The organism is Treponema denticola, assembly GCF_024181405.1.
Taxonomy (GTDB): Bacteria; Spirochaetota; Spirochaetia; order Treponematales; family Treponemataceae; genus Treponema_B; species Treponema_B denticola_D.
In genome coordinates this window covers 980119-1209849 of the sequence record NZ_CP051302.1, presented here as the reverse complement: position 1 = coordinate 1209849, position 229731 = coordinate 980119, and the positions used below count along the sequence as shown (strand labels likewise).

Genomic DNA, 229731 nt, shown 5'->3' with positions numbered 1-229731 from the left:
GTTAAGTTCTCTTGATATTTCAGCGCCCCGCTTAATTCTGTTTCCAAGCTCCGTATTTGAGATAATTGCATCTGTTTGGTGTTCTCTAACTTCTCCAACAGACTCTCTAACTTCGTGAGCTCCGACTCTGTCATCATGTATTCCGCTTGCTGTCCGACAGCTGGTAAAAAGCAAAATACAAATAATAAAAATAAAAACCTTCTTTTCATTCATTTACCACCCCTTTTTAAATTCTTCAAAGATATTTTTAATCTCAAAAGTTCCGGACTCCCAGCCTGTGATTATGTTTTTATCTAGGCCGGAAAAATCCAAGCCTTCATGCGGATAGGGCGGATTTCCAATCATCTGATGAAAATCAGTACTGGGCTTACTGTTACAAGGATATATCCCTCCATCAAGAATATAAGTTTTAGGATCTATGGTTGCATCTTTACCCATATATGGATCTTTAGTTGTTGCAGGATATACACTAACGTGTAAATGTTTATTCGGCCCGGGAATACCACGGCCTGTATCTCCCATAATACCTAAAAAACCTCCGGCTGGAACCGTTTGTCCCACATTGACTGCTATCGATTTCAAGTGTGCATACCTGCTTATTATACCTTGCCGGTCTTTAATTATGACATAGTTACCATAAACACTCGCCTTTGCATCTCTATTGATTTTTATAATTCGGCCCTCTTTAATAGCAAATACGCCCCATTTTTCTGTTCTCATCTTTTCCCTCCTAAGAATAAAGATTTTTATCGTTATATAAACAATGATATATTTGAGGCTTAAATAGTTTAAAAAACGAAAAGCCTTTACCTATTTTGTTTTTTGCTAAGTGCTTGTACCCAAAAAGGGCAGGGGGTAAATAAGGTACTAGGTCGTTTATGTGTGCGTATTGACTTACTTCTTTTACGCAAGATAAAACATAGTTTTTAGTCTTTTTGCCCCATAAAGGTTTTGGAGCTCCGAATGTAATAACATAAGGTTTACGCTTTGTCCTAAAATACAAGTCTTCAGCAGCTAAAATACTCATAGCCCCACCATAACTCCAACCGCATATTCTAACTTCATAATCCGGATTTTCTCTTGTTTGTTTGATAAGCTCTTTCATAATATCATCATTACAAGACTTGTAAGCTCGCCCCCATCCTCCAGCTACTTTTAAGCAGGATTGTTGATTTTTATATATTTTTATTGGAAAATTAAAATTATTTATCCAGTCTCTTTTTTGCCTTGACTGTTGGAATAAGAGATAAACATTTTTTTCTTTATGACAAACATCTATCATCCAATCAACGCAATCCCCGCTTGTTTTATAGCTTGTATTTTTTATTTTTTCAAACAGTTCATAAGGTTCCATAATTTTACTTACTCCCTTAATGCAGATTTTTCAAATACTTTTCATTTTTCTTAATTGGAAAATCGATACAAAGTATTTTATATTCCGGTAAAATAAATTTATCTTTTTCGCTTTCATACATTTCGATTTTTTCTTTAATTCTTGTACTAATTACCTCTATCATCGAGTCCGCCCAAGAGTTTACCAGCTTTTCAAGATCTGGTCTTATTTCACGCCATGCAGGATAATTTTCAGTCCCGCAAGGGAGGCGTGGTATCTTTAAAAGAAAAGCCTTATAGTCTATTTCAATGTTATAGAGAATGTCTTGTATATAGCCGTGCCGTTCTTTTGATGTCAGCTTCTCTTTCAGGTTGTTATAATCGACACGCTCCAGCAATTCATCTTTGATGATTTCGGCGGCGGTAAGAGCGGGCAGCTCGCATTTAATGTTGGCCTTAAATAAGTTTTTTATAGGCTCGTAAAGGCGGCGAATTACCCGTCTTTCATCGGCCTTTAACTTTTCGTCAATCTCGCCGGAGCGTCGAAAAAGTGCCTTTCGCAGCTCTTCATCTTCCATACGCTTTTTGTTTTGCTCGTCGATTTCTGCCTTGAAGCTGTCTAGTTTTTTATCGACTTTTCCAAGTGCGATTTTTTTATCACCCCAGCCTAAAACCGCCCCCTTGCGGATTACGACTATTAAAGCAATAAATATCAGAATGGCTATCAGGGCTATTACACCCCAGCCGATAGGCGGTATTTTGTCTAAGTTTTCCATAAATCTATTCTCCTATGAATGGATTTTATAGAATGGGAGGTTAGTAACGCAAGAGAAAAAAAGTAAAATTTATAAGATAATACAGCTGAATATTTTTATTATAAAATAATCGGTTTTTATAATCTTGTAATATTACAGATAAGTTTTAGTTATCAATTAAAGAACTAGGGAAGATTTTATCAATATCGTAATCGGAATACTCTTTTTTAATAAATTGATGAATATCACAATCTTGAACTTTCAAAGCATTTCCCATAAATGAAAGTTTTGTTCTATTTTCTGTTATTATATCAGACCATTGATATACATAAATTGATATATTGGCTCTTTGCGATTTTGTATATAAATGTCTATCAGTTTTATCAAATTGACCTACTTTTGATAGGGCAAAGTTATTTAATTTTGAGCTGACAAGAATTATTTTATATTCAAGATTTTTACTAAAACATGCTCGATCTTCAATATCCAATAAATATCTATCAACTTGATTTAATTCTTTTTGACCTATAGCACATTTAGGAGCTTTTAATTCAACAATCATAATTTCACGCCGTTTATCACTAATAATATTTTCATTAAAAAAGAATAAATCTGTTATGTCTTTTATTTTCGGAGTATCACATTTAACTAAATTATTATCATCATTTGTAGGCTCATACACAAGATATTTATTTCTTAATTCTCTTAAATTGTTTTCTAAGTTTTTATCTGAAAATAATATCGGGGTATGTGCATATTGCTCTCCGAATATCCATAACTGTTTTTCAATGATTTTATGTAACTGTGAACGCTCCTTTACATTTTCACTTATTTGAGAATATACTAATTTGTATAGTATATCAAGAAAATTATTTTTATTTGCTATATCTGTAGAAAATTCAATTACATTTTCAAAGTCAACTATTTCAATAAGTTTTTTTAGTTTTGTTACTGTTTTAGAGTTCATTACACCTAGATGTTCTAACACTTTATTTAAGTCTCCGTTTGATAGAGCAAGATTAACTAAAGGATAAATGACCTTGCGCAAATTATTCTTTTTTGTAATTAACTCATATTCGTTTTCTAAACAATACGCAAATTGATTAAATATAATAGCTTGAGCTTTTGAATTTTCTGCTTTTTCTCTATATGGATAATATTCATCATTTTTTAGTTTTTGTGAAAAATTATAATAATCCGCAAATTTTTCCTTAAAATATTTTTCTACTTCATTTTTTGTTTTTTCTTTAAATCTGGATACATCTTCATCAAGTTCATTTATTGCTAAGTTTCTATATATTCCATCAGTCATTTGAATACAATCAGAGTCGACAAAAAAACGCCATCCGTTATCATCCGGTATATCAAAATTAAATTTTTCTTCAAAAACCTGTTGATAAATACCATTATTATTTATTCTATAATCTATAGTAATTTTAGGTTTTTTTGCTTTATAATGTAATACCGTTAATTTTACTTCGTTTTCCCCTTCTTCTGTTTTGAAACGGAATGATGATTTTTCTACTTCACCCACTGTAAAATCTTCTATAAAGATTTCTTTTCCGTTGATTATAAATTGTACCTTTGAATTTATAATAGTATCAGAGTATTGAAGGAAAATCTGTTCATAAATATTTTCCAATAAAAGCTCTTTACATATTTTTCTCTTGGGATTTTCGTCTATATCTTCCTTACTATATAAATCTTCAATATAAACATTATAATATGAGTCTTCAGCCGTATCTTTAGTATCTATATCAACAGGGCAATTATTTGTACTAAGTTCTTTTATTTTATCTGCATTAACAGTAAAGCTGCTTTTTGTTTTTTTGCCATCTTTTATTCCGACCGTTTCTATTTTCATTGTACGTCCAATTTGAAAAGCTGCAAACCGTCCAATGCCAAGACCTGATTTTTTTTCACTTGTACCAATATCGAATAACTTAGATCCTATATCATCAATATGTACACCATCTCCATTATCTTTGATTGATATACTTATAAATGGTACTGGTGATAGTATGTCATCTTCATGTTTTTCTATATTGATCTCTATTTTTGTAGCTTTTGCTTGAATAGAATTATTGATAAGTTCCAACATAGCATAGAAGGTATTACGATATGAGGCTAAAAGCTCGGAAACAACCCTGCCATTTGTTGTAAAATACTTAACCATAGAAAATCTCCCTTGTCTTTGAGGGATTTTAACATAACTTGATGTAATAATCAACAGATATGGTTAGTTATCGATTTTATCGATAAATTATAACAAAAAAATGACTATTATTGTTAAAAAAGCCCCCGTAATTGGGAGCTTTTACTGCTTAAAACCATCTGCCTATTCTCAGCTTATCGTTACCGTTGTAAGCGGCTATCTATATTTTTTAGCTATTGACCGAGCTGCAAAAATAAGGTAAAATATCTTTATATAAGGAGAAAAAAAATGAAAAAGATTGTTTTAATTGTTTTTGCAATATTCTTGTTTACAAGCTGCCAAGCTCCTACATCAGCAATTTTTATCGAAAATAAAAGTAATTATCCTGCCACCTTAAAAATAGAACACATTAAGGAAAATAAAAACAATGTAATTCTACAACCAACAGAAGGAATAACCCTCTCCTTGATTGCACCAAATACAATTAAATATGCCGTTTCTTTAGAAAGTATTTCTCGAAATTATTTAAAATTCATTTCTGACAATTATTATGTTATAGAAAATACAGTATCTGAAAGATATACAATTATTAACACGACAAGGTTCAAAGTAATTTTAACAGAAAAAAATAATCTGTTTGATAATACAACTATAGAAGGTGTTTCTGATACTGAAATTGTAAAATCAAAAAATATAGATGTTTTTTCTTCATTTTTAAACATTAAAGCAATTACAGATGATGAGTTTAAAATTATCCTTGATGTTTCTGTTCAAAATAAAAAAATTATAATAAAATTATAATAAAATTATAACTTTAAGCGAAGATACCCCTGAGTGTCCACCCACACAATACCGACTTCATTTGGTAGTGTTGTTGGAAGATTGGAAAGCTTGAAAGTTTCAAAGTTGCCAGTAAAATAAAAGGATATATTTTCATCAAGTTTATTTATAGAAAGGCTGCCGCAATACTCTGGCGCGCCTCCTGCGTAGTCTGGGTTTAAATATCCTTGAGGTCTTTTGTATTTGCTTCCATATTTAAAAGTTCCATATTCAAAAACCCCATTGTCGGTAATGATATGAACATAGAAATAATCCTCTTCACATTTTAAATACTCCCAAATTCCTGCATATCTATTAAAGCTCCTCCAGTCAGTGATGATTTTAATTTTTTCTCCTGAACTTATTTTTACAATTTGCCGGCCTTTAAAGGAGCCTGTTGCTGAGCTGTTGTTTCGCTTTCCTATGGCATTAAACATATCGCGTGCTGTTTGTCCGCTTGTAAATGAGAAAGGTATAGTTTCAGGTGTTTTTTTTAGTAATTTTAAAGTAGGCGTATTTAATTCTCCAGAAAAATAACCATCTATCATTGTGGCGTTTTTAGCAAAAACATCGCCATTCGTATCAACCCTAAAAATCTCTTCTCCTTTATTCCTAATCTTCAACCCATTCAGCTCGTCAAACCACGCTTCAAAATCGTTATGCTCATCGCCTTCGATTGTATCGATACGCAGTTTTCTAACCACAAGATTTTTGATAAACGCCTGATTGACTAAAAGCTCATCAATCATCGCTTTTTGAGCTACCAGCACCTTAGCAAACAAAGCCCCGAAGTGCCCCGTCTGCTGTTTTAGCTCCTCAATCTCGAATAAGTGTACTAAGCAAGAATGATACTCTTTTGCATAGTTTATAGCCGGTTCTAGGGGCTTCCATGCTAGACCGCTCCACTTATAGCATACGCCGACCTTCCAGCCGCCTATAGTCTTGCACGAAAGCACCCAATCGCCGGTGTTAGCGTCTACAAATCCGAATTTCTCACCCTTAGTGATGATGACTGTTTTTGTATCGGGAACGGTTTCGACGACACCCAGATATTTCGGCGCTGCCTCTGTAACGATATTTTCAAGTTGTTGAACCTGCGTTCCTTTTGTTACAAGGCGGTATAAGCCCCTGATTTCGGGCTCGGTTACAACCGACTTATACATTCTAACCTCGTCAAAAGTAGCGTGTGTTCTGCCGCCTCCAAGTGTAAAGCCTTCGGAAAAGTCTACGGGGTAATTGCCTGTAGTAAGTTCTGCCTTTAATTCTGCGTTCTTGTAGATTTTAAAAAAGCTGTTCTTTGAAAAAAGAAAACACCAATGCGCCTGCTCTTGGTCGTCTTTTATGTCGGTTACGGTTTTAACCTCTGCAAGCTCTATTGTTAAAAAGTCCGTTGCTTGGTCAAAGTAGGCTTTTATATTTGCCGTTGAAAAAACGCCCCTGTAGTGGTCTGCTTCTACAACTCCGTCCCATTGCCGCCAAAGAGAAATAGTAAGCTCGTTTCTGTTGCCTGCAATAGGCATAGTGCCTGCCCCTGCCGGTAAGTAAACGGCGTTCCCCGATATACCTTGCACTATTTGACTATCTTCAGGTAATGTCATATTTGCACCGTTTGCGTAGTTTATTGCTTCCATGATTTACACCTCTGTTTCTGTAAACATTCCGGCAAAATGAAAAGCTCTTTCGTTTTCCGGAACGTCAATATTAAATTGCAAAAGTTTAAGGCCGTTATTCTCTACCGTGTTTTTAAGGACTTCATCTTCAGGAACATGGACGAAGCCCCATTGATAGTTGGGTAAGTTTTGTTTTATTTTTGCAAAATTACCGCAAACAATTTTATCAAAATTAAACTCGGCGTTTGTTTTGAATCCCGTAAAGCTGGGATTCGGGGCATAATGTTCAGCCCAACACAAAATGCCTATTATTAAATTTCCTGTCTTTGAATAGGGAATTCTTACATTTGTATGTTTTTTATTTTGATTAAAATAAGACAGGGTAAGACCTGCCGATAGTGAATTGGAAGTACTTTTGTTTGTTGGATTATAAAACTCTAAATCGAAAATTCTTGCAGGTGTCCACATAAAGCCCGTGTTTCTTTCTGCAACCGCCCAGCCTCCGATATACCAAGGAGTAACAGAGTTAGACAATGCTATATAAGAATATCCCTCATCATCTTTTATTATGTCTTCTTTATTGTAATTAAAAGCTACCCATTGGTAATATCTTGAGTCCCATGCGTCTTGGTTTTTAGGATTAAATACAACGCTTTTAGCATAATCAGCGTGCTTATCCGCATCTTGAGAGCCTAATAGTTTTTTTATACTTTTATCGGAATTACACATCCATGCTGTTGTAATTCCGTGTTGCCAACTGTCAGCATTTGCATGTTTTATAAAAAAAGCCCCGTCTTTATTTTCGGGCAATTTTACTTTTATAACAATATAATTTACGGGTGTTTGAGTTTCACAATTTGAAATGACAGTACATCCAGTCAATTTTGTCATATATTGGGTGAACCATTTTCCATATTTTGAAACAGCTCCTGTTCCAACTCCAATTAAATTAGTAAGAGGTTCATCTGTCATCTGGAAGTCTTCTCGGCCGTCCCAAATTATCTGCCCGTTTTTATAAAGCGGTTGTAAAATAGCGGCTTGCCTTTTTACTTCGTTAAGTTCTGCTTTAACTTCATTGTAGGTTTCGGTAAGCCGATTGACGGCTTCGATTACTTGTTCATTTGTCATTTTTTATCTCCTTATATAACTTTTATAAACGGGTATACCCCGTAAGATTTTATTCTATTGTCTTTTGCTGTGGGAACGACACGGGATGCATCCATCAAAAAACTAATATACGAAGCATTCGAATCGCTCGTATGTCCGTGGCCAGACACGAAGTGGTTGAGGGTATAAAAAAGATGGCCATGTTCTGGCGAGACACCACCTGCAGCAGAGGAAAATCCCCCTTTAATATTCCTTATAGCGTCTCCTTGATACTCCAGTGCCAAGGTTGCGCCGCCTCGGCCGCTTCCGTCGTCGACAGCTCTTAATGCAACACCTCGCAAGTCAGGCAGCTTCGGGTAGCCGAAAGCGTCATAGCCTAGATAGTTTTTCTTTTTCTTGTCCCCAAAATTTTCAAGCCAAAATTGATAGAAATCGGGGTAAAGTTCTGGAATAAAAGAATAGCCGTTTGCATATAAATAGCCATAAGTATATTTTTTGCTGGTGAAGTACCGAATTTCCCCGATTGCTCCGGACTCTTTAATAAAGCGGTTTTTGTGATAATTTTTTATTTCATTCATTTTTTCTTGAATAAAAATATTCATTTTATTTTTTTCTTCAAGATAAAAATTATTTATTTCATTTTTAAAATTAGTAATTGTTTGTTGAGCATTATTGTTAAGTTTATTTTCTGTGTGCTGCAAAATTTCATCAATTAAGGATTGCTTAATATTGCCCTCAAAAGCCCACACATTGCCTCTAAAATCTACCACCGCATAACAGCCAAGGCCGAATGTTTTGGCGTTTATGTTTTGAGAGATTTTATTAGTTGCGGGTTCTTCAGTTTGAATTATTACATTAAAATTACCCGTTAATTTATAAACTATTAAATACTGCTTAGCCCCGTTTCCGTTTTGCTTGTCGAAAAATAATTTTAATGTAAAATCGTTTTTTAATTCTCCAGATAAAATAATTATATTATTTAACGCTTCCTCAAAAGTCATCTTGATTTCTTGTTTATCTGTGCAATCGTATTCAATGATTTTAGATTTCCAAGCTGTATAAGACGGGTTGGGGGCGGGCAGGGCTTGGGGTGTTTCGTCAAAATTCAGAAGGCTTAAAATGTCGGTGTCGGTGGGGAAGGAAAAGGCTGACTCTGCTATAGCTATACAAGATATTTCAGCAGTATAGTCGGATATACGGCCTTCATAAACACTTGCAACACTAAATAAGTATTCAGAGTTTGGTTTTAATCTTTCAAAAAGTATCTTTGTTTGCTTTGAGTGCCTGTAATTATAAACTATCTGCCCCTTTTCTTTCCAACGTACTACAAAATCAACATCATCGCCATCCCATTCTAAACTGATTGATTTTATTTTGCCTGTAGCAGTTAAGCCTACGGGTGGTTTCAAAATTTTATTTTCATGGTTGTTATCATCTTTTGGGATAAGAGCAGATAAAGGGTTGAATAAATCTCCGCCAATGCCAAATTTCTGCGTAAAAACATTACCCTTATAAGATATGTTTTCTTCTTCAACAATACACTCATAGACTTTTTCAGTATCAGGATGGATTAAAGATATTTTATCAAAAAGTCTTATAGGTATTATTGTTTCAACTTCAAATATCGGATTATCCTCTTTTCTTTTTTCTTTTAATGCTTTTTCTCCAGCTGTTTTTAGTCCTTCTCTTGTTTTTATTTTACTATCAGAAAAAGTATCTTCTACAGTGGGCAGATTATCAAAAGTTCCAACCTCAGGTATTCTTAGATATATTTTTTGCTGTCTTTCTCCCTCTCCGTAACAATGCAAAACATTAACTTTTTGTATCTCTTGTTTTAGTTCTTTAATATTTGTATTGTTTAAGGAAGATGTTTGTTTATCACTTGCCCGCAAAAGATATTTAGCTTTTCTTGTTTTATTTTTAACTAAAGATTTTGCAAACTCAAAATATATTTTGTCTTTTTCAATGTAACAATTTGTGTCAAACTTATATTTTTCTCTTATTTTTTGGACAGCTTCCCATATTGATATGTTTGAAAGCTCTATATCTTCGATCAATTCACCCATATCCATTGGCACGGATTTTATTTTAAACTCACTTTTTTTTCTTGTAATAATTTCAAAAGCTCGTATTACCGGAGTAAATCCTCTAACGGTTCTATCTACAAGTACATTATTTTCATTGTAAACTTTATGTGTTGCAAAATCACTAATCCAATCGGGATTGATATATTTCAAGACAAATCGAATGGCAACATAGCGGCCCATACTTGCAATAGGGACACCTGAAAAAGAGCTGTCATTTTCTATATCTCGTCTAGCATTTAAAATTGGAACCCCCGAAAAGTCAACTTGTGATATGCTGCTTATGGGTGTATCCGATGATACGGATTGAATGCCTATATATACTTTTTCTCCGGTAGTTTCTACCCACCTAACATATCTTTGCCCCGCTATATCTCCGCAATCAAAAGCGAATGTAATAGTTCCTTCTTCATAATATTTAAGACTATCTCCTTCTTGATAATAGTCTAAGTGTATGTCCCCATCTTTTATTTTGTTTAATGCCACATTTGTTTTTTCAAGATAATGTGAAAAATCCTCTATTGTTGATTTTTGAATATAGTCAAAGCCGTTTACTGCATCTGATAATACAAAGTTTAAAGGTTTCTTGTTCCACCCTTTCCAATTTTCCGGCAATCGATAATTCTTGAAAAGACTTTCCAATGTACGGATGTTCGTATTTACCCCTTTGTCATTGCTTGAGTTTTCTGTAATAACAACATCTTTTATTTTTTCTTTTCCCTTATACAAAGAAGCATATTTTGCACCGACAGGATAATTTACAAGCTCTATTTTGCCCGTGCCTTCTTTATTGCGTTTTTGACTAAAGTTCCAACCAACCTCATAAGCCTTTCCTATTCTTCTACCGTTTTTATCGTAAAAAATAACCATTATACATACCTCCCATGATATTTAATCTTTATATTGCCGGAGTGTATTTTTATTTCTAAATTATTATTACCGGCTTGAAGCGAAAGAGGGTAGAGTAAACTTTTATCTGATAGCTTATAAGATATATCATCATTATTTAAAAAAAGATTACCGTCTTGATATTGTAATATTTGCCCTGATGTTGGTGTTATTTCTCCAGATAGTTCTAAAAAAGAATTACCACATTTTAAAAGTAATCCATTAAGACTTTCTGTAGTGTTAATTTCAATTATGGGAAGAGTCATATAATTGCCATCATTTTGGATTGGTAATGTTTGAAGTCCCGCGACTATAGATTTTTCTTTTTCTTCTCCATAACCGAACGGGTCTAGTGCTTTTAGCATAAAACTTATAGTAAATGTTTTTGCGAGATCTATACCATGATTATAACTGATTTTTATATTACCAATTAAACAGCAAATATAAAATATTTTATCATCATCATCCCGATAAACTTTTAATTCACGGCCTACTAAAAGAGATGTAAGCCTTGAGCGTTCTTTTTCTACATCTTCATATTTTTCGGCAAAGATAGTACCTGAGCAATTAAAAGAGCGGGCCGAATAGACATGCTCTCCAAAAGACACCTCACCATGCCTATCGTTTATTTTTGCTGTGTGATTTGCAATCTGCACCGAATTATCACTTGCCGTTATCCAGATTGGAATGTCTAACATTTCATTGTTATAAAATATTTTCATAGTGTTTACCCCGCTAACGCTTGTTCAACTATTTCGCCAATCAACCCTTTTAGGTCTGTGGTTTCTGTTGCTTGTATATAAATAGTACTATTGTATGAATTATAGATTAAAGAATTGATTATAATCTGTGTTGCTGCCATGTGTTGAATTGTCGTTTCCTTTAAATCTATAACCTGATTGATTTTTGTAAAACCTTCTTTCAAGACTTCCATAAACCAATCTCTATCTGCACCAGATAATTGCTGAATAATAGAACCTGATGTTTTAGATTTTATTTCAACACCACCCTCAAGAGCTTTATTTATTTTGGCTAATTCGGCCATATTCCCTTCTAAATTATCATACAGGTTTTTTAATTTATTTATCGTATCATTTATTTCATCTCCTGATATTTTACCGTCATCCATTATTTGTTTAATTATTTCATCTACCTTTGCTTTAATACCGGCACTCTCAATAGCCGATTGGATAATAGCCTTTTTCATTTCGGCAGCAAAAGATTTTTTAAAACTGCCCCAGTCGGCATTATAGGCAGACTCGCCGAGGGTTGATGTAAGAGCGGATGACATTGCACTTCCTATTTGCTTCCACTCTTCTTTTATTTTATCAAAATCTTTTGATAGTCCAAATAATGCAGAAAGTTTATCGGCTGTTTCAATAGCGTTATTTCCGATTTCCTCTAAGTGTTTTTCAAAATCTTCCTTACTTAATTTTCCTTGTTCTACTAAATCTAAGTCTGCCATTATTTTTTTTAATGCAGAATTAAAAATAGTTTTTTGTATAACGGCTTCATAAAGAGCATCTTTTAATTCTTTCTTAAATGCAGTTAAATCACGTGTTTTTATATAGTTTGCCAAAGCTGTATCAAGCCCTTGTATATAATTTGATATACCATCAACATTATCAAGGTTTATCCCTTCTTTTTTTGCGGCTTCTTTAATCGTTTCTTCTATAACTTTTTGTAATTTGTCTGCGAGGTCGTTGTCTCCTCTTTCTCTCGCTTGATACATTTTATCAAGTAATTCTTTAACGGTTAATGGTACTTTTTCTATATATGTTTCTGATACTTTTTGTTGCATAAAAAGTTCAGATGCACCGAATGAAAATAGCCCAAACAAAACTCGTTCACCAACCGAATGATAACTACCGACAGTTCTAGTTCTTTGTCTGCGTTCGTCCCTTGTTTCAGTTGTTTTTAAATTTTCTGCTGTTTTTAAAAAAACATCTATCTTTTTTTTCTGTCGTTCAAGCCCTCCAATATCAAGAGCATTTTTCCAGTCTATTTGAGCTTTATTTACTCCATTCATTCGTTTAGCTATATTCTCAAAAACACCGGCAACTCTTCTATCTATTTCATCAAGTCTCTTTTTTTCCAGTTCTTCAGCTTCTCTGTTTGCTTCGGCAACTTCTTTTTCCGTTTTTCTGTTTATGGCTCCAATTATTGATGTCCCAATTCCGACAATCGCACTTATGGAACCTAGTATTGCTTTTGTCATAGGATCGGTAATCATATTCCCGATTTGACCGATAATATTTCCGGCAGCGGCTATAGCCGATAATCCGTCAAGTCCGCCTTGCTCTATTGCATTTGCAATAACATTTGTTAAAGATTGGGCAATCCCTATAGCTCCTTGAAGATATGAGTTCATAGCTTGGGCTGTTGCCTGTTGCTGTTCTTTCTTTTCATTTTCTTCATTTTGTTTTTTTAATTCTTTAGCTTTTTCGGCAGTGATTTTTTCCGCCTTAACGGCAGCGTCTATAACTTCATCGATTCTCTCTTTCTCTGCTTCAATGTCAATAAGTTTTAATTGATATTGAGATTTGCCGGAACGACTTAAATCTTTTATAGTGCTGGCAATTTCGCTTAGACTATATTTTGTATTTCCCAATTCCATATTTATTTTATGGAGGCGTTCTTCTTGTTGTTTTAGGTAACCTTCACGGTCTTTCCTGTCTTCATCAGACATTTTTTCATTATCAAGTTTTTTCTTATCTTTTTCTAAAAGGTCTTTAGTTTTTTGTATTTCCTCTTGTGTCTTTTTTAACTCTTCCCTAAGTTTTCTTTGTTCTTCTGCATATTTTGCGAAACCTTCAAGTTTTGGTTCTTTTTTCTTTACTTCCTTACTTTTTTTTCTAGCTTCATTTTCCTTATCAAGGCTTTCCAGTTCTGCATAAAATTGCTTTAATTCTTTCGCCCACCTAGAAAAACCTATGCCTTCGGCAATATCGGCAGCCTGCATATTGCGTAGCTTTGTAATTCTATTACGAATATCATCCATTTTTTTGCCGATGTCATCATAATCTTTTTTTAATGAGTCTGCTTCTTTTTTTTCTTCTTGAATTCTCTTTTTCTGTTTTTGATAATCTTCCCATTCTTCATCAGCGTATTCTTGTCGTGTCTTTTTTACAGGTGTAGGATTTTTTTCTTCTTCATTTTGTCGCTTATCTATATCTTTGATTCGCTCCCTGAGAGCTTCATTTTTTAACAAAAGGTCTTCAGTTTCTTCAATCTTATCATTTACTGCACTAAGTTGATTCTGAAGTTTGATAGTAGCTTCTTCAGCCGCCTTTGCTTCTCTTTCTGCATTTGCCCTAATAGCACTGATTGTAACACCGCCTGTCATTCTTACAAGCTGGTCTTTTATTTTTGCATCATTTGTTGCAATAAATTTTTCTATAAGAATATTTACTTCTATTGCTTTTTCTCTTGCTTTTTTTTCTGCTTCTACCAATTTTTTAGAAGATGTCTCTAATTCTGTTCTTTCTTTTTTTAATTTTCCTAGCTTGTTCTTTGCACTATCTTCTGATAGGCTGCTAACAAGTAGGGCATGTTCTGCTCTTTCTTTTTCGAGCTTCCATAAATCTTTTTGAGCTTGTTTTACTTTGTTCGTATTTTCAATATAAGAGTTCCCAAAATCGTCTTGTTTTATAATTAAATCGGGTACAAGCTGTTGTAGTTCTTTTAATGTCTCATTATATTCATGCTGCTGCTCAGTTGTTTTCCCTACAATATCTTTAAGACTATTATATTTATCCATCAAAGAGCCTATTTTACTGCTTTTTGCTCCAGCTTCTTGAGCTTCATCAGCTAATTTATTTGCTCTTTCCAAATATCTAAAAGACTCTTTTTCGGCTTCTTCTTGTGCTTTCCTAACCTGTGCAATAATACCCACAGCAATGGCTGCAACACCGGCTATAGCCGCTCCCCACGCCATTATCGGGTTTACGGCTGCAACCATATTGAGTTCTACCATTTCTTGTTTTATTTTTTTTACGCCGACTGCTACAAGTAGAAGGGGGCCAGCGGCTGCTGCCAGTCCTGCAAAAGCCGTACCTGCCGTTTGTACTCCGACAGGTAATTCATTTATAAACTTTAAAGCATTTGTTAAACCTTGGGCAAATATATTGACAGCCGGAATAACATTTGAAGTTAGTGTAATCTGGACAGCTTCAAAAGCACTTGCTAACTCTGCCTTTGTATTTGCAAAAGAAGCGTTTTGTATATCCTGCATTTTTTTTGCTGCCCCATCGGAGGTTTGCAACAACCCGTCCATTGTACGGATTGCTTCTCCGCCACCTTCAATAAGTTTTGCCATTGCTCCGCCTGCAATGTTGCCGAATAGTTCGTTTGCTTTATTTATATCTACTTGCTTTTCTTTTAATCTGTCTATAATATCCGCAAAATCATTTGTTTTAGGATTAACATCATCATAAGTCAATCCGATACTTTCAAGGGCTGATTTAAAATCATCAGCGCCGCTTGCAAGCTTTTGTAAGCCGGCTCTAAGATATGTTCCGGCCATCTCTCCGCCGTAACCCGTATTGTATAACCTCATTAAAGCTGCTGTTGCTGTTTCAAGTTTTATATTTAAGCCTGAAGCTACAGGGCCGACATACTTCATTGAATAACTCAACTTAGTCATGTTAGCCTGCGACTTACTTATTGCCATTGCATAAACATCAGCAATGTGCGAGGCTTTATCCGCTTCTAGGTTAAACTGTGATAGGGTTGAGGCTATAGTTCCAGATGTAAAGGCTAAATCGCTGCCGGTTGCACCGGCAAGTCGTAATACACCGTCAAGGCTGCTCATTGCTTGTGAGGCACTTTGTCCGGCAGAACCTAGATTGTACAAAGCGTCAGCGGCCTGACTTGCACTAAAGCGAGTGGTAGCTCCCATTTCTTCCGCTTTTTTTCTCAATGCTTCCATTTCTGCACTTGTTGCACCCATTACAGAAAAGGTATTTTGCATTGATTGTTGAAAGTTGGTAAAAGTATCTAATGCCTGTTTTCCGAAAAGAGTTAAGGGTAGGGTAACGCCTGCGGATAATCCGACGCCAATAGATTTTAATTTTTCATTTATTTGATCTGTGATATTTTCAATGTCTGTGTTTAGCTTATCTGCAAGTTTTTTCGATTTAATAACAGCTTTTTCAAATTCACTTGTTTTTAGTGCTAATTCGGCGTATAGTGTACCTAATGCATTCCCCATTTATTTACCCTTTCTATGTATCATTACCGGAAAAAGTTTTATTCATGTTTTTCATAAAATTTTCTTTTTCTTCTTTTTCTTTCCTTATCCTTGCATTTTCTTTTTCTTGTTCCTTTCGTTGTTTTTCAAGGCGTTTATTGTCAGCTTCAACTGCAACAATACAAGCCTCATCAATTACAAACTTCTCAAAATCATCTAACCCCGTGATGTATTCACTTGGGGCTTTTCTCCAGTATTTTGCGACTCTCCCAAACCTTTCGAGATTAACAGCTCCGACTTTTTTTTTATCTGGATTTCCCATTCCGTCAAATACCACAGGAATAGGTCATCAAGAAAATCTTGAGGTATAACATCATTTCTGTTTGCTTCTGGATTTGCTAAAAGGTTGACTATTGCGTCATAGCACTCTCTGTATTTGGGTTCTACCATAGATTTTTCTGCAAGCTCGTGTCTGAATTCGTCCTCTTCTTCTTTCATTTGTTGAAGATTGACAGAAGATTTTTCTGTTTTTTCTTCATTCAAAACATCTGATATGCCCTCAACAAACTTATAAAGAATGTTAGGAAAACGACCGCACATCAAAAGTTCTTGAAAGTTGATTTTATGAATTAAAAAGGGGCGTTTTGTACCATTCCAATAAAGGTCTACCCATTTACAAGAGTCCATAGCTAAGGCTTCAGCCGATGTTTTATTCCCGTCTTGAGAAAGTTCCTTTTTTCTATCTTCTACAATTTTTTTTACTTTAAAGTTATCAATGATTTTTTTTATCATCCTAATCCTCTTAATTTTATTTTTTTAAGATTACCGCCTAAGTTTTTTCTTAAGCGGTAAGATTTTTTTATTCCCCTACATACTGCGTGTAGTCATTTAATCCAATTTCCTTGATAAACTTCATAGGAAGATTGCTCCTCTTATTCTCTCCGCCTGAACCCTGCAATTCTTGGGCTGCAAAGTTATTCTCTCCGGCATCGTTGCCGTTGGGTGTGATTTTGCAAGAAGGAAATAAAAAGGCCTTAACTCTTGAGAAAGAACCCTTAGTGTTTACGCCGCTTTCGTACTGCTCAACAAAGTAACGCATTGCAATTAACGGAGGATTACCTGCGTTATCTACAAAATATTCGCCCGTTTTCTCGTTGTACGAGTTTCCGGTAACCATAGCAAGAAGTTTTGTTGAGATTGTTGCAAAAGAAGCCGTAATGTTTACGCCCTTTATTTGATCTGCTTCTTTAACAGAACAGCGGATACCGTGTCCCGATGTTGCATCGTTGGATTTTCCGGCTTCCTTTTCAAAGTCATCTTTAAAACTTTTTGCTTCCTTAGTTGCTACCCAAGCGGTAATGCCGAGAAGTTCTGCGAGCTTACCGGAAAAACCGATAGGAGCAAACCACGGCAAGTCTCCCGTTGCTTGAGTGGTAATTTTTAAATACTCGGCATCGTAATCTTCTCCGATGTCTGTCTTTGCAGCCTTGAGCTTGATACCTTGGCCTGCGATACCCGTAAACGCCGTATTCAAATCTTTAACCATGTCTGCCACGGTTACAGCTTTTTTGTTTGCGGCCGTAGAGGCAAATGTAACCTCTGCCTTTTTTGTACCGTAAACAATGCCGATTTTTAAGTCATCTCCAGTCCATCCGTCGATGTCAAAGGTTCCGACTTTACCAACTACGCCGCCTCTGTGCTTTCGTTTTTTACCAGTCATTCGGTCGGTATCTTCCCAATCATTGGGTGTAGGAAAGCTCTTATCGGCGTTCAAGAGTGCAATTTCCGCACGTCCGATTGAATAGGAATATTCGTTCTTGTTTTCCATAATTCTTAACCTCCAATAAAATATTTACATAAAATCCCGCCCGAAAGACGGTATTTTAAAATTAAGCTGTTTCGATATTGCGTTGAGTTCTCCTTCTACAAACTCATCTCCGCAATCCATAAATTGAATTAAAAAGGTAGAGCCATCAGATATTCTATTGATATGCTTACCGTCAAGACCTTTAATAATCTTTTCAGACATTGTATCAAGAGTTTCAAAGTCTCCTGCCGGAGCTATGGCAAAAACCGTAAAAGTTTGCCATCTCCCAAAGGTATGGGTTTTGATTTCATTTCCCATTTTGAAAATAAGATAAGGCTTAGGTGTCGTCTTTTTTTCATTTCCTATGTAATAAGTTGGATAGATTTCTTCTAGTTTCTTATAAATAGCCTTTCTCATTTTCTTATACCCTGTTTATAGCAACTCCTAAAGCTTCTTGTATTCCATCAAAGAACATACCGGCATGATGATTTCTCGTTTCAGTCAATATTGCATATTTGCCATTATGAGCATTCTCAAGGTAATACCCATATTCTTTCCCTGTATCTCCATACAAATCTTGATGTATGGATGATGATATTGTATTTTTGAAAATAGAAGTTTTGCCTTTTAATCCTTTTCGGGCATCTCCAGTTCTATCTATCCATGGCCTTTTTTCTTTTGCATAACGCTCCATGCTCGCAGCAGTCTTATGAGCAACCATTTCACACTCATCGAGTATTTCTTTTTTTGCTTTGTCTAGGTTTGAAAAAAAAGCGTCCATACCTCTCATTCCGTTGCCTCGTTTATTTCTTTTGCCTTTCCTGACATTTTAAATACATTATCATATCCGCCGACTGTAATTTTTCGGATAAATTCAACCTCGTATCTGTTACCGCAAAAATCGAACTTATCGCCCGATTGAATATCAGCGTTATATCTCGCTGTAATATTTACAACATGATTTTTTAATAAACCTTCTTGTATAAGTCTATCTGTTTCATTATGAGATAGCTCGGCAATTCTTACCCGTTGCGTTTCAGTTCGTTTTTCAATATTTTTGATATTACCGAATTCATCTTCTTGTTTTTCATTTCGGATAAAGACAATTTCAACTGGATTGATGTTTATAATTTCTTCCGTGTCTTTTCGTAAAACCTCAATATCGCCTACCATAAATCATCCTCGTATTTTTTTTGATAAATAAAAAATGAAGATGCGTTTTTTTGTTTATTTTCCGCCTCCCATGCTTCCTTATAGCCTTGTGCTGTTTTAAGGCAAAGGCTTACATAATCGGCGGCTGTATATTTTTCAATACTTTCGCCGCCTGCGTGAATACTTTTTATATCTCTGGCTGTTTTTTGAATGATACCGGCTTTTTGAGTCCATAAAAGATAAAGAGCATGATTTTCACTTTCAGCCCCTTGAATAGTTATTGTCAAATCGATGTCGGAAAAGTTGGTGTCTTTGTCCATTCCGTTTTCGGGAATTTCTTCGTTTAACAGATTGCGTATTCTTTTAATAGTTGCTTCGGTGATTATCATAACTCTTTAACCTCCTTCATTTATTAAAAGGCAGGCGGAATATTCCGCCCATCTTTTTTTAAGCGAGTACAACCTTATGTACTGAGTCTGATATATCGGCTATGACTGCACGGCTAAAGAATTGTGCTACATCAAGGTTTGAAAGTTTCATAATATCGCCTTTCTGTGTAAGTTCGGTAATATCAGTCTTTACAAGAGCCTTGAACATATCTTTAGGCTGAATGAGATATACCTCATTATCTGCCGGAGCGTCAAAAGTTACTTTTTCGCCCTTAATCTCTCCCTGCCATCCGTCATAAGCGAGTACAGTTTTAATCTGCCCCAATGGTCCGAGTTGTGAACCATTTTGTAACATTCCAGCTACAGCTGCCTCAACATCCATAGCCGTTGCACTGTTACAAAGTGCAATAGTCGGGCGGAGTTTAAAGCCTTGTGCATTTTGACGTTTTAAGGCGTCCTTGATACCCTTGCGGAGCGTATAATAGACGATCGTCAGCTCTGTCGCATTAGTATATGCTGCTCCGGTTACTTTGTTTGTAATAGAGCCGCCCGAATAAGAAGCCTTTATAATCGGAAATAAATGGATATGATCAAGGATTGCATTATGAGCAACACCCATTGCCTTGTTTGCCCGTTCGACATTCCAGAACTGATTATACGTTACCCATTTTTTCAAAACCGAATAACCGCAAGCATAGTCAAGCATTTTCACGGTTTCGAGTTTTCCGGTTTTCCAACCTGCCAAAGGTACGCTTTCCCCTGCATTGACAATGCCGAAAGCTGCTTGAAGTCCAATCAAGTCTCTGACATCGATTGTTTCCGTAAACTCGGAATTGAAAATCTCATCGTAGATAAACTGATAGAGAGTCGGGTTAGCGGCCATTCCTTTTGTTACATCTACGGTTGCATTTTGTATAAACGCCCTTACATCTTGCATACTCATTTCACCAGCGGCCTCTTTTTCGGCTTTTGCAAGACGAGAAAACATCTCTTGAGTGAATATTGCCCCGCTGCCGGTGCCGGTATTCTGTAAAGCCATTTCACCTGCGGGTTCATTAGGTGCCTTGTAAAAGGCTCTAAACTCTTTTTTTTCTTCAAGAGCCGAGTTTCTAAGCTCTTCCTTTGTAATTATTTTCATAAAATGATTACCTCCTATTCCTTACATTACGAGCGAGAAAATAACGGAATTACCTGATTTACCCCAGTAAAAACCGACCAGCTTATTACTTGCCGATGTCTTTGTGAGTTTCCCGTCTGCTGTTGCAACATAGATTTTTTCTCCAACTTTCGGCAAAGAAGCTCCATCAAAAAGAGTTGTTGAGAAATCGGTTTCCGTATCAAAATTGACGGATACTTCGGTGTCGCTGATTTTATCAAAAGCTACCCCAACTCTATCCCCTACAAAAACAATACCGTGCTTATCAAGAGCGTGTCCCGTAGGAACAGTCACTGCCGATACCGGAACTGTTTTTATAGTCGACCTTACTTTGTGTTCATATACCATTTTTATACCTCCTTAAAAAGTTATAACGGTTTTTTCACTACCGCCTGTTTTATTTCCCATTTCGCCTATGGGGTCTTGAGCGGCTTTTGCTTGTACCATTTTTTGAATGTCAGCGTCATTGATAACTCTGTCCATCTCGCCTGCGATTTGTTCTTTTGTCATACCCTGTTCAAGCCGTGCAAACTTGTCGACCATAGCGGCCATTTCGCCGGTAGGCTTGCCGTCCTTGATTAAGCCTTTTTCAATCTTGACGGTTTCTACAATCTCGCCGAAAGCCTTTTTTTCGTTTTCGCTTTTTTCCGTCTCTTTTGCTTTTTTTGCAATAGAGATAGCATCGGCGATACTCATTTCACCGGCGGCTTTTTTTAATTCGTCAAACTCTTTTACCGAAGCCTCCAAAGAAGAGACTTTTTGTGTGTCTTCAAGTTTGAGGTTCATTTCACCCGCAACCACTAAGGCTGACATACGACCGTCCTTTGTACGTTTTGCTATTTCCGCCAAAAGTTCATCGTTTGTTACATTTGTTATGTTTTCCATTTCTACCTCCATAGGTTTATATTCGATAACTCGGCGCACCTTTACCGCCGAGCCCAAAACGACATCATCATTTTTTAATTCATACGGGATTTTATAAAATTGCCCACTGTCTTCAGCGATTAAATAGTCGCTATAGAATTCGGGAACATAGATATAGCCCTTGTATTTTTTGTCTACGGCTTGCGAGAGCTTTCTATCGAGTTCATTAAAACCTATATTTCCTATTTCACCGACTAAAAGCTCGTTTTTTTGTCCTTCCGTAAAAGGCGGTACAAAATCGATGGATCTGAGATTGTAATCAATTACTATAACTCCTGTTGAGTCATAGGTTGGAATACCCCAAATTGACACTGCATTTATTTGTTTATTTTTTAACCATCGCCTTATTTTTTCTGCGTGGTCTCCCTTATCCGGTATTATGCGGTAGTGTATTTTCTCATTTTCTTTGTCGAGCCATACACCAATAACCGAGCCGTAAATCTCACGACCTTCATAATAAAAGGCTTCTTGACTTTGATGTCCGTAACAAGCCGGAACGAATACGGGGCTTGTCAATATTTTGTTTGCAATGCTTTCAAATGCACTATCGGCATAAGTACCGTTTCCACCCTGTCTATAGTCTACAGTGAATACGCAATCAAGCGGTTCTTTTTCGTGTTTTAAAGCCTTTATCATTTCAGGCGTTGCAAGAGGATTAAGCGGTATTTTAGCTATAAGGTCTTTAGCTTCATCGCCTATAAGCATTTCGCCCTTACAAGATATATTTAGTGCGTTTGTCATCTCTCCGAAAGGCAGCGGTTTTTGTATATATTCTTTTTTACCCATTTATAGCTCCTATTTTTTTTCTATGTTACAAAATCATAGGTACGTAACGCAATATAAAACTAAAAAAAGTTTTTATTATGGTACTTTTTAGTAAGTACGTAACGCAAGAGAAAAAGAAAAATATTTTTATTTTTTTTGAATAAAAAAAAGAGAGCTTTTTTGGAGCTCTCTAGGGTGGGGATTTTGGTTCTATATGCCTTTTAATTAAGAGTTTCTATAGCGTCTATTTCGGTCGCTAAAATATCATAATAAATATTTTTAGACTTTTTTATAGGGTCTAACATTATAGATGATATTTCGGGTTCATTATCAACAGCTCGTGTAAAGCCTGAACAGAAACCTTCAAAAATATTACCGTCTGTACATTTTACTTTAATTTGTTTATGTAAATTTTTTTTATATATTTCAATCAACTCTTTTTCAGTCATTTTTTATCTCCTTTAATGTAGGTACTATATGTATACCGGTGTTACTATAATGTATTTTAGCCTTGTTTGTTTCATAAAAAAAATCATCAATCGTACTTTTACTAAAACCTTTTAATCTATCATCTTTGATTATTTCAGTAAGTTGTTTCTTTATCAAAGATATGTATCCAGTTCCTGCTTTTTCATTAACAATCTGCTGTAAAGTCCGCAAATCATTTTTAAAATAACTACTGTTATCTTTTGCACTTTTGTGTCCGTAGATATGGCGGTTTTGCTTTTGAGCATTTATTTTTGTACCATAATGATCTCTGTATGTTTTCCCGTATTCTATCGGATTATTGTGCAAGGTGTCAAGTTTCTGTTCAAAAGCCTTTTTCTCTGCCTCTTTCTTTTCCTTTTGCCGTCTGTATGCTTCACGCCGCTGCTCTCTTAGTGTTTCCTTTTGCTCTTCGGTCAACTCATCTATATTTATAAATGAGTTTTTATGTCTTAACCGCTCTTTTATCTCTTCCCAATTTTCAGGCGGTTTATTTACAACATCGCTTTTTTTTATGTCATCGGCGATAATAGGTGCAAGGTTGCAGAGGCAACATATATGCGGTTTTTCCGGTGCATCATCTAAAGGGTAAATACCGGATCCGAGTCCAAAGTCATCTGCATAAGCTAACTCATCACAAACATCGTGAAACCCCGGTGTTCTGTTATTTGACAATAGCCACTTAACTGCTTTTATTGCAGGGTTATCCTTATAACCTTCTATAGTTGATTGCCAATAGACCTCGCTTAATTCGTTCCTAGCGAGCCGTAAGGCCTCATAGTTTAAGTTTTTTGGAACTCTGCCGCCCATTCTAGTATACATGTTAGGATAATCTTTTGCAAGTGTTTCAGATCCTTGTTTTACATATTGCGTTAGAGCTTTTGCAACCTTCACGCAATCAGTATTTATACCGCTTGATATAATCTCTTTGATTTTTTCGTAATTGTTTCCGGATAAATCCCATATCCTATCTGACAACACAAACTCTTTATTTTTAAAGACTCGCTTTTTCTCCATTGTGCTTTTTGCTATCAATTCGGCTTCACGCATAATATCTTTTTCAATAAGTCTGCCTTTAATTAAGCCTTTTGCCTTGTAGTGTTTTAAAATACCGTTCCCGATTGAAAGCCCTGCATAACTAGCTTTAGTTAATCCTTCATCAAGTATTCGGTCGAGTTCGGCCGCAAAAAATATTTTTTGTTCTTCGATAACATCGCTAAGTTCTTTGGTTATACCCTTAAATGTACCATATCCAATATGCTTTTTTATTTTGTTTATACTTTCCTGCATAGCTGCCTTTATTTCTTTTTCAGTAAAGAGTAGGGCGGCTTTCCGCATTTCGAGGGCTTCTTTTATAAAAACTTGTAATTCTTCAGGAATACCTGATAAGTCAAATGTCATCAATCAGCCTCTTTGAATAAGTCTTCGATTGCATCTCCAGCGTCAATATCCCCGCTTCTTATTCTATCTTGTAAGACCTCAAGGTTGATTTTTAGTTTAATCCACTCAGCAGCTGCTTCTTTCTCTGTTTCATAATCATTTGGAATTGATATAAAAGTTTTAAGCGTATTAAATGCCGATTGCGGTGATACTAAGCCCATAATCATAGCCTTATCCATTGCATTTATAAATGTGGAGAGAGCATTCATCACTTGTACATCATCTTTAACTGTTAGCTCTGCCCAGCGGATAGATATATCATCGGCTCCGCCGTCTGTACTGTAAATATCCCGTCCATTTATTGCGTTTTGGAAAAGATAAAAAACATCGGATAGCCAAATATAGAAATCGTTATATTCTCCTTGTCGACCTTCTACTTTTTTAGCCCATACAGGGGATTGTTCTTGAACGCTTGCATTGGTGGAGTTCATAGCCGTGCCATACAAATATTCAGGCATTGTAAGTTCAATAATAATCCAGTGTAAAAGTTTTAAAAGAGATATAGCACTTTCAGCATTGTTAGGCTGTTGGATAAAATTGACACTGTCATTCTCACCGCTAAGAATTGCGGCTTTGAATTGTGATATATCTATGCTTTGCTTTCCGGAGTTTATATTTTCCAAGTCTTCAGCCGTAAACCCGAATGAATATTTTAAAAAGTCTGATACATTTTTAACTCTTGCCTGTATTTTTGGATCTAAGATTTCGTCTATGTGTTTCCCCAGCTTTCTTAAAGTTGCATCGTATCTTAAAATAAAAGGAACAGCGGCCGCTATTTCTGGTATTCCGTCTTTAAGGAATGTTTGTTTATTGTTGTAAAGACAGTAAACCGGTACAAAGTTTAAGCTATTTGTGTTTTCTATATGCTTTGAGTTGTATTGAGGAGGTTGGTCTCCGTTTATAGTTATAAGCTCTTTACCAGCTGTTAGTTCTATTTTGATAGTTGCTTTTTTGTCAAAGTTCTTATCTTTCCATTTCTCTACTGTTTCTATAACAAACTTTGTATAATTACCGAGCGAGTCTTTAATACAATCATCTTCTATGACATTTTCTAAAGGTATTTGCTTAATCTGCATTATGATTTTACCCTTAATGTTTTTTTCAGCTCTTAGCCATACAAAATGTTTGCCGTCAATCATAGTCTGCCGATAAATAGCCAAGAGTTTATTTTTATTCTTTGTTAAATACTTTTGAATATCGGCCGTGAATGTATCACTTTCGGCGGTAATTTCAGGAAGTCCGATAAACCAGCTAAAAGTGTCTATATAGGTTTTTGTAGAATAATTGCCCAGCGAGTAATTAGCATAGTTAGAATATGCTCCGCTATCTGCCGGAGCCGATGAATACAAAGAACGAGATAGAACATAATCTGTCTTTATGTTATCAAACGCCCCCCGTCCGTCTCGTTTTGTTTCAATAAAAAGTCCGATTGTGTTTCTTTTCAAAAAATCAAATAGTTTCATATTTTTCTCCTTTTATTTTCCTATAGCTTTAGCAAGAACACTTCTCGCAGTATCTTCGTTTATGGGATTTTTTGTATCAGGTTTTAAAAAGTTTATACCGTGTACAAAAGCATCCATACGGTCGGGGCTGTCATCGCCAGGCTGCCAGTTGCATAGCTCATCTTCAAGTACTTGTAAGTTGTCGATGTAGTGTCCTTTACCGCTTTCTGCATAGTTAGTGTATTCTTTTTTATCCCTGTAAAAATGAATACGCCCCTTTTCACAAAGTAAAGAAGCGTTCATAGCTCTTGCTTGCTTACTGCGTGTCGAGTGTACTCGCTCAATAGGTATTTTGCAACCTGCATTTATAAGCGTGCTTTCTACCATATCGCCGCCTTGATTATCCTCAATCACGATTACATCTGCGTGATAGTGTTCAGCCGTCATTACTGCAATAGATCCCCATTCGCTAGGTCTTCCGATTATTGAATTATCACGGAGTATATAATAGTGCATTTCGTCCTTACATTTTACCTCGCCTTCAAGAGCGAGCTTTTCAGGTGCATATGCTTCAAGAATTATGATAATACCATTATGATTTGATTCTTCTTGATTATGACTTATTGCAGGGTCAACACAGACAACAATCCGCTGTCGATTTGCCGGAATAGGCAATTCATCAACTCTGTTATATTCAATCCATTCTTTTTTAAATAAAGCATTAGGGTTGTCATCTAGGATTTGTGCGTATAATTCTTGAAGCTCAAGTCGAGTGCCTTTGTATTGTGCTGTAATGGTGTTTATAAATGCAGGTGATAAGTTGGCTTTATTTTCAAAAGTAGAGCCTATAGTAACACATACACATGATTTGCCGTTAGCGTCTTTTAAGGCCTCAATTTCTTTTGTAAACTTTGTGGGTTTTGGCGTACTCGTAACAACACAAAGAGGATTGCTTCCTAAGCGTAAACCTAAAAGCAAGTTGTCAAATGTTTCTTTCGGGTATCTCCATTTGTGTATTTCATCGCACCATAAGAAGTCTGATTGAGCTCCTCTCGATTTTTCAGGTTCAGAGCCATAGAATATACTAATTATAGCTCCATTGTTAAAGAATACTTTTTTTACAGACGGCTTATAAACCATACCCAAGCTAGGCGGACAGTATCGGGCTATGCCGCTCTCTCCGTTAATCATAATATCCCGCACTTCTTCAGCTGTTGCTCCACAAAGAGATAGGTGTTTATATTTTCCTGATTTTACCGCCTCTATAATAGCCTCGCCCGCTGTTCTTGTTTTACCAAAACCTCGACCGCATCGTAAAACCCAGATATATTTTTCCCCTGTTACCCACTCAAGAGGGGGAAGCTGACTATCTCTAGCCCAAAATGCCCAATCGTATTCTATACGCTCAAGTTCTTCAAGTGAAAGCGAGTTTAAGAATTCGTCCTTAGCCTTTGGATTGTTTCTTAGCGTATCAGCGGTAAGAGTTCTATCATCTAGGCATTTCCAGCCTGTTTTGAGCGGCGCTTTCACTATTCAGCCTCCGGCTCGTTTATGGGGGTAAGTTTTTCGGCAAGGGCTTTTTTCTTGAACGCTATGTTTACTTCAATATCGTTGTCATCAGAATTATCACTTAACGATATTTTTAAAATCTCATCGTTCATACCATACGCCTTACGCTCAATATCTACGGACATGTTTGCGAGTTGGGGCAATACATTCCATGATATTTCGTTTATAACTTCGTTCAAACTTTCAATGTTATCTCCGGCCGCTTTTATTTTGTCAATCAGCAATTTGGCTTTTTTCCCTGCAACAAACTTTATAGCCTGTGCAAGTTGTATGTTTTCTTTGTTTGCTTTTTTTATAGCCTCTATGTTTTCTTTTCTTATTATTTCGTCAATATAGCGGTCGTAAGCATCTGCACGAGCTATCCAGTTATTACGAGATGACAATTTCTGATAATATGTTAGACTTTTGCCGTGTTTTTCTTGCACTTTGGGGATCGTCCGCAAAGCTCCGAGATTAAGAAAGGTTTTAAAGTATTCGTACTGTTTGGCCGTTTCTTTTTCTTGTCTATCCCATTTTTCCGCCATTATGCTTGACCTCTCATGTTTATTTTACCGTCTGCTACATCATAAAGGATTGAAGATTTTACAAACTTTTCTTTTGTTTCAATGTGAGCCCGTCTGCAAAAATCTTGTTTTGCTGCGTTGTTTTCAAATACAAGAGTTAAGGTGTAATCGTCGTACTTTGCCTGATAATCATTATCGCTTCGGTTTTCGGCTTTTCGCATATCTCTTTCTGCCTGTCGTGCTTCTTTAAGGCGATCTGCTTTTTTTGCCTGCTCTACCATATCGACTATATCGTTTTGTTCGGGGTTGGTGTCAAATAAGTTATTATCATCATCAAAAAGGCTTGAACCTGCAAAAATATATTGCATATCAAGCATATCAAAAGCTAAGTCTTTTTGAAAATCTATATCAGGATAGGCTAGTTTAATTTCTTGTAATAACTCGTTATCCCATTCACCTTGAGCCGCAGGATTATTCAAGAAGATGTTGATTTTTACTTCTGTTTCCTCGTCAACATTTATCATTGATACTTGCAAAGAATAATCATTTTTAGGATATTTATATTCTTCGTCCATGATTGATAGTTTTTGATGACCGCCCACAACATTCATTGTTAAGCGGTTTACAACTATCGGCTGTACAAGTCCGTAAGTCTTTAAGCCTTTTTTTAGCTTTTTACGAGCTTCATCAGATATTTTTCTAGGATTATAGGGTGCTTCGTGTATACTACTGCGTTTTACCGTTTGCATTTGATATACTTCAAACTTGTTATTTTCCATATTCTTGCCACCTCAAAAAATCGGCTTGAGCCATTGGGTATTTTGTTACCCATTTTTGATAATCTTCAGGAAAGTTATTTTTTAACCATTCAAGAGATAAGCCTTTGTATATATCTATATTGCGAAACCCTGAATATGTTTCGGGTGCGAGGATTAAGCGGTTTTGTTTTATATAATTATTGATGTCTTTTTTTGCCCATTCGTGTAAAGGACAGAGTTTTTTATACTTCCAGTCTATACCATTGTCGAAAGTTTTAAGCATACAGGCTCTAGCCAGGCTCTCGCAAGCCTCCCAGCCTAAAGCTATGTATTCAATATTGTACTTTGCTCTCAATGCCGCAAATGTATCAGCCATTGTAAGGCGTTTGATGTTTTTACCTTCTCTTGAAAGTAGATAAGTTGTTTCGTAGTGCGGATATTGCTCAATCTTTATATTATACCGCTTTTCGTAATAGCGGATAACTTTATTCTTGCTCTCAAGATTTTCACAGTAATATAAAAAAACAGGCGTATATCGCCCTTTCATAAACTTATTGAATAAGTCCAGCATTACTGTTGAGTCTTTACCGAGTGAATAAAGCACAATGGCGGATTGAACATTATCCGCCATGTACTGTATTGATGAATACAGGTTTTTCATCGACTAGAAGAACCTTTTTCTACCATTTCTGTTTGTAGAAAAAATAAGACCAGTTCCAGAATTCCTTCGCAACGCTTTTTGTTTTGCACTTCCTGTCGAGCCGTTACCAATACCGCCGGAACCGTCAAAATAAACTCTTAGTCCCATAAGTCCATTATAAAATGGATCTTGTCTAAAAAGTATAAACATAAAGATACCCCCTAAAAATTAAGTAAGTATCTTTATTTTAAATAATTGGTAGTTAGTAACACAAGAGAAAAGAAGAAAAAAGTTTTTTTATTCCAATAAGTTATAATTCCACAGGCCTAGTCTACCTTTTACTTGCCTGATTGGATTTTTAAGAAGTGTAGGATTTTTTAAAATCCAGTGGTATTGTCCGTCTATAGACCACGGACTAGAGCTGTCTTTTACAATATCGACTAAATCAACATAGCCGATTATTGATTGACTTTTTAAAAGCCATTTATCTTGATAGTCGCATATTCTTTGTAACATTTCTGATTCTGACCGTGTACCTTCAGGAATTCCAGCTTCAACATAAGCATCTAATAAGTTATAGTACCAGTCTTCAAGTTTTTCTGCATAATCGCCATACTCATTTAATATCTTTTCGTTGTCTTTAACATCTATAAATTTAGGTGGATTTTCGTCTTGAGTAATAAATGGTAGTGTATCTCCGCTTACATGAATATATATTCTTCCTCGATAGTCGGTAGTCCAAGTTCTATTCTCAACATCTTTTCCGCCTTGAATTATCAAATATGCATACGGATTTTTAACACTTAAAACTTTTATTTGCATTTTTTTTACTCTCCTTTTTTATAGGTTGTATTTTTTCTATCTCCTTTTTTATTTCATCGCTCAAATTGTCAAGATCGTATTTGTTTTGAATATTAAGCCAGAACTCTGGACTGATGCTAAACACTCTAGCAAGCCTTAATGCCGTATCTAAAGTAATAGGCCTTTTTCTCTTGATAATTCGGCCTATATGTGTTTGTGAAAGTCTTATAATTTTTGAAAGCCGATAAGCTGTAATGTTATTCGGCTTCATAAAATCTTTTAACAGAATTTCACCTGCATGTACAGGTTTTAATGCTTCTTTCTCAAAACTCATACCACAATAATAACATTTTTAGCAAGTATTGTCAATAGCTTTTTTTTGATTGTGTTATTTTTCATACATCTTAATACTTTTTATACTTTATTCTCATAAAAACAAATATCAGGATAAATCCACATTAAAAGTTTCTTCTTTAGTTTATATACATCAGTCTGTACGCCTTTTACATCTTCATACATGATTTTTCCGTTTTTGATATACTTAAAATCGGCATAATAATAAACTGCTCGACCGCCTTTTTCTGTTTTTGGTACAAGTAAAAATCTGGGTTGCAACTCAAGACAGGCTATGTCGCCTATCTTTTCAAGCTGTTTTAATTCAAGGTATCGCTTCATTTCGGCCAGACTGTCAAATGTTATGCCGTCTATTGTCCGGCGTTCTTTACTCGATATGTTGTACTTATTTTTCTTGTAATACATACTTAATACCTTCCATCTCTTTTTATTGCTTCAACTAACTGCTCTTTTTCGATAGGCCGATTATTTATCAATACTGCCGAATTACAACGCAAACAACAGGTAGTTTTTAGGTTGAATGGATGATCTATTATTTTAAGGCCGTAAGTTTTAATATTTTGTTTTGTTTTGGGTATTCGATGAGCCATTTGTCCGGTACTCCAGTCTATTTTTTTACCGCAGACTACACAATGCCATTTATCACGGTTAAAAACATAAAGCCTTGTTTCTTTTATTGTCATTATCTATACCTACTATTTATTAAATGTGTTATGTGTCCTCTTAAAAGAGGATTGTCAGTTCTATACACCTTAATTATTCCACATTGTTTTTGATTGTCTGTTTTTTCTTTTGTTATTTCATTCATGCCGTATCTATGCTGCCTTTTGATATTTATTTATAAAAAACTGCTTACCTTCGACAGTAATCAGTGTTTGTGTGCCTGTTTTTTCTCCCTGCTGCCATTCTTTAACCTCAAAATATCCTTTTTGGATATACTCGGAATATGGACATAGTTGATTGTGTTTATCCCTATATAAAAAGCCGTCAAGCTGTAACATTTTGATAAATTGCCTTTCAGGTATTTTTAGTTCTTTTGCTGTGTTGCGAATATTTGTAGAGTTGCCTCGATTTATAAGGATATCAAAGTATTCTACTTTCGGCTTTTGCTGTTCATTCTCAATTTTGAGCTGTTTGTTTTCCGCTTCAAGCTCTGCTATCATTTCATTTTGCAATTGCATTGCTTGCCGGATTAAAAGTTGCTTTTCTAAATTAGTTTTAGGAAGTGTAATAGGATTTACAACATCATTCCGCCCACTTAATTCTATTTTCTTTTTAATGAGAGTTACTTCCTTTTCAGTTATTAAGGATTTTATACCGTTTTGTACCTCGACAATGTTGTCGAGGCTATCTCTAACAGATTTTAAATGCCTTTGTACCGTTCTTTCCGTTACCCCTAAAATCTCTGACACTTCTTTAACTGTCATTGTGCTTTCTTGTTTCTCAATTTTTTCGTTTTCAAAAAGTTCCAATTCTTTCATTTTCTCCCTCCCACCGATTAAAAGAAGCCCCGCCGAAGTTGCAAGGATTAAGGAAAAGACAACATCAGGCAGGGCGGGACAGTTATCAAGTTTTTATTTTATCATTACAGTTTTTAAATAAAACCAAATAAAAATATATTCCTAAAGCTATAAATCCGAAAACCGCTACAAGGATTGTTTGTTCAGTTTGTATAAATCCGGCGGTAACCAAAGTTATTATTCCTAGTACAAGAGGTATCAGTAACCATTTATTCCGTTTTTGTTTCAAACAGTCAAAGACTGCGACACCTCCTCCGAGCAATATAATCGCTGCTCCAACGATGTCGGCCGGTGTTGTTTGTCCGTAAGTCATCATAAGAACTCCGAACAAAACAAGCCCTAAAATGATAATAAAAATTAGCTTAGCTTTCATATCTAAACCTCCTACAAATAGTATTCATAAGTTGAGTTAGTAACACAACATTATTTTAAAAAATATTTAAAAATTATTCTAAATATATCCCTTCTTCGGCAGCTAGTCTGTAAGCCGTTTCTATCAATAGGCTTTCTTCCTGAGTATTACAATCAGCCTCGCTTTGTGGGAAAGGCCTATTAAAAAGAATATTCCAAACAACCTCACCGTTTTCGTCTTTCATAGCCGGATAATTCATTTCATACATAGCTTTTTCTTTTATGGCATACTTAACCATCGCAAAATCATTGCCGGTCGCATTGGCAATAGCTCGTATAAGGCCGTGAAGTTTTGTATTTTGCGAGTTTTTGCCAGTAGTGCGTTTTTTGTATTTGTCGGATAAAAGCAATTCTATAGGCGGAGCTATGTATTTTTTACCTACGGAATACCTATAATCCATTTCTTTACGGTATAAATCTTTGCGATGTTGGATGTATGCTTCCATTTGTTTAATGTCAATATCGCCCGTGAGTTTAAGTGTCAATTCTCCATTTTGCCATTTTATAATTTCTACTGTTGCATCTGTTTTCATTTCCTATTTTTCCTTTTGTACCATATCCCAATGCTTTTTTATTCGATTAAAGACATTTTCTGCTGTTAGCCAACCTAAAACATCATCTTGTTCCTTAACTATTTCAGCATCTGTCATAAGCCCCATTATTTCTAGTAAATCGTGATGTCCACCATAAGAACCATCAAACTCAATAACTGAACAGACGAAATTTTCTTTTTCAGGGTATAATAGATGGTATCCATCAAAATGCGGAGCTTCCCATTCAAAAGGGATTTTTTCATCCTCAAGCATTTTTTTTAGTTTAAAAATTTCTTTATACATCTTTTTCTCCTTATCTTTTATATTTATTGGATTTTCTTTAATCCATTTTTTTACATCTTTAATATCTTTCATATCTTTCATATATTTATATCTCCTTTACGATTAACTCATAATATTTACCGGTTATATCAACATCAACAAATGTGCAATCAATAGTAATCTGTTGATCCATAGCATAAGGGCATTCCCCTATCACTTTGATAAGTACATATTTCCCATTGTCTTTTTTACAAACAACTTCATAATGGCTATTACAGATATACTGAATACTGCCCTTTAATTTCATTTCTATCATTTTTTTATTCTCCTTATTCTGATATCAAATACAAAAACAATGGAATATTAAGAATTATAAAAAGGAACAAAGTTAGTTTAAGACTCTGAATGTATTTTTTTTTAGTTACATACCCTTCGATAAACAGTTCTGCAAAGAAAGGTATAAATGGTATCATAAAAATACATAAAATAATCATAGTTATAACTTCTTTTCTCATCATTATCACCCCTCCTTATTTCAATAATCTTTTCAGATTTTTCTTTTGTACTACTTTTGTGAAAGTTTCAAGTTCTGCAATAAGCTCTAGGATTTTTTCTTTCGGCGGCTCAGGCAACTTGTTACGGTTTGAGTTTGAGTCTGCCCCAATGTTTACTTGTCTAGGATTGCAATGTTTTATCATTGTGATAAATTCTGGTAAATCAAAATCCATAATAGGCTCAATAGTAATATATTTACGTTCTGCTGGTATTTTTGTAAAACTTAACACTCTATCGAGAATTGAAGGGCTGACGTTCATTATTGTCCTATACGTTCTATTTGTTTCTAAGGTAGTACACAAAGAAAAATATTCATTCAGCATTTGGAAAAACATTGCAAGCCTAGCGGGATTTTTAGTTTGTAATAGATACTCGTTTTCAGGATGCTTTTTGCAATGTTCCAGTGTTTTATGCACACAATCAAAGGGGATATTTTCAGCAAACATATCGCAAGAAGAACCGACAAAAATAAAGTTTCCTTTTCCTAAATCGGTTTTTAATTCCGTTTCATCAAAGTGTAACGGCGGCTGTTTACCCCACCGCTTCATATAACAGTAACTGCATCCGTGCGGGCATTCACCCTTAATTGTGTTCCACGTATGCGTAATAAATTTGTACATATTTCCGGTTGATTTATTTAATGGCATTTTATTTCTCCTTCCCTTTATTTTTTTTGTATTGAAAAACAATATATTTTTCCATATATCTACATTTATTATTATAGCTTTCAAATCGTACTTCGGCTTCTTTTAAGGCATCATCTGCATTAAGGGCTTTTAGTTTTATAATCTGTCCGTTAGAAAGACGAGCATAAAACTTGTTTTCACGCTTAATTTTTTTTTAAATCATAACTCATTCTTTTTTTACTCCCTTTATCCTTTTAATCCTTTCTCCAATCCACCGCATTACCGGCACGGCCATACTGTTGCCGATTGCTTTATAACGATGACTGTCGGGACATTGGTCTTTAGGCTTACCTTTCCATTCGATTTGTGTGTAATTATCAGGAAAACCCTGTAAGCGTTCACATTCAAGCGGGGTAAGACGGCGGATGTTTCTCCCTTCTTTAATTATCGTTTCACTTCCACCGCCGAAGTCTCCGCCGCTTGCTTTCAAAGTCCCCACGCCCTCTTTATATTGAGCAAAAGAGGATTGTGTATAGCTTTCAACGGCAAATTGATTGTTCAAGATTGTATCGCAGTCAAAGCCTCTTGCTCCAAAGCCTGTTGTAAGCGTTCCGGTAATTTCTTTTGTCTTGCCTTCGCTCGCCTCAAAAGAAGTTCTAGGTTTTTCTTGCTCAAATAATACTTTTGCGACAAGGTCTGTCCTGTTATCAGAATGTCCGACAACGAAGACTCTACGGCGGCGTTGGGGTACTCCGAAGTATTGAGCGTCAAGCACCCTGTAAGCCCACCCATACCCGCATTCTTCCAGCCCTGCAAGGAAGCTCGCAAAATCATATCCGCTGTTCGAGGATAAAACGCCGGAGACGTTTTCCCATACAATCCAGCGGGGGCGACATGCTTCCACAATTCCCAAATAGGCATACATGAGAGCGCCTCGCTCGTCATCGGTTCCTCCTCGTTTTCCCGCAATCGAGAAAGACTGGCAAGGTGTTCCCCCGACCAGAATGTCAAATTGTTCGATGTTCCAGTTTTCATATTGAGTAATATCTCCATAGTTTCTTACATTCTGGTATTTTTGCTTTAACAATTCGCACGGGAACGGTTCTATTTCTGCAAAACCTACAGGTTTAAAGCCTAAAGGCTCCCATGCGACTGTTGCTGCTTCAATACCGCTGCATACAGATAGATAGGTCATTCTTCTACCAATTCCCCGCAAGGGCTGCCGTCATCGGCAAAGACATAACCCTCAAATAACTCTTCTGGTAAAACCCAATCCTGTAATATTTTTACTCGATCATCACTTTTCCCGACTACAAGACCTTGTATATCGTCGTCTTTCCATTTTACCCACCCACCGTGTTTTTTGATTGCTTCCATCGCTTTATCAATACTTTCAAAAGGCTTGTACTTTGGTTCGGCGGGCAACTCGATGAGATAGGCTAAAGCATAATCCATATCTTGATGTAAAGAGTGATTGTGTATAATAAACCGTGCACAATACGCCTCATCTTTTATTTTTGTAAGAGTTTCTATATTAAAAAAATCAGTTTGTAAACAGTCTTTTATTTCTTTTATACTGTTTGCAAAAATGCACTTGCTCCCAATTTGTAATTCATCGGCGTTTAATGCCGTGTAAACTCTTAATTTGTCAAATTCCATAAACTATATCTCCTTTTATTTATCCCAATCAGGATGCCTTTTAATCCATCGTTTGATATTAACTTCTTTTGTACAAACAGGTACATAATTAGAAACTTCATAATCTTTCAATACTTCCCTTACAAACTTTTCTGCTGCTTTTTTCATCCTTTCTGTGGGCTCTGTATAAACATCATCGTAATAACTAAAAGTCCAATCCAAAGACTCTAGAAAATTATTTAAAACACAAATAGCCTCATTTTTTACATCAGGCTTCATTTTTGTAAAACCCGTTAATGTTAAGACGCTTGGTATTTCCTTTTCTTCTTCTTGTAGGTTTTTTAAAATTTCCTCAACTGCTTCATTTACGCTTGTATAATACAACCGCTCGCTATCAGCTAAATCCCAATAATCAATCTTTTTCATTTTTCAATTCTCCTTTCTTTCATAACCAAGTAATAGTTTTTCATCAATAAAGGTAAGCTCTATCTCCCCTTTGTATTGTGTGCCAGCATCGATAGTATTATTTTCTTTATAAATACACACATCCATATAATTAGGTAATCCGCTGAATGGACACCGTACAATAACCCAATTATCCGAGCGCTTAATTACTTTACCTTCAAATTTTGCAATAATCATCTTCAAATCTCCCTTATGGCTGTAAACTTTTAGTTGATAGCCACTTTTAAAACCGTCAACCTTTAATTGCCGGTTCACACGCTCCGCATTTCGGGACGAGAGCTTTCCCAGTTAAAAAGTACTACTTCTCCGACTTCTTCAATTCTATCACGCATAGCCTTACCTTCGTTAAGGTCTATATGCTTGCATAATGTTTCTAGGTCGATATTACCGCAAAGAATAACCGGAAGCATCTCGTTGTATCGGCGGCGTAAGATAATATTAAGCCATCCGATACGACCTTCCGTTTTTTTCACTTTGTCAACTTCGTCTACTACCAGCATAGGGCAAGAAGAATACTTGTTAAGTACGGCGTTTTGACCTTCACCAAAACCGGCTTGAGCGTCAAGTAAATCCGTCGCTATGTCATCAAAATCACGATAGATACCGCCCGTAACTTTTAACACCGCATGAGCTAAATGCGTTTTGCCGGTGCCGTTGTTTCCTAAAAGCAAAAGCCATTTATTTTTAGGCTCTTTTGCAAAAGATATGACGGCTTTATAAGCGGTTTCATTTTGCGGTGTTACCTTGTAATTTTTAAAGCCTGCGTGAATATAACGCTTAGGTAATCCGTCAATTCTGTCTAAAATCCGATCCACCTCCCATTTTTGCTGCTCTTGATTTTCCTGCTCTTCAAGACAAAGAGGGCAAAGGTTTTCGGCCTCATCAAGAGTTTCATACTCTAGCCCATGAATAGGGCAGGTTAGCTTTATCACTTTTTTGTCTCTGAAAAAGCGTTGCTTTATTTTTTCAACATCAAAAGTTTTTTTGGCAATGGTTATGTTGTTATTTTCAAAACCTTGTTTTAATACTTGCATTTCACCCCCTAAAACATAACGCTTTCTAAAGCCTCGCCGATGTCTATCTCGATTTTTTGTTTTGAACGCAAGGTTTCAGGTATCGAGCTTTCCGAAAAGTCTTGCTGTGAAAAGTCGTTTTGTGTAAAAGGCGGATGCTGTTTTTTAAAATCCTGCTGCCGTTGCTCCCAAGTATGAACGCAGGCTTTCCAGTTTTTCATCTTGTTTTTGCCGACATACCAGTCTTTGCTCTCGTAAAAGTTATAAAAAGCTACAGGGTCTATCCCGTTTTTTCGCTCATTGCAATAACTTGCAATTTCAGGGATAGTCGGTTTTACAAAACATTTACGCTTTTTTTCAAGTTTTGAAATTTCAGAAAAAGGGGCAGGCTCTGCCTGCTCAGGCGGCTCGTCCGCCGTCTGTGGATTTTCTGATTGCCCACCTCTTTCTAGGTTAGGTAATATATCTAAGCTAGATAAGTTAGATAAGTTAGAGTTAGGGTTTAAGTTAGAGTTAAAGTTGTCGTCCGAATTTCCGTCTTTTGGGTATACGGTATCCGTTTTTTGGCATACGGTATCAGCTTTTTCTGCATTTTCGGTATATGGTATCTCGTTTTTGGGATATGGTATAGTTTTATTGTCAGGTACTTCGTTTTTCTTGGGCTCCGATTTTTCAATTAAAAAATCATCTATGTTGTAGTAAAAATGATTTTCTTCTCTTAAAAAATTGATGATATTTTTAGGTAAAGCCCTTAAAGAGCGAACTGTACCTAGTTTTACTTTCGGGCTGTTTATATTTTGATGCTTTAACCATTTAGGCAAGATTATATATTCTTCAAAGTAAAAAGCCTTTTTTGCTTTTGCAAAAATATTGAGCATTCGTATAACTTCTTCTCTTGGAATACCTGTATCATCTTTTATTCTCTTTATTGTGATTTTATAAACCCCGCAAATTGAAGTACATTCATTTGTGAGTAAATACATATAGAGAAGTTTTTCTAAACCTGTTAAACTATCAACCCAATCATCGCTCCAAAAGGACGATGATATATACCGTTGTACTGCCATAAATTATTTCCTTAATATTTTTTCCCATGTAAAGGTTCACGCAATTTGTTGTATTCCATTTTTGCATTGATAAATTTTTCAATATCAATATTCAAATATCCGCAAAGACTGGCTAAACGGATAAAGGCATCTGCTATTTCAACCTCGAAAGTATCTTTTATTTCGTCCATTTTCGGTAAAGTAAAATTAGGAGGAAGCGAAACAAAAGACATATACTTTCCCTGTCTATGAGCCTCCATTGCTTCTGATAACTCACTTACTATCTGCATTAAAAGGCAGCCTATGTTTTGATTGTTCCGGTTATCGTAAAAGCCTTTTTCTTTTGCATTTTCATAGGCATTTTGTACTAATTCGTTGATTGTCATTTTCTTGCTTCCACCCATTCATTAACAGTCTTTATTTCAAGTCCTAGAGCTTGAGCTATTGATAGCTCTAAATCTCGACCTGCAGACTCATGTTCACTTTCAATCAATGCGATTGATAAGTTTTCATTTCTTGCAATAATTTCAAGACATTTTCTTATACATTTATTCCAACTCCAGTCTTCTTTGCAAAATATCACTGGGGATATTACGACGAACCCTGCTTCAATAAGTTTTTTGCGTGCATTTTCAAAATCCATTTTGTAATTTGGATTTTTAGTTATAGCTCCGCATAGATAAATTTGTTTCATTTCCTCAACCTCCCTAATTCGCTATTTTAAAATCATCTAAATCAAATAATGTCGGAGCGTTCTTTTCCATATCTGCTTCTTTTAAGTAGATAATACCGTCATTAAAAGATATTTCATTTAATTCATGTCCAATGCCGTATCTGCCTTTTTTAACAGCGATATAAGGCACTGTAAAAAGCCCTGCAAATGGATCATAAACTACATCGCCTTTGTTTGAGTAACGTTCGATAATTCTTTCAACCGTATCTATTTGCAAGGGACAAATGTGCATATTAAGTTCTTTTCTTGACTGCTCGCTATTTAAGGTGTGCATACGGTTTATATCATCCCACACATAATCGCTATTTGATGATACACTTATTACCGAAAAAGAAGCGGGGAGTTTTCTTGCTTTATCCAATTCTTCTGCAAGTTTGATATGCTCATTGTAATCATATATGTTTTGTTTTGAATACATAAAATATAGTTTTTGCATATCGGATACGGGGGATTCTTTTAGTTCTTCTAGTGAAACAAGTCTATTACCGCTAGATCTCCAGTATGCGTGAGCATCTATCTGCCATTGCCCACGGCCGTATTCTTCTTTTGTCTTTTTTACCGGAACATCGGCATAAGCTCTTGTTGTATCTGTTGGAAGTTTTCTAAAAAGTAAAATATATTCAGGACATCCGACACCCATTTTTGAACCGTCCTTACATTGTTCAGTCCATCCGAGTCTATAGGTTTGATTATTTTCTCGAACGACATCGGTAGTAATTACAATACGCCCCATATACTTAAATCCGTGTTTCATAAAGTGAAAAACAGTCATATCGCTAAATGGATCTAAAGTAGGCATACCATATCCTGTAGCATTGCCGAATAAAATCCTATCTTTAACATGTATAGCAGCAACTCTACCGGGTTTTAAAACTCGCAATAAATGCGGTGTTAAAAAATCCATCTGTTCAAAAAACTTATCGTTATCTTCATTATGCCCGAAGTCGTTATATGTCGGCGTGTATTCATAATGATTACTAAAAGGAATTGAAGTCATTATAAGGTCTACAGAATTATCTTGAACTGTTGGTATTTCGATACAGTTATCGTTTAATACAGCCTTAAAACTTTTACCCTCTATAACTTTTCTTTCAACTCCGATTGTACGAGCTAACTTTTCTGTAATATTTACAGATGATAGGCCATATTTTTTTACAATCTCCGTCATTTGTAATACAAGGTGTCTATGCTGCTCCCATTTTTCTTCCAGAGCTTTTAATATAGCCTGCTCGCTTTCGGTATAAATTATATGAACCTCAACAGGGTAATTCTGCTGGAAGCGGTATATGCGGTGAACGGCTTGAATAAAATCATTGAATTTATAATCAATACCGACAAATATACACTTATGGCAATGGTATTGCATGTTTCCGCCTTGAGCCGATATATCGGGTTTTGTTGCAAGGTACTGCAATGCGCCGTTTTTAAATTGTCTTGTAATTTCAACATTTTTTTCTATATCCTGTGAACCGAATACAAAACCGGCTTGCGGTACGGCCTTTTGAAGAGCATATCTTTCAGCCTCTAAGTTATGCCAAAGAATAAAATGCTCATCGGGATTGTTTTTTAATATTTCGAGTGTTTTATTAACACGCACCGGAATACTATCATGCTTTTCTTTTGCCGCTTCTTTTAATCCCATAGCAGCATCTCTAAACATTTTAATTTGGCCGTCATCTTCACTTCCGGCAGTGCTGTGATCTGCTTCTACTTTATGATATATAATTTTTAAATCCGGTAAGTCATATCCTTCATCAGAATATGAAGGATTAACATCTGAAGGTTTTGTGATAAATAATCCCCAGCTTGATACCCAAGCCCAAAACTCTTTTTCTTTATGCGGATATATGGTAAGTTTATTTGCCTTTGTACTATCCCTTTTGAAAAAACGTGTGAGACTTTGTCCCGAATCCATTACGCCTAAAAAGGCAGCATAGTGGATAAGCTCTTTATATTTGTTAGGGGAGGGCGTTGCAGTTGCAACAAACTTATATTTTACATCTTTAAACCTAGGCAAAAACTCTTGATATGTTTTCGAGCCGTAAGAACGCAATACGGAGGCCTCGTCTAAACTACAGGCCGTAAATGTATTGAGGTTTATATTCCCGTCTCTTACTCTTTCATAATTTGTTATTAAAATGGAAGCCGTGGAATTATCAATGTCTTCTTGATTTTTTACATATTGTAAAGGCAGATTATTTAATAGTTTTTCTGCATCATTGAAAAACTCATCTACAATATTTAAGGGGGTAACAATTAAAGCCTTACCGCCTTCTTTTTGCAAGATAAGCCGTAAAATTTCAAGCTGTATTACTGTTTTTCCAAGTCCGAAACTTGCAAATATTGCACGGCAGCCTCCGTGAATAGCCCATCTTACGGCATCTTTTTGGTGCGGTTTTAAAATGTTATTTATTTCGGATAATTCAATATTAAATCCGCTATCCCGTGCTATTGCAATTTTACTTCTTAAAAACTCATCATAAGTCATTTTGTTTACCCCTTAATCCTTTAAAGTTTTACTATATTCTCAGCTATAAATATTTTATCGCTGATATATCTTCCGCATATTTTTACATAAGAGCCTTTGAGTTTATCTTTTAGCTCTTTTGCTTTGCTTCCTGAATATTTTACTTTTATTCTTTCGCCGTCTTGCTGTATAATTGAAAACATCAGCTGCGGTTTTTCAAGTACAATGAAACAAGGTTTATTCTCAAGTAATCCTTTTAATTCTGTCATAATCTTACCCCACCCAATAAATTTTATTGTCAATTCTACTATCCTCGCCGATAGGATAATAAGAAGCCTTAACAAGTAATTTTGAAAAACTATCACTTGTAATGTTTAACATCTTTTGTAATTTCAATCTTTCAATTCCGTTGGATCCTGCATCTTTCAACATTCTTATTAAATCCTTTAGTTTTTTATCATAGTAGTTGTTTTTTTCTTTTTTCATTTCCATACTCTTGCGATAATTCAAAAAAGAAAAATAATCATCGTCAGTAAAAATATATGTTAAGCGGTTATCAATCAGTTCTTTTTTTAATCTTTTTTTGCGTGCAAAATAACGGATAGCCGCTTTTTGATAACCCGTTTTTTCTGAAACCGTGCCTATTGTGTACAATTCTCCCTCCCTTTGAAAGAATTATGCTGTAAGATATAATCCGCTCTTGCACGGTAAAGAACGGATTATATCAATTTAATTAAAACGGTATATTATCTAACCCGTTATTGACAGGCGGCAGATTATACGGGTTTCCTTGTCTGTTATTCTGTTGTCCTCTTTGATTTTGCGGTACATAGGCAGACTCTGCGTTTTGAACCGGACGGCTTCCATATCCGTTTTGAGGCGGTGTATTTTGTCTGCCGTAACCTTGATTGTTTTGAGACTGCTTGTTGTTTTCAACAATCAATCTTTTTACTTCAAAATACTGTTTGCCCGAAGGGGTAGGGTCTCCCTTATCAATGGCAATTTTACCTCTTGCACCGATCCAAGATGATATTTTAAAATTACCTCGTTGAATATTAAAACAATCAAAAAAGCGGGTAATATTTTGATTAGTTCTTATCCACGCTTCTTCACTTGATTTGTCATCAACCAGATAATATTTTAGCTGCCCTTGTTCAGGAATATCAAAATCCAAAACAACCATTTCATTGCCGGATTGAGATGTCTTTTCCTCAGCTTTGACTATTGTACAATCCCATTCTCCAGCTTTAAAATTACTTCCACCGTAATTTTCATCAATTCTAAAGTGTTCACCAAATGCCATTTTATATCTCCTTATTTTTTAAACTGATATTTTATATCGATTTTATCCATAAATGATTGAAGTTCTTTTAATTGAGCTTCCGTTCCCATAGCTGTAAAATCAACTGTGTATATTCTTTCACTTGCTGTTGATGTTATAGGCTCACTTTCAGTATCTTCTTTCCCTATTTCTTGTGGCTTTTCTCTTTCTTCATTAAGTCTAGCGAGTTCATTAAGTGTAGCTTCCATATCTCCGTTTAAGTCGTTGTATATTTTACAGGCCTCAATTTCACTAACCTTAGCAATATCACCGGAGCATAAACGGCTTAACTCTTGGTAGTCTTTTTTCTTTTTTTCTTCGATATCTTTTTTTTCTGCTTCTAGTTTTGCAAGTCGTTCACGGTTTGCCTTTATTTCATCAGCCTTAGCTAATGCAGCATCAAGGTTAAGAGTTGAAAGATAAAAATCCCTAGCCTCCGTTTCTCCGATACGCTCAAGAACGTTTAAATCGCTTTTTATTTTGTCGATTTTTTCAAGGATTTCTTTTTTCGTATCTTCGATTTTAGCCGTTTTATTAAGCCATTTATCATTGAAGATTTTATCAATTCCGATAAGCTCAAAATTAAGAGAATTGAAGTATTCAACAATGATAGTTTTTTTTGCTTCCTTTTCTTTATTTTCAACTGCTTTTACAATGAGATCAATTTCGCCCGATGCTGTTTTTATCAAGGCTACCGTTTCATTTATTGTGTTTTTAAAATCATCGATAGGCTTCATAAACTGTCTTTCTATTTCAATGCGTTTGTCGTTCAGCATTTTTGCGGCCTTGTTTAATTCCGCTTTATCTTTCTTTGCATTGTCAATAGTATCAGGGCTGTAATTTTCTGCCTTATAAAAATGTAATTGTTTTTCTACCTGTGCTTTTAATTTTTCAGCGTTAGTCGTAAGCTCCCCTATGTTTTGCTTGTAAATTTCCAATTCCAGCTTAATAGGTTCTACATCTCTCACATTTTCTATAACTTCTAAATCTTTCATAAAATCATCTCCTATTGTTTGATTGTTTTGATAAGCAAATATAATTTGCTTTATTTGATTTTCCGTTAAATGCGGAATGTCAAATACTTTGTAATTACCGCTTTTGGGAGTGTGTAAAACCTTTAAATACTCTTTTTTAAAAAAAGATTATAAAGGTTTAATTGCAACATCCACATAAAAATATCCGACTCGTTTTGTGTTTTTATGTCATAGACGGTATCTATGCCGATTATGTCGGCCGTTCCGGCAAATGTAAAATTGTCGTACTCGCAATAAAACATTTTTTCAAAAACACAATTATTGCGGTTAATTTGTTTTTCAATCCAGTTTGCCTCGATTGAGCTTATTACCCCTGTTTCTATTTCCTTATGTATTGCCGTTCCTCTGTCTGCTGCTCTTTTCAAAACATCAGGCGGTATATGCGATAAGTCTTGAGCCGTTACAGTACGAATTATTTTTGTAACAGACGGAATAATACGGCCGTTAAGTTTGTATGTATGCCAAACAGGATCGAAGAAAAAGTCTTTATCTTGCAAAGTCCATGATTGAGTTACCGGCATTTTGATTTTCTCCTCTTTGTATTTGTGTTATATCATTTTTAGGTAATCCGTAATATTCACGGATCACTGTATCAACTGCTTTTAAGTCATTCGGTATTAAAGCATTTTCAAACATACCCATAGGTGTTTTTACCGTGTCGCTTCCGTTGTTGATTGTTGCAAAACAAAATTGCCGTTGATTGTTACCATCTAAAGTTACAACAGTTTTTAAGACTATAGAAAATAAGCCTTCTACTGTGATTTTTTCGTCCAGCAACTGCCCAATTGTTTTGCATTTTTCTGTGCCGTCTTTTGTTTTTTCAATATGTGAAAGAAAATATACAATCTTATCATCAGGTAAATTGATTGCCGTTTCTGTCAGATTGAAAAAATTACTTCCGATGTCTGTAAACTTTTCAAAACCTTTTTCTTTTGCTCGATGCATGTATTCAAAAGCCATTAAATATTGAGCGTCATCAATAATTATGCTTTTTGAATTCGCTCTTTTTAAGATTGTTTCAATCTCTTTGTAGTTGTCGCTTTTTAACATCGCCAAATCATTTTTAAAAGGAAGGGGCTTTTTTGATACATTTACTATCGAAGCCTCGCCTTTTTTGAAGTTCCGTAAACTCGTAGATTTACCGGTTCCACTTTCTCCAATAACCAATACAATTACTGCCATAATTCACTCCTTAATCCTTATTATTTTTTACACTTGCAATTATTACAATCACAAGTGCAATCATCGATAATTTCAATATTGTTAAGCGATACAAAGTCTCCGAATGTTTTACATCTGAAGATTGAAAAACCATCACGATGCTTTACAGCCCATTCCATATCGCCGACTGTTAATTTGTCATTGATTGCTTTTCCTACTGCATAGCTATACAAGGCCGCAGCCTGCCTGTTTTTTAAATAAACCTTTCCCCTCATTTTTTACCTCCTATTTATTTTGAAAAAAATCTCTAGGCGATACGCCGTAATATGAATAGATATTACGGCTCGCCTTGTATTCTTCTAACGCTTCTTTGTAGTCATCGCTTTCCAGTATTCGATACTCAAGCTCGCTCTTTTCAACAATGCAAGTATCAAGAGCTGTTAATTCCTCATCTGTGTATTCCCTATCTATGCCGATGATGTCCATGTCGCTTATGTCTTCGGAATACTCGACTTCCAGCTCTCCATTTTCAATAGACCATTCAAAAGGTTGCTTAACCTTTCGGCCGTCCGATAAGGTGCTGATTATCTCGCCTTCGTAGGTAGATATTTCTATTTCTTGATACTGCATTGCTAACATTTTTTTACTTCTATACAAGCTCTGTAAAATAAATCATACAAGAGAAGATGTCTTTTGTCGGTGTCGATGATACTTGATATTTAATATCAATAATTGAAAATCCATATTTCTCTGATGTCATTAAAAAATCATCAACATCTCTTTCTAATTTTTTGTCATCGTTGTAACTTGTAAATATTTGTGCTCTTTTAACGCTTTTCATTTTCAATCTCCTTAATTTACCGCCTAGTCAAAAGGCTAGGCGGCGTGTTTAATTTATGCTGCTATTTTTTGCTGTTGCTTAATATTTTTGAGCCAAACATTGCAAAAGACGGTTGTATCTTTTTGTGTTTTAAAAACCTTTTCAACTTTGCCACTATCATCAAAGGTGATTAAGTCTTTTGATAAGCCTAAGCCGTCCATTTTTTCATAGATAGGGTAATACTCGGTGCCGTATGAAAATTCTTTTTTTAAGAAAACCACTTCCGGATCCGCCATTAAATCTCCGTTCTGCTCATAGTAGTGTGCTACTGAGATTTTGTCATCTGCGATTTGTTCTACGATAACAGGCATAAAGCCTTGCGTGTTGCTTATCTTTGCATAGCCGTCTACCATTTTAGACTCTAAAGCTTGCAATACTTTTTTTGCCGTTGCATTGATTGCTTTTGCATAGCCAAAGCCTGCGATAAGCTGTTCTTTTTCTTTGGCTTTTTTTTCTGCTTGCTTTTCAGCATTTTTTAAAATCTCAAGTGCCATTTTTTCTAAATCTGTCATCTTCCTTAATCCTTTTTATTTACCGCCTAGCTTTTCACTAGGCGGCGTGTTTTATTTATGCTGTAAGTCTCTCTGCCTCTTTTTCTTTTTTAGAAGTACGAGTCGTGCGTTCTACCAATTTAGCAGGTTTTCCATCTCTGCCAATTTCCATATAGTCGTAAAAGTTTCTATCGAAATAATCCGACATTGAGTCAGTGTCATCGTAGTTGTATGAGTTCATGAAGTTTTTAACATCTTGCAGAACTTCGTATACAACCGGATTTATCCACGTGTCGGATTTGCTAAACTTTTTCTCACAATTTGCCGTTTCTACTTGATAGTTAATCCATTCTTCAATGTCTGATTGAGTCATACTGTCGGTTTCGATATTGCCTTTTGACGGAATATACGACCGTCTTTGGTGATAGTTTGTGTGATAGTAATTCAACATCAGGTCGCTATTGGTCAACTCAACCGGATATTCGGTTAAAGCGATTGTGATGCTGTCTATGTCTGATGTGATTGAAAAGCGGTATGCCGGATGAGCATTTTTAACATATTCACGGATTAACTTAGTAATGTCTTTTATTGAAAGACTGCGGTCATAGCGTTCACCTTGCCAGCCGTTTGCGGTGTAAAACTGTCGGCGGTAGTTATCGGCGGTCTCTGTTGTATTATCGCCTTTTTCAGTAAATTGCAACCTCTGAGCTAATGCGAAAGCGATTTCAAATTCGCTGTTCAATTCCTGCATTGCTTCGGTGTTTCCACCTCTGTCAGGATGAAGTTGCATAGCAGCTTTCCTATATGCTGCCTTAACTTCTTCTAATGTCATTTTTTTTGTAAAGTATTTCATCTTCCTTAATCCTTTAGGTTTTTTTCTAAAACCTTAAAAAAAAGGCGGCTGGAACTTGACCTTTCCAACCGCCTAGATTTTTGGCTAAAAGCCTTTAATAAGTAGGTCAAGTAAGACTTATTAAAAGCTCTTTGATAATCAGCAATATGATTTTTCGTATTGCTTATATTTATATAATACATATTTTCGGAATATTGTCAAGTATTTATTACGAAAAATCGTAATATTTTTGTATTTTTTTATATTTTTTTTTACTTTTTATTATGTTTTTTCGCACTTTATCCGATATTTTCAATATGAATATAGATGTAAACGCATTTTATGAAAGAATAAAAGACTTACTAAAAGAAGATAAAAAATCACTTGATGACTTGATGTCGATAAATGGCTTATCTTTTAATGCCAAAAGTACATATTTTTCAATGCGTCAAGCCGGTAATCTTCCTAGAGCCGATGATGTATTGCGTATTGCCGAGTTTTTCGGCGTGTCGGTAGAGTACCTTATAACTGGCAAAATGCCGGATAATAGGGAAAAAATCAATAAAATCAAGGACGACCTATTGAATGTTATTCGGGATTTGGATAGCATCTAAAAACGGCTAAAACAGGCTAAAAACGCCCTAATACACTTGATAAATACCTTGAAATTGGGTATAATCTAAATAGTACCAAAGGATAAGGGGTTGATGATGAAAAACCAACTCATAGAAAAACACAAGGAAGCTCAAGCAATACTCAACTATAACATTATGCTTAATAATTGTTCTATGTATATGGATAAGGATATATCCAACTACAACAATATTATAAAATCCTTGAAATATTTATCAAAAAAATCATGTTTTGATGATGCAACAATTAAATCTCTTTTTCGCGATTGTACATCTTTGTATATTTCAAAATTAATCGAAAATGAAATAACCGATAATATCGTCAATTATTTGGAAAAATCAATTTGGGGTATTTTTAAATGAAAAACGAAATAAAAGCAAAAGAAACAAAACCTATAAAATCAAAACAGAATAAAATAGAAGTTCCTGAAAATGAAGATAACCTTTTTAGTGAAGCAATCGATAATGCACCACCAGAGATAAAACACGCCCTACAACAATTTTCACTTGGAATTTTAAGCACTCAACAAATCAGCTCTCGCTCTTCAAAATTTTTTGATAACATATCAGATAAAATAACTGAAGATCATATAGATAAAATTATAGACAAAACCGATACAACCGATAAAAGAGAGTTTATATTTAATATTTTTATTCAAATACGCAATCTTTTACTTGTATCAGGATGCATAGCTCTTTTTGTTTGGCTTACAATATATCTAGCATCTAAAAACGAACCTTTATATAAAGAAGTCTTAAAAATCACCGTATCATTCTTAGGTGGCCTTGGCTTAGGTTTTGGTATAAAATCATATAGAAAAAAAAGTGATTAAGTAAAATATTATTAAATTATTAACCCACAAATAAAAAGAAAAACTCAAGGCAGACTTTCTTTTCGGAGGAAGATAATCTGCCCTAAGAAAAGAAGTCCCCGTGCAACTTCTTTTTTTAGCGAGATACTTATGAGCCTTTATTTAGAGCAGTATGCAAAAATGGCTTTTTAATAAAACCTTGAAAAGGGTAGGGGAAGATAGCCTACCCAAAACAAGGAACGGCAAACCGTTTTTTAAGTAATCCATTGCACCAAATATAAGGAGTTACAGATGTTATATTTTGCTCTTTTAAAAAAAGCAAATTGCAACACCTGCACTCAATTTTCCCTTCCCTCGAACCCCTAACAACCTCGCCGAAACAGAGTATCATTAAAAGAATGGAGCTAACCATTATGTATTTATCTTTATCTTCTCCCTACCGATAATTATAAAAATCAAGGATAAGGAGCATTTCAAAATGACTACTCAAGAACTACAACTTAAAGCTATAGATATAGCTTTACAGTTAGTCCAATCAAATCAAATTACGCTAGGAACAGAGCCTAACGCCTCGCCGGAAAGTGTTATTGATAATCTCTTTGCAATTTCCGGCTTAATTATTGCAAAACTAGATCCACCACAATCCGAATTGGATCATGGACTCCGCACAGCTATGGGAACAGGAACTGCCAGATAATTTTCTAACTTTCTTTTTTATCTTCAGTTTCTCCCATTCTATAGCCTCCCAGTATTTCAATTTTTACATATTGAAACGGAGGCAGTTTTTTAATATCTATCTCATCGCTAAACCTTAAAGCAGCTAGATACAATCCGTGCTTTTCACAGCATTTTTTTATGTCTGCTAAAAGCTGGACTGAATCGACTTGTTTTGTTTTTTCTGCCATACCTCTAACCTCCAATTTCATTTTCTTTTTCTACAATCGAGTAGGTAGTCTTTGCAACTACTTTGTATCGATTGAAAAATTCTTCTATTTGTTCAGAGTTAATCCATATAACCCTGTCAACCTGAATACTCCCTATAGTTCCATCTCTCCTCTGTTTATATAGAAAAGAAATAGAAACGCCCATTTTTTCGGCGGCTTCGTCAATCCTGTAATAATCAATCCCCTTGATGTTTATCACTTTCTTTTCCTCGAAAAATCCGCTATAATAATGAACGGATACAAAAAAGCCCAAGAAAGGATAATGTCGCAACTCCCTCTTGGGCTTTTTAGCCAAAAGCGGCCGTACAAATGTTGCGACGAACTTATACGGCGGCTCTCAATTTTCATCCTCTTTATGCCGATAAAGAAGAACTAACGATTTTTTTATCAGTATTGATATACTGTTTTTGTATCGTTATAGTCATATTATATGACTTTAGTTATATTTTGTCAAGTCTTTTTATGACAAAAGTTATAAAAAAGTCATAAAAAGAGGCTTTTTTTATGGAAAATATAAGATTAAAAGAAATTAGACAGGCTTTAGGACTTAATCAGCTTGAAATGGCAAGGAAATTTGACAAAACTCAATCACTTTGGTCATATTATGAAAAAGGTATCAAACCTATACAATCTGATGTATACATTAAACTTCAAGAAATGGGCTTTAATATAGAATGGCTTAAAAACGGTATCGGTAGTATGTATTTAAAAGATAAGATGCCGATAGTAAAAAATGCGGCCGAAGCAGAAAAAAAAGATCTAATCCCTTTCTATGATATAGATGTTACGGCTCATATCTCCGAGATATTCACGGATACGCCTCATTCTGCCCCTGCTTATTGGCTTGACATTCCGCATTTTAAAGGCTCTATAGCCTGTAGAGTATCGGGCGACTCGATGGCTCCGGAAATATCATCAGGCGATATGATTTTGGTAAAAAAAATCAACAACCCCGATGTAATTCTTTGGGGTGAAATCTATCTTGTCGTAACTGATGAGACTGCAAATAATCTATGTACGATTAAAAAGCTATATCAAGGTAGAACCCCCGATACCCTTATTCTAAGGTCTATAAACCCCGAATATGCAGGAGATACGTTAATCCCTAAGCAATCAATACTAACTATAGCCCATGTAATTGGGTGTGTTAAGATGTTTTAAAGAGAAAAATGCCGGAATTGCTATTTTTTATTATTGAAAATACTTAGCAAATGATATAAAATACTATTCATTAAGGAGACAAAAATAATGGAAAAAAAATGGATTGTTTTTTATTTAACAATAATATTTGTAACATGTTTCGGTTGTTTATCAAGACCTGAAACCCCTAAAAAAAATTTTGTCTATAATCCTAATGGTAGAGAAGAGTTTATTTTTAGAAGTTTAGAACCCAATGAAAAAGAAAAAGATTATGGACTATTTGCACTAAAAAGACGGAATATAGATGATTATACAGATAAAATTACACTTCCTTATAAAAAATATGTAGGGAAGAGAGGTTTTTTTTTTGACAAAAGAACCAATAAATACATCAAGTATTACTCTTAAATATTTTTATTATCCCATTGTTTTAGAAAATGGAGAAGAATATTTTTTTGTTGTAGAAAAACAATCATACAACAACAGTAAATATGAAAATTTATCTTACGATAGTTATTACAAAGATAAAGTTTTATATGATTCAATTATTCCTTTATCAGTTCATATTAAGAATATTTCATTTAAAGAAGAACCCATTGTACCTAATTCAACAGTAATTATTACTAGTAAAACTAACTATCAATACATATTAAATAATAATCAATTTATAAATCATTCAACATTAAAAAGAATTAGAGATATATGTAATATTTTTAAAAACAAGAAAGGATTATCCGAATTACTTGTAGACATAGAGTCAGAAATAGATTTAATATTAAATGAAGACAAAGTGGATAATAAGTGGAAAATTTCAGTTAATTTTAAAAATTTTAATACTTTAAATCCATATATTATTATTGAAAATGGAATCCCTAAATTTAACTTTACTGTTAGATATATGGCATATGATTGGCTTTTTATATCATATTATAAAGTTGTTGCAGATGATTTTAAATGGGAGTCACATTTGTTAGATTTTGATAGAGAGGTTTTATCTCGCTTCATTGAAGAAAGCTATACTTCGGTAGATATAGATAAGGAAGATTTAAGTGTTTTAAATAATATAGCCAATTCTAAAAATGCCTTAATAAGGTTTTATGGAAAAAAATATTACTCTGATGAAGATATAAAAGATGAAGAAAAAAATGCTTTAAAAATTATGTTAAAACTATTTAATTTTTTAAAAAGCAATTAACTATAAGATATAAAAGATGATTTGTATTAGTGAGTCTTGAATACAGAGGGTAGGGTGATTGCATGGATGCACAGAAATAGGGAATAAATTATGGCAATAGTAAATAATGAAGGCCGTAGAGTTTCTTACGAAAGTAAGCACATTTTACGAAAATTGAAAGATATAGTGAAGGTTGAAGGTAAACAGGGTAATGTTTTAGTTTTAACCGAAAATATAAGAGGTGTGCAAATAATTACAGATATTTTTTCTTTAAAAGAAGCTAAACATCATCCTGATTTGTCTCAAATGATGGTTAAAGATTGCTATTTACAATTAAGATTGCAAGATTGTGTTTTTTGATAAAAACAAAGGCTGCAAGTTATACTTTGCGGCCTTTTATATTATTAAAGATTTTTCAAAAAGTATTTAAATTCCGTCCAGCTTAGGCCGGTTTCTTTTTTAATTCTGACAATCTCGTCTCCGGACGGGTGTGGAAAGTCATGATCTCTCCACCATATACATTTTTCGATGTCGGTTGAGTTTTTCAAAGCCGCCATAAGAGCATTTTGCTTTTCCATTTCACGGCGATGTCTTTCTTTTTGCTCAAACAAGGCCTTTTCGGCAAGCGCTTTTTTTTGCTCTTTTGCAAACTCTTCTTCATTGCTTTGCATTTTATAAAAAGCTGTGAGTTCATCTCTGTTTTTAACTTCAATAAAATCATCATCGCTTGAGCATAGCTCATCGTAAGTGTCCGGCCATTTAGCTGTGTTGCTGACAAACACACTCATCCGGCGGTTTTTCCGCTTGTCATAATCAGTCATGTGACACCACTGATAGTCAGCACTTCGCAATGCTTCATCATAAGTTGTGAAAAAATCGAGGTATTCATCTCCTTTTTTTTCATCACGCACGCCGAAAAATCGGCCTTCATAAAGTTCTATTTTTTTAATTTCCATATCTTTCTCCTTACAAAGCCGCCAACATAGGCGGCTTAAATCTTAAAGTTCGTCGTCTTCGTAGACGATAGAGTCCATCAACTTATCAAGAGGATTGCTTGAACGGCAACTTAATGTTGCTTTAACTTCTTCTATTTTTTTGTATAAAAAATCAAAATTATTCAAGCAAGACTTTGGACACCAGAAAGTCCTAGCAACCTCTGTCATGTCTTTATTGAAGAGAGTGAGCGTTGTTGCTAACTTAACAGCTTTTTCGGTTTCTTCGATTTTTAAAAAAACACCTCTTAGATCAAAGCGAGTTTTCTCAAAAGCCAATCGACGATTGGCTTTAAACTCAATCTCTTTTTCTTCTTTTAAAAAATCATCTTTGAACCAACACTTCGGACACCAGAATGTCGTCTCTTCAAAGCCTTTAAAACAATAAGCTCTTTCTGTCTCTTTAACAAGTGTTAAATCTTTTAAATTTTTCATATTATTCTATCCTTAAAGCCTAGATTTTGAATTGATGACCAGCTCTGTCATCTTCTATAGAATAGCACACTTTCAACATTTTGTCAAGTGTTTTTTCAAAAAGAATCATTTTTTTATGAAAAATTCACATTTAAAATGAGATTTTCACCTTTTTATAAAAATCTCTATGAAAATTTGATATTCTCATTTTTTATTTTAGGCTTATAGTCTGCTAAACTTCTTAAAGCCTCCTTCTTCTCGTTAAACTCATCATCTGTTTCATGGCTGGAATAGCCGGCATAAGTCCGCTCGTTCTTATGGCCGGTAATGCTCATTCCGGTGCGCTTATTGACATTGTTGGCCAAATAAGTCGCTACATAGTGCCGCCAAGAATGAAATACGATGCTGCGTTCCCTCCGCTCTTTTTCGGTTATGCCGATAAGCTCTAGGGCTCTATAGAAGTTTTTACTTATGACCTTTTTATCTACGGGTACATTGGGAATACCGGAATAGAAGATATACGGGTTTTCAAAATAACGGTTAAGATTATTTTCATCTTCAGCAAGAGCAAGTAATAATTCTCTTGTTTCCTGCATTAAAGGTACAACCCTAGACTCACCCGTTTTTGTTGTTTTTAAGCCATCAACTTCAGACCAAGAATGACGGATAAAGAGTCTATCAAGGCCTATGTCATCTTTTCGTAGGGCTAAAATCTCACCTATTCTCATACCCGTTTGACTTGCTAAAAGACAGGCTGTAAAAGAGCGTTTGCATTTCCAGTTTATGCTAAAAAGCTCGTTTACTTCCTTATAAGTTAATATGCCCCGTTCTTTCCTTTTTTCTGCAAACTTTAAAAGTCCTATTTCTATGTTTTGTGCAATTATCTTTTTTGTATAAGCGTATTTTAAAGGTTTACAAATTGACTGAGCTATATGGTTTATTGTGGATCCTGCCATACCATTATCCTGACATTCAAGTAAAAAGTCATTTATCATCTCTGTATTCATTTCTGATAAATAAAAGTTGCCGAATACCGGTAAGATATGTTTTTTAGCCGTATTGAGCATATTGCGACAATGAGATCTACCCATTGTTTTACCGGTTGCAAGCCGTTCTTTAACATAGGTGCTATATTCTCTATTCCAAAAGCTAACAATATAATCACTTAAAAGCGGGGTAGTTGTATCTTGAACCTTAACACTTTGTCTTACAAAACCTCTTTTTTGTAAAGCTGTTAAAACTTCAGATGCCGAGTTTAAATTAAAATCTTTGCTTTTGATCGCCGCTAAAATAAAATTCATCATCTCGATTTCATTGACTCTTCCTTTGCTGGGTATCCCATTTTTAAGCCATTGAATGATAATTTTTTCAGCTTCTTTTTTATTTTGAGTTCCTAGAGATATTGCCGGTAGATATTCTCCGGTTTTTGTGTTTAAGAACCGGACTGCACAATTACGCCCGCCTCTGGCACTGTAAAGCAGGTATTCCTTTTTAGCCATTCTTCTCCCCAAAAATCAATGACTGAACACAAAAAATTATGCGACATTTTATGCGACAGTCCATCAAAAAGAGAAAAGAAAGTGAAGTCTCCAAGGGGATTGAAAACCTGTAAGTCTATACTAGATATAGACTTACAAAACTGGGCAATACTGGAATCGAACCAGTGACCCCAAGCGTGTCATGCTTGTACTCTAACCAACTGAGCTAATTGCCCTTAATTTCTTTAAAGATAGTCAGATAATATCGTATTTTTGACTTTACGTCAAGCCCTTTTTTTGTTATATTATGTGTATTGCGGATTTTATTCTGTAAATTTATAAATTTTAGGAGTATAACTAATGAACAAAGAAATAAGCTTTTTTTTATGTAAAGAGAAAAAAGGAACTATTATCGGGCTTGATTGCTGTCCGGATACTGAGGTTTCATGCTGCGGTGAAAAACTTTCACCCGTTAAAATCGGAAGTGTTGATGCTGCAAAAGAAAAACATGTGCCTGTAATCGAAGTAAACGGAAACACCGTAAAGGTCAAAGTAGGCTCCGTTGCCCATCCTATGACCGAAGAACATCATATAGCTTGGGTATGCCTCAAAACGGAAAAAGGCCTTCAATTTAAGGAGTTACCCGTTACAGGTGCTCCAGAAGTTGAATTCTCCTTAACTTCAGATGACAAGGTCATTGAAGCTTACGAATTCTGTAATCTTCACGGCGTTTGGTCAGGCAAATAAGGTTTAAATTTTTATCGGCCTTCTAAAAGTAAGGTTTTATTTTTAGGAGGCCTTATTTGTGTTTGAGTGTGTAAGTTTAATTTTTAGGGGTTAATTTTGATTAAAAGAGTATTGGTTACAGGAGGAGCCGGATTTATAGGTTCCCACATCGTTGCAGATTTATGCGAAAAAGGCTATGAGCCTATTATTTTGGATAATTTTTCTAATTCTTCACCTAAAATAATTCCCGTATTGGAAAAAATATGCTCTAAAAAATTGGAGCTTGTACAGATAGATATAAAGGACAAGGAAAAGCTCTTTAACTTTTTTAAAAGTACCTCTATTGATGCAGTAATTCACCTTGCCGCATATAAGGCCGTAGGGGAGTCCGTAGAAAAGCCCTTAAAATACTATGAAAACAATATTTCCGGGCTTGTCAATCTTTTGCTTGCCATGCAGGAACACAAGGTGAAAAACTTTATATTCAGTTCTTCGGCCACAGTCTACGGAGATGCAAAGGTTGTCCCCATTCCTGAAAATTCTCCTATTTCTGCTGCAAATCCTTACGGAAGAACCAAGCTTATGTCCGAAGAAATTTTAAAGGATACGGCCTTTTCGGATAAGGATTTGAGTATTATTGCCTTGCGGTATTTTAATCCCATAGGAGCTCATAAAAGTGCCGATATAGGGGAACTGCCTTCCGGTATTCCCAATAACCTTTTCCCATATATCGCTCAAGTAGCTTTGGGCAAACTGCCTCATCTAAACGTCTTCGGAAACGACTATGATACACCTGACGGCACCTGTATCCGCGACTATATCCACATTTTGGATCTTGCATCGGGACATACTGCCGCCCTGGAAAAAATTGCCTCAGGTTTTAAGGGCTTTGATGTCTATAACCTCGGAACAGGAATCGGTTATTCGGTTTTAGACATAGTAAACGCCTTTAAAAAAGCCTCCGGTATCGATCTTCCCGTTAAATCGGCAGCCCGCCGTGCCGGAGATGTACCGCGTTCTTGTGCAAACCCCGACAAGGCCAACAAAGAGCTCAACTGGAAGGCAAAATATAACCTTGAAGAAATGTGCAAAGACGGCTGGGCTTGGTATAAAAAACACCCCGCAGGCTTTGTGTAAAATCACAGACATAATTATTTATCAAGCCTATTGACATTTTATGCGGTTTTTTGCTATACTTCGTCCCTAGTGTTTAAATTTGTTCGGTATAAACCCGTTAATATGCCGGCAAAAGTTTTTTTTATGAGGTATAAAGATGTACGCACTTATTGAGTATAAAGGCAAACAGTATAAGGCTGAAAAAGGAGCAAAGCTCGTAGTTGATAAGCTTTCTGCAGAAAGTGGAAGCAAAATCGACATTGACACCGTTCTTTTGATCAGCGATGGAGATAAGGTTACTGTAGGAACTCCCTATGTAAGCGGAGCTAAGGTTTCTGCAACCGTAGGCGATTCTTTCCGAGAACGAAAGATTATTGTTTACAAGCATAAGGCTAAAAAGAATTACCACAGAACCCAAGGACATAGACAGGCTCATACCTGTATTACTGTTGACAATATTGTCGGATAAGACAAGTGGTAAAAATTCGGCTTCTTTCAAATGCTGAAAACTGTTTTTCGGCCTTTGAGTCGTCAGGCCACGCAGAAGGCAACCACGTCGGCAGCGGCCACGCTGATTTTGGCGATAATGACGGCAAGCCGGAAAAAGGCGGCAATATAGTTTGTGCCGCCGTTACCATTTTGCTTAAAACGGCCGTTTTAAGCTTAAGCTCGGCTCAAAAAGAGAGTTCAAGCTTAAAGGCCGAAATACGGGCTGATAATCCGGGCTATCTTTCGGCAAAGATAACAGCTTTTTCAGGAGATGATAAGCCCAGATTGCAGTATTTACTGGAATTTTTAACAATAGGTTTAATGGCTATTGAAGCCGAATATCCCGATTGTTTGGATTTACAGATAGAGTAAGATTTTGATAATTTTTTTGGAGGATTATTATGGCACGTAAAAAGGGCGGCAGCGGTGCAAAAAACGGAAGAGATTCCAATCCTAAATATTTGGGTGTTAAAGTTTACGGCGGAACGGAAGTATCGGCCGGTTCAATTTTGGTTCGCCAGAGAGGTACTTCAATCCATCCGGGTAACAATGTAGGCTGCGGAAAAGACTATACATTATTTGCAAAAGCTGACGGTGTAGTTACCTACCATGAAAGAAAGGGTAGAAAACTTGCATCTATCGAAGCAAAGTAATTTTGGCTTCGAGCTTAAAATGTATAAATCTGAAAGCCGGTTTTTGCCGGCTTTTTTTGTAGGAAAAAAGATTAATTATGGTAAAATTTGCAGATGAATCTAAAATAAGAGTTTCCTCGGGAAAGGGCGGCAACGGCTGTATTGCCTTTAGGCGGGAAAAGTATGTTCCCATGGGAGGCCCATCGGGAGGGGACGGCGGCCGAGGCGGAGACCTCATCTTTGAAATACGCCGCAACATGAGAACTCTGGTTCATTTGAGACATAAAAGAGTGTACAAGGCAAAAAACGGCGGAGGAGGGGAAGGCTCTCAACGTTTCGGTAAAAAAGGCGATGACTGCATAATACCTCTTCCTCCCGGCTGTGTTATAAAGGACCCTGACACGGGAAAAACTATTTTGGATTTTGGAGATGCTGAAGAAGGCCGCTTTGTTTTTCTCAAAGGTGGAAACGGCGGTTGGGGAAATTGTCATTTTAAGACCTCCACAAATCAGGCTCCTAAAACCGCCCTTCCCGGACAAGAAGGGGAGACAAGAGAAATAATCGTCGAGCTTAACATAATAGCCGATATAGGTTTGGTTGGTTTTCCCAACGCAGGAAAATCTTCACTTCTCGACTATTTTACAAATGCAAGGCCTAAAATCGCTCCATATCCCTTTACCACCAAAATTCCGAACCTCGGAGTTTTGCGTGTAGACGAAGAAAGAGATGTCATCATTGCCGACATACCGGGAATCCTTGAGGGGGCTTCTGAGGGTATAGGACTAGGCATCAGATTTTTAAAGCACATAGCCCGTTCTGCAGGTCTCGCCTTTTTAATAGACCTTTCAGACGATAACTATTTAAGGGCATACGATATTCTTTGTAAAGAATTGGAAAGCTATTCAAAAGAATTGGCTCAAAAGAAAAGAATTATAATTGCCACAAAATTGGATTTACCCGATACAAAAGAAAGATTTACTGAGCTTAAAAATGCAATCCCCGATCAGGAAATTTTAGGTATTTCGCTTTACAATGAATGGGGTTTGGGAGAGGTAAAAAAAGCCTTTATCCGCTTGGCCGATGAAATGCAAAAAACAAAACCTCAAAAAGAAAGTCTTGACCCATACGGCCAAAATAAAAATTTTATGACGGCAGAGCTCGATGATGTTTCTTACGAAGAAAAAAACGATGATGAACACTTTGGAGCAACGGTCAGCCTAAGCCGTAAAAGGAAACCTAAAAAATGAGATTGGCAATCTTAGGCGGTTCTTTTAATCCCATACATCTGGGACATTTAAATTTAGCTTTTCACTCTTATAAAGAATTAGCCTATGATAAGATTGCTATTGTTCCGGCCTATATTTCTCCTTTTAAACTTTTTTGTAAGGATACAGAAGTTGAAGATAGACTTAAGATGATAGACCTTGCTATTGCGGATAAGCCCTACATGTACTGCGAACTCTACGAGATTGAAAAGCAGGGCGTTTCTTATACTATAGATACGATAAATTATCTTTATCAAAAATTTCCCGATATCGAAGGAAAAATAGGTCTAATTATCGGGGACGATTTAAAAGAGAATTTTTTCCGCTGGAAGGATGCGGAAAAAATTATAAAGAAGACCGACATAATTATCGGAAAAAGAACAGGCCTTAAAAGCTCTTTTGATCCCTTAAATACCGAACCGGCAAGGGCTTCCGTCAAGGAGCTTAAAAACGAAATCTTAAATATTTCGTCAACCCAAATCAGAGATGCGGTTTTAAAAAATAAAGATTTTTCCTCCCTTGTGCCCAAGGGAGTTTACGATTATATTATAGAGCACGGGCTTTATAAAGAAAAAGGCGTTTCAGCTTTAGGTGTTTCGGCTTTAATGGATACCTCCGATATTGAATTAAAAACACGAGAAATAGATCGTTTTGCAAAAAGCGTTTTAACCGAATCCCGCTATGCTCATTCCGTGCGTGTTGCAGAATATGCACGTCATCTTGCAAAAGAGTATAAAAAGGAAGGCGTATCACCGGCTCTTGCATATTTTACAGGCCTTGCTCATGATATCTGTAAAAAATGTTCCGATGAAGAGCTGGTAAAACTTGTAGAAGCTGACGGGCTTGGAATCGACAATGTCGAAAAGACCCGCTTAAATCTTTTGCACGGAAGGGCTTCTGCCATAGTTTTACAAAAAAAATTCGGCATCAATGATGAGTCCGTTTTAAAAGCTGTTGCTTTTCACACCTTCGGCTATGAAGGAATAAATGCCTTGGGAAAAATTATTTACATAGCCGATAAGATAGAACCGGGCCGTCCCGATACCGAAAACTTTAGAAATATGGTAAAATCTTCTTCTCTTAATGAGTTGATGCTTGCAGTTTTGGATTGGAACCTTGCCTATATCAAAAAAAAGGGAGCAAGTATTCATCCCGAAACAAAAAAAATGTATGAGCAAATACAAAAGGAGCTTAAAAAATGAAAATAAAACTCATGGATACCGGAAAAAATATTCTATTCCTCTTAGTAATTCTTATCGTTTTAATTACCTCCTTTGTTTTGGTTCTTATAAAAATGCAAAAAGATACCGTTCAAGATTATCTTTCTTCCGATAAGATTTTAAAAGTTCTTTTGGTGGTTGAAGACAAGGGTGTTCCGATTTCGATAAGTATACTTGCCTATTATCCTGAAACGAAAAGGGCTGCTATGTTCGATGTACCGGCGAATATAGGTTTAATTATTCAATCCTTAGGCCGCACTGATGCCATAGGAGCCGTCTACACCGAAAAGGGTATATCGAGTTTTAAGGCCGAAATAGAAAAACTTGCAGGTATTTCCGTGCCCTTTTATCTTACATGTAATCTTGAGAACTTTTCTATGCTTACCGATATGCTCGGAGGCCTTTCCGTATTTATTCCTTCTCCGGTAGACATAGAGAACGATAATACGCATGTTCTTTTGCCGTCCGGTTCCGTTTCTCTTGATGGCGATAAAATAAGGGATTTCCTTGTTTATGAGGATGACTTGGATGCTGAAGGAGAGTCCGCTGCAAGAAAACAAAAAGCTGTTCTGGCTCTTTTTAGGGCTATAAACGATAATTCTCCTGAGATTTTTTCTAAGGAAAGGTTTTCGGTTTTAAGCGGTAATTTTAAATCGAATGTTGCCGGTTCCGATTTAAAAAATTTGCTTGAATCCATAAGCAAGATGGATTCCGAACGTTTGGTTCCGCAGAGGCTTACAGGAGCTGTCAGAATTATCGAAGACAAGCGCCTTTTAACTCCGTTTCGGGAGGGTCAGCAGATAAAAGAAATTATCCGCCAAACAATTGCAGTATTGGCTTCCGATGATTCTTCCGCCCTTGAACGGGTCTATGCCTTGGAAATTTTAAACGGAACGAATGTGCAAGGTCTTGCAAAGAGCACCTCCGAGCTTTATCAAAGCTTTGCCTATGATGTTGTCAGTATAGGCAACTCCGAGAATCCTGTGGCTGAAACGGTTTTGATAGATAGAATCGGAAACCCTTCTGTAGCTAAAATTGTTGCAAAGGTTATAAGATGTAAAAATATTCAGACTACGCAGCTTCCGGCCGAAGGGGAATACGGAAGCGAGACCAATGTTGACTTTACCCTGATTTTGGGTTCGGATTTTAACGGCTTTTTTGTTGTCGAGAAAAAAGAGGACAAAAAAGATAGCGATGAAAATGATAAGGATAAAAACTAATGATAGAAAATTTTGACTTTTATACTCCGGCCTTGGAGCTTGGAAAATTATTGCGTGATTTTAAGGGCGAAAATGTTGTTGTCTTGGACTTACGGGACAAAAATATTTGGACGGATTTTTTTGTGATTTGTACCGTAACAAGCGCTGCTCATTCAGCCGGCTTGGAAAAAAGAGTGTACGAATTTTTGCCTGAACACAATCTGGAAGAATATCATACCAAGCGTAAATCTCCTGACGGGGATGAGTGGAGGCTTATAGATTTGGGCGGTATTGTTGTGCATCTTATGAGCGAAACTGCCCGTAATTTTTACAGCCTTGAAAAAGTTTGGTTTGATTCAAAAAATATTCTTGAAGACTAATCTTTCCGATAAGAAGATGTAAAAATGAACAAAGCAAATCATTTTAAAACCTATGCTTCTCTTTTTGCAAGTTTTTTTAAGATAGGGCTTGTAACTTTCGGGGGCGGTCTTGCCATGTTGCCCATCTTAAAAAGAGATTTGGTTGATTCGAAGGGGTGGCTTACTGAGGATGAGATTTTAGATTATTTTGCAATAGGGCAGAGTACCCCCGGCGTTATAGCGGTAAATGTTGCCACCTTTGTCGGATACAAAAGGGGAGGTTTGATAGGCTCTATTTTTTCTACATCCGGAATTGTTTTTCCTTCCCTTATAATTATTAGCCTCATAGCCGCCTTTGTTTCAAATTTTAACGAATTAGTCTGGGTTCAAAAAGCCTTAAAGGGAATAAATGTTGCGGTTTCCGTGTTATTGGTAAAAGCGGTTTTTTCTTTTGGGAAAAAAACGGTTTTCGATCTATGTACATTTTTAATAGCAGCTCTTTCATTTGTTCTAATGTTTGCTTTTAAGGTGCAGGGTGTCTGGATAGTAATCGGCTCGGCCCTTTCCGGATGGCTTTTTCAAACAATCAAATCAAGTCGGCTTTTAAAAAAGAATAAGGGAGAAGAATTCTGATGAGTTTGATTGGTTTGTTTTTTTTGTTTATGTACATAGGGTTTTGTACTATAGGCGGAGGTCTTGTTGCTATTACCCTCATGCAGCAAGAACTGATTCCCCGCGGGCTCATAAGTTCCGAAGATTTTTTTGCAATGGTTGCTATTTCAGAATCTACACCTGGACCGATGGGGATTAATATGGCAACCTATATCGGCTATGAACTTTACGGTGTTTTAGGAAGTGTCGTTTTAACTACCGGCATTGTTCTTCCATCACTGGTAGTTATAGTTTTGATAGCCCGCTTTGCTTCATCATTTCAAGAAAAACCCTTGGTAAAAAAAAGTTTTTACGGCTTAAGGGCAGGTGCTGTCGGCATGATTACTGTAGCCTGTTGGCAGGTAATAAATATTTCCATTTTAAATTTATCTGTTTTTAAAGAAAGCGGTAAAATAACGGACATTGTACATATAAAACAGTTCGTATTCTTTTGGTTCTTATTTTTTGTAAGTATTTTCTTTAAAAAGCTTCATCCTATAGTTTTGGTTGCAGCCGGAGCAATATTCGGTGTTCTGTTTTTATAAGAGACCTATTGACATTTTTTGTATTTTACTATATTATAGCTATCGTTACGGGCAATAGCGCAGTTGGTTAGCGTACAAGTCTGGGGGACTTGGGGTCGGCGGTTCAAATCCGCCTTGCCCGACTTTTATAACTCTATATCTAATATAGAGTTACAAAATCTTAACTTCGCCAATCTATCACTTTAAATCTCTTCTTTTTAGGCACTGTCGACCAAACTGTCGACTAAAAATCTTAGTTGCAAAAAAAGGAGATTTACATGTCAAAAAAAGACTACCTTATTCTATCCGCAAGGAATGGGCGGCATTGTGCTGTGAAGTTTTTGAACTCGGCAACCGGTAAATACATGCCGGCTGTATCGCTTGGAACATCCAGTAAAAAAGAAGCTCAAAAAATTGTAATTGACTGGCTCAAAAACGGAATACCCGAGAAAGGGAAAATCCAAGAGCTTGAAGCTCGGGACTATGTTTTTAACTTAATCAAAAGCGATAGCTTTACACTTTCACAGGCTGACGAGGTTTTAAAACTTTTAAAGCTCCGGGGCTTTTTATCGGAAGATGTGCAGTTAAAAAATGCATCCACGCCCTTACTGAAGGATTATGTCTCGGAGTTTTGGGATTTTGAAAAAAGCCTTTATGTAAAGGAAAAAAAGCTCCAGGGCGAGAAAATAGGCTTTTCACACTGTAAAAGCATGATCCAACTTGCAAGGAAGCACGCTTTCCCTGTATTGGGAGACAAGCACTTATCGGAGCTAAGTGTAGAAAAAATTAACGCTTTTCTTTTATCCTGCCAAGATAAAGGCCTCGCTTCAAGAACGATAAACAACATCTCTGTATCGATTGTAAAGCCTTTAAAGTTTGCGTATGAGAAAAAAATCATAAAAGAAGATTTTAACATATCCCTTTATAGATTTTCGCTCCCCGGAAGGGAACGGGGAATATTAACCCGTGATGAGACGGCCCATCTTTTTGCTGCAGAATGGAAGGATAAAAAATCCTATCTAGCTTCCCTTTTGGCAAGTCAAACGGGGGCAAGACTCGGAGAAATTCAGGCCCTACGAAAAGACGACATAGGTCTTGACCGCCTGTTTATTCGTCATTCTTGGTCTGACATTGAGGGCTTAAAGTCCACTAAGACAGGGGATAGCCGTGTAGTGCCTTTAATGCCTGAAATGCGAAAAGCTCTTTTAGACCTCGTAAACTCTGATAGTAACCCATGGAGAAGCTCCGATAATCCTTTTATTTTTTGGTCTGCAAAACCTTCAATACCTATCCATAGGCACACTTTAAACGATGCCTTTAAAGAGGCCTTATCGCAAATAGGGATAGATGAAACCGAAAGAAAAGAACGTAACATCGTCTTTCACTCTTGGAGGCACTATGTAGCAACTTATCTAGCCAATAATGTTAAAAAGCGTACCGGAATGGGAATTACAGGCCACAAGGACGAACGGACTTTTGACGGCTATTCGGATCATGAGATAGACACCGATTTTGATGAAAAAATGGAAGCCTTGAAAGGTTTGGTAAATTATAAGCCGCCCCAACAAAAAAGAGAAAAAATCAAATTTTCATAAAAAAAAGCCCCGGAAATCGAAAAAAAATAACGATTTTCGGGGTTTTTTTTGTAAAAAAATCAACTTTTTTTGAAAAAACACTTGACAAAATATGTCGTCTGTAGTATAATTATAATATCAAAGGTTGAAAGACTTTTGAAATTTATTTGACCTTGCGGCGAGGTAGGTATCGCCGAGAAAAAAAATGAAAAACTATAAGGACTTTGAAAAAGTATCACTCGGAAGCTCTGACATAGCTTCTCTTACAATGCGATTTTGCTCTTCAAAAACAGCAGAATTCGGAGAGCTAAAATTTGGGCAAGACTCTAGCTACAGTGCTTACTTTGTAAACGAAAAGATCGACATCCCTGAGCACTATGAGCTTGTTGCTGAAGGCGAAAATTGGTTGTGGATCTACGATGACACGGAAAGAACATTCCGATGCTCAGCCGAAAGCATTAAGGTTTATAGAGCCCGTGAAATGGGCTGCTTAATCTACGCCCCTAACGGGACACTAGATTAATAAAGCATAGGCGGGACTATCCCGCCTATGCTTTTAATTTGAATTATGAAAAAGAAAGAAAATATAAAATGGTCAAAAATTGAAAGTTGCTTTGAACCGTTGTTTGTTCAATATTGCAATCTTTCTGAAAATGAAAAGGCCGAAATCAATAACCGTGCAAATAATTTTGATAGACACTTTTTGGCAAGGACTGCAGCGGCAGTTTGTGTAATGAAAAATGATTTGGTTCAACACAGTTTATCTGCGAATGTCCTAGAACTAATCGACTCGTCAATCATAGAAGATTTGCCGGATTGGTGTCCTTCTTTTTTAAAATCGTTTTATATTGTTTTTAAAAAACCGCAAAAAGGCGTAAAAGCCTTATGGGGTTTTTATAAAGCCCCTTTTTTAATAATTTGTGGAGAACAAGCAAACGGGGGCTTAATATCTTCTTTGTTTTTAATCGATTTTGAAAACAAAAAGTATGATTTTGGCAAAGATGATTTATATAGTGATGACGGGTTATTCTTTGTGAAATTTCTTTTAACATTTTCACTTTTAATTGAGGCAGAAAAAAGCCCTATTGTTTTAAAAAAGGACTTACTCCGGTGCTCACCAAGTGTTTACGGCCGAAAAATGACTAAGACTCTTTTTACCGCAAGAATTAAAGAAGATTTTGAAAGAAGGCTAAAAGAAGATAAACTTGTGCATGTTAAAGGTTTTTTAAGAAATCAAGCCTGCGGAGCAAATTGGAGCGAAAGAAAGGTAATTTATATTGCACCGTTTGAAAGAATACAAAAAGTTAATAAGGAGGAGTAAAATGGAGTATTTATCAACTAAACAAGTTGCAAATTTCTTTGACTGTTGCATTAAGACTGCCCAGCGGTGGGCTGTAAAAAACAATGTCAAATCAGTGGGGTTTGGTGCTCGAAAAACCTTTTTTTGGACAGATAAAAACATAGAAGATTTTAATAATAGGAATAAAAAGGTAGGACGGCCCCGCAAGGCAGCCGATCCAACGCCTTAATTTTTTTAAATCAATCATATACCCTCTTGCTGCCTTTTATTTACTCCCTATTCCTATGCATCCACGCAATTACACGGCCCTCAATTTTAAAACTTGCCGAGTATTCCTCGCCGATTTTTTGTATCTCATAAAGCGGATTATCGCTTATAAGTTTAACCCATTTTCCGAGCGGATCGAACTCCAACCGTTTAACAAAGGCTTTATTGTCTACTGTGATGACAAAAATCCCGTTACCTTCCTTTCTTTCAGGAGAAAAAAAGACAATATCTCCATCAAATATTTTAGAACCGATCATACTGTCTCCTACTGCTGCAATAGCGAAGACATGTTCAGGCTTATACGGAGCAATAAGCGATTTTAACACGGGGATAAGCTCAAAATTATCGTAGGTTTCAAAAATGCGGCCGTAGCCTGCACTGGCTCCGGAAGGAATGAAAGGCACCATAGCAACCTTATCATCTGATGACTTAGCCTTTTTGTCTATATACATTTCTCCAAGCCCCTCTTTTAGCCATTCTATATTAAATCCCAAGTCCCCCAGTTTTAAGTAAACGGCCGGGGATATTTTATTTTCTCCAGTTTCGTATGTAGACCATGCTTTTTGGGTTTTCCCTATTTTTTTTGCCATTTCCGATTGATTAAGACCTAAAGCCTCTCTTATTTGTCTTAATCTGTCTTTCTCCTGCGAATTTTCCATAAAAAACACCTCTTTTTTATAAATAATTCTATTTTATTCTAAAAATCACTTGACAATAGAATAATAATTCTATATAATTCTAAACAGAAAGCGGGACAGAGCTTTTCCAAGACCTGAAAAGGTCGGGGTTTAATCTCCTTTAGCTCTAAGCCTGCTTTCTAAGTTTCATATAAGATATAGGCTCGGCCCCTCAGCAATCTTTAAATTCTGTTGACCGCGGGGGCTGAGTCCTCTTAAAGGTTATCGGCACAAGATGTGCAAAATTTGAATAAGACCGCTAGATTTTGTCTAGCTCTTTTTCAATGTCTTTGAGAAGGCCCCGGATTCGGTCTATAGACGGCTTAAAATCCGATTTTTCATCCGAAACAAGGCTTTCGAGGGGAACGCCTAGGGTTTGAGAAATCTTATAGGCTTGGAATATGTCCGGTAATTGATTGGAGGCTATCCAAGTTTCGATTGAACGAGATGAAAAGCCGCATTTTTCGGCTAAGCCTCTTTGTGTTGTATTTGACTGTTTAATCAGTGTTTTGATGTTATCCCAAAAAACAGAGGTATCCATACACTAATTATCGGGAAAAATAAAAAAAAATACAGAAAAAGCTGTAAAAACCTATTGATATTTACAGTTATCGCTGTATAATAAAGGTATAAACTACAGTAAAAACTGTAATTTATAAACATTGTATAAAGCACCCGAGAAAAATTCCGCAATCTTTTCTTGGCTGCTTTTGGCAGCTAAATGGAAAAAGCCCAAAAAATGAGTATTGCGGTAAGTCTTTCACGACTTAACTCATTTTAGGGCTTTTTTTATATCTTCCTGAAAAAACAGGAAAAGGAGATTTTATGGAGAAGGTAACTCTACAAACCTTAAACCGCGGGGCCGTTGTTGACCTGTTCGATGCAGAACTTGAAAAGGTACTTTCTAACATTGCAGATGAGAACACCAATCCCACAACTGTACGAAGTATCACAATCAAGCTAGACATCAAACCCGGTAAATCCCGCAGGGAAGCAGATACTAAGCTATCTGTTACATCGAAGCTCGCAAGCCTTAAGCCTGCCGAATCTATCATGTTTTTTGACGTTGAAAACGGCAAGATAGACGCTTACGAGGATAACCCAAAACAAGAAGCCCTGGATTTTCAAACAGGCGAAGTTAAAGCTATAGGAGGCTAAAATGGATTTAACAAAAGAAGCTATCGATAAAATTGAAAATTTAGTAACTCAATCGGTGGTTGTTGAAGTTGACGGTAAAAAGATGAGCACAAGGGATTTGTATCCTGTTGCTTTTGAGGCGGTTGCCCATCCCTTAAACGTTTCAAGCTTAACCGGCTTTGTTGATTTTGTAAATAGAAACATTGACAAACTGGATTTAAACGCTAACTACATTGCTGTTGTGACTGATGTATATAAGGTTTCTTTAACATCTGCTCTTTTTGGAATTAGAAAAAACAGAGAGATTTTAATAGATGCCATTCTTGATAGCCGCATGGAAAGCTTTCCTTTTGGGCGTTTTTTGCCTCAAGAAGATTTCATCATAAAGCTTCATTCCCTTTTCCAAAAAAAAGAAGATGACGACTTCGAGTATGTGGCGGCCCTTGTTTCAAAAATCAAACAAGCCGACTCGGCTGATACTGAAGATGACGGCATTACCCAAAATATTACCGTTAAAAAAGGCGTTTCCGGGGCTCTTGTAGGCAAAGAAAATGTTAAGCCTATTGTCCGTCTTTCTCCTTATCGTGCTTTCCGCGAAATTGAACAGCCTGAAAGTCAATTCTTGCTTAGGATTAAAACTGAAAACGGAATACCGCATGTTGCTCTCTTTGAGGCTGACGGCGGTCAATGGAGGAACGAGGCAAGAGTAGCCATAGCCGAATTTTTAAAGGCAAATATTAAAGTTGCTGTAATAGCTTAAAAAGTTTTTTTAGTGCTGCAAAGGGTTAGGCCTTGTTTCTCGGTTCAATTCCGGGGCAGCACAAGAGGCGGATCATCCGCCTACACTGACAGCCGGAAAAAGACGGCAAAAGGAGATTTTAAACGTGATAACTCTTGGCGGAGTTGACTACTACAGTATTCAGGAAGCGGCGGATCGACTGAATGTATCTTATGATTATCTTTTAAAGAAAAAAAAACAAATCGGGTATATTCAGGAGCAGCCCGGCGCTCCTATTTGGTTGGCCTCGACGGCTTTAGAGGCCTTTTTAAAAAAATTTGAAGTTGTACCCAAAATAATGTATACACTTCAAGAAAAATAAATCAATAGGTGTCTTTTTCGTCTATTTAAAAAGCCTATCGGAATTGGCACCTATTATATTAGGGAGGGAATAAAAAAAATGTATGAAAAACTTTTTAATCAACTGGATAAAATCCATTCTATAGCTATTAAAGGTCCTGTAAACGATGAGCCTTTAAAAGTTATATCGGAAATTGTCGCAGAAATTTGCATCGCAAAACAAATGCTTAAAGAATCAAGCACTATTAAAGACTGCTCAAAGTCTTGCGATTCTTGCTCTTGCGATAAGGGGGAATAAATGAACGAATTAACAACGGTAAAAAAAGAAGTTGCAATGACCTTTGATGACCAAATGAGAATGGCCGAGGTTATGGCAAAATCGGGGCTTTTGCCGAAAGCTCTGGACACAAAAGAAAAGGTATTTATAGCCTTACAATGGGGCGTTGAATTGGGGCTTACTCCAATGGCAGCAGCGACTAATATAGCCGTAATAAACGGCAAGCCGACCTTATCGGCTGACATCATGCACGCAATCGTAAGGAATAACCCAGAGTATGCCGGGGCAGAATGGAAGAAGCAGGATGAACAAGCTGCCGAGGTGTTGGTAAAGCGAAAGAACGCTAACATGACGGAAACTTTCCGGGGCTATTATGATATAGAAATGGCCAAAAGGGCTAACCTTTTAAGTAAAGAGAACTGGAGGGCTTACCCTGCCCGAATGTTAAAGCACAGAGCCTTGTCCTTTGCTTTACGGGACGCTTTCCCTGATGTCTTAGCCGGTCTTTATAGTCCAGATGACTTATCGGGAGATAATCAGCCCGCTCAAAATCAAAAACAAAATCAGTCATACGAAATGGCCGAAAAAACGGAGCCAGAGCAAGAAGCAACGCTTGAGCCTTTAGGGGCGGAGCCTTGTACAAATCAGGTTCCGGAAAAAGAAAAGAGCCCTGAAGACTTTTACAGGGAAGGCACTGCCAATCTTTTAGCTACTGCCGCAAAACTCGGAGAAAGCTTACCGGAATCAATACACGCTCATTATGCAAAGAAATTTAACGAATTAAAACTAATCAAAAATACAGAAAAACGATTTTTTGACACAAAAGAATTGGTTGAACTTTTGCAAAAAGAAGTAGAGCACCTTGAGGCAACCCAAAAACCTCAGAACGAAATATTTTAAAAAGGAGTTGTTCGGTAAAAGTTGACAACTCAAAAAGTGGTTGTTTCCATTTAGTTGACGACCACTAAAAAGGAGAAAAGAAATGATAGAAATAAATCTTGAAAAAGAATTGGAAAAGTATTTTTACCATAAAGGTTATGGAAGTGAAAGCGGAAAAGAAGCCGCTGATATGACAGCATTTTTAAAAACATTATTAAACGAAAGGCTAAAAGAGATTGAAGATACCGCAGAAAACCTTATGGACGACACGTTTACACTTAGAAATAGCCTTTTTAATAATAAGAATAACTAATTATTGGAGTTAGAAAATGAAAGATTATGATTTTGACTACATTACAGAAAGAATTATTACCATTCTAAAGATTTTACTGTTAGTTATATTTTGTGGGATTGGATTACTCTTGTTAATTGTCGGCATTACCGTTGCATTGAGATAGAAGGAGGTAATATATGCCGTTAAATAAAAGTACCGGAAATATGTATGAATTTATTACACATACATGGAATACAATCAAGGGCGAATGTCCGCACGGATGCAGCTACTGTTATATGAAACGCTGGGGAAAACAACCGCCGTTACATTTTGATGAAAAAGAACTAAAAACAGATTTAGGAAAAGGTAATTTTATTTTTGTCGGTTCTTCTTGCGATATGTTTGCTGATGGGGTAGATTATTATTGGAAAAAACAGACATTAGACCATTGTTTGAAATATACAGAGAATAAATACTTATTACAAACAAAAAGCCCTGATAGATTATTTACTTTTCTTAATAAAATGAAAGATAACTTTTTTATTTGTACTACACTTGAAACAAATAGAATGTATAAAAGTATAATGAATAATTGCCGACCTCCGAAAGATAGGTCATTATCATTATCTTTGATAAATCATATTAAAAAAATTATCACAATCGAGCCGATTATAGATTTTGATTTACTCGAATTCGTAGAACTGATTAAAAGGTGTAACCCTGTACAAGTCAACATCGGGGCAGACTCAAATCCTAGGCGGAACAATTTACCCGAACCGCCGAAAGAAAAAATACTAGAGCTTATTGCGGAACTTGAAACTTTCACAAAAGTTGTACAAAAGAAAAATCTGAAAAGATTGTTAAAATAAGGAGAAAAGAAATAAAACAACTTTATTTATGCGGTGCTGTAAGCAATAATCCGAATTACAAACAGGATTTTGAAAATGCACGCAAAAGACTTATTGAAGCCGATTACGGCGTAATATCGCCCGTAATATTTTGCAAAGAAGACTGGAGTTGGAATAAATGTATAAGAAAATGTCTTGCGGTTATTGCAAAGAATGAAAACTTATTAATCGCTTTGATTGAAAGTGAGTACGAATCAAAGGGGCGAGATTTAGAACTATCAATAGCTCAAGCTCTCGGCCTTGAAATAAAAACAGTTGATGAATGGGTGGAGCAAGAAAGTGATAAGGAGATTATAAATTATGGAATTTGACAAATCAAAAGTTTACACGGCGGTTAATGCCGATGAATTGAAGGTGGGGAGCAAGTGTATTTTTGCAGATACGGTAAGAGGCTTGCGAAGAAAAGTAGAAGAAGACACTGATTGTGTTGAAACATTTTACAGATTATATAACAATGGGGTGGATGACTTGTTCGTAGGTAATAATTTTACATATTGTTACGCCTATCTCATCGAACCGCCCGATAAGCCGAAGTACAAGCCGTTTTCAAATATGGGAAACGCAGTTGAAGTTGTCAAAAAACACGGCGGATGGATTAAGCACAAAAAGAATAACTCTCTATTATTTATTACGGGATTTAATGGTTGTGGCATTTTTTTAGGAAACAACTATCACTATGATTTTATATCGCTCTTTCGAGAATTTGTCTTTGCCAATGACGGCAGCCCCTGCGGGGAATTGGTGGAGGAGTAAACAAATGTTGGTTTTTCCATTAAAAAAAGAATGGTACGATAAAATAAAATCAGGCAAAAAGACGATTGAGTATAGAGAAATGAAACCCTATTGGTCGAGACGCATTTTTAATGAGCTTAAAAGAGAATTAAAAAAAACATTATCCCAATTCAAAAAACAAGATAGGAACTCTGCGGCTGCAAGAATTTTTAGAAATGGCAAAAGAAGATCCTATGCTATCTATTTTTCTTTACAGAAAGGAGAAAAAACAAAGGAAGTGGAGGCTTAACATGAATCAAAAAGAAATATTTAATCTTTTAACAAAAACTGTAGGTCAAGCAAATATACTGACAATACCTACTTTATTTTTAAAAAAACTGAATGGCAATCATGTAGCAGCCTTGTTTTTATCACAGCTTATTTATTGGACCGATAAAACACAAGACGGCTGGATTTTTAAAAGCTATTCTGATTGGGAAAATGAAATTTTTGTTAAAGAAAAAAAATTAAGAGAAATAAAAAAGGAACTTGAGGAACTAGGCTTAATTGAAACTAAAATTCAAAAAGCTTATGGAGTGCCTACCGTTCATTACAAAGTAAATCAAGACGCTTTAATAAAATTTTTACTCTACGATGATGCAGAAAAAAAAGGCGAGGACTCCGAAACGGTGGAAACGAAACCGCCAAAATCGCCGAATGGAAACGGTCAAGATGACGGTTCCGATACCGTCAAAATGACCGAAACGAAACCGCCAAAATCGCCGAATCCTATTAGTAACATAGACTACAACAGAGATTACAACATAGATTACACAAATTCTCCGCAGAGCGGAGAGGAGCCTCCAAAACATAAAATCAAAAAGCCGCCTTTAAGACTTCGAGAACCTGAAAATAATTTTGAGGTCGTGGAAAAAGAGTATTTAAAAAACTGGGATAAACTTTTTAATTTAGGAAAAGTTAAAACAAGTGAGCCGTTGATTAACTGGATTCAATCCAGGGCCTTACTTAAAAATCTTTTAGAAAAATTAAAACCTGAAGACATAGCAAAAGTTTTAGCAATTGCGGCCGAAGATAATTTTATTTTGTCGGGAGGCTATAATTTAAACACAATTTTATCGGCCAATGTTTTAAACAGGCTTTTAAACGCTCATGTAAAAACTCCGGAGGCAAGACAAAGCCTTTACAGAAAATCGGCAGAGATTGCGAGTGATAGAATTAAACCGGGGGCTTATTTATGATTCCTAAAAACTTACCCCTTAGCATGAGAGAGCAGCTTTTAAAGCTGGGCAATCTTTGTATTCAGGCTGATTCTGAAATTCAAAAAAAGGAACTGGCACGATTAAAACAAGAGCTTGAAATTCAAATTGCGACAAACAAACAAAATGCCGAAATCCCCGAAAGATTGCAGGGTGCCGCTTTTAGTAATTATTTTACGCCGAATGAAGATTTAAAAGCGATAGATGATTTAAAAGATTTTGTAAAAAGTTTTATTGCCAGAATAAATCACGGTATAAAGAGTTTTGACACAATAATAATTCTAGGCGGTAATGGAACGGGCAAGACACACTTGAGTATAGCAATTTTAAAAGAATTAAATTATAACGGGCTTTACATTGCAAGTAACATTCTTTGCATGCGTCTTATTAGGTCAAGAGCTTTTAAAGCTGCAAAAGATGAGGAGGCTTTAATCAGAGAATATGCGAGTGTGCCTTTTTTAATTATTGATGAGGTCGGGAGGGCTAGAGATTTAGAAACTGAACAGCACGCTATTTTTGATATTTTGAATATTCGTTATGAAAAAAAATTACCAACATGTTTGATAAGCAATAAGGAAAGACAGAATTTTCAAGATTATTTAGGCTCGGCTGTAATGGACCGCATAAGCGAAAATTATATTTTTGTAGAATTAAAAGCACCGTCTTACAGACGCACACAATCGCAAAATAGACATATAGACGCTATTGCTAATTAAATAAAGAGGAGCATTAATATTATGGATTTTTTTATTCAAGCTGTTATTTGGACATACAAAGTAATCGCCGCAATTTACTTTTTATCTGTTTTAGTAAAATTAAATAACTTGTTAGACAGAAAAGGGAAATGAGGGGCACACACAATCAAGCGTTTTTAATTGCACAAGAAAATTATTTTTTAACAGGTCGAGAAATTTATTTAAATGAAATATACAATCTGGTTTATAATTTAGCACAACGCTATATAATAAACTATGGCAAGAATAAAGGAGTCTACATTCAGAACGTAGAAGAAAAAGCGCATGATGTAGCTTCTACAATTATTGAACGAAAGTTTATAAGGAAAGTTGGTAAGCCTATAGATAAACTTACCAGCTATATTTATAAAGACTGCCTGCATGAAATAGTTAAAGATGCAGGTTATGAAAGGATGATGAATGGCTGTACAGAAATATTATTGTAAATGGCAAGGTTGCAAAACTTTACTTGATGTTCCGGGTTATTGTTTAAAACATAAACCTATGGTAGAGGAGCGGGAAGCAGCACGCACAGAGAAAAGAATAAATAATTTTAAAAATGCAAAACGAACTAATTATTTATTTTATAAAACAAAAGAATGGCGAGAGTTGAGATCTAAGGTTTTAAAAGAACAAAAACAATGTGTGTTGTGTGCTAGTAGTTGTAAATCATTACATGTTGATCACATCGTACCGCCCAGAGGAGATAGAGATTTATTTTTTAACATAAATAATTTACAAGTTTTATGTGAAAGCTGCCATAGAATTAAAACAGCAAAAGAAATAAACGGACAAAAAAAATCTAAAGAAAAAATAAGAGAATGGTTAAAAGGATATTTACAGGGTTAAATTATTAACCCTATACCCCCTTTAGGTTAAAAAAGGGCTTTTTACATAGAACACCCCCCTAGAAATCCGGTCTATGTCTGTGCAAAAATCCCATTTTTTTTAGCTGGGGTAAAACTAAAACGAAAAGGGTAAGCGAATGGCAACACGAGGACGACCAAGAAAGAGCACCGAGCAGCACAAACTAGACGGCACTTATCAAGAATGCAGGCACGGGAACAATGCAGATGTTTTAATTTCAACCGTTTTATCTGTTCCTAAAAAAATAGAAGTTCCAGAAGAAATAAAAAACTTAAAAAATAAAACTATTGAAGCCCTTTTTAAAAAACATGTTAACATGCTTATAAGCTTAAAATCTATTTATGAAGTTGACATTCCGGAACTCATCCATCTTTATTTAATATTAAACGACATCTACAAACTAAGAGAAGCAATGGACGGGCTTGATGTTTATAAGAATTTTTTCATATATGAAAAAATGCAAAAATTATTTTTAAAACAAGTTAGCTCTTTCAATGTTTTAGGAAGTAAATTTTATTTGACGCCGCAGGTTAGAGCTCAAATGAGATTAAACGATTTACAGGAATTAAACGAAACTTTAAAACTGGAAGAAAAATTAAAAGCGGCCGAGAAGAACCCGGTACAAAAACTTATAAATAAAAAGAAGAATTAAAAATGAGAAGCGAAAAGGAAGTAAAAGATTTAGTTTTGAATTACTGTAAAGATATAAAACAAGAAAAAATAAAATCTTGTGTTTATATAAAACTTGCAATAAAACGATTTGAATCAATGCTTAAAAAAGCACCTGATGGCTATATTGCAAACTGGGGAAAATTAACGGAGGTTATAAACTTTGCCGAAAGCCTTTTTATTCCTGATATAAATAAAAACCTTTGTCTTCTCCCTTGGCAAGTTTTTGCTTATGCAGGTATTTATCTTTTTACTAAAAAAGAAAACGACAACGCTTTTTTGACTCAAATAGCTTATATAGAAGTTGCCAGAAAAAACAGTAAGACTACATCTATTTTATTTCCCGCAATTCTTTATAATTTTTTAGCAACAGAAAACGCCGAAAGTTATTTTTTTTCAGGAGATGAAAAACAAGCAAAAAAAACCTTTGAAGAAATAACGCAAATAGTAAAACAATCTAAAGAATTAAATTCAGTTTGTAAATGCTGGTCAAGTTCTATTGTTTTTAAAAACAGCCGAATAAGTTTTTTTACATCAGGAACAAAAAAAATTGATAGTTATAAAAACAGCTTTGCCGTGTTGGACGAATATCACGAATATTTAACAGACAAGCCCTTACAAGCAAGCTTACAGGGAATGAGAGCGAGAAAGCAAGGCGGACAAGTCCTAATAATTACAACAGCCGGATTAAATGTAACGCTTCCTTGTTATTATGAAAGCATGGAAGCTAAAAGCATGCTTCAAGGCATAAACAAAAATGATCCCTCTTATTTTGCGCTTATTTACACAATAGATAAAGACGATGACTGGAAAGATGCCGCTAATTTGGAAAAGGCCAATCCTAGTATCGATTTAATAACAAATAGAAAACTTCTTGAGCAAGACCTAGAAAGGGCTATTAAAAGGCCGAGTACTCAAGCTAACTTTTTAGCTAAGACTTATAATATATGGCGGAACGCTATGGGCTCTAATTGGATACCGCCTGAAGTATGGATCAAACAAAAAAATAAAACATCTGATTATAAAAATAAAAATGCCGTAGGAGCTATAGACCTTTCGAGCATAAGAGACTTAACCGTATTTACTTTATATTGGGAAGACAAAGACTTTATCTTTGCTTTTCATAAAGTATATATTCCGGAAGAAACACTAATAGAGCGGATCCAAAAAGAAAATATTGGCTATGCTCAATGGGTTGAATCAGGCATTGTAACGGTAACACCCGGAGCAACTATTGATTATGATTTTTTAATAAAAGATATTGTGAACATAAGTAAGGAATGTCAATTAAGTAAGATAGCTTATGATCCTTGGCACGCTCAAAGTCTTATAAAAGATTTGGAAAAAGAACTTCCGGCCGATGTTTCGCTAATAGAATTTAAACAAAATTTAGCAAGTATTTCCGAACCTTCTAAACTTTTTGAAAAAAATATCCTCGATAAAAAGATAGTCGATAAAAATCCTGTCATGGCGTGGGCTTTGAGCAATGTGGTTATTAAAGCGGATGTAAACGGTAACATAAAGCCGTTAAAACTCAATGAAGGGGCAAAAATAGATCCGGTAATAACCTCGATAATGGCTCACTATCTTTTAATAAGCGGAACGGACGAAAAAAATAAAAAATATACGGCCGCAGACCTCTTAAAAGCCTTATAAGTCCACCTATTATAGTGAGAGGTTTTTATAAAAAATGAATATATTTAACTTTTTTAAAAGCAAACAAAACACGCAAAAAAGAGGTAATCCGCTGGTAAACTATACCCTTCATTCAATACCGACCTTAGCGAGTGTGTTATCAGGTCCGGAAGATGACGGTATAGGAGCAATAGACTTAATAGCTTCTTATTTTGCAAGCCTTTCATTAAAAGTTTATTCGGCTAAAAATAATAAAACAATAGACGATCACTGGCTGGCAGCTTTAATTAAAAATCCGAACATGGACGATGCTCAATTCAACTTTTTTTATCAAATAGCTTATGACTATTTGAATGAAGGGAATGTTTATATTTACATTTACATAGATAGAACATCAGGAAGGCCAACATCTTTTTTTAGACTGCCGCCAAATGAAGTTACGGTTTACAGGAACGATAGCCGGCATAAAATATTCAGACATAAAGACAGAGAATACACGGCTAAAAATATCATCCACATTCCTAGCCGTTTTTCTTTTGACGGAACGACCGGAAAAAGTATTTTTAAAAAACACGCTGCAACATTTGACACATTTAGCGATTTAAATTCTCAATTAAAAAAATCGGCAACTAATTTTGCAGTTGAAGGCGACCGCCCCGTATTGGACATCTCCGAAGCCTTTGACAGTGTTACAGATGAACAGGCAGACGCTTTCCGTGATAAGTTTATACGGGAATATTCAGGCGTTGAAAATGTATCTAAGCCGGTTGTTTTGAAAAAAGGCTTTAAACTTACAAGTTTAAAAGGTGCACCTTTAAGCCAAAGAGAGCAACAATTTTTTGAAAATCGCAAAGAACAAAAAGAAATAATAAACGACATCTTCGGTGTTCCGAAAGGGTTTAACGGAGGGGAAACATCGCTAGACCTTGAGGCTTTGCACATTCTTTTTCTAGGGAACGCAATCCGCCCTATAGCTTTAACGGTTGCTCAGTATTTCAATAAACTTTTAGACCGTTTCGATTTTGGTAAAACTTATGTTAAATTTAACTTTAACTCTCTTTTAAGAACAAGCCTACAATCTAGGATTGATTCTTATTCTAAGCAGTTAGGCAATGGAATTTTGACACCGAATGAGATAAGGGGAATGGAGGGGCTGCCGCCGACTGTTGACGATGCAGGGGATAATCTCTTTATTCCGGCAAATCTCTTGCCTCTTAAAAAGGATATAGTAGATTCATTCCTTGCAAGTTCACGGCTAAAACTGGCAGAACTTGAAAATAAAGGAGAAAATACGGGAAATGAAGAAAAACTTTTGAATTTGGGTGATGATAAGAAGTAAAAGTCCACCTATTATAGTGAAGGGTAAAAAAAAATGAAAGATAAAAAAACTTTATATTTAAAAGATATTAAACTTAGGACCGAACAAACTGAAGAGGGAAAGAAATTTTTAATAGGATTAATTCCTTATAACTCGGAGGGCTCTAGTATGTCGGGCTTTTATAAAGAAGTAATAACAAACACGGCATTTAATCAAAGCTTAAACAGTAAAAGGCGGATAGTTGCTTTAAAAAATCACAATGACGATTATCCGCTGGGAAATACCGAGGCAGGGACTTTGTCCTTAACCTCCACAAAAGAAGGACTGGAGTGTCGTTGTGAACTTCCTAGCACCTCTTTTGCAAATGACTTGATAGTCTCTGTTGAGCGTGGAGACTGTACCGGCATGAGTTTTGGATTTATTTCCGTAAAAGAGGACACTAAAGACGGCATAGTCTATCTTCGAGAAGTCAAACTTTTAGAAGTTTCTTACGGTGTGGTTTTCCCATTTTACCCGGAAGCCACCGCAAGCGTGGATATGAGAAGCGCAATTAAAAATGTACAAAACCTATTATTTAAAAGAGGGAATGGAATGGATAAAGAAGTATTAGCTTTATTAAAGCAGCTTACCAGTGATTTGCAAAAAATCATAACAGAGGCCGAAGGCGGCAACGCTGATGAAAAAAAGGAGCCAGCTCCGGAAAACAAAACAGCGGCACAAGCCCAAGAGCAAAAAAAGGATGACGCCGAAAAAACGGCATCTAGCGAAGAGGAAGAAAAAAAGAAAAAAGAGGACGAGGAGCGAGCTTTAAAAATAAAAAAAGAACGCACAACCCTCTTGCAGAGATTGGATTTAATCTCTCTTTAATTTTTAAACAGGAGTTTTATGATGAACAAAGAAGAAATCAAAAAAAGAAAGGCCGAGCTTGAAGAAAAGCGTAAGGCTTTGTCTTCAAAAATCGAAAAAGGCGAAATCTCGACCGAAGACGCCGAAAAAGAAATAGCGGAGCTTAAAGCCCGTAAAGCCGAACTTGATCAGGAGATTGCCCGAGCAGAAAGCCCAGACACAACCGAGACAAGGACAGCTTTTGACTTTTCGGAAGTTACGAACGCTTTAATCGAAAAGCGAGCTATTACAATCCCGACCGAGTTAGGCGGACAAGCCTTAATTGGTCAAATTGTAGAAGAAATGAAAGCAAAGACACCGCTTTTAAATCTTGTTTCGGTTTACACAGGAACAAACGCAAAGACGACAATTCCGCTCCTTTATCCGGGCTTGGCAGCCCCTGCAGGAAGCGAGGAAGGCACAAAAACTATAACTGAGGATAGCACCGCCAAACTTGACGCCGTTGAAATCTTGCCGAGGCCGTTTGTGGCTCTTTTGCCGGTCTCAATGGAAACAATCAAATTTGACAAGGTGGGTTTTGCTCAAAAGCTGCCGAGCCTCTTTGCTGAGGCTTTTGCTCAGTGCTATCATAAGCAAATCATCTCGGGCCGAGGCGACTCGCAGAAAGAATTTGAAGGCTTAAGCTCTTTGACGTTTAAGGCTGATAAAACAATCACCGCAGGAGCAAGCGGCAAGGTTACGGTTATGGATCTTGCAAGTCTCGCTCTGGAGATTGCCGATAAAACCGACACAGGCTATATAATCTTGAACCCCGCAATTTACTCCAAGATTTTGGCCGACAGTCCCGAAAAAGATTTATCGGCCGTTTACCTTAAAACTTTGATTGAAACAAAATCAATCGAAGGGGTTAAGGTTATTTTAACAAGCCACATGTTAAAAGACAGCGCAGGCGGTAAGGTTGTTGCTATCGCCGGGGATTTGAAAAAATTTGGAATGGGAATAGCCGGAGACATCGACATCACGCCTAAGGCAAAGGTAGGAGACACAAACGTCTACTTTGAAGCCGTCATGCACGCCAACGGTAAACCGATCATAAACGACTTCTACGCCTTAAAAGCTAAAGCCTAAAAACAAAACGAAAAGCCTTGCCTAAAAAGGCAGGGCTTTTTTATAAAAGATAAAAATTATGGAAAATAAATTTGTAAGTTTAGCCCTTTTTTCCTCTTACCTAAAAGTTGACGATCCCAACTCCTCCGAGCTTTTCAATTTATATTTAAACTCGGCTCAAGGAATCATAGAAAAGTATCTTGGATATTCTCTGGAAGAAAAAATATATACACGAGGAAAAATAGGCGGAGCGACATATATAGAAGCCGAAGCGATTAATGTTTCGGAACTTAAAATAAACGGGGAAATAACAGAGATATTAAAGCAAAGTGTAAATATTATTTTAATAAAAAATATCAGCCCCGACCAAATACACACAATCGAATATAAAGCAGGCTTTAAGCCTGATAACATACCGGACATCATAAGGCTTACTATGATGAGAATAGCGGCCCTTATGGTAAGTGAAGAGGGCGGAGACATAGCAATCACTGGTAAGAACTTTGGAGCAGACGGAGGCAGAACCTTTATAGCAACGAGGGATTATTCCAAAATCTTAAAAGAGATTGAAGGCTATAGGATTTTATAAAATGAATATGGAAGTTAAATTTGATTGTGAAGAATTATTAAATAATTTTGAACAATTAGGAAAGAATAAAAAAACTTTACAAAAAAAAATACTAAGAGAAATACTTAGACCTATAAAAAAAATAGTAAAGCAGAATTTCAAGGGTAAAGTTCTAAAAAAGAAAACAGGTATTTTAGCTAAAGAAACAGATATTTTTGTTAAATCTGACGGGAGCTCGGGGTGGCTTGGGACAAAAGAAAAGCGAAGGAGTATTAGAAATGCATGGTGGATTCATGCTGCTAATGAGGACGGATATACAATAAATTCTAAAAGCAAAAAGGGTTTTGTTCAATTTAAAATCGGAGATAAATGGATTAAAAAAAAAGATAGTATTTTTGTTCAGGGAAGGCCTACCGTTATTAACGCATGGAGGGAAAACACGACAGATGAAACAATGATAAACATTGCAGATAAAATATTGCAACAAGAACTAAACAAAATATTGGAGAAAAAATGAGTGCTGATTTTTACGAACTACAAAAAAACATAAAAGATTATATTACAGAAAACTACAAGCCTCTTGCCTCCTCGCTTTACAATTTAAGCCCTCTTGATAAGTCTATAATGAGCTTTCCCGACATAGATAGAGATAGAGCAAAAAAAGTGTTGTACTTTGACTATGATGATTACTCTTTTGAAGTCTTAACACTCGAAAGCTCCCTTTTAACAGGCTATCTTGATTTGTATATCACTCTACGGGGCAGTGCACCGCCTCAATCAATGACAGAGGAGGTCTCAAAATATACAACAGTTTTTTTTAAACTGATTGATGATGAAAAAACACTAGGCGGAATTGTAGATGAGGCTATTACCGAAAAAATAAATTTTTATGACCATGTAGAAGGTAACATCAACTACAAGGCCGCAAAATTAAAAATAAAATTTTCAAAAGAATATAACTAAAAATACACCTATTATAGTGAGAGGAGTGAAAAAAAATGATAACAGGAAATTCATTAAAAGTATACTTAGGCCTTGAATTGGCCGCTGGAACTTACGGAGAAACCGAGGCAACATTTAGCCACAGGATAAAAGTTTCCTCGGAAGGTTTTCAAGAAAAGTTTAATAAAAAAGATGAAGGGCTTTTAACCGGCGGGATTGCAACCGGTAAAGTTGCAACAATGAGCCGCAAGGTTGAAGGGGCTTTGTCAACGCTTTTGAGGCCCGATGATGCAGGTCTTCTTTTTTATTTGCTTTGTGGAAAAGAAATAACGGCAGCACCGCAAGGAACAGAACAAAGCCTAGAACATTCTTTTGTTCCTATCGGAAATGATTTGACGGATAGTCTTCCTTCTTGCACGGTTGGGATTGACCGCACGGCCGAGAAAAACAGCTACTTAGGTTGTAAAATAAATTCTCTTTCTTTCTCGGCACAACAAGAGGACTATGTAAAGCTGGACTTAAACTTTATAGGCCACCACGAGCTTATCAAAGAACTTAACAATGTTGAGTCCTTAAAGCCCTCGTCTCAAAGGGCTTTCAAATTTTCAGGCGGAGAATTTAAAATCAAAGGTTCTGCCGTTGCAGATGTTACAAATATAAAGTTTGAGTATAACAACAATCTTGAAAGTTCCACCCAAACAACGGCAACAGGAGAATTCTTTATAGAACCTGAATGCGGCGCAAGGGATATAAAGCTTGATATTGAAGTTTTGTACTCAAAAGAAAGTGCAAAAATAAAGAAAGATTATTATAAAAAAGATGATGATTTTTCTATATCGCTTCATTTTACGAGCGCCGAAAAATCAAAAGAATCACGGCCTTTTAAAATTGATATTGAAATCCCCGCTGTTCAATTAACGGAGCTTTCGGCCAACGTTGGAGGCTCTGAAAAAGTTATCCAAAAAATGAGCATGAAGGCTGTAGAAAACTTTGAAGATCCGCTTTTAACCGTTAAGGTTTACAATAATGTTACAACAAAATACGATGCTTAAAAAAACAAGGAGTAAATAAATGGAGTTAAAAGATATTGGCGAAAATTACATTTTTAAAACAAGAATTGATTTAAAAAACTTGGAAGGTAACGAGAATGATTATCTTATTTTAAGAGAACTTAACATGCAGGAAATGCACGGGCTCGACAAAAGAGAAGGGGAGGAGGCCTTAAACAAAAACTTAAAATACCTTGAGAACCTTTTTAAAGATTGTCTCGTAGAACATTCTTTTACTAAGGAAGGAGAACCGGCTAGTAAGATTGAAGTTTATAATGAACTTAAAAAAACGGGCTCTCTTTTTATGGAAATTTTAGGCACATGGTTGGGCTCTCTCCCTTTCTCGGAGAGGCTGAAGAAAGAGAAATCAAAACAATAGGCCGCCTTTTTTTTAAGGGAGTAAACCCTGCCGAAGAGGCGGAACTAAAACCGATCTGGGAAAAATGGTATTTTTTCTTTGAGCTTTTTTTGATGATTGCGGACAGACAAAACGGAAATCTTATAAATCTTCCCTTTGACTGTTCCGCCTTTTTTCAGCCTTATAAAACTTATAAAATCATACAGTGTATTCAATGTTTGTATTTTGAAAAAATAAAAGAAGATTATGAAAACGCTAAGGGGTAGGCATGGCAGTTGCAAGATATGAGATAAACGGAAAATTTAACAACTTGGCTGTAAGTCAAGCACAAATAAGCTTAGCTAAACTTCAAAAGTCAGTAACAAACATAGCAGGAAGCCTTAAAGGTGTAATTATTGCTAAAGTAATGCATGTTGGAGCTGCCGCAATTAACGGGGCTACAGATGCATTTAAAGAGCAAGAAGCACAACTTACAAGACTGAATACTTCCGTTAAAAATAATTCAAACCTTACTGCCGGAGCTTTTCAAAGACTACAAGCCGAAGCCGACAAATTGACAAAATCAGGGGCTAGTATTTTTTCAGGGGAAGAGGTTACAAAAAATCAAGCGTTCCTGGCCTCCATGAAATTAAATGAATCACAAATAAATAGCGTGATGAAAGCTGCCGCCGATTTATCAAGTACAGGTGTAATGCCTTTAGATCAGGCGGTTAAGACTTTATCAAAAACTTATTCAGGTAATGCGGGTAAATTAAAAGAGCTTAATCCGGCCATTGCAAGCCTCACGGAAGAGCAATTAAAAAATGGAGATGCCGTATCTATTATCGCCGAGCAATACCGAGGAATGAACGAAGCTATGGCCAACACCGAAGCCGGGAAAGCGCGGCAGGTTCAAAATACTTTTGATGATCTAAAAAAAATAATAGGAGACATTGTTTTAAACCTTCAAAATATTTCTTTTTCTTATATTTTAGGGCCTCTTAAAAGTGTTACAAGTTGGCTTTCAAACAACAAAGACAACTTTATTAATTTTTTTAGAAACCTTCCCGAAATAGCAGGCCTTTCTTTTTCTGTTTTAGATAAAATGATGAAAAAAGTTTTTACGTTTGAATTTTTATGGATATCTTTTAAAAACGCAATAAAAATTATAGGGACACTATTTGGATCTCTTTTAGCTGTTTTTTTGTCGACTGTAGGAGCGATTGCAAACATTATTTGGCAGCCTTTGCAATACGGATTTGAGATTATAATTTATGGAATAAAACAAACATTTTATGGCGTAATGAATTTTTTTGTAGACGGATTAAATAATTTGTTGGATAAGATAAATTCGGTAAGGGAGTTTTTTGGAAAAGAAAAAATAGAAAAGTTTGAGAAGTGGGGAAAAGATGACAACAAAAAACCTGATAATAAAATTTGGGACAACATCAAAGGAGGTTTTAAAAATTTAGGCGATACTGTCGTCAACAGCGTTGCTGCTGTTTCTGGAACAGTAAAAGAAGCCGGGGCAGATTACGGAAATTTATTTAAAGATGAGTTTAAAGAATTTTCTGATAAATTTGGAAAGATAATGTCTAAGCCTTCTGGTGAAAAGAAACAGGTTCAGGAGATTGACGGCGAGAGCGCCCCTCCTCCACAAGGAAAAGAAGATACATCTCCCTTTAAAGAACTTTTTGATACCGTAAAAAATGCAGGGGGAGCTATAGGCTGGATGGGTAATGTTGCTGAAAAGGCAGCTCAAACAGGTAATCCATTAGTAATAGTTGTTGAACTTTTAAAAATAGTACTAGAAGGATTGATTGAAATTATAGGCCCTATTTTAAATTCAATTCTGGCTCCCTTATTTGGAATTTTAAGAGTTATAGGAAAATTCTTAGGAATAGTATTAACGCCTCTTTTAAGAATTTTAGAACCGATACTAAAGCCTTTAATTAAAGCCTTTTTATTCCTATATAATAATGTTCTAGTGCCGATAGGCAATGGACTTATTTTTATATTTAATTTAGTTCACAATGCCATAGCAGGTTTTATAAACGGCGTTTCAAAACTTGTCCGAATTATAACTTTTGGTGCCATTGATTTGGGTAGAGCAAATTATAGATCGTTAAACGAAGGAAGTCTTGAAAAAATAACAGATACAGACTTATCAACGGAAGGTAGAGCAGCTTTAAAACTAGGGGGTGCTTCCGGATCTCAAAATGCTTCTGCCGGAGCTTCTGCCGCAGTTGCGGCCAAACCTACAGAAATTAACATACATTTTAATCATTCGTTCGTAAACGGTGATGCTCGAGAGATAGCGTTAAAGTTGCGAGAAGAAATAAAAGAAGCCGAAAAAATGGGGTATTAAATGAAAGATAAATATAAATTAAAAATAAAATTTCAAGGACTCGATTGGAAAGAATACAATTTTATTTTAAACGATTTTTCAATAACTGAAGTTTTGCATAAAGATTTAAAACCGGCCGACGCTTCTTGTCAATTAAGTTTATTGCCGAACATAGAATTAAACAATCTACTTTTAGGAATGGGTGAATTTGATGTACAGGCTCAAATTATGAAGAACGGTAAGATTTTTTTTACGGGCTATTTAAAAAAGAATTTCACAATTCCAAAAGCTCAAAAATTACAGCCCGTAAAAATAGAAATTGTTTCAGGCGGTTATTTATTAAAGCAAAAAGTGGGGCGAGACGTTTTTATTAAGACAAAAAAAACGGCAAGTGCCGCAATAAAAGAAATATTAGATCTTGCAGGAATAAATTATAAGCCTGTTCCTCAAATAAATGATATACTTTATGGAGTACATTTAAAACCTGATGACTCTTATCATAAAATTTTAACCGATATTCTTTTTGAATACGGTTATACTTTTATTTTTGACAATGAAGGTAAACTTGATTTTATAAACCTATTTTTAAATAATCCTCAATCAGAGTATTTAATAAATGGCCGAGAGTGCTTAGATTTAATAAGTCTTAGTCACGATGAAAGAAAAAAAACGGAAGTATCAACAGAATGGACGGGGGTTGAAATTGTAGAAGACTCTTACGTATTCAAAGAGACGGCCGGGGCTCAAATGGGTTATTCTTGCTATATAGAATTACTTCCGGCAGCTTATTATAGAGGAGCACAAGACGGAATCTATATTCCATACCAAAGCAATCAAGGTGAAGTTATCTTCGCCGAAAATGTAACACTTGAAATTGATGGGGACATGTCCAATATTGCCGTTCAAAACTTTGAGCCTTTAAATACGAAAGCTTTTATAAAAGTAAAAAATACGGATAATAGTTTCTCAAATTGGATAAGAAAACTTAATTTTAAGGCTGAAAAAGTTTATGTAAAAAAAACTAAAAATAAAGCAAAGGCCGCAAACAACACAACAAACGATAAAAGATTAAATGTTCAAGCTAAATATATTTACACAAAAGTTAGGGCGGAGCTTTTATCAAAAGATTTATTAAACTATTACAATCTTTCAAATATAACATATAAATTTAAAACAATAAAAGACTATAAACTTGGAAGCGTGGTATCTATTCAAGACAGGAATATCGGCACAGGTGTAGTAAGAATTTTAGAAAAGAAAATAAATGTTCTTGAAAATTATATAGAATACACCGCCGAGACTGTCGGAGCTTACACGCCGCCGAGCAAAACAGAATCGGAGATAGAGGCAGAGCCTCGCCCGCCTCAAGACGGGAAAGACGGGAAAGACGGAAAGGATGGTAAAGAAGGTAAGCCCGGACAAGGTGCATTTTTTCCGCATGGAGATAAAAAAATAGTTTATTTAAATTTTGATGAATCTAAGAAAACAAGGCCAGCCCCCAACCCATCTTATACGGCTTGGCAATCTAAAATCATAGAACTTGACTGTACAGACAAAACAGAAATCAAGATGACTTTTGAAGACGCTTTAAATAACGTTATAATTTTATCGGGAGAATTAAAAAACGATTTTACATTAAAATTGTTTTTTGACAAGCAAAACGGAAATGGTGCTAAGCCGTATCACATTATTTATAAACTTACCGGTAATTATAACGCCGTAACTACGACAGGTATTAAAAATAAAAACTCTATATCTCAAAATATAAACGCCGAAACATTCGGCCTTGGCTGCTATGCGGTGGTAGACTTTAGAGGGAATGTGTGGGCTTTTGAGGGCAATATTAAGCAATCCTTAATTGATGAAATTTTGCAGCACACAGAAAATAAACTTAACAATAATGCACAACAAACAATTACTGATTTTAAAAATGAAATAAATAATTTTTATCTTGAAGAAAAAAATAAAATGCTTAATTTTATTCAAGAAAAAACAAACGAACTAGAGAACGCTCACAAAGACCGCTTAATCAAAGAATCAGGTCCTATCGGCGAAATTCGATATTTTACAAGCAAAAAATATACCTACGGCTATTTATATGCCAACGGCTATTCTTTTATTCCGGAACTTTACCCGGAGTTTTATCAATTTTGGCTTGAAAATTTCGGGGATAGAAATAAGAAAAACTATCTAGGTTATGACGCTTTCGGTTACCCAAAACTGCCTGACTTGCGGGGTGTTGCATTAAGAGCAGTCGATGACGGAAGCGGCCGAGGCGGCGCAACCTTGGCACTGGAGTATCAAGGAGACGCTATAAGGAATATTAAAGGGGGATTTTCCTCTGCTGCAGGTGGTGTCTCGCCAGAACATGGCCATCTTTTTTATACCCTCAACCACTTCGTGTCTGGCCACGGACATACGAGCGATTCGAATGCTTCGTATATTAGTTTTTTGATGGATGCATCCCGTGTCGTTCCCACAGCAAAAGACAATAGAATAAAATCTTACGGGGTATACCCGTTTATAAAAGTTATATAAGGAGATAAAAAATGACAAATGAACAAGTAATCGAAGCCGTCAATCGGCTTACCGAAACCTACAATGAAGTTAAAGCAGAACTTAACGAAGTAAAAAGGCAAGCCGCCATTTTACAACCGCTTTACAAAAACGGCCAAATAATTTGGGACGGCCGAGAAGCCTTCCAAATGACGGATGAACCTCTTACTAATTTAATCGGTGTTGGAACAGGGGCTGTTTCTAAATACGGAAAATGGCAAGCTCAATATATTGTTAAATTTACAGAACATACTGTCATATCAAATTGTGAAACTCAAACGCCTACAAATTACATTGTTATAAAAGTAAAACTGCCTGAAAATAAAGACGGGGCTTTTTTTATAAAATATCCAATCGGAGATAATTGGTCTTACGGAATTATAACCGCATGGCTGTGTAATTCCGATAAAGGCATAAAAAAACTACTAGGTTCTCAAATTGCGGATAAACATACTGACTATGGAAAGAGTGTTGTATTTAATCCCAGAAATCAAGACGCATGGGACTCAAGGTATTACCAATGGGTAGCTTTTAATTACAACAAAGAAGACATAATAAAAGATGATGAAGGCTATTCTTATATAGCTTTGTCAAACTCTGCTAGCACTTGGTATATCGGCGGCTGGGCGGTTGCTGAAAGAAACACAGACTTTATGTGGACACCAACAAGAATTTTTGATTTAGAATTTTATAATCCTACGAGCAAAAGTACTCACAATTCACTATCGGCAGGTCTTACCCTGTCTTATTTTGCTGCGAACAAAAAACATACAAATGTAAGAATTCCATACTCAAAGACAGGAAATTTAATAATAGGTATTTTGTGTTGGGCTGACCATTATACCCCGAATCCCAGCTTTACGGGATTCAAAACAAACGTCGAGTTTGATTTTGATAAAATCGTTTGCGGTAATTTTGCAAAAATAAAACAAAACTTACCCAACTATCAATGGGGCTTTATTCATGTTCCAGAGCAAGAAGTAATTCAAAACACAATAGAGATTAACGGGCTTAAACTTTTGCAATTTAATATTGATGTTCCTGAAAACGAAAGAGCCTTTCATTTTGCAGGCATGTTCACAGAGACGGAGGTGTAAATCATGGAAGCAATCAACTACGCAAACGGGGCAAATATGACACTTCCCGCAGACGCACAAATCGTTCAGGGCATCTCCGGGAACGCCGTCTACTTCCCGGCAGGGGCCGGAACTATGCCTATTGCCGGCAATAGAAATGAGCTTACTATCTCACTTTGGCGGCAATGGGACGGTGTTGTAGAAGCAGACCACTACAGGGGCGTTTTTGCAACGGCGAATATTAAAGCCTATTTTGACCAAGCAACAGATTTTTTAACAATCGAGCTTGCAGATACTAAAACCGTAACCGACATTAAAGACGACCAAGAGCAGGCGCATTGGTGTTTTCTTTTTTCAAAAAACGGTTTTTTTAAAATCTACAAAAACGCAGAATTAAAAGCAGAACTTACCGCAGGGAATTACCCCGTAGACTTTTCCGAAGGCTTCACGCTGGGAGGAGGAAGAACGCACGCTACCTTTGATGAAGTGCTTGTTTATGTTGAAATATTAAAACAAGAATTCATCAATGGCCTTTATCATATTGTAAGCAAGGGCACGGTGCTGGGACACGTTGAACATTTAATTGAACAAAGCGTCCCGCTCCACACCCCTCGTTATTTGGGAACCGTTAAAACTCCGCCTGAAGGGGGGAGGGTAAATATTGCCCTCGGTCCTAAAAATGGATTTAACGAAGCCTCAATAGGAGATTGGATTTTAATTATAGAACCCTTGGCACAGTATCAGAAAGGTTGGTGTTATAGATGGACGGGTTCTGTTTGGCAGAAGCTGGATCCTCCGGCAAACTACACCGCAGAATACTCAGCGTGTTTAAAAGACCAGCTTGAAAAGTGTAAAGACTTATTTGGAGATACCAATTTTTTCGGCTCGGTTTTTTGTCAATTTTTAGGCTTCAATAAAGCTGTAGGGGAGTCCCTTGCTGCTAATACAGCCCTTTTAGATAATTTGACGGTAAAGAGGCTTTTAGTCGATAATGACACGAATGATCCGCTAGATTTTGAATTGTCTATAAATAGAGAAGTTGGAATTTTAGCAAAGAATAACGGTAAGACTGTCTTTGAAGTTTTACCAACCGGAAAAGCTTTTTTTTGCGGAGACATAATAACGCCTCCTTTTAAATTAATTCAAGGACAATCTACACCGGAATCATTTGAATTTAATAATGAATATCTTTTTAAAATTATAAAAAATAATGTCTTTCCTACATCTGATAACACTCTTCCATTCTTAGGCTATATGGAATGTCAAGGAACATACAAAGGAAAAAAAATAAAAGGGCTGTCTAATTATTACGAAAAAAGCACCAAGACGTACTATAATGTTGTTTATGAACGCGACTCAAGATTGCATGGTATGTCTTCCTATAGAAAGGGGGATGTAAAATACAACGTAGACAAATTTTGTTTAAATTTATTTTATGAAAACAACGCGACAGAAGTTATTGAAACGCTTTACATTATACGCCCATACATTTGGGACAATGGTAGGTTGTACGAGTGCGGTTTAAATGATCTGCCAGATTTAGAGGTCCCCGATTGGGAAAATCTTATTAAAATTGGCCATTTAAAATTTTCTTTAAACACGAGCACTACAACAATGGAGCTGACACAATTACCGCAAGGCTATAGCGATACTTATTCTTACGGAAGGGTTTATGTTGAGAATGGTTTTTTAAAAATAAAGCAAATATAAATTATTTGGTTATTTTAATAGTATTATTACCAATAAATAATATATGTATTTTCGATGACTTCAATCCACCCAGATCTTCATTAAAAAAATAATCATCTCCAATTTTTTCTATTTTTTTATATGTAGAGCCTCCAATCACAATAGTTTCACTTGTGTCAAAAATTATATTTTTAATTGAAAGAGGTATAAAAGTCTTGATAGTATTATTCCCTTGAGTAATATTTATTGAATCCACTGGGATCCCTACGGCTTGAGCTAAAATAAATTGATTTTCATCAAGGATTTTCAGAGGACAAACCCCATTTATAACGGTATAAGAATATAAATTATCGTTATCAAATATGGTTATTTTTTCTTTGGTTTGCTGCCTTTTTAAAATGTTTGTACTCGGTTTTTCTATTATGCAATGAAAATAGCGTTCCCAAGAACGGCTAATTGAATCGTTAGGTTGAAGCTTTATAAACTCAGAAGAATAGTTTTGAGCAAACTCAATATCAAGCACATGACTTGACTTGTTTTCAATCGTTATGACTCCTTTTTCTTTTTTACCACAAGAAATAAACAGAGAAAGGGCGCAGAGAAGAATCAAAAAAATCTTTTTCATAAAATTTTATCTCCTTATAAAATATACAATATCTTATTTTTGTAGTATCGTCAAGGGCTAAAATAAAAAAGCCTCAAGGGTATCTTCGCTTAAAGTTATAATTTTATTATAATTTTTTTATTTTGAACAGAAACATCAAGGATAATTTTAAACTCATCATCTGTAATTGCTTTAATGTTTAAAAATGAAGAAAAAACATCTATATTTTTTGATTTTACAATTTCAGTATCAGAAACACCTTCTATAGTTGTATTATCAAACAGATTATTTTTTTCTGTTAAAATTACTTTGAACCTTGTCGTGTTAATAATTGTATATCTTTCAGATACTGTATTTTCTATAACACAATAATTGTCAGAAATGAATTTTAAATAATTTCGAGAAATACTTTCTAAAGAAACGGCATATTTAATTGTATTTGGTGCAATCAAGGAGAGAGTTATTCCTTCTGTTGGTTGTAGAATTACATTATTTTTATCTTCCTTAATATGTTCTATTTTTAAGGTGGCGGGATAATTACTTTTATTTTCAATAACGATTGCTGATGTAGGAGCTTGGCAGTTTGTAAACAAGAATATTGCAAAAACAATTAAAACAATCTTTTTCATTTTTTTTCTCCTTTATTTAAAAATATTTTATCTTTTAGTCAAAAAAATGTCAATAAGTCCACCTATTATAATGAAAGGTTAAAAAAAAATAGGAGCATATTTTAAATGGAGAACTTAGACAAAATACCGGTAATAGGTTGGGGCGTTATCGCCCTGATAGCCATTCTGATATTTATTGCCTTAATAGTCATAATCCGCAAGGGGGCGGTTTTAGGCTGGGGCGATAAAAAAATCGCACTAGGCAAAGTCGATAAAAAGCTAGACAGCTTCAAGGCTGAAATCGACGAACAAAATAAAAAGCGTATGGAAGATGAAGAGCTCCGAAAAGCTCTTTTTAGACGCTCCGGCGAAATCGATGAAAAGCTAAAAGCCGATGAAAGACGGGTAATCCGCCGCCTTTATGAACCCATAAAAAACTTATTTAAAGCTAACATTAAATGCGAGCTGCCTGCTCTTACCGCCGCCGAAATCATCAAAGATGAATTGCTGGAGCGTGTTGATTATAACAACCTAAAAGAAAAGCTGACATCAAAAGAGCGGCACGGCTACATACAAGACATCCTCTACAATATTGAAATCGACTACAAGGCTTTTCTTTTAAAGATACCTCGCCTACCTTGCGGGACTGAAAATTACCCCGCATGGCGAGATATAAGGCCTGACCTTGAAAAGCTGGTAAACTCTTGGGCAGACTCTATGATAGAGGTAATGAGCACAAGAATTAAAGAAAAAATCGAAATGTATGAAAGCGAAAAAGATAAATTTATTTTGCCGGAATATAAAATACTTTGCATCGATTTTCCAATTAAGAAAAACGAAAAGTATCTAAAAAATCTGCATTAAGGGGGAATAAAAAAAATGACACTAGACGAATTTGTAAAAAAATACAACGGTAAAAAGATAGACTTTGACGGTCGCTATGGCTGTCAGTGTGTTGATTTATTCCGTCAGTATTGCGAAGATGTTTTAAACATACCGCATACAGGCGGTGTGATTGGAGCATCAGAGCTTTACACAAAATATGAAAAAATGCCGGTGGAAAAAAAATATTTTGAAAAAATTGAATTTAAAGGAACGCCGCCTATTGCCGGCGATGTTGTAATTTTCAAACCGACTAAAAAAAACGGATTTGGACATGTTGCTATCGTCTTAGCTGCAGATAATTTATCGATGACTGTTTTTGAGCAAGACGGGTATGCTCAAACAGGAGCTTATATAATCGACCGTAAGTATTACAACGCCTTAGGTTTTTTAAGAAAAAGAGAGGCGGTAAATGACTGAAGACATAAAGCTATTACATGGCGATTGTCTCGACCTGCTTCCTAAAATCCCTGACAGCAGCATTAATTCTATCATTACCGATCCTCCGTACTTTTTAGGGATGACTCACAATGGGCAGCGTGGGGTTTTTAATGATCTTGCTATCTGTAAGCCTTTTTATGAAAAGCTCTTTACGGAATACAAGCGCATATTAAAGACGGACGGCTGTGTTTATTTTTTCTGCGACTGGAGAAGCTATGCTTTTTATTACCCAATTATGTACAGCATATTAGGTGTAAAAAATATGCTTGTATGGGATAAAAAATCCGGTCCCGGTAACTTTTATATATATCAACATGAACTTATTATTTTTACGACAAAACGAAACAGTTTTAACATAAAAGGCACCTATAGTGTAATATCAGACGTACAATCTTTTTGCTCTGGAGCAAAAAAAACAAATGGCGAAAAACTACACCCGACGCAAAAACCTATAGCACTTATTGAGAAATTTATTTTACATAGTACAAACGAGGGCGATAACGTCCTTGATACCTTTATGGGTTCCGGCACTACCGGCGTAGCCTGTATCAAGACCAACCGTAAATTTATCGGTATGGAGTTGGATGATGAGTATTTTTGTATTGCCAAAACAAGGCTTAAAAATGCCATAAAAGAAAAACAACAGGATTTATTTTATGAAAACAAAGAGGTGGTAAATGAATGAAAAGAAGTTTTTTATTTTTTTTATTTGTATTTTGCTTTTTAGCCTTTCCTCTTGTTGCACAAGAAGCGGAATACACAATCACAGAAACGGAGCTTACGAGGTTAGAGAAAATCTCGGAAAGCTGGGAGACGAACAGACACAATCAGCAACTACAAATACAGAACTTAAAGGAAAGATTGACCGAAGCCTTGAACTTGTCGGAGAATTTGACAAGTTCATTAAAGGAGGAGCAGGAGACCTTGAAGAATTTAAGGCAATCTTACAACGAGTACGAAGGCGAGGTAAACATAGCCCTGGAAGCAAAAACAAGACAGATTGAGAAGTTAAAAAAGACAGGGTACAGATTAAAGCTCAGCCTTGTAATTTTGTCTTGCATTTTAGCTCTTTTGATTTTGGGAAGTATAGGATTTTTTATTTTAAAAATAAAATTAAAACTTGGGAGGGTTTAAGATATGAAAAATAAGTTTATATTTTTTGTAATTATGGGACTTGTAATTCTTTCGATTTTTATCGTAAATTACGGCCAGTCAATTACAACGGACTGCATCGGAGCAGTCATCGGCTTAGCGGGGGGAGCCTTGGCGGTGTTTGATACCATCAAACACTCTAGGCGCAAGATTGCTCTTGTACCGCTATGTATTGGGATTTTAATTTTAATAGCAATTGGATTTGTACAATTTAAAGGCGTTATTATTCTTGCTGCTTTTGGCTTTGCTGCCCTCGGATTGTATATATTTTTCAGATTAAGAGAGTGATTTTTTAAAAAATGAAAAATCAAAAGGCAAGATAAAAAAAATCTTGCCTTTTTTTTGTTTTAATCTTTACTTTACCTGCTTTCTATGTTAATATTCTTTATAGCAACTGTCGACTAAACTGTCGACTAAATCGAAAATATTGGGTAGTTTTTAGCCGTTTTTGGCGAAAAAACCGCTCAAAACGGTTTAAAACGTCTAATTACTAGAGAACTAGAGTACTGGGGGACTTGGGGTCGGCGGTTCAAATCCGCCTTGCCCGATAAAACTTCGTTTTAAAAAAACGAAGTTTTTTTTTGCCCATAAAAAAAGGCAGTCATTCAAGACTGCCCCTTATTTTTTAATATCCGAATACCAGTTTTACTGTTGCTTCGGCGCCGGTTCCTTTAAAACTTCCTGTAAATGAAGGAGATGCTGCCGAAACTGCTGTTTCAAGTCTAAATACTCTTGTTTCCAAGAAAAGTCCTGCCGTATTTTTCCATACCCTGTCTTCATAAGACATTCCGATGTAGGCTCCAAGAACTTTTAAAAATCGGCTTTCCAATTTTACTCCGGCATCTACATAAAAGGGCTTATAACAATGACAACCTAAACTTGGTGTAATAATCAAATAATCGTTTAAAAAAGGCCTTATATCCGAGCTTACTGCAAGTTTTAATGGCCTGAATATCTTTTTTGTAGGTAAATCATAGGCTGAAGTCTCAGTAAAAGATCCGCTGGGTGGCTTTATTTGAGATGCTTGATCAGGCGTTAAAAAGTTGTTCATATATTGAATTAGAGATTCCATTCTAAAATCGCCTTCATATATTATTGAAAGACCCTTATTTAGTCTGGCCGGGAAGATTGGAATATTTATGATATTAAAATTTAGATTGGCAAGCTCATTAAAAGTATAGGTACCGTAAAAATTAAAATCGGCACCGCCCCTTGATAAAATATCTCCTATATCGAATGTTGCGTTATTTCCGAATATGGGAAGCTGAGAGTACATATTTAGTTTTAGCTTACCTCTTGCAACTATACTTCCTGTCATAGGGTCATTGATAAACTCGTAATCTCCCATATCCGATTCCATATAGACTATAGGTATAAAATAAGAAGTGCTTACTCTAAATTTAAACGAATTAAATTTCATACCGTAGAAAATACCCGTATCTGCAAAGCCTTGTAATGTTCCGGTTATTTTTCCGCTAAAACTGTTTGAAGAAAGGTTCCCCTTTGCTGCAAAATCGATTAAATTTTTAGGAATATTTGAAAACTCGTAACCTCCTGATTTTATAAAAAAACCGAATTCGGCTTTTGATTTTATATAAATATCCAAGTATATGTTTGCGCCACCGTCTCCGCAGAAACTTAATCCGGCCTTAGGCAACGTTTTTGACATATCAGGTAAGTCAATTTCAAGAGTGTTTTTAAACAAATCGGTAATTTTAAAATAAGAATTTGATGCTCCAACTTTAATATCGATACCGAATGCGAATGCCTTCCTACCGTTTTTTAAAAAAGGTTCCTTAGGAGGGAGTTCGGTTTTTGCTTCTTCTTCATTTATGGTATCAGCTTCGGATATTTCAGGCTCAGTTTTTTCAATTTCTGTTTCAGTAGTTGCTTCATCTTCAGCTGCAGGAGAAAAATAATCTATTCCGTTTCTGCTTCTAACTTCGTTCAGCATATCTTCGGTTTGCTCATTGATACCGTCTTCAGAATAGGCATTTACAAAAATAAGTGAAATTATAGTTAATATAAAAATATATTTTTTCATTTGTCTTTCCTTTTAAAATTCATAATTTATATCCATATTTGCGACAGTATAAGCCGAAAAGTTGAATGAGCCGTTTTTGATATCAATGTTGCTATCCTTAGGAATTTTTACCTCTATTTTTATTGGAAACGGATTTTTTTTCATTATGTTTTGTATATCCTCTTTTGATAGATTGATGTGTATTGGGCCCTTGTCTTTTAGTTTTAGTTTTTTTTCAAATTTAAATATACTGCCGTCTTTCCATTCGGGATTATAAATTCTTGCATCAAGTGTCAGACCCGTATTATTTGTATACTCAATAATAAGGTTCAATTCTTTGATTGAATCAATAGCTTGATTGAATGGGCCGGATATGTTGTCTCCTGCTTTTCTTGATAATAAATCATTGATAGACATCTCTTCAACTATGTCATTTTTGATTGTTATAGCCAGAGGTATATCAAGAAGGGCGTGTGCTTTAAATTCAGCCTTTTTATCTTTTTTTATTTTATTTATTATATCTTTTGTAACCGTGAGCTTGTTTAAACTCATGTTAATTTTAAATTTAATTGTTTCAGGTTTCGATTCAAAAATATTTCCTAAGTCTATAGAATCTTGCTTTATACTGGCGTTAGGAATATTATTAATAAAGATGGGATCTGACACGAATGGTGTTTGTTCATTACTCTTATCAATAATTTCTTTTGTTGTGCTGCCGTATTCGAGATTTATCTTTGTAGTTAGGAAAGGTGCCTCTTTATCTGATAAATCGGAAACAAGATATATATAAGCAGTAATAGGTTTAGGGCTTATTTTGCTTAAAATTTCGTTATTTTTTAATATATCTGTATTGATAGTATATGTATTTGCAATGTTTAAATTTGTTCCTAAAGGCTTAATTACAACTTTTCCTAACTCGAATTTTAGTGTTGCTTCTCCTTCGAATGAGTATTCCGCTCCCGGAGTAATATTGTAAAGAGTTAAAGTTTTATCAGTAGAATTATACCCTTCAATGTTGATGTTCACATTAATATCCAAGGAAGGGGTAGTATTGAGTATCAGTGTGCTTTTTCCTTTAAATATGTCTTTTTCTTGAGGTGTATCATTGGTGGGGTTTGCTGTAAATTGAGTAAATTCTGTTTGATGAATATTGAGGGCTGAAGATTCTAATTTTATTCCTATATCGGCAGATAATTTATTTTTTATGGTAGCCTTTATAGAAATAGGATCTAAAGTTATTTCTTCAATATAATTCTTTATATCGACCGGTATAGTTATAGTTTCATTAATATCTGTTGAGATTGTTTGGTTATTAATTTTAATTTCTTTAAATTTTTCTATATTGGAGCTGATTTTTAATGCTAGATTGATTGTTTGTGTATAATCGGCAGGAATTGTACCGTTTATCTCTACATGTCCTGAAACTTTAATTATATTGTTTGTAATTCGTTTATTTTTTAAATTAAGGCTACCTGTTAGATTATCCTTTTTTTCAAAATTTCCTAAAAGTTGACTGCCTTGATTTATTTGTACATGTTCGCAATTTATTGTAAGTTTTTCTTTTAAAGTATCATCTATTCCGTCTAGGGTTATTTCCAGAATTCCCTTTTCGATGTCCGCATAGGATAAATTAGGTGTAGTTAATGGGATAGAAATGTCAGGAGATATATCAATTTTTTCGTTATTTATACTCAGATCATTACCGGTTATGTTTTGTACAGACTTTAATGTTCCCGTAGTGTGACTAATATTAATAGTTGGAATATTTACGGATATTGTAGGAATGGTTATTTCTTGTTTTGAGGGTATGCTGTTTATTTTGTCTACATATTCCGTCATATCTATTTCTTTTTTAGGCACTTCATAGTGAAACAAATAGTGAAGAGTATTACCTTGATTATCTTTTGGCGTATATTTATAAACTTTTAAATCATTAATGCCTTTTAAGTTTTTTTCGATATTGTCATAAAGAATATTTCCTACATTTACTTCCTTACTACCCAGATTAACCTTAACTTGCGGGGAAGCCTTTATTTTGACTTTTTTTAAAAAACCTTGTTTACATGATGCTAAAATTAATACTATTGCAATACCGCAAAGAAAAATTTTTTTGTGTTTCATAACCTTTTCTCCTTAAGTTAAGCGTATCTTATGATGACCTAAAAGGTACATAAAAGCAATACCTTAAACCTTTAGGATAATATCAATTTTCTCTATATAAATCAAGCTGATATGACATATTTATTGACATAAATGATTGACATTTTTTCTTCATATATTGATATATTCTTACATTTATGATAGCATTTATAGTATGAGAACTCTAGACAAATCACTACCGTTATTATTAAAACGGATTTCGGAAAAATATCCCAACATAAGAGCCCAAATGTTTAAGGGCGAAGATAAGGAATTTAAAAGCCTTTCTTACAAGGAGCTTTATGAAACGGCGCTTGATTTTGCGGCGGGCTTGCTTTCCATAGGGGCAAGACCAAAGGATCACATAGGTCTTATAGCCGACAACCGTAAAGAATGGCTTCATGCAAGTTTCGGTATTATGAATATCGGGGCTGCCGATGTTCCGCGGGGCTGTGATGCCACCGAGCAGGAAATTACCCACATTCTTTCTTTTTCGGAGTGTAAATTTGCCGTTTTAGAAAATGAAGCTCAAATTCGGAAAGTCCTTGTCCATATTGCAGAAATCCCCCTGCTGGAGTCTATAATCAGTATCGATAATGTTGATTTTAAAAAGCTTGAAGAAGAATTCAATCTAAAAGAAAGAAAAATCGAATTCCATACATATGCCGATATTATTGACTTGGGTAAGTCGGCTAGGATTGAAGGTAAATTTAAACCTGAAGAATATGCCGAAAATGTAGATACCGATGATTTGGCTTCAATAATCTTTACATCAGGTACTACGGGCAATCCTAAGGGTGTTACTATGACCCATAGAAACTTTATGACTCAGCTTGTTGAGCTTCCGGATAGGATTATTCTTAAGCCCGGCCAAAAAGCAATTTCGGTTCTTCCGGTTTGGCATTCCTTTGAAAGGGCTTGCGAATATGTTATAATAATTTCGGGCGGTACTATCGCTTATTCAAAGCCGATAGGAAGCATTCTTTTAGCAGATATGTTAAAGATAAATCCGACTCTTTTTCCCTCTGTTCCGCGAATTTGGGAGGCTGTTTATGACGGTATCTTTAAGGCTATGAAAAAAAGAGGACGTCCTCTTTACTATCTTTTCTTGTTCTTTATTGAAGTCGGAATAAAGACGATGCGTTTAAAGCGCAGGGTAACCGGTCAATGTCCTCACTTCCAACGAAAAACTAAGGTAATCTATCCAATCTTGGCCGTGCTTCCTCTTTTGTGTATAGCTCCTCTTTATTATATCGGAGATCTTCTTATTTACCGCGCGATTCGTAAAAAGTTCGGTAAATGTTTTAGAGCGGGTGTTTCAGGCGGAGGTGCCTTGCCGCCCAATGTTGACGAATTTTTCTGGGCTATCCGTATAAATGTAATGGAAGGTTATGGTATTACCGAGACTGCACCCGTTATTTCGGTTCGTCCGATGCCTAAACCCGTGTTCGGAACACTGGGTACACCGCTTGCGTGTTTTGAGTCAAAAATCATCGACAAAAACGGAAAAGAATTGACTCATAACCGAAAAGGCTTGCTCCTTGTACGTGGTGATGCCGTAACAAAGGGTTATTATAAGGATCCGGAAAGAACTGCGGAAGTTATCGATAAGGACGGATGGTTTGATACCGGCGACCTTGCAATAAAGACTGTTGACGGAGAGTTAATTCTTAAAGGACGCCGAAAAAATACGATAGTTCTAAGGGGCGGCGAAAACATCGAGCCTGTTCCGATTGAGGTAAAACTGCAAGAGTCTCCATTAATTTCAATAGCTGTTGTTTTGGGACAAGACCAAAGGTCTTTGGGGGCTTTGATAGTTGTTCATAAAGAAAACCTCCAATCATGGGCTGCAAATAACGGATTACGAAATGTACCTGTTACTGAGCTTATACATGACTCTAATGTACAGAAAATGTATGAGGCTGAAGTTGCAGAGCTGGTTAACTCAAAAACAGGATTTAAACTATTTGAAAGGATAAACAAGATTGTGCTGCTTCCGGAAGAGTTTCAGGCAGGACGGGAATTGTCTGCAAAGGGCGAGATGATGCGTCATAAGATAAATCAGCTTTACCGCAACGAAATATACGAGCTCTTTAAATAAGCGTTAAAAATTATACAAAGCTTTAGTATAAAGCCCTTATAAGATGATTTTCTTATAAGGGCTTTTTTTATGTTCAAAAATAATTATGCAAAAAAAAAGTTTATCTCAAGTGGTATAGTTATACCGCTTAAAATCAACAACCCCGACGCAAGCGTCGGGGTATTAAACCCTCCGCACGAATAAACCTTTTTTTTTGCGGCGAACTGGACTTGAACCAGCACACCCGTTAAGGCATCAGCACCTCAAGCTGACGTGTCTACCATTCCACCACCGCCGCAACTGAGATGGATTTTATCAGATAATAAAAAAAAAGTCAATAGCAAGATAAGACTAATTTTATTTTATATTCATGGATTTCCCGATTCGGTTGACACTTCCTCAGTATTTTTAGTTTTGGTTGCGCCTTCACCGCCTGCCGGAGGATCTATAAAAATTGAAGGATCTATTTCAATAGGTGCTGTGTCTATTTTTATTTCTTCTTCTCCTTGAGCCATTCCTGAGCCCTTAATTCTGTCTATACCGATATCCCGTAATTTTATACCGGCTGTATGCTCCGTACAAATTTCGGTCGGCTCTGTTCCATATAAAAAGGGAAGGGTAATGGTTTCGTCTGTACAGTTTTCCGAAGGAATCATTCCCGATTTTTTACATACATCGACCATTATTACCCCTTTTTCGGGCCTTACAAAGTCTTTAAAGGGCTTATTTTTATGTACCTCACGCATAAAGTTTGCCGCTACATAGCCTGAAAGAGCTGCTCCGGTGTTATCGGTGCCTAAGGAATACCCGCCTCTGTCAAATCCATACCATACAATAGCAGAGTAGTATGGAGAATATATTGCCGCCCATGAGTCCGACCAGTTTTGTGTTGTTCCGGTTTTTGCGGCCATCGGCATTCTAAATATTCTGCCTGTTTTTTCATCTTTATAATCAAATTTACTACCGCCTGAAGAAGCACTGAACAAGGTTCCCAGAGTAATAGTCTTTTTTAAAATCTCAGTCATTATAAAGGCATTGCTCGGACTTATAACCTGCATAGCTGCTCCGCGCTTTCTTTGCTCAATTCTAAGGTCAAGTTCAGGATCCATGATTGTAACTCCGTCCCTGTTTTCTATGGCTCTTACGGCTATCGGATCTACGGCACGTCCCTGATTTCCGAAGACAGCAAAGGCTCTTAAAAGCTGGACAGGTGTTACGGCGCTTATTCCGAGAGCCAAAGGATATACCTTTTCAAATGTCCTATCAATTTCAACAGGGTCCGTGATTCCCATAAGTCCGGCAATGCGGTCTATGGCTCTATCAAAGCCTACCAATTCGAGAGTTTTTATAGCGGGAATATTTAATGAAAGGGGCAGTGCCTTATATACCAGAACAGTTCCGTTCCATTTTCCGCCATAGTTATTCGGAATATACTGTACTCCGTCGGCAGACTCAAAAACCTGAGGAGTATCATCCATTCTTGTAGCGGCTGTGATTACCTTTTCGTCAATTGCTGCAGAATATATCAGAGGTTTTATTGTACTTCCTACTTGCAGTTTTGATTGAGTTGCCCTTATAAGCTGATTGCTTTCACTGTATTGGCTTCCGCCGATAAGGGCCGTTATATATCCTGTTTCATTTTCGATAGAGATAAAGGTACCTTCTACCACCCTTTCCATCAATACTTCCTGCATTTTAGCTGTTGATTGTTTGGTAAGAGTTTTTAGGTTGTCTATACCGCACATTAGGGCTAGTACATCAATGGTACTGTTCAGTTTGTTTTGATAATAGGAAGAGGTTTTTACCTTGAGCTGTTTTTCTCCCACATTCAGGGATTCTATTCCGAAGCAAAGGGTTAAAAGGGCAGTCAGGTTACTGTATTGTTCCGCCTGACTGAATGATGTGGAGGTTGAGGCCGAAACCCTGTCATTGGCTATTGCAATGTATTTTTGAAACTCCCTATCTGCTATTTCTTGATGCCTTAAATCGCATGTCGTATGTACGGTATATCCGTCCTTATAAAGGTTCATAGTGCCATACAGCATATTGTCGGCCACTTCACGCCTTACATATTCCGAAAACCATCTGGCCTTATCTTCGCGGGTAAGCCATGCCGATAGGGCAATTCGGGTATAGTCAAAGTTAGCCCAATAGTCTTCAAAAGATTCCGAAGCCTCTTCCTTTGATATAAAGCCGAGGTTTATCATCCCTTCAAGAACATTTTCCTGTCTTTCTTTTGCCCTGTTCGGGTAATTAAATGGATTGTATTTTGTAGGGTTTGAAAGCTGAATAATTAAGATGGCTGCTTCTGCCGGTGTCAGTTCAGAGGCTGAGTGTCCGAAATAAAAGCGGGATGCCGCACTTACACCGTTTGTTCCGCCACCAAAATAGGCTTCATTTAGGTAGAGCATCATTATCTCATCTTTTGAGTGCCGTCTTTCCATCTGGATAGCCCACCAAAGCTCTTTTATTTTTCTTTTTACACTTTTATCGGTTCTGTCGCAATAGAGAATACCTGCGATTTGCTGAGTAATTGTACTTCCGCCTCCTAATGACCTTCTTGTAAGTTGTCCTATGACAGCCCTGATAATCGATTTCATTCTAAAACCCTTGTGCTCGTAAAACAGACGGTCTTCACGGGCTAAAAGAGCTGCAATCAGGTTGGGCGAAATGTCTCCGTAATTGATAAGTTCCCGCTTTTCGTCCAAGGAGAATTCGGTAATAAGATCGCCTCTTATGTCCAATATTCTTGACGGCAGGGCCGGATTAAAGTCGACAAATAATTCGCTTTGTTTTATGTTTTTCGTCATTGCCATCATTTTTCCTAGGGCAAAGGATCCTCCGGCTAGGATCAAGAAAATCAAAATAAGGTATAGATATATTATCTTGCTCAGCTTATTCATAGTCATATATAAAAACATAATTTTAAGTTTTTTACAAGTAGGTAGGTTATAAGTCTTTCTGCAAAGTAGAGAAGGCCGTCTTCATCATAAAAGCTTGGTGTAAAAAAAGAGCCGGTTAAAAAACCGGCCCGCCCATCAGGCTATCGGCAGACGGTGGGTGGGAGGGGAACCATCCGCCGATATTTATTTATCGGCTAAGGATAAAAAAACTTAAAGCTATCTGCGTTTATTTTTTAAAATAATCCATCTGATTTTATCTGCAAGATTAAAAAGTCTGTACATAAAAGGCTTATATACAAAGTCGAATGTGCCTATGTATTCTACCAACTGAGGATTATATCCTGCCTTAAATTTATGAAACCCGTACCATGAATCCGCCGTATCCGGATCAGGGCCTAAACAGCCCCAAAGATCAAAAATAGAGCAATTTAACTTTTTTCCATATTGAATAGCCTTCCACATGATGAGGTTATTAGGCATCAATTCCCTATGACTATTGCTTGAAGCTCCATAAGGGTAATAAAGTTTTCCGTTAAATTTAAAAAGAATCCATGCAGTTAAAACTTCATCTCCATAAACGGCTTTAAATATTCTAAGGATATCTTTTGGGAAGATTTTGAACATCTGTCTAAAGTATTCCCCGTTATGGTTAAAAAAGCCCTGTCTTTTTGTCGTTTCTTCCATCAGCCTTATATAATCTTCCATACCTTCTTCGGTGCTCTTATCTATTATGCTTACTCCTTTTTTTTCGGCAAGGCGGATATTATACCTTGTTTTGGAATGAAAAGAGGCTAAAAGCTCTTCTTCGGTTTTTTCTATATTTAAAAGAAAATTATATTTTTCAAAAAAAGGCTTTCCGTTTTTTGCTCCGTTTTTCAACAAAATTTTTTTCTTGTCTTCAATAAGAGCTTCTAAAAATCCTGCATCCGAAGAAGTCTCTTCTAAAGAGTTATCTTTTTGTACAGGACTAAATACATCCGGTTCTACTTTTATAAATACGGCTCTATGTTTTTTTGCCGCCTCTTTTAAGGCTTCGATGTGTTCTTGTTCCGGCATTATTGTTTTTGAGGCTATCCCAACCGTATAATTGGTCTTAGGTATTTTAGAAAAAATAATCTGAATTCCGTTTTTTAATTTTCCGTTTTCAAAGAAACCTATTCTTTCGGAAACAGCTCCCATACTTTTTTTAAAGTCGCCCCAAACCCATGATTGAATGGGATGAGATACAAGCTTGTCGAATTCTTCTTTGTATTCATCGGTTAAGAACTTAGTTTCTTTCATGTTAACTCCCATAATAAGCAGATAACAGTGAGGCTGAATTTTGCCGAACTGTTTATCATAACTTCCTATTTTTGTGTGTTTACAAAATTGGCAGGATTTTTCGGTATACCTTGCTCATGTATTTCAAAATGAAGATGCGGTCCCGTAGACATTCCTGTAGAACCCACAGCACCGATAATTGTACCCGATTTTATGGTTTCATTCAAGCTCGCATAGACCTTGCTCAAATGGCCGTATAGGCTGGCTCTTCCGTCGGTATGGTTTAAAATAATATAGTTTCCATAAACCTTGTTATAAGATATTTCCTTTACCCTGCCTGCGGCACAAGCCATGACAGGGCTTCCCGTGGGAGCAGCAATGTCTATTCCCGGATGATAACTCGCCTTGCCTGTAAATGGGTCCTGCCTTTTTCCGAAGCCTGAAGTTATAATCGCATCTTTAAGAGGAAAACGGTAAAAAGGCATAAAGAAAAAGGCTCTCACAGTTCCGTCAAAAATCTCTCCCGGAAAACAAAATATCTCCCGTTTTTCTTCAGGGCCGTATATTTTTATTTTTAGCGGTTCCGTTTTATTCTTTCTAAAAAGAGCTTCAGTGAGTTTTTCGATACTTGAAAGGGCTTTTTCAGGAAGATAAACCGCCGGCATTGTCGGAAGAATCAGAACCCGTCCTGCAATGTCTGTTTGGACTGACTCAATTCTATTTAATGTAACGATTGCATCATAAGGAATAGAACAACGTGCTGCGATTTTTATTATGGTGTCTTCACTGTTCGCCTTGTACGTATAAAATCTGATAGGCAGTTCATTTCCTGTTTTAGCTAAGGCTAAAGCCTTGCGTGCATCTGCCACATCATCACTGTATTGAACAAAGATATAATCGTCAATATTTAATTTTTCTATTTGAGGGTAGGGGACCTGGGCCTTTAAGATTGAGCCCGATAAAAAGAAGAACAAAAATAGAAATTTAAAAGCCTTCATTACCGTTATTTTTTGATTGGTCTATACCGAAGGCTAAAAAACCGTAGATAACAAAAATTAAAATAAGTACAACTAACGCCGGTATTTTATTAAATGTCAAAACCAATTTGATACATAAGATAATACCGCCTATTACGGTTATTTTTTTTAAGATGGAAATGATGAGTCCGCGAGGGCTTTTTTTATATGACTTGACTGCTTTTTTTACCAATAGGTAAAGAATCCCGCATAAAAAGATGCTTATGGAAATTATTGTGTACAAACTCACATTTGTAGCAGCTAAGAGCCACAAGGGGTAGGCTACTGCAATACCTGCAAGTACACACACTCCGGCGATGGCCGAAAAGGTCAACAGGCCGAAAAAAACGGACCCGTATCCCTTAATAATTTTTCCAAAACTCATAAAAACCCTCCGGACTCGTGATTAAGGTTTAACCTGCCTAAAAATTTAAGCTGATTATTCCTCTGAGATTGCTTCCACAGGGCAAACGCCTGCACAAGCACCACAGCTGATACATGTATCAGCATCAATTACGTGTTTGCCGCCGGCTTCGCTGATAGCGTTTACGGGGCATTCACTTTCGCACGCGGCACAGTTCGTGCATTCATTAGAAATTTTATAAGCCATTTGCATACTCCTTATCATAAATTTCTATATCCTTATTATAACATTTACATATAAAAAAGGCAAGGACTCGCATTGCCTCACGTTACCGATTATTTCAAAGCACAGGGTAGATAGGTTTTAAGCCATCTCTTGACCGGAACGGTCCAATCGTCTTCGTTCGAGCCCTCCAGGAGCAGGCGTTCAAACATAAAATGAATGTGGGCTCTAACTTCTTTTTTTTCCTGTTCTGAAATCATTTCGGCATCCTCAAACAGGCTGTCTATAATATTGACCCCATTGCTTATAGTAAACCGGTCTTTGAGCACATAAAGCATCATATACATTGCCGCCGGAATACAGTTTACACTATGCTGTTTTACATACAATACGCTTTCAATAATCTCTAAAGCTCCCTCTTTTAATTCCGCCGTATAGGTTTCCCTCTCTTCTTTGGTAAAATCGTCTTTTTTAAAAACTTCCGCATAATACACTGAAGCAAGAATAACGATTGAAACATGCAGACTAGGAACACATAATAAATGCGGATCGAGGGCGTGAATCATTTTAAATGCTTTATCGGCTTTATAATCGGGACGGTTTGTTGTCGTCATGCAAAACCGGTACACCCTTGCAGCATCGGAATAAGCCTTTTCGATAAGTGAAAGGTATTCAACACAGTACGGCAGGGCCTTTTTTATACCTATTCGGCGGAACAAAAAAGTCATCGGCCTGATCCAAAAATTTGTAAAGTTCAAATAGATTTGTACCTTGCCCGGTGTAAAGGGAATCAATTCGTCCAAGGGGTGTGATACATCCAAAACCGGAATAGACCTAAAGCGCCATTTTACCGAAAACTGGAGCCAAAAAAAATCGCGTATTACGGTACGCAAAAAGCGGAAAAGCACTTTTGCACTTTTAAGCCGAAATGGGATAATCAAATAGGGAAGAAATATACCGTAAGAGCCGATCGGCCGTATGTCCCGTCTTATGACCGGCCATACGGCCGGCTCTTTTTCCTCTGCACTGCCTTTTGCCATGAGCCTTATTATACTGAAAAAGGGTACCGCTTTACAAGTATACCTTTATTTAAAATAGACTTAAAAAAAAGAGATTGGCACTTTTGCCAATCTCTAAATTAAACGTTCTTGAAATAAGATTCAAAACGTATCATTATCGGTTAAGAAAAACGGCATCCGGATGTCAAAATAATGCCGTCTGTGTAACCCCGACCGTTAATTACATTATCGGGTTTATACAAAAAAAACTTAAATTTTTTATTTAAAATATGTAAAAAAAGACAAAATTTATGATAATTTTTAATAAAAAAAGGGATATAAGAAAATCTTATATCCCTTTAAGTGCCGTCGGACAGAATCGAACTGTCGACACAAGGATTTTCAGTCCTTTGCTCTACCGACTGAGCTACAACGGCGTAACACAGGCGATATTATCAGTTTTTCCAAATTATGTCAATAGGAAACTTCGAAAAAGTTCGGTTTTTTGAGGTGAGTTTTGCTCATCGGTTGTCCTTGATTTTTAATTGCCTTAACTAATAGATTAACTTGACAGGGCAGTGATCCGATCCCATTACTCCGTCCAAAATGATTGACTCTTTTATCTTAGCTAAAAAGGAATCGTTTACACAGTGATAATCCAGTCTCCAACCGATATTTTTTTCTCTGGCTCTAAAGCGGTAGCTCCACCATGTGTATTTTGCGGGCTCTTGGCAAAAATGCCTAAAGGTGTCGGTATAACCCGATGAGGTGAACTCGTCCATCCATGCCCTTTCTTCGGGGAGGTAGCCGGGATTTTTTTCGTTACTCTTAGGGTTTGCAAGGTCTATGGGTTTGTGAGCTATGTTGTAGTCTCCGCAAAGAATTACATTGTTTCCTTCTTCTTGTATTGAATCGCAAAATTCGAGGATTGCTGCACAAAAGTCAAGCTTGTAATCCAGGCGGGCTCCTCCGTCTTGCGAGTTGGGAAAATAAGCAGAAATAATCGAAACCTTGTCAAAGTCTGCAACCAAAACCCTTCCTTCATCATCGAATTCCTTTAAGCCCATAGTTCTTACCTGCAGCGGTTCTTTTTTTGTAAATATAGCGGTTCCCGAATAACCTGCTTTTTTTGCAGAAGCCCAATAGGCAAAATATTTTCCGTTAGGCAGATCGGGTTCGGTAAGCTCCTTGCTAAGCTGAGCTTTTGCAGCCTTTGTTTCCTGTACACAAAGTACATCCGGATTTTCGGTATTAAGCCAATCCAAAAAGCCTTTTTTTTCTACGGCCCTGATGCCGTTTACATTCCATGAAATAATCGAATTCATCAAAGCGGCCTTCTTATAACTGTGATAAAATTTCGGTGTGGTCTTCAAAGATGGCCACCGTATGTTCCATATGGCATGAAACCGACCTATCGGCCGTTACGACAGTCCAACCGTCTTTTTTTACTTCAACATCGGCAGTTCCCATGTTAATCATAGGCTCTATTGCGACTACCATTCCGGCCCTTAGACGTGGATTTGGTCTCATTCTTTCAGGCACATTCGGAATACTTGGGTCTTCGTGTACGCCGAGGCCTACGCCGTGTCCGCAATAGTCATAAACAACCCCGTAATTGTGGGAACTAGCCAAATTAAAGACAGCCTTTGAAATATCGGAAACTCTTTTGCCTGCCTTACATGCTTCAATCCCTGCATATAGACACTTAGTGGTAACCTCCAAAAGTTTGAGGTTTTCTTTTGAAACATTGCCTACAGGGTAGGTTACACAAGAATCGCTGATGTATCCTCCTAGGTCTATTCCTATATCCATCGAAACAAGGTCTCCGTCTTTTACTATTCTTTTACTGGGAATACCGTGAATAACCTCTTCGTTTATCGAAATACAGGCAGCCCCCGGAAAGCCTTCGGAATACCATGCGGGAACACCGCCGATTTTTTTTATATAGTTAACGCAAAAATCATCCAGCTCCTTTGTACTAATCCCGGGCTTGATTACGGGCCTTAACTCTTCAAAAAGTTGAGCAAGGGCCTTACAGGATTTTCTGATTCCGTTAATTTGTTCTTCCGTTTTAATTATAATCATAATGATTCTCCAGTTGATTTTGAATAATTTTAATTCCTTTTAGTTTGGGACTGAGCTGCATTGCCTTGTTTAAATATTGGGAGGCTCTGTATGTATCTCCAAACCTATAATATATTTCGGACATACGCTTAAAAATGTTAGCCCTATCTATCTTTTTAAAATCCAATTCCAAAGCCGCTTCATAACAGTCTATGGCAAGTTCGTCTTCAACATATCTATGCAGTTTATCGATTATTATGGATTTTATCAAGTCAGTAACTTCGGGAAAAAAGTGTTTAAAGTAGGGTTTTTGTTTTTCCAAATAAAAGATTTCTTCTAAAAGCAAAAAAGACTCATAATATTCTCCGCGGAAATAAAGCTCTTCTGCAAGGACAAAACCGCAGTCCATAAAATCTTCTTTATTAAAATACTTTGAAAGGTAGAAGCCTCCCGCCTCGCTTCTTCTTTTATTGTATTCTTCTACGGCAGATTGTTCCAATCCGTGAAAAAGATCAAAGAAGATGAGCTTAGCCCGGCATTCGTAGTCCGTTTTTTTTAAAAGCCATAGCCGGTAATCAAAACTTTCGGCCGCATTTTTCTTTGAAAAAAAATCGAAATAATCAAAGGGATTTTCACTGTCCGTTTTTTCTTTTAAGATGTTTTGATAGGCATTTAAAAGAAGCCTCATAGCCGACTCGGATTTTTCTTTTTCGTCTTTTGTTTTATATTGAATCAAATCCGGATGATGGAGTTTTGCTTTTTTTCTAAAAGCAGTTTTGATCTCGGCAACCGAGGCTTCAGGTGAAATTCCTAAAAGAGCATAATTATCGTCTTTTTTTATCATAGAACCCGTGATAATAGCATTTATCTAGGTGCCTTGTCTAGTGTAAATTGAAAACTAAAATAAAGGATTTTTTAGTCTGTCGCTTGACAATAATTCTCTCTTATTTTAGAGTATAGACGGAGGAGATTTTTATAAATGCTTAAAAACATGGATATAAAAAAAGAAGCTCTTATCGGTACAAAGCGCTTTTGGTTTTTAATGTGGGGCTTGGGCCTTGCGGGGCAGTTATGCTGGAACATCGAAAATCAATGGTTTAATACATTTGTATATGCTAAAATAGCAAAAGATTCTTCGATAGTAACCCTCATGGTTATTACGAGTGCATTAGTAACAACATTTTCAACTTTTTTATTCGGCACCTTATCCGATAGGATAGGCTCAAGACGCCGCTTTGTTTCGATAGGCTACGTCGTCTGGGGGCTTACCACCATCCTTTTCGGCTTAACCGAATTTGTAGGAAGAGGGCAGGTAGGAACAGGGGCTAAGGTATCTGTATGGGCTGCCGTTCTTGTTATCCTTGCCGACGATTTTATGAGTTTTTTCGGTTCGATGGGAAACGACTCTGGCTACAACGCATGGAGCAACGATATGACGACGGATAAAAACCGCGGACAGGTTGGGGCTGTGCTTGCAATTCAGCCCGTTATAGGTACGATAGTCGGTACGGTGCTCGGCGGTCTTTTAATAGGATCCGAAAACAATTACCAGCGTCTTTTTTGGTCTATGGGTTTGTTTGTCATAGGTACCGGTCTTATTTCACTTTTTTTGTTAAAGGATGCTCCCGATTTAAAACCGCATAAGGAGGGTTCTTTTGGCAAACAGTTTGCTGCGATTTTTAAGGCTGAAGGCTTTTTTTCGCATAAAGAACTGATGCTCGCCTGTATAACGACAGCCGTCTTTTTTATTTCGTTTAATGTTTATTTTGTTCACATGGGAAACTGGATGATTTACCGCATGGGCTTTGATGCTGCCCGCATGGGAATAATTCAGGGTTTAAGTTTGCTTGCTGCCTCCTTATCGGTTATTCCTGCAATAGGCCTTATAAATAAAAGCCGAACCCCGCGCCTTGCCGCATTTGCAATTATTCTTAACAGTTTGGGCCTTTGTATTTTATCTCTTTTTATAAAGCCGGCCTCGGTCAACCCTGATGCAGTGTTCAGCCTGAAAAATATTCCTCTTTTTTTGTCCGTATTTTTAGCCGGTACGGGACAGATTCTTGTAACCCAATCGATGACTATGTGGGTAAAAGAGCTATACCCCGAAACTTCTCGAGGACAGTTTGAAGGTATGCGCATCCTCTTTTTTGTGTTGACTCCGATGATTATCGGAACAATAATAGGAAATTTTTTGGTAAAAAATGGGGCAGGCTCGGTGGTAAACGAATTCGGCATAACCGAAAATATTCCCGTAGAGTCTATCTATGTATGTGGTGCCGTTTTAGCACTCTGCGCCTTTATTCCACTTTACTTTGCATCTAAGCTTTACAATAAGCGAAAAAACAATGAGCCTAAGGACACTGAATCCTATGAGAAAAAATAAACCTATAAAACCGCTTTTAACGCCTTGGGGCAAAAGCCTAAATCAAGACTGTCCCTTAAACGAATATCCGAGGCCTCAACTTGTAAGGGAAAACTGGCAGTGTTTAAACGGACGGTGGGACTATGCAATAACGGAGACAGAAGAGGTTCCCAAAACATGGGACGGAGCTATCATTGTTCCTTTTTCGCCCGAAAGCCTTTTGTCGGGCATCGGAAAACGGCTCCTTCCCGGAAAAAGATTATGGTACCGCAGAGAATTTACCTTTGAAAAGTGTAAGGATGGGGAAAGGCTTTTATTGCATTTCGGGGCGGTTGATCAGCATTGTTCGGTCTATATAAACGGAAAAAAGGCCGGCTCCCATTCCGGAGGCTATTGGCCCTTTTATTTCGATATAAGCGGTTTTTTAAAGGACGGTAAAAACGAAGTTGTAGTCTCCGTTACGGATGATACGGATACGGGCGATGAAGCTTACGGAAAGCAGACCCTCAACCGCGGAGAGATTTGGTACACGGGACAAAGCGGTATCTGGCAAACGGTATGGGCTGAAAAAGTTCCCGAAACCTATATTCAGAGTGTAAAAATAACCCCTCACTTTAAAAATGCAGAGGTTGAATTGGAGCTTTTTATGTGCGGAGCCGAGTCTGTTCCTCTCGGAGCCAATGCTTCGGTTAAAATCTTTGACGGGGAAAAAGCGGTTGCTGAAGGCCTTTTTCAAAACAACCGCGCCCTTGTAAAAATGCCCGATGACTTTAAAAGCTGGAGCCCCGAAAGCCCCTTTTTATATGACTTTGAAGTCAAAGCGGGAAAAGACAGTATACGGTCCTATTTCGGTATGAGGGAATTCGGTATTCTTAAAGGGAAAGCAGGGCCTGTTTTAAGTTTAAACGGAAAGCCTATTTTTCATCACGGCCTTTTGGATCAGGGCTATTGGAGTGACGGCATGTACACTCCTCCTTCCGATGAAGCTATGATATGGGAAATTAAAACTCTTAAAAACATGGGTTTTAATATGCTCAGAAAACACATAAAAATAGAGCCGCTTCGCTGGTATTATCACTGCGATAAAATCGGTATGCTTGTTTGGCAGGACTTTGTAAGCGGAGGCGGTCCATATAAGGACTTTGTCGTAAAGTATGCTCCTTGGCTTGGTTTTAATTTTAAAGACGGAAAAAGCCGTTATGCTCTTCACGGAAGAAAAAGCGAAACCGGCCGGAAAAATTTTATGCGCGATGCGGAACGTACTATCGATTTATTATACAACATAAGCTCTATTGCAGTCTGGGTTCCTTTTAACGAAGGTTGGGGCCAGTTTGATGCCGCCTCAGCAGCCGCCCTTGTACGTAAAAAAGATGCTGCCCGCTTAATCGACCATGCAAGCGGTTACTTCGATCAGGGAGCCGGGGACTTTCACAGTTATCACATTTATTATAAGGCTTTTAGACCTAAAAAAGATAATCGGGGCAGGGTACTCGCCCTTACGGAATTCGGAGGCTTCAGTTTGCCGGTTCAAGAACACATGAGCTCCGATATTTTATTCGGCTACAAAATGTTCAAAACCAAAGAAGAGTTGAATGATGCTGTTTGGAAGCTTTATGTAAAGGATGTTTTTCCTGCTATTGAAAAGGGCTTGAGTGCTTCAATCTACACGCAGGTAAGCGATGTAGAAGACGAAATAAATGGCCTTTTTACCTACGATCGGAAGAAAATAAAATTTGATGAAGGCTTGGGATTAAAAATTACAAAAACATTAAACGAAATTTTTAAGGAGAAATTTAATGGGAATTTATAATTACACAGTTAAGGACAGCTTAGGAAATAACTTTTCTTTTAAGGATTACAAAGATTATGTTATTTTAATCGTGAACACGGCTTGTGAGTGAGGGCTTACTCCTCACTTCCAAGGTTTGGAAGCATTATACAAAGAATACAAGGATAAAAAATTTCTTGTTGCAGCTTTTCCATGTAATCAATTCGGCGGTCAAGATCCGGGCACAAACGAAGAAATCAGAAATTTTGCTCAAAGTAAGTATGGGGTTTCTTTCCCCATAATGGCAAAAATTGAAGTCAACGGTGAAAATACCGAACCTCTTTTTTCTTTTTTAAAAAAAGCTTCAAACGGTGAAGACATAAAATGGAATTTTGCCAAATTTTTAGTCGATAAAACGGGAGAAGGGGTTACTGCCTATGCTCCTACTGTTACACCTGAAGACTTAAAAAAAGATATTGAAAAACTATTGAATTAGTTTTTTTATTGACGGCCTTTTATTCTTGTGATATAATCCCTCATTAGGAGTTATGATGAAATTTAAGCACATTTTTATGATTTTATTTTTTGCGGTAGTTTTTCAGATTTTGGGAGCTCAGGCTGTTCTAAGTCCCGAAGTTCTAAAAAAAATAAACGGAGCCGTATTTGAAGTTGTTGTTTTAAAACCGGAAGAAGGGAAGCTGGAATATGAAAAAAAACTTCCCATGGAAAGGATTCCATTTGCAATACGAAACGACAAATATATTCCCATAGGAACCGCCTTTTTAATGGATGACGGCAAATTCTATTCTGCCGCCCATGTTTTTAACCTTTATGAAGAAAGTTTTTATAACGACTACAACCTACGTTCGGTATCTGGGGATATTTATAAGGTAGGATCGGTTTTAAGTTACTCTGTTGAAAAGGATTTTATAATTTTTGAGGCAGAAAATTATAAGCATGTAAAAGGCGAAGGCCTTTCAGCCTTAAATGAATTTAACTTAAATACCCCCACCTTTTCCGTCGGCAATGCTTTGGGCGAAGGCATTATAATCCGTAACGGTCTTCTTACAAGCCAAACCTTTGAAGAAAGAAACGGAAAATGGAAGTGGCTTAGGTTTTCGGCTGCAGCCAGCCCCGGCAATTCAGGAGGGCCGCTTATTTCACCTGATGGAATGGTTTTGGGAATTATTACCATGAAAAGCGAAAATGAAAATTTAAACTATGCACTTCCCTTTGCCGAAACAAAGAATATTGCAAAAAATCTAGGTACGGTCTATCTTCCTATTTTTTATAGGCTGCCCCATATTCTTGAAGAAAGCAGTTTTTATGAATTTAAGTATGAAGAAAAATTACCCAAAAAGCTGACGGAGGTTCGAAAATCGGTCCTGTCCGATTATAAAAAATTTACACTCAGCATTATAGATGACTTGAAGAAAAAATATAGTTTTTCCGGAGCCGAATCCTTTACCAAGGCCTTGGGTTCGGAAGAGATTATGTATGGAGCTTGGGCTCCTTCTTTTCCCCTTCATTTGGCCCGTCAGGGAAATAAAAAGTGGGGATTATTTATTCCCAATGATCTAAAAGAATATAAGCTTCCTCAAAACGGCAAAGTAGTTTACGGTAAAATGCTTAATTCAACCATGGCTTTGATAAAAAAGCCTGATAATGTAAGCGAAAAAGAACTTATACAATCCCCTAAATTATATATGGACTATATTTTAAGTGCTGACCGTATTTATAGAACAGTTGCAGGAGAAAAAGTTCCTGTCTTATCTTACGGACAAGCATCAAGGTCTGAAAGCCATATAGATGTTTACGGTAGAAAATGGCTTGTAAATTATTGGGAGCTTCCCTTTGCAGACGGGGAAATTATATCGTATTCTCTTCCTGTTCCCGGAGGAATATATGTTATGAGTAAAATTGATGCTATTTCTTCTACAAGGAATGGGCATAACCTTGATTATAGTTTTATGACCGACTATATTCTTCCTTCATATAATGCAAACTTCGGAGATTGGAAAGAATTTTTATCTTTGTCGCCTAAGGATTATCCTATTGATCCTATGCTTGCAGCAATTAAATTTGATTTTAATTCAACGAATACGATTATAAAAGCCGGAGATTATGATTTTTCAATATCCAAAAAAGATTTTTCAAGTGATAAAGAAACTACCTTAGTTCTTTCTTTAGGATTCAATTTAAAAGGCAGTACGCCCGGGATTGAAGTGCGTAACTTGCAAATGTTTACAAAGGCTAGAAGCGATGATTATATATATATCGGGCTTTCAAAAAATTTAAAACCGCCTAAGGAAGCTCCGGAAAAAAATATCGAACAGTGGCAGCAAAAAATAAATCAAGCAGCTCCTTATAATGCGAAACCATATAATCAAGATCAGTATACATTTTATGATGAAATTCTTTTTATGGATGATATAAAAAAATCTGATACGGAAAAAATCAATCAATTGTATTATATAAGTTTAGAGTTAAAACAACAGGATAGGTTTGAAGAAATTCAAAAATTGGCTGCCGAAATAAAAAAAGGTTTAAAATCTCCCTTAAAAAAATAACTAGGGAATATTTATAGGAGGTATGATAAACAGTTCAGCAGAAATTCAGCTTCACTGTTTATCTACCGAGTTTGCCTTTCGGCAAACGTCGCATTATTGTATGTAGTTTTGCATAAAGCAAAACTACTTGAAAAAACTTTTTTCAAAAATTTGATAATTTTTTCAAAAAGTTTTTATAGGAGAAATTATGGCAAAAGAATTTAGAACAAAAGCCGAAATAGATTTAGGCGAAGGTTTTAAAGTTGAATGTGAGGCATCAGGCAAGAAAATTATTGCGGATGAGCCCTTGAGTTTCGGGGGAACCGATTTAGGAATGAACCCGATAGAACTTCTTTTAAGCGGTTTGGGAGCCTGTAAGTGTGTTACTTCAAAGGTAATTGCAAAGAAAAAAGGTCTCAAACTGGATTATTTGGCTGTTGAATGTATAGGCTTTTTTAGACCGGGTACACTGGGACTTTCCGATATTGAAACAATATATCATATTAAGTCCGATGCTTCCGATGAGGAGCTTGAAAAATTTATGGCTTTGGTTGACGACAGCTGTCCGGTACACGCCACAATCAAAAATCCTGCCCCGATAGCTCATAAACTTATCAGAGTTTAATATCTGTAATTTTCAGCCTTAAAGATACGGGTTTATTCCGTATCTTTAAGAGCTTCTTGTTTTTTAGCCTTTTTCTTGCGTCTAAGCTTAACTTGTTTGCCGAGTTTTGCAGGGCGTACTTGGCTTCTCTCCATTGATACCTTTATTCCCAAATCATTTAAAACGCTTTTTACCGCAAATTCCAATTCCTTTCTTTGAGGATTCATGGGGAGAATAAAGTGTCTGCATTCTTTGTAAACATAGGTATAAACCTCTTGCGGCGGCCCTTCGGGGTTTGCAATCAGTCTGATGTAATCTTTAAGTAATGATTTTAAACATTCTCCCTGTTTTATTTGAGGTTTAGCGTCAACTTCCTTATCCAGAAGAGCAAGATTTTCTATATATATCTTTTTAAATTTTGAAGATGAATCTATAAAGGCGCAGGCTCCCGGCTGCAGGTAAACATAGAGCTTAAAATCCAAAAGTCTTTTTATAATATCGCTTGCATGTCCGCTAAAAATAATCTTATTTATTTCTTCGGTTATTCTTGAAGGGGATACAAATTCCAAAAGATGGGCATTTTTTCGTATTTGAAGCTGAAGAAAAAACGGAATACCGGAATCCGTCATTGCTGCATACTTTATAGCCCGAATCATTCTTACCAGATCTTCCGAAAATATAAGCTGGAGGGGAATAATAGGTCTTACTTTTTTTGCTCTTATATCCTTAACGCCGTCTACATAATCGATTACAAGTTCATGTATGGGGTCGTAATAAAGAGCATTTAAAGTAAAATCCCTTCGGTGAACGTCTTCATCTATTGTGCCGAATTTGTTTCCTATGCTTCCGTCTTCCGTTGATCTAAAGGTGCTTACCTCATATATCTTTTCTCCGAAAAATATATGAACCAGCCTAAAACGCCGGCCTATTACTCTGGAATTACGGAACATTTTTCTTATTTTTGAAGGTTCGGCTGAGGTCGCTATATCGAAATCTTTTGGAACATGACCTATCAATAAGTCTCTTACTGCTCCTCCTACTATATAGGCTTCAAAACCTTGAGAATTTAAACGCTGTATAATTTTTACGGCTTCAATGTCTATTTTTTCGAGAGCAATCTTGTGCTCATCCTTAGTATAGACCAAAGCCTGCCGAACCTGCTTTCCTTCGGCATTTTGACCGTATCGAACTAACATTTATGAATGAATATATTGCATGTAAAAAGGCTTTATGTCAATGAGTACCGCCTGTTTTTACCAAATTTCTATGGTTTTAGATAAAAAAGCCCTTTTAAAATTCGTTATAATATGGTATAATATCTTTTCTACACATTAGGTAATTGCATATTGGAGAAGTTGCGAAAAAAATATGACAATAGATAATGCAGGACTCGGAACTATAATCTCTACAGACATAGTTGTTCTAAATGATCATGAAAGAACATTGGTCAAATATGCTTTTGAACAATTGAATGAAGAATATAAGACTACTGTTTTGGAAATAGGAAAGAAACTCATGGACTTGGAAAGAATGTCGGCTGCGATTTCCTGCTTTCCTTCAATCCATGAGACAGGCGTTCTTGCAGGCCAAAAGCGCAGTCAAGAAACACTCATAGAAACTTTGTGTAAAACTCCTTCCGATGCCCGTACTCTTTCAATGCCCACAAAGGCTGTATTGGGCCGCGGTTTTCTTGTAGCAAAATTCCATATATTTTCTGCTCTTACCAAGGTCGCTTCAAATTCATCATTTTCGGAAGAAAAAATTGAAGAACTTAGAGCGGCTACTATGAATATCATGTTTACGATTATGTCCGAAGATGTTTATATTTCGATTTTGGATAGCAATATTTTGGATAAACAAAAACAAGAAAAGGTAGCAAATGCCTTAACCTATCTTTGGGAGCACCGTTTGGATCAAAACACGACTTCTTTTGCTCCCGTTCTAACCCGCGTTTGGACTGCCCGTGACACAATAGCTCCGGTATTCGGTACGATGATGGGCACCAGCGAGCTTTTTTTGCTTTCTTCCAAATTGGATGATTCTTGGCAAAGTTTTATGCTTGCAAAACTATCCAATAAGATTATAGGGCAGTCTCTGGAAGAGTTTTTATTCGGCATCTCATATGAAGATATTCTCTATGTACGCAATCAGCTGGTAAGCTGTAAAATACCTGCAATGGGCAGGGAAGATGTTGCCAAGCTCTTAAATAAAAAACTGGATTTTGATAATTCCGATCCTCGCCATTTTTATTCTTCATATGTACAGCGCCGAAACAATGCCGATGCCCGCAAGCGCCTCAACGCCGCCGGCCCTAAAAATACGATTGAAGACTACTACATCAGCTTTTTATTTGAAAAAGGTCTGGAGCTAAAAGACGAGAAGACTGAGGCAAAAAAGTAGGGGAATTTAACTTGATATATATTGTGTGTTTTTTCCCTTGCCGTCCTTTAGTATAATTCCGTTTTCAGTAAGACTCTTTAAAAGTCTTGATACACTTGATGAACTCATATCAAATTTTTGTTCTATATCGGTGCGTGATACTTTTTTCTTCTTTTTTATAAATTCAATTATTTTTATTTCCGTATCCTTTAGTTTATCATTATTTTGCGGAAGGTATTTTGTATTGATATTGGGAAGTACGATTTTAAAAGCGTTTGCAGTATTTTCGATTATCGGTTTTTGTGTAAGATTTTCGTAGGCACCTATAATTTTACTCATGCCTGTTCCATAAGCTTCAATAAGGTGAAGACGGTAAAACACACCTGCTAAATTTTTGTTTCTGCATATGGAAAGCCCCAGCATAATATCTTCAAGCAAGATTCCGGGTAAAAGTCCGCCTATTGAAACAAATTCGATTCTATCCGTATATATGCTTATCAAAGAACTTGCACTAAAAGAATAGTCTCTATGTACCAGTAGATTTAAAAGTGCTTCTCGTATTGCTGAGGGAGGGTAATCCCTTGTGTCTACACGCAGGAGCTTATCAAAGGTTGATCGCGTTTGATTGTGCATGTCTATGTAATTATAAATGTCATTTAATTGTTGAATAAGAGAGCCTAAAAATTCTTTTCTGTCTTTAAAAATGCTTTGATCCCTTCCTTCAAACACGGCGGCTTTTACAGAGTGCACACATTGCTCCGATAATAATAATCCGGTATTTGTGTACATTCCGTCTTGATTAAGTATTTTCAAAGTTTGCTTTTGCTTAGTTCCAAAATCCAAATTTCTAGCTTTAAATTCCTTTGATAAGGCATTAAAGGTTAAATTTTGTTCTGTGGAGCGCATCTCTTCAAAAATATCTCCATCCGTTTCCTTTATCATATTTCTTATTGCCGTATCGCTTGCAGGGGCGGAAGATGAACCCTGTCGAACATAGACACCTTCCGGCCTTAAACCTTTTTTAGCAAGATAATAGGGGCGGTTACTGCCTCTTTGAACACTAATTTGGATTATTTGCTTTCCCTGTGTTTTTGTTATTTTATAATTGACAAACATTGTTATATCGGGTCTGATCGAATCTCTTATCATATTACTGAGTTGGAGCATTGAATTATCAATATCTTTTATCCCTACAACTTTCCCGTCATCTTTGATACCGACATAGAGCGTTCCGCCCTTACAATTTGCAAACGAAACAATTACTTTTTTGATGTTTTCATCGATTTTTTCTTTTAACTCTATGGTTTCGCTTTCTTGAAAAATCAATTTATACCCCCTTATACAAAGTTATACTTAACTGAATTATAACCTGTTTCTTGGTTCTCGTCAAGTATTTTTGGGGAGAATTGACGAGAATGGGGAGAACTGACGAGAATGGGGAGAAAGAGACAAGATTTATTTACTTTAGGTCATCTCTAAAAACCTTGTTGGATTTGCTTCGCATCCTTCGGAATAGAGATGACCGACGAGTTTTTCATAAGTCTTTATGTATAAATGACTTATGAAAAACGTCGCAAGTTAAATCTAAGGTAAACCTCTAAAAACTGAAGTTTTTAGAGGTTCCCTTTAATTTGTCTATCGTTTTGACCATCGGTTTATACCGTGAGAGATTTTTGTTTGTAAAATTGTCCCATGCCGTGTACATGTGCCCTAGCATCGCAGGGTTATCCTTGTATAAAAGCGAATAGTCGATGAGGGCGTTTACCGCTTTAATATCTTTAAAACTTGTCGGCAGGACGCGGAAGCCCTTGTTTAAAAAAAACGGAATGGAGCCGTAGCGTTCCAGCTCGTCATAGTGCCAGTCGCAGATGATGATGTCCTTAGGGATAAGGTCGACGGCGGGGTAGGTTCCGTTACATGAGCTTTCGTATTCGCCCTTATAACCGCTATCTTCATCCTCGCTGTCGATGAGGCGGTCGCCCCACATATACATTGTAAGTCCCCGTTTTTTGACACAGTGATCGTAGAGTCTGTTCACAGCACCGGCGAACAGTTCGGCCTTGTCTTTTCCTCGGCAAAGGGGGCATGCATCTTCGCCTATCAAAAACACCTCATCCAAGCCGACGTGTATTTTTTTTACCGAAAAAACTTCTGTAATCTCGTCGATTAAACCGAATAAAATCGTGTAGACTTTTTCATTGGAAGAGCAGAGACTTCGGCAATAAATACCCTTATTGCCGGGGTAGAGGCCGGGAGTTTCGTCCAGTTCGGGGTAGGCTTTGAGCATGGCAAAGGTTTTGTTTTCCCACGATTGATGGCCGAGGCAGTTTATTTCGGGGATAAGGTCGATGGAAAGCCTGCGGCATTCGGCTGCAATTTCGCGTGCGACGGTTTCGGAAAGCACATATTTGTTATAGAGTTTCGGGTCGCTTTTCCATTGATAGTTGTAGCCTATTTTGAGAAAAAGAGTGTTGATTCCCCGTTTTTGTAAATTGGGCAGTTCTTTTATCAGATTTTTGCCCGTTTTGTCGGTATTTACGCTTGCGTGAAATGCAATGACGAATTTGCGTTTAGGCATGGTGCCGTTTGTTTGAGCGTAAACAGCCGGCTGTAAAAGCAAAAGCAGCAAGAAGGGTACGAGTACCATTGCTTTTTCTTTGAGAGTTTTTGCTATCATAGTGAACCGCCTCATTTAGTATACCGCCTTCATCACTCCCACTCAATAATTATCATAGCATATTTGTTTCTTTTATGTATTGTCAGTATCTATTAAGTTTCTAAAACCAAACATTTTATACCTATTTTTTGTGGTTTTAGAGGTTTTTAGTATCAAAACAGTATCAATAATGATACTAAAAATATTACTATCATAATCATTCCATTTTTATCTTTAATATCACATCACTATTGCTTAATAATCGCTTTATTTCTTCCTTGCTTAAATTTTTAATCTTCCCAATTCGAGTATATTCCCATGTGTTTGCTCCATAAAATACAACTATTTTGTTTCCGGAGTACAGCATTATATCTCCGGCTTCTGCTGTAATTCTTTTATCAGATGAGGAGTAAGTTTTACCCAATTTCTCCTACCTGCTCGAAATCGCTATATTTAGATAACCGGGATGGTTACCTTTCCTTGTTTTAATTCTTCCTTTAGTTCCTTTACAGTATTATTGTTTTCCCATTCAACATCAAGTACAGTGCCATCTATTTGCATGTCTTTTATCATATTTTCGCATCTTTTCCAAAGTAATAGTCTGTTTAACGATTCCTTTTTCCGGTATTTTCTGTCCCTCGGATTTCCTCATGATAGAAATAATCCACGATCACCGGATGTCCCTGCGGGACTCTGCCATAAGGCATTTCATTATCCACAAAGGGACAATCATACTTCTTAGCCATTTCCTCAGCTTTTACTTCAAGCTCTTCAAAGTAGCTGCGGTTATGCTTGTTATAGATCGCATCGTAAAGCGGTACAAGGTCAGGATATTTTCCAGCGATATAATCCATAATCGTCTTCTTGAAACCGCCCCGAAGATTGAGATTTTCGAGCCAGAACAGATCGCACTGACCCTTTACCCGCTCAAAGATCGCTTCAAAGTCCGTGATACCGGGGAATACTGGGGATACGAAACAGACTGTACGGATCCCTGCGTCATATACCTGCTTCATAGAAGCGATACGACGCTCAATGCTCGAAGCAGAGTCCATATCGTTCTTAAAATTTTCATCCAGTGTGTTGATCGACCATGAAACGGTTACTCGTCCAAGCTTCTTCAGCAGATCGATATCCCGTACCACAAGATCAGACTTTGTGCAGATTAGAATATCTGCGTCACTGCCGATCAGCTGCTCCAGAAGTTTTCTGGTATTCCCGAATTGCCCCTCCTGTGGATTGTAGCCATCCGTCACAGAACCGATGACCACCCGCTGTCCGGCATATTTCTTCGGATTTTTAATTTCCGGCCAATGCTTCACATCAAGGAAAGTGCCCCATCCCTCCTTGTGTCCGGTAAAGCGCTTCATAAAAGAAGCGTAGCAATACTTGCAGGCATGTGTACAGCCTACATAGGGATTGACCGAGTAACCGCCTACCGGCAGACTGGACTTGGTCATGATGTTCTTTGTTTCCACCTCACTAATGAGGATTCCATCGATTACTTCTGCCATGATCTCTGTACCTCCAACACTTTATTGAATTCTTCCGGCATTTCCTGAATCATATTTTCATCCCCTATGATAGAGACAAGGTCTTCCTTCATAAACACCGGAATGCCGAGCTCGTGTGCCTGGTCCGTCAGAGACCATGCCCACTCCGGCTCCGTATGAACCTTCCTGCTCAGAACTCCGGTCATGGTGCCGACAACAATCCAGTTGATTCTGGAAAGGTCAACTGAACCGGGATCGTCGAATAACGGTTCAAAGGTAACATGATAGTGTTTTGCTCTGACATTTTCCCGAAGCGCGTCAATACGCCACAGTTCTGCTTTCCTCGTCACCGTAACGCCAAACCATGCGTTTTCCAAATCTGTATCAAAATCCAGAAGATCGGGGCGCTTGGTAAGGAATAGGAACTGATGCTGTGGATTTTCACGGATCGTTGCAAATACCTCGTCTCTCCATTCCGGCTTCCATCCGGAGAGATCGCTCATGCCGGTAAGAAGAAAGTTCTGCGGACGTTTCTTTTCCATCATCTTGAGCTTACCCGGAAAGAATTCAGGGTCAGCGAAGTCATCAATCATATGCCAGCGTTTCACATTGTTGCGGGCATAGCAATATGCACACCCCACTGTGCAGCCGATGACGATATTCATGTTTTGAATCTGATCTTTGATACAAATACTCATGACTTCTGCCACTCCTCAAGATTCTTTCTGATACGGTCGAGGCATTCCTCAAACCGGGTAATTTCTTCCTCTGAAAAACCTTTGTAGTAAATACTGCCCATCTCATCAGATACAGAATTGTACTCGTCCTTTAAGGCATGTGCTTTTTCAGTCAGAAACAGGAGTATTTTCCTTTTGTCCGTTTCAGACTGAACGCGGCTTATCAGCCCTTGATTTTCCATTCTTTCCAGCATCGTCGTAAGAGAAGTTATCGCTAATCCACATTTGATCGATAGTGACCCAATCGGGATTCCATTCTCCTGCCACAGCACATAAAGAATACGCCCCTGGGCTCCATTGAACGCATCAATATTCTTTTCACTGAGAATCTTCTCAAAGATCCGGTCTCCAAGCTGTTTTATTTTGGTGACAAGAAATCCTCCATTCATTTCCATACAAAAGCTCCTATATAGTAGTTTATCAAATCATACTATATAGGAGCTTTGTTGTCAACAGTTTGTATGTCTAAATAGAGGTAAATTCAAATTTATCAACCACTATTTCCACAAAAGCCTCCCACCAAAATGATGGAAGGCTTTCTAAACAATTTATCTAAATTCAACAACTTCCTTTTAAACCTACTTTTTCTCATTTTTAGTATCAAAACAGTATCACTAAGGAGCTTTTTGCTTCCGTAAACCGTTGTAATATTGTCTTTTCAACGATTTTACGGAAGAAACATTTTTGTTACTCTACTCCCACTCAATCGTAGCCGGCGGTTTTGAAGTTATGTCGTAGACTATTCGATTGATGCCCTTTACCTCGTTTATAATACGGGAAGAGACTTTGTCTAAAATTTCGTAGGGAATGCGTACCCAGTCAGCTGTCATAAAGTCCGAGGTTTTTACTGCACGCAGGGCGAGGGTGTAGTCATAGGTTCTGAAGTCGCCCATAACGCCCACCGTCTTTGTTGAGGTAAGAACGGCAAAATACTGGCTTAAATCCTTTTTTATGTCTGCCCGCTCAAGTTCGCTCCGCCAGATAGCATCGGCTTCCCTTAAAATATCGAGCTTTTCTTCGGTTATTTCGCCCATGATTCTTATGGCAAGACCGGGACCGGGGAAGGGCTGACGGTGTACCAAATAATCGGGAAGGCCGAGCTCCGTGCCTAATTTTCTTATTTCGTCCTTAAAAAGCGTTTTTAAGGGCTCGATGAGGGACTTAAAGCTTATGTGATCGGGAAGGCCTCCGACATTATGATGGCTTTTGATTACGGCGGAACCCTTGGTACCGCTTTCAACTACATCGGCGTAAATTGTGCCTTGGGCAAGGAAGTCCACAGTTCCGATTTTTTTGGCTTCTTCTTCAAAAACGCGGATAAACTCTTCGCCGATTATTTTCCGTTTTTTTTCAGGGTCGGAAATGCCTTTTAACTTGCCCAAAAAACGGCTTTCCGCATTTACGCGGATAAAATTCATTGGTGCATCTCTAAAGGCGGCTTCTACCTCATCTCCCTCATTTTTGCGCATAAGGCCGTGATCCACAAAAATACAGGTCAGATTTTTACCGACAGCCCTATTTAAAAGAGCTGCAAGCACGGAAGAATCTACTCCTCCCGATAGGGCTAAAAGCACCTTGCCGCCTTTTACGGTATTTTGCACATCTTTTATAGCCTCGGCCAAAAAGTTTTTCATATTCCAATCGCCTTTAGCTCCGCAAACATTGTATAAAAAGTTTTTGATTATATTTTGCCCTTCTTCGGAATGTTCAACTTCGGCATGGAATTGAATGCCGTAAAGTTTTTTTTCTTTATTTGCCATGGCCGCATTCTTTGTATTTGCCGTTTGAGCTGCCGAAACAAAGCCTTCAGGCAGGCGGGAAACGCAGTCTACATGGCTCATCCAAACCGAAGATTTATCTTTTATGTTTTTAAAGAGCGGAATACCTGTGTCGAATTTTGTTAATGTTTTGCCGAATTCTCTTTTTAAGCTTTTTTCGACCTTGCCGCCTAGACAATGGGCCATGGCCTGCATACCGTAGCAAATGCCTAAAATCGGAATATTTAAGTTAAAAATTTCTTTGGGGGGCAGGGGAGCTTTTTCTTCATAAACGCTGTTAGGCCCTCCCGTAAAAATAATACCTATGGGCTTATTTTCCCTTATGTAATCAATGGCCTTTGAAGCCGGAACAATATCCGAATAAACATTTAGGTCGCGCACACGCCTTGCTATGAGCTGATTATACTGACCGCCGAAATCCACAATTAAAATCTTTTCCGTAATCTTCATAAAAAGTATTTTATCCGATAAGAGCTTTTTTTTCAAGTAAACCAAGTTTTTTTATACAGGCATAAAAAACTCCATCTTAAAGTAGGCTTTTTTTCATATCCTTACCATCATTTTTAGCTGAAATATTCAAGTCTAGTTCCTAATTACAGTAAATTCTTTTTAAAAGTGCCGCCTATAATCGAGGCGAGGATATTGAATTGTTTATCGAATACGACAATGTCCGCATCGTAGCCGGGGATAAGCATACCCTTTTTAGTATACCGCATAACCGATGCAGGTGTTGAAGATGCAGCCCGTACCGCATCGGAAACCGAAAAGCCGAATTTAACGAGATTTTTTACCCCCTTTATCATCGTTAAAGAAGAACCTGCAATAACGCCGTCTATAGAGCGGTGAAAACAGCCGCCTTCGTGGACTACTTCTTCTCCGTTTGCGATAAGCGGCCCTTTTTCCTGCTCCGTGGGAGTAAGGCTGTCGGTAACAAGAAGAATCTTTTCCAGCGGTTTATCGCGGGCAAGCAGTTTGAACAAATCCGGGTGGACATGAACCCCGTCCGCAATTATCTCACAGGACATTTCAGGGTGAATGAGTACGGCTCCGACTGCTCCTGGGTTGCGGTGATGCAGCTGGCTCATCGCATTAAACAGGTGGGTGGAGTGCAAAATACCGGCCTGCATACCTTCAACCATATTTTGATATTCGGCATTCGTATGCCCGGCCTGCATAACTATACCGCGCTTTAAACCGTAAAGGGCGAGGTAACGCATACCTTTTAGTTCAGGAGCGACGGTCATATTGACGATATGCCCTTCGGAAGCCTGCCACAATCGCTCCATAAGGTCCATGTCAACCGCACATACGGTTTCAGGTCTTTGTACACCGAGCTTATCCGGCGAAATAAAGGGACCCTCCATATGGATACCCATTATATGAGCTCCGTTTTCTTTTCCCATTGCTTTGACGATTTCTTTAATACTGTGTATCATGTCCTCTTCGAGGGCGGGATATAGAGTCGGATTAAAAGCTGTTACCCCGTACTGTGCCAAATCTTTCGACATCTCGATCATAGCTTCCGTCGAACAGTTATCGGTTCCGTGCCCCTTAAAACCGTGGATATGAGTGTCTATAAATCCGGGAGCAATGTAAGATTCTTCGACATCAAATATTCTTACGGAAGTATCGAATTTTTTTTGTAAAAAACGGCGTTCCGAAAAAACATCGGCAATTTTTCCGTCTTCAATTAAAACGGCACAATTTTCCATTTTGGAAAAGCCCGTAAAGAGTGTCCCATTGTGTAAACAAATCGATACAGCCATAACTTTTCTCCATTTTATTATAGTATATCTGTTTAACAAAAAAAAGTACAGTTGTCGATATTTTTTTATTAAAAATTATAGAAGGCTAAAATGTCAATACTCTTAATTGACTTATGATAATGATTATGTTATACTTTTTTAAAGAGGTATAAAAATGTTTTTAAACAGTGTTGCCATCCGCACGGATGAAATGGAAAAATCACTTGAATTTTATGAAAAAGTACTTGGATTTACTTTTAATTATATGATGTCGGCCGCTCCGGGAAAAAGAATTGCTTTTTTAACGGAACCTGACAGCGGAATGAATCTTGAGCTCATAAGCCATGATGTTCCAAAAGCTCAAAACGGCAGCCGGCTTTCTCTTACCGTACAGGTAGACCAGATAGGCGAAGCCGAAAAGTACCTAAAAGCTAAAAATGTCCGTATAACGGCTCCTCCAAGAACCGTAAAAGACGGTAAAAAGATTTTAACGGCCGTAGATCCTAACGGTGTTGAAATAGACTTCATCGAATTCAAAAAAGAAAACGAGTAAAGTTAAATTTAAGGGCGCCTAAAATAAAAATCTTATTGGAGGTAATATGATTAAGACTGTAAAAGATGTAAATTTAAAGGATAAGCGCATAATAATGCGTGTCGATTTTAACGTTCCGATGAAGGATGGAGTAGTGCAGGATGATACGCGGATTAGGGCGGCTCTTCCTACAATAAAATATATATTGGAACAAGGAGCAAGAAGCCTTGTTTTGATGAGCCATTTGGGTGATCCTTCAAAGGACGCAAAAAAAGCCAAGGAAAAGGCCGAAAAAGACGGAAAACCCTTTGATGAGGAAGCTTATATTAACGGAAAGCACAGGATGAAGCCTGTTGCAGAATATTTATCCGGCCTTCTTAAACTTCCTGTTGATTTTGCTCCATCCTGCATGGGGCAGCTTGAAAGGGTAAAAGCTCTTCCTCAGGGCGGAATTCTCATGCTTGAAAACACCCGCTTCCACAAAGAAGAAACTTCAAAGGAAAAGGCCGAACAGCAAATCTTGGCAAAAGAGCTAAGCTTGTACGGCGATATCTATGTAAATGATGCTTTTGGAACGGCTCACCGCTCCCATGCTTCTACAGCCGAAATTGCAAACTTTATAAATACAAGGGTAGCCGGTTTTCTTATGGAAAAGGAAATTAAATACCTTGAACCAATGTTAAATAATCCTGCAAAGCCAATGACGGCAATTATAGGAGGAGCAAAGGTTTCTTCCAAAATTGCAGTTTTGGGAAGCCTTTTAAAAAATGCCTCTTCTTTAATTATTGGAGGAGGAATGGCTTACACCTTCTTAAAGGTTCAAGGAAAAAAGATCGGTAAATCCTTATTTGAAGAAGATTTTATGGATACTGCTAAAAATCTTTTGGATAAGGCTGAAAAACAGGGTGTAAAGATAATCCTTCCTGTTGATCATATCTGTTCCGAAACTTTTTCTCCCAATGCCGAAGCTGTTTTAGTTGAAAGCACCGATATTCCGGATAATCTTATGGGAATGGATGTAGGACCTAAGACCTTGACTCTTTATAAAGAGATTATTTTGTCGTCAAAGTCCATTGTCTGGAACGGTCCGGTAGGCGTTTTTGAGTTTGAGGCTTTTTCAAAGGGAACGGAAGAAACCGCCCGCCTTGTAGCAGCTGCAACGGAAAAAGGCGCACTTACAATTGTAGGCGGCGGTGATTCGGTTGCTGCCGTAAATAAGTTCAATCTTGCCGATAAGATGAGCCATGTTTCTACCGGCGGCGGAGCTTCCCTCGAATTCCTTGAAGGAAAAGTTCTCCCGGGCATTGCATGTCTTGATACTGTTTAATTTTTAATGAAAAATAGGACAAATAAGACTTTTTTTTCTATTTTTCTCTTGATTTTCCTTTGTTTAAAAGCTTTTTCTTCAGGCGTTTCGGTTACGGATGCCGCAGGAAGGCTTGATCTCGATATTTCATGGGATCCGCTTTCTCAAGAACTTATTTTTATAAAAAATAATTCTCAGGTAAGCTGCAAAATAGGGGAAAGTCTTATAATTTTTGATAACGAAAAAGCCGATTTTACTCCGCCTCCCTATCAAAAAGACGGTCTTACCTTTATAAGCGGTGAAATGTATAAAAAACTTGAAACATTTTTTGCCGTACCTCAAAAAGAAGAAAATTATAGGGTAGGGGTTATTTTGATAGATCCCGGACATGGGGGAAAAGATCCAGGCTGTGTCGGCTCTTATGTCGAAAATAAAAAAACGTTTGTCTTATACGAAAAGGACATTGCCTTAAAGGTCAGCTTAGATCTGTACAAGATGCTTAAAAATGCCTATCCGGACAAAAAAATTCTTTTAACCAGAAATCGGGATGTATATCCGACCCTTGAAGACAGGGTAAATATGGCAAATTCGGTAAAATTGAAAAAAAATGAAAGCATTCTCTATGTTTCCATCCATGTAAATGCATCCCTTAGCTCAAAGGCTGCCGGTTTTGAGGTCTGGTATCTTCCTCCCGAATACAGGCGTGAAGTAGTCGATAAAAAAAACGTGCCGAAAGAAATTCATTCCATATTGAATTCGATGATGGAAGAGGAATTTACCATGGAAAGTATTTTAATGGCCCAAAATATTTTGGACGGATTGGATGCGCAAATCGGGGAAAAAAGCCCCAATAGGGGAATACGCGAAAATCAGTGGTTTGTGGTACGCAACGTCAAAATGCCCAGTGTTTTAATTGAATTAGGCTTTATCAGCAATAAAACCGAAATTAAGCTTTTAAATTCTCCGGACTACTTGAAAAAATGCTCCTTGGGAATATATAATGGACTCTCTGCTTTTATAAGCAATTTTGAAAATAATTGATTTCGGGGTATGTAATGAATTACATAAAAACAAAGATTATTGCAGCTTTTTTATTGATTGTCATAATAATAGTTGTGCTTTTTACATCGGTTCTTAATAAAAAGCACGATCGATATGTTCTGTTTTTTAAGAATTCCATAACAGGAAATATTGATACCGAAATCCGTTATGTTCCGATCCAAAATATAATGGAGCCTGAGGCAGCTTTTTTTGAAGAATTGATGCTTGGACCGGTTAATCATCATTGTTATTCTTTTATAAGAACCGGATCCAAATTGCTCTCCTGCTTTGTAAAAGAAGGTGTTTTATATGCCGATCTGCCTGTAGTTTTTACTGAAGATATAAAACAAGAGTTTGATTCCGATGAAATTAAGTCTCTTTTGCAAAAAAATATATTTACCAACTGTAAGAACTTAACGGCAGCTCATATATTCGTTGAGGGTATAGAGATTTACGAATTATTAAAAAAATAACACTAAAAAGCAAAAAAAGTGTTGACAAAATTGAATTATTACGTATACTTATAGTATACAGGGCATAAATTAAGTGCATAAAAGGAGTTTTTGAATGAAAAAAACATTTATACTTGTTGCTATGGCATTCCTTTTGATGGGTGCTGTTGCTGTTGCTGAGGAAGCGGTTATTATTGACTTCGCACTGTTGAATGCAGATATCATCGCAGATGCTAATGGTAAGATGACACAAAACAGAAGAACCGTTATGGATTACGGTCAGGTAGCCGGTGCTTCTTACACAGATGAGCAAAAAGCTTTGATGAGATCATCTCTAGCTCTTGAGCAGTGGGAAGTTCAATTGAATTCTTCCGCTCAGAATCCTCTTTCAGTTGGTGTTTCAACTATTAAGGAAGCTGAAGTAAGAGCTGAAGGCGATAAATTTGCCGGCCAAAAGTTGATGGGTGTCCGCATCTTGTTTCCCGAATGGGCAAATAATGCTAATGCAAAGATTAGACCCGGATTTTTAATTCCTGCTTATGAAAAAATGGCTCAGGTTGATGATCAGGGTAACTTGCAGGAACCTACTGCAGAAGATAAGGCTTCAGGTAAATCAAGATTTGAAGAAGGCTATGGTGTTGTTCGAAATACAGGCGTTATCAAATCAATTGCTGTAAATACCTATGGTATGAACTTCCCCCATGGTCTTTATGTTCTTCTTAGAGATCAGAACAATGTAGTTAAAAGATACTTCATGGGTTACCTCTTATTTGACGGCTGGAGAGAATTGGTATGGAACAATCCTTCATACGTTGCAAATGTAAAGTCTAGGGAATTAAGGCTTTATCCTGTTTACCCTATAGCTCTTCCTCATGTAGCTTTTGAAGGTTTCTTAATCACCCGTGATGCAGCTCATGACGGCGGAGATGCTATCGCATATTTTAAAGATGTTAAGATCATCTTTGACAAAGCTGTTTTGACAACAGTACGAGACTTCGCTGATGAAGACCTTTGGGGTATTCAGACAGAAAGAGAAATGAAGAGAAAGAAGATTGAAGTTGAAAGATTCGGTCAAACTCAAGTTTTACGATTCCTTGAACAGGAAAAGTTGGCTACAGAAGAAGGTTTCACACCTTCAGAAGGTTCCGAAAAGAAACAACAATAAGTTCTAACAAAGTTATAAAAGCGGTCGAAATGCTCGGCCGCTTTTATGTGATGACCCTGTAGAAAAAAGATTTTATAACAAAAACTATGTTGTCTGAAGACGTGCCTTGGCTCCCTAAAAAAGAAAAATTAAGGGAGGTTTATACTTCTTATGTGCCTCACTTAAATATCTTGATAGTGCGCATAGAGGAGTTTCTACGTTCTATAGTAAAAATAACTTCTGCTCCTACATATAAAACAAGGGTAAAAAGTTTTAATAGTTATTATTTGAAACTTTTAAAATTTCCTCCAAAAAAAGATACATCAGATCTTCCTGTTCTTACAGATATTCTGGGAGTAAGGATAATATGCCCCTTTTTACAGGATATAAATGAAGTTGAAACAATTCTGCTAAAGAATTTTAAGATAATAGAAGTGGAACGTAAGGGTTCTGAAAGGACTTTTAGAGAATTCGGGTATGAATCGGTGCATTTTTTACTTGAGATACCTGAAGAATTTAAGGTAGGTCTTGTTTTACCTAAAAATTTAATTTTTGAGATCCAGCTTCGGACTATTCTTCAAGATGCTTGGGCTGAGGTTGAACACGAGCTGGTATATAAATCGGAGTTTTCTCCCTTTGATCAACCCCTAAAAAGAAAGCTTGCTTCGATAAACGCAAGTTTGAGTTTGGCTGATATTATTTTTCAGGAAATTCGCGATTATCAAAACAAGCTTAATGCCGAGCTTGAAAAAAGGCGTTTTGAATTTTATTCGATGGCTGATGAATATACGGCTCAAGTTTTACCTGAAACCAATATTGTTCAACATGATAATGTAGAGCATGGAGAGGAGTTGAAGCTTGCCGAAACGATCGATGATTTGATATTATCTGCAATTGAAGCTCATAATCAAAATCTTTTTGATAAGGCCGAAAAGATTTATACAAAAATAATTGAACAAAATCCTAACGATATAGTTTTGTCGGTTGTATATAAACACAGAGGTATGGCCTATTTTGCCCAAGCTAATTATGAAGGTGCTTATGCCGATTTTTTGCAGAGCTGTAAATATAATTCTGCAAATTTTCGTTCGTTTTATTATGTGGGAATAGCTTTAACTCTCTTAAACAGAGATGATGAAGCCATTGAATATTTTACAAAATCGCTTGAAATAAATAAGTTTCAAGCCCATGTTTATTTTAGGCGTGCTTTGTCCTATTTTAAACTGGCCTTATATCCTGAAGCTGCCAGGGACTTGGATTCTGCCTCGGATCTTGGTTTAGCCGAAGAAGATGCAAAAAAATTGCGTATAGCTATTGCAAAAAAAATTGATATGGTGTAATCTAAGCGGCTGTATTATGTCATATACAATAACTATAGTTTTAAATTAATTACGGAGGTACCTTAAATGAAAAATCGATCTGCGATTAAAAGACATAACCAGAGTGAAGTACGCCGAATGCGAAACCGCTCTGCAAAAAGTGAAGTACGTACAACAGCTAGAAAGTATACTGAGGCTGTTCATGCAGCTAATGCGGAAAATGCCGCAGCCTTACTTCGCGAGCTCTCCAGTCAGCTTGATTCTGCAGCCCGAAAAGGAATTTTAACAAAAAATTCGGCAGCCCGCAAAAAGTCAAGGATGCAGCTTTTGTACAACGCTTCATTTGCAGCAAAATAAGAATGAAGAAAAACCGCAAAACCGATTGGGATTGCGGTATTTTTTTATATTTTACCCAATTTACAATTGCCTTAAAATGAAACAAAAGCGGTCAAAAATAGACATAATAGATTCCGTTTATCGAAACAATCCTCAATACCAGCTTAAGCAGATTAATGCCATAGCTAATCTGTTTTTAGATGAGCTTTCCGTGCTTTTGCAGCAAGGAATTCCTGTGGAGATACGCGGCCTAGGTTCTTTTGATTTTGCCGTTTTGCATGGCCGAAAAAATGCCCGTAACCCTAAAACAGGAGAAGCCGTTTTAACTGCCGATAGGTGTAAGGTAAGATTTAAACCAGGAAAAGAGCTTAAAGAAGCTCTGCACAAAATCGATACTCAAGAGCTTATTGAATCATGAAAAATAAATTTATATTTTTTACTTTAAACCTTTTGCTTGCTGTTTTAGGGGCAGTTCTTTTTGCCTTATCCCATCCTAATTATTTGAATCTAAACGGTTTCCCTATTTTTGCATATATAGCTCTTATTCCATTTTTTTTATTACTTAAAAGGACTAAGCTAAAGTTTTCATTTTTATGGGGAGCCTTTTCCGGTGCTCTATCATATTTTATTTTTAATTTTTGGATAATATTTTTTCATCCCCTTGCTATTTATATAATAATTGCAAAGTATTGTATTCTTTATTCCGTTTTATTTTTTTTCTTAAAGATAATCGATTCTTATGTTTTAAAATATAGCTTTATTTTTCAAGCGACAGCTTGGGTTGCTTTTGAATATGTTAATACTCTGGGTTTTTTAGGTTACCCCTATGGAATAATGGGCTATACTCAATGGAATTTTCCGATATTGATCAAAGTATCTTCAATATTCGGGGTATGGGGCATTTCTTTTTTGCTTGTTTTCTTTTCGGCATGTTCAGCCTCCTTTCTTTTTGAATTTTATAAAGAAAAAGATATAAAGAATGTTTATAAAAGATATAAATTGCCTATGATGATTTGGATAGGTACGTTTTTTGCATTTATTTTATATGGAGCTTTTACAAAGATAGATCTTTCAGAAGCCCAAAGAACAAAGATAGCTCTTGTGCAGCCTAATAGAGATCCTTGGCTTGGAAATTTGGAAGTTTATAGAAATAATTATGAAGAGCTTAAAAGCTTATCTGAAAAAGCTCTTAAAAATTTTCCGGATATCGAATTAGTGGTTTGGCCGGAAACGGCTTTTATTCCTATGATAAGATGGCATTATAAATATACCTCAACCTATAATCCTAATTCGCTTTTGGTGCGGGAGTTGCTGCATTTTTTGGATAATCAAAGGGTCCCGTTTTTAATAGGAAATGATGACGGTGTTTTGGATGAAAAATTTTCAGATAACAATTTTGATAATCTTGAGGATAAGAAGCTTGACTATAATGCAGCTTTACTCTTTATTCCTAAGAAAAACGTTTTACCTCCTGAACCTCAGACTTATCGGAAAATGCACTTAGTTCCATTTACGGAGCACTTTCCTTACCAAAAAGTTTTTCCACGTTTTTACGAATTTTTAAAAGAAAATGATACGCATTTTTGGGAAAGAGGAAAAGAAGCTCATCTTCTTGAATTTAATAATTTTAAAATCGGAACACCGATATGTTTTGAAGATACCTTCGGTTATATTTCAAGGGCTTTTTCAAAAAAAGGTGCTAATATAATCATTAATCTTACAAATGATGCTTGGGCAAATAGTGCTGTAAGTCAGTATCAGCATTTGAGTATGGCGGTTTTTAGGGCTGTCGAAAACCGTCTTCCGGTTTTAAGGGCTGCAAGTTCAGGGCAGACAGCCTTTATCGATCAAAATGGAAATATTCAGGAAATGCTTCCCCCATTTATCAAGGATATTTTGGTTGCAGATGTTACCGTCTTGACAGAAGGGCATAAAACCGTTTACTCTTATTTGGGTGATTTTTTTGGAGTTCTTTGCACAATTGTTTTAATTTTAAATTTGTGCTTTATTATAATTAATAAATTTATAAAAAGATCGGAGGTTAAATGAAACGGAATAATAAATATAAAGAAAAGAATGTTACGGTTTTAGGTAAGGAAACCGTTTTTGACGGGGTGATGAAATTCTCCGAAACCTTACAGATTGAAGGAAAATTTATCGGAGCCATAGATTCTCAAGGTTCCTTGTATATTTCAAAAAATGCAGACTGCAGAGTTCAGTATATTAAGGCCGCTTCGATAGTTGTTGAAGGCGTTATCGTGGGTTCACTATCGGCTGCCGATAAGGTCGATTTAAAGTCCGGATCTTCCGTTAAGGGGGATATTACTGCCGGCCGTCTTAGAATAGCCGATAAGGTTTCTTTTGAAGGCTCTGTTAGAATGGTTAAAAATACCGGCTTTCCCGAAAAAAACTTTTTCTCTATAAAGTCCGATCAGCTTAAAGAACAGCTTAGCCGTGAGTGATGCTTTTTTATAGGAATTTGAGTGATTGATTTTGAGCTTATAAAAAAAGTTTTTTTTGTTCTAAGAGAAAGAGGCATTAAGCTTATAACCGCCGAATCTTTGACCGGAGGCTTGATAGCTTCCGAATTCACAAAAATACCGGGGGCTTCAGAAGTGCTTTGGGGCGGTTATATAGTTTATACGCCTCAGGCAAAAATCTCGCTTTTAAATATAGAGCCTGATATAATAGACTCTTTCGGAGTGGTAAGTCCGCAAACCGTAGAAGCTATGGCTTTAGGTGCCGTTAAAAATTTCTTTAATGCTTCCTGTGCTCCTGAACCTGCTGTTTCTATTGCGGTAAGCGGAGTTGCAGGCCCATCAAGCCTTGAAGGAAATCCTCTCGGGACAGTATGTGTTTCTTCCGCTTTTTTTTGTCCTACGCCTTCTGATTTTAAAAAATTACCTGATTTAAAAATTTTAAAAAAAGAGGCTCTTGTTTTTAAAACGCATACCTATTGGTTTTCAGGTTCAAGGGATGAGGTAAGGGAACAAACTGTAAATAAGGCTTTTTTGCATGTGTTATCCTTAACGGAAAAAACGGCAGCCCCGATTAGAAACTGCCGTGATTTTAAGTGTTGAACCGAAATTGATATATAATACTGTTTTTCTTAAGGCTCCTTGAAGTTTTTTATTCGTAAGGGATAACTTCGGTTCTCCACAAAATCATAAAATGAATAGCCGTGTCCTCGTATTTTGTACCCTTGTATACATCCAATATGGTAATCTTAACATCTTCTTGTTCGGGTAAAAAACTTATATCTACAGTTTGAGGGTGGGGCGTATCCTTTACGGTGAACTCTTTTTTCTTACCGCTTGTAACTCCCTCAACCATTATCTTTTTAATTCTCCCATTTTCATCGTAGAGTTTAGGATTTGAAGCGGAAATATAACCGTTCATTAAGAGTATGTATTTGTCACTGGTGTCATTCCATGTTTTTATAACAAAGGACTCTCCTATACCCCAGCCGTCTACACCTTCTACCCAAGGAGTGTCTTGTTCCATGATCGATAAATTTTCTATTTTATATTCTCTTTTCCCTTCTTTTGATTTTTCCACAAGATGAGAACTTACATTTTCATAGTAAAAATAAGGTGTTTCTCCTGTTCCTCCCATGGGAAAATCAGAAAAAAAGTCTGAAGCTTTTTTACCCTTGCGTGTAGGCAGCATACCGAGGCCTACAATACCGTCTTTATTTTCTCCCAAAGCTTTTTTTGCCAAACCCGTTAAAAGCATAAATTTATTTCCGTAATAGTTTTTTGATTCGGGATTAAGTCCTGCATATAGGTCATCGGGCATATCGGCATTCAATTCAAATAGAGGAAAGCGGCCTATATACTTTTTTTTGTAAGTATAGATTTTTTTTACTCTTTTCTGATTTGCATTATACCAGCTTATTTCAATCTCGTTTCCTTTTTGGAATTCGATAAAATAGGGGCATGGTACCGTATCCGTATATCCGAATCCTGCCAAATCAAAGTTTTGCCCTATTGCAAAACTACCCACGATTAAAAAAAGACATAAAAATAAGCTTTTTTTAAATAAACCGATCTTACTTTTTAAAAACATTTTTTTTCTCCTCATAAAAGTTTTTAATTAATTTTTTAAAACCGGACAGGCCGTAAAGACCTGTCCGGAAGACGTCGCTAGTAAATAATTATATATCTACATGCCGTTTAGATGTTATGGTAACGTTGATATTTTCGGGAGTGATTCCTGTCAGCATATTCATAAAATCATCATGTGTGGACTGTCCTCCTGTTATGGACGAAATACATCCTGCAGACCAAGGATTAATCCATATTCTATTCCCGCCGTTTTTCGGTATAAAACCTTTTTTATATTCGGTAGCATGAAAAAGATAGTATTTGGAATTTATATCATCCCTAATATTTTTAGGAATGTTTGAATCCTTAGTTTGCAGTCTCAATGTATTTTGAAAACAATCAGAATTATATGTACCATCTGATTGCTTTGTTAGTTTTTTTGCCGTAAAATAATATTTGCCGTCAGGTAAGGTCATACCTTTATGTTCATCGGCGAAGGCTTTGCTTTCTGCATTAGCACCAACCATGTCCTGAATATTGCACTTTACAACCTGCCCGTTTGCTAACTTTACGGTCTCAATAGTCCGAACCGAATCGAATTTATTTCCGTAACCGTCATGCTCACGCTTAATCGAAATATCCATACCATCTACATTAAAATCATCAAGTGTTACATCTCGGCCCTGTGTGTCATAGTCTACAATAATACTCGCAGGCTTATTTCGACGGAATTCAAGAATATCTCTTCGAGATGTGTGTGAAAACTCTGCCAAAGCAGCATTATCGGTACTACCTCTTTTACTTAACAGCAGATCTCTAGCTTTTGTTTTCGGAGAAACTTCAACATGCTTAGTATGCCGGTGATTTATTTCGGCAGCATTTTTCTGCAATGCACTGTTTCCTGTATTTGCAGCTGATTTTACTTCATCATTTTTATCAATTCCCTTTGTTGAAGAATCATCAGCAAGTTTAATACCAAAGCTATTACCTATTTTTGTACCATCATTTGTACTGTTACTCGGATTAGGTCCAATCAGATTACTACCTGTGGCGGTTAGTTTTTCATCTCTAACCGGCGGAGTACCCGGGTTAGGCTCAATCGGGTTAGTATCCGAGTCGTCCGGTTTTTCAGGTCTAACCGGATGTGTAACAGGATTAGGTTCAATAGGATTAATATCCGTATTGACCGGTTTTTCCACTCTAACCGGATGTGTAACAGGATTAGGTTCAATAGGATTAGTATCCGTATTGACCGGTTTTTCCACTCTAACCGGCGGGGTACTAGGATTAGGCTCAATCGGGTTAGTATCCGTGTTGGCCGGTATTCTAGGTCTAACCGGATGTGTAACAGGATTAGGTTCAATAGGATTACTTATTGTATGACTATTTGATGCCCGTCCGGTTTTTGTATTGGGAATACTGCTTCCATTATTACCATTACCTATAGTCGGATTATCTAAATCTCTTAAATAATAAGAATTTCTCCAATTTTCCATAAACTTCTCCTTAAGTTAAATTTTTTCCATGCATAGAAAATATGGAAGCTTTTGGAAATCACTTAGTTTTCCTCCTGCCTCCATTATATTATAGCTTTTAGTTAAAAACAATAGTACTTTTAAAAAAAATAAATTTAATTTTCTTAAAAAATTCTGAATTTGTATTTTAATATAATTTTAACCGGTCAATGGGTTAAACGTTAAGCGTTAAGTTGACAAAGTTATTGATTATATGTTAAAATCCGCTAATATGAGATCCTTTTTTGCTACAATTTTTATTGTTTTAAGTTTCGCATTATTTTCCGAAGCCGATGTTAAGAATATACATGAGTTTTCTTATGGAATAGAAGCCGATTTATCTAGAAAGGGTAGGCTGGAAGCTTTTTCATATGTTATGAATTACGGTTTTTCCATTCCCAAACTCTCATCAGGGCTTGGAGTAAAAACCGGATCTGATTCTATTAGCGGAACTGTGTACGGAAAATATTCACCTCTTAAGCTTAAATATTTTTCACTTGGTGTTCATGCTATATATAATTTAAACCTTTTTACCGGATACTGCATTGAAAATAATTTTTTGCTTGGAGCTAATCTCTCTGCCGGAAAATTGGATAAGGTTTTATTTTCTTTAGATATATCATATTTATTAAAACTTACGGATTTTTATAAATTATCTATAATACCCTTAATAAAGGACAATACCTTAGCCTTATCATTAAAATTAGAAAGTCTTATCAAGGATAAATTTTTACTGGCATTTAAGATAGCTTCATATAGTATGCATAATTATCCTTTGTTTTTTACTCCTATCTCTAGTCTTGAAACGGCATGGATCTTATCGCCTGAGATTAGACTGAGTAGTTTCTTTTCCGTAAAATATTCGGATATGTTTACCCTTACATCTTATCTTTCAAATATGATGATGGGGATTTCGCTTGTTTTTAAAATTCCACCTAGGAAGGCATAAAATGATAAAAAAAAGAAAACTTCTTGTTTATATAATTTTTGTATGTCTCGTTCTTATTTCTTGCGGACATGGCTTAAGTGAGTTTTTGTACAGACCTAATAGTGTTTCAGACAGAAGTACAAAGATATTAGATTTGGCCCCCCCCCATACATTGCCTGCATTTACATGTGTAATATTTACAGATATTCACTTTGGTGCCGATAGAAGACGCTATGATAAAGAATTTATTGACTGGTTGAAAAATAAAAAAGCTTCAAATGAATTTCCTTCTTTTATTATTTCAATGGGAGATATTGTTGAGCATGGAAAAGAAGAAGAGTATAAACAATATGTTTCTTTTGTAGCAGATATAAAAAAAATACAGGATATTCCCGTATATACAGCCCTCGGAAATCATGACCTTCATAATTCAGGATGGCAGCATTGGAAAAAATATATTTATCCCCATGTACCTTATTACCGCTTTAAAACTGGTAAATTTTCATGGTATTTTATTGATTCAGGGGATGGAATGTTGGGAGAGCCTCAGCTAAAAAATCTTGTAGAAGAAATGAAAGCTGATCCGAATCCTAAATTCGTATTTTCTCATTATGCAATTTATGGAGGAGGTATTCCATATTTTGTTATGTTAAATACAAAAGAACGGGCAGTTTTGATAGATACCTTCTCAAGAAATAATGTAAAAGTCTTTTTTGCCGGGCATTATCATCCGGGAATGCTTATTTATAGCTATGGTACATTTTCGGAGTTAGTTGTAAGAAGTATTTTAAAATCTTCATCATGGGTTGAGCTTTCCGTTGATGAAACTAATTCTTCCTTTTCCATTCAAGAATATAAGTAAGTGAAACACATATAATACGCTCTCTTGACACAGTTCTTTATATTGGATACTATCTTTATAAAGTTAGAAAAGGAGCCTTAATATGAGATTGGTTTTGGTCAGGCATGGCGAAAGTGAATGGAATAAGCTTAATTTATTTACCGGCTGGACGGATGTCGATTTAAGCGAAAAAGGTGTAGAAGAAGCAAAAGAAGGCGGAACCTACTTAAAAAAAGAAGGTTTTGACTTCGATATTTGCTATACCTCCTATCTAAAACGGGCAATTCATACCCTCAATTATATTTTAAATGAGATGGATAGGGAATGGCTTCCCGTTATAAAAACTTGGAAGCTGAATGAAAGGCATTACGGGGGATTGCAGGGCCTAAACAAGACGGAAACAGCCGAAAAATACGGAGAAGATCAGGTAAAAATTTGGCGCCGCTCCTTTGATATTGCTCCTCCCGTTTTGGAAGAAGGAGATAAGCGATGTCCCTATTTGCAGGAACAATACAGAGGTATCGAAAAATCAGAGCTTCCCTTAACCGAAAGCTTAAAAGATACCATAGCCAGAGCCGTTCCTTTTTTTGAAAAGACTATAAAACCTCAAATGCTTGAAGGAAAAAGGATTCTTATTACTGCCCACGGTAATTCCCTCAGGGCCTTGGTTAAATATTTTGAAAATTTAAGCGATGAAGAAATAATCTCGGTAAATATTCCGACAGGTGTTCCTTTGGTTTACGAATTCGATAAGAATTTTAAGGTTCTTAGTAAACGCTACCTTGGAGATCAAGAGAAAATTAATGCTAAAATAAATGCAGTTGCAAATCAAGGAAAAAAGAAATAAGGTAAGAGTATAAAATGAAGCGAATTTTAGTAGGATGCATAAATCATGAGTCGAACAGCTTTAACCCCATTATCACGGGGATTGAAGACTTTGTTATTTTTAGAGGAGAAGAGGTTTTAACAAAGGGCTTAAAGCCCTATTATTCTTCTACGGGAATTATTGAGACCATTCAAAAATGGGGCTGGGAGGTAGTACCTGCCGTAGTTGCAAGGGCTGTGCCTAACGGCTTGGTTGATTATAATCTATATACCGAACTTAAAAAAGATTTTTTGGATTATATAGATAAGGCCCTTTTGGATGCCCCGATTGACGGCATTTGTTTAGGTCTTCACGGTTCCTTAAAGGTTCAAAACATAGGGCCTGCAGAAGGCGATCTTTTAAAGGCTATCCGTGAAAAGCTTCCCCGTATTCCTTTAACTACAGCCCTCGACATGCATGCTACGGTAACCGACGAGATGATTAAGTATTGTGACGGCATTGTAGGCTATAAAACTGCCCCCCACATTGACTGCTATGAAACGGGAGTTCATGCAGCGGAGCTTTTAAAAAAGGCTTTGGACTCTTCAAATAAACTTTGTATAGGAAGAGTAAAAATCCCAATGCTGGTAGCAGGCGAAAAAAGCGAAACCGCTGCAGAGCCTATGAAAAGCTTAATCGCTTCATGCGTCGAGGCTGAAAAAGAAGAAGGCTTACTTGCAGCCTCAGTTCTTTTGGGCTTCCCATGGGCAGACAGCAAGGATAACGGCGTAACCATAGTAACGACTGCCTTAAACGATCAAGCTCTTGCAGATAGGGCTGCCTTAAAAATAGCTAAAGAATTTTGGGCCGAACGTCATAATTTTAAATTTAAGGTAGAGCATTATGATTCCTTCACTTCAATAAAAACCGCTATAGAATCGGTAATGCAAAATAAAGAAGGCCCTGTTTTTGTTTCGGATTCTGGCGATAATCCTACAGCCGGTTCTACCGGAGACGCCACCGAGTGCTTTGAGGCTCTTTTAAAACAAAAAGAAGCTTTAAAGGCTCTTCCCACCAAGGTGCTCTATTCGGGATTTTTTGATAAGGCTGCCGTAGAAAAATGCTTTGAGGCAGGGGAGGGGGCTTCTCTTGAAATAACTATAGGCGGAACATGGGATAAAATTAACGGCAAAAAAATTCCTTGCTCCGTAAGGGTCTTAAAACTTGTAAAAAACTACAGCGTATATAATTCCCGCTTAGCCCTTGTCGAAATGGGTGACATAAGAATAGTTTTAACCTCAAATCACATAGGTTTTGGGGATGAAGAGCTTTTGCCTGCCCTAGATGTAAAGGCAGAGGATTATTGTATAGTTATCGTAAAGCTGGGTTATTTGGAACCCTGTTTTCAACGTATAGCAAAGAGGGCAATATTGGCGGAATCTAAGGGCTGTTCAAATGAGGTCTTGGAAACATTGGATTATCCTCAAACTCCGCGCCCCATATATCCATTGGATAAGGACATGGATATAAAACTTTAATTAAAACAGGTTGGTGTTATGAATAAAGAGAGTGTGTTACGCTTTGGAATAGATGTCGGCTCGACTACAGTAAAGGTAGTTGTTTTGGAAACTGACGGAACGGTTTTGTTTAGTAAGTATCAAAGGCACAGGGCCGATATACGGACAACCATTATATCCGTGTGTGAGCTTGCCGTTGAAGCTGTCGAAAAAAAATACGGCGATGATGTAGAGCTCTCCCTCATCGTAACAGGTTCGGGAGGCCTTGCCGTATCGCACTGGCTTAACATTCCCTTTATTCAAGAGGTCGTAGCCTCTACCGCGGCTGTCCGTAAGATAATTCCTCAAACCGATGTTATTATAGAGCTCGGCGGTGAGGATGCGAAGATTACGTATTTTGAGCACGCAAATATTGAACAAAGAATGAACGGTACCTGTGCAGGCGGTACCGGCTCCTTTATAGACCAGATGGCAGCCCTCTTGGAAACCGATGCTCTTGGTTTAAATGAGCTTGCAAAAAATGCTCAAACCATCTACCCGATAGCCGCCCGCTGCGGGGTCTTTGCTAAAACCGATGTTCAGCCCCTTATAAACGAGGGTGCCAAAAGAGAGGACATAGCAGCGAGTATCTTTCAGGCTGTTGTAAGCCAGACTATTTCGGGTCTTGCCTGCGGTAAACCGATCCGAGGAAAGGTTGCTTTTTTAGGAGGCCCCTTACACTTTTTAGATCAGCTAAGGCATAGGTTTATCGAAACCTTAAAACTTAAAGATGACGAAATTATCACGCCTGAAAATTCCGAGCTCTTTGTAGCCATGGGGGCTGCCCTAAGTGCTGCAGGAGGTTCAATGCCTGCGGTATCAAGCTCTCCCTTTAAGCCGCAGGTTCAATTGGATCTAAAAAAGGCTCAATTTAAAACCTCCTTAAAAAAAGAAGAAAACAAAGCTCCTCTTATTTTTGAAGAAGAGCCCGCAGCTAAACCTCATTTTATAAAACTTTCTCAATTTAAAAAAGATATTTATAAGATAGCATCTTCAGAGATGACAGAGGTTCAGCGCCTTCCTCCTCTTTTTAAAAATGAAGAAGAACTTGAAAGTTTTAGAATAAGACACGCAAAGGAAATGGCGCCCTCAGCCGATATTTCTACTGCTTTGGGCCCCGTTTTTTTAGGGCTGGATGCAGGATCAACTACAACCAAGGCCGTTTTAATCGATGGGGACGGAAAAATCCTATGGCGTTTTTATGATGTAAATGCCGGAAACCCCGTAGAGCTTGCTGTAAGGGTTTTAAAAGACCTGTACAAAATCCTCCCTCCAAAGGCCTTTATAGCCCGATCCGTTTCTACAGGATATGGAGAAAGTCTTTTTCAGGCAGCTTTGGGTGTGGATGCCGGAGAGGTTGAAACAATAGCACACTACCGTGCCGCCGAATTCTTTTTGCCCGGAGTGGATTTCCTTTTGGATATAGGCGGTCAGGATATGAAATGTCTCCGCATGAAAAACGGAGCGATAAGTTCTATTCAATTAAATGAGGCCTGTTCCTCTGGCTGCGGAAGCTTTTTGGATAATTTTGCCCGCTCCCTCGGAATGAGCATAAGCGAGTTTGCAACCAAAGCCCTTCTTGCTGAAAAACCCGTAGATCTAGGTACCAGATGTACGGTCTTTATGAACAGCCGTGTTAAGCAGGCTCAAAAAGAAGGAGCCTCCGTAGGAGATATTTCTTCGGGCCTTTCATATTCCGTTATAAAGAATGCCCTCTTTAAGGTTATTAAATTGCGCGATGCCTCCGAGGTAGGAAGCAAGGTAATAGTGCAGGGCGGAACATTTAATAATGATGCGGTTTTGCGTGCCTTTGAGCTTGTTTCGGGAAGGCAAGCTGTCCGCCCGGATGTTGCTGGGCTTATGGGGGCTTATGGAGCCGCCTTAATTGCAAAAGACCAATGGCATGACCTTCAAGAAGAAAATCTTTTCGAAGGAAAAATAAGATCAAATATTGCCGATATGGAAGGCTTGGAAAATTTTAAGGTAAAGCTTGACTTATTACGCTGCCCCAAATGTCCCAACAACTGTCTTTTGACTGTAAATACCTTCGACATATCCGGAGTAAAACGCCGTTTTATCACGGGAAACAGGTGTGAAAGGGGTGCCGAGCTTGATAAGAACAGTGGCCTTGAAGAATGTTCATCTCAAGTTTCCGCTAAGGATCACGAAACCGTGAACAAAAAAGATATACCCAACCTCTTTGACTGGAAGTATAAGAGGCTTTTTAAATATAAGCCCATTCCTAAAAATGATGCACCCAGAGGCGAGATAGGAATTCCAAGGGTTTTAAACATGTACGAAAACTATCCGTTCTGGTTTACATTTTTTACGGAGCTTGGTTTTTCGGTTAGAATTTCCCCTCGCTCTACACGGGGAACTTATGAGATGGGGCTTGAGTCCATTCCTTCCGAATCGGTTTGTTATCCTGCAAAGATTGCCCACGGGCATATCGAAGCTCTATTAAAATTAGGAGTAAAAAATATTTTCTACCCCTGTATTCCGTATGAAAAAAAAGAAGATGAGGGAGCAGGAAACCATTATAACTGTCCCATTGTTACAAGCTATCCCGAAGTCTTAAAAAACAATATTGATGTTCTCAGGCAGGACGCAAATATAATTTATCTAAATCCATTTTTACCATATTACGATAAACACCGTTTAATGGACCGTCTTTATGAAGAATTGGGTACAAAGTTTTCGATAAGTTTGGAAGAGATAAGGAATGCCGTTAATGCTGCTTGGACTGAAGAAAATAATTTTAAAAGAGAAACGGAAGAAAAGGGCGAAGAAGCCTTACGCTTAATCAAGGAAAAAAATCTGAAAGGTATTGTGCTTGCAGGCCGCCCCTATCATATTGACCCTGAAATTAACCACGGCATTCCTGAGATGTTAAACGGCCTAGGCCTTGCGGTTTTGACTGAGGATTCTGTGGCTCACTTGGGAAAAATAGAGCGCCCCTTGCGTGTTGTGGATCAATGGAGCTATCACAACCGCTTATACAGGGCGGGAAATTTTACCTCAACTCAAGATGACTTGGAATTTATACAGCTTACCAGTTTCGGATGCGGCTTGGATGCGGTAACAGCGGATCAAGTGCAGGAGATAATAGAATCCAAGGGAAAAATGTATACACTCATAAAAATAGATGAGGGCTCTAATCTGGGTGCGGTAAGGATAAGGGTAAGAAGTCTTTTAGCTGCTGTCAAGGAAAGAAAAAGAAGTAAGCTTATTTTAAGCAAAAAATCGGCAGCTTATGAACGCATAGTTTTTTCAAAAGAGATGGAAAAACGGTATACCATTCTGGCGCCTCAAATGTCTCCCATTCATTTTGACCTTATAGGGGCCGCTATTTCTCATTCAGGTTATAACCTTGAGATCCTTACCGATATAGATCAGACTGCCGTTGAATACGGCTTAAAATATATAAATAATGATGCCTGCTATCCGGCAATCATAGTTGCAGGTCAGATGATAGCGGCTTTAAAATCCGGCCGTTATGATTTACGCACCACAGCTCTGGCTATTACCCAGACAGGGGGAGGCTGCCGGGCCACAAACTACATAGGCTTTATAAGGCGAGCCCTCATAGATGCAGGTTTGGGCTTTGTTCCGGTAATAGGTATAAGTGCCCAGTCCATCGAAAAAAATCCCGGCTTTAAATTGAAGCTCCCCGTTTTACACAGGGTGGCTCAAGCTATGTGTCTCGGCGACCTTTTAATGAGGGTGCTTTATCGTACACGTCCATACGAAAAAGTTCCCGGTTCTGCAAACGAAATATATAAAAAATATGCCGTCCTTATCAAGGATGCTATAAAAAAAATGTCGGCCGGAAAATATAAGGAGATCATAAACGGTATTGTACGCGAGTTCGATAATCTACCCTTAAAAAATATTAGAAAACCTCGTGTAGGTGTAGTAGGAGAAATATTGGTTAAATTCCATCCTGCCGCAAATAACGATATTTTCAGTACCATTGAAAGGGAAGGGGCGGAATGCGTTGTTCCCGATCTTTTAGATTTTTTCCTTTATTCTTCGATTTCGGGTATCTATCACAATACCTATCTTGATTATTCCCTAAAAAAGCGTTTGATTTCTAAGGCGACTATTTGGGTAATGGAAAGATACAGAAGGCCCATAAAAAAAGCCTTAAACAAGAGTAAGCGTTTTACTTCTCCTGAGAGTATATACAGATTAGCCGATTCGGTTGACGGAATTTTACAGCTGGGAAATGTTACCGGAGAGGGCTGGTTTTTAACTGCCGAAATGATAGAGCTCATTCATTCGGGCGTTTCAAATATTGCCTGCGTGCAGCCCTTTGCCTGCCTGCCTAATCATGTAACCGGAAAAGGTATGATAAAGGAATTGCGCCGTCGTTACCCCGAGGCAAATATCTCGGCCATCGACTTTGACCCCGGTGCCAGCGAAGTAAACCAGCTCAACCGTTTAAAACTCCTTCTCGCCAACGCAAAACCCGGCCTCCACCCGGATGAAACGAAGTGAGAATGAGGAAAGGAGATGTGCATTTTTCCCCTTCTTGACACTAAACTTTTTATTTTAGTATAATCCATAGTTATCATGGTAAGTGCTATCAAAAGGATAGCGTGCTATCAAAATGATAGCTATAAGGAGTTTGCTTTGACAAGAGATTTAGGAGTATTAAAAGGAATTTATCTTGCTCCTTACATGCAGGTTGCTACCGCCTTAATCGGAAAGGCCCGTCATGCAGGAGGCAATATGTTCCGGCATCAGGTAGATACTATGGCTATTCTTATAGACTATGGATACATCGACAGTGTTCTTTTAAAGGCTTCTTTAATCCATGATGTTATAGAAGATATCGAAGATTTTAATGTAAACGAAATTTTAAGTATTGATTCCGAATCGGGACAGGTTTATGAACTTGTTTTGGAAGTTACAAAGAAAAAAGGTCAAGAAAAAACCGAGTACCTAAAAAATATAATAAAAAACGGATCGGAAAAGGCTAAAATTTTAAAATGTGCCGACAGAATAAGCAATATGATAAGTTTAGGCTTCGTAACGGATTCCGAATTTATCGAACGCTATTGCAATGAAACCGAGCTCTATATTTTTCCTATAGCTTTGGAAGTTAATTTTGAAATGTACAAGGAGCTTATGGCCTTGGTGGTTTCCCGCAGGCAATATTTGGTTGAGTGCGGTTATCTTGAAGAAAGAGTAAAGAAAATGCGCAATGCAAGGTAAAGGGGGGTGGAGAATTTATGATTGAAATTTCAAATGTTTCAAAGGCCTACGGCTCTTCTAAAACAAAAGCTGTAGACTGTATTTCGGTAAACGTAAAAAACGGCGAAATCTTCGGTTTTTTGGGGCCGAACGGAGCCGGAAAAACAACTACAATTAAGATGATAACCGGAGTCCTTAATCCGGATTCAGGATCAATAATCGTTGACGGTGTAAATATAGCTGAAGATCCTATGGAAGCAAAGCGCAGGATAGGCTATGTTACCGATAACCCGGAGCTTTTTTCTCAGTTAAAAGCTGCAGAATACTTAAATTTTATAGGGGACGTTTATGGCGTTCCTGCCGATGTAAGACAAGAAAGAATAGAGAAATACACTAAACTTTTCGGAATAAATGAGGCCTTAAACGGGAGCATAGGAAGTTTTTCTCACGGAATGAAGCAAAAACTTTTGGTTACCGGAAGTCTCTTATCCGATCCTCCTGTTTGGATTTTGGATGAGCCCATGGTCGGCTTGGATCCTAAATCAGCCTTTTCCTTAAAAGAAATTATGAGAGAAAGAGCCGATGCCGGAAAGGTCGTTTTCTTTTCTACCCATGTTATGGAGGTCGCCGAAAAACTTTGCGACAGGCTTGCAATTATAAATGCCGGTAAAATTATGTTTGAAGGTTCTTTACAGGAATTACGCGAAAAAAGAGGAGAAAATGCTTCTCTTGAAAAGCTCTTTTTGGAACTTGTTGACGATAAACCTTCTTTTAATTTGGGAAACGGGAACGCTTAAGAGAGTTAAAAATTATGAAAGTTTTTTTTAGATTGGTTAAAATTTATTTGGCTTCTGTTTTTAACTTTAAAAATTTTAAGGCTCAAATTCAAAAAAGAAAAAAGAAGGGCGATCAAACCGTAACAAAAAATTCCAAGGCTAAGATGTTGGGAATGATAATCCTCTTTTTATTTGTTTTTGCGGAATTTTTATTTATCTTCGGCTTTTTGATTTTCGGTTTATATGGAACGGCAAAGGCCGTAAACAATATAAGCATTCTTTTTGAAGTAACGGCACTTCTGATCTCTTTTATTAGTCTTTTATTCGGGTCCATGCTTACTATTTCTACCTACTACATAGGCGAAATTGAAGAACAGTTTTTGTCTATGCCTATTAAGCCGCGTATCTTGTTTGCATCAAAATTTTTTGCAAACAGCGTTAATTCGCTCATTACATCTGTTGCTTTTTTTGCAGTTTTAATGGGAATTTACGGGTATATGGAATCTCCGCCCTTTATGTTTTATATATCGGCTGTCATCTGTGCTCTTGTAATTCCTCTGCCTATGATTTCCGTATGTTATTTTTTTAATATCCTTATTATGCGTTTTACTCGAGTTTTTAAAAATAAAAACGTTATAATGGCCTTAAACGGAATTTTAGGTATGGCTCTTGCCTTAGGTTTTAATTATATAATTCAATCGTCTTCGGGTTCCGATCCTGAAGCTCTTTATAAAATGGTTGAATCCAAAGCTGCCGCCTTTCAAACTTTCGGGTCATTCTACCCGCCGGTAAAACTTGTAGGTTATATTTTAAGTGAACCTTCTTCTGTTTTAAGCTTTTTATATATCCTATTGCTGGTTGCTTTTTGTGCAGCTCTTCCGGCCTTGGTTATAGGGTTTATGTCAAAACTTTATACGGAAAGCCTAATAGGTTTTAACGAAAAAAGTATAAAAAAGCTGGAAGCAAAACAGGTTTCAAGTTTTTTACATAAAAACATAAAAAAATCATCTCCCTTTATTGCTTATGTAAAAAGGGAATTTAGAATGATGAACCGTACTCCCGTTTATCTTTTAAACGGCCCCTTTTCAATTATATTTATGCCTATCTTGTTGATTGTTATAAGTATTGCAAAGGGATTAAACTTAAATAATATTCCTCCCAATATAATCGATTTTATGCAGGGAAATGCAGGATTTGTAATTACAGGCCTTGCAGCAGGCTTTTTAGGTTCAATGACCAACATCGCAGATACGGCTCTTTCAAGAGATGCAAAATTTATTCCTTTTATGAAGAGCTTACCGGTTGATATTGCGGTTTATATGTATGCTAAATTAGCCCATGCTATGATTTTTGCTCTTTTTGCCATAGTAATAGGTGTGGGGTTTGCAGGCTTTGTATTTAAATTCGGCCTTCTTCATATAGTTTTATCGTCTTTGGTAGCTCTTTGCTTTTCGGCCCTTGTAAACCTTGTTTCTTTATTTTTGGATACTGCCCATCCTAAACTTCATTGGGATAATCCTGTTGCGGCTATGAAGCAAAATACGAATGTGCTTTTTATTATGTTTTTTAATATGATTATTTTGGCTCTCTCCGCTGTTGTAGTATTTTTCAGTATGAATTCCTATCTTTGGCTTATCTTAATCTATTTTTGCGGTATACCTGCCGCTGTCTTTGCGGTTTTGATTAAGCCCTATGGAATATATGCAGAAAATAAAATTGCAAGTATTGAATTGTAATTACCTGCTAGACTAAAACGCGTTTTTTTTGTAATCTTTTAAAATATTATGGAAAGACTTAAATTATATTTTTCTTATTTTAAGAACAAGATTCTAAAAAAGTATGAGAGTAAAAAAGCTCAGTCGGTAATAGACACGGAAGAAATAAAAGAAGAAATATGGGAAGCCGATTTTTCTAAAAAGGAAAAAGCTCGTTTTATTGAAGAAACGGGAGACGGGTATCAATCCTTGTTTGAAGAAAACCTTGACGGTAAGCATTCCTATTCTTTGGAGCTAAAGCGTAAACATCTTTATGCTTGGGCCCTAAACCCTTTATTTAGATATAAGGACTTTGTGCTTGATGCCGAAATTGAGCTGCCTGTTTTTACCGATAACTTCTTTCCTGAAGAAAATACAAGTGCGGGCTATTGTGCTGCAGGATTTGTCTTTAGACACATAAGCGATAAGGCCTTTTATTCGCTTCTTATTTCCGACAAGGGATGGATAAGACTTGAGGCTGTTGTTAATTCTACTCCCATGCCCATTCTAGGCTGGACAAAGCCCTTAACCGATATCGATAGTTCAAAATTTAAAATAAAATTAATCTGTGCGGGAACAAGTATAACGGTTCTTGTAAACAATACTTGGTTAGGTAAATTCGAGTCCGATATTGTTCAGGCTGCCGGAAAAATAGGCTTTGCAGGGCAGAACTGGGAAACCCATCCTAAGGTAAAATTTTACTTAAACGAGTTTAAAATTATCTCTCAGTCTCTTCTTGTAGAAAATACCGATTCTGCCGCCAATAATCCTGATGCAATTTCTCCTGAAGCCTATATTAACCTTGCTTCGACCTATTATGCTATGGGGCAATATGTTGCCGCCATCTACCAAATAAAACAGGCATGGAAACTCCGTGAACCCGGCATTCAGGATCATATTTTAGCCGGAAGAATATATTTTGCCCAGCATTTAAATGAGGAGGCTGAAAAAGAATTTTTATCGGCCCTCGATATTGAACACGATAATTATGAAATAATGGCCGAGCTTGCCGGCCTATACTATCAATCCGGCAATATGAAAAAATTGGGAGATATTCTAAAAAGTATTCCGAATGACGAAATTGAAAAATCGGTACTTCTTTGCTCTTTAAAGGGGCATTTTTTAAATTCCCAAGGGAAACATGAAAAATCGGCAGCCTTTTATGCAAAGGCCTTTGAGCTAAAACCGGATCAGGGCTTATTAAAGTACAATGAAGCAAACGAGCTGAATCTTGCCGGAAAAACAGCTGAGGCTGTAGAAGCCTATACTGAGGCGGGGAAACTCTTTTTGGCTTCCGAAGAATATAACGAAATGGCCGATGTAATAAACGCCCTTGAGCGTATTGCTCCTGAGGATGAGCGTACCTGGGCCTTAAGCGGTAAATTCTATTATGCTTTAGACAATAAATGGGAAGCTAAGCTTAATTTTAAAAAACTATGTGATGCAAAGACGAGTGATTCTACAATATGGTATTTGTACGGCCTTCTTATTCATGATGAAAGACCTGAGGAAGCCGTCAAATTCTTTAAAAAGGCCTGTAAGCTTGGGCCTGAACACGGGCTTTATCATTTTCGCTTGGCGGAGGCCCTGTATTTAATAGGGGAGGACTGCTCTGTTCCTCTTTCGGAAGCTGAAGCCCTTGAACCTAATAACGGCTGGATTTTTAATTTAAAAGCTCTTTGTGCAATCGATGAAGATGCCTTTTTTGATGCTCAAATAGAAATTGAAAAGGCCCGAAAGATGCTCCCCGACGAGATAGTTATTTTGGAAAACTATGTTGAGATTATGCGTCTTCAGGGACGTTTAAAAGAATGTGCTCCTCTTTTTGACATTGAGGCGGGAACCGCCGATTTGGCTGCAGAAAGAAATAGGGCAGAGGCATTCTATATTTATGCAAATGCCTTGTTCTTTGCTGAGCAATATGATGAAGCCGATATTTGGTATCAAAAGGCATTAAAGCTTAAACCCGTAGATCCCGTTCTTCTAACCGATAAGGCTGAAAATTCCATAAAGATAGGCTATCTAAATGATGCTGACGGCCTTTTGGTTAAGGCTATGGATATAGAACCTACGGAAAGAATATACAGGCTTATTTCCCTTCTTGCAATAAAAAAAGGAGACCATGCCCGTGCAGAAGTCAGCTTAAGAAAGGCTATCGAAGAATTCGGTGAAAGCGAAGATCTTTTATTCGATCTTACAAACCTTTATATTCAGACAAACCGTAAAGAAAAGGCCAAGGAAACTATAAAGCTCTTAACAGACTGTGAAGATCAAGAACGCCTAAAGGAACTTAAAGCTCTTTTAAAAAAATGATTTTAAAGATTAAAAAATCAAAACCCGTATCTCCCATGCCCATTGAAGTACCTCCTTCAAAGAGCCATTCAATGAGGGCTCTTGTTTTGGCTGCATTTGCTGAAGGTCATTCCCAAATAAAAAATCTTCTGATGAGCGGAGACACTAAAACGGCTGTATCGGTATTTGAATCCTTAGGCGTAAAATTTAAAATAGAACAAAAAAATATATCCTCTGCCGATATAATCGTTTTTCCGCCGAAAGAAGGCTTAAAAAAAAGAATCGAAAAACAAAAGCAGATAAAAATAGATGCAGGAAATTCCGGCACTCTTTTTTACTTTTTAGGTTCCATTCTTTCTTTAATTTCTTCCGATTTTATTTTAACCGGAGATTCATCTATTTTAAAGCGTCCCGCGAAGCCTTTAATCGAAATTTATGAAGAGCTTGGTTTAAAATACGAATTTCTTGACGGTTTTGAAAGAGCTCCTATACGGGTTTTTGGAAAAGATTCTTCAATTAAAGGCCTTAAAGAAAAAAAACTCTGTCTTGAGGGAGATTTTTCACAGGTTATAAGCGGACTCTTGCTTGGAGCCGGTTTACTCGATTTTCCTTTACAAATAAATTTAAAAAGAGCAGGGGAACTTCCCTACTTAAAAATGACCCTCCATTGGCTTAAAACTTGCGGTATTAAATTTGATGTTTCGGACGATTTTAAAACTTTTAAAATTATAGGAAGTCAAAAAATTTTAGGTTTTTCGGCAGGCATTCCGGCCGACTGGTCCAGTGCTGCCTTTCCCATTGCCTTAGCTCTGATTACGGATTCAACTATCAGCATAAAGAATATAGATATAAATGATGTTCAAGGAGATGCGAGGATAGTAAAGCTCTTAAAAGAGATGAATGCGGACATCCGCTTTGAGGAGAAATCGCAAACCCTTAAAATTTTTCCTTCAAGTTTAAAGGGCGGAACCTTTGACTGTTCCGATATTCCCGATGCAGTTCCGGCTCTTTCGGCGATAGCCTGTTTTGCAAGGGGTGAAACCATTTTAAAAAATATAGAAATATGCCGCTATAAGGAATGTGACAGGCTTTCCGTAATTTCCTCAGAGTTAAAAAAACTTGGGGCGGATATTACGGAGGGAAGGGATTTTTTACGCATAATAGGAAATGCAGGTAAAAACCTAAGCCCCGCTTCAGTTGATTCTCATAAAGATCACCGCATAGCTATGATGCTTACTGTTACAGGTTTTGGTATCGATGATAAAAATGGGGCTTTATTTACCCTAAAAAACGCCGAGTGTTTCGATATAAGTTATCCATCCTTTTTGGAAGATCTAAAAAGGATGGGATTTAACATTAGTCAAAAGATATAAAGGTTTCGGTAATAAGCAGTTGACTTTTTCTATTTAATGTTTTAGACTTTTTAGGTGGCGTATTGATGTTTGATATAAGGGATTTCGGATGTATAATTTGCATAAGAAACTAATTCTTTTATTTTTTATTTTGATTACTTTTAATTTATCCGCTGATGAGGATGTTCTTGTTTTTTACTCTCAGCCTTCATCCATTGCATCCAAATTTGTTACCGGTATTTTGCAGGATTCATACGGCCGGATTTGGTTCGGTACTAAAGAAGGTTTGGCATATTATGACGGTATTAAATATAAAAATTACGAATATATTCCTTTTTCAAAAGATTCCATTCAGTCTTCGCAAATTCAATGTCTTTATAATGACCCTATAAAAGCAGAAAACGGAAGCGATGTGTTTTGGATAGGCACTTTTTACGGAGTTGAAAGGTTTAATGTCGATACGGAAACTTTTACCCATTTTGATATGACGAGTTCGGTTGTTCTCTGCTTTTTAAGGGATTCTCACGGCCGCTTATGGATCGGAACCTTGGACGGCTTGTACATACTAAATGAAGATGACGGTTCCGTTGTTAAATTTTCTCAAGCTTCCGAATTTTATATAGGAAACAACGGAATATCCCATATTTATGAAGACTCTGAAGGGCGGATATACGCATGTACACATGTGGGCTTATGGGAATATGATGAGCCCAATAAAAGATTTCGACGATCAAGGCTTTTTGAAAAAAATAGTGCGGTTACTGACTCAATTATTAATAATATTTTTGAAGAAGACGGAATATATTGGGTATCCGTTTGGGATACCGGACTATTTCGAATTGATCCTAAAAACGGAAAAAGAGACCTGTTTTCATTTTCAAACAACAAAATAACATGCCTATCAAACGAATTTTCTGATAATGTACTATTGATAGGAACTTGGGGCGGCGGCTTAATAAGTTTTGATAAAAATACATATTCTTATACCGAGTATACTTCAAAACAGCGTTCATATAATCTTTCAAACGATTTTATTTTTTCGATATATGTAGATACTTACAGCTCATTATGGGTCGGCACAAACGGAGGCGGAGTAAACATATATGATACTAAACGTATGTGGTCAAAAATAATATTGCCCCATGAAAATAAAATCGACGGCAGAGAAAATTCGGTTTCCGGTTTGACTAAGGATAAAAACGGAAACTTATGGATAAGTCTTTTAAATAACGGAATAACTTATTATGATTTAAGCACAGGAAAAAAGAAATACTATCGTTATTCCGAATCTAAAATTATTTCCAACTCCGTATTTAAATTTTACATAGATAAAAATGAGGATATATGGGTTGGTACGGATCTTGGGTTATGTAAGTACGATAAAAAAAAGGATACCTTTGTTGGAGTTAATCTATACAATGATAATATAATTGAAGACGGTGAAAGACTTATATACAGTATCATAAGCGATGATAACGGGTTTTTATGGATAGGTACTTATGATGGAGGCCTTATTAAATTTTCACCTTCATCCGGAATTCTTAAGCGATATAAAAATGATCCTAAAAATCCCAATAGTATATGCAGCAATCTTGTTTTTAGCCTGCTGATTGATTCTTATAAAAGACTTTGGGTAGGAACCAACAAGGGGCTTGCCGAGTATAAGCCTTCAACCGATGAATTCGCAATATACCGATATGATGTAAATAACAGAAAAGGTATTTCTTCAGACCGAATAACCTCATTATTTCAAGATATTTCCGATAAATTGTGGATTGGAACAAGTGACGGAGGAATTAACATATTCGATACCGAAAAAAAAGAAGCTTTGAATTATACTGCAAATGAGGGGCTCCCCGCAAACTTTATTATCGGTATGACCCATATGGATAATCACTCCATATGTGTTACTGCAATAAAAGGTATGACAATATTTAATAAAGATACTGAAATTATATACAGTTATACTTTATATAACCATGAAAGACGATTTACAACAGTTCCTATTATGATTGGAGATCAATGTTTTGTGGGAACACAAGAAGGTGTTTTAGGCATCGATATTAACTATCTTTTATCGTTTAAAAGACAAGAGGTTCCCGTAAAAATACGAACTATAGGTATAAACGGAAATCAGACTCCGGTATTTAAAATAGATCTTCAAAAAACTTATAAATATAAGTATTCCGAAAACAATATAAGCTTTGAGTTTTCATCGATGGATTTATCTCCTCTTTCAAGACCTTCTTATGTTTTTATGCTCGAAGGTTTTGATAAAAATTGGATTAATGCCAATATGAAAAATTATGTACAATATACTAATCTTAAACCGGGGAAATATACATTTAAAGTAAAGGATATTTCAAATCCATATCCTGAATCTGCATCTTTTACCTTTATTATAGAAAAACCTTTTTGGCTTTCGATGCCGATGATAGCCGTCTATATTTTAATTTTTGCAGGCTTAACTTTTTTAGCTTGCAGGATTAATAGGCTCTTTCAATATAAGATTGCCAATAAAAAACTTCAAGAAGAACAAAAAGACCTTATATCTGCAAATGAACAGCTTACGGTTTTATCTACGGTTGACGAATTAACAGGTGTAGGAAACAGGAGACTGCTAGATACAGTAGGTAAGGATCTTTGGCGTAGGGGATTGGATAATAAACAACCGATATCGTTAATAATGATAGATATAGATTTATTTAAACAATACAATGATCTGTATGGACATCAGGCCGGAGATAATGTGCTTAGAACTGTTGCTCAAACCTTACAAAAAAAACTTAGAGCAAAGCATGATTTTGTAGGAAGATACGGAGGAGAAGAATTCTTGGTTCTGCTTTATAATAGCTCTGCCTCCGAAACAATGAAGATAGCCGAAAAACTCCGTATTGAAATTAAAAATTTAAATATTGAACATTCGGCTGAAAAGGATAAGATCTTAACTATCAGTTTAGGTGCTTATACTTCCGTTCCTTCTAATGAACTTTCATATGAAACTATGCTTTCTTTTGCCGATTCTGCTCTTTATAAAGCTAAGGAAAGCGGAAGAGATATCTGCAAAATGTATACGGAGTAAGACTTATAAAATAATATCTTCCTATTGACCATTGCAAAAATAAGGTGTAGACTGTTCATCATGAAAGATAAAATAATAGATGCAGCCATAAGGCGTGTTCCGGACTTCCCTAAAAAGGGAATCCTTTTTTATGATATTACCGGTATTTTGGTTAATCCGGAAGTTTTTAGCTATTGCCTTGATAAGATGACGGAAATGTACAAGGATAAAGAGATAGATGCTGTTGCCGCCATTGAGGCCAGGGGCTTTATATTTGCTGCCCCCTTTGCCTATAAAATGGGAATACCTCTTATTTTAATCAGAAAGAAAGGAAAACTCCCCGGAGAAACTTATTCTGCCTCTTATGCCCTTGAGTATGGGCAAGCCTCTGTTGAGGTTCATAAAACCGATGTAGTAAAAGGTCAAAACGTCCTTCTTTTAGACGACCTTATTGCCACAGGAGGAACTTTAAATGCAGCCCGGAGTATTTTAGAAGAGGGCGGGGCAAAAGTTGTAGGTTTTTGCGGAGTTGTAGGTTTACCCTTTTTAAATTATAGCAAGGTTCTCGGGGATTTGCCTGTAAAGACTCTCATAGAATATGACAGCGAAAAAATTTAATTCTATTTTTAAGATTTTTGATTTTTTTTTCTTGCATATTTTTCATTTATATGATAAAATCTAAAAGTTACTTTGTGTTTTTTTTACAAAGTAACTTTTATAATTAGGATTTATGCTTTATTATACAGTATTTGGAGTTATGATATGACTAAAACAAAAGGAAAAGTAGTCGGTATTAACGGTAACATGATAAGCGTTGCTTTTGAAGGCTTGGTTACCCTTAACGAGGTAGGCTATGTTGAGGTTGGTTCAAAAAAACTAAAAAGCGAGGTAATCCGTATCAGGGGGGAAGTAGCTCAGCTTCAAGTATTTGAAATTACAAAGGGAATAAAGGTCGGCGATATCGTAGAGTTTACTGGAGATCTTCTTTCGGTAGAGTTGGGCCCCGGTCTTTTAGGCCAAGTTTATGACGGGCTGCAAAATCCCTTGCCTGAGCTTGCTGAACAAGCCGGTTATTTTTTGGAAAGAGGTATCTACTTAAGTGCCCTTTCCCGCACGGCAAAATGGCACTTTACTCCCTCTGCTAAAGAAGGAGACACATTAAAGCGTGCAGACTTGCTGGGAACCGTACCTGAAGGCAGTTTTACCCACCGTATCATGATTCCTTTTAACATGTATGGAACTTATAAATTAAAATCTATAAAATCTGAAGGCGATTATACAGTAGACGATACAATAGCAGAGGTTACAGACGAAAGAGGAAACGTAATACCTCTTACCATGAGTTTTAAGTGGCCTGTAAAACGTGCAATCGACTGTTATGCAGAGCGCTTAAAGCCGACGGAAACCTTGGTTACAAAGATGAGAACAATGGATACATTTTTCCCCGTTGCCAAGGGCGGAACCTATTGTATTCCCGGTCCATTCGGTGCAGGAAAAACCGTTTTACAGCATGCTACCAGCCGAAATGCCGATGTCGACATCGTTATTATTGCAGCCTGCGGCGAGCGAGCCGGTGAAGTTGTAGAAACTCTTACAGAATTTCCTGAGCTTAAAGACCCCAAAACGGGCCGAACCCTCATGGAGCGAACCATAATTATCTGTAATACGTCTTCAATGCCTGTTGCAGCCCGTGAAGCTTCGGTTTATACAGGCGTAACTCTCGCGGAATACTATCGCCAAATGGGATTGGACGTTCTTCTTCTTGCAGACTCTACCAGCCGATGGGCTCAGGCTCTTCGAGAAATGTCGGGCCGCTTGGAAGAAATACCCGGTGAAGAAGCTTTCCCTGCCTATCTCGAATCCTACATCGCCGCCTTCTACGAAAGAGCCGGTATTGTCCGCCTAAGCGACGGTTCAAAGGGTTCCGTTACAATCGGAGGAACCGTATCTCCTGCGGGCGGTAACTTTGAAGAGCCCGTAACTCAGGCCACGCTAAAGGTAGTAGGAGCCTTCCACGGCCTTTCACGAGAAAGGTCCGATGCCAGAAAGTATCCGGCAATTCATCCCCTCGATTCTTGGTCAAAATATCCCAGCGTTCTTCCTTTAGAACAAGTCAAATACGGAAGAAGCTTTTTACGCCGCGGAACCGAGGTTGAGCAGATGATGAAGGTTGTAGGTGAAGAAGGAACAAGTATAGAAGACTTTATCATTTACTTAAAAGGCGACTTACTCGATGCCGTTTACTTACAGCAAAACTCCTTTGATAAGGTAGACGACGCAGTTTCGGTTGAGCGCCAACAGCACATATATAATATTTTGATTGAAATTTTGGGTACTTCATTTAAATTTGTTTCAAAGGATGAAGCCCGCTCTTATTTCAGCAAACTTAAACTTATGTTCATCGACTATAACTACTCGCCTTGGGGCTCGGATGCATTTAAATCCCATGAAGACGGAATTAAAAAGCACATCGCCGAAAAAGCGGATAGCTTAGACGAAAGAGCTAAAAAATTATTGAAGCAGGCGGTGTAAGATGAAAAAGGTATATAGTAAAATAGAATCTATTAACGGTTCGGTTATTACGGTTAAGGCCGACGGCGTATCATACGGAGAATTGGCTGAAGTTCAAACCCGTTTCGGAGCCTCCCTTGCAGAAGTTAATAAGCTTGACGGAGACTTGGTTTCATTACAGGTTTTTGCAGGAGGCCGAGGTGTTTCAACCGGAGATGAGATACGCTTTTTAGGCAAGGAAATGCAGGTAAGCTATTCCGAAGACTTGCTCGGCCGTATTTTTAACGGTTCAGGCGATCCGCGGGATTCAGGCCCTGCTTTAAAGGATAACATGATTCCCATAGGCGGCCCTTCGGTAAACCCCTCAAAGCGTATTCTTGCAAACAGAATGATTAGAACCGGTATTCCGATGATTGACGTATTTAATACCCTTGTTGTTTCTCAAAAGCTGCCCATATTTTCAAGTTCCGGTGAGCCTTATAACGAACTTTTAGCCCGAATAGCCATGCAGGCCGAGGTTGACGTAATTATCTTGGGCGGAATGGGCTTAAAATATGACGATTATCTTTATTTTAAGGATACCCTTGAAGAAGCCGGTGCTTTGAGCCGCACTGCCATGTTCGTTCATACGGCAGCAGATCCAACGGTTGAGTGCCTTATGATTCCGGATATGTGTCTTGCAGTTGCAGAAAAATTTGCCATTGCGGGCAAGAACGTATTGGTTCTTTTAACAGATATGACAAACTTTGCAGATGCAATGAAAGAAATAGCCATTATTCAGGAACAGGTTCCTTCAAACCGAGGTTATCCCGGAGACCTTTACAGTCAGCTTGCTGCCCGCTATGAAAAGGCTGTAGACTTTGCCGACGCAGGTTCCGTTACGGTCTTGGCCGTTACAACAATGCCCGGAGATGACGTAACGCATCCCGTTCCGGATAACACCGGTTATATTACCGAAGGTCAGTTCTATCTTAAAAACGGACGAATCGAGCCCTTCGGAAGTCTTTCACGATTAAAGCAAAACGTAAACGGTAAGACCAGGGATGACCACCGTGCATTGATGGACAATATGATTAAGCTCTATGCCTCATATAAAGACACCTTGGAAAAGAAGTCCATGGGCTTTATGATGAGCGAATGGGACGAAAAGCTCCTAAAATATGGTGCAAAATTCGAATCGGGAATGATGGACTTGTCCGTAAACATTCCGCTTGAAGATGCCCTAAATCTAGGCTGGAAAATTCTTGCCGAATGCTTTACCCGTGAAGAAACAGGTATTAAATCCGAGTTGGTAAATAAGTACTGGCCGGCAAACTAAAGGGTAGGCTATGGCAATAAAACTGACAAAAAATGAGCTGAAGAATCAAAAAGAATCTTTAAAAATGTACAGAAGATACTTGCCGACTCTTCAACTCAAAAAACAGCAGCTTCAAACCGAAATCCGCACCATCGAAGCCAGGGCTAAAGAAGTAAGGCTTCACAGAGATGCCCTTCATCGCGAATTCGAAGACTGGGTAGCGGTATTCGGCGAGCAAAATGTTTTTCAGCCCTCGATGGTTAAGATAAAAGAGCTTTTAACTTCAACCGGAAATATTGCCGGAGTGAGTATTCCTGTTTTTTCAGGTGCGGAATTTGAACGCTCTAAATATGATCTTTATAAGACTCCTCTTTGGGTTGATACGGCTGCCGAAAAATTGCAGGAAGTTTTGAGCTTAGACCTTGAGGCAAAGGTGCTTGACGAGCAAGTCCGCCTATTGAATTCGGAGCTTAGAACGACCACTCAGCGCGTAAACCTCTTTGAAAAGGTTAAGATACCCGCAACTAGGGCAAACATAAAGAAGATTACGGTTTATTTGGGAGATCAGCAGGTTGCAGCTGTTGTTCGCGGTAAGATTTCAAAAAAGAACCTTGAAAAGGTTCATCATAAGGATGAAGCTCTATGATTGTACCAATGAAAAAAGTAACTCTTTTAGTCTTAAAAAAAGAGCAGCGTCATGCCTTAAAAGATTTAAGAAAATTAGGGCTTTTACATATTGAAGACCGTCCTGCAAACGGTACTTTAATAAACGAGCTAAGATCCGAAAAAAACGATATAACTCTTGCTATGAGCCTTTTAACGGAATATCTTCCCAAAAAAGAGAAAAAAGGAGTAACGCCTCCCTCTCTTTTAAGCGAAGAAGATACCCTTACCTTTGTAGATTCCGTCCTGTCCCTAACTGCTTCTTATAAGAGCAATATGGAAGAATCTGCAAGGCTTTCAGGCGAAATAGCCTCTTATGCCGAGTGGGGAGAAATAAATACTGCCGATTTTAATTTCTTGGAAGAAAAAGGTATCTATCTTTTTCCTGCAACTACCTCATTAAAAACTTATTCTTCCCTTTCCGAAGATATTAAGACTATTTTAGTGGGTAAGGGGAAAACGGGGGTAAGGTTTTTAATCTGGAGCGAAACAAATGCTCTTCCGGCTGACTTGCCTCATGATATTATTCCTTTAAAACTGCCTGAAACTTCCGTTAAGGCTTTAAAAGAAAAACTTAAGAGTTTAATGGCTAAGATTTCTTCTTACAAGCAGGAAATGACAAAGATGTCTGCCTACTTAAACTCTCTCCGTGCCTTGGATGAAATTGTTACCAAGAAGCTTCAATTTGAGATTGTGCATGATGGTATGCAGACAATAGATTTCGGAAATCAAGATGATGAAGAGAGAGTTCAATTAGTTTGGCTTACAGGTTATATTCCATGCGAAGATGAAGCAAAACTTTCTTCCCTCGCAAAGGAAAAGTCTTGGGCCTATATTTCTCAAGATCCTGAAGAAGAAGATCCTGTACCTACAAAGATAAAGCGTAATAAGATTGTAAATCTGATTGCTCCCTTAATCGACTTTTTGGGTACGGTTCCCGGTTATACTGAGCCGGATATCTCTCTTTGGTTCCTGCTCTTTTTCGGAATTTTCTTTGCAATGATATTCGGGGATGCCGGTTACGGTGCCGTTTTGTTCTTGATTTCAATTATCTTGATATTAAAAACAAAGGCAAAAAAACAAAAAGTGCCTACGGCTTTTTATATGTTCGGCTATTTGGGTCTTATGACCGTTATCTGGGGTACCTTGGTTTGTAACTGGTTTGGTATGTCTGCCGAAATTGTACCGCCTTTTCTTAAAAACTTGGCTGTACCTGCGATTGCAAACTTTACCCCTGAGGATGTACGCAATCAAAACCAGATTTTGCTTTGCTTTACTCTAGGCTTAACCCAGCTGATGATAGCCCATGTAGTAAGCTTATTTAGGAACATTAAGTCCCCTAAATTTCTTGCCGATGTAGGTTCTCTTTCGATGCTTGGCGGAATGTATTTTGTGGTTTTAAACCTTGTTGTAGATTCCCAAAAGTATGCAATAAATAATGCCGTTCTCCTTGCAATAGGTGCGGGTTTTGCTTTAAACTTTATCTTTGCAAACTATTCTAAAGGAATAGGGCAGGCTATTGTTGAAAGCTTAAAAAACATTATCAATATGCTTTTGGGTGTAGTAAACGTATTTGCAGATATTATGAGCTACATAAGACTTTGGGCTGTAGGTCTTGCCGGAGGCGCTATAAGTGCAACCGTAAACGAGATGGCCGGCCCTGCCTTAGGAGGCTTTATAATCTTTGCAGGTGTCTTACTTTTATTGTTCGGACACGGTCTTAACTATATTATGAACGTGCTTTCCGTTATAGTCCACGGTGTTCGGTTGAATACCTTGGAATTCTCTAATCATGTAGGCTTGACTTGGTCGGGCTTTAAATATGAACCCTTTAACGAATAAATTTGGAGGAAGGATATGACTTTTGGTTTTTTTGGTGCTGCTGCTGCGTTGGGTATTTCAGCTATCGGTTCTGCAATCGGTCTTGCAATTGCAGGTCAGTCAACAATCGGTGCATGGAAGCGCTGTTATTTAAATAACAAGCCCGCTCCCTTCAGTTTGGTCGCCTTTGCAGGCGCTCCTCTTACGCAGACTCTTTACGGTTTCTTGCTTATGAACAGGATGCTTACATCATCCCAGAGCGATTGGTTCTTATTGGGCTTAGGCCTTGTTTGCGGTGTTTCTATCGCAGCATCTGCTATTGCTCAAGGTAAGGCTTCTGCTTCAGGTTCCGATGCTATGGCTGAAACAGGAAAGGGCTTTGTACAGTACATTACTATCGTAGGTCTTTGCGAAACCGTTGCTCTTTTCGTAATGGTCTTCGGCATGATGAAATGCTAAAGCCTACAGTATGCGGCATGATGAAATGCTAGACTTTAGCAGGTTTTAGCCGGGTATTGACTAAGATAGTATTTTTTGATATTCTATGAAAACTCCGGCTCGCAGAAAATGCGGGCCTCAGAAATGTGTCCATAGGAGGGAACATGAGAAACTATGAACTTATGACGGTTTTTCCGGTTGAAGAGGATCTCTATAAACCGGGAATAGATGCTCTACATTCAATTCTGGCGGATTTCGGTGTTCAGATCAAGTCTGAAGAGCCTTTCGGCGATCGGGATTTAGCTTATGAAATCAAAAAGAAGACAAAGGGACGTTATGTTCTTTTCAACATTGAAGCAGATCCTGCAAAAATGATTGAATTGGACAAGCGTTTTAAGCTGATCACTCAGATGTTGACCTATCTTTTTGTCCGTTTAGAGGACTAAAAAGGAGACTTTATGGCAGATATAAACCATGTAGTATTGGTAGGCCGCTTAACTAGAGATGCTGAGCTTAAATATACGTCTTCCGGTATTGCGGTTTGTAATTTTGCTATAGCTGTCAACAGAAGACGAAAAACAGGCGATGACTGGAGCGAAGAAGCAAGTTTTTTTGACGTGGTTCTTTGGGGCCGGCAGGGTGAAGCCCTAAACCAGTACCTTGTAAAAGGTAAACAGGTTGCTATTGACGGAGAGCTTAGGCAAAACCGTTGGGAGCAAGACGGGCAAACCCGCAGCAAGGTTGAAATTGTAGCTAACAATATTCAGCTTGTCGGCGGCTCGGCAGGTCAGGGAGGACAGTCACAGGCTGCACCCCAGCGCCAAGGATCATATCAGGGCGGTGGAAATAATTCGTATAATGATGGAAATCAGGCACCTTCTGCTTATCAAAGAAGACAGGAGCCTTCTTATGATGATTACCAGCCGGATATGGGAAATTCAGATTTGGATAATATTCCATTTTAAGGAGATTTAAATGTCGGACGAAACAATGAATGATGTAGACATGGAAGCTAACATGCAGGAAAATATTCGCGAAGGCGAAGACAAAAGAAAGGGTAGGTCTTTTTACCGCAAAAAGGTTTGCCGCTTTTGTGCACAAAAGTTAAAGATCGATTATAAAGAACCGGATGCCTTACGCCGCTTTATAACCGAGAGAGGTAAAATTCTTCCCAGAAGAATTACCGGAACTTGTGCAAAACACCAGCGAAAACTTGCCGTTGAAATTAAGCGTGCAAGAGCTGTTGCATTGCTTCCTTTCGTTATGAACGAATAGAAATTTTAATGTAAGCATCTGCCTAAGGCTTCATAGCGTTAGGGGTTTTGCTTACATTAAAAATTAGACTATGTCAAAAAGCCCTTTCCGACTCCCGGAATTGGGCGGATATTTTTTTTAGGAGCTTGTATATGAAGGTTATTTTAAATGAAGATGTTAAGTATCTTGGAGAAGAAGGAGATATTAAGAATGTAGCCAAGGGATATGCCCGAAACTACCTCTTCCCCAGAAACTTAGCTGTTCCTTGTAATGAGTTTACTCTGGCTCATTTTGAATCACGCAAAGAAGAAATTGAAGCTAAAAAGGCTGCAAAACGCCAAGATGCTGCAGGTCTTAAAGAAAGACTTGAGGCTCTTTCAATTAAGATTCTTATGCCTGCAGGACCTAACGGAAAGCTTTACGGTGCCGTTACAACTCAAACTCTTTTTGATGAACTGCAAAAACTTAATTTCGATATTGAAAGAAAACGTATCGAAATCCCAGGCCAAACAGTTAAGAGCACAGGCGTACATAAGGCCCTTGTAAAGCTTTATGAAAATACCTCTGCAGAGATTTCTTTTACCGTTGAGGCTCAGATTGCTGAAGAAAAGACTGTTAAACCTTCCGAGAAAAAAGGACGAAAACCTCGCAGGGACGAAGAAGCTTCTGATGAACAAGTTTTAGCAGAAGAAAATTCAGTTACTGAAGAAGTTCAGAATTCGGAATCTGAAAACTAAGACTTTATAAATATGCGGATATTTTATCCGCATATTTAAATTTTAATCCTTATGGATAGTAAAGATATACAACCCCAGCCCAGATATAAACGTTTTACTATTCGCTTTTTAGACCGCTCAATAAGATTTTTGAGTGCTTCTATCTTTGCTTTTATTATTTTTTATATTTTAAGCAGTTCCCAAGATTTTTTAGATTCCAGCCTGTTTATAATCTTAAATGTATTGATGAGTCTTTGTGTCTTACTTATAATTTTTACTTTTGCAGCAATTGCCGTTAGAATTTTTTTTATGATATGTTATAAAGAGATTAATATTATAAAATTCATTACAGATATATTTTTATTGTTTTTATCGATAATATTGGCTGTTCTTTTTTCTTTTCTCGTAGTAGTTGCAAAGGGAAACGTATAAAAAAAGACTGCCGCAAGGTTTTCCTTGGGACAGTCTCATTAATATTTTGATAAGTTTTAAGCGGTTTTTTCGTCGAGAAGTTTTATCTTCGGTTTTGACGAAGAGTTTACTATCATTTTTTTATTTATTATCAGCTCTTTTCTACCCTTTATGGAAGGGGCTTCAAACATTGCATCCAGCATTAGCTTTTCGACAATGGAACGTAAACCCCTTGCTCCCGTATTTTGGTCTATAGCCTGCTGAGCAATGGCTGTAATAGCATCTTTGTCAAAGTGAAGATCGACATTATCAAGTTTAAAGGTTGCCTGAAACTGCTTTATGATGGCATTTTTGGGTTCAACCAATATACGTGTTAAGTCTTCCTTTGTAAGCTCATTTAAGGCTACCTTTATCGGGATTCTTCCTATCAGCTCAGGGATAAGCCCGAATTTTACCAAATCATCGGGTGAAACCTGATCATACAACTCGGTAAGATTTTTTTCGCTCAGCTTTTTTACCTCGGCACCGAAGCCTATAGGCTTTGTAGAGATACGGGCTTCCACTATCTTATCCAAACCCACAAAGGCCCCTCCGCAGATAAATAGGATATTTGTTGTATCTATTTTAAGCATGTCCTGATTCGGATGCTTTCTTCCGCCCTGCGGGGGAACTGAGGCTGAGGTTCCTTCTATTATTTTTAAAAGAGCTTGTTGAACGCCTTCGCCCGATACATCTCGGGTAATGGAAACATTTTCGCTCTTTCTGGAAATCTTATCTATTTCATCGATAAAGATGATACCCATTTCGGCTTCTTTTATATCTCCGTTTGCATTTTGGATAAGCTTAAGAAGGATATTTTCTACGTCTTCGCCTACGTAGCCTGCTTCGGTCAAGGTTGTTGCATCGGCGATGGCAAAGGGAACCTGCATTTTTTGTGCAAGGGTTTTTGCTAAAAGAGTTTTACCTGACCCTGTAGGACCCAGCAAAAGGACATTTGACTTTTCTATGACTACGTCATTCTCTAAAGGAGGATTCATTATCCGCTTATAATGGTTATAAACGGCTACAGATAGAACCCTCTTTGCCTGTTCTTGACCTATTACATATTCGTCAAGATACTCTTTTAGTTCTTGAGGGGTTGGAATGGGGCCTGAACGGTCAACAGGTTTGACAGTCTTATATGATTTTATATAGCTTCCGCAAAGATCTACACATCTATCGCAGATGGCGATACCTCCGGGACCCGGAACTACAAAGCGTTCAGCACTTTCAGGTTTATTACAAAAAGAGCATATTAAAGCCCCGCCCATTCTATTTCTAGCCATCTTTTCTCCTATTCATAACGGTATCGATAATACCGTAGGCCAAGGCTTCTTCGGCCGACATAAAAAAATCTCTTTCCATATCGGCTGCAACCTGTTTTTCCGTTTTGCCGGTATTTTCTGCAAAGTATTTGATGGTAAGTTTTTTTAATCTTACAATTTCTTTGGCTTGGATATTGATATCTACGGCCTGTCCTTGAACTCCGCCCCATGGTTGGTGAATCATAACACGGGATGAGGGGAGGGCATAACGTTTATTTTTTGCTCCTCCGGCCAAAAGGACTGCTCCCATACTTGCACATTGGCCCAAACAAATTGTTTGTACATCGGGACGAATGTGCTGCATAGTATCATAAATTGCAAGGCCTGCCGTTACAGAACCTCCGGGACTGTTTATATAAAGGCTGATATCCTTGTCGGGATTTTGAGCTTCTAAAAATAAAAGCTGGGCTACAATCAAATCGGCAGACATATCGTTTATTTCTCCGTCTACAAAGATAATCCTATCCTTTAAAAGACGCGAGAAAATATCATAGCTGCGTTCTCCGTTTCCGGTTTGTTCAATTACATAAGGTACAAGTGTACTCATTTTTTTTCCTTAAAACAGCAAAATTTAATCTTTTAAAAGTTCTTCAAAGGTAAGCTTTTTGCCTTTTTTGATTGTCGATTTTTCATAAAGAGCTTTAAAAAGTTTTTCTTCTTTTAAGCCTTCGCTTAAATATTCTTTTTCGCGAGGGTTGGAATAATATTTTTTCAGCTCATCAAGAGCGATATCCATTCTTTCGGATAAGCGGATATATTCGGCTTCAATCTCGTCATCGCTTACTTCAATATTTTTTTCCTTAAGAAGGGTTTCAATTAAAACTCTTTCTTTTAATGTCTTCTCGGAATCTTCTCTCCAGCCTTCTAAAAGACTTGCTTTTGATTGCGGGCCTTTACCGAACATTTTTTCAAGTTCTTCAGGTGTAGTTCTAAATTGATTAGCCATCATCATCCATCTGGATTCAAGTTCTGCTCTTACCATGGATTCGGGAAGATCTATTGTATGCTCCTTAACCATTTGTTCGGTTAAAGCATTTTTTTGTAAAGATTTGATTTTTTCTTCTACACTTATTTCAAACTTCTTCTTGATATCGGCCTTCAGTTCATCCAAGCTCTTATACTTTTCGTTTATGTCTTGAGCAAAGTCATCATCAAGTGCCGGTAAATCTTTGTATTTAAGGGCTGTAAGAGTTACCTTTATTTTCTTTGTTTTTCCGGCAAGGTCCTTGTTTGAATCGTCCTCGGGGAAGGTCTTGGTTATTTCTTTAGATTCACCTTTTTTCATGCCGATTATATCATCATCAATCTTATAGATATTTAGACCTGAACCTATTGTAAATACAAAGTCTTGTCTTTCAGTGCCTGAAATAGTTTTTCCTTCATCGTCAAGTTCGCAATAATCGATTGTTGCAATGTGATCTTTTGCGGCTGAAGTTCCTTCTTTGCAGGCTGTAACGAGGGCATTCCTTTCTTGAAGTCTTTCAAGTTCTTTTTTTATGTCGTCATCGGAGACGCTTGCTTCCGGCACTTCGATAGTAAAGCCTTCGGTTTTTTTAATTTCTACCTTGGGGAAGACATCATAGTGGACCGTAAAAGAAAAGTCTTCATCAACTTTTAATTCGGGTTTTTCGTTTAGTTCGGGATAAGAGTAGGGGAGAGGTCTTTCATATTCATCAAGAGATTCAAAGATTTCTTTTAAGGAATCTTCAATTAGGTCTCCTGCAAGGTCTCCCTTGATAGCATCGCCGTATTTTGTTTCAAGTACGGATACGGGAACCTTTCCTTTTCTAAATCCCGGTATTTGAAGCTCTTTTGAATATTTGTTGAGCAATTTTTTATAGCTTTCTTGAACATCAGCCTTTTTTATTTTTACTGAAAGTTCCGCATGTGATTTTTCTTTAAGAGTTACATTCTTTTCGTAGTCCATTTTTCCTTCCTTAGAGTTGATTTTAAGACAGCCCTTTATATAAAAGGGTATAAAAAAAAGCGATCCGTTCACCGAATCGCTTTAGAAGCGGGAAACGAGGATTGAACTCGCGACATCCACCTTGGCAAGGTGGCGCTCTACCACTGAGCTATTCCCGCAATTCTACTCCACTTTTTGTTTTGTGGAATTGTGCGAGAGGAGGGACTTGAACCCTCACGCCGAAGCACTAGATCCTAAGTCTAGCGTGTCTGCCAATTCCACCACTCTCGCTTAACAGTGAGCGTGTGTATAATATACATAAACCCAAAAAATGTCAAGTATTGCAATTTTATGAGCAAGTCATCAAAAAATCTTGCTCACGTGGAGGAGTATATGCTTTTTTTATATTTTTGTCAATAGTTTGAGATAAAAATGTCTAAATAATTGACAATTTTTTTTAAAATGTCTATCTTGTAAAGGTGTATTACTAAATTTTAACCAGATTGTTCGGGAGTTTTAAATGTTGAATGATATTTATAAAAAAGAAATAATTAATGCATGGGTAGAAGACAATGAGCCTATAGATTTGATCGAAAAACGGTATAAAAATATAAGCAATATTGTTGATAGAATGTATGATTTTGTGTTGTCATTTTCTTATTATTATACTGTAAGAAGGGATTATGGTACGGGTAAGAAATATACAATGATTGAAATGCATATTTTGACCGATATTTATGATAATGAAAATATAACGGTTTCAGCCCTAGCAAAAAAATGGAATAGAACATCAAGCGCAATTTCTCAAATTGTACATAGGCTTATAAAATGGGGCTTGGTTTATAAGAAAGTGAACGAAGCTGACGGTAAAGTCTTTTTTTTACATACTACGGAAAAAGCAAAAGAAACGGTTTTAAAGCATAAAGCTTATGACAATAGAGATAATATCAAGACAAGAAAAAAACTTCTCGAAGCTTTTACCGTTGATGAAATGGTAGCTTTTGATAAAATTTTAAAAACTTATACCGATATTCTTGAAAAGAATAACAGCAAAAATAAGCCTTTATAAAAGACCTCCCCACATTTTATATATAAAATATGAGGAGGAATTTTACCGGCAGTAAATTTTATTTTTAATGCCGTTTTTTAAGGTCTTTTAAGGCCTTATTTAGTCTTTCTAAACTTTCTTGAATAACAGATGATGGAGCTGCCAAGTTGATTCTTTCAAATCCTATACCTCCGTCTCCAAAAATATAGCCTTCATCAAAAAATATTTGAGCTTTGTGAATCATAAATTCTTCCATAGCCTTATGATCCATTTTCAAAGCTCTAAAATCTATCCATTGTAAATAGGTACCTTCAATAAGAGGAGCTTTTATTTCGGGGTGATTTACTTCAAAAAAATCTTTTACAATTCTTTGATTTTTGTCTATTACCTTTATGCAGTCATCCAGCCATTTTCCGCATTCTTTATAGCAAATTTCGCAAGCCTTATATCCGAGTGTAGTAAATGGCATTCCGCTTGTAATATCCCGAGACTTTGTAAACCTTTCCCTGATATCCGGATTTTTAATTATTATATTGCTCATGCCCATTCCTGCAATATTAAATGTTTTAGACGGAGCAGTAAAAGTAATCGTTTTATCGGCAAGTTGCTCATCAATAGATTGGAACACTGTGTGCTCATAACCGGGCATAATTAAGTCAAAGTGAATTTCATCTGACCATAGCATAAGATCGGATTTTAAAACTATATCCTTTATTTTTTGAAGTTCATCTTTTTTCCAAACCCTGCCTACAGGATTGTGCGGCGAGCAAAAGAGCAAAGCCTTATTGTTTTTATCCTTGGATAATTTTTCTAGTTTTTCAAAATCGATTGTATAATATCCGTCTTTTTCCAATAATTCACATTCTATGATTTTACGCTCTTGATTTTTTATAGCCATAAAGAAAGGATAATAAACGGGGGTGATGATAATGACTCCTTCTCCAGGTTTTGTAAATTCCCTAACGGCATTGAACACTGCAGGAACGACTCCGGCAGTATTTATTATCCAGTCAGTTTCAATATCCCATTGATGTCTATCCTTCATCCATTTTTTTACGGTTTTTTTATACTCTTCAGTAGGTCCTGTATATCCTAACACTGTTTCGTCAAGATATTTTTTTAAACCTTCAATAAGTTCCGGCGGATTTTTAAATTCCATGTCTGCTACCGAAAGAGGAACCACCTCATTTCCAACCTCAGGATTTTGTGAATACATTAAGTCCCACTTAAGCGAACCTAAGTTTTTTCTTGAAATTTTTGTTGTAAAATCGTAAATCATTTTTTCTCCTATTCTTCAGTTTCAGCAAGTAAGGCATCTTCGATAATTTGCCTTTTATTTGCTTCCAATTCTTCAATTTTTACATGTTTTGATTTTAAATTGTAAATTGATAAAATCGATATGATAACCATAATCCCTATCATCAAAAGTTTTTCTTTTGTTGAAAGCATCATAAATAGGTTATAGCATACTATAGCTGCACAAAGTGCCGAAAGAATACATATGATGTCCATAAGTATTCTGGGCATATGCAATACCGATTTTTTCCATTGCTCCGGATAATCCCGTATCACCTTAATACATTTTATATTTGTATATAGATTTGTAAGCATTGCAGGTATCATTACCAGCGAAACAATAGCATCTAATTTTAAACCAAGTAAAACCGGTAAAATTGACAATATGTAATAAATACCGTAAACAGCCCATGGATAACCGGTCTGAGTTGTTTGTGTAAAAAATTTTGGGAGCCAACCTGCTTGTGCTACTTTTAGTATTGGATATCGAACCATTATTATGCCGGTAATCATAGATGTTGCTATGGCAAAAACAGCCCCTCCCATTATAAAGAGAATAAAAATTGATCTTGGGAAAATCTCGGAGGCTACAAGTGAAAGATTTTGACCTGCAACCTCGCTTATGGGAAGCACTCCTGCCGATACATAGCCCATTAAGCCATAAACAATGGCTATTGCTATTGTTACTAAGAATATGCCATAGGGTATATTTTTTTTAGGCTTAATAGTTACTGCCGATACAGAAACCGGACCCATTGTGGTTCCTTGACATGCCCATCCCATTATTGCAATACCGGCAATGATACCTTTAAAACCGCCTGTAAAAAAATTTGGATCTGTGAAATAGCCCGGTTTTACCTTAGGAACTCCAAATACAATATAAAAAATAATTGCTAGGATTAATACTAAGGTCATTATATTATTGATTGTAGAAACAAATTTTGAACCTCTTATAGTTGCTGCAAAAAACAAGGTAATAATTATTATCGCAATTAATTTTGTGTAAGGTAGAATTTGAGGAAAAACTATTCCTGCATAATTTACCATTGCAAGGCTATACATAGCAACAGAAAATCCATTAATAAATGTTATGTATCCATTTATACCTGTAAAAAAAGGATTAAACACTAGGGCTTTTTGACTATAATCACCTCCTTCAAACATAAACATTGATGATAAAAGGACATTGTAAAAATATGCTAAAAGCATAAAAATACAACCAGCCATAATTGAAACGACAATGGATTTACCTGTAGCGGCAATTCCTAAGCCTGTTAACACAAAAATCCCGGAACCTACGGCTCCGCCGAAACCAAGAGAGAAAATGTTAAATAAATTTAAATTTCTCTTTTCTTTTTTTGCTTCCATAAATTGCACTCCTTTCATTGATATTATAGTTAAGGCTATTTATTATTTACGCTATTAACTATTAAGTATATTATAAGATATCTTTTTAAAAAACGCAAGTCTTCTTTTAATTTTTTTTCTTTATTTTATACTGACAAAGTTATAAAAAATGCTTATATTATTAAGTAAATTAGTGTAGAATTTATAAATAAAACAGGAAAAATCGGTAAAATACTTAAAAATGAGAGAAGATTATAACTTAGGGTTTATTTTGCAATATGAAAATGTTGCTTGGTTTGATGAAGAATGCGGAGAGGTGCGTATTTTAGACAGGCGTATTTATCCCGAAAAAAAAGAATTTTGTATATGTAAAACATATGAAGAAGTAGCAAAGGCCATTGCCGACATGGTAACCCAAAGCGGAGGGCCTTTTGCAGCGGCTGCTATGGGGATGGCCCTTGCTGCTTATCAAGGAAAAAATCTTTCAAAAACGGCATACCTTGAGTTTATGAAAGAGGCAGCCTATGCTCTATCCCATGCCCGTCCTACCACAAGCAAGGCAATGCAGCTTATTACAGCCGAATCCTTGAGCCTCTTTGAAAATCTAATAAAAAACGGAGCATTTTCAAATGAAATTATTACCGCTCTAAAGCAGAATGCTGTAGAACAAAACAATGTCAGGTATAAAAAAAATACGGCAGCCGGTTCTTTTTTTGCCGATTTGGTTCCTGACGGATCTTCAATTTTAACCCAATGTTTTGGAGAGACTACAGTCGGCGGATATTTACGCAGGTTTAAAGAAACCGATAAAAATATAAAGGTTTTTTGTGCCGAAACCCGTCCATATTTTCAAGGAGCCCGATTGACCGCTTCCTTGGCCTATGACATGGGCTTTGACACGACCGTCATTACCGACAATATGATAGCCCTTTTAATGAGCGAAAAAAAAATTGACTTTTGTGTTTCAGCTTCTGACGTTATAAGCCTTGACGGTTCGATTATTAATAAAATAGGAACCCTTCAGATTGCTATAGCTGCAAATTACTTTGGTATTCCTTATTATGCAATAGGTTTTCCCGATAAAAATTATGTTTCTGCAAAAGAAGTAAAAATTGAATATAGAAATCCTGAAGATGTACTTTACGCTATGGGAAAAAGAACTGCAATTTTACCGGATGATTGTAAACACAAAAATAAGAGCGGTTCAATCTCAGGGATTTATCCCGCCTTTGATATAACGCCTTATGAACTTTGTTCAGGTATCATTACGGATGAGGGCTTTTTTAAGCCTAGAGTTTAAATATAAGGCTTGCTGAAACGGACTCAAAAAACAGATCTATGTTTTTTTTTGAATTGATTATTTTTTGTGTAAAATGAGCTTCATCTTTGTAATTATAATAGATTGGAGCCGTCTTCCATACTGCTTGAAGTTTTATGCGTGTTTTTTCTGAGGCTTTAAAAAAGAGCTCATTCTTTAATTCAAAAGTCCATAATTGTTCCGCCTTATTTTTAGTAAAGGGGAGGGGTTTATATAGATTTTTATGGCTTATAAGTTCAACCCTTATAGTGTTTAAGTAAAGAGGCATATTGTATTCTATCGAGTATGTTCCGGTATAACGGGCTCCGTTTCTGTTTTCACCTAAGTCATTATCAAAAAAGAAAAAATCCTCATTTGTTTGAGGAACAATGTCTTTGTAACTTATAATATGCCTTGTTTTTAAAATTAGACCTGACCATTCATTTTTTATTTTTGAGTTTAAATCAAAATAAAGTTCTAGGCCTGCATTGAGATCAATAAAGAATTTTGAAAAATATAGCGGTTTGATAACCTGTAAGTTATTGACATTTTTATTTTCGGCAAGTCCATAAAAATTTAGGCTAGGGTAGGCCCAGCCTGTACTTATCGTAGTTCCGGAGAAAAAGTTGATAAAAGGCAGATAAACTATTTTTACATTTAAACACCCCAAAATATTTGCAGGCTTCAATGAGGCCTTAAACTCCATTTCCGTATATTTTGAATCCGAATTTTCCTTGTAAGACCTTAAAAAATGCGATATAGAAATATTAAAATTTAAGGGATAGTTTAACTCTACTTCAATTTCAGTTTTTGTTTTATTTAGATCGGTATTTCCAAAAACATATGAAAAATTTATGAGAATTAAAATACAAAAACATATCTTTTTTAATTTCATACTTTATCTTTTTACAAAATAAAAAAAGCCGAAGCAGGGATATCCCGTTTACTTCGGCTTTTTTATATTACCGATTATATCGGAAACCGATTAATCTTATAACGATTAATCGTTATATCGGAAGCCGATTTATCGGTGATGCCTCAATTTTTTTACTGGGCATTTGCGGGGGTTGTGGCCGGGAGAAGATTCCCGGTCCTGTCGATTATATCAACTTCCGAATTAGGTGTAATCTGATCAACATAGAATGTGTATAAGACAGGATCAGAAACATTGCCTACGTTATCGATAGCTTTAACTTCGATTTTGTAAACTGCATTTTGTGTAAATCTGATCGGTTCTACATACTTGGTATATTCTCCGTCATTTACTTTTACATAAATTGCATCAACGCCTGAAAGGTCGTCTTTTGCTGCAAATGAAACGGTTTCACTTGTAGAAACAATAACTCTGCCTTCTTCATCTACAACATTATTGCTGGGGAATACCATGTACTCCTCATCCTTGTTGATAAGACGGTTTGAATTTGCAATGCTTACAACGGGTGCTGTTCTGTCGATAGTAACTGCGAGTAACTTAATAGGAGCAAGGTTTCCTACATTGTCAATAGCTGTGTAATAAAGGTTTACGGGTCCTTCACCATCTAAAGAAACATAGGTCTGCTCCGACTCTTTTCCGTTTCCGGAAATTTTAAGAGAGTTAAGGTCCGTTCCCATGTAACCGGCTGCTACACCTGATCCTCCGACAATGTCGGCGGCAGAAACATACCACTTTGTATTTGATGAGCAATAAACTACTGCACCGTCATTGTACAAAGGTTCTGTTGTCTTGATCATTGTATCAGGAGCCGTATTGTCTACGATTACCGACAAGGTTTTGGGCAATTCCAGGTTTCCGCTGTTATCAAATCCTCTGTATGAAATATCATATTTTCCTTCTTCAAGAAGTTGGAAGGGGTTTTTGTATCTCATAAAGGCTGCTCCATTCAAGGCAAATTCTACAAAGTCAAGACCGGTTTCCTTATCGGCTGATCTTAGTTTAAAAAAGACATCACTGTTTACATAGTTGGAGCCTTCTTCAACATAGTGAATTGCGGGGCGGACATAGTCTGTTCCGACAATCGAAGGAGCCTGTGCCCAAGCTGAAACAACTAAAAGTGAACATACGGCTACGAAAAAAATTTTTTTAATCATTAGTTACCTCCAAAATGATTTTTTAAAGTTTCATAGTGTTTATTTAACACTGTGAATTTCTACTCTTCGGTTTTTTAAGCGGTCAGTAATCTCTGAATGGCTTCGGGCTGGTTCACGTGCTCCTTTACCTTCTACGATTATATTGTTCGCATCAAACAGCTTCATTTTTTGAAAATAGCTTGCAACAGCAATTGCCCGCTGTAATGCAATACGATCTTCATCCTTTTGTGAATCCAGTTTTGCACTGTGACCGTAAATGACGATTTTCTTTACATTTTTTGCTTTTAGATCTTCGCCTATTTCTTTTAGTATCTGTGCAGTAAACTGGTCGATTTGATAAGATTGCGGTGCAAAATATACTGTGTAATAATCATCAGACATATTTTTTTCATTTGCTTTCTTATCTGTTTCTTCCTTTACTACTTGTTCTTGAGTTTTTTCAGGTTCAGCCGGCTTTTCTTCTTTTTGCTTGGGAGCAGACTTACAGGAAAACATAAAAAGAACAGACAATAGTAAAAGTAATACTCTTACTTTTTTCAAAGAAACCTCCTTAAAATAATAATCATAGATATATTATCCTTCTTTTCCCGCCAATAGTCAAGAAGATTTTATCTTTTTATCTATCATTTTTCTTTAGCTTCGGTAACAAAGGTCGTATATTGGGATAAAAACAAGAGCGGAACTGTGCCTATGGGGCCGTTTCTTTGTTTTGCCAAAATGAGTTCGGTCGGAATAGGTTTTGCTTCATCTTCGCTTGTGTCGGCTCTTTCACGGTGTAAAAACATGACCACATCGGCATCCTGTTCAAGAGAACCCGATTCCCTTATATCGGCAAGCCCCGGTTTTTTCCCTTCGGCATCCCTTGTCAGCTGGGATAGGGCAACTACTGGAATATTCAGCTCTCTTGCCAGACTTTTTAGAGACCTTGAAATTTCGGCAATCTGTTCATGACGCGGTATGCTTGCATTTTCGCCTGTAATAAGGGTTATATAGTCTATAAAAATGATTTTTACGTTATATGGCGGACTGCAAAGCTGGCGGGCTATGGCTCTTAAATCCAAAAGCTTCATATTAGGCATATCCACAAGGTAAAACGGGGCTTCATAGAGCAGACCGCAGGTTTCGGATACCTTGCCGAAATCTCTGGCCGTTAGGTTTGCAGACCTTATTCTGTTCGAATTTATTTTTGCTCTTGAAGCTATCAAACGCTGTACCAGCTGCATATCCGACATTTCAAGAGAAAAAAAGGCTGTCGGAATTTTTTCGTCAATAGCAATGTGGGCTGCCATGGTCATGGCTAGGGCTGTTTTTCCTACGGAGGGACGGGCTCCTATTATTATAAATTCCGAATCCTGAAATCCATAGGTCATATTATCCAAATTACCGAAACCTGAAGGAACACCGGTGTATGCTCCCTTGCGTTCGTGTAGTTTTTGGAGAACCTCCAAAGTAGGCATTATTACCTCAGCCAAAGACTTAAAAGTCGCCGAATTTCCGGCTTCCGTAAGGTCAAATATGCTTTTTTGAGCTTCTTCCAAGACTGTTCGGCTTGATATGCTGTCATCAAATACATCTGCAGAAATTTTATTGGAAACTTTTAGCAAATTTCTTCTTATAGCTGCTTCCAACACGATTTTTGCATAAAATTCGTAGTTTGCAGAGCTTGGAACCTCATCCGTAAGCGATGCTATGTAGCTTGCCCCTCCGACTGAATCCAATTCATTTACCGAGCGAAGATAGTCTGTCAATATTAAAATATCCGCCTTTTGGGACTGGGTGTCTAATTCCGAAATAGCCTTATATATCTTTTGGTGCTGAGGAGAATAAAAAGCTGATGCATCTAAAATCGGTCTTACAAAGGTAAAGACATCAGGATCTATTAAAATAGCTCCCAAAACAGCCTTTTCTGCTTCCATATTGTGAGGCGGAAGCTTGTTTTTTAAATTTTTTACACTATCCATTAAAAAAGCCCTCTCAAGCGAGGGCATTTTAACAGATAGTAAGATTAAAATCTAGCCTAAAGAAAACTTAAATTTTAAAAAGTTTAATATCTACGCTTTTATTTTCTTTGATTTCTATTTTTAGCTTGTTAAATCCTCCGGGCCTTCCGCCCTTATGGTTGCCGTATCCTACAGGTTCCTTAGGCATGCCTAAAAAGTTTCTATCCAGCTTGTCGTTTTCGTTAATATCCTGATAAACAAAAAAAACATATTCTCCCTGAGGAAGTTTTTCAATTATTGTCATATCCTTACCGTCTACCTGAACGCTGACCGTCTTCAAAGGCTCCTTTTTCTTAAAAGATTGTGCATCTTGGTAAATACTCAAAAACAGCTTTCCTTCGATAGTTTCGATGTTGGTAATATTAAGAGTAACCTCGAATTCGATCTTTGTTTCTTCCGAATACAGGCTTGTAAAAACCGCAAAAAGAATCGTAAAAATAAAAATAATTTTTTTCATCTTGTTCTCCCGTACTTTTCTATTCGGCATTGGCAATATAAATCTTTACCCTATTAAAAAATGGGGTTATGCTTGTAAATTTTCCGTAAGTTATTAAATTTCATAATTAACATTCTTGACAATTTCTTTTTTATTCCTTAAAATGTTTCCCTATGAATAAAAATATTACGATTGATGAACTGCGTTCAAAATATATAGACTTTTTTAAAAGCAAGGGGCATGTGGAAATTTCGGGGAGGTCTCTTATCCCTGAAAATGACCCCACGGTCTTATTTACAACTGCCGGTATGCACCCGCTTGTCCCTTATTTAATGGGGGAGCCTCATCCTGCGGGAACCCGTTTAACCGATGTGCAAAAATGTGTGCGCACGGGCGATATAGATGATGTAGGGGATGCTTCTCACCTGACCTTTTTTGAAATGCTTGGAAACTGGTCTTTGGGAGATTATTTTAAAAAAGAATCAATCGCCTATAGCTTCGAATTTTTAACGGACGAAAAATATTTAGGGATTCCTATAGATAAACTTTCCTTTACTGTCTTTGAAGGAAATGAAGATGCTCCCCGTGATGATGAATCCGCTTCTATTTGGGAAAGTCTGGGTGTCTCTAAAGATAGAATTTTCTTTTTACCGAAAGAAGATAACTGGTGGGGCCCAGCCGGTGAAACAGGCCCTTGCGGTCCCGACACTGAAATTTTTATAGATACGGGAAAACCTGCCTGCGGTTCAAATTGCCGCCCAGGCTGTAACTGCGGTAAATATGTAGAAATATGGAACAATGTTTTTATGCAATATCATAAAAACATGGACGGATCATATTCTCCCTTAAAAAGAAAATGCGTAGATACGGGAATGGGGGTTGAACGAACAGTTGCCATGCTTCAGGGAAAGTCTTCCGTTTATAATACCGAAGCCTTTACCTCAATTATTAAATCTATCGAAGACATAAGCGGCGTAAAATACGGCGATAACGAAAAAACCGATACCTCTATCAGAATTATAGCCGACCATGTCCGAACAGCCTGCTTTATTTTGGGAGATCCGAAAACCACACTTCCGTCAAATATCGGGGCGGGCTATGTTTTAAGAAGGCTTATCAGAAGGGCCGTAAGGCACGGCAAAAAGCTCGGCATAGACGGCAACTTTTTATCCGTTCCGGCTTCTGCCGTTATAGCTCAAAATGCCGGTTTTTATACCGAACTAAAAGAAAATGAAACCTTAATTTTAACGGAACTTAAGGCCGAAGAAGATAAATTCCTTGAAACCTTAAAAAAAGGCGAGGCAGAATTCGAAAAAATGCTTCCTAACCTTTTAAAAAATCCTAAAAAGATTATTCCGGGAAGAATGGCCTTTAAACTCTATGATACCTACGGCTTTCCTATAGAATTAACGGAAGAACTTGCCTCCGAATCGGGCTTAACCGTAAACAGGGAAGAATTTGATGAGGCTTTTAAAAAGCATCAGGAGCTATCCAGAGCCGGAAGCGAACAGGTATTTAAGGGCGGTCTTGCCGACCATTCGGAGCAGACAACGGCCTATCATACGGCAACCCATCTTTTGCACAAGGCTTTAAGAATGGTTTTAGGCGATCATGTTCAGCAAAAAGGCTCGAATATAACGGCTGAAAGGCTCCGCTTCGACTTTTCTCATCCCGAGCCCATGACGGAGGCCGAAAAAAAAGAGGTTGAAAGGCTTGTAAATGAGGCTATAAAGGCCGATTTGCCCGTAACTATGGAAGTTATGCCTTTAGAAGAAGCAAAAAAAATAGGAGCGATGGCTCTTTTCGGCGAAAAATATGAAGATGTTGTTAAGGTATATAAAATAGGAGACTTTTCTACCGAGGTTTGCGGAGGCCCCCACGTTGAAAGAACAGGTTCTTTAGGTCGCTTTTGCATTAAAAAAGAACAGTCTTCTTCCTCAGGGGTCAGGCGAATAAGAGCTGTACTTGAACATTAAATGTAACTTATTGCCGTTCAATTTTGTTAATAGGGCGAAGGTCGGCTTTGCCTTCTTTAAAATATATCATCCCCATATGGGATAATAGATGAGGATAAAATGAAAAAGAACATTTTTATTGCAGTTATGTTAGTCGGTTTTTTGGGCCTTTTGTCTGCCCAAAATGATTTACAGGTTATTGCACAGGTAAATCTGTCAAAAAAGGAACCTATAACTCTTGGTCAGCTTAAAAAGCTTGTAAAATTTGCCGAATCTCAGGGCGGAAATATAGCTACAAATGATGATAAAAAGCTTGTTTTGGAAAGTTTAATGCGAACCAAGCTTTTGGTTCAAGCTGCCGAAAAAGAAAATATCAAGATTTCCAATTCCCAAGTTGATAACGCTTTTAACGATGTGCTTTCTCAATATGTAAAATATCCAATAACAGAGAGCGAATTCGCTAAATTGATAAAACAAAAAGAAAACATATCGCTTGACGAGTTTATGAAAAAACAAACAGGTTGTACTGTTGAAGAACTCAAAAAAATTATCAAAGATAATCTTATAATTCAAAACTATATAGCTTCAAAACATCAAGCAGAAATTGTAAAAATGGCAACACCTACAGACGCTCAGATACGTTCATACTATGAAATGAAAAAAGGTGAGTTGGTTCGTCCCGATATGGTCAAAATGCTTTTTGTCGCAGTAAAAAAAGAAGGTAAAGACAAGGAAGAAATAGATAAAATTAATGAATTGCACAAAAAGGTTAAGAAGAATATAAAAGAGATTGCAAATATCAAGAAAAATGCAGAAGCCGGTAATTACGTTGCCCAAGAAGGTTATATACCTAAAACGGCAGAGGGTGCTCAGTTGTTAAATGCTACTCCTGAAGCCTTAATGGAAATTTTCTCAAAAGATGTAAACTATATATTCGATATACAGGATAGGGTAGACAGCAGACAGTTTTTTGTTATAACGGAAAAGCTTAATGCCAAAATTTTAACTTTAAGTGATGTCCCTGATCCCTCATCTACAGTTACGCTTTATGATCAGATAAAAGCCCTTCTTTCTCAGGGACTTGCACTAAATGCTATTCAATCTATCATTCAAACTACATATGAAAGTTTACGCACCGATGATAATTGCAAGATATTAAAAAGCGATGCTGAACTTGATAAACTTCTTAAGTGGTAATCGATAGATTTTAAATGAGTGTAGGCAGACGCAGAGGACGGATTCTCGCTTTTCAAGCCCTTGTTGCTTGGGATGTTGGAGGAGCCGTCCTTGACGATTTATTGAATTTCTCTTGGCAAAATGAAGACTCTATAAAGGATCCCAATAGCTATCTCTTTCCTAAAATGATGGTCTTGGGGACAATCGAAAATATAACCGAAATAGATAAGGTAATTCAGGAAAATCTGGATAACTGGGTTATAGATCGGCTTAATTCGGTTGATAAGGCAATTTTAAGATTGAGTGTCTATTCTCTTATATATCAAAAAGATACCCCTCCGCCCATTGTAATAGATGAGGCTATAAATTTGGCCAAAGATTTCGGTACCGATGATTCCTATAAATTTGTAAATGCGGTACTTGACAGTATTAAAAATAAGTCTTAAAATTTAAAAATGCGGCGGCTAAAGACAGTTTTTATTCTTTTTATAGCTTTTTTATTTTTTTCTTGTTCGGGCAAAACTAATGAACAAGCTTTTTTTAAAGAACTTTCCAAGATTGATCTTCAAATAGCGGAAGGTTATCAGGCTAAGGCTTTGAAGAGTTTAAAACGTCTTCAAAAAAAGGCCGTAAATTCTACAAATTATGTAAGTATTGTCAAACGGCAATTAAAACTTAATTCTATTCCCGATGCCTTAATCTCTCTTCAAACGGGCATAAAGAATTTTCCTGATTCACCGGAGCTTTCTGCCTTATTAACTTCAATTCTTATTGATTCAGGAAAGCCGGCTGAAGCCCTGCCTTATTGTGAAAAATTAAAAGATACGCCTTATGCTTCATTGGGTGCCGAAGCCTCTATTTTATCCGATATCGCCTTAAATTCCTTTAATTCCGATTTTAGTCTTTTAAAAGCAGCTTACGATAAAACTGAAAATCAAGTTTTTTTAAAGAATGCCGCTATTGTCTTGGCAGCTAAGGGCCGTTTAAGGGAGGCTTCTCATTTACGCTATAATATTCCGAATGATGTTGCTCCTGAGCATCCTTTTTTTTGGAGCTGTATTGTTTACGACCTCGGTGTCTTCGATTCTATTTTCGGCGATTTATATTTTTCTCTTGTTTATGCGGATAAAGACGGAGGCGAAGGTAAAACGGCTGAAAATGCACGGCTTCATCTTATGCTTGCTGCCGATGCAGCCTTCGGGCAAGGAGATACGGAAAGGGCTAGGGCCTTTTGGCAGGCTGCGGCCGATAGAAGTCCCGAAGCTTCTCCCATAGTATTTTATGATTTGGCTCTTACGGCTCCTGATGAAAAAGAGCGTGTAGATCTTTTAATAGAATGTATAGATTTATATCCCGGCTTTTATCCCGTTATAGCCCGCTATGTCCGTGAAGATATTGCTTTACGCGAATTAAATTCGCAAGACGAGCTTAGTGCCTATCTTGAATCTAAGGGCTTTTATTCAATGAAGATGGAAGAAACTTATTTTACCTCTCCCAAGATGACATATAAGCCTGAAGACCTTTTAGCAAGGGCTATGAAGACTCCGAATTTTGACCAAAGGTTTATTTTAGAAGAATTTAGATACAATCAAATAACGGATAAAACCTATGCTTCCAAAGCAAGGGGCAAGGCCGATATGTGGAAGATTCTTGAAAAATACGGCAAGGAGTCCATTATCAGAGAATATGCAAAATGGTACTTTGCTCAATCAGGAGATTTTAATGCTTGTCTTAGCGTTAGTGAAATAGGAAAACGATATGAAGATTCTTTTTATGCAGGAATAAATTCGGCTTTGAGCGGAGACTTTGAAAATGCCGTATCTTCTTTTGCGGCTTCTGCACAACTTCCTGCCTATGCTTATGCTTCTACGGTAAATTCCGCCTATATGTATTATATGTCCGGCAAAACCGAAGAGGCTGTAAATGCCTACAGCCTTGCCGTATCAATGACTCAGGATAAAAAAAGACAAAGTATGCTGCACTATGAGATTGCTTCAATCTTTTATGAAAGAAAGGCTTATGATAGGGCTATAAGTGTCTTAGGCTATGCCTTGGAATTAAATCCTAAAAACTATCAGGCGGCCTCCCTATTAAAAAAAATAAAAGAGCTTAATTAATCGTTTTCGAGTTAAAAGGATTAATCTTCTTCTTCAAGTTTAAAAACCACTATACCTGAAGTTTCATGTTTTTCCGGTATAAAACTTGATGCAAATAAAACGGTAATTACAGCTCCCATTTTATCCGCCATTCCTGAAACCTTTCCGGATAAACGCTTGTTTTCTGCATATTCTTTTACGATTTTAAATGCATCATCATAATCTTCACGAAGAATATAAAAGTCGGTATGGTTAAAGCCGGTAACACCGTATCCTACAAGAACCGAAGCTACATGTTCATTTTCAACACGGTATGGAATATGTTCACTTTGAAATAATGATTTTATCATCATTAAGTCTTCTTGATAGAACAAGTGCATAAATTTGACGACCTTTTTTCCCGATTGGACAGCTTCAAAAAAAGCATCTTCCATTTCAACTACATCATCTAAGGCTTCATCTTCTGCAGCAGTTCCGTCGTTTAATTTAACCCCTTCCGAATTTTCTTTCCACGATTTTTTTAAAAATAAAAACACAAAAATACCGCTCAAAACAAAAACTAACCACCACATAAGCACCTCCAATTAACGCCTCTAAAAACTTCAGTTTTAGAAACTTCTTTAAATCATCTTATTCATTTTTCCGTAGATAGTGCGGACTATTATTTTTTGGTCTTCATTAAAATTTTCTCCTGCAAGGTCAATCAAGCTTTGAAGGGATACAAGGCTTTCGTGTAAGGCCGTATGAAAACCTCTTGAGGTTTTAAACCAAAAATGTCCTGTACCGTCACAAAAGAGGGTTATAAAGCCCAGCTGCTTTGTAGTCTTTTTTGCTATTGTAGTTCTAAATAAGAGGTTTAAGGAATTTACAAGGGCTTCCAAATCTTCTTCAATAAAATAATTTTTATTTTTGTCAAAGCGCTTTTCATCTTCGGTTTTTTCTATCTGTTCGATATTAAAATTATTTACCACATTTAAAATTAAGTCCATCTTTTCGCCTGAGAGGAGCTCGCTTTTGTTGATTTCTATTTTTCCCCTCAAGCCCTTTAATTGCTCCAAGGCTCCGTTTTGATTTTCTTCACTGTATTTTTTGCGGAGAGCCTCGGCCGTAACCTTAAATTCTTTCCAAGGAAGAATGAGATGCTTTTTGCCCTTTATTTTTTTGATAAGATAGCGAGTTCCCTCGATAAGAACGCTTTCTTCTTCCGGCTTCTTCTTTTCTTCTTTTTGTTCTGTCCTGTGTTCGTCTTTTTCTTTTTTTGACCCTTTATCCTTCCTTTCTAAAAGGGCAGGGGCAACCTCTTCAATTATCTTTTTTGAAAGAGGAGAAACCGACATGGCATACATGCGCGAAGTTCTAACTATTTCGCCTGCAACTATAAACTGTTCTTTTTCCTTGTACATGCAGGAGCCGGGGTGGATAAAAATCTTTTCTGTTGTGAGGGAGCGGTAAGAGTCCCTTCCCTGAGCCGAGCATACAAACTGAATCATTCCCTTGGCTATAGCCGTAAGGTAGTGTTCCATTTTTCCGCCCGAAAGAATCGGAACACCTATATCCGAAACTATGAGTTCAAGTTGTTCTTTTATATTGGCTATTTCAGCCATTACTCTGTCATCGAGATAGTGAATTTTACAAAACCTTTCTTTATCGAGGGCTTGAGAATACATTCTAAAAACCTTTAAAAACGAAGCAAAGTCTCCGAGGGGTTCATCAAAAAGGGCGTGAGCCTTGCGGGCTTCGATTTCTTCGCCTTCAGGGAAGATGACGGGGCTCCGTGCCGATAAAAAGGCCGCAGCGATTAAAACCTCTTCTACAAGGTCGGGGTATCTTGTAATTGCTTCAACTATGATTCGGGATTGCCTTGGAGCTAAAGGGAAAAGACACATCATCTTTCCTATGCTGCTTAAAGAGCGGTCGCTTTCTAGGGCATCGAGCATGTTTAAGGTGTCTATGGCTCCTATTATGCCCTTTTTTCCCGGAGGCGAAATAAAATCGAAATTTTCAAAGTCGAGAATTCCCAGTTCCGCCATACGCATAACAACCTCTGATAGGTCTGTACGGTAGATTTCTTCGAGGGTATAAAGCTGCCTTGTTTCAAAGTCCTTGCGGGTGTAAAGGCGGTAGCATACGCCTTCCTGAGTTCTTCCGGCTCTGCCTCGTCTTTGATTACATGAGGCCTTAGATATTAGGGTTTCATCCAAACTTGAGGTAAAGGTAAAAGGATTATAAAAGTTAAGTTTTGCAAGCCCCGAGTCTATAACGGCAGCAATGTCATTTATCGTTATGGATGTTTCCGCTATGTTTGTCGATATAACAATCTTCTTTTTCCCAAATGGCGGGGATTTAAAAACTCTTTCTTGTTCTTCTTTGCTTAAACGGCCGTAAAGGGGGAGGATAAAAAGTTTTCTGTACCACGGTTCTTTTGACAGCCTTTCAATGCAGTCCTTGATGGCTCTTTCCCCCGGAAGAAAAACCAGAATGGCACCGCTCCGTCCTTCACTTAAAATGCGGCCTACAATCGAGGCTATCTTGTCCATCAAGGCCGTTTCCGCTTCTTGGGTATCGGTAGAAGCCTTAACCGCAGGGGGGTCAAAGATCAGGGTAACGGGGTAGGTGATGGCATCGATTTTGATTACGGGGCATCCGTCAAAGTACATCGAAAATAGATCGGTATTTATTGTGGCCGACGAAATTATAACCTTAAAATCTTTTCGTTCCGTTATTATCCGTTTTAAAAGTCCCAATATAAAGTCTATATTTAAGCTACGCTCATGAGCCTCATCGACCAAGATTACGGAATACTTGCTGAGCCAAGGATCCAGTTTCAGTTCCTGTAAAAGAATGCCGTCTGTCATTATTTTTATCTTCGTATCGTTTGAAGTCTTATCTTCAAACCTCATCTTATATCCGACAAGGCCGGGCATCGGCTCTTTAAGCTGTTTTGAAATAAATTCGCTCACCGAAAGGGCTGCAATACGCCTCGGCTGGGTAACGCCTATCATACCTGAACGGCTGTAGCCTGCTTCATGTAAAATAACCGGCAGCTGGGTAGTCTTGCCTGAACCCGTAGGGCTTTCTACAACGATTACCTGATTGTGCTCAAGCATTTCCAATATTCTGTCTTTTTGTTCGTATACCGGTAGATTTTTATATTTCATATCGTGAGTATTATAGCTTATTTTGTAGGAGGCTTCAAGTATGGGAGAATAGACTTGACAACGTATTTTCAACATGATAGACTATTTGCAAGTATGTATATTTAAAACTAATTTAAGGATATTTATGATCATGACACCACATAAATCGTTTATTTCGTACTTTAAAAAATTTTTATTTAGGCATAAAATACTTTTTGCGAGTTTATGTTTATTCTTTTTTTCTCATATTGGGCTTACTTTGTACATACCTCAGCTTTTTCAAAAGTTTATAGACGGAGTTTCAGGCGGACTTGGGACAAAAAGCATTTTAGTAATTGCTCTTTTTTATTTGGGGTTTGTTTTTTTTGTAGAGGTTTTAAATACTTTCCGCAATTTTTTTATGCAAAAGCTTTCTTGGAGTTTAACTAAAGCACTGCGTTCCGATATGCTAAAAAATTTTTTGCAATTGGATATGGGGTTTTATCATAATAATCCTGTCGGCGAATTGGTAGAATGTGTTGAAGGCGATGTATTAATTCTTTCAAATAATATTTCTACTTTTGTACTTGATATAATTTCGAATATTATTATTCTATCGGGAATTTTAATAATTGTTTTTTTTAATTCCGTTCTATTAGGATGTATTTTTGTTCTTTGTTCCGTTATCAGTATTATTATGATGTTGCGTCAATCTAAAAAAGATACTAGTTCTCTTGAAACTGTGCGAAAAAACATGGCAGAGGTAAATGCCCTTGTTACGGAAAGTATTACAGGACGAGAAGAGCTTCACAGCTTAAACGCAAAAGGTAAAATCCTTGCAAACTCAGACAGCTTACACGATACATCTTTTAAAAATGAAAAAAAATTTTATAGACTTTTTACTTTTACGATGATGTTAAGCCAAGCCATAACATTTATTGAAAAATCCTGTTTGGTTGTGATCTTGTTTTATTTACTAAAAGATGCGAAGCTAAGCCTCGGTCAGACTTTTATGTTATATAATTATTTTGTGCTTTTAGAATGGCCGCTTGAAATGCTCGCTCAAAATGCAACTACATTTCAAGGGCTTGGTGCAAGGATAAATAGGGTTTTTAAATTATACATTGAAAAGCCACATATTTCTTTCGGGAATAAAACTCTCGATGATAAAACATACAGTGTCGAGTTTAAAAATGTTTCCTTTGCTTATGATGAGCGGGATTTGATTTTAGATAATTTAAGTTTTAAAATAAATGCAGGAGATCATTGTGCTTTACAGGGAAGAACGGGAAGCGGAAAATCAACTCTCGTAAAGCTTTTATTAAAGCTTTACGAACCTCAGTCCGGAGAAATTTTATTAAACGGTGTTCCATTAAATGAGTTCAGTCAAAAATCGCTTGCTGAAAATATCGAATATGTTAGTCAGAGTATTGTTCTTTTTTATGCAAGTATTCGGGATAATATCCGAATGTTTGACCAAAGCATTTCCGATGAGCAAATAAAAGAAGCTTTAAAGAAAAGCGGAATGTATGAAAAGATTATGGCTCTACCGGGAGGCTTAGATTATATTTGTGAAGACGGAGCGGCAAATTTTTCCGGTGGAGAAACTCAGCTTTTAGCTTGTGCGAGATTATTCTTAAAACAAAGTAAAATTATTATTTTGGACGAGTCCACTGCAAAACTTGATAACACTGAGCAGGAAAAAATTCAGCTTGCATTTAATGAGCTTATAGAAAACAAAACGGCAATTATAATTGCCCACAGAACTGAAACTTTAGAAAAAACAAATGTAAAATTTTTATTGGAGAATGGAAAATTATTTCAAGGAGAAAAAGCTAACCTCTCCGAAGGAGGAGCAAATGAAACAAATTAAACCGGAATCCTTATTATCAGTCAACTTAAAAGTTATAAAACGGCATCCGTTTTTTTTCTTGGCGGCAATGGTCTCGGCTTTTTTGCTTCAGTTTACCTCCGGGTTGTTTCCTGCATTTATCGAAAAGCAAATGTTTTCTCTTTTTGAAAATAAAATTGATTTGCCATTGGGTGTTTGGTTTATTATTATTTTGATGGCGACCGGATTTTTGTTTACAGCTTTTGCATATATAACTATGAATATAGGTTGGCTTTTTAGAACAAAAATAAAAAAACTTTTTGTAAACAAAATGCTTCGGGCAATTATATTACAACCGAAAGAGTTTTATACTTCGGAAGCAATCGGGGAAACCGCTTATAAATTCCGTGAAGATATAGATCAACTTTCTTCTTTACTCACAGGATCTTTTCCGCATTTTTCTACATCGCTAGTCGTTGCTATAGTAACAGTTGTGTTAATGTTTTCCGTTAATGTAACTTTTACATTTATTGCTCTCTTTTTAATTGCTTTTAATATTGGGATTATTACTTTGCTGCTTCCAAAGGTAGAACGCTGGCGTGAAAACAGCCTCAAAGCGGCCGCGGCAACTTCAGGTTTTTTAACGACTGCATTACAATCCGCCCAAGAAATAAAAACCGATTATAAAAATCAAAACTTTATCGATGCTTATTTTGATATAAATCAAAAAGCTGCAAAAGCCGCTCTTCAGGAAAATATCGGCAGCTCTTTAATTAAATCACTTTTTAGATTAGGGCATCAGCTGATTACTTCGGCAATGTTGATTTTTATTGCTTTAAACATCGAGACTATTAGTTTTTCTGTGGGAGATCTTGCGTTTTTTATCAGCTTATCTGTTTCACTTTCTAACTTTGCATCTTCCGTTTCGGATTTTTTTGTGAGCGTAAAACAAACAAAAATTTCTTTGGAGCGTGTTCAAGATATTTATACAAAAGCTAAAAACGAGGATGAACAGCTTGATATAAAAAGTCCGCAAGAATATAATATCGAGTCCATTGTTGTAAAAAATCTTTGTGTGGAGTATCCCGAGAGCAATTTCAAAATAGAAAAATCGTTCGACATTTACGGCGGGGAGTATTATTTTATTACAGGAGCCGTTGCTTCGGGAAAAAGCTCCGTGATAAAGTCCATGCTGGGAATTACTAAAAAAACCGGCGGTGAAATAATCTTAAATGGAAAAATAATAGAAAAACCCGAGGCGATTTTTGTTTCGCCCCTTGCCGTTTATATTCCGCCGACCCCGCAAATTTTTAACGCAAGCTTGCGTGAAAATCTTTTACTTGGTGTCAGCTCTGAAACGGAAGGAAAGATTACCGAAGCGGAAATCCAAAAAGTTTTAAGAATTACCCGCTTAGACAAAGATTTGGAAACCATGCCCAAGGGCTTGGAAACAAAAGTCGGTAACTTAACGGGAGGCGTTTCAGGCGGACAAACCCAACGCATTGGAATTGCAAGGGCTCTTTTATGTAGGAGTAAACTCATAGTTTTAGACGATTGCTTTACAGCCGTTGATTCCGGGCTCGCAGGCGAAATTCGCAAAGACATCGCCGCTCTCGGTGATTTAACGGTAATCGAAATAAGCAATCGCAAACCAAATCTTGAAATGATTCCGAGGATAAAACAGCTTGAGTTTTAGACTGACAAAATATTTTAAACCGAATCGCTTAGATTTAACTTGAGGCAATGCGGGGGCTTGACATAGGCTTCTTAAATTGTTACCCTGTTTTATTATTATGGTTATCAATTTGATTTGGAGAAAATATGAGCTCAAATTTTAAACTATCGATTATGCCGATTTTTGTTCCGCTTTTTGCTGCCTTTATTGCCGTAAGCGGGTTTATAGCCTTTCCTCTTCCCGGAACTCCCGTTCCCATAGTGCTTCAAAACATGATGCCTATTTTGGCATCGGGGCTTTTAGGGGGGCTTTACGGGACTGCTTCAACAGCTCTTTTTTTGATTGCAGGTTTACTCGGTCTTCCCGTTTTTTCGGGCGGAAGAGGGGGGCTTGCCCATCTTTTGGGGCCTACGGGAGGCTTTTTAATCGGCTATCTTGCGGCAGCAGCTTTTTTGATTATTTTTTTTAGAAAGCCCGGAGAAAAAGACCTTGCTTTAGTTTCTTCAGGTAAAAATAAGAGCATTAAGTTAATAAACTATTTAAAAATAATTGCAGCCTCTTTTTCGGGCTTTGCTCTTATTTATGTTTTTGGGATAACAAGATTTATGCAGCTTACAAACAGGGGGCTTTTTGAATCCTTGAGCCTTGCCTGTATTCCTTATTTGCCGGGGGATTTTATTAAGATGATATTGGTTTCCGCTTTAATTTATAAGTTGCGTCCCGTTACGGCAAGATATTTTTTAGAGGTTTCTTCTTAAACTATGAAAGAAGAAATTATAAGCTTAAAAAATATAAGCAAGACATTTGTTCAAAGCTCTTTTGACGGAACGGTTAATTTTAAGGCCTTGGACGAAATTTCTTTGAGCGTTTTTAAGGGCGAGAGCCTTCTTATTTCGGGAGCTAACGGTTCGGGAAAAACCCTTCTTATGTCGATTATTGCAGGGCTTATAAGGCCATCATCGGGGCTTGTAGATGTAAAAGAAAGATGTGGCATAGTTTTTCAGGATTCAGACTTGCAGATATTGGGAGAAACACCTGAAGAAGATATTTTGTTTGGGTTAAAGAATATAAAACTTCCGCCGGAAGAAAGAAAAAAAAGATTGGAAGAAGCCTTGGAAAAAACAGGCTTAAAGGATAAGCGGTATTATTCTTCCCGTTCCTTATCGGGAGGAGAAAAGAGGCGGCTTTGCGTTGCAGGAATTTTGGCGATGAAGTTTCCCGTAATCATCTTTGATGAGCCCTATGCAAATTTGGATTATGAGGGGGTAGTGCAGGTTAATTCCATTATTAAAAAATTAAAGGCTGAAAACTATACCATCCTTCTTTTAAGCCATGAGCTTGAAAAATGCTATGCCCTTGCCGATAGGTTTTTAGTTCTCCATAGGGGTAAAAAGGTTTTTGACGGGACTGCGGAAGAGGGTTTAGGACAAAACCTAAAAGAATGGAGTATAAGGCCTCCTCTTACTTCATACACAAAAAGGGAGGATTTAATTTGGATATAAGGCCATTATTTTCTTACAGAAGGGGAACGAGCTTTTTACATAGGATGTCCCCCCTTTTAAAATTGTTTTTTCTTTTCGGCTTTACAGCCATAATTTTTTTCTTTCCTAATTATGTTTTCTTTTATTCGGTCTTTTTTGTTTTTTTTGCCCGTTTTATAGGTTTTTCGTTTTTAGAGCAATTACTGGATTTAAAACCGATCCTGCCTTATTGCCTGCTTCTTGTAAGCCTCCATGTTTTTTCGGTTTTTATAAAAACGGAAACCGATATAAAAGATTTGGCCTTTCTTATTTTAAAACTTGTCTGCCTTATGCAGATAAGCTCCCTTTTTTTTAATACCACAAGCTCTCGCCAATTAAAAGAGGCTCTGGAAAAAATGTTACCCTTTAAGCTTGCCGTTTTGTTTTCCCTTTTTTTGTTTTTTATTCCTCTTTTGTTTTCTATTTGGACAAAGCTGGATTACTCTTGGAAGGCAAGGGGCGGTAAAAAAGGTCTTTTAAAAATTTTTAAACTTTTTCCGATCTTTATTTCCGAATCCCTTTATAAGGGGCAGAAACTGATGTATGCACTGCGAAACCGATCAGAATAAATTGAAAAAAAATAATTGACAAAAGCTTATAATTATCTTATAATAAAATAATGGTATCGATTAGGTGGAGCCGAAAAGCGTCAAAACAACTTAACAAAATACAAAAAGCTGATAAAAAGCAAATTCTTGAAGCTGTTGATACATTATCCGGATTTCCGTATGTTTTAAATGTAAAAGCATTAAGTAATCATAAATACGATTATCGATTGCGTGTCGGTAGATATAGGATTCTATTTAATCACATTGAAAAAATACATATATTATCAATCGAGGAGGTGAAAAAAAGAGATGACAACACTTATTGATGTTCAGTTTATCGCAGGAAAGGACGGAAAACCGGAATATGCGGTTATCCCTTTTAAAGCTTTTCAAACATTATGTAATCATAAGGTAAGAGAATTTAACGAAAAAGAAACAATTCCGCATGAAGTAATAAAAAAAATACATTTGGAAGATATGAGTTCCATTCAGGCATGGCGTGAATACTTAAACCTTACACAGACTGAAATTGCCGAAAAAATGGGGATAAGCCAAGCAGCCTATAGTCAGATGGAAACATCCAAAAAGAATCGAAGAGCAACACTGGAAAAAATAGCCCAAGCTATGAATATTGACTATTTGCAATTACGAATATGATTTTTATACATTATATAAATTTAACACAATTAAATTCGTATTTTATGCCAAAATTTACAGCATAGTTGACGGTGCAGCCCTTATTTTGTATAATTATACCCTATGAAAGTATTACATTTAGGCGAAGAAACTTTGAGGGAAGTATCCAAACCTGTTGAAAAAATAGATGAAAATATTAAAAGCTTAATCGACGAAATGTTTGTTACCGTAAAAAAAGAAAACGGTATAGGCTTGGCGGCTCCGCAAGTAGGAGAAAACATAAGACTTTTTATCGTATTTATAAACGAACAAAAATATGTTTTTATAAACCCTGAAATTATCGAAACGTCTCAGGAAATGTGTTTGATGGAAGAGGGCTGTTTGAGCATACCTAAGGTCTATGATGAAGTTATGAGGCCTTCAACCGTAAAGATGCAGTTTTTAAACATTGACGGCAAAATAAAGACCATTGAGGCCTCAGGACTTCTTGCCAGAGTTATTCAGCATGAAAATGACCACTTAAACGGAATTCTTTTTATAGACCGTTTAAGCGAAGAAAAAAAGGCCGAAGCTATCGAAAAGTTTGAGCATAAAAAGGCTCTTTTTTCAAAAAAGAGGATCCGCCTGAGATGAGAATCCTTTTTGCGGGAACTCCTTCCTGTGCCGTACCTGCCTTAAACCTGATAGCTCGCGAATTTGACCTTTGCGGAGTATTGACAAATCCTCCGGCTCCGGCAGGGCGGAATAAAAAGATGCAGGATTCCGACACGGCTCTTGCAGTAAAGGAGCTTATAAAAGAAGGTGTTTTACCGGAAAACTTTCCTGTTTTGACACCTCAAAAACTTGATGATAATTCTAGAAAAGAACTTGAGGCTTTAAAACCGGAGCTTTTGGTTTGTTTTGCCTACGGTAAAATTTTCGGGCCTAAGACTATGGCTCTTTTTCCGCTGGGCGGAATAAATATTCATCCCTCTCTTTTACCAAGGTGGAGGGGGCCGGCTCCTGTTCCTGCGGCCATCTTGGCGGGAGATAAACTTACCGGAATTACGATTCAGACCCTTGCTCAAAAAACGGATTGCGGAAGTATTTTGGGACAGCTTGAAATTCCCTTACATGATTCCGAAACAACGGAAAGCCTTTTAGCCGATTGTTCCGATAAGTGCTGCCCGCTTTTACGTGATGTGCTTTCGGATTTTGAAAACAAATTAAAGCAGGCAAGGCCCCAGGAAGAGGCTAAAGCTCTTTATTGCTCAATGTTAAAAAAAGAAGACGGGCTTATAGATTGGTCAAAGCCGGCTGAAGAAATTGAAAGAAAAATAAGGGCATTTACCCCATGGCCGGGCTGCTTTACCTTTAAAAACAGCGAAAAAATAAGCATAATTGAAGCTAATTTATATGAAGATGCTTCAAATGAAATGACAAAAAATAAAAAATTTGGTACAATACTGGGTACCGATAAGAAATGCGGTATTTTAATTCAAACAGGAAATGGAATACTCGCTGTTTCGGTATTACAAAAGCAGGCAAAAAAAAAGCTTGAATGGAAGGATTTTTTAAACGGCTCTCCGGATTTTTTGGAAGGCGGTTTTGAAACATAAATTTTAAAATATGGATGGTGGAATAAATGGGTCTTGGTGATATTGCAGACAGCATAGAAAGTAACGGAAAAGTGATAGTTATTACTTCTTTAGTAATGCTTGTGTTTTTTATTATTGTTTCTACAATCGTGTTTTTTATGTCGGTAAAAACGGCCGATCAAGTTTTAGTTCCTAATATCGAAGGCGAAAAATTTGAAGATGCGGTTCTTAAACTACAGGTTAAAGAACTCTATCCTCGTCTTCAGTTAAGATTTTCGGATAATACCGAAGATGCAGGGACGGTTTTAGAGCAAAGCCCTCCTGCAGGAACTATCGTTAAAGCCGGAAAAAGAATAACTGTCACTGTAAGCAGCGGTGCCGTTCTTGACAGAGTAGAAAATTATGTGGGAAAAACCTTATCGGAGGTTCAACAGCATTTTGCCTCTCTTTTTACTTCAGGCCGTAAACAGTTGATTTCGATAAAAGAACCGATTATGTACAAATCAAGTTCAATTCCTGCCGGTACGATTTTGGAGCAAAATCCCGCTCCGGATACAAAGATATCCGAAGGCGTTTTTATTGAATTTATTGTAAGCAAGGGCCCTGAAAATGAGAAGGTTTCCGTTCCAAACATGGAAGGACTTAAACTTGACGATATTTATTCTGCAATAGCTCAAAGTAAAATTTCATTTGTAATAAAAGCCGAAGTCAATTCTTCTCTTGATGCCCCGGTTGTTGTCAGTCAAAGCCAGCCGGCAGATTCCTCTATAGATGCTTACTCTCAAATAGAATTAGGTATGCAATTCCCCGATTCTACCGAAAAAATGGTTTACGGTGTTTATTCGCCTGCTTTACCTAAATATCCTTATCCGGTAAAAGTTACGGTTGATGCCGTATATCCTGATGGAAAGAGAAAGGAGCTTGTAAGTTTTAACCATCAGGGAGGAAAATGCAGCATTCCTTACGGTCTTCCCCAAGGAACGGTTCTTGTTCTTACCGTATTAAACAAACAGGTTCAAATGTTTGAAGTAAAGCAATAGGTTGTAACTAAGATAGAATTCATATTGTTTAGAGTTTGTATTCTATAATAAATAAATTAAGGAGACATAAAATGAATAGAAAAATTTTGAGTATTTTAAGTGCCTTTATGTTTTTGATTGTTTTGGGTTCATGTAAAACAGCACCCAGAAATGATCCTAATTTTTTAGGTGACTTTTCTCCTATAGATTTAGGAACACTTATCGGAGGTTCAGTTAAGAGGACAAAGGAGGAGATAAAACCTACCGAATTTAAATTTACTTTTTACCCACGCACAAATATTGTATCTATTGAGCATAAATTTATGGTTGATAAGGTTGAAGTTTTTTTGGATCAAGCTGATAGAGAAATATTGATTAAGTCAATGGAAACTTATCTGTCTTCTTATAACGATAGAAATTTGAGTGCCGCTAACGCTAAAAGAAAAGCTTTTTTCGGGAAGACAAAGGTCTATATGACTTGGGGACTTTTCGGAGGCGGAGCACATGAGGCAGAACCGACATTGAGGGCTGAATATCAATTATTATCGGAAAATAAACCTTATTTTATATTAGGTAATGCAACAACAAAGGCTATAGGGGAAAGAGATGATGCAAGCTGTCCGGCTTTACGATTGGCATTTTCTCCAGCCCAATGTGAAGACCTTATTGAGCTTTTAAAACAAGATAATCTTGTTAAAATTGTAGAAGGTATGCAAAAGGACTTTGATCGTTTTGAACCTTCAAATAAAACTGAAAGCAGACGCAAAGAAAATACGGAAAAAGATAAGGTAAACTATGACGGTTTTTAACATAAAATAAACCGCAAAGGTTAAGAAGAGCGCAAAGAATTTTTTAGGGTGTTTTTTAATCAATTATTATTCTTTGCGCTCTTGTGGGGTAATTTTATAATATAATAATTTAGTATAAAGACTTTCAGCTTTTATAAATCTTCTATATTTCCATCTTGGTGTACGATAAATACTCTTGGAGTGTTTTTTGTAAAAAAACCGTTTTCTACTACGCCTGTAATCTTGTTTAAACTTTCTTCCAATGCTTTGGGATCTACATCGGCTGCTTTAGGCCATTTTACATCAATTATAAAGTTTCCGTTGTCGGTAACAACAGGTCCCATTTTTTTTACGCCCTCACGCAGAAATACTTCTATGTCTTGGGCTTCAAGAGCCTTTGTAATACTTAAACGTGCTTCCGGTATAATTTCTATCGGAAGGGCAAATCCTTTTCCCATAGATTTAACTTTTTTTCTTTCATCGGCAATGACAACAAATTCTTTTGAATTATATGCTATTATTTTTTCTCTGAGGAGGGCAGCTCCGCCTCCCTTGATTAGGTTTTTATCGGGGTCGATTTCGTCTGCTCCGTCTATAGCAAGGTCTAAGCTTCCTCCTATTTGCTGAGAACTTAAAGAATAAATAGGGATGCCTAGTTTTTCACATTCGATTGATGTTTGAAAACTTGTAGGTACGGCGTATATCTTTTTTAACTTACCTGACGACAATAATTGGGCGAGACGGTGTACAGCCGGCATAGCTGTAGAGCCTGTGCCGAGTCCTATCTTCATTCCGTCAAAAATTTTTCCTTCCGAAAAAAGAGTGTCTATTGCATGATAGGCAACCCTTTCTTTTAACTGTGACGCGTCCATTATAAATACTCCTTTCCTGCAAAAGCTTTAAACTGATGATAGGCTTGATATTCAAGCATTTTATAGCCGTTACAAACCTGACATCCTGCCGTCCTTGCCCGCTTTAACATCTTAGTGGTTTCAGGCCTGTAGATTAACTCAAATACTTTTTCTTTTCCTGTAAAGGTATAAAAATTAAGAGGGTCCATATCTATGTCGGGCTCCATACCGGCATTTGTGGTTTGAATTATCAGTTCCGAAAAAGCATGAAGCTGTTTTATATTTATAGGATCCAATAGTGCCCATTTAAATTTATATTTTTCGGCTATGTTTTTAGCTTTTTCGGCCGTGCGGTTAAAGATACAGGCTTTTCCATGGAGAGAGCTTATTACTTCTGCGACGGCTCTGGCTGCTCCTCCGGCCCCTATAATAGCGACCTTATATTTGCGTAAGTCTTTTTCGTTTAAGAATTCCATTAAAGCCTGCTGAAAACCGTCAACATCCGTATTATAACCGAACCATTTTTTGTTTTCGGCTACCAAGGTATTTACGGCTCCGATAAATTTAGAGGCTTCGGATATGGAATTTATCAGAGGAATGATTTCGCTTTTAAAAGGAGCCGTAACGGAAAGACCTTTTATCTTAAGAAGATTGGCAAAGTCCAAGGCTTCCTTTGATGACACCGCCGATATTGGGATATAAACGGAATTAAGATTTTTTCGTTTAAAACCCTTATTATGAATTTGGGGGCTCAAACTTGTGTTTACATCCTTACCTATAACTCCATAAAGACTTGTCTCCTCATCGATTTTTGAAAATCCGTATAATTCTTCTAAAGTTTCAGGATCTATAAGTGCTTGTTCAAGTTTATTTTTCTTTATGTATTCGGGAGTGAAGGTATATACGATTTGAGAATTTAATTTATTTGATAGGATACGGGAGCTTAAGCCGTATGGCCCCATAACCGATAAAATGTACTCTTGATTTTTTATCAGCTTTGAGGCTTTAAAAAGCTCGGAAACATCGTTTAAACAATTTGCCGTAAAAGCCAATTTGGGAATGTCGGTTTCAAAACGGCTTAACCCTTCTACAGTCTTTACAATATTTTTTACCGGAACCTTACTGTGAAGGCTTCTTATTATTTTAATATCAAAGGCCCTTGCCGCTTCTTCGATTCCGGATGAATCAAAATCGCTTTCCAAATCTATATAAGAAAAATTTTTTATCGGGTCGGAGTTTGCAAAGGCAAGGCCACGTGCAAAGATTGTCATCCTTGCACCTTCGCCTCCCGTAAAGTTTCCGCCGTCAGACTTTCTCCTAACGGTTAAGATACAAGGGATTCCGGCCCGTTCAGGGAAATTCCTTAAATAGAGTATTTCGCTTTGATTGAGATAATCTACACGAAGTTCTGCAATATCAATAAACTTCTTATACTTTTCCAGTGCGGAAAGATTTTTTTCGATTGTTTTTTCCGTTAAAACAAGACAGACCTTTGTAGACATAATCAGCTTTTTTTTCGGTCTTGGGTTACATAACTTCCTTCAAAACCCTTAATTTCTTTTATTTTTTTAAGCCAATATTCGGCCTCGGTTTTATTTTTAAACGGTCCGACTCTGACTCGGTGTGTAAGCCCCGTTGCCGTCTCTTTGGTAAAGATTTCCGCCTTCATGTGTTTTGAGGTGAGGGTATCTCTTGCTGCTTCTGCATTTAAGCGGCTTGTCAAAGAAGCTGTTTGAACCCAGTACAGTGTGGAAACCGTTTTTTGAGCAGGGCTTGTTTTGACAGCAGGCTTTTCCGTTTTTTGAGGAGTCTTCTTTTCGGTTTTAGGTTTTTGAACCGTATTTGAGGTTACGCCTTTTACCGAAGCTACGCCCGTATTTTGATTAGCTTCTTTTGCAGGAGTAGTTTGTGTTTCGGCATCGGAATTTTTTTTATTGCCTTCTTGGTTTGTGTTTAAATTTGCAGCAAGATTTTCCGGTAAACTTGCAGTTTTTTCGTCCTTTTGAGTATTAGTTAAATCGCTTACGTTGATAGAGGTTTCTGTTGTTCCTGTTTGGCCTTCACCGTTTACAACGGTTATATTGTTGGCAATATTTACAAGTGTCGTAGAATCCGGCTCAAGCGGAGGAATTGATTCGGGATTTCGAGTCCATTGAAGAGGATCAACGCTTGTATCCGTTTTGTCTGCTTCTATTCTGCCTAAATCGGATATTTGTGCTGCAGTCATAGTGCTTTTATTACGGAATGGGGCATACAGGTATAAACCGACACCGAAGATAATCAGAGCAAACAACGAAATAAAAAGTACTATCCATAAAATTTTTTTCTGTTCCATAAATCGACCTCAAAAACCTCTTTTTTTAACTTCCTGCAATAGTTTTCTTTTTAAACTTGCAGAAGACCAAAAGTTCTTTACTACTATTGTATCGGCATTTAAAAAAAAGTATTGAGAAAATAATTTCTTTTGTTTTGAAAATCTTAACCAAATATTTTTTAAGGGCAGCCTGTCTCTTTTTTTTGCCCTTATAAGCCTTAAAATAAAAGGAGCATCTATGTACAATATAAAGAGGCATTTTTTTATAAGGCTCGTTTTATGAAGGGTAGGGGCGTTTAAAAGAATGGGGCGCTCAGGTTTTTCGGTAAATACCCTTTTAATTTCCTTCCATATTTTTTCTTCGATTATGGGGAGAATAAAGGCTTCATGTTTTTTTAAAAGTTCTTCATCCGAAAAGACCAAGAGGGCAAAGGCTTTTTTGTCGATGCCCTTTTCACTTTTTAAATTTATGCCTCGTTTTTCAGCCTCAGCTTGAAAGAGATTTAAAATTTCTTTTTCATGTTCTGCAAAAACTTTTCTTGAAACTGCATCGGCATCAATACAATAAAAACCGTAGTCTTGTAAAATAGCACTTGCCGTGTTTTTACCTGAACAAGAAGGCCCTGAAAGCCCTATTAAAATCGGTTCTGAGGGCGCACCAAGGCTTTGCCGGCTGTTTGGAACACTATCCATTAGTGGAACTCTCCCCAGCTCATTCCCGATTCAATACTTACCCTTAAGGGTACTGAAAGTTTTGTTACGCTTTCCATTTTTTCTTTTACGAGGGACATGACTTTTTCTCTTTCAGATTCGGCGGCCTCTATTATAAGCTCATCATGAACCTGTAAAAGTATGGAGGCATCAAGTTTTTGTTTTTTTAAGACCTTATCGACTTCGAGCATTGCAAGTTTTACTATATCGGCGGCTGTGCCCTGAATCGGGGTGTTTACCGCAATGCGTTCGGCTCCGGCCTTTTCTACCTTGTTTTTGCTGTTTATAGCCGGAAGATAACGCCTTCTTCCCATTATAGTTTCTACATAGCCTCTTTGTTCGGCTTCTTGACAAATATTTGCCATAAAGCCGGATACGCCGGAATAGGTGGCAAAATAAGCCTTTATAAACTCATCAGCCCTTTTGCGTGGAATTCTTAAAGAAGAAGCGAGGCGGAAGGCACTCATTCCGTACATTACGCCGAAGTTTATGGTCTTTGCTATGCGTCTCATATCCTGACTTACATCATTTATGTCTACGGCAAAGATTAGGCTTGCAGTCTTGGCGTGAACGTCTATTCCCTTATTAAAGGCTTCTACTAGGTTTTGATCCTTTGAAAGATGAGCAAGGATTACAAGCTCAATCTGCGAATAATCTGCAGAAATAAGAACTCGCCCCTTTTCTGCCTGAAAGGCTTCCCTTATCTTCCGCCCCTCGTTTCCGCGTATGGGTATGTTTTGCAAATTGGGGTCTCGGCTTGAAAGGCGGCCTGTAGCTGTTCCCGTTTGAATAAAACTTGTATGGATTCTTCCGTTTTTGTCCGTCATCTTGGGAAGGGTATCGGTGTATGTGGATTTTAACTTTGCAAGAGCCCTGTAATCCAATATTTTTGCAGGCACCGGATCCTCCGAAGCAAGGTTTTCAAGGACCGAAGTATCCGTAGAATAACCCGTTTTAGTTTTTTTGCCGGGAGTCAGTTTTCTTTCTTCAAATAAAACTTCTTGAAGCTGTTTAGGAGAAGCTATATTAAACTCATGGCCTACGAGGCGGTAAATATCCTTTTCGCAATCTTCAAGTTCTTTTCCCAATTCTTTTGAGTAGGCAGTAAGTTCTTCTCCCTTTAAAAAGATGCCCTTTATTTCCATCTCGGTTAAAAGTTTTGTGATGGGCATTTCGAGGTCAAAGAAAAGTTTTTCCAAATTATTCTTTTTTAAGAGGGGGAAAAATTTTTTATAAAAGCGGAATGTTATGTCGGCATCTTCTGCAGCATAAGGACAGGCTTCATTTAAGGGAATATCCGAAAAGTTTTGTCCCGGCTTTACAAGGTCTTTAAACCTTATGGTTTTTACGCCTAAAATACTTTCTGCAAGTTTATCCATTCCGTAAGAAGAGCGGGCTGGGTCCAAAAGCCATGCCGCTATCATTGTATCAAAAAGACTTGCCGAAATGCCGCTTGCAAGTTTTGATGAAAGGGCTGCTTGAATGTCGAATTTGCCGTTATGCATTATGAGAGTCATCTTCGAGTCAAAGAGCTTTGTTACGGCCCTTTGGGCATCCTTAAAGGCTATGAGTTTTGGCGCTTCCTCTCCAAGTTCGGGACATGGTGCCTTTAAGGGGAAATAATAGGCCTCTCCTTCTTTTAGGGCAAGGGAGAATCCGCAGACTTCCGCATTTAGGGGATCTTCACTTGTGGTTTCACAGTCGTATGATGCAAGGCCCTGTTTTAAGGCCTCGTTTACTATTTTAAAAAGTTCTTCCGCTTCGTCTACAAGTTTGTAATCGCCCTTGTTTTGAGGAAGGGAGATTTCTTCTCCTGTTCCTAATTCTTGCGGGAGCATTTCAGGGAGAGTCTTTTGTTCCAAATTTTCAAAAAGACCGGTCTCTTGTTTTAAGTTTTCTTTTGAAGAAGTCTCATTTTTTTCATGTTTAGACAGGGCTTTTTCGGCAATTGTTTTTTCTGAATATAGCTTTGCAATATTGGGAAGCTCTTCGCTTATAAAAAGGCGGGCGGCCGCCTCATAGTCTATTTGCGAAGTAGAGTAGGCGTTTAAGTCTTTTTCGACAGGAACATCGAAGCGGAGCCTTATAAGCTCTTTAGAAAAATAAGCCGATTCCTTTCCTTCTTCTATTTTTGTTTTTAAAGCCCCCTTTAAGTTTCCTGTATTTGCGTAGATGCCGTCTAGGCCTTTATACTCTTCAAGGAGCTTTACGGCCGTTTTCGGGCCGACCCCCTTTATGCCGGGAACATTGTCTGCACTGTCGCCTATGAGGGAAAGAAGGTCTAACATTCCGTCGGGATAAACGCCCCATTCTTCTTTTACATTTTCGGCATCGAAGCCTTCCCATGCCTTAATCTTCCCCGGTTTAAGCATTGTCGTGGTTTTTGATACAAGCTGCATTAAATCCTTGTCGCCAGAAATAACCACACATTCCCTGCCTTCCTTTTCTGCAAGGGCGGCTATGGAAGCTATTACATCATCGGCCTCAAAGCCGTTACAGCGGACTGTAGGCAATTTAAATGTTTTTAAAATTTCTTCTATTTTGTCGATTTGAGCATGGAGGTCATCGGGCGTTTTATCCCGTGTGGCCTTGTATTCTTTGTACATCTCATGCCTAAAAGTGGGCGTAAGGGAATCGAGGGCAGTAACAAAGAGCTTAGGATTATATTCGGTAAATATGGAATGAAGGCTTTTAAAAAAGCCGAAGATAGCCGAAACATTTTCGCCCTTAGAGTTTGTAAGAGGTCTCGAAATAAAGGCAAAATAAGAGCGGTAAATAAGCCCGTAGGCATCCAAAACATAGATTGTATCTTTCATAAAATGACCTCCGTTCGGAAAAGAATTATACTATGTAAGAGCCTTTAAATGCAAGCTATATTGTTATTTTTATATTAAAACTATCTTCCTTCCCCAAGATTGACTTATTCTTTTTATATTGATATAATCTTATCATATCAAATTTTTAAGGGGTATCTATGCAAATAAAACGAGAAGCGGTTTGCGGAACACTCCAATCAAATGATTGCCTTGTCCGTATTGTTCCTTCCGAAAAACTTGAACTTGACTTAAAAAGCTCTGTTTTAAACGAATTCGGTGCACAAATTAAAAAAACGGTGCAGGAAGTATTGGATGAGTTTGAAGTAAAAAATGCCAAACTCTTTATCGAAGACAAGGGTGCCTTAGATTGTACAATCAAGGCCCGTGTAGAAACAGCATTGAGGCGTGCAAATGAAAAATAGAAGAAGTATGCTTTTTATGCCCGGTAATAATCCGGGAATGTTGGTATCGGCCGATATTTTGGGAGCGGATTCCATCATTTATGATTTGGAAGATGCCGTCGCTCTTGATGAAAAAGATTCGGCCCGTAATCTGGTGCGGAATGCTCTTTCCTTTTTAAAGTTTACACATTCCGAAATAACTGTAAGAATAAACCCCATCGACTCCCCTTATTGGGAAAAGGACTTGGAGGCAATTATCCCCGTTCTTCCCGATGGAATCGTAATTCCCAAGGCTTCGGTCGATGCCGTTCACTCGGTCGAGCAAAAAATAAACGAGATAAAAAAAGCTCACAATATAACTAAGAATTTCAGCTTTCTTATGCTGGTAGAATCTGCCCGCGGAATTATGGATGTAAATTCGATAGCCAAGGCTTCTCCCTTAATTCAAGGCCTTCTTTTAGGCGGCGAAGATTATTCGGTCGATATGGGAATTCAGCGTACCCGTCTTTCAAAAGAACTGGAATACGCCCGCTTTAGTTTGACGACAGCCGCCCATGCATACGGTTTGGACTCCCTTGATACACCCTTTACGGATGTAGAAGACTTCGAGGGCCTAAGGCTCGATACGGCCTTTAGTAAGAGCATAGGATTTTCCGGCCGCTTGGTTATCAATCCGCGTCAGGTCGAAGAGATTCATAAAATATTTTCTCCTTCAAGTGCCGAAATTGAAAGAGCCGAGGCTATTTTACAGGCAGCGGAAGAAGCCATACAAAAGGGCTTAGGCGTATTCAGCTTTAAGGGAAAAATGGTCGACTTACCGGTTATCAAGAGAGCCCAAGCTCTTTATGATTCTGCCAAAAACTGGGGCTTGATAAAATAGGGAGGAAGAGATATGAATAACATACTTGGAAGAGAAGGCTTGGACAATCCTTTTAAGGGAGCCTTTGTAAATAAAAAAAATGCAAAATATGAGCTTACAAAAAATGTAAAGCCCGCCTTCGGGAAAACATTAGCCCAAGCCCTTGATGAGCTTAAACTCCATGACGGAATGGTTATAAGTTTTCATCATCACCTTAGAAACGGCGACTATGTTCTTGATATGGTAATGAGGGAAATTAAAAAAAGAGGAATTAAAGATTTGACCGTAATGGCTTCTTCGATTTTTCCCTGCCATGAGATTTTGGTTGAACTTATGGAAGACGGAACGGTTACCCAACTTATGACCTCCTATATGTCGGGTCCTGTTGCAAAGGCTGTAAGTTACGGTAAGTGTAAAAAGCCCGTAATTATGACGACACACGGCGGACGCCCCAGAATGATTTTAGAAAAAGAGGTTACGATAGACGCTGCCTTTTTAGCCTCGCCCTGTGTAGACGATCAAGGAAATATTTCGGGCTCCGAAGGAAGGTCATTTTGCGGTTCCTTAGGTTATGCCGTAGCCGATGCTCAAATGGCAAAAAAAACTATAGCCATTACCGATACAAGGGTTTCAAAAGTTAAAAGAGCAGACATTGAAGGCCGTTTTGTAGACATGGTGGTAGAGGTAGATAAAATAGGAGATCCTGCAGGTATTGTAAGCGGAACAACTCAGATTACAAAAGATCCGATCGGCTTAAAGATAGCCCGCGACTGCCGCACTCTTATTGAACACTCAGGTCTTTTTAAGAACGGCTTTAGTATGCAGACAGGTGCAGGCGGTATTTCCCTTGCTGTTGCAGATGAAATGCACCGAGCAATGAAAGAAAAAAACATAAAGGGAAGTTTCGGCTGCGGCGGAATTACAGGCTATTTTGTAAAGATGCTTGAAGAAGGCCTTTTTGAAGATCTTTATGATGTTCAGTGCTTTGACCTTTCGGCCGTAGATTCTACCGAAAAAAATGCAAACCATCACAAGATTTCAGCCGACCTTTATGCAAACCCTAACAATCCCGGCCATGTTGCAGGAAAGCTTGATGTCGTTATCCTCGGTGCAAGCGAAATAGATTTGGACTATAACGTAAACGTAACCACCGGTTCCGATGGAATTATATTGGGCGGTTCGGGAGGACATGCCGATACGGCAGCAGGAGCAAAACTTTCGATAATCGTTTCAAAGCTCTTTAATGCCCGCATTTCTTGTCTCGTCGATAAGGTCCGCACCGTAACCACTCCGGGAGAAACAATCGATGTCTTTGTTACTGACAGAGGTATTGCAATTAATCCTCGCCATGCAGATTTAATCAAAAAGCTGAAGGCGGAAACAAATCTTGAAATTAAAACCATCGAAGAATTAAAAGAAATTGCAGAATCCTTTACGGGAAAACCCCAAGTTAAGCCCCGTTCCGGCGAAGTGGTGGGAATAAGCACCTATCGTGACGGCACCGTTTTGGATGTCATAAATAAGGTTTAAGCAAAATTCTTCCTATTGACTTTTTTGTTGATTTTTGGTAAAGTTTCTTTATCAAAAATCAACTTGCCAACTTAGCTCACCCGGCAGAGCAGCACCCTCGTAACGTGCAGGTACTCGGTTCAAGTCCGAGAGTTGGCTTTTTCTTTCTAAATAGTTTTTTCCTCGCCTATATCATAAACAATCAGTTAAATCATTGAAAATTTTAAATAAACCGCAAGGAGCGCGGAGAGCGCAAAGAGGAGGAGGAAGTTTTTAAAAGATTTGATGCATTGTGATTGCAAAAAATATTAAGACTTGACAAAAGTAAACATTAATGCTAACATTTATATGTGAAAAGAGAAATAAAATTTTATAAAACAAAGGATGGAAAATGTCCTGTAAAAGAATTTATAGATACTCAGCCTGGAAAGATTGCTCAAAAATAACATGGGTTTTAAGATTAATTGAAACACAAGAAAAGGTGCCCAGAACTTATTTTAAGAATTTGAGTGGTACAAAAATATATGAATGCAGAATAGAATTTGGAGGAAATATATTATAGAATTTTAGGCCAGTTTTATCAAGGTTATTTTCTTTTATTGACAAATGGATTTCAGAAAAAAACACAAAAAACACCTAAAAATGAAATAGAATTGTGTAATAAAAGAATGGCAGATCAGATTGAAAGAGGGGTAAAGTATGAGTGATTTAGAAGAATATATTGCAGAAAGGAAAAAAAGAGATGTCGAATTTGCTGAAGATTTTGAAATAGGATATGAGCGGTTTAAAATAGGTGCTATTATCAAAGAGATGAGACTTGAACAGGGAATGACACAGGAACAGTTGGCAGAAAAATTGGAAACAAAAAAAAGTGTTATTTCTAGGATGGAGAATCATGCTGAAGATGTTCGACTCTCAACATTAGAGAAAATAGCAAATGTGTTTGGAAGACAGCTGAAAATTTCAATGTTATAGAGATACAATCACGGAAATCAATTTTACTAAAAACTGCCGATAATGTAGGTATGGAAATAGAAAATATATTTGATTACTTTAGCGACATTAAAATAGTCAGCAATCACGACGGATATTTTTACAGCGTAAACGAAGCTTTAAAAATATTATTACTTGGTCTTCTTTGCGGGCGTAAAAACATTAGAGAGATACACGAATGGGCAACTGCTGACATTATAAAGGATAGGCTAAATAAAGAATTCGGCATAAAAAAGACACCTTGCTATTATTGGCTTACCTGTCTACTTAAATTGATAAACATAGACTCATTAAACGAATGTTTTATGAATATGGCTGAAGCTCTTATCAAAGAATACGGTACAGAAAAACCTCTTACAATAGCGATAGACGGAAAAACTATCCGTTCAACAGATAAAATGAGCAGCTATGAAAGTCCGCTGCACATAGTCTCTGCACAAGTTGCCGAATTTGGTATAACATTGGCACAAAAGTGTGTTAAAGGAAAGACAAATGAGATACCTACAGTTCAATCTCTTATAAAAACTCTTAATATAAAAGGACATATAATAGTTACAGATGCCTTAAATTGTCAAAAAGAAACTGCAAAAATCATAAAAGAAGGAAAAGGGGACTATTTATTGTCGGTAAAAGGGAACCAGCCTTTATTAAAAGCGGATATTGAAGAATATGTTCAAGATGAAATTTTAAGAAAACAAATGGACACGGCTTGTAAAAGTGAAAAAAATCGTGAAAGAGTTGAAAAGCGAACAGCCTTCTGCACAACTAATTTAGGTTGGATGGATAATACAGATGAATGGGAGGGGTTAAGTTGTATTGGTGTTATTCATTCAGAGTTTAAGAGTAAGAAAGGAAAATCGGATGAATGGCATTATTATATTTCGAGCAGAAAACTTACAGCTCAACAGCTATTGGATATAGCAAGAAAAGAATGGGTTGTAGAAACCATGCATTGGTTATTAGATGTTCATTTTAGAGAAGACTTTTGTCGGCTTTTAGATAAAAATCTACAACAAGCCTTGAACATAGGACGGAAAGTGGCGTTAAATTTGGTCTCGCGATACAAACAAAAAAATGCACCAAAAGCTTCTTTGTCACACATTATGTTTAAAGCTCTCATGGATATATCTTTTATCAAAAAAATATTACAAAATTGATTTCCATGAGATACAATTTTCTCCCCTTGCTTTTATTAAGATCATCGTGTATACTTTGGAAAACAAACATTATAATGCTTAAAATTTTAAGCTGTTTTTAGGAGATTAGTATGTATGATTTAATTGTTTTGGGCGGTGGCCCGGGCGGCTATGTTGCGGCCATAAAAGCTGGAAGGGCAGGGCTAAAAACCGCTCTTATCGAAAAAAACAGGCTTGGAGGAACTTGTTTGAACAAGGGCTGTATTCCGACAAAATACCTTCTTCACACAGCCGAGGTTTTCGGAAGCTTTGCCGAAAACGATCTCGGTCTTTCAGGTGAAAACTTAAAATACGACATTAAGGCCATCTACGAGAAAAAAAATGCTGTTGTGGATAAACTTGTAGGCGGTATCGAAAAACTCATAGAAAACGCCGGAGTTGATTTTTATAATGGGGAAGGCAAAATCACTTCAAAATCTTCCGTAAGTGTAAATGGAAAAGAACTTGAATTTAAAAACCTCATCATCGCAACTGGTTCTTCTGTTTTTGCTCCTCCGATAGCCGGAATCGAAACTGCTATGACCTCTGACGATATTTTAGGAAAAGAGCCTGTTGATTTTAAGAGCGTCATCATCATAGGCGGCGGCGTTATAGGAATTGAGTTTGCTACAGTCTATGCAAATTTAGGTAAGGAAGTAACCATCGTCGAACTCGAAAAAACAATTCTTCCTCCCTTTGACAGGGACATTGCAATGCAGCAGGCCCTTGTTCTAAAAAAGAGGGGAGTAAAGATAATAAACGGTGCCATGGTAACCAAAATCGAAAAAACGGGCTGTACCTTTACCCTTAAAGAAAAAGAAGAAAGCATTACAGCCGATGCCGTAATCGTCTGTATCGGACGCATTGCCGAAATAAAGGATATCGGCCTTGATTCTGCCGGAATCGAATACGATAAACGGGGTATAATTACCGATGCCTGCATGAAAACAAATGTCGAAGGTATTTATGCTATTGGGGATGCAGTAAAGGGAAATGTAATGCTTGCCCACAATGCCGAAAACCAAGGTCATCTGGTCGTTGACAACATTGTAAACAATACTAAACACGAAAAACAAGATGTTGTTCCTTCCTGTGTATATTCCACACCGGAGATTGCAGGAGTCGGTCTTTCCGAAAAAGAAGCTGAAGCCAAGGGAATTACCGTAAAAATCGGAAAAGTTCCAATGGGTTCAAACGGAAAATCGGTGCTTTCAGGCTTGGATGTAGGCTTTATTAAGGTTCTATTCAATGAAGAAGACAGGATTGTAGGCTGTCAGATGATGTGCGATTCGGCTACGGATATGATAGGAGCTATCGGAACTCTTGTAACAAACAAGGCTAAGAGGGAAAATATCTTAAAATCCATGTATCCTCATCCCACAGTAGTAGAAGCCTTTTATGAGGCTGTAGAAGACGTCGAAAAGTCGGCTACCCACATGATTTACAAAAAATAATATTGGAACGGCAAGGCTTATTTTAGCTTTGCCGTTTTTGATTTTATAATTAAAGCAATATTTTTTTATCTATTTGCTATTGCTTTTCTTTTATATCTGGTGTACAATATGGTTAACTGGGAGGCGTGTTTTGAAAGAACAAAAAAGCAGTTTTAAAATGTTTTTTACAATAGGATTGCTGCTCTTAATTTTTATCGGAATATTTGTTGTTATAAAAACTGCAGATGCGTCTGTAGAAGGCGGATTATTAAAAGTTAAAGGAATTTATGGTGTCAGCATACCGATATCAGAAATCAGAGAGGTCAAAAAACTCGAAACTCTGCCTTCTTTAGGAGTAAGGCGGGTAAACGGCATAGGTCTGGGGCCGATTAAGATAGGCTATTTTAGGTATAATGAATTAGGCCCTGTAAAATTATGTATACTAAAAAATGAAGCTCCCTATATATTGGTTATAACCGATGAGCAAAAAATTCTTATAGGCTTAGGCAAAGAAAAAAATGAAGAGCTTTATAATAAGCTAAAAGACAATTTGTAATTAATAATTTGTAATCAAAACATTACACATTATCCATTACAAATTAAAATAAATTTAGGAGGATGAGATGAAAAGAACACCCTATTATGAAACCTTGCTCGCTAAAGGCGGCAAGTTTGTTGAGTTCGGCGGATATGAAATGCCCATTCAGTTTGCCGGTATCTTAAAAGAGCATCTTGCAGTTCGCAATAATGTAGGACTTTTTGATGTTTCACATATGGGAGAGTTTTATATTGAAGGCGACAATGCCGAAGCTGCCGTAAATGCCCTTATTACAAACGATATTCGCGGAATGGCTGACGGAGATGTACGCTACACCCTTATGTGTAACGAAAAGGGCGGAATCGTAGATGACTTCCTTGTTTACCGCTATAATCAAAAGAAATTCCTTTTGGTTGTAAATGCCGGAAACCATGACAAAGATTATGACTGGGTAAAAAAGCATTTGGATAAGAGCGTTACCTTTACTGACCGATCTTCCGAAATTGCCCAGCTTGCAATTCAAGGCCCCAATGCTCCTGCTGTGGTAAAAAAGTTTATTGCTCCTTCTGCAATGCCCTCCGCTTACTACACCTTTAAGACCTTCCAGTGCCCCAAGGGAGAAGTAATCGTTTCTCAGACAGGTTATACCGGTGAAGACGGTTACGAAATCTACTGCCCCAAAGAATGGGCTCTTGAGCTTTTCAATCAAGTTATGAAAGCAGGAGAAGAATTCGGAATAGAGCTTTGCGGTTTAGGCTGCCGAGACACCTTGCGCCTTGAGGCCGGTATGCCCTTGTACGGCCATGAAATGACCGAAGAAACCTTGGCAACCGAAGTAACCTTAAAGCCATTTATAAAACTTGAAAAAGAAGACTTTATCGGTAAAAAAGCTCTCGAAACCAACGAAGCAAAAAAAATCCGAAAAGGCTTTAAGATGATTGACAGAGGTATTGCCCGCGATCATGACAAAGTTTTCTTAGGCGACAAGGAAATCGGTTATGTTACCACAGGAACATCTTCCCCATCATTAAAGGTCGGTATCGGACATATGAGAATCGATAGAGGCATTAAAGATGAAGAAGTCTTTATCGAAGTACGAGGTAAAAAACTAAAGGCTAAAATCGTGCCTACGAGCTTCTTAAAAGAAATTAAGGGCTAATTAAACAGGTTTTATAAGTTTTTGACAAAAACTTAAAAATAAAATATAGGAGTTAGATATGGAAATTAAAGAAGATGTAAAATACTTGGAATCACACGAATGGTTCAAGAAAGAAGGAAACATCGGTATTATCGGTATCAGTGATTATGCCCAAAGCGAAATGGGAGATGTCGTATTCATCGAGCTTCCTGAAGTAGGGGATGAAGTTACAGCTGACAAGGCCTGTGCTACGGTAGAATCCGTAAAGGCAGTTTTCGAAATCATCAGCCCCATGACAGGAAAGGTTGTTGAAATAAACGAAGAGCTTTTAGATGCTCCCGAAAAAATCAATGAAGATGCCTTCGGTTCTTGGTTCTTTAAGGTAGAACTTAAGGGAGAATCTTCAAAATTAATGGATGCAGGTAAATACAAAGGTCTCTGCAAATAATTAAAAATAAGTGTGATAAACAGTTGGGCAGAAATTCTGCCTTTCTGTTTATTCTACATGTTGACTTAAATTTAAATAGGAGGGTTTATGTCAAATTATATTCCTCATTCCGCTGAGGAAACAAAAGAGATGCTTGATCTCATCGGTGTCAAATCGATTGATGATTTATACAGCTTTGATAACAAGGGCTGTAAAAAAGTTGATATAGGTGAGGGGAAAACTCAAGCAGAAGTTGAAAAGTTTTTTCAAAATTTAAGCAGTGAAAATACTGTCTTTAAATCGATATTAAGAGGAGCCGGTGCTTATAACCACTATGCACCTGCTGCTGTAAGGCACATGGCTTCCAGAGAGGAGTTTTTAACTGCCTATACACCCTATCAGCCCGAAATGAATCAGGGCGAACTCCAAGCAGGTTTTGAATACCAGTCAATGATTTGCGAACTTACCGGAATGGATGTTTCCAATGCCAGCGTTTATGACGGAGGCACGGCAGTAGCAGATGCCATAGTTATGTCCTTAGGACGAAAACAAAACAAAGTTTTGATTTCGGAATGTGTTGAGCCCAGCTCAATCGAAATTGCTAAAACCTATTTAAAGCACAGCGGCGTAGAATTCGTAATGATTCCCCGTGACGGCTATAAGACGGATGTTTCAAAGATTAAGGGCCTTTTAGATGAAAGTGTCGGAGCCGTTGTTATGCAGCAGCCGAACCGTTTCGGTACAATCGAAGACTGCGAAGCTGTCGGTAAACTTGTAGAAGGTACCAAAACTCAGTTTGTAATGAGCTGCAATCCTATTTCTTTGGCAATATTAAAAACACCGAAAGAATGCGGTGCTTCGATTGCCTTAGGCGAAGGTCAGGCCTTAGGGCTTCCTCTAGGTGCAGGCGGCCCCTATCTCGGCTTCCTTTCCACAATCGAAGACAATATGCGAAAAATCCCGGGACGAATCATCGGTCAATCAACAGACCATGACGGCAGAAGAGCCTTTGTTCTAACTCTTCAAGCCCGCGAACAGCATATAAGGCGCGAAAAAGCCAGCTCCAGTATCTGTTCTAACCAAGCCCTTTGTGCATTAAGAGCTTCTATGTTTATGACAGCCTATGGAAAAGAGGGCTTAAAAACCGTTGCAAATGTTTCCGTAAGCAATGCCCACTATCTTGCAGACGAGCTTAAAAAGATCGGCTTAACCGTAAAAAATAACGGAGAATTCTTCCATGAATTCGTAACTGACGGAAAAGGAAAGGCCGATGCAATTCTTTCAAATCTTGAAAAAAACGGCATTTTGGGCGGTTTAAAGATTTGCGATGATGCTATTCTTTGGTGTGCAACCGATGTTCTTTGCAAATGCGACCTTGATAAGGCCGTAAAAATCATTAAGGAGGTATTGTAATGAGCGAATTGATTTTTGAAAAATCCGTAAAGGGTCATAAATTTGCCGAAGCAAAATTGACAGTACCCGAATATAAGCTTGATTCAAAATATTTAAGAGCAAGCGATGCAAAACTTCCTGAAGTTTCGGAACTTGAATTTGTACGCCACTATATGGAATTGAGCAAGCGTACTCACGGTGTAGATAACGGTTTTTATCCCTTAGGTTCTTGTACGATGAAGTACAATCCCAAACTCAACGAAGAAGTTGCGGCTCTTCCGAACTTTACCAATATTCACCCTTTGCAGCCTGAACATACAATGAAAGGTTGTATCGAGGCTATGGGCGATTTAGGTAAAAAACTCGGTGAAATTACCGGAATGGATGCTTTCTCCCTCCAGCCTTCAGCAGGTGCTCACGGAGAGTTCACAGCCCTTTTGGTAATCAGAGCCTATCACGAAAAACGCGGAGACCATGCCCGAAACAAGATTTTGGTTCCCGATTCGGCACACGGTACAAACCCTGCCAGTGCCGCAATGGTCGGATGCGAAATCGTAAACATTCCTTCAGATAAGGACGGAAACGTAGATATCGAGGAATTAAAAAAGACTGTAGGAAACGATACTGCTGCCCTCATGCTTACAAACCCGAACACCCTCGGCCTCTTTGAAACCCATATCAAAGAAATTGCCGAAATCGTTCACAAAGCAGGCGGCTTATTGTACTATGACGGTGCTAACCTTAATGCCATTATGGGAAGACTAAGACCCGGAGATATGGGCTATGATATAGTTCACCTTAACTTGCACAAGACCTTCTCGACTCCTCACGGAGGCGGTGGTCCCGGAAGCGGCCCAATCGGTTGTAAAAAATTCCTTGAAGAATTCTTACCGATTCCCGTAGTTACAGGCTCGGACGGAAGCTATAAGCTGGATTATAACCGCCCGGATTCAATCGGAAGGGTTAGAAACTTCTACGGAAACTTTCTTGTCTTCTTGCGTGCCTATGCCTATATTCTTACACTCGGAAGCGAGGGTATAAGGGAAAGCTCAGGCTATGCAGTCTTAAATGCAAACTATCTAAAGAAAAAGCTTGAAAAAGAATATGATGTTGCCTTTGACAGAATCTGTATGCACGAATTTGTTCTTACCCTTGATAAGATCAAGGAAGAAACAGGTGTAAGTGCTCTTGACATAGCTAAGGGCTTAATCGACGACGGCATCCACCCGCCGACGATGTACTTCCCGCTCATCGTACACGAAGCCTTGATGTTTGAGCCTACTGAAACGGAAAGCAAGTCCACATTGGACTTTACCGCCGAAGTTATGATCAAACTCAAAAAAGAAGCTTATTCAAATCCCGAAAAGCTTCACGGCTATCCCTACACACGCCCAATCGGCCGAGTAGATGAAACAAAAGCTGCCCGAGAACCTGTTTTAAGGTACAAGGCTTGCTGCTGCTGTAAATAAGCAACTTTAAATTTGAACAGCTTTGATGCCCCCTCTAAAGACTGATGTTTTTAGAGGGGGATTTTTGAAAGCGTAAATTTATTTGATTATGTAAAAGGGATAAGATGGAGAAACAATATACTTTTTTTGATTTGATTATAGAAGTTTTTGAAAAAGTAAAAAAGCCAATGACTCCGGAAGAAATTTGGGAAAAAGCGGTTGAGTTTTCTTTTGATAAAAAACTAGGAAGCTCAGGTAAAACTCCGGCCGCTACGGTAGGAGCAAGATTATATGTAGATGCCAAAGAAAAGGCTGAAAAAAGCACTTTTGTTCAAGTTTCAAAACGCCCTTCAAGATTTCTTTTAAGAAGTTTAAATATAAGCGGAAGTGAAATAAAACGGGAAATCGAGAAAAAAGAAAATGCAGAATTAAAACAAAATAATGAAAGTGATTTTAATGAAAGAGATTTACATCCGCTTTTAGTAAAATATGTTTATTCAAACCCGCATTTTAATTGTTACACAAAAACTATTTATCAGGAAAATTCAGTAAAAAGAGTAAAAGGGGCTAATGAATGGCTGCATCCTGATTTAGTAGGTGTATATTTTCCGTTTAAAGATTATTCAAAAGAAACAATGAAACTTCAAACTTCATTGAATGTCAATTCAATAAAACTGTTTTCCTTTGAAATGAAAAAGAATATAGATTATTCTAATTTAAGACAGTATTTTTTTCAGGCTGTTTCAAATTCAAGCTGGGCTAATGAGGGATATTTAGTTTGCTTGAAAATCGATGAAGACCCTAATTTTAAAAATGAGCTTCAAAGATTATCTAATGCTTTTGGAATTGGAATTATAAAGCTGAATCCGGAAAGTATAAGTGAATCAGAAATAATTTGTAATGCTCGATATAATGAAAATATAGATTGGGATACTTTGGAAAGACTTTCAGAAGATAATCCTGATTTTAATAAATTTATATCCGACTTAACTGAAGATATTGCTTTAGGAAAAGTAAAAAGTACTTATGATAAAGTAATTACAGATGATAAATTTGAAAATTATTTAAAAGAAAAGAGTATTATTTGATAAATCACCAATGCCGTACTGCCCATCTTTTCGAGCTCTACTTAAAGAAAACGGAAGGGTTGTTGACAGGGAAGAGGGGAAGGTAGGAGTTAAAGACTTATAGACCCTTTGTAGGTACTATTACGTTAATACCAGACGATCTCTTACTGCTACAATAGGGCACCTATACGGCTACATGTGATGCCCTATTACGGTCGTAATCGATGACCTGTTTCAGCACTACACTAGACGGTCTCGTGTAGTACTACAATCGATGACCTATTACGGCTACAATAGGGCACATGTTTCAGTACTACACTAGATGGTCTAGTGAAAATATACTTTTTCCAACACATAGACTTATCTACCTTTTTATGATATAATTGTCTTTACATTAGGAGGATATTTTATGAAAATAAAAGATATATTACCCATAGTTGAACAAGAATTACGTGATGAATATGGTTTTAAAATCGATGACTTTCGTCTGGAAGAACTATATCCTCTTGAAAGCTCTTATATTCAGCCTATGACGGTTTCATTCTTAATACCTGAAGAAAAACCTAAAAATTTATATACTGCAACGGCTTTAAATTTACCATATACCCGCATTTATAAGAAAATTGATTTTAATATGAATGCAGGAAAAATAGCTCAAATGAGAATGTTTGCAGAATAGAGCTATGCATTTTCCTAAAAAAATTATTTTAGATACAAATGTCTTTCTCTTGTATTTAATCGGCAGAATAGCTCCGCATAAGATAAAAACTCATAAGCGTACTTCCATTTATTCTGTTGAAGATTATAACTTTTTAATAAGTACTATGAATAATATTGGCTCTGATGCAGAGCTTATAATCTGTCCCAACATAACAACAGAAGTTGACAATCTTTTAAATAATACATTTAAAGGCTATGATAAAGAAAAATATGTTTATTTATCAAAAGAAATATATAAGAAAAGTGTAGAGGTTTATATAAAAACTATAGAAGCTATTGACCAGAATACATATTATAATTTAGGTATTACCGATTCTGTAATTTTACTTATGGCAAAAAATTGTGATTTGCTTATTTCGGGTGATAGCGAGTTGTGCGATTATGCCCGCTCTATGGATATATCTCTTTTAGATTTTAAAGGTATTATAAATCAACATTCTTATCCCAAAAAGACCCCTTGACGAATTAAAAAAAATATGGAATGATAACCATACAGAGGTGTTTTTATGAGTGAAAAATTAAATTTGGTTATTCTTGACGGGTTTACTTCCAATCCCGGAGACCTTTCGTGGGATGAGTTAAAATCGGTTTCAAATCTTACAATATATGACAAAACAAGTGCAGATGAGCTTATTGAAAGGTGTAAGGAGGCAGATGCCGTTCTTACAAATAAGGTAGTTTTTTCTAAAGAAATAATGGATTCTTTGCCGCGGCTTAAATATATAGGAGTTTTAGCTACGGGCTACAATGTTGTCGATATTGAGGCTGCAAGAGCTAAAAATATCTGCGTAACGAATATTCCCTCTTACAGCACCGACAGCGTGGCTCAACTTGTATTTGCCCTTATTTTTCACTTTTATTGGCATGTAAAGGAGCATAGCGATGAAGCTATGGGCGGAAAATGGTCGGCGTCCCCCCATTTTTGCTATCATAGCTTTGATATAAGGGAGCTTTCCGATAAGACTATGGGTATAGTCGGCTTTGGAAACATAGGCCAAGCCGTTGCAAAAATTGCCCTTGCCATGAATATGAAGGTAATCTATTTTAACCGCTCTAAAAAAAATATTAAGGGCTTAGAAGAAGCAAAACAAGTTTCTTTAGATGAGCTTTTTTCTTCTTCCGATATAATAAGCTTAAACTGTCCTTTGACTCCGGAAACAAAAGAAATTATAAATGCCGAGTCCTTAAAAAAGATAAAAAAAACTTCCATTGTAATCAATACGGGACGGGGACCTCTTATAAACGAAAAGGATGCAGCAGAGGCTTTAAAGGAAAAAAGACTTGCAGGTCTTGCCTGCGATGTTCTCAGTGTAGAACCTCCGGCTAAGGATAATCCCTTGCTTAAAGCTCCTAACTGTATTATTACGCCCCACATAGCATGGCAAACCTTTGAAGCCAGAGAGAGGCTTATAAAAACAGCCGCAGCTAACGTAAAAGCCTTTATAGCCGGAAAGGAAATAAACAGGGTTAATTAGGCGGTTAAGTAGATTTTATTAACCCCTGTTGTTCTTTTTTTTATTTTATGTATACTGTTTTCTTGAGCATTGAATGCTATTAGAAGGAACTATATGAACTGGAAACTGATTTATTTTTTATTGATAGTATTGTTTTTAGGCTTGTTTGCAGGCTTTAACATGAAAAATTCTTGCGATATTTCTTTGATTTTTTATACATTTGAAAATGTACCTGTTTATGTGAGCAATATTTTTTCATTTTTAATCGGGCTTATCTTAACCATTCCTTTTTTCTTTAGCAGTAAAAAGAAAAAAAATAAGCCTTTAAACGAAAAAAAAGAAACATTTACGGCAGGTGATGGTGTCGGAATAGACACCGTGGACTTAAAAAAGCCTAAAAAATCATGGTTTAAACGTAAAAAAGAATCTAAGACTTCAATTCCTGAAAGTAATTCTGAGATTTAAATGAGGTAAGAGATAAAAGGGTTTATGGAATTTAAGATAAAAAAAATACTATTTTTTTTATTGTTTCTCTTTTTTTTGCATAGCCTGACTGCTCAAAATTCCTTACCTCCGAATATTCAAAAGATTATCAAAAACGGTTTTACAAAAAAAACTCCTGCTGATGTTTCTTCGTTTATTGAAGCAGAAATAAAAAAGATTTCTTCAAATGAAGAAAAAATTATAGCTTTATCCGTTTTGGCCGACTATGAAGAAAGGTTCGATTTATTTTTACGAGCCGGAAGACACTATCTTGAAGCTGCGGAACTTTCTCCCGAGAAAGAAAGAAAAACTCTTTTAACCAAGGCTCTTGGAGCATATCTTTTAGCCGATAACATAAGCGAGTCTTCCGAGCTTTGCAGGAACCGCTTGTTGCCTCTCATTGAATCTCCCTTTTCTAAAGAAGACATAAAAATTCTTGTTCTTTTTGAATGGCTTAAATTAAAATCGGATGAAAAAAGCTCTCTTGAAAATATAAAAAAATACGTTACCGATTCAAAATTCTCAGAATTTCATCCTGCCATGCTTTTGACTCTTTGGTGGGTTGATGGGGATAAAAAGGCTGAGAACACTCTCATAAAAAAATTCCCTAATAGTATTGAGGCTGCTGTTGTCCGAGGCGAGGCTTTTTTGAGCCCTAAAACATTTTGGTATTTAATGCCTCAAAATAGAGACTTTAAAGAATCTCTTGCAGATTCAGGTTCCGAATCCGTCTCATTAAGTCAAAGCGAAACTTTAGCACAAAATAATGAATTGCCGGCTGCAAAATTTTATCAAACCGGTTTTTTTAAAACCGAAAATTTTGCAAAAGGGCTTGCAGATGAACTTAAAAAGAAGGGCTTTACGGTAACAATAAAAAAGGAAGAACGCGGGGAGGAAGCTTTCTTTTCGGTTTTAGTAAAGGATGACGGCAAAGGAGATATAGTTATCCGGCTAAAAAGCGAGGGCTATGAAGCCGTTCCGATTTTTGATTAGGTTTCTTACTTTTTTTCTTTAGGATTTTTATCATCTTGCATTGAATCTTTTTTTTCTGTTGTTTTATCTTCTTTTTTTAGTTCAGGCGGATTTAAAAGTTTTTCTATTTCTTTTTCAAGTTCACTAATAGTTTTTTTATCATCTTCTTGTGTAAACTTTTCCTTGGATTCGTTAAGAAGTTCTTTTGCTTTTTCATATTTTTTTACTATAATTAGAATTCTAACATAGTTAAAAAAATATTCGGGAGTTTCCTTATTTTCCAAATAAATCTTTTCATAAATTAAAAGGGCTTTTTCTTCTTTTCCTGATGAGGCCAGAGCATAGGCGTAGGCTGTAGATATTTTTATGTTTTCGGGAGCTTTTTTATAGAGGGGTTCAATATATTTTAGACAGTTTTCCCATTCATTTTGAAGAGCATAAACTTGTGCCAAATTATATTGAGCTGCATTTTTATATTTTTCAGACTTTTCGGCTTTAAGATAATAATCTGCAGCTTTTGGGTAGTTTTTTAGCTCTGCATAGCCTTGAGCTATAGAAAAATACTCTCCTGCAAGGTCTTCTTCAAGAGCTCCCTTTGCAAAAACTTTTGTAAAACAAAGAAAAAACAAAACTCCAAAAAAAACTATAAAAATATTTTTTCTCATTTTTTTAAAATCCTCTAGTTTCCTAAAACGGTTTTTTCTATCTGACGAAGCTGAGAGCGGTAAAGCCCCGCAATATTTGAGCCGTAGTCTGCAAGGAGCTGAATAATGTTTCGGGGTGTTTCATCGGTATCGGTTCCGTTTATCCTGTCTCCTGCATCGCCGAGACCCGGCATGATATAGGCCGAAGCATTTAAAGCAGGGTCCATCCAAAGGGTGTAAAGTGTGCAGTTATCCAAGGCACGCACAATTCGCAGAGCTCCCTTTAAGGCAGAAATTACGTGAAAACAGCTTATAGATTTTGGCTTTACGCCCAGTTTTTTTAGGTGTTTTACAACGGTTACGAGGCTTCCGCCGGTCGCATTCATAGGGTCGGCAAAGATAAGGTCCTTTCCGTCCAAATCTTTTAGGTTAAAATAAGACTTATCCAAATCAAGGATGTACTGCATATCGTCTTCCTTGCGGGAATCATCCCTTTTAATCTTAAAGAGGGCAAAGGGGGTTACATAGCCATGCGAAGAATACTCTTCGATTTCTTTTGATAGAATCATAGAGGGGAGGAGGGCTCCTCTCAACATAACACACATAACAGTATTTTCAATTTTATGGTCAATGTCGGTTATCTTGTGAACTGCATAGTTTTGAACCGGATTCGTTACAGGAGTTTTTACTACAAGATAGTTTTTCTTGTCTTTTTGGTGCCCCTTATAAGCAAGTTTAAAAAGCATTTCAAAAGAACGCTGGGTATAGTATAAGAATTCGCTATGTTCGGTTTTTATGGAGCGGAGTTTTGCAATAACCCTTGAAGCCTCGGCATGATTTTCATGTTCAGTATCAAAAGAGAAAACTTTAAGTTGAAGTATATCTTTGCATATATTTTGCATAAGATGTCCCATCTCGGTATAAAGCCTTATAACCTCATCTTTGGCCTTTTTCTTTTTTTCGCCGTTTTCCTTTTCTAAAACAGCAAAATTTTCAATAGCTTCCTGATAAAGAGCATTCATTTCGTTAAGATGCCTTAGATCGTCCTCAGTTAAATACCCGTCAAGAGCTTCTGCCCCCATAATTACCTTACCCATATCTACTCCCAGAAAAACTTTTTGCAGGAAGCCTCAACTTCCGAAAAAAGTTTTTTCACGCAGTTTGTTTACAAACTGCATACAATAATGCGATGTTTGCCGAAAGGCAAACTCGACAGATAAACAGTGAGGCTGAATTTCTGCCGAACTGTTTATCAAATCTCCTCAGTTAAAATCAGGGAAGTATAAAAGAAAATCAGTAAAAATTCAAGTACTCGCTGAAAATCGGACATCCGTGTACGATTTTAAGGTGGGGTAAGATTACTTATTATTTTTTAATATATATTTATATAGTGCTTTTTTTATATCTATTGCTACATTTTTTCTTGCAGGAGTATGTAATGGGACAACACGGATTGGCCTTCCTTTAAAAGTATAATAATAGATATTTATTTTTTTACCTTGATCTTCATGAGTTTCCGGTTTATTGTTTTTATCTTGTTTTAAAATGGCATCGTCAGTTTCTACATAATATTTTTTAAAAAATTTTTTGTACATATCTTTGGAAGTAAGTACGATTGTATCAATACCTTTATATTTATCAAGAAGGAAGTTAAGATCGTTAGTTTCCATAACTTCAAGGTTTTCATCTGAGTTATTATCCTCTTTTCGCTTTGCTTTTTTGACAATGTCTGTTATGCCTATATTGTGTTTTTCTAAAACTTCCTTTTTTTCTTTAATTGTCTTTAATGAATTTCCTTTACAGCCTAAAGCATATTCTATTAATTCCCAAAATTCGTTACGCTTATTGCCGTAATACCAATCTTCTTTGTCATTTTCTTTATTAGGATCCGTAAAATCTTTTCCCGGAAAGGTGCCCAATATTAGTGTCTTTGTATTTTTAGAGACGAAGGGCTCAAACGGATGTACATGTTCTGTGCTGCTATTTGTAGCAGAATTGTTTTTGTTGTTCATAAAATTTTCCTTAAAATATAATTTTCCGCTTTAAAAAGGTTTATCGAGCTGCAATGAATGGGATATGTCGTAGATAAATCCGTTGCTTTGACAATAAGCCTTTATATCTTTTTCAATTTTTTTGCTTGGGCCGTATTCCAGTAAATAGACGGTAAATCCATAGGTTTTACATTGATCCAAATAGGCAAAAAAATACTCTCTGTCTTCTATGGGTTTTACTCCAAATGTATTATTCTTAAAATTTATTTCGGTAAATACGCTTTCCTGATTGATTCCGTTTACGATTCCTTTAAGAGCATTTTGCTTCATTGCTTGACTTATAAAAATATCTCCGCCGTTTATTATAATAGGTTTATTTTCTTTATGTATTTCATGTAAAAGAGTCATAAGTCCCCGATATATTTCGGGTGTTTTATAATGATAATAGATGTCAGTATTATCAAGAAAAAAACCGTCTATGCCTTTTTGAGATAAGAGCCGTGCTTTATCCTTAATTCTTTTTTGCCATATTTTGTCCGAGACATTTATCCATTTTTCTTCATCCCAATTTTCATAGTCGCCTAAAGCTAGATCTTTAAATGCTTCATAATCATCGCGGAATGTTTCGATAGAGCCGATGTTTAAATAAGAAAATATATGAATATTTCCGTTTTTGTGAAGCTGTGCTATATCTTTTTTAGAAAAAAATTCAGCATCAATTACCAGTGTTTTTATTCCTTTAAGATTTACCGCTTTATCTGGGGCCATACCTATCAGTACTTTATACTCTTTGTTGTTTTCTGCCGCCATGCCTCTTATTAAAATAATCGTAAAAAAAATCAAAACCATGTAAAGATATTTTATGTTTTTCATAAACTGCTCCTTATCAAAATGAGAATATTATATCTCTTATTTATTTGCTGTGTATACTACGGCATAATCTTCTGCACGGCTTTCCGTAAAGGTATAATCCGAATAGGCTGAAACGGATTTGAATCCTGCCTGCTTAAATAAGGCTAAAAGCATTTGCTTCTTCAGAGGATGTAATACCGTAAAATCCGAACCGGCGGTACTGCGCTGCTTATCGGTAAATTCTATAGTAAACCTGATATCCCCGTCAGGTAAAAAATCATAGTGCCTCTTAAAAATAAAATCTTTCGTTTCTTTATCTTTAAAGTCCATTTTTTTATCAGCAAGGATGCGGTCATAATTGAGAACTTCAACAATAAAGATGCCGTGTTCCTCTAATGACCCATACACGGAACTAAAAAAACGGCGGAGAATATCTTCATCACGCAAATGCGGAAGCGTGTTACCGAAACACAGCACTCCCTTAAATTTACCGAACTGCATAATATCGGCGATATCTGCATGATAGAACATAAGCTCACCTGTTTTGCGGATACAAGAAGCTTTCTTTTCTGCAATTCCAATCATCTTTGCATTTAAGTCGAGTCCGCATATATTATATCCCTTTTGATATAAACCCATTGCAAGCTCACCGGTTGCACAGCCTGCATCGCACAATCTGCCCGGCAACGGACAAAGGTGTTGTATAAATTCAAGTTTTTCCGTTTCAAGCGGAAAAAGGCCGCTGTAATGTTCTGCAATTAAATCGTATACATTCATAGTTTTTCCTTATGATACCCCTGAAAACTTTAAGAATACTACAAAAGCAATAAAAAAGCAATGCTTTTAATAAGAGATTGAGGCATATTATGAATAATATACTTGAAATTGAATTACAAGATACCGAGTGGGAATTCACTTATATTGATCATGATAGAGAAATTGTAAGAGCTATTGTAATAACCTAAAAATATACATTTTAATAATAAAGATACTTGACTAAAATTTAAAAAAATGATAATTTAATTATTAAAGATAATTAGATTATCGAATTAAAAATATACGGAGAAGAAGACCGGTGTCATATTGTTCGGATATAACTAAAAACAGAATTTTGGAATGCGCTAAAGAAGAGTTTTTACGGAACGGTTTTGAAAAAGCACAGGTGGGGGAGATTGCGAAAACGGCGAATGTAACCACAGGTGCAATATACCGTCACTTTAAAAATAAGGAAGAACTGTTTTTTACACTTATCGAAGATGTATATGAGTACACATTAGACATCGTAACTGATGTTGAAATTAGAAGTACTGATAAAGCGTCTATGCCGCTATCGGAAGAAACTGACAATGTTGTTATTGAAGCATTATTTTCTGAAACCATGAGGTTTGTAGATTATATGTATGAGCATTTTGATGAGTTTAAGCTGCTTCTTGCCTGCAGTAAAGGTTCACGGGTAGAAAATTTTGCAGAAGAAATTGCAGATAGATATACGCATAAAAATATGAAGCTCATTCAAGCCGCAGCCGGCAAAAAATCTTCTGCAACCAAAATTAAAGAGCTTGAGGTACATATCATTACGAAAGGTTATATAACGTCATTATGTGAATGTATTATTCACGCTATTCCATACGATGATGTGAGCAGGTACATCAAGAGCATTGTTACTTTTCAATATTATGGTTGGGGCGGCTTATTAAATGAATTGAGGATATATCATGAATAATAAACAAAGCAATGTGGTCTCATCTCTACTGAGATATGCGGGAAATAAAAAAGCCGATTTATATAAATCAATTTTTTGGGCAATTATAGGAGAACTGTTCGGAATGGTTCCATTTATTGCTATAGCAAAACTGATAGAAAAAATCTATTTATATGAAGCAACGTTTAAGACCGTTATATACATAACGTTAATAGCCTTATTAGGACAAATATTGAAAGGTACTTTTACATTATATTCAACGGTTATTTCACATAAGGCAACCTATCATATTTTAAAAAATATAAGAAGTAACATTGCGGAAAAAATGTTATCGGTACCCATGGGAGTAATGATTGACACACCAATAGGCACATTTAAAAACATAATGGTCGATACAGTATCAAAACTTGAAGATTCTATGGCTCACTTTATGCCGGAAATAACATCTAGTGTGATATCCCCTGCATTTTTTTTGATTTTGATTTTTTTCTTGGATTATAGAATGGGCTTTGCTTCCTTACTTACCATTCCCTTAGGTATGCTCGGATATATCGGCATGATGAAAGATTATCAGATAAGAAGTAAGACATATGCAAAAGCGCAAAATGATATGAATAGCACCTTGGTTGAATATGTAAACGGAATAGAAGTTATCAAAGCATTTAATCAAAGTACTGCTTCTTATGAAAAATTCAGTAATGCAATAGATTTTTTTCACAACAGTACCTTGAGTTGGTGGAAGCAAAGTTGGTTTTGGTCTGCGTTTATTCAGGCAGTTACGCCTTCAACCCTGCTCGGTACTTTACCGGTCGGAGCCTATTTATATATGAACGGGCAAATAACTTTGTCAAATTTTATCGTTTGCATTATTTTACCTATCAGTTTTATAGCGCATTTTATAAAAGTAGGAAAGTATTCCGAGCAATTCAATATGGTAAAGGCAAGTTTAGGCATGATAGAATTGTTTTTGTTAAAAGATGAGCTTATAAGACCGAAAGAAAAAGTAACATTTGATAATACGTTATACCGTTTTGAAAATGTTTCCTTTGCGTATGATACGGAATTGGTAGTAAAAAATATCAGCTTTGAACTAAAACCGAATACGGTAACGGCTCTGGTAGGCTGCTCCGGATCCGGTAAATCAACTATTGCTAAATTAATGGCCGGTTTTTGGGATCCTACAAAAGGGCATATCTTTTACGGCGGCAAAAAAATATCAGAAATACCATTTGAGCAGCTTACCGGTGAAATAAGCTATGTGGCCCAAGATACTTTTTTATTTAATACAAGCATAAAAGAAAACATCAAAATAGGAAATCCCAATGCAAGCTATGAAGAAATTATTGAGGCGGCAAAAGCAGCCTCTTGCCATAATTTTATTATGGAATTGAAAGACGGCTATGATACAAAAGTCGGAGACGGAGGAGGAGAGCTTTCCGGCGGAGAGCGCCAGCGCATTACTATTGCACGCGCAATATTAAAACAATCTAAGGTCATCATTTTAGATGAAGCGACCGCTTTTGCCGATCCGGAAAATGAATATTTAATTCAAACCGCAATCAACAATCTTATAAAAGGTAAAACGCTTATTGTTGTGGCTCATCGACTTTCAACAATTACACATGCCGATACTATTTTAGTTATGAAAAATGGAGAGATTGTTGAAAGCGGTATTCATGATGAACTTTTAAATCAACACGGTGTATATACCTCATTATGGAATAAATATGTAGGCGGAGTAGATGAAGATAAGGAAGAACAATAAATGTTTAACATTGTAAAAAGAATATTAGAAATATCAGGCGAATACCGTTCAAATGTAATTAGAGGTCTTATTTTCGGCGCATTCAAATCTTTTTTTGCTTCGTTTATGCTGTTTTCGGTTTTATTTATCCTGATAAACCTTGAAAAATTAAATATGCTCATTATTTTGCAGGCTATTTTAATTGTAGGAATAAGTATATTGGGGAGGTTTATCTTTCAATATTTGTGTGATAGAAACCTAAGTGCATCAGGCTATGAGATTTTTAGAGACAAAAGAATTGAAATAGGAGAAAAATTAAAAAAAGCACCGATGGGGTATTTTTCGGAAAAAAATTTAGGAACAATTCAAACCATCTTAACGACGACTATTTCCGATTTAGAGGCAATGGCTATGCTTGCAGTGAACTTTATTGTAGGCGGATTCTTTCATGCGTTCAGTATGACAGTTATGCTCTTGATATTTTGTTATCCGGTAGGACTGATATCTTTGACGGCGATTATTTTAGGGATTGCAGTATTAGGGTTGATTGCAAAACAAGCCGAAAACTATTCATCAATTATGCAGGAGGCGCAAGAGCAGTTAGTTACTCATGCTATCGAATACATCAGAGGCATTTCTGTACTTCGTTCGTTTAAAAAAGGAAAAGAAGGTAAAGATAAGATTGAAGAAGCTTTTTCTAAAAAGTGTAACGTTGATATAGCTGTTACGGAAGCTACCGCATTAGTTATGAAGCTGTATGAGATGATTTATAAAGTTGCAAGCTGCGTGTTAGTATTTGTTGCAGTGATCTTGTATTTACATCATAGTATTCCGCTTTCGCATACACTTATGTTTATTGTATCCGCATTTTTGATATTTATGGAATTGGAGTTAATAAACAACGGGGCATTTTTAAGCAAAATGTTAGCAACACAATTGGATCGATTGGAATATATTTCCGACATTCCTTCTTTAGATGAAAATGGAAAGGATATAACTATAAACTCCTATGATATAGAGTTTAAAAACGTTGACTTCGGCTATAACGAAAGGACAATCTTAAAAGATGTCAATTTAAAAGTAAACTCAAAAAGCAGCTTAGCGATTGTAGGCGCTTCCGGTTCGGGTAAAACAACATTCTGTAATTTAATAGCGCGGTTTTGGGATGTAAAAAAAGGCGAAGTGCTGATCGGCGGAAGGAATGTAAAAGACTTTACTTCCGAAAGTTTATTAAAAAACATCAGTATGGTTTTTCAAAAAGTTTATTTATTTAACGATACGATTGAAAACAATATAAAATTCGGAAATCCGAATGCTTCTCATGAAGAGGTTATAGCAGCGTGCAAAAGAGCCTGTTGTCATGATTTTATTATGAACTTTCCGGATGGATACCGCACCCTTATCGGCGAGGGCGGTTCTACCTTATCAGGAGGAGAAAAACAAAGAATATCCATTGCACGGGCAATTCTTAAAGATGCTCCGATTATTATTCTTGATGAAGCAACTTTGAGCGTTGATCCTGAAAATGAGCATTTATTAATCAGTGCGATACGGGAGTTAACAAAAAATAAGACGTTTATAAGTATTGCTCATAGATTATCTACCGTTAGAGAAGCTGATCATATTATCGTTATAGATAAAGGCAGAGTTGTGCAGCAGGGAAGTCATAAAGAGTTGATTAAGCAAGAAGGAATTTACAAGCATTTTATCGAAATACGCGAAAAATCCATCGGCTGGCATATATAGGATAATTGAATGGCAGATAGTATTGTTGATTTTGATGATGTAAGTTTTAGCTATGGAACACAAACAGAAGGTTCTTTAAAGCATATCAATCTTAAAATAGAAGAAGGAGAATGTATTGTCCTCACAGGACAATCCGGCTGCGGAAAAACAACTATTATGAGGTTGATAAACGGTTTAATACCTCATTTTTTTGAAGGCAGTTTGACAGGATGTGTGAAAATTCTTGGTAAAGACACAAAAACTACTTCTGTAGGAGAGCTCGGCAGAAACATTGCTTCCATATTTCAAAATCCTAGGAGTCAATTTTTTACAACAAACACCACGGCAGAAGCGGCATTTGCTTGTGAAAATTACGGAATAGAGAGAGCCGAAATGATAAAGGGCGTTGACAATGCGTTTTATGATTTTGACGCTAAATGCCTTATGAATAGAGATATGT

247 protein-coding genes and 7 tRNA genes (2 of these 254 cut by a window edge) are annotated in these 229731 nt (G+C 37.0%); 139 read left to right on the top strand and 115 right to left on the bottom strand.

Annotated features, from left to right (window positions below):
* From HGJ18_RS05780 to HGJ18_RS05760, 5 genes are all read right to left on the bottom strand, one after another.
* Positions 1-209, bottom strand: the beginning of a protein-coding gene (locus HGJ18_RS05780; RefSeq protein ID WP_253698132.1) for a hypothetical protein. Its footprint begins 250 nt before the window's first position; 209 of the gene's 459 nt are visible here — the first part of the coding sequence; it begins with the start codon at positions 207-209; its stop codon lies beyond the left edge, outside the window.
* A gap of 4 nt (positions 210-213) precedes the next feature.
* Complete coding sequence (locus HGJ18_RS05775) at positions 214-720, bottom strand: M23 family metallopeptidase (RefSeq protein ID WP_253698131.1); 507 nt, start codon at positions 718-720, stop codon at positions 214-216.
* Between the two features lie 10 nt (positions 721-730).
* A complete protein-coding gene (locus tag HGJ18_RS05770; RefSeq protein ID WP_253698130.1) occupies positions 731-1354 on the bottom strand; it encodes a lipase family protein in 624 nt (207 codons plus the stop codon).
* Between the two features lie 16 nt (positions 1355-1370).
* A complete protein-coding gene (locus tag HGJ18_RS05765; protein ID WP_253698129.1) occupies positions 1371-2108 on the bottom strand; it encodes a hypothetical protein in 738 nt (245 codons plus the stop codon).
* Positions 2109-2253: 145 nt separating this feature from the next.
* Positions 2254-4263, bottom strand: coding sequence for an ATP-binding protein (locus HGJ18_RS05760; protein WP_253698128.1), 2010 nt, complete (start codon positions 4261-4263; stop codon positions 2254-2256).
* 267 nt (positions 4264-4530) lie between these two features.
* Between HGJ18_RS05760 and HGJ18_RS05755 the strand changes: the two genes are divergently transcribed.
* The gene (locus HGJ18_RS05755; RefSeq protein WP_253698127.1) at positions 4531-5043 is read left to right on the top strand and encodes a hypothetical protein; all 513 of its coding nucleotides are present in this window, start codon (positions 4531-4533) and stop codon (positions 5041-5043) included.
* A gap of 5 nt (positions 5044-5048) precedes the next feature.
* On the opposite strand, the gene HGJ18_RS05750 is transcribed toward HGJ18_RS05755, so the two are convergent.
* The 52 genes from HGJ18_RS05750 to HGJ18_RS05495 form a co-directional block, all read right to left on the bottom strand.
* Positions 5049-6692, bottom strand: a complete 1644-nt coding sequence (locus tag HGJ18_RS05750) for a LamG domain-containing protein (protein ID WP_253698126.1) — start codon at positions 6690-6692, stop codon at positions 5049-5051.
* 3 nt (positions 6693-6695) lie between these two features.
* Positions 6696-7799 (bottom strand): hypothetical protein, encoded by a 1104-nt coding sequence (locus tag HGJ18_RS05745; RefSeq protein WP_253698125.1) that lies wholly within the window; start codon positions 7797-7799, stop codon positions 6696-6698.
* An 11-nt stretch (positions 7800-7810) separates the two neighbouring features.
* Positions 7811-10732, bottom strand: coding sequence for a fibronectin type III domain-containing protein (locus HGJ18_RS05740; RefSeq protein ID WP_253698124.1), 2922 nt, complete (start codon positions 10730-10732; stop codon positions 7811-7813).
* Positions 10732-11472: a phage tail domain-containing protein gene (locus HGJ18_RS05735; RefSeq protein ID WP_253698123.1), complete on the bottom strand. Its 741-nt coding sequence runs from the start codon at positions 11470-11472 to the stop codon at positions 10732-10734. Before HGJ18_RS05735 ends, HGJ18_RS05740 begins: the two co-directional genes overlap by 1 nt.
* A 5-nt stretch (positions 11473-11477) precedes the next feature.
* Positions 11478-15962: a phage tail tape measure protein gene (locus HGJ18_RS05730; protein ID WP_253698122.1), complete on the bottom strand. Its 4485-nt coding sequence runs from the start codon at positions 15960-15962 to the stop codon at positions 11478-11480.
* Positions 15963-16157: 195 nt separating this feature from the next.
* Complete coding sequence (locus HGJ18_RS05725) at positions 16158-16733, bottom strand: hypothetical protein (RefSeq protein WP_253698121.1); 576 nt, start codon at positions 16731-16733, stop codon at positions 16158-16160.
* Positions 16734-16800: 67 nt separating this feature from the next.
* Positions 16801-17769, bottom strand: coding sequence for a hypothetical protein (locus HGJ18_RS05720; protein WP_253698120.1), 969 nt, complete (start codon positions 17767-17769; stop codon positions 16801-16803).
* 24 nt (positions 17770-17793) lie between these two features.
* Complete coding sequence (locus HGJ18_RS05715; protein WP_253698119.1) at positions 17794-18165, bottom strand: hypothetical protein; 372 nt, start codon at positions 18163-18165, stop codon at positions 17794-17796.
* A 4-nt stretch (positions 18166-18169) separates the two neighbouring features.
* Complete coding sequence (locus HGJ18_RS05710) at positions 18170-18538, bottom strand: HK97 gp10 family phage protein (RefSeq protein WP_010697698.1); 369 nt, start codon at positions 18536-18538, stop codon at positions 18170-18172.
* Entirely contained in the window at positions 18535-18921 is a 387-nt protein-coding gene (locus HGJ18_RS05705; protein ID WP_253698118.1) for a phage head closure protein, read from the bottom strand. Before HGJ18_RS05705 ends, HGJ18_RS05710 begins: the two co-directional genes overlap by 4 nt.
* Positions 18915-19289, bottom strand: coding sequence for a hypothetical protein (locus tag HGJ18_RS05700; protein WP_253698117.1), 375 nt, complete (start codon positions 19287-19289; stop codon positions 18915-18917). The genes HGJ18_RS05705 and HGJ18_RS05700 overlap by 7 nt, the downstream gene beginning before the upstream one ends.
* Before the next feature lie 58 nt (positions 19290-19347).
* Entirely contained in the window at positions 19348-20427 is a 1080-nt protein-coding gene (locus HGJ18_RS05695) for a hypothetical protein (protein WP_253698116.1), read from the bottom strand.
* A gap of 21 nt (positions 20428-20448) precedes the next feature.
* Complete coding sequence (locus tag HGJ18_RS05690) at positions 20449-20793, bottom strand: DUF2190 family protein (RefSeq protein WP_253698115.1); 345 nt, start codon at positions 20791-20793, stop codon at positions 20449-20451.
* A 12-nt stretch (positions 20794-20805) separates the two neighbouring features.
* Positions 20806-22155, bottom strand: coding sequence for a hypothetical protein (locus tag HGJ18_RS05685; RefSeq protein WP_253698114.1), 1350 nt, complete (start codon positions 22153-22155; stop codon positions 20806-20808).
* Between the two features lie 200 nt (positions 22156-22355).
* On the bottom strand, positions 22356-22583 hold the full coding sequence (locus HGJ18_RS05680) for a hypothetical protein (protein WP_253698113.1): 228 nt from the start codon (positions 22581-22583) through the stop codon (positions 22356-22358).
* Positions 22576-24021 (bottom strand): polymorphic toxin type 50 domain-containing protein, encoded by a 1446-nt coding sequence (locus tag HGJ18_RS05675; RefSeq protein WP_253698112.1) that lies wholly within the window; start codon positions 24019-24021, stop codon positions 22576-22578. The genes HGJ18_RS05680 and HGJ18_RS05675 overlap by 8 nt, the downstream gene beginning before the upstream one ends.
* The gene (locus HGJ18_RS05670) at positions 24021-25523 is read right to left on the bottom strand and encodes a DUF445 domain-containing protein (protein ID WP_253698111.1); all 1503 of its coding nucleotides are present in this window, start codon (positions 25521-25523) and stop codon (positions 24021-24023) included. The genes HGJ18_RS05675 and HGJ18_RS05670 overlap by 1 nt, the downstream gene beginning before the upstream one ends.
* Positions 25524-25535: 12 nt before the next feature.
* Positions 25536-27032, bottom strand: coding sequence for a terminase large subunit domain-containing protein (locus HGJ18_RS05665; RefSeq protein ID WP_253698110.1), 1497 nt, complete (start codon positions 27030-27032; stop codon positions 25536-25538).
* Positions 27032-27595: a hypothetical protein gene (locus HGJ18_RS05660; RefSeq protein WP_253698109.1), complete on the bottom strand. Its 564-nt coding sequence runs from the start codon at positions 27593-27595 to the stop codon at positions 27032-27034. The genes HGJ18_RS05665 and HGJ18_RS05660 overlap by 1 nt, the downstream gene beginning before the upstream one ends.
* On the bottom strand, positions 27595-28353 hold the full coding sequence (locus HGJ18_RS05655) for a ParB N-terminal domain-containing protein (protein WP_253698108.1): 759 nt from the start codon (positions 28351-28353) through the stop codon (positions 27595-27597). The genes HGJ18_RS05660 and HGJ18_RS05655 overlap by 1 nt, the downstream gene beginning before the upstream one ends.
* Positions 28343-28993 carry a phosphoadenosine phosphosulfate reductase domain-containing protein gene (locus HGJ18_RS05650; protein WP_253698107.1) on the bottom strand — a complete coding sequence of 217 codons (651 nt, stop codon included), beginning with the start codon at positions 28991-28993 and terminating at the stop codon, positions 28343-28345. The genes HGJ18_RS05655 and HGJ18_RS05650 overlap by 11 nt, the downstream gene beginning before the upstream one ends.
* 3 nt (positions 28994-28996) lie before the next feature.
* Positions 28997-29182 (bottom strand): hypothetical protein, encoded by a 186-nt coding sequence (locus HGJ18_RS05645; RefSeq protein WP_253698106.1) that lies wholly within the window; start codon positions 29180-29182, stop codon positions 28997-28999.
* Between the two features lie 87 nt (positions 29183-29269).
* On the bottom strand, positions 29270-29794 hold the full coding sequence (locus tag HGJ18_RS05640; protein ID WP_253698105.1) for an ASCH domain-containing protein: 525 nt from the start codon (positions 29792-29794) through the stop codon (positions 29270-29272).
* Positions 29769-30107, bottom strand: coding sequence for a HigA family addiction module antitoxin (locus HGJ18_RS05635; protein ID WP_253698104.1), 339 nt, complete (start codon positions 30105-30107; stop codon positions 29769-29771). Before HGJ18_RS05635 ends, HGJ18_RS05640 begins: the two co-directional genes overlap by 26 nt.
* An 80-nt stretch (positions 30108-30187) precedes the next feature.
* Positions 30188-30532, bottom strand: a complete 345-nt coding sequence (locus tag HGJ18_RS05630) for a DUF1064 domain-containing protein (protein WP_253698103.1) — start codon at positions 30530-30532, stop codon at positions 30188-30190.
* Positions 30533-30534: 2 nt separating this feature from the next.
* Positions 30535-30810 (bottom strand): HNH endonuclease, encoded by a 276-nt coding sequence (locus HGJ18_RS05625; RefSeq protein WP_253698102.1) that lies wholly within the window; start codon positions 30808-30810, stop codon positions 30535-30537.
* A gap of 132 nt (positions 30811-30942) precedes the next feature.
* Entirely contained in the window at positions 30943-31599 is a 657-nt protein-coding gene (locus tag HGJ18_RS05620; protein ID WP_253698101.1) for a phage antirepressor KilAC domain-containing protein, read from the bottom strand.
* A 94-nt stretch (positions 31600-31693) separates the two neighbouring features.
* On the bottom strand, positions 31694-32020 hold the full coding sequence (locus tag HGJ18_RS05615; protein WP_253698100.1) for a hypothetical protein: 327 nt from the start codon (positions 32018-32020) through the stop codon (positions 31694-31696).
* A gap of 73 nt (positions 32021-32093) precedes the next feature.
* Entirely contained in the window at positions 32094-32591 is a 498-nt protein-coding gene (locus tag HGJ18_RS05610; protein WP_253698099.1) for a hypothetical protein, read from the bottom strand.
* Between the two features lie 3 nt (positions 32592-32594).
* Positions 32595-32975 (bottom strand): hypothetical protein, encoded by a 381-nt coding sequence (locus HGJ18_RS05605; RefSeq protein WP_253698098.1) that lies wholly within the window; start codon positions 32973-32975, stop codon positions 32595-32597.
* 4 nt (positions 32976-32979) lie between these two features.
* Complete coding sequence (locus tag HGJ18_RS05600; RefSeq protein WP_253698097.1) at positions 32980-33189, bottom strand: hypothetical protein; 210 nt, start codon at positions 33187-33189, stop codon at positions 32980-32982.
* Positions 33190-33403: 214 nt separating this feature from the next.
* The gene (locus tag HGJ18_RS05595) at positions 33404-34075 is read right to left on the bottom strand and encodes a DUF5131 family protein (protein WP_253698096.1); all 672 of its coding nucleotides are present in this window, start codon (positions 34073-34075) and stop codon (positions 33404-33406) included.
* Between the two features lie 205 nt (positions 34076-34280).
* Positions 34281-35249: a DNA cytosine methyltransferase gene (locus tag HGJ18_RS05590; protein WP_253698095.1), complete on the bottom strand. Its 969-nt coding sequence runs from the start codon at positions 35247-35249 to the stop codon at positions 34281-34283.
* A complete protein-coding gene (locus HGJ18_RS05585) occupies positions 35246-35713 on the bottom strand; it encodes a hypothetical protein (protein ID WP_253698094.1) in 468 nt (155 codons plus the stop codon). Before HGJ18_RS05585 ends, HGJ18_RS05590 begins: the two co-directional genes overlap by 4 nt.
* A 15-nt stretch (positions 35714-35728) precedes the next feature.
* On the bottom strand, positions 35729-36118 hold the full coding sequence (locus tag HGJ18_RS05580; protein ID WP_253698093.1) for a GNAT family protein: 390 nt from the start codon (positions 36116-36118) through the stop codon (positions 35729-35731).
* Positions 36119-36121: 3 nt separating this feature from the next.
* Complete coding sequence (locus HGJ18_RS05575) at positions 36122-36412, bottom strand: hypothetical protein (protein ID WP_253698092.1); 291 nt, start codon at positions 36410-36412, stop codon at positions 36122-36124.
* A complete protein-coding gene (locus HGJ18_RS05570) occupies positions 36409-37191 on the bottom strand; it encodes a DnaA ATPase domain-containing protein (protein ID WP_253698091.1) in 783 nt (260 codons plus the stop codon). Before HGJ18_RS05570 ends, HGJ18_RS05575 begins: the two co-directional genes overlap by 4 nt.
* Before the next feature lie 8 nt (positions 37192-37199).
* Entirely contained in the window at positions 37200-38237 is a 1038-nt protein-coding gene (locus HGJ18_RS05565) for a hypothetical protein (RefSeq protein ID WP_253698090.1), read from the bottom strand.
* Between the two features lie 11 nt (positions 38238-38248).
* The gene (locus HGJ18_RS05560; RefSeq protein ID WP_253698089.1) at positions 38249-38602 is read right to left on the bottom strand and encodes a nucleoside triphosphate pyrophosphohydrolase family protein; all 354 of its coding nucleotides are present in this window, start codon (positions 38600-38602) and stop codon (positions 38249-38251) included.
* A complete protein-coding gene (locus tag HGJ18_RS05555; protein WP_253698088.1) occupies positions 38599-38910 on the bottom strand; it encodes a DUF4406 domain-containing protein in 312 nt (103 codons plus the stop codon). Before HGJ18_RS05555 ends, HGJ18_RS05560 begins: the two co-directional genes overlap by 4 nt.
* A gap of 13 nt (positions 38911-38923) precedes the next feature.
* Entirely contained in the window at positions 38924-41437 is a 2514-nt protein-coding gene (locus tag HGJ18_RS05550; protein ID WP_253698087.1) for a DNA methyltransferase, read from the bottom strand.
* A 20-nt stretch (positions 41438-41457) separates the two neighbouring features.
* The gene (locus tag HGJ18_RS05545) at positions 41458-41685 is read right to left on the bottom strand and encodes a hypothetical protein (protein WP_253698086.1); all 228 of its coding nucleotides are present in this window, start codon (positions 41683-41685) and stop codon (positions 41458-41460) included.
* Positions 41686-41689: 4 nt separating this feature from the next.
* Entirely contained in the window at positions 41690-42070 is a 381-nt protein-coding gene (locus HGJ18_RS05540; RefSeq protein ID WP_253698085.1) for a hypothetical protein, read from the bottom strand.
* Positions 42071-42149: 79 nt separating this feature from the next.
* Positions 42150-42719 (bottom strand): DUF669 domain-containing protein, encoded by a 570-nt coding sequence (locus tag HGJ18_RS05535; protein ID WP_253698084.1) that lies wholly within the window; start codon positions 42717-42719, stop codon positions 42150-42152.
* Positions 42720-42730: 11 nt separating this feature from the next.
* Positions 42731-43732 (bottom strand): DUF1351 domain-containing protein, encoded by a 1002-nt coding sequence (locus tag HGJ18_RS05530; protein ID WP_253698083.1) that lies wholly within the window; start codon positions 43730-43732, stop codon positions 42731-42733.
* Between the two features lie 122 nt (positions 43733-43854).
* The gene (locus HGJ18_RS05525) at positions 43855-44292 is read right to left on the bottom strand and encodes a hypothetical protein (protein WP_253698082.1); all 438 of its coding nucleotides are present in this window, start codon (positions 44290-44292) and stop codon (positions 43855-43857) included.
* Complete coding sequence (locus tag HGJ18_RS05520) at positions 44258-44953, bottom strand: DEAD/DEAH box helicase family protein (protein WP_253698081.1); 696 nt, start codon at positions 44951-44953, stop codon at positions 44258-44260. Before HGJ18_RS05520 ends, HGJ18_RS05525 begins: the two co-directional genes overlap by 35 nt.
* Positions 44954-44973: 20 nt before the next feature.
* Positions 44974-45207: a hypothetical protein gene (locus tag HGJ18_RS05515; protein ID WP_010697652.1), complete on the bottom strand. Its 234-nt coding sequence runs from the start codon at positions 45205-45207 to the stop codon at positions 44974-44976.
* A 10-nt stretch (positions 45208-45217) separates the two neighbouring features.
* A complete protein-coding gene (locus HGJ18_RS05510) occupies positions 45218-45571 on the bottom strand; it encodes a hypothetical protein (RefSeq protein ID WP_253698080.1) in 354 nt (117 codons plus the stop codon).
* A 10-nt stretch (positions 45572-45581) separates the two neighbouring features.
* Positions 45582-45773: a hypothetical protein gene (locus tag HGJ18_RS05505; protein ID WP_253698079.1), complete on the bottom strand. Its 192-nt coding sequence runs from the start codon at positions 45771-45773 to the stop codon at positions 45582-45584.
* A gap of 53 nt (positions 45774-45826) precedes the next feature.
* Positions 45827-46324: a DUF6908 domain-containing protein gene (locus HGJ18_RS05500; RefSeq protein ID WP_253698078.1), complete on the bottom strand. Its 498-nt coding sequence runs from the start codon at positions 46322-46324 to the stop codon at positions 45827-45829.
* Between the two features lie 55 nt (positions 46325-46379).
* Positions 46380-47156: an LPD29 domain-containing protein gene (locus tag HGJ18_RS05495; RefSeq protein WP_253698077.1), complete on the bottom strand. Its 777-nt coding sequence runs from the start codon at positions 47154-47156 to the stop codon at positions 46380-46382.
* Between the two features lie 296 nt (positions 47157-47452).
* Between HGJ18_RS05495 and HGJ18_RS05490 the strand changes: the two genes are divergently transcribed.
* From HGJ18_RS05490 to HGJ18_RS05475, 4 genes are all read left to right on the top strand, one after another.
* The gene (locus tag HGJ18_RS05490; protein ID WP_253698076.1) at positions 47453-47749 is read left to right on the top strand and encodes a helix-turn-helix domain-containing protein; all 297 of its coding nucleotides are present in this window, start codon (positions 47453-47455) and stop codon (positions 47747-47749) included.
* A 93-nt stretch (positions 47750-47842) separates the two neighbouring features.
* Positions 47843-48130, top strand: a complete 288-nt coding sequence (locus HGJ18_RS05485) for a hypothetical protein (RefSeq protein WP_253698075.1) — start codon at positions 47843-47845, stop codon at positions 48128-48130.
* Positions 48127-48600 carry a hypothetical protein gene (locus HGJ18_RS05480; RefSeq protein WP_253698074.1) on the top strand — a complete coding sequence of 158 codons (474 nt, stop codon included), beginning with the start codon at positions 48127-48129 and terminating at the stop codon, positions 48598-48600. Before HGJ18_RS05485 ends, HGJ18_RS05480 begins: the two co-directional genes overlap by 4 nt.
* A 457-nt stretch (positions 48601-49057) precedes the next feature.
* Positions 49058-49276, top strand: coding sequence for a hypothetical protein (locus HGJ18_RS05475; protein WP_253698073.1), 219 nt, complete (start codon positions 49058-49060; stop codon positions 49274-49276).
* Positions 49277-49280: 4 nt separating this feature from the next.
* Here the strand turns inward: HGJ18_RS05475 and HGJ18_RS05470 are convergent, their stop codons facing one another.
* Positions 49281-49484, bottom strand: coding sequence for a hypothetical protein (locus tag HGJ18_RS05470; protein WP_253698072.1), 204 nt, complete (start codon positions 49482-49484; stop codon positions 49281-49283).
* 4 nt (positions 49485-49488) lie between these two features.
* Positions 49489-49722, bottom strand: a complete 234-nt coding sequence (locus HGJ18_RS05465; RefSeq protein ID WP_253698071.1) for a helix-turn-helix domain-containing protein — start codon at positions 49720-49722, stop codon at positions 49489-49491.
* A 305-nt stretch (positions 49723-50027) separates the two neighbouring features.
* On the opposite strand from HGJ18_RS05465, the gene HGJ18_RS05460 reads away from it, so the two are divergent.
* The 4 genes from HGJ18_RS05460 to HGJ18_RS05445 all read left to right on the top strand — a co-directional run bounded on the left by HGJ18_RS05460 (position 50028) and on the right by HGJ18_RS05445 (position 52197).
* Positions 50028-50684: a LexA family transcriptional regulator gene (locus HGJ18_RS05460; protein WP_253698070.1), complete on the top strand. Its 657-nt coding sequence runs from the start codon at positions 50028-50030 to the stop codon at positions 50682-50684.
* A gap of 87 nt (positions 50685-50771) precedes the next feature.
* Complete coding sequence (locus tag HGJ18_RS05455) at positions 50772-51071, top strand: hypothetical protein (RefSeq protein ID WP_253698069.1); 300 nt, start codon at positions 50772-50774, stop codon at positions 51069-51071.
* Positions 51031-51858 carry a hypothetical protein gene (locus HGJ18_RS05450; protein WP_253698068.1) on the top strand — a complete coding sequence of 276 codons (828 nt, stop codon included), beginning with the start codon at positions 51031-51033 and terminating at the stop codon, positions 51856-51858. The genes HGJ18_RS05455 and HGJ18_RS05450 overlap by 41 nt, the downstream gene beginning before the upstream one ends.
* A gap of 90 nt (positions 51859-51948) precedes the next feature.
* Complete coding sequence (locus tag HGJ18_RS05445; protein WP_253698067.1) at positions 51949-52197, top strand: hypothetical protein; 249 nt, start codon at positions 51949-51951, stop codon at positions 52195-52197.
* 44 nt (positions 52198-52241) lie between these two features.
* Here HGJ18_RS05445 and HGJ18_RS05440 read toward each other — a convergent pair whose 3' ends face one another.
* From HGJ18_RS05440 to HGJ18_RS05425, 4 genes are all read right to left on the bottom strand, one after another.
* Entirely contained in the window at positions 52242-52793 is a 552-nt protein-coding gene (locus HGJ18_RS05440) for a hypothetical protein (protein WP_253698066.1), read from the bottom strand.
* A gap of 42 nt (positions 52794-52835) precedes the next feature.
* Positions 52836-53264: a hypothetical protein gene (locus tag HGJ18_RS05435; RefSeq protein ID WP_253698065.1), complete on the bottom strand. Its 429-nt coding sequence runs from the start codon at positions 53262-53264 to the stop codon at positions 52836-52838.
* A gap of 164 nt (positions 53265-53428) precedes the next feature.
* Entirely contained in the window at positions 53429-54742 is a 1314-nt protein-coding gene (locus HGJ18_RS05430; protein WP_253698064.1) for a tyrosine-type recombinase/integrase, read from the bottom strand.
* A 141-nt stretch (positions 54743-54883) separates the two neighbouring features.
* A tRNA-Val gene (locus tag HGJ18_RS05425) sits at positions 54884-54957 on the bottom strand.
* A gap of 124 nt (positions 54958-55081) precedes the next feature.
* Between HGJ18_RS05425 and HGJ18_RS05420 the strand changes: the two genes are divergently transcribed.
* The 16 genes from HGJ18_RS05420 (at position 55082) to HGJ18_RS05345 (ending at position 66005) form a co-directional block, all read left to right on the top strand.
* Positions 55082-55468 (top strand): desulfoferrodoxin family protein, encoded by a 387-nt coding sequence (locus tag HGJ18_RS05420; RefSeq protein ID WP_253698063.1) that lies wholly within the window; start codon positions 55082-55084, stop codon positions 55466-55468.
* A 96-nt stretch (positions 55469-55564) separates the two neighbouring features.
* Positions 55565-56584, top strand: coding sequence for a UDP-glucose 4-epimerase GalE (gene galE / locus HGJ18_RS05415; RefSeq protein WP_253698062.1), 1020 nt, complete (start codon positions 55565-55567; stop codon positions 56582-56584).
* Between the two features lie 136 nt (positions 56585-56720).
* Positions 56721-57032 carry a 50S ribosomal protein L21 gene (gene rplU / locus HGJ18_RS05410; protein ID WP_002669481.1) on the top strand — a complete coding sequence of 104 codons (312 nt, stop codon included), beginning with the start codon at positions 56721-56723 and terminating at the stop codon, positions 57030-57032.
* Positions 57033-57037: 5 nt separating this feature from the next.
* Complete coding sequence (locus HGJ18_RS05405) at positions 57038-57424, top strand: ribosomal-processing cysteine protease Prp (RefSeq protein ID WP_253698061.1); 387 nt, start codon at positions 57038-57040, stop codon at positions 57422-57424.
* Between the two features lie 29 nt (positions 57425-57453).
* Entirely contained in the window at positions 57454-57705 is a 252-nt protein-coding gene (rpmA, locus tag HGJ18_RS05400; protein ID WP_002669471.1) for a 50S ribosomal protein L27, read from the top strand.
* Positions 57706-57782: 77 nt separating this feature from the next.
* Entirely contained in the window at positions 57783-58931 is a 1149-nt protein-coding gene (gene obgE / locus HGJ18_RS05395) for a GTPase ObgE (protein WP_253698060.1), read from the top strand.
* The gene (locus tag HGJ18_RS05390) at positions 58928-60151 is read left to right on the top strand and encodes a nicotinate-nucleotide adenylyltransferase (RefSeq protein ID WP_253698059.1); all 1224 of its coding nucleotides are present in this window, start codon (positions 58928-58930) and stop codon (positions 60149-60151) included. Before obgE ends, HGJ18_RS05390 begins: the two co-directional genes overlap by 4 nt.
* Positions 60148-61389, top strand: a complete 1242-nt coding sequence (locus HGJ18_RS05385; RefSeq protein ID WP_253698058.1) for an LCP family protein — start codon at positions 60148-60150, stop codon at positions 61387-61389. The genes HGJ18_RS05390 and HGJ18_RS05385 overlap by 4 nt, the downstream gene beginning before the upstream one ends.
* Positions 61389-61748: a ribosome silencing factor gene (rsfS, locus tag HGJ18_RS05380; protein WP_253698057.1), complete on the top strand. Its 360-nt coding sequence runs from the start codon at positions 61389-61391 to the stop codon at positions 61746-61748. The genes HGJ18_RS05385 and rsfS overlap by 1 nt, the downstream gene beginning before the upstream one ends.
* Positions 61749-61772: 24 nt before the next feature.
* Positions 61773-62360 (top strand): chromate transporter, encoded by a 588-nt coding sequence (locus tag HGJ18_RS05375; RefSeq protein ID WP_253698056.1) that lies wholly within the window; start codon positions 61773-61775, stop codon positions 62358-62360.
* Complete coding sequence (locus HGJ18_RS05370; protein WP_002669456.1) at positions 62360-62923, top strand: chromate transporter; 564 nt, start codon at positions 62360-62362, stop codon at positions 62921-62923. Before HGJ18_RS05375 ends, HGJ18_RS05370 begins: the two co-directional genes overlap by 1 nt.
* Before the next feature lie 48 nt (positions 62924-62971).
* Positions 62972-63045 (top strand) — tRNA-Pro (locus HGJ18_RS05365).
* Positions 63046-63180: 135 nt separating this feature from the next.
* Positions 63181-64497, top strand: coding sequence for a tyrosine-type recombinase/integrase (locus HGJ18_RS05360; protein ID WP_253698055.1), 1317 nt, complete (start codon positions 63181-63183; stop codon positions 64495-64497).
* 184 nt (positions 64498-64681) lie between these two features.
* Complete coding sequence (locus tag HGJ18_RS05355; protein WP_253698054.1) at positions 64682-64999, top strand: hypothetical protein; 318 nt, start codon at positions 64682-64684, stop codon at positions 64997-64999.
* A gap of 45 nt (positions 65000-65044) precedes the next feature.
* Positions 65045-65797, top strand: a complete 753-nt coding sequence (locus HGJ18_RS05350; RefSeq protein WP_253698053.1) for a hypothetical protein — start codon at positions 65045-65047, stop codon at positions 65795-65797.
* A 1-nt stretch (position 65798) separates the two neighbouring features.
* Complete coding sequence (locus tag HGJ18_RS05345; protein ID WP_253698052.1) at positions 65799-66005, top strand: DNA-binding protein; 207 nt, start codon at positions 65799-65801, stop codon at positions 66003-66005.
* Between the two features lie 40 nt (positions 66006-66045).
* Here the strand turns inward: HGJ18_RS05345 and HGJ18_RS05340 are convergent, their stop codons facing one another.
* Positions 66046-66702, bottom strand: a complete 657-nt coding sequence (locus HGJ18_RS05340; RefSeq protein ID WP_253698051.1) for a LexA family transcriptional regulator — start codon at positions 66700-66702, stop codon at positions 66046-66048.
* Between the two features lie 277 nt (positions 66703-66979).
* On the bottom strand, positions 66980-67261 hold the full coding sequence (locus HGJ18_RS05335) for a helix-turn-helix transcriptional regulator (RefSeq protein ID WP_253698050.1): 282 nt from the start codon (positions 67259-67261) through the stop codon (positions 66980-66982).
* 284 nt (positions 67262-67545) lie between these two features.
* Between HGJ18_RS05335 and HGJ18_RS05330 the strand changes: the two genes are divergently transcribed.
* The 30 genes from HGJ18_RS05330 to HGJ18_RS05190 all read left to right on the top strand — a co-directional run bounded on the left by HGJ18_RS05330 (position 67546) and on the right by HGJ18_RS05190 (position 91022).
* On the top strand, positions 67546-67878 hold the full coding sequence (locus HGJ18_RS05330) for a YfdP family phage-associated protein (protein ID WP_253698049.1): 333 nt from the start codon (positions 67546-67548) through the stop codon (positions 67876-67878).
* Between the two features lies 1 nt (position 67879).
* Positions 67880-68617, top strand: a complete 738-nt coding sequence (locus HGJ18_RS05325; protein WP_253698048.1) for a hypothetical protein — start codon at positions 67880-67882, stop codon at positions 68615-68617.
* 124 nt (positions 68618-68741) lie between these two features.
* Positions 68742-68957 carry an excisionase gene (locus HGJ18_RS05320; protein ID WP_253698047.1) on the top strand — a complete coding sequence of 72 codons (216 nt, stop codon included), beginning with the start codon at positions 68742-68744 and terminating at the stop codon, positions 68955-68957.
* Between the two features lie 78 nt (positions 68958-69035).
* Entirely contained in the window at positions 69036-69233 is a 198-nt protein-coding gene (locus HGJ18_RS05315) for a hypothetical protein (protein ID WP_253698046.1), read from the top strand.
* Positions 69234-70112, top strand: coding sequence for a recombinase RecT (locus HGJ18_RS05310; RefSeq protein ID WP_253698045.1), 879 nt, complete (start codon positions 69234-69236; stop codon positions 70110-70112). It abuts the gene before it with no gap.
* 82 nt (positions 70113-70194) lie between these two features.
* Complete coding sequence (locus HGJ18_RS05305) at positions 70195-70404, top strand: hypothetical protein (protein WP_253698044.1); 210 nt, start codon at positions 70195-70197, stop codon at positions 70402-70404.
* A 16-nt stretch (positions 70405-70420) separates the two neighbouring features.
* Positions 70421-70549, top strand: a complete 129-nt coding sequence (locus tag HGJ18_RS12785) for a hypothetical protein (RefSeq protein WP_301338934.1) — start codon at positions 70421-70423, stop codon at positions 70547-70549.
* A 112-nt stretch (positions 70550-70661) separates the two neighbouring features.
* Positions 70662-71234 carry a hypothetical protein gene (locus HGJ18_RS05300; RefSeq protein WP_253698043.1) on the top strand — a complete coding sequence of 191 codons (573 nt, stop codon included), beginning with the start codon at positions 70662-70664 and terminating at the stop codon, positions 71232-71234.
* The gene (locus HGJ18_RS05295; RefSeq protein ID WP_366793585.1) at positions 71222-71584 is read left to right on the top strand and encodes a DUF4406 domain-containing protein; all 363 of its coding nucleotides are present in this window, start codon (positions 71222-71224) and stop codon (positions 71582-71584) included. The genes HGJ18_RS05300 and HGJ18_RS05295 overlap by 13 nt, the downstream gene beginning before the upstream one ends.
* Positions 71574-72026, top strand: a complete 453-nt coding sequence (locus HGJ18_RS05290; RefSeq protein ID WP_253698042.1) for a hypothetical protein — start codon at positions 71574-71576, stop codon at positions 72024-72026. Before HGJ18_RS05295 ends, HGJ18_RS05290 begins: the two co-directional genes overlap by 11 nt.
* 4 nt (positions 72027-72030) lie before the next feature.
* A complete protein-coding gene (locus HGJ18_RS05285; protein ID WP_253698041.1) occupies positions 72031-72294 on the top strand; it encodes a hypothetical protein in 264 nt (87 codons plus the stop codon).
* Between the two features lies 1 nt (position 72295).
* A complete protein-coding gene (locus HGJ18_RS05280; RefSeq protein WP_253698040.1) occupies positions 72296-73243 on the top strand; it encodes a hypothetical protein in 948 nt (315 codons plus the stop codon).
* Positions 73240-73977 carry an ATP-binding protein gene (locus tag HGJ18_RS05275; protein WP_253698039.1) on the top strand — a complete coding sequence of 246 codons (738 nt, stop codon included), beginning with the start codon at positions 73240-73242 and terminating at the stop codon, positions 73975-73977. The genes HGJ18_RS05280 and HGJ18_RS05275 overlap by 4 nt, the downstream gene beginning before the upstream one ends.
* A gap of 128 nt (positions 73978-74105) precedes the next feature.
* Positions 74106-74441, top strand: a complete 336-nt coding sequence (locus HGJ18_RS05270) for a hypothetical protein (RefSeq protein ID WP_253698038.1) — start codon at positions 74106-74108, stop codon at positions 74439-74441.
* Positions 74416-74844, top strand: coding sequence for an HNH endonuclease (locus HGJ18_RS05265; RefSeq protein ID WP_253698037.1), 429 nt, complete (start codon positions 74416-74418; stop codon positions 74842-74844). The genes HGJ18_RS05270 and HGJ18_RS05265 overlap by 26 nt, the downstream gene beginning before the upstream one ends.
* Positions 74845-74980: 136 nt before the next feature.
* Complete coding sequence (locus tag HGJ18_RS05260; protein ID WP_253698036.1) at positions 74981-75514, top strand: hypothetical protein; 534 nt, start codon at positions 74981-74983, stop codon at positions 75512-75514.
* Positions 75515-75516: 2 nt separating this feature from the next.
* On the top strand, positions 75517-77187 hold the full coding sequence (locus HGJ18_RS05255; RefSeq protein WP_253698035.1) for a terminase TerL endonuclease subunit: 1671 nt from the start codon (positions 75517-75519) through the stop codon (positions 77185-77187).
* A gap of 34 nt (positions 77188-77221) precedes the next feature.
* Positions 77222-78505 carry a phage portal protein gene (locus HGJ18_RS05250; protein WP_253698034.1) on the top strand — a complete coding sequence of 428 codons (1284 nt, stop codon included), beginning with the start codon at positions 77222-77224 and terminating at the stop codon, positions 78503-78505.
* 33 nt (positions 78506-78538) lie between these two features.
* Positions 78539-79351 carry an HK97 family phage prohead protease gene (locus HGJ18_RS05245; protein ID WP_253698033.1) on the top strand — a complete coding sequence of 271 codons (813 nt, stop codon included), beginning with the start codon at positions 78539-78541 and terminating at the stop codon, positions 79349-79351.
* A gap of 21 nt (positions 79352-79372) precedes the next feature.
* Positions 79373-80458 (top strand): phage major capsid protein, encoded by a 1086-nt coding sequence (locus tag HGJ18_RS05240; RefSeq protein WP_253698032.1) that lies wholly within the window; start codon positions 79373-79375, stop codon positions 80456-80458.
* A gap of 58 nt (positions 80459-80516) precedes the next feature.
* Positions 80517-81026 carry a hypothetical protein gene (locus HGJ18_RS05235; RefSeq protein ID WP_253698031.1) on the top strand — a complete coding sequence of 170 codons (510 nt, stop codon included), beginning with the start codon at positions 80517-80519 and terminating at the stop codon, positions 81024-81026.
* Between the two features lies 1 nt (position 81027).
* Positions 81028-81522: a hypothetical protein gene (locus HGJ18_RS05230; protein WP_253698030.1), complete on the top strand. Its 495-nt coding sequence runs from the start codon at positions 81028-81030 to the stop codon at positions 81520-81522.
* Positions 81519-81968, top strand: a complete 450-nt coding sequence (locus HGJ18_RS05225; RefSeq protein WP_253698029.1) for a hypothetical protein — start codon at positions 81519-81521, stop codon at positions 81966-81968. The genes HGJ18_RS05230 and HGJ18_RS05225 overlap by 4 nt, the downstream gene beginning before the upstream one ends.
* 35 nt (positions 81969-82003) lie before the next feature.
* A complete protein-coding gene (locus HGJ18_RS05220) occupies positions 82004-82999 on the top strand; it encodes a phage tail tube protein (RefSeq protein ID WP_253698028.1) in 996 nt (331 codons plus the stop codon).
* 19 nt (positions 83000-83018) lie between these two features.
* Positions 83019-83375, top strand: a complete 357-nt coding sequence (locus HGJ18_RS05215; RefSeq protein WP_253698027.1) for a transposase — start codon at positions 83019-83021, stop codon at positions 83373-83375.
* Positions 83318-83620 carry a hypothetical protein gene (locus HGJ18_RS05210; RefSeq protein WP_002670877.1) on the top strand — a complete coding sequence of 101 codons (303 nt, stop codon included), beginning with the start codon at positions 83318-83320 and terminating at the stop codon, positions 83618-83620. The genes HGJ18_RS05215 and HGJ18_RS05210 overlap by 58 nt, the downstream gene beginning before the upstream one ends.
* A gap of 2 nt (positions 83621-83622) precedes the next feature.
* Positions 83623-85701: a hypothetical protein gene (locus tag HGJ18_RS05205; protein ID WP_253698026.1), complete on the top strand. Its 2079-nt coding sequence runs from the start codon at positions 83623-83625 to the stop codon at positions 85699-85701.
* Positions 85702-88218 carry a hypothetical protein gene (locus HGJ18_RS05200; protein WP_253698025.1) on the top strand — a complete coding sequence of 839 codons (2517 nt, stop codon included), beginning with the start codon at positions 85702-85704 and terminating at the stop codon, positions 88216-88218.
* An 11-nt stretch (positions 88219-88229) separates the two neighbouring features.
* The gene (locus HGJ18_RS05195) at positions 88230-89333 is read left to right on the top strand and encodes a hypothetical protein (RefSeq protein WP_253698024.1); all 1104 of its coding nucleotides are present in this window, start codon (positions 88230-88232) and stop codon (positions 89331-89333) included.
* A 3-nt stretch (positions 89334-89336) separates the two neighbouring features.
* Positions 89337-91022, top strand: coding sequence for a hypothetical protein (locus tag HGJ18_RS05190; protein WP_253698023.1), 1686 nt, complete (start codon positions 89337-89339; stop codon positions 91020-91022).
* A 1-nt stretch (position 91023) separates the two neighbouring features.
* On the opposite strand, the gene HGJ18_RS05185 is transcribed toward HGJ18_RS05190, so the two are convergent.
* Together HGJ18_RS05185 and HGJ18_RS05180 are read right to left on the bottom strand one after the other, a co-directional pair.
* Positions 91024-91626: a hypothetical protein gene (locus HGJ18_RS05185; protein ID WP_253698022.1), complete on the bottom strand. Its 603-nt coding sequence runs from the start codon at positions 91624-91626 to the stop codon at positions 91024-91026.
* Between the two features lie 95 nt (positions 91627-91721).
* Positions 91722-92234, bottom strand: a complete 513-nt coding sequence (locus HGJ18_RS05180; protein ID WP_253698021.1) for a hypothetical protein — start codon at positions 92232-92234, stop codon at positions 91722-91724.
* A gap of 105 nt (positions 92235-92339) precedes the next feature.
* On the opposite strand from HGJ18_RS05180, the gene HGJ18_RS05175 reads away from it, so the two are divergent.
* From HGJ18_RS05175 to HGJ18_RS05155, 5 genes are read left to right on the top strand one after another with little or no spacing between them, the layout of a single operon-like run.
* On the top strand, positions 92340-93077 hold the full coding sequence (locus tag HGJ18_RS05175; RefSeq protein ID WP_253698020.1) for a hypothetical protein: 738 nt from the start codon (positions 92340-92342) through the stop codon (positions 93075-93077).
* A gap of 15 nt (positions 93078-93092) precedes the next feature.
* Positions 93093-93515 carry a CHAP domain-containing protein gene (locus tag HGJ18_RS05170; protein WP_253698019.1) on the top strand — a complete coding sequence of 141 codons (423 nt, stop codon included), beginning with the start codon at positions 93093-93095 and terminating at the stop codon, positions 93513-93515.
* Positions 93508-94221 carry a DNA-methyltransferase gene (locus HGJ18_RS05165; protein WP_253698018.1) on the top strand — a complete coding sequence of 238 codons (714 nt, stop codon included), beginning with the start codon at positions 93508-93510 and terminating at the stop codon, positions 94219-94221. Before HGJ18_RS05170 ends, HGJ18_RS05165 begins: the two co-directional genes overlap by 8 nt.
* Positions 94218-94670, top strand: coding sequence for a hypothetical protein (locus HGJ18_RS05160; protein ID WP_253698017.1), 453 nt, complete (start codon positions 94218-94220; stop codon positions 94668-94670). The genes HGJ18_RS05165 and HGJ18_RS05160 overlap by 4 nt, the downstream gene beginning before the upstream one ends.
* 3 nt (positions 94671-94673) lie before the next feature.
* Positions 94674-94976, top strand: coding sequence for a hypothetical protein (locus HGJ18_RS05155; RefSeq protein ID WP_253698016.1), 303 nt, complete (start codon positions 94674-94676; stop codon positions 94974-94976).
* Positions 94977-95313: 337 nt separating this feature from the next.
* Here HGJ18_RS05155 and HGJ18_RS05150 read toward each other — a convergent pair whose 3' ends face one another.
* Entirely contained in the window at positions 95314-96732 is a 1419-nt protein-coding gene (locus HGJ18_RS05150; RefSeq protein ID WP_253698015.1) for a hypothetical protein, read from the bottom strand.
* 12 nt (positions 96733-96744) lie between these two features.
* Positions 96745-98832 (bottom strand): hypothetical protein, encoded by a 2088-nt coding sequence (locus tag HGJ18_RS05145; protein WP_253698014.1) that lies wholly within the window; start codon positions 98830-98832, stop codon positions 96745-96747.
* A 193-nt stretch (positions 98833-99025) separates the two neighbouring features.
* Between HGJ18_RS05145 and HGJ18_RS05140 the strand changes: the two genes are divergently transcribed.
* Positions 99026-100951, top strand: coding sequence for an AMP-dependent synthetase/ligase (locus HGJ18_RS05140; protein WP_301338933.1), 1926 nt, complete (start codon positions 99026-99028; stop codon positions 100949-100951).
* A gap of 194 nt (positions 100952-101145) precedes the next feature.
* Here HGJ18_RS05140 and HGJ18_RS05135 read toward each other — a convergent pair.
* The 11 genes from HGJ18_RS05135 to HGJ18_RS05085 form a co-directional block, all read right to left on the bottom strand.
* Positions 101146-101228: transfer RNA gene (locus tag HGJ18_RS05135), tRNA-Leu, on the bottom strand.
* A 70-nt stretch (positions 101229-101298) separates the two neighbouring features.
* Positions 101299-103833 carry a penicillin-binding protein 1A gene (locus HGJ18_RS05130; protein WP_253698013.1) on the bottom strand — a complete coding sequence of 845 codons (2535 nt, stop codon included), beginning with the start codon at positions 103831-103833 and terminating at the stop codon, positions 101299-101301.
* Between the two features lie 216 nt (positions 103834-104049).
* Complete coding sequence (locus HGJ18_RS05125; RefSeq protein WP_253698012.1) at positions 104050-105114, bottom strand: lipid II:glycine glycyltransferase FemX; 1065 nt, start codon at positions 105112-105114, stop codon at positions 104050-104052.
* Between the two features lie 65 nt (positions 105115-105179).
* Positions 105180-106091, bottom strand: coding sequence for a LysM peptidoglycan-binding domain-containing M23 family metallopeptidase (locus HGJ18_RS05120; RefSeq protein WP_253698011.1), 912 nt, complete (start codon positions 106089-106091; stop codon positions 105180-105182).
* The gene (locus HGJ18_RS05115; protein WP_253698010.1) at positions 106078-106494 is read right to left on the bottom strand and encodes a hypothetical protein; all 417 of its coding nucleotides are present in this window, start codon (positions 106492-106494) and stop codon (positions 106078-106080) included. The genes HGJ18_RS05120 and HGJ18_RS05115 overlap by 14 nt, the downstream gene beginning before the upstream one ends.
* 54 nt (positions 106495-106548) lie before the next feature.
* Positions 106549-106719 carry a 4Fe-4S ferredoxin gene (fdxA, locus tag HGJ18_RS05110; RefSeq protein WP_002670897.1) on the bottom strand — a complete coding sequence of 57 codons (171 nt, stop codon included), beginning with the start codon at positions 106717-106719 and terminating at the stop codon, positions 106549-106551.
* Between the two features lie 89 nt (positions 106720-106808).
* Complete coding sequence (locus HGJ18_RS05105) at positions 106809-107735, bottom strand: hypothetical protein (RefSeq protein ID WP_253698009.1); 927 nt, start codon at positions 107733-107735, stop codon at positions 106809-106811.
* Between the two features lie 322 nt (positions 107736-108057).
* A tRNA-Phe gene (locus tag HGJ18_RS05100) sits at positions 108058-108130 on the bottom strand.
* A 117-nt stretch (positions 108131-108247) separates the two neighbouring features.
* Complete coding sequence (locus tag HGJ18_RS05095) at positions 108248-109018, bottom strand: exodeoxyribonuclease III (protein ID WP_253698008.1); 771 nt, start codon at positions 109016-109018, stop codon at positions 108248-108250.
* 13 nt (positions 109019-109031) lie between these two features.
* On the bottom strand, positions 109032-109778 hold the full coding sequence (gene map, locus HGJ18_RS05090) for a type I methionyl aminopeptidase (RefSeq protein ID WP_253698007.1): 747 nt from the start codon (positions 109776-109778) through the stop codon (positions 109032-109034).
* Positions 109765-110601, bottom strand: coding sequence for a DnaJ domain-containing protein (locus HGJ18_RS05085; RefSeq protein ID WP_253698006.1), 837 nt, complete (start codon positions 110599-110601; stop codon positions 109765-109767). Before HGJ18_RS05085 ends, map begins: the two co-directional genes overlap by 14 nt.
* Positions 110602-110736: 135 nt before the next feature.
* Between HGJ18_RS05085 and HGJ18_RS05080 the strand changes: the two genes are divergently transcribed.
* The 5 genes from HGJ18_RS05080 (at position 110737) to HGJ18_RS05060 (ending at position 117061) form a co-directional block, all read left to right on the top strand.
* The gene (locus HGJ18_RS05080; protein ID WP_253698005.1) at positions 110737-112140 is read left to right on the top strand and encodes an MFS transporter; all 1404 of its coding nucleotides are present in this window, start codon (positions 110737-110739) and stop codon (positions 112138-112140) included.
* Entirely contained in the window at positions 112127-113929 is a 1803-nt protein-coding gene (locus HGJ18_RS05075; protein WP_253698004.1) for a glycoside hydrolase family 2 protein, read from the top strand. The genes HGJ18_RS05080 and HGJ18_RS05075 overlap by 14 nt, the downstream gene beginning before the upstream one ends.
* Positions 113916-114383 carry a glutathione peroxidase gene (locus HGJ18_RS05070; protein ID WP_253698003.1) on the top strand — a complete coding sequence of 156 codons (468 nt, stop codon included), beginning with the start codon at positions 113916-113918 and terminating at the stop codon, positions 114381-114383. The genes HGJ18_RS05075 and HGJ18_RS05070 overlap by 14 nt, the downstream gene beginning before the upstream one ends.
* A 52-nt stretch (positions 114384-114435) precedes the next feature.
* On the top strand, positions 114436-116457 hold the full coding sequence (locus tag HGJ18_RS05065; RefSeq protein WP_366793481.1) for a S1 family peptidase: 2022 nt from the start codon (positions 114436-114438) through the stop codon (positions 116455-116457).
* 187 nt (positions 116458-116644) lie between these two features.
* Entirely contained in the window at positions 116645-117061 is a 417-nt protein-coding gene (locus tag HGJ18_RS05060; protein ID WP_002669420.1) for an OsmC family protein, read from the top strand.
* Between the two features lie 32 nt (positions 117062-117093).
* Here HGJ18_RS05060 and pcnB read toward each other — a convergent pair whose 3' ends face one another.
* Positions 117094-118236 (bottom strand): polynucleotide adenylyltransferase PcnB, encoded by a 1143-nt coding sequence (pcnB, locus tag HGJ18_RS05055; protein WP_253698001.1) that lies wholly within the window; start codon positions 118234-118236, stop codon positions 117094-117096.
* 172 nt (positions 118237-118408) lie between these two features.
* On the opposite strand from pcnB, the gene HGJ18_RS05050 reads away from it, so the two are divergent.
* Positions 118409-119440, top strand: a complete 1032-nt coding sequence (locus tag HGJ18_RS05050) for a hypothetical protein (RefSeq protein ID WP_253698000.1) — start codon at positions 118409-118411, stop codon at positions 119438-119440.
* 6 nt (positions 119441-119446) lie between these two features.
* On the opposite strand, the gene HGJ18_RS05045 is transcribed toward HGJ18_RS05050, so the two are convergent.
* The 8 genes from HGJ18_RS05045 to nagA all read right to left on the bottom strand — a co-directional run bounded on the left by HGJ18_RS05045 (position 119447) and on the right by nagA (position 127849).
* A complete protein-coding gene (locus HGJ18_RS05045; RefSeq protein WP_253697999.1) occupies positions 119447-120745 on the bottom strand; it encodes an RNA-binding domain-containing protein in 1299 nt (432 codons plus the stop codon).
* A gap of 271 nt (positions 120746-121016) precedes the next feature.
* Positions 121017-122096 (bottom strand): family 20 glycosylhydrolase, encoded by a 1080-nt coding sequence (locus HGJ18_RS05040; protein WP_253697998.1) that lies wholly within the window; start codon positions 122094-122096, stop codon positions 121017-121019.
* Positions 122097-122292: 196 nt separating this feature from the next.
* Positions 122293-122499, bottom strand: a complete 207-nt coding sequence (locus HGJ18_RS05035) for a cyclophilin-like fold protein (RefSeq protein WP_253697997.1) — start codon at positions 122497-122499, stop codon at positions 122293-122295.
* Between the two features lie 181 nt (positions 122500-122680).
* Positions 122681-123589 carry a radical SAM mobile pair protein B gene (locus HGJ18_RS05030; protein WP_253697996.1) on the bottom strand — a complete coding sequence of 303 codons (909 nt, stop codon included), beginning with the start codon at positions 123587-123589 and terminating at the stop codon, positions 122681-122683.
* A complete protein-coding gene (locus HGJ18_RS05025; RefSeq protein ID WP_253697995.1) occupies positions 123577-124266 on the bottom strand; it encodes a radical SAM mobile pair protein A in 690 nt (229 codons plus the stop codon). The genes HGJ18_RS05030 and HGJ18_RS05025 overlap by 13 nt, the downstream gene beginning before the upstream one ends.
* A complete protein-coding gene (locus tag HGJ18_RS05020) occupies positions 124263-124700 on the bottom strand; it encodes a radical SAM mobile pair system MarR family transcriptional regulator (RefSeq protein ID WP_253697994.1) in 438 nt (145 codons plus the stop codon). The genes HGJ18_RS05025 and HGJ18_RS05020 overlap by 4 nt, the downstream gene beginning before the upstream one ends.
* 297 nt (positions 124701-124997) lie before the next feature.
* Positions 124998-126533 (bottom strand): glutamine-hydrolyzing GMP synthase, encoded by a 1536-nt coding sequence (gene guaA / locus HGJ18_RS05015; RefSeq protein WP_253697993.1) that lies wholly within the window; start codon positions 126531-126533, stop codon positions 124998-125000.
* A gap of 143 nt (positions 126534-126676) precedes the next feature.
* Positions 126677-127849 carry an N-acetylglucosamine-6-phosphate deacetylase gene (nagA, locus tag HGJ18_RS05010; protein ID WP_253697992.1) on the bottom strand — a complete coding sequence of 391 codons (1173 nt, stop codon included), beginning with the start codon at positions 127847-127849 and terminating at the stop codon, positions 126677-126679.
* 154 nt (positions 127850-128003) lie between these two features.
* Here nagA and HGJ18_RS05005 point away from each other — a divergent pair, with 154 nt between their 5' ends.
* The 11 genes from HGJ18_RS05005 (at position 128004) to HGJ18_RS04955 (ending at position 137038) form a co-directional block, all read left to right on the top strand.
* Positions 128004-128381, top strand: a complete 378-nt coding sequence (locus HGJ18_RS05005; protein ID WP_253697991.1) for a VOC family protein — start codon at positions 128004-128006, stop codon at positions 128379-128381.
* 46 nt (positions 128382-128427) lie between these two features.
* Positions 128428-129687: a phosphoglycerate kinase gene (locus HGJ18_RS05000; protein ID WP_253697990.1), complete on the top strand. Its 1260-nt coding sequence runs from the start codon at positions 128428-128430 to the stop codon at positions 129685-129687.
* Between the two features lie 6 nt (positions 129688-129693).
* Entirely contained in the window at positions 129694-130707 is a 1014-nt protein-coding gene (locus HGJ18_RS04995; RefSeq protein ID WP_253697989.1) for an N-acetylmuramoyl-L-alanine amidase, read from the top strand.
* Positions 130708-130721: 14 nt separating this feature from the next.
* Positions 130722-131180, top strand: coding sequence for a hypothetical protein (locus HGJ18_RS04990; RefSeq protein WP_253697988.1), 459 nt, complete (start codon positions 130722-130724; stop codon positions 131178-131180).
* Positions 131181-131274: 94 nt separating this feature from the next.
* A complete protein-coding gene (locus HGJ18_RS04985; protein ID WP_253697987.1) occupies positions 131275-132324 on the top strand; it encodes a flagellar filament outer layer protein FlaA in 1050 nt (349 codons plus the stop codon).
* Positions 132325-132410: 86 nt separating this feature from the next.
* Positions 132411-133643 carry a RelA/SpoT-related domain-containing protein gene (locus HGJ18_RS04980; RefSeq protein WP_253697986.1) on the top strand — a complete coding sequence of 411 codons (1233 nt, stop codon included), beginning with the start codon at positions 132411-132413 and terminating at the stop codon, positions 133641-133643.
* 66 nt (positions 133644-133709) lie between these two features.
* Positions 133710-133979 (top strand): 30S ribosomal protein S20, encoded by a 270-nt coding sequence (rpsT, locus tag HGJ18_RS04975; RefSeq protein ID WP_002669392.1) that lies wholly within the window; start codon positions 133710-133712, stop codon positions 133977-133979.
* Between the two features lie 76 nt (positions 133980-134055).
* Positions 134056-134376: an HU family DNA-binding protein gene (locus HGJ18_RS04970; RefSeq protein WP_002669390.1), complete on the top strand. Its 321-nt coding sequence runs from the start codon at positions 134056-134058 to the stop codon at positions 134374-134376.
* Positions 134373-136007: an apolipoprotein N-acyltransferase gene (gene lnt, locus HGJ18_RS04965; RefSeq protein WP_253697985.1), complete on the top strand. Its 1635-nt coding sequence runs from the start codon at positions 134373-134375 to the stop codon at positions 136005-136007. Before HGJ18_RS04970 ends, lnt begins: the two co-directional genes overlap by 4 nt.
* Entirely contained in the window at positions 136004-136420 is a 417-nt protein-coding gene (locus tag HGJ18_RS04960; RefSeq protein ID WP_253697984.1) for a bactofilin family protein, read from the top strand. The genes lnt and HGJ18_RS04960 overlap by 4 nt, the downstream gene beginning before the upstream one ends.
* Positions 136421-136441: 21 nt before the next feature.
* Positions 136442-137038: a CinA family protein gene (locus HGJ18_RS04955; protein ID WP_253697983.1), complete on the top strand. Its 597-nt coding sequence runs from the start codon at positions 136442-136444 to the stop codon at positions 137036-137038.
* A 49-nt stretch (positions 137039-137087) separates the two neighbouring features.
* On the opposite strand, the gene HGJ18_RS04950 is transcribed toward HGJ18_RS04955, so the two are convergent.
* Positions 137088-138026: an NADase-type glycan-binding domain-containing protein gene (locus HGJ18_RS04950; RefSeq protein ID WP_253697982.1), complete on the bottom strand. Its 939-nt coding sequence runs from the start codon at positions 138024-138026 to the stop codon at positions 137088-137090.
* A gap of 88 nt (positions 138027-138114) precedes the next feature.
* Positions 138115-139500 (bottom strand): hypothetical protein, encoded by a 1386-nt coding sequence (locus tag HGJ18_RS04945; RefSeq protein ID WP_253697981.1) that lies wholly within the window; start codon positions 139498-139500, stop codon positions 138115-138117.
* A gap of 250 nt (positions 139501-139750) precedes the next feature.
* Here HGJ18_RS04945 and HGJ18_RS04940 point away from each other — a divergent pair, with 250 nt between their 5' ends.
* The 21 genes from HGJ18_RS04940 to rplI all read left to right on the top strand — a co-directional run bounded on the left by HGJ18_RS04940 (position 139751) and on the right by rplI (position 166803).
* Complete coding sequence (locus tag HGJ18_RS04940; protein ID WP_253697980.1) at positions 139751-140467, top strand: hypothetical protein; 717 nt, start codon at positions 139751-139753, stop codon at positions 140465-140467.
* Position 140468: 1 nt separating this feature from the next.
* On the top strand, positions 140469-141308 hold the full coding sequence (locus HGJ18_RS04935) for a metallophosphoesterase family protein (RefSeq protein WP_253697979.1): 840 nt from the start codon (positions 140469-140471) through the stop codon (positions 141306-141308).
* Between the two features lie 82 nt (positions 141309-141390).
* On the top strand, positions 141391-142134 hold the full coding sequence (gene gpmA / locus HGJ18_RS04930; protein WP_253697978.1) for a 2,3-diphosphoglycerate-dependent phosphoglycerate mutase: 744 nt from the start codon (positions 141391-141393) through the stop codon (positions 142132-142134).
* Between the two features lie 14 nt (positions 142135-142148).
* Positions 142149-143630, top strand: coding sequence for a M81 family metallopeptidase (locus HGJ18_RS04925; protein WP_253697977.1), 1482 nt, complete (start codon positions 142149-142151; stop codon positions 143628-143630).
* An 18-nt stretch (positions 143631-143648) separates the two neighbouring features.
* The gene (locus HGJ18_RS04920; RefSeq protein ID WP_253697976.1) at positions 143649-148148 is read left to right on the top strand and encodes a 2-hydroxyacyl-CoA dehydratase; all 4500 of its coding nucleotides are present in this window, start codon (positions 143649-143651) and stop codon (positions 148146-148148) included.
* 75 nt (positions 148149-148223) lie between these two features.
* Entirely contained in the window at positions 148224-148868 is a 645-nt protein-coding gene (locus HGJ18_RS04915; protein WP_253697975.1) for a hypothetical protein, read from the top strand.
* A gap of 17 nt (positions 148869-148885) precedes the next feature.
* A complete protein-coding gene (locus HGJ18_RS04910) occupies positions 148886-149644 on the top strand; it encodes an ABC transporter ATP-binding protein (protein ID WP_253697974.1) in 759 nt (252 codons plus the stop codon).
* Positions 149645-149658: 14 nt separating this feature from the next.
* Positions 149659-151359, top strand: a complete 1701-nt coding sequence (locus HGJ18_RS04905; RefSeq protein ID WP_253697973.1) for a hypothetical protein — start codon at positions 149659-149661, stop codon at positions 151357-151359.
* A gap of 48 nt (positions 151360-151407) precedes the next feature.
* Positions 151408-153690, top strand: a complete 2283-nt coding sequence (locus HGJ18_RS04900; protein WP_253697972.1) for a tetratricopeptide repeat protein — start codon at positions 151408-151410, stop codon at positions 153688-153690.
* Positions 153687-155042: a 3-phosphoshikimate 1-carboxyvinyltransferase gene (gene aroA, locus HGJ18_RS04895; protein WP_253697971.1), complete on the top strand. Its 1356-nt coding sequence runs from the start codon at positions 153687-153689 to the stop codon at positions 155040-155042. Before HGJ18_RS04900 ends, aroA begins: the two co-directional genes overlap by 4 nt.
* A gap of 97 nt (positions 155043-155139) precedes the next feature.
* Positions 155140-158103, top strand: a complete 2964-nt coding sequence (locus HGJ18_RS04890) for a ligand-binding sensor domain-containing protein (RefSeq protein ID WP_366793470.1) — start codon at positions 155140-155142, stop codon at positions 158101-158103.
* Between the two features lie 60 nt (positions 158104-158163).
* The gene (locus HGJ18_RS04885) at positions 158164-158700 is read left to right on the top strand and encodes an adenine phosphoribosyltransferase (RefSeq protein WP_253697969.1); all 537 of its coding nucleotides are present in this window, start codon (positions 158164-158166) and stop codon (positions 158698-158700) included.
* A gap of 144 nt (positions 158701-158844) precedes the next feature.
* Positions 158845-160614: a V-type ATP synthase subunit A gene (locus tag HGJ18_RS04880; RefSeq protein ID WP_253697968.1), complete on the top strand. Its 1770-nt coding sequence runs from the start codon at positions 158845-158847 to the stop codon at positions 160612-160614.
* A 1-nt stretch (position 160615) separates the two neighbouring features.
* A complete protein-coding gene (locus tag HGJ18_RS04875) occupies positions 160616-161911 on the top strand; it encodes a V-type ATP synthase subunit B (RefSeq protein WP_253697967.1) in 1296 nt (431 codons plus the stop codon).
* A gap of 10 nt (positions 161912-161921) precedes the next feature.
* Positions 161922-162536, top strand: coding sequence for a V-type ATP synthase subunit D (locus HGJ18_RS04870; protein WP_253697966.1), 615 nt, complete (start codon positions 161922-161924; stop codon positions 162534-162536).
* Positions 162533-164395 carry a V-type ATPase 116kDa subunit family protein gene (locus tag HGJ18_RS04865; protein WP_253697965.1) on the top strand — a complete coding sequence of 621 codons (1863 nt, stop codon included), beginning with the start codon at positions 162533-162535 and terminating at the stop codon, positions 164393-164395. Before HGJ18_RS04870 ends, HGJ18_RS04865 begins: the two co-directional genes overlap by 4 nt.
* A gap of 15 nt (positions 164396-164410) precedes the next feature.
* Positions 164411-164833 (top strand): ATP synthase subunit C-like protein, encoded by a 423-nt coding sequence (locus tag HGJ18_RS04860; RefSeq protein ID WP_002669353.1) that lies wholly within the window; start codon positions 164411-164413, stop codon positions 164831-164833.
* A 143-nt stretch (positions 164834-164976) separates the two neighbouring features.
* Complete coding sequence (rpsF, locus tag HGJ18_RS04855) at positions 164977-165258, top strand: 30S ribosomal protein S6 (RefSeq protein ID WP_002669351.1); 282 nt, start codon at positions 164977-164979, stop codon at positions 165256-165258.
* 12 nt (positions 165259-165270) lie between these two features.
* Positions 165271-165777: a single-stranded DNA-binding protein gene (gene ssb / locus HGJ18_RS04850; RefSeq protein WP_002669349.1), complete on the top strand. Its 507-nt coding sequence runs from the start codon at positions 165271-165273 to the stop codon at positions 165775-165777.
* Positions 165778-165817: 40 nt separating this feature from the next.
* A complete protein-coding gene (gene rpsR, locus HGJ18_RS04845) occupies positions 165818-166087 on the top strand; it encodes a 30S ribosomal protein S18 (protein WP_080641254.1) in 270 nt (89 codons plus the stop codon).
* A gap of 131 nt (positions 166088-166218) precedes the next feature.
* Complete coding sequence (rplI, locus tag HGJ18_RS04840; protein ID WP_253697964.1) at positions 166219-166803, top strand: 50S ribosomal protein L9; 585 nt, start codon at positions 166219-166221, stop codon at positions 166801-166803.
* Between the two features lie 467 nt (positions 166804-167270).
* Here rplI and clpX read toward each other — a convergent pair whose 3' ends face one another.
* From clpX to HGJ18_RS04815, 5 genes are all read right to left on the bottom strand, one after another.
* Complete coding sequence (gene clpX, locus HGJ18_RS04835) at positions 167271-168518, bottom strand: ATP-dependent Clp protease ATP-binding subunit ClpX (protein ID WP_253697963.1); 1248 nt, start codon at positions 168516-168518, stop codon at positions 167271-167273.
* On the bottom strand, positions 168511-169104 hold the full coding sequence (clpP, locus tag HGJ18_RS04830) for an ATP-dependent Clp endopeptidase proteolytic subunit ClpP (RefSeq protein ID WP_253697962.1): 594 nt from the start codon (positions 169102-169104) through the stop codon (positions 168511-168513). Before clpP ends, clpX begins: the two co-directional genes overlap by 8 nt.
* Before the next feature lie 24 nt (positions 169105-169128).
* Complete coding sequence (tig, locus tag HGJ18_RS04825; RefSeq protein ID WP_253697961.1) at positions 169129-170484, bottom strand: trigger factor; 1356 nt, start codon at positions 170482-170484, stop codon at positions 169129-169131.
* Positions 170485-170570: 86 nt separating this feature from the next.
* Positions 170571-170642 (bottom strand) — tRNA-Gly (locus HGJ18_RS04820).
* A 32-nt stretch (positions 170643-170674) separates the two neighbouring features.
* Positions 170675-170754: transfer RNA gene (locus tag HGJ18_RS04815), tRNA-Leu, on the bottom strand.
* A 229-nt stretch (positions 170755-170983) separates the two neighbouring features.
* Here HGJ18_RS04815 and HGJ18_RS04810 point away from each other — a divergent pair.
* Positions 170984-171532, top strand: coding sequence for a MarR family transcriptional regulator (locus HGJ18_RS04810; RefSeq protein WP_253697960.1), 549 nt, complete (start codon positions 170984-170986; stop codon positions 171530-171532).
* Positions 171533-171596: 64 nt separating this feature from the next.
* Here HGJ18_RS04810 and HGJ18_RS04805 read toward each other — a convergent pair whose 3' ends face one another.
* Both HGJ18_RS04805 and HGJ18_RS04800 read right to left on the bottom strand, forming a co-directional pair.
* Positions 171597-172790 (bottom strand): cystalysin, encoded by a 1194-nt coding sequence (locus tag HGJ18_RS04805; RefSeq protein ID WP_253697959.1) that lies wholly within the window; start codon positions 172788-172790, stop codon positions 171597-171599.
* Between the two features lie 8 nt (positions 172791-172798).
* Positions 172799-174175, bottom strand: a complete 1377-nt coding sequence (locus HGJ18_RS04800; protein ID WP_253697958.1) for an APC family permease — start codon at positions 174173-174175, stop codon at positions 172799-172801.
* A gap of 220 nt (positions 174176-174395) precedes the next feature.
* On the opposite strand from HGJ18_RS04800, the gene HGJ18_RS04795 reads away from it, so the two are divergent.
* Positions 174396-175454 (top strand): S-methyl-5-thioribose-1-phosphate isomerase, encoded by a 1059-nt coding sequence (locus HGJ18_RS04795; protein ID WP_253697957.1) that lies wholly within the window; start codon positions 174396-174398, stop codon positions 175452-175454.
* Here the strand turns inward: HGJ18_RS04795 and HGJ18_RS04790 are convergent.
* From HGJ18_RS04790 to HGJ18_RS04770, 5 genes are all read right to left on the bottom strand, one after another.
* A complete protein-coding gene (locus tag HGJ18_RS04790; RefSeq protein WP_253697956.1) occupies positions 175444-176346 on the bottom strand; it encodes a hypothetical protein in 903 nt (300 codons plus the stop codon). The two genes, HGJ18_RS04795 and HGJ18_RS04790, sit on opposite strands and share 11 nt — an antisense overlap.
* A gap of 152 nt (positions 176347-176498) precedes the next feature.
* Positions 176499-177539, bottom strand: a complete 1041-nt coding sequence (locus HGJ18_RS04785) for an OmpL47-type beta-barrel domain-containing protein (protein WP_253697955.1) — start codon at positions 177537-177539, stop codon at positions 176499-176501.
* A gap of 39 nt (positions 177540-177578) precedes the next feature.
* Positions 177579-178079, bottom strand: a complete 501-nt coding sequence (locus HGJ18_RS04780) for an OmpA family protein (RefSeq protein WP_253697954.1) — start codon at positions 178077-178079, stop codon at positions 177579-177581.
* Between the two features lie 83 nt (positions 178080-178162).
* Positions 178163-179500 carry a replicative DNA helicase gene (gene dnaB / locus HGJ18_RS04775; protein WP_002678416.1) on the bottom strand — a complete coding sequence of 446 codons (1338 nt, stop codon included), beginning with the start codon at positions 179498-179500 and terminating at the stop codon, positions 178163-178165.
* Positions 179501-179567: 67 nt separating this feature from the next.
* On the bottom strand, positions 179568-179996 hold the full coding sequence (locus HGJ18_RS04770) for a DUF2141 domain-containing protein (protein ID WP_253697953.1): 429 nt from the start codon (positions 179994-179996) through the stop codon (positions 179568-179570).
* Between the two features lie 152 nt (positions 179997-180148).
* Between HGJ18_RS04770 and HGJ18_RS04765 the strand changes: the two genes are divergently transcribed.
* The 4 genes from HGJ18_RS04765 to HGJ18_RS04750 all read left to right on the top strand — a co-directional run bounded on the left by HGJ18_RS04765 (position 180149) and on the right by HGJ18_RS04750 (position 185223).
* Positions 180149-181951, top strand: coding sequence for an alanine--tRNA ligase (locus HGJ18_RS04765; RefSeq protein WP_253697952.1), 1803 nt, complete (start codon positions 180149-180151; stop codon positions 181949-181951).
* A gap of 99 nt (positions 181952-182050) precedes the next feature.
* Entirely contained in the window at positions 182051-183127 is a 1077-nt protein-coding gene (locus tag HGJ18_RS04760; RefSeq protein ID WP_253697951.1) for an MOSP complex formation periplasmic protein, TDE1658 family, read from the top strand.
* 14 nt (positions 183128-183141) lie between these two features.
* Positions 183142-183552, top strand: coding sequence for a transcription antitermination factor NusB (gene nusB / locus HGJ18_RS04755; protein ID WP_002671009.1), 411 nt, complete (start codon positions 183142-183144; stop codon positions 183550-183552).
* Positions 183553-183561: 9 nt separating this feature from the next.
* Positions 183562-185223, top strand: a complete 1662-nt coding sequence (locus HGJ18_RS04750) for a tetratricopeptide repeat protein (RefSeq protein ID WP_253697950.1) — start codon at positions 183562-183564, stop codon at positions 185221-185223.
* 20 nt (positions 185224-185243) lie between these two features.
* On the opposite strand, the gene HGJ18_RS04745 is transcribed toward HGJ18_RS04750, so the two are convergent.
* Together HGJ18_RS04745 and HGJ18_RS04740 are read right to left on the bottom strand one after the other, a co-directional pair.
* Positions 185244-185774 (bottom strand): putative signal transducing protein, encoded by a 531-nt coding sequence (locus HGJ18_RS04745; RefSeq protein WP_253697949.1) that lies wholly within the window; start codon positions 185772-185774, stop codon positions 185244-185246.
* A gap of 48 nt (positions 185775-185822) precedes the next feature.
* Positions 185823-188360: a helicase-related protein gene (locus HGJ18_RS04740; protein WP_253698316.1), complete on the bottom strand. Its 2538-nt coding sequence runs from the start codon at positions 188358-188360 to the stop codon at positions 185823-185825.
* A 124-nt stretch (positions 188361-188484) separates the two neighbouring features.
* On the opposite strand from HGJ18_RS04740, the gene HGJ18_RS04735 reads away from it, so the two are divergent.
* From HGJ18_RS04735 to HGJ18_RS04685, 11 genes are all read left to right on the top strand, one after another.
* Positions 188485-190191, top strand: coding sequence for an ABC transporter ATP-binding protein (locus HGJ18_RS04735; RefSeq protein ID WP_301338932.1), 1707 nt, complete (start codon positions 188485-188487; stop codon positions 190189-190191).
* Positions 190178-191845, top strand: coding sequence for an ATP-binding cassette domain-containing protein (locus HGJ18_RS04730; RefSeq protein ID WP_253697947.1), 1668 nt, complete (start codon positions 190178-190180; stop codon positions 191843-191845). The genes HGJ18_RS04735 and HGJ18_RS04730 overlap by 14 nt, the downstream gene beginning before the upstream one ends.
* Before the next feature lie 125 nt (positions 191846-191970).
* Complete coding sequence (locus HGJ18_RS04725) at positions 191971-192582, top strand: biotin transporter BioY (protein ID WP_253697946.1); 612 nt, start codon at positions 191971-191973, stop codon at positions 192580-192582.
* A 3-nt stretch (positions 192583-192585) separates the two neighbouring features.
* On the top strand, positions 192586-193326 hold the full coding sequence (locus HGJ18_RS04720) for an energy-coupling factor ABC transporter ATP-binding protein (RefSeq protein WP_253697945.1): 741 nt from the start codon (positions 192586-192588) through the stop codon (positions 193324-193326).
* On the top strand, positions 193317-193913 hold the full coding sequence (locus HGJ18_RS04715) for a CbiQ family ECF transporter T component (protein WP_253697944.1): 597 nt from the start codon (positions 193317-193319) through the stop codon (positions 193911-193913). Before HGJ18_RS04720 ends, HGJ18_RS04715 begins: the two co-directional genes overlap by 10 nt.
* 50 nt (positions 193914-193963) lie before the next feature.
* Complete coding sequence (locus tag HGJ18_RS04710) at positions 193964-194218, top strand: type II toxin-antitoxin system RelE family toxin (protein WP_253697943.1); 255 nt, start codon at positions 193964-193966, stop codon at positions 194216-194218.
* On the top strand, positions 194202-194549 hold the full coding sequence (locus HGJ18_RS04705) for a helix-turn-helix domain-containing protein (protein WP_253697942.1): 348 nt from the start codon (positions 194202-194204) through the stop codon (positions 194547-194549). Before HGJ18_RS04710 ends, HGJ18_RS04705 begins: the two co-directional genes overlap by 17 nt.
* Positions 194550-194651: 102 nt before the next feature.
* Positions 194652-195161: a peptide deformylase gene (def, locus tag HGJ18_RS04700; RefSeq protein WP_253697941.1), complete on the top strand. Its 510-nt coding sequence runs from the start codon at positions 194652-194654 to the stop codon at positions 195159-195161.
* A complete protein-coding gene (fmt, locus tag HGJ18_RS04695) occupies positions 195158-196126 on the top strand; it encodes a methionyl-tRNA formyltransferase (protein ID WP_253697940.1) in 969 nt (322 codons plus the stop codon). The genes def and fmt overlap by 4 nt, the downstream gene beginning before the upstream one ends.
* A gap of 26 nt (positions 196127-196152) precedes the next feature.
* Positions 196153-197145 (top strand): PASTA domain-containing protein, encoded by a 993-nt coding sequence (locus HGJ18_RS04690; RefSeq protein WP_002671025.1) that lies wholly within the window; start codon positions 196153-196155, stop codon positions 197143-197145.
* A 71-nt stretch (positions 197146-197216) separates the two neighbouring features.
* The gene (locus HGJ18_RS04685) at positions 197217-197933 is read left to right on the top strand and encodes a hypothetical protein (protein WP_253697939.1); all 717 of its coding nucleotides are present in this window, start codon (positions 197217-197219) and stop codon (positions 197931-197933) included.
* Positions 197934-198064: 131 nt separating this feature from the next.
* On the opposite strand, the gene rpiA is transcribed toward HGJ18_RS04685, so the two are convergent.
* The 5 genes from rpiA to polA are packed head-to-tail and all read right to left on the bottom strand — an operon-like array spanning position 198065 to position 204604.
* Positions 198065-198784 carry a ribose-5-phosphate isomerase RpiA gene (rpiA, locus tag HGJ18_RS04680; protein ID WP_253697938.1) on the bottom strand — a complete coding sequence of 240 codons (720 nt, stop codon included), beginning with the start codon at positions 198782-198784 and terminating at the stop codon, positions 198065-198067.
* Entirely contained in the window at positions 198784-200265 is a 1482-nt protein-coding gene (locus tag HGJ18_RS04675; RefSeq protein WP_002683042.1) for a type I 3-dehydroquinate dehydratase, read from the bottom strand. Before HGJ18_RS04675 ends, rpiA begins: the two co-directional genes overlap by 1 nt.
* A gap of 2 nt (positions 200266-200267) precedes the next feature.
* Complete coding sequence (locus HGJ18_RS04670) at positions 200268-201098, bottom strand: SPOR domain-containing protein (protein ID WP_253697937.1); 831 nt, start codon at positions 201096-201098, stop codon at positions 200268-200270.
* Between the two features lie 9 nt (positions 201099-201107).
* Positions 201108-201770, bottom strand: coding sequence for a dephospho-CoA kinase (gene coaE, locus HGJ18_RS04665; RefSeq protein ID WP_253697936.1), 663 nt, complete (start codon positions 201768-201770; stop codon positions 201108-201110).
* Positions 201770-204604: a DNA polymerase I gene (gene polA, locus HGJ18_RS04660; RefSeq protein ID WP_253697935.1), complete on the bottom strand. Its 2835-nt coding sequence runs from the start codon at positions 204602-204604 to the stop codon at positions 201770-201772. The genes coaE and polA overlap by 1 nt, the downstream gene beginning before the upstream one ends.
* Before the next feature lie 158 nt (positions 204605-204762).
* Between polA and citD the strand changes: the two genes are divergently transcribed.
* From citD to HGJ18_RS04565, 19 genes are all read left to right on the top strand, one after another.
* The gene (gene citD, locus HGJ18_RS04655) at positions 204763-205026 is read left to right on the top strand and encodes a citrate lyase acyl carrier protein (RefSeq protein ID WP_002669237.1); all 264 of its coding nucleotides are present in this window, start codon (positions 204763-204765) and stop codon (positions 205024-205026) included.
* Positions 205016-205885: an HpcH/HpaI aldolase/citrate lyase family protein gene (locus HGJ18_RS04650; RefSeq protein ID WP_253697934.1), complete on the top strand. Its 870-nt coding sequence runs from the start codon at positions 205016-205018 to the stop codon at positions 205883-205885. Before citD ends, HGJ18_RS04650 begins: the two co-directional genes overlap by 11 nt.
* Before the next feature lie 12 nt (positions 205886-205897).
* Positions 205898-207394: a citrate lyase subunit alpha gene (gene citF / locus HGJ18_RS04645; protein ID WP_253697933.1), complete on the top strand. Its 1497-nt coding sequence runs from the start codon at positions 205898-205900 to the stop codon at positions 207392-207394.
* Between the two features lie 65 nt (positions 207395-207459).
* Positions 207460-207532 (top strand) — tRNA-Thr (locus HGJ18_RS04640).
* Between the two features lie 383 nt (positions 207533-207915).
* Positions 207916-208080, top strand: coding sequence for a type II toxin-antitoxin system RelE/ParE family toxin (locus HGJ18_RS04635; RefSeq protein WP_301338931.1), 165 nt, complete (start codon positions 207916-207918; stop codon positions 208078-208080).
* A complete protein-coding gene (locus tag HGJ18_RS04630) occupies positions 208073-208348 on the top strand; it encodes a helix-turn-helix domain-containing protein (RefSeq protein WP_253684379.1) in 276 nt (91 codons plus the stop codon). Before HGJ18_RS04635 ends, HGJ18_RS04630 begins: the two co-directional genes overlap by 8 nt.
* Positions 208349-208398: 50 nt before the next feature.
* Complete coding sequence (locus tag HGJ18_RS04625) at positions 208399-209523, top strand: ISAs1 family transposase (RefSeq protein ID WP_253697932.1); 1125 nt, start codon at positions 208399-208401, stop codon at positions 209521-209523.
* 110 nt (positions 209524-209633) lie between these two features.
* Positions 209634-210995: a dihydrolipoyl dehydrogenase gene (gene lpdA / locus HGJ18_RS04620; RefSeq protein ID WP_253697931.1), complete on the top strand. Its 1362-nt coding sequence runs from the start codon at positions 209634-209636 to the stop codon at positions 210993-210995.
* A 130-nt stretch (positions 210996-211125) separates the two neighbouring features.
* Positions 211126-211530, top strand: a complete 405-nt coding sequence (locus HGJ18_RS04615) for a PH domain-containing protein (RefSeq protein ID WP_253697930.1) — start codon at positions 211126-211128, stop codon at positions 211528-211530.
* A gap of 67 nt (positions 211531-211597) precedes the next feature.
* The gene (gene gcvT, locus HGJ18_RS04610; RefSeq protein ID WP_002678348.1) at positions 211598-212671 is read left to right on the top strand and encodes a glycine cleavage system aminomethyltransferase GcvT; all 1074 of its coding nucleotides are present in this window, start codon (positions 211598-211600) and stop codon (positions 212669-212671) included.
* 58 nt (positions 212672-212729) lie between these two features.
* The gene (gene gcvH / locus HGJ18_RS04605; protein WP_002669223.1) at positions 212730-213098 is read left to right on the top strand and encodes a glycine cleavage system protein GcvH; all 369 of its coding nucleotides are present in this window, start codon (positions 212730-212732) and stop codon (positions 213096-213098) included.
* Between the two features lie 87 nt (positions 213099-213185).
* Complete coding sequence (gcvPA, locus tag HGJ18_RS04600) at positions 213186-214490, top strand: aminomethyl-transferring glycine dehydrogenase subunit GcvPA (protein ID WP_253697929.1); 1305 nt, start codon at positions 213186-213188, stop codon at positions 214488-214490.
* Complete coding sequence (gene gcvPB, locus HGJ18_RS04595; protein ID WP_253697928.1) at positions 214490-215938, top strand: aminomethyl-transferring glycine dehydrogenase subunit GcvPB; 1449 nt, start codon at positions 214490-214492, stop codon at positions 215936-215938. Before gcvPA ends, gcvPB begins: the two co-directional genes overlap by 1 nt.
* A 131-nt stretch (positions 215939-216069) precedes the next feature.
* A complete protein-coding gene (locus HGJ18_RS04590; protein WP_253697927.1) occupies positions 216070-217005 on the top strand; it encodes a COG2958 family protein in 936 nt (311 codons plus the stop codon).
* 388 nt (positions 217006-217393) lie between these two features.
* The gene (locus tag HGJ18_RS04585; protein ID WP_253697926.1) at positions 217394-217663 is read left to right on the top strand and encodes a hypothetical protein; all 270 of its coding nucleotides are present in this window, start codon (positions 217394-217396) and stop codon (positions 217661-217663) included.
* Between the two features lie 4 nt (positions 217664-217667).
* Entirely contained in the window at positions 217668-218165 is a 498-nt protein-coding gene (locus HGJ18_RS04580) for a PIN domain-containing protein (protein WP_253697925.1), read from the top strand.
* A gap of 45 nt (positions 218166-218210) precedes the next feature.
* The gene (locus HGJ18_RS04575) at positions 218211-219179 is read left to right on the top strand and encodes a D-2-hydroxyacid dehydrogenase (RefSeq protein WP_253697924.1); all 969 of its coding nucleotides are present in this window, start codon (positions 218211-218213) and stop codon (positions 219177-219179) included.
* A 93-nt stretch (positions 219180-219272) separates the two neighbouring features.
* On the top strand, positions 219273-219623 hold the full coding sequence (locus HGJ18_RS04570; protein ID WP_253697923.1) for a hypothetical protein: 351 nt from the start codon (positions 219273-219275) through the stop codon (positions 219621-219623).
* 24 nt (positions 219624-219647) lie between these two features.
* A complete protein-coding gene (locus HGJ18_RS04565) occupies positions 219648-220634 on the top strand; it encodes a hypothetical protein (protein ID WP_253697922.1) in 987 nt (328 codons plus the stop codon).
* A 5-nt stretch (positions 220635-220639) separates the two neighbouring features.
* On the opposite strand, the gene HGJ18_RS04560 is transcribed toward HGJ18_RS04565, so the two are convergent.
* From HGJ18_RS04560 to HGJ18_RS04540, 5 genes are all read right to left on the bottom strand, one after another.
* Positions 220640-221278 carry a tetratricopeptide repeat protein gene (locus HGJ18_RS04560; RefSeq protein ID WP_253697921.1) on the bottom strand — a complete coding sequence of 213 codons (639 nt, stop codon included), beginning with the start codon at positions 221276-221278 and terminating at the stop codon, positions 220640-220642.
* Positions 221279-221292: 14 nt separating this feature from the next.
* Positions 221293-222354, bottom strand: a complete 1062-nt coding sequence (locus tag HGJ18_RS04555) for a uracil phosphoribosyltransferase (protein ID WP_253697920.1) — start codon at positions 222352-222354, stop codon at positions 221293-221295.
* A gap of 261 nt (positions 222355-222615) precedes the next feature.
* Positions 222616-223269 (bottom strand): uracil-DNA glycosylase family protein, encoded by a 654-nt coding sequence (locus HGJ18_RS04550; protein WP_253697919.1) that lies wholly within the window; start codon positions 223267-223269, stop codon positions 222616-222618.
* A 30-nt stretch (positions 223270-223299) separates the two neighbouring features.
* Positions 223300-224121 (bottom strand): glycoside hydrolase family 191 protein, encoded by an 822-nt coding sequence (locus tag HGJ18_RS04545; protein ID WP_253697918.1) that lies wholly within the window; start codon positions 224119-224121, stop codon positions 223300-223302.
* Between the two features lie 36 nt (positions 224122-224157).
* Complete coding sequence (locus tag HGJ18_RS04540) at positions 224158-224877, bottom strand: class I SAM-dependent methyltransferase (protein ID WP_253697917.1); 720 nt, start codon at positions 224875-224877, stop codon at positions 224158-224160.
* A gap of 298 nt (positions 224878-225175) precedes the next feature.
* Between HGJ18_RS04540 and HGJ18_RS04535 the strand changes: the two genes are divergently transcribed.
* The 4 genes in view from HGJ18_RS04535 to HGJ18_RS04520 are tightly spaced (at most 9 nt apart) and all read left to right on the top strand, a layout consistent with a single transcriptional unit that may run on beyond the window.
* Positions 225176-225823, top strand: a complete 648-nt coding sequence (locus HGJ18_RS04535; RefSeq protein ID WP_002669166.1) for a TetR/AcrR family transcriptional regulator — start codon at positions 225176-225178, stop codon at positions 225821-225823.
* Entirely contained in the window at positions 225816-227567 is a 1752-nt protein-coding gene (locus HGJ18_RS04530) for an ABC transporter ATP-binding protein (RefSeq protein WP_253697916.1), read from the top strand. Before HGJ18_RS04535 ends, HGJ18_RS04530 begins: the two co-directional genes overlap by 8 nt.
* Entirely contained in the window at positions 227568-229292 is a 1725-nt protein-coding gene (locus tag HGJ18_RS04525) for an ABC transporter ATP-binding protein (protein WP_253697915.1), read from the top strand.
* A 9-nt stretch (positions 229293-229301) separates the two neighbouring features.
* Positions 229302-229731 carry the 5' portion of an ABC transporter ATP-binding protein gene (locus HGJ18_RS04520; protein ID WP_253697914.1) on the top strand. The gene runs 1079 nt beyond the window's last position, so 430 of the gene's 1509 nt are visible here — the first part of the coding sequence; the start codon lies at positions 229302-229304; its stop codon lies beyond the right edge, outside the window.

Excerpts from the sequence above, each read along its gene's own strand:
- HGJ18_RS05775 (WP_253698131.1), bottom strand. The coding sequence starts at position 720 with ATGAGAACAGAAAAATGGGGCGTATTTGCTATTAAAGAGGGCCGAATT.
- HGJ18_RS05770 (WP_253698130.1), bottom strand. The coding sequence starts at position 1,354 with ATGGAACCTTATGAACTGTTTGAAAAAATAAAAAATACAAGCTATAAA.
- HGJ18_RS05765 (WP_253698129.1), bottom strand. The coding sequence starts at position 2,108 with ATGGAAAACTTAGACAAAATACCGCCTATCGGCTGGGGTGTAATAGCC.
- HGJ18_RS05760 (WP_253698128.1), bottom strand. The coding sequence starts at position 4,263 with ATGGTTAAGTATTTTACAACAAATGGCAGGGTTGTTTCCGAGCTTTTA.
- HGJ18_RS05755 (WP_253698127.1), top strand. The coding sequence starts at position 4,531 with ATGAAAAAGATTGTTTTAATTGTTTTTGCAATATTCTTGTTTACAAGC.
- HGJ18_RS05750 (WP_253698126.1), bottom strand. The coding sequence starts at position 6,692 with ATGGAAGCAATAAACTACGCAAACGGTGCAAATATGACATTACCTGAA.
- HGJ18_RS05745 (WP_253698125.1), bottom strand. The coding sequence starts at position 7,799 with ATGACAAATGAACAAGTAATCGAAGCCGTCAATCGGCTTACCGAAACC.
- HGJ18_RS05740 (WP_253698124.1), bottom strand. The coding sequence starts at position 10,732 with ATGGTTATTTTTTACGATAAAAACGGTAGAAGAATAGGAAAGGCTTAT.
- HGJ18_RS05735 (WP_253698123.1), bottom strand. The coding sequence starts at position 11,472 with ATGAAAATATTTTATAACAATGAAATGTTAGACATTCCAATCTGGATA.
- HGJ18_RS05730 (WP_253698122.1), bottom strand. The coding sequence starts at position 15,962 with ATGGGGAATGCATTAGGTACACTATACGCCGAATTAGCACTAAAAACA.
- HGJ18_RS05725 (WP_253698121.1), bottom strand. The coding sequence starts at position 16,733 with ATGATAAAAAAAATCATTGATAACTTTAAAGTAAAAAAAATTGTAGAA.
- HGJ18_RS05720 (WP_253698120.1), bottom strand. The coding sequence starts at position 17,769 with ATGGAAAACAAGAACGAATATTCCTATTCAATCGGACGTGCGGAAATT.
- HGJ18_RS05715 (WP_253698119.1), bottom strand. The coding sequence starts at position 18,165 with ATGAGAAAGGCTATTTATAAGAAACTAGAAGAAATCTATCCAACTTAT.
- HGJ18_RS05710 (WP_010697698.1), bottom strand. The coding sequence starts at position 18,538 with ATGAGAGGTATGGACGCTTTTTTTTCAAACCTAGACAAAGCAAAAAAA.
- HGJ18_RS05705 (WP_253698118.1), bottom strand. The coding sequence starts at position 18,921 with ATGGTAGGCGATATTGAGGTTTTACGAAAAGACACGGAAGAAATTATA.
- HGJ18_RS05700 (WP_253698117.1), bottom strand. The coding sequence starts at position 19,289 with ATGATAATCACCGAAGCAACTATTAAAAGAATACGCAATCTGTTAAAC.
- HGJ18_RS05695 (WP_253698116.1), bottom strand. The coding sequence starts at position 20,427 with ATGAAAATAATTACAAAGGAAGAGCTTAGAAACTCGGCTCTTGAAGAA.
- HGJ18_RS05690 (WP_253698115.1), bottom strand. The coding sequence starts at position 20,793 with ATGGTATATGAACACAAAGTAAGGTCGACTATAAAAACAGTTCCGGTA.
- HGJ18_RS05685 (WP_253698114.1), bottom strand. The coding sequence starts at position 22,155 with ATGGGTAAAAAAGAATATATACAAAAACCGCTGCCTTTCGGAGAGATG.
- HGJ18_RS05680 (WP_253698113.1), bottom strand. The coding sequence starts at position 22,583 with ATGACTGAAAAAGAGTTGATTGAAATATATAAAAAAAATTTACATAAA.
- HGJ18_RS05675 (WP_253698112.1), bottom strand. The coding sequence starts at position 24,021 with ATGACATTTGACTTATCAGGTATTCCTGAAGAATTACAAGTTTTTATA.
- HGJ18_RS05670 (WP_253698111.1), bottom strand. The coding sequence starts at position 25,523 with ATGAAACTATTTGATTTTTTGAAAAGAAACACAATCGGACTTTTTATT.
- HGJ18_RS05660 (WP_253698109.1), bottom strand. The coding sequence starts at position 27,595 with ATGGCGGAAAAATGGGATAGACAAGAAAAAGAAACGGCCAAACAGTAC.
- HGJ18_RS05655 (WP_253698108.1), bottom strand. The coding sequence starts at position 28,353 with ATGGAAAATAACAAGTTTGAAGTATATCAAATGCAAACGGTAAAACGC.
- HGJ18_RS05650 (WP_253698107.1), bottom strand. The coding sequence starts at position 28,993 with ATGAAAAACCTGTATTCATCAATACAGTACATGGCGGATAATGTTCAA.
- HGJ18_RS05645 (WP_253698106.1), bottom strand. The coding sequence starts at position 29,182 with ATGTTTATACTTTTTAGACAAGATCCATTTTATAATGGACTTATGGGA.
- HGJ18_RS05640 (WP_253698105.1), bottom strand. The coding sequence starts at position 29,794 with ATGCAAATAAAAGTTTTAAGTGTTAAAAATCCGTATGCATATTTGATA.
- HGJ18_RS05635 (WP_253698104.1), bottom strand. The coding sequence starts at position 30,107 with ATGAGTTTTGAGAAAGAAGCATTAAAACCTGTACATGCAGGTGAAATT.
- HGJ18_RS05630 (WP_253698103.1), bottom strand. The coding sequence starts at position 30,532 with ATGTATTACAAGAAAAATAAGTACAACATATCGAGTAAAGAACGCCGG.
- HGJ18_RS05625 (WP_253698102.1), bottom strand. The coding sequence starts at position 30,810 with ATGACAATAAAAGAAACAAGGCTTTATGTTTTTAACCGTGATAAATGG.
- HGJ18_RS05615 (WP_253698100.1), bottom strand. The coding sequence starts at position 32,020 with ATGAAAGCTAAGCTAATTTTTATTATCATTTTAGGGCTTGTTTTGTTC.
- HGJ18_RS05610 (WP_253698099.1), bottom strand. The coding sequence starts at position 32,591 with ATGAAAACAGATGCAACAGTAGAAATTATAAAATGGCAAAATGGAGAA.
- HGJ18_RS05605 (WP_253698098.1), bottom strand. The coding sequence starts at position 32,975 with ATGAAAGATATGAAAGATATTAAAGATGTAAAAAAATGGATTAAAGAA.
- HGJ18_RS05600 (WP_253698097.1), bottom strand. The coding sequence starts at position 33,189 with ATGATAGAAATGAAATTAAAGGGCAGTATTCAGTATATCTGTAATAGC.
- HGJ18_RS05595 (WP_253698096.1), bottom strand. The coding sequence starts at position 34,075 with ATGCCATTAAATAAATCAACCGGAAATATGTACAAATTTATTACGCAT.
- HGJ18_RS05590 (WP_253698095.1), bottom strand. The coding sequence starts at position 35,249 with ATGACCTATCTATCTGTATGCAGCGGTATTGAAGCAGCAACAGTCGCA.
- HGJ18_RS05585 (WP_253698094.1), bottom strand. The coding sequence starts at position 35,713 with ATGGAATTTGACAAATTAAGAGTTTACACGGCATTAAACGCCGATGAA.
- HGJ18_RS05580 (WP_253698093.1), bottom strand. The coding sequence starts at position 36,118 with ATGAAAAAGATTGATTATTGGGATTTAGCTGATAGCGAGCGGTTGTAT.
- HGJ18_RS05570 (WP_253698091.1), bottom strand. The coding sequence starts at position 37,191 with ATGCAAGTATTAAAACAAGGTTTTGAAAATAACAACATAACCATTGCC.
- HGJ18_RS05565 (WP_253698090.1), bottom strand. The coding sequence starts at position 38,237 with ATGGCAGTACAACGGTATATATCATCGTCCTTTTGGAGCGATGATTGG.
- HGJ18_RS05560 (WP_253698089.1), bottom strand. The coding sequence starts at position 38,602 with ATGACAATCAACGAATTAGTACAAAATGCCTATGAAAATGCAAAAGAA.
- HGJ18_RS05555 (WP_253698088.1), bottom strand. The coding sequence starts at position 38,910 with ATGAAACAAATTTATCTATGCGGAGCTATAACTAAAAATCCAAATTAC.
- HGJ18_RS05550 (WP_253698087.1), bottom strand. The coding sequence starts at position 41,437 with ATGACTTATGATGAGTTTTTAAGAAGTAAAATTGCAATAGCACGGGAT.
- HGJ18_RS05545 (WP_253698086.1), bottom strand. The coding sequence starts at position 41,685 with ATGACAGAATTAAAAGGATTACTTGAGAATAAACCTTGTTTCATTGTA.
- HGJ18_RS05535 (WP_253698084.1), bottom strand. The coding sequence starts at position 42,719 with ATGGCATTTGGTGAACACTTTAGAATTGATGAAAATTACGGTGGAAGT.
- HGJ18_RS05530 (WP_253698083.1), bottom strand. The coding sequence starts at position 43,732 with ATGAAAGATTTAGAAGTTATAGAAAATGTGAGAGATGTAGAACCTATT.
- HGJ18_RS05525 (WP_253698082.1), bottom strand. The coding sequence starts at position 44,292 with ATGCCGGTAACTCAATCATGGACTTTGCAAGATAAAGACTTTTTCTTC.
- HGJ18_RS05520 (WP_253698081.1), bottom strand. The coding sequence starts at position 44,953 with ATGGCAGTAATTGTATTGGTTATTGGAGAAAGTGGAACCGGTAAATCT.
- HGJ18_RS05515 (WP_010697652.1), bottom strand. The coding sequence starts at position 45,207 with ATGAGGGGAAAGGTTTATTTAAAAAACAGGCAGGCTGCGGCCTTGTAT.
- HGJ18_RS05510 (WP_253698080.1), bottom strand. The coding sequence starts at position 45,571 with ATGTTAGCAATGCAGTATCAAGAAATAGAAATATCTACCTACGAAGGC.
- HGJ18_RS05505 (WP_253698079.1), bottom strand. The coding sequence starts at position 45,773 with ATGAAAAGCGTTAAAAGAGCACAAATATTTACAAGTTACAACGATGAC.
- HGJ18_RS05500 (WP_253698078.1), bottom strand. The coding sequence starts at position 46,324 with ATGACAGATTTAGAAAAAATGGCACTTGAGATTTTAAAAAATGCTGAA.
- HGJ18_RS05495 (WP_253698077.1), bottom strand. The coding sequence starts at position 47,156 with ATGAAATACTTTACAAAAAAAATGACATTAGAAGAAGTTAAGGCAGCA.
- HGJ18_RS05490 (WP_253698076.1), top strand. The coding sequence starts at position 47,453 with ATGAATATAGATGTAAACGCATTTTATGAAAGAATAAAAGACTTACTA.
- HGJ18_RS05485 (WP_253698075.1), top strand. The coding sequence starts at position 47,843 with ATGATGAAAAACCAACTCATAGAAAAACACAAGGAAGCTCAAGCAATA.
- HGJ18_RS05480 (WP_253698074.1), top strand. The coding sequence starts at position 48,127 with ATGAAAAACGAAATAAAAGCAAAAGAAACAAAACCTATAAAATCAAAA.
- HGJ18_RS05475 (WP_253698073.1), top strand. The coding sequence starts at position 49,058 with ATGACTACTCAAGAACTACAACTTAAAGCTATAGATATAGCTTTACAG.
- HGJ18_RS05470 (WP_253698072.1), bottom strand. The coding sequence starts at position 49,484 with ATGGCAGAAAAAACAAAACAAGTCGATTCAGTCCAGCTTTTAGCAGAC.
- HGJ18_RS05460 (WP_253698070.1), top strand. The coding sequence starts at position 50,028 with ATGGAAAATATAAGATTAAAAGAAATTAGACAGGCTTTAGGACTTAAT.
- HGJ18_RS05455 (WP_253698069.1), top strand. The coding sequence starts at position 50,772 with ATGGAAAAAAAATGGATTGTTTTTTATTTAACAATAATATTTGTAACA.
- HGJ18_RS05445 (WP_253698067.1), top strand. The coding sequence starts at position 51,949 with ATGGCAATAGTAAATAATGAAGGCCGTAGAGTTTCTTACGAAAGTAAG.
- HGJ18_RS05440 (WP_253698066.1), bottom strand. The coding sequence starts at position 52,793 with ATGGAAATTAAAAAAATAGAACTTTATGAAGGCCGATTTTTCGGCGTG.
- HGJ18_RS05435 (WP_253698065.1), bottom strand. The coding sequence starts at position 53,264 with ATGAAAAATTTAAAAGATTTAACACTTGTTAAAGAGACAGAAAGAGCT.
- HGJ18_RS05430 (WP_253698064.1), bottom strand. The coding sequence starts at position 54,742 with ATGGCTAAAAAGGAATACCTGCTTTACAGTGCCAGAGGCGGGCGTAAT.
- HGJ18_RS05420 (WP_253698063.1), top strand. The coding sequence starts at position 55,082 with ATGAACAAAGAAATAAGCTTTTTTTTATGTAAAGAGAAAAAAGGAACT.
- rplU (WP_002669481.1), top strand. The coding sequence starts at position 56,721 with ATGTACGCACTTATTGAGTATAAAGGCAAACAGTATAAGGCTGAAAAA.
- rpmA (WP_002669471.1), top strand. The coding sequence starts at position 57,454 with ATGGCACGTAAAAAGGGCGGCAGCGGTGCAAAAAACGGAAGAGATTCC.
- obgE (WP_253698060.1), top strand. The coding sequence starts at position 57,783 with ATGGTAAAATTTGCAGATGAATCTAAAATAAGAGTTTCCTCGGGAAAG.
- HGJ18_RS05390 (WP_253698059.1), top strand. The coding sequence starts at position 58,928 with ATGAGATTGGCAATCTTAGGCGGTTCTTTTAATCCCATACATCTGGGA.
- HGJ18_RS05385 (WP_253698058.1), top strand. The coding sequence starts at position 60,148 with ATGAAAATAAAACTCATGGATACCGGAAAAAATATTCTATTCCTCTTA.
- rsfS (WP_253698057.1), top strand. The coding sequence starts at position 61,389 with ATGATAGAAAATTTTGACTTTTATACTCCGGCCTTGGAGCTTGGAAAA.
- HGJ18_RS05375 (WP_253698056.1), top strand. The coding sequence starts at position 61,773 with ATGAACAAAGCAAATCATTTTAAAACCTATGCTTCTCTTTTTGCAAGT.
- HGJ18_RS05370 (WP_002669456.1), top strand. The coding sequence starts at position 62,360 with ATGAGTTTGATTGGTTTGTTTTTTTTGTTTATGTACATAGGGTTTTGT.
- HGJ18_RS05360 (WP_253698055.1), top strand. The coding sequence starts at position 63,181 with ATGTCAAAAAAAGACTACCTTATTCTATCCGCAAGGAATGGGCGGCAT.
- HGJ18_RS05355 (WP_253698054.1), top strand. The coding sequence starts at position 64,682 with ATGAAAAACTATAAGGACTTTGAAAAAGTATCACTCGGAAGCTCTGAC.
- HGJ18_RS05350 (WP_253698053.1), top strand. The coding sequence starts at position 65,045 with ATGAAAAAGAAAGAAAATATAAAATGGTCAAAAATTGAAAGTTGCTTT.
- HGJ18_RS05345 (WP_253698052.1), top strand. The coding sequence starts at position 65,799 with ATGGAGTATTTATCAACTAAACAAGTTGCAAATTTCTTTGACTGTTGC.
- HGJ18_RS05340 (WP_253698051.1), bottom strand. The coding sequence starts at position 66,702 with ATGGAAAATTCGCAGGAGAAAGACAGATTAAGACAAATAAGAGAGGCT.
- HGJ18_RS05335 (WP_253698050.1), bottom strand. The coding sequence starts at position 67,261 with ATGGATACCTCTGTTTTTTGGGATAACATCAAAACACTGATTAAACAG.
- HGJ18_RS05330 (WP_253698049.1), top strand. The coding sequence starts at position 67,546 with ATGGAGAAGGTAACTCTACAAACCTTAAACCGCGGGGCCGTTGTTGAC.
- HGJ18_RS05325 (WP_253698048.1), top strand. The coding sequence starts at position 67,880 with ATGGATTTAACAAAAGAAGCTATCGATAAAATTGAAAATTTAGTAACT.
- HGJ18_RS05315 (WP_253698046.1), top strand. The coding sequence starts at position 69,036 with ATGTATGAAAAACTTTTTAATCAACTGGATAAAATCCATTCTATAGCT.
- HGJ18_RS05310 (WP_253698045.1), top strand. The coding sequence starts at position 69,234 with ATGAACGAATTAACAACGGTAAAAAAAGAAGTTGCAATGACCTTTGAT.
- HGJ18_RS05305 (WP_253698044.1), top strand. The coding sequence starts at position 70,195 with ATGATAGAAATAAATCTTGAAAAAGAATTGGAAAAGTATTTTTACCAT.
- HGJ18_RS12785 (WP_301338934.1), top strand. The coding sequence starts at position 70,421 with ATGAAAGATTATGATTTTGACTACATTACAGAAAGAATTATTACCATT.
- HGJ18_RS05300 (WP_253698043.1), top strand. The coding sequence starts at position 70,662 with ATGAAACGCTGGGGAAAACAACCGCCGTTACATTTTGATGAAAAAGAA.
- HGJ18_RS05290 (WP_253698042.1), top strand. The coding sequence starts at position 71,574 with ATGGAATTTGACAAATCAAAAGTTTACACGGCGGTTAATGCCGATGAA.
- HGJ18_RS05285 (WP_253698041.1), top strand. The coding sequence starts at position 72,031 with ATGTTGGTTTTTCCATTAAAAAAAGAATGGTACGATAAAATAAAATCA.
- HGJ18_RS05280 (WP_253698040.1), top strand. The coding sequence starts at position 72,296 with ATGAATCAAAAAGAAATATTTAATCTTTTAACAAAAACTGTAGGTCAA.
- HGJ18_RS05275 (WP_253698039.1), top strand. The coding sequence starts at position 73,240 with ATGATTCCTAAAAACTTACCCCTTAGCATGAGAGAGCAGCTTTTAAAG.
- HGJ18_RS05270 (WP_253698038.1), top strand. The coding sequence starts at position 74,106 with ATGAGGGGCACACACAATCAAGCGTTTTTAATTGCACAAGAAAATTAT.
- HGJ18_RS05265 (WP_253698037.1), top strand. The coding sequence starts at position 74,416 with ATGGCTGTACAGAAATATTATTGTAAATGGCAAGGTTGCAAAACTTTA.
- HGJ18_RS05260 (WP_253698036.1), top strand. The coding sequence starts at position 74,981 with ATGGCAACACGAGGACGACCAAGAAAGAGCACCGAGCAGCACAAACTA.
- HGJ18_RS05255 (WP_253698035.1), top strand. The coding sequence starts at position 75,517 with ATGAGAAGCGAAAAGGAAGTAAAAGATTTAGTTTTGAATTACTGTAAA.
- HGJ18_RS05250 (WP_253698034.1), top strand. The coding sequence starts at position 77,222 with ATGAATATATTTAACTTTTTTAAAAGCAAACAAAACACGCAAAAAAGA.
- HGJ18_RS05245 (WP_253698033.1), top strand. The coding sequence starts at position 78,539 with ATGAAAGATAAAAAAACTTTATATTTAAAAGATATTAAACTTAGGACC.
- HGJ18_RS05240 (WP_253698032.1), top strand. The coding sequence starts at position 79,373 with ATGAACAAAGAAGAAATCAAAAAAAGAAAGGCCGAGCTTGAAGAAAAG.
- HGJ18_RS05235 (WP_253698031.1), top strand. The coding sequence starts at position 80,517 with ATGGAAAATAAATTTGTAAGTTTAGCCCTTTTTTCCTCTTACCTAAAA.
- HGJ18_RS05230 (WP_253698030.1), top strand. The coding sequence starts at position 81,028 with ATGAATATGGAAGTTAAATTTGATTGTGAAGAATTATTAAATAATTTT.
- HGJ18_RS05225 (WP_253698029.1), top strand. The coding sequence starts at position 81,519 with ATGAGTGCTGATTTTTACGAACTACAAAAAAACATAAAAGATTATATT.
- HGJ18_RS05220 (WP_253698028.1), top strand. The coding sequence starts at position 82,004 with ATGATAACAGGAAATTCATTAAAAGTATACTTAGGCCTTGAATTGGCC.
- HGJ18_RS05215 (WP_253698027.1), top strand. The coding sequence starts at position 83,019 with ATGGAGTTAAAAGATATTGGCGAAAATTACATTTTTAAAACAAGAATT.
- HGJ18_RS05210 (WP_002670877.1), top strand. The coding sequence starts at position 83,318 with ATGGTTGGGCTCTCTCCCTTTCTCGGAGAGGCTGAAGAAAGAGAAATC.
- HGJ18_RS05205 (WP_253698026.1), top strand. The coding sequence starts at position 83,623 with ATGGCAGTTGCAAGATATGAGATAAACGGAAAATTTAACAACTTGGCT.
- HGJ18_RS05200 (WP_253698025.1), top strand. The coding sequence starts at position 85,702 with ATGAAAGATAAATATAAATTAAAAATAAAATTTCAAGGACTCGATTGG.
- HGJ18_RS05195 (WP_253698024.1), top strand. The coding sequence starts at position 88,230 with ATGACAAATGAACAAGTAATCGAAGCCGTCAATCGGCTTACCGAAACC.
- HGJ18_RS05190 (WP_253698023.1), top strand. The coding sequence starts at position 89,337 with ATGGAAGCAATCAACTACGCAAACGGGGCAAATATGACACTTCCCGCA.
- HGJ18_RS05185 (WP_253698022.1), bottom strand. The coding sequence starts at position 91,626 with ATGAAAAAGATTTTTTTGATTCTTCTCTGCGCCCTTTCTCTGTTTATT.
- HGJ18_RS05180 (WP_253698021.1), bottom strand. The coding sequence starts at position 92,234 with ATGAAAAAGATTGTTTTAATTGTTTTTGCAATATTCTTGTTTACAAAC.
- HGJ18_RS05175 (WP_253698020.1), top strand. The coding sequence starts at position 92,340 with ATGGAGAACTTAGACAAAATACCGGTAATAGGTTGGGGCGTTATCGCC.
- HGJ18_RS05170 (WP_253698019.1), top strand. The coding sequence starts at position 93,093 with ATGACACTAGACGAATTTGTAAAAAAATACAACGGTAAAAAGATAGAC.
- HGJ18_RS05165 (WP_253698018.1), top strand. The coding sequence starts at position 93,508 with ATGACTGAAGACATAAAGCTATTACATGGCGATTGTCTCGACCTGCTT.
- HGJ18_RS05160 (WP_253698017.1), top strand. The coding sequence starts at position 94,218 with ATGAAAAGAAGTTTTTTATTTTTTTTATTTGTATTTTGCTTTTTAGCC.
- HGJ18_RS05155 (WP_253698016.1), top strand. The coding sequence starts at position 94,674 with ATGAAAAATAAGTTTATATTTTTTGTAATTATGGGACTTGTAATTCTT.
- HGJ18_RS05150 (WP_253698015.1), bottom strand. The coding sequence starts at position 96,732 with ATGAAAAAATATATTTTTATATTAACTATAATTTCACTTATTTTTGTA.
- HGJ18_RS05145 (WP_253698014.1), bottom strand. The coding sequence starts at position 98,832 with ATGAAACACAAAAAAATTTTTCTTTGCGGTATTGCAATAGTATTAATT.
- HGJ18_RS05140 (WP_301338933.1), top strand. The coding sequence starts at position 99,026 with ATGAGAACTCTAGACAAATCACTACCGTTATTATTAAAACGGATTTCG.
- HGJ18_RS05130 (WP_253698013.1), bottom strand. The coding sequence starts at position 103,833 with ATGAATAAGCTGAGCAAGATAATATATCTATACCTTATTTTGATTTTC.
- HGJ18_RS05125 (WP_253698012.1), bottom strand. The coding sequence starts at position 105,114 with ATGAAAGAAACTAAGTTCTTAACCGATGAATACAAAGAAGAATTCGAC.
- HGJ18_RS05120 (WP_253698011.1), bottom strand. The coding sequence starts at position 106,091 with ATGAAGGCTTTTAAATTTCTATTTTTGTTCTTCTTTTTATCGGGCTCA.
- HGJ18_RS05115 (WP_253698010.1), bottom strand. The coding sequence starts at position 106,494 with ATGAGTTTTGGAAAAATTATTAAGGGATACGGGTCCGTTTTTTTCGGC.
- fdxA (WP_002670897.1), bottom strand. The coding sequence starts at position 106,719 with ATGGCTTATAAAATTTCTAATGAATGCACGAACTGTGCCGCGTGCGAA.
- HGJ18_RS05105 (WP_253698009.1), bottom strand. The coding sequence starts at position 107,735 with ATGGCAAAAGGCAGTGCAGAGGAAAAAGAGCCGGCCGTATGGCCGGTC.
- HGJ18_RS05095 (WP_253698008.1), bottom strand. The coding sequence starts at position 109,018 with ATGAATTCGATTATTTCATGGAATGTAAACGGCATCAGGGCCGTAGAA.
- map (WP_253698007.1), bottom strand. The coding sequence starts at position 109,778 with ATGATTATAATTAAAACGGAAGAACAAATTAACGGAATCAGAAAATCC.
- HGJ18_RS05085 (WP_253698006.1), bottom strand. The coding sequence starts at position 110,601 with ATGATAAAAAAAGACGATAATTATGCTCTTTTAGGAATTTCACCTGAA.
- HGJ18_RS05080 (WP_253698005.1), top strand. The coding sequence starts at position 110,737 with ATGCTTAAAAACATGGATATAAAAAAAGAAGCTCTTATCGGTACAAAG.
- HGJ18_RS05075 (WP_253698004.1), top strand. The coding sequence starts at position 112,127 with ATGAGAAAAAATAAACCTATAAAACCGCTTTTAACGCCTTGGGGCAAA.
- HGJ18_RS05065 (WP_366793481.1), top strand. The coding sequence starts at position 114,436 with ATGATGAAATTTAAGCACATTTTTATGATTTTATTTTTTGCGGTAGTT.
- HGJ18_RS05060 (WP_002669420.1), top strand. The coding sequence starts at position 116,645 with ATGGCAAAAGAATTTAGAACAAAAGCCGAAATAGATTTAGGCGAAGGT.
- pcnB (WP_253698001.1), bottom strand. The coding sequence starts at position 118,236 with ATGTTAGTTCGATACGGTCAAAATGCCGAAGGAAAGCAGGTTCGGCAG.
- HGJ18_RS05050 (WP_253698000.1), top strand. The coding sequence starts at position 118,409 with ATGACAATAGATAATGCAGGACTCGGAACTATAATCTCTACAGACATA.
- HGJ18_RS05040 (WP_253697998.1), bottom strand. The coding sequence starts at position 122,096 with ATGATAGCAAAAACTCTCAAAGAAAAAGCAATGGTACTCGTACCCTTC.
- HGJ18_RS05030 (WP_253697996.1), bottom strand. The coding sequence starts at position 123,589 with ATGGCAGAAGTAATCGATGGAATCCTCATTAGTGAGGTGGAAACAAAG.
- HGJ18_RS05025 (WP_253697995.1), bottom strand. The coding sequence starts at position 124,266 with ATGAGTATTTGTATCAAAGATCAGATTCAAAACATGAATATCGTCATC.
- HGJ18_RS05020 (WP_253697994.1), bottom strand. The coding sequence starts at position 124,700 with ATGGAAATGAATGGAGGATTTCTTGTCACCAAAATAAAACAGCTTGGA.
- guaA (WP_253697993.1), bottom strand. The coding sequence starts at position 126,533 with ATGAAGATTACGGAAAAGATTTTAATTGTGGATTTCGGCGGTCAGTAT.
- nagA (WP_253697992.1), bottom strand. The coding sequence starts at position 127,849 with ATGGCTGTATCGATTTGTTTACACAATGGGACACTCTTTACGGGCTTT.
- HGJ18_RS05005 (WP_253697991.1), top strand. The coding sequence starts at position 128,004 with ATGTTTTTAAACAGTGTTGCCATCCGCACGGATGAAATGGAAAAATCA.
- HGJ18_RS05000 (WP_253697990.1), top strand. The coding sequence starts at position 128,428 with ATGATTAAGACTGTAAAAGATGTAAATTTAAAGGATAAGCGCATAATA.
- HGJ18_RS04995 (WP_253697989.1), top strand. The coding sequence starts at position 129,694 with ATGAAAAATAGGACAAATAAGACTTTTTTTTCTATTTTTCTCTTGATT.
- HGJ18_RS04990 (WP_253697988.1), top strand. The coding sequence starts at position 130,722 with ATGAATTACATAAAAACAAAGATTATTGCAGCTTTTTTATTGATTGTC.
- HGJ18_RS04985 (WP_253697987.1), top strand. The coding sequence starts at position 131,275 with ATGAAAAAAACATTTATACTTGTTGCTATGGCATTCCTTTTGATGGGT.
- HGJ18_RS04980 (WP_253697986.1), top strand. The coding sequence starts at position 132,411 with ATGTTGTCTGAAGACGTGCCTTGGCTCCCTAAAAAAGAAAAATTAAGG.
- rpsT (WP_002669392.1), top strand. The coding sequence starts at position 133,710 with ATGAAAAATCGATCTGCGATTAAAAGACATAACCAGAGTGAAGTACGC.
- HGJ18_RS04970 (WP_002669390.1), top strand. The coding sequence starts at position 134,056 with ATGAAACAAAAGCGGTCAAAAATAGACATAATAGATTCCGTTTATCGA.
- lnt (WP_253697985.1), top strand. The coding sequence starts at position 134,373 with ATGAAAAATAAATTTATATTTTTTACTTTAAACCTTTTGCTTGCTGTT.
- HGJ18_RS04960 (WP_253697984.1), top strand. The coding sequence starts at position 136,004 with ATGAAACGGAATAATAAATATAAAGAAAAGAATGTTACGGTTTTAGGT.
- HGJ18_RS04950 (WP_253697982.1), bottom strand. The coding sequence starts at position 138,026 with ATGTTTTTAAAAAGTAAGATCGGTTTATTTAAAAAAAGCTTATTTTTA.
- HGJ18_RS04945 (WP_253697981.1), bottom strand. The coding sequence starts at position 139,500 with ATGGAAAATTGGAGAAATTCTTATTATTTAAGAGATTTAGATAATCCG.
- HGJ18_RS04940 (WP_253697980.1), top strand. The coding sequence starts at position 139,751 with ATGAGATCCTTTTTTGCTACAATTTTTATTGTTTTAAGTTTCGCATTA.
- HGJ18_RS04935 (WP_253697979.1), top strand. The coding sequence starts at position 140,469 with ATGATAAAAAAAAGAAAACTTCTTGTTTATATAATTTTTGTATGTCTC.
- gpmA (WP_253697978.1), top strand. The coding sequence starts at position 141,391 with ATGAGATTGGTTTTGGTCAGGCATGGCGAAAGTGAATGGAATAAGCTT.
- HGJ18_RS04925 (WP_253697977.1), top strand. The coding sequence starts at position 142,149 with ATGAAGCGAATTTTAGTAGGATGCATAAATCATGAGTCGAACAGCTTT.
- HGJ18_RS04920 (WP_253697976.1), top strand. The coding sequence starts at position 143,649 with ATGAATAAAGAGAGTGTGTTACGCTTTGGAATAGATGTCGGCTCGACT.
- HGJ18_RS04915 (WP_253697975.1), top strand. The coding sequence starts at position 148,224 with ATGGTAAGTGCTATCAAAAGGATAGCGTGCTATCAAAATGATAGCTAT.
- HGJ18_RS04910 (WP_253697974.1), top strand. The coding sequence starts at position 148,886 with ATGATTGAAATTTCAAATGTTTCAAAGGCCTACGGCTCTTCTAAAACA.
- HGJ18_RS04905 (WP_253697973.1), top strand. The coding sequence starts at position 149,659 with ATGAAAGTTTTTTTTAGATTGGTTAAAATTTATTTGGCTTCTGTTTTT.
- HGJ18_RS04900 (WP_253697972.1), top strand. The coding sequence starts at position 151,408 with ATGGAAAGACTTAAATTATATTTTTCTTATTTTAAGAACAAGATTCTA.
- aroA (WP_253697971.1), top strand. The coding sequence starts at position 153,687 with ATGATTTTAAAGATTAAAAAATCAAAACCCGTATCTCCCATGCCCATT.
- HGJ18_RS04885 (WP_253697969.1), top strand. The coding sequence starts at position 158,164 with ATGAAAGATAAAATAATAGATGCAGCCATAAGGCGTGTTCCGGACTTC.
- HGJ18_RS04880 (WP_253697968.1), top strand. The coding sequence starts at position 158,845 with ATGACTAAAACAAAAGGAAAAGTAGTCGGTATTAACGGTAACATGATA.
- HGJ18_RS04875 (WP_253697967.1), top strand. The coding sequence starts at position 160,616 with ATGAAAAAGGTATATAGTAAAATAGAATCTATTAACGGTTCGGTTATT.
- HGJ18_RS04870 (WP_253697966.1), top strand. The coding sequence starts at position 161,922 with ATGGCAATAAAACTGACAAAAAATGAGCTGAAGAATCAAAAAGAATCT.
- HGJ18_RS04865 (WP_253697965.1), top strand. The coding sequence starts at position 162,533 with ATGATTGTACCAATGAAAAAAGTAACTCTTTTAGTCTTAAAAAAAGAG.
- HGJ18_RS04860 (WP_002669353.1), top strand. The coding sequence starts at position 164,411 with ATGACTTTTGGTTTTTTTGGTGCTGCTGCTGCGTTGGGTATTTCAGCT.
- rpsF (WP_002669351.1), top strand. The coding sequence starts at position 164,977 with ATGAGAAACTATGAACTTATGACGGTTTTTCCGGTTGAAGAGGATCTC.
- ssb (WP_002669349.1), top strand. The coding sequence starts at position 165,271 with ATGGCAGATATAAACCATGTAGTATTGGTAGGCCGCTTAACTAGAGAT.
- rpsR (WP_080641254.1), top strand. The coding sequence starts at position 165,818 with ATGGAAGCTAACATGCAGGAAAATATTCGCGAAGGCGAAGACAAAAGA.
- rplI (WP_253697964.1), top strand. The coding sequence starts at position 166,219 with ATGAAGGTTATTTTAAATGAAGATGTTAAGTATCTTGGAGAAGAAGGA.
- clpX (WP_253697963.1), bottom strand. The coding sequence starts at position 168,518 with ATGGCTAGAAATAGAATGGGCGGGGCTTTAATATGCTCTTTTTGTAAT.
- clpP (WP_253697962.1), bottom strand. The coding sequence starts at position 169,104 with ATGAGTACACTTGTACCTTATGTAATTGAACAAACCGGAAACGGAGAA.
- tig (WP_253697961.1), bottom strand. The coding sequence starts at position 170,484 with ATGGACTACGAAAAGAATGTAACTCTTAAAGAAAAATCACATGCGGAA.
- HGJ18_RS04810 (WP_253697960.1), top strand. The coding sequence starts at position 170,984 with ATGTTGAATGATATTTATAAAAAAGAAATAATTAATGCATGGGTAGAA.
- HGJ18_RS04805 (WP_253697959.1), bottom strand. The coding sequence starts at position 172,790 with ATGATTTACGATTTTACAACAAAAATTTCAAGAAAAAACTTAGGTTCG.
- HGJ18_RS04800 (WP_253697958.1), bottom strand. The coding sequence starts at position 174,175 with ATGGAAGCAAAAAAAGAAAAGAGAAATTTAAATTTATTTAACATTTTC.
- HGJ18_RS04795 (WP_253697957.1), top strand. The coding sequence starts at position 174,396 with ATGAGAGAAGATTATAACTTAGGGTTTATTTTGCAATATGAAAATGTT.
- HGJ18_RS04790 (WP_253697956.1), bottom strand. The coding sequence starts at position 176,346 with ATGAAATTAAAAAAGATATGTTTTTGTATTTTAATTCTCATAAATTTT.
- HGJ18_RS04785 (WP_253697955.1), bottom strand. The coding sequence starts at position 177,539 with ATGATTAAAAAAATTTTTTTCGTAGCCGTATGTTCACTTTTAGTTGTT.
- dnaB (WP_002678416.1), bottom strand. The coding sequence starts at position 179,500 with ATGGATAGTGTAAAAAATTTAAAAAACAAGCTTCCGCCTCACAATATG.
- HGJ18_RS04770 (WP_253697953.1), bottom strand. The coding sequence starts at position 179,996 with ATGAAAAAAATTATTTTTATTTTTACGATTCTTTTTGCGGTTTTTACA.
- HGJ18_RS04765 (WP_253697952.1), top strand. The coding sequence starts at position 180,149 with ATGAATAAAAATATTACGATTGATGAACTGCGTTCAAAATATATAGAC.
- HGJ18_RS04760 (WP_253697951.1), top strand. The coding sequence starts at position 182,051 with ATGAAAAAGAACATTTTTATTGCAGTTATGTTAGTCGGTTTTTTGGGC.
- nusB (WP_002671009.1), top strand. The coding sequence starts at position 183,142 with ATGAGTGTAGGCAGACGCAGAGGACGGATTCTCGCTTTTCAAGCCCTT.
- HGJ18_RS04750 (WP_253697950.1), top strand. The coding sequence starts at position 183,562 with ATGCGGCGGCTAAAGACAGTTTTTATTCTTTTTATAGCTTTTTTATTT.
- HGJ18_RS04745 (WP_253697949.1), bottom strand. The coding sequence starts at position 185,774 with ATGTGGTGGTTAGTTTTTGTTTTGAGCGGTATTTTTGTGTTTTTATTT.
- HGJ18_RS04740 (WP_253698316.1), bottom strand. The coding sequence starts at position 188,360 with ATGAAATATAAAAATCTACCGGTATACGAACAAAAAGACAGAATATTG.
- HGJ18_RS04735 (WP_301338932.1), top strand. The coding sequence starts at position 188,485 with ATGATCATGACACCACATAAATCGTTTATTTCGTACTTTAAAAAATTT.
- HGJ18_RS04730 (WP_253697947.1), top strand. The coding sequence starts at position 190,178 with ATGAAACAAATTAAACCGGAATCCTTATTATCAGTCAACTTAAAAGTT.
- HGJ18_RS04725 (WP_253697946.1), top strand. The coding sequence starts at position 191,971 with ATGAGCTCAAATTTTAAACTATCGATTATGCCGATTTTTGTTCCGCTT.
- HGJ18_RS04720 (WP_253697945.1), top strand. The coding sequence starts at position 192,586 with ATGAAAGAAGAAATTATAAGCTTAAAAAATATAAGCAAGACATTTGTT.
- HGJ18_RS04710 (WP_253697943.1), top strand. The coding sequence starts at position 193,964 with ATGGTATCGATTAGGTGGAGCCGAAAAGCGTCAAAACAACTTAACAAA.
- HGJ18_RS04705 (WP_253697942.1), top strand. The coding sequence starts at position 194,202 with ATGACAACACTTATTGATGTTCAGTTTATCGCAGGAAAGGACGGAAAA.
- def (WP_253697941.1), top strand. The coding sequence starts at position 194,652 with ATGAAAGTATTACATTTAGGCGAAGAAACTTTGAGGGAAGTATCCAAA.
- fmt (WP_253697940.1), top strand. The coding sequence starts at position 195,158 with ATGAGAATCCTTTTTGCGGGAACTCCTTCCTGTGCCGTACCTGCCTTA.
- HGJ18_RS04690 (WP_002671025.1), top strand. The coding sequence starts at position 196,153 with ATGGGTCTTGGTGATATTGCAGACAGCATAGAAAGTAACGGAAAAGTG.
- HGJ18_RS04685 (WP_253697939.1), top strand. The coding sequence starts at position 197,217 with ATGAATAGAAAAATTTTGAGTATTTTAAGTGCCTTTATGTTTTTGATT.
- rpiA (WP_253697938.1), bottom strand. The coding sequence starts at position 198,784 with ATGGACGCGTCACAGTTAAAAGAAAGGGTTGCCTATCATGCAATAGAC.
- HGJ18_RS04675 (WP_002683042.1), bottom strand. The coding sequence starts at position 200,265 with ATGTCTACAAAGGTCTGTCTTGTTTTAACGGAAAAAACAATCGAAAAA.
- HGJ18_RS04670 (WP_253697937.1), bottom strand. The coding sequence starts at position 201,098 with ATGGAACAGAAAAAAATTTTATGGATAGTACTTTTTATTTCGTTGTTT.
- coaE (WP_253697936.1), bottom strand. The coding sequence starts at position 201,770 with ATGGATAGTGTTCCAAACAGCCGGCAAAGCCTTGGTGCGCCCTCAGAA.
- polA (WP_253697935.1), bottom strand. The coding sequence starts at position 204,604 with ATGAAAGATACAATCTATGTTTTGGATGCCTACGGGCTTATTTACCGC.
- citD (WP_002669237.1), top strand. The coding sequence starts at position 204,763 with ATGCAAATAAAACGAGAAGCGGTTTGCGGAACACTCCAATCAAATGAT.
- HGJ18_RS04650 (WP_253697934.1), top strand. The coding sequence starts at position 205,016 with ATGAAAAATAGAAGAAGTATGCTTTTTATGCCCGGTAATAATCCGGGA.
- citF (WP_253697933.1), top strand. The coding sequence starts at position 205,898 with ATGAATAACATACTTGGAAGAGAAGGCTTGGACAATCCTTTTAAGGGA.
- HGJ18_RS04630 (WP_253684379.1), top strand. The coding sequence starts at position 208,073 with ATGAGTGATTTAGAAGAATATATTGCAGAAAGGAAAAAAAGAGATGTC.
- HGJ18_RS04625 (WP_253697932.1), top strand. The coding sequence starts at position 208,399 with ATGGAAATAGAAAATATATTTGATTACTTTAGCGACATTAAAATAGTC.
- lpdA (WP_253697931.1), top strand. The coding sequence starts at position 209,634 with ATGTATGATTTAATTGTTTTGGGCGGTGGCCCGGGCGGCTATGTTGCG.
- gcvT (WP_002678348.1), top strand. The coding sequence starts at position 211,598 with ATGAAAAGAACACCCTATTATGAAACCTTGCTCGCTAAAGGCGGCAAG.
- gcvH (WP_002669223.1), top strand. The coding sequence starts at position 212,730 with ATGGAAATTAAAGAAGATGTAAAATACTTGGAATCACACGAATGGTTC.
- gcvPA (WP_253697929.1), top strand. The coding sequence starts at position 213,186 with ATGTCAAATTATATTCCTCATTCCGCTGAGGAAACAAAAGAGATGCTT.
- gcvPB (WP_253697928.1), top strand. The coding sequence starts at position 214,490 with ATGAGCGAATTGATTTTTGAAAAATCCGTAAAGGGTCATAAATTTGCC.
- HGJ18_RS04585 (WP_253697926.1), top strand. The coding sequence starts at position 217,394 with ATGAAAATAAAAGATATATTACCCATAGTTGAACAAGAATTACGTGAT.
- HGJ18_RS04580 (WP_253697925.1), top strand. The coding sequence starts at position 217,668 with ATGCATTTTCCTAAAAAAATTATTTTAGATACAAATGTCTTTCTCTTG.
- HGJ18_RS04575 (WP_253697924.1), top strand. The coding sequence starts at position 218,211 with ATGAGTGAAAAATTAAATTTGGTTATTCTTGACGGGTTTACTTCCAAT.
- HGJ18_RS04570 (WP_253697923.1), top strand. The coding sequence starts at position 219,273 with ATGAACTGGAAACTGATTTATTTTTTATTGATAGTATTGTTTTTAGGC.
- HGJ18_RS04565 (WP_253697922.1), top strand. The coding sequence starts at position 219,648 with ATGGAATTTAAGATAAAAAAAATACTATTTTTTTTATTGTTTCTCTTT.
- HGJ18_RS04560 (WP_253697921.1), bottom strand. The coding sequence starts at position 221,278 with ATGAGAAAAAATATTTTTATAGTTTTTTTTGGAGTTTTGTTTTTTCTT.
- HGJ18_RS04555 (WP_253697920.1), bottom strand. The coding sequence starts at position 222,354 with ATGGGTAAGGTAATTATGGGGGCAGAAGCTCTTGACGGGTATTTAACT.
- HGJ18_RS04550 (WP_253697919.1), bottom strand. The coding sequence starts at position 223,269 with ATGAACAACAAAAACAATTCTGCTACAAATAGCAGCACAGAACATGTA.
- HGJ18_RS04545 (WP_253697918.1), bottom strand. The coding sequence starts at position 224,121 with ATGAAAAACATAAAATATCTTTACATGGTTTTGATTTTTTTTACGATT.
- HGJ18_RS04540 (WP_253697917.1), bottom strand. The coding sequence starts at position 224,877 with ATGAATGTATACGATTTAATTGCAGAACATTACAGCGGCCTTTTTCCG.
- HGJ18_RS04530 (WP_253697916.1), top strand. The coding sequence starts at position 225,816 with ATGAATAATAAACAAAGCAATGTGGTCTCATCTCTACTGAGATATGCG.
- HGJ18_RS04525 (WP_253697915.1), top strand. The coding sequence starts at position 227,568 with ATGTTTAACATTGTAAAAAGAATATTAGAAATATCAGGCGAATACCGT.